Consider the following 224,888-nt stretch of genomic DNA (forward strand, 5'->3'; position numbering starts at 1 on the left):
GGAGGACGAACCCGAGGGCGGCACCGATGATCAGACCTGAGATGAGCACCCGGCGACGATAGGCCTCCGCCCCCCGCACGACTCCAGCCGGACGTCATGCGACGTAGCACAGTGAGCTGGGTCGCCGCCAACTGTGACGTCATCGACCGCTCAGCCGCGGCCCCCTCCGGCCTGGGGGACGATCGCCCAGGGACCGTCGGCCTCGACGACCACCCACACGTCCGCGTCCGGCAGGGTCGTGGCCCGCTCCACGGCGCCGATCTCGTTGACGAGCAGGTCGCCGTGGTGCTCGTCGTCCGGGCGCACCGGGCGGGTGGTCACCACGAAGTTGGCCTCCCCCGAGGAGGAGGCCAGCACGTGGGCCTGGCCGGCGCGCCAGCGGAACACGCGCGCCCCGGTGCCGGTGACGGCCCGGACCTCGTCGACCGCGGTGAGGTCCTCGAGGTCGTGGACCCGGAACTCCCAGGACTCCCCGTCCTCGGCCTGGGCCTCCATCCGCTCGGTGCGCGCGGAGTCCCGGGAGTCGTCGACGAGGAACACCGCCTCGTGCCCCGGCTCCGGCACGGGGGTGACCTCGCTGAGCTCGCCGTCCTCGTCGTGGCCCTCGAACCACACGTAGCCGGAGCCGGCCCGCAGGGTGCTCGCGAGCACGGGCCGGTCGGTGCCGTCCGGGCGGGGCAGGTCGAAGCGCTCCCCGCCCTCGCCGCGGAGGATCTCGACGGGCGGGGGCGCCCCGATCTCGACGGCGTCCCCGGGCACCTCCGGCGCCGCCGCCGGGGCCCGCCCGGCGGGGTCACCGGGATCCGCGGGGGCGGCCCACCCCGAGCCGGCCGCGACCTCGTCGCGGTCCCCGGCGAGCGCCCCGACCACGGCGGCCCCGCCGGCGCCGAGTACGAGCAGGCCCACCGCGCCGAGCCCGAGCAGCAGCCGGCCCGGGCGGCGGCCCCGCGCACCGGGGCCCGCGGCACCGGGGCCCGGCACCACGGGCGCGCCGTGGGCGCCGGCCGCCGGTGCGGACCAGGGGCCGGCGCCGTGCGGGACGGGCGCGTCGTCGTCGGCCCAGAACTGCCAGCCGGGCGGGGCGGGGCCCCAGGAGGGGTCCGGCTCCCAGCCCGGCGGCGGGGTCCAGCCGCGGGGCGGGCGCGGCCACGCGGGCGGCGGGTTGAACGAGCGCGCCATGGGGTGCGGCCTTCCGGGGAACGGGACGACATCTGTTCCCCATGGTAAACGTCCCGGGCGACGGCGGCGCGCCCGCCGGCTCAGCCGGCTCAGCCGGCGAGGAACTCCTGCAGGCCCGCGAGGTCGTCCGTGTTGATGTGCTCCACCCCGGCGGCGCGCAGCTCGGTCCAGAGGTTCTCGCGGGCCGGCCCCGCGATGTCGTTCGTGGCCCAGAACCGGACCCGGTGGCCCTCGGCGTGGGCTCGGGGCAGCGGCTGCCCCAGCTCGGCCCCGGCCGCGGCGGCGGTCTGCGGGGCGGACAGGAGGAGGGCGGCGGCGCCGGCCGCCACGAGAGTGCGCAGGTACGGGGGCACGGGGAGTCCTTCCGGGAACGGGGGATCGTGTCCGGATCAGCGTGCCCGCCACCGGTGACCGGTCTCCCCCGGCCGCGTGACCACGCGGTCAACGGGAGCCGAACGTCGGGGGCGTCCCGGCGTGCCGGGCCCCACCGCCCCCGCCGGGGCGCGGGCCCCTGCGTAGGCTGGGCCCAGCCCCTCCCGTCTCCCCCAGGACCCCAGGACAACCGACATGACGCGCGCAGCCACCTCTCCCCTGCTCACCGTGGTCCTGACCGCGGCGCTGGCCCTCACCGGCTGCGCCGCGGGCGGCGGCGACCCGTCCGCGACGGGGGCGGACGCCACCGCGGCGCCGTCGTCGTCGGCCCCGCCGCCCGCGACCCCGACGCCCGCCCCCGAGGAGGCCGCCGAGCTGGTGGGCGGGGGCACCGAGGTCTTCCCCGGCCGGCGCATGGTGGCCCTCTACGGCCGGCCGGGCAACTCCGCGCTGGGGGTGCTGGGCGAGCAGGACGCCGAGGCCTCCGCGGTCCGCGCGAAGGAGCTCGCCGCGCAGTACGAGCCCTTCAGCGAGGAGCCGGTCGTGCCCGCGTTCGAGATCATCGCCTCGACCGCCTCGGCCGCTCCCGGCCCGGACGGCGACTACTCCGAGGAGACCCCGGTCGAGGAGCTGCGCCCGTTCGTGGAGACCGCCGCGGCGAACGGCGTCTACGTGGTGCTCGACCTCCAGCCCGGCCGCCAGGACTTCCTCAGCCAGGCCCGCCAGTACGAGGAGCTGCTGCGGATGCCCAACGTGGGCCTGGCCCTGGACCCCGAGTGGCGCCTGGCCCCGGACCAGGTGCACCTCGTGCAGATCGGCTCGGTGGACGCCGCCGAGATCAACGCGACCACCGAGTGGCTGGCGGGGCTGACCCGGGAGCACGGGCTGCCGCAGAAGGTCGTGGTGCTGCACCAGTTCGCGGAGTCGATGATCACGGACCGCCACCTGGTCGACACCTCGCACCCCGAGCTGGCGCTGCTGCTGCACGCCGACGGCCACGGCACCCCGCAGCTGAAGACCGGCACGTGGGAGCGGCTGAAGGCGGGCCTGCCGGAGGGGATGCGGCTGGCGTGGAAGAACTTCTACGACGAGGACACCCCGACCTTCACGCCCGAGCAGACGATGGCGCTCGAGCCGGCCCCCTGGTTCGTCTCCTACCAGTGACCCCTCCGCCTGCCGCGGGGGCAGGGCGCTAGGGTGGGCGCCGTGGACGGAGAGCGGCGCCGCGGCGAGCGCAGGAGCATCGACCGGCTCGCCCGGTGGCTGGTGCGCGGGACCGGGGCGGAGCCCGGGTGGGACGCGCTCGTGCTGGAGGTGCTCAGCGTGGGCCGCGACGTCCGCGCCCAGGTCCGCGAGGTGCGCGGGGCCGGCACGCGCGTGCACCCGGTGGACCCGGACCGGCGCCTGCGGCGGACCCTGCGCCGGCTGCAGGCCGCGCAGGCCGATCTCGTGGACGGCACGTGGCTGTCGGCGACCCTGCTCGTCAGCGTCGCGGGGAGCCGGTGGGAGCGACCGGTCGTGGAGCTGGTCCTGCACCACGACGACGACCCGCGCCCGCCCGTCCACGCCCCGCACCCGGTGACCGCCGAGGACCTGCGCCGCCACCTGGCCGCCCACCGGCGGATGGGCCGGAAGATCCCGGACTGGGCCCGCGAGCGCCTCGCGGCGGCGGGCCTCGAGGTGCCCGAGCGCTGAGCCCGCCGGCTGTTCGCCCTGGGGCGAACCGGTCCGGGACTGTTCCCTCAGCATGCTGAGGGGTCTACTCTTGAGGGACCTGTTCACCGACGGAGGGAGTGCCCATGGGTATCGGAGACAAGATGGAGAACGCCGCGCAGAAGGCCTCCGGCGCCGCCAAGGAGAAGGTCGGCGACGCCACCGACAACCGTGACCTGCAGGCGGAGGGCCAGGCCGACAAGGTCTCGGCCGATGCGAAGCAGACCGGTGAGAAGGTCAAGGACGCGGCCAGGAACTTCACCGACGGCCGCTGAGACTCCGCCGCCGTCCAGGACCCCGGAACCCTTCGGTTCCGGGGTCCTGCCGTGTGCGGGGGCCGGGGCGCGGGCTCAGCGGGAGGGGTCCGGGTCCTCCACCCCGGCGAGCTCCTCGGGGGAGCCGTGCCCGGTGCGCGCCCGCGTGCGGGCGTCCACGGCGAGCAGGAGGACGACGACGGCGGCCCCGGCCGCGGCCGCGAGCAGCTGCACCCACCAGTCCCCCGCGGGGGCGAGCAGGGTGCGGTCCTCGAGCTGCCACGGCCACAGGGTGCGCAGCGCACCGAGCATCAGCCCGGTCAGGGCGAGCATCGTGATCCGGTGGTGGCGGTGGAGCAGCCACTGCAGGCCCTTGACGACCACGACCATCCCCAGCCCCGCGCCCAGGAAGAACAGGGCGAGGTAGCCGAGGTCCAGCTCGTCCACGGCGCGCAGGGTGGGCTGGTAGAGGCCGATGGTCAGCAGCAGGAAGGACCCGGAGAGCCCGGGCAGCAGCAGCGCGGAGACCGCGACCATGGCCGCGAGCACCACGAGCAGCGGGGCGGGGGCGACCGTGGTCGGCGGGATCGAGACGAGGACGAACGCGAGGACGGCGGCGGCCGCCACGACCAGCAGGGCGCGGGGGCCGAGGCCTCCCCCGGCCAGCCGCAGCGGCACCCCGATCGAGGCGAGGACCATGCCGAAGAACAGCGCGCGCATCAGCACGGGCTGGGTCTCGACGAGGTGGCTGACGGGCCCGGCCACGGTCAGCAGCGCCGCGGCCATCCCGAGCACCACCGGGACCACGATCCGCCAGTGCACCCGGGCGAGGTGCTCGCGCAGCCCCGCGGCGCGGTCGGGGCCCGTGAGCAGGCGCCGGCCGGCGGAGACGACGTGGCCGGCGGAGTTGATCAGCTCGTCGTAGATCCCCACGACGAGGGCGACGGTGCCGCCGCTGACCCCGGGCACGGTCTCGACGACGCCGATCAGGGCCCCGCGCACGAGGTTGCCGGGCAGGCTGCGGCGCCCGGGGGCGGGGGCGGTGCCCGCCGCGGCGGTGCCGGGCGGTCGGGACGGGCCGGGGGTCGGGCTCACAGAGGGCTCCTCGGGGAAGGGGGTCGGGGCGGGTGCCAGGGTACCGGGGCGCGCCGCGCGGGAGCTGGAGGCGGTCCGGCGGCCCCTACCCTGGACGGGTGACCGCTCCCGCCCGCAGCGCCCGGCTGCGCCCGACCCTCTACGTGCTCGCCGCCGTCGTCTCCGTGCAGTTCGGCGGGGCCCTGGCCGCGGTGCTCGTCCCGCTCATCGGCGCCTCCGCCACCGTGACCGTGCGGCTGCTGGTGAGCGCGGCGATCATGCTGGCCGTGATCCGGCCCCGCCTGCGCGGGCGCGGGAAGGAGGCCTGGCGGGCGGGCCTGTTCTTCGGGGCGGCGCTGGCCGGGATGAACTTCGCGTTCTACCAGTCGCTGGCGACCCTGCCGCTGGGGGTGGCCGTGACCGTGGAGTTCCTGGGCCCGCTGGCGCTCTCGGCGGTGCTCTCCCGGCGGCTGCGCGACGGGACGGCGGTGCTCGCGGCCCTGGCCGGGATCGTGCTCATCTCGCAGGCGCTCACGGTCCCGTGGGCCGAGCTCGACCTCGGCGGCCTCGCGTGGGCGGCGGCGGCCGGGGCCGGCTGGGCCGCCTACATCGTGGGCAGCCGCGCCGCGGGCCGGCACTTCGACCGGCTCGACGGGCTCGCCGTCGCCCTCGTGGTCGCCGCCGCGCTGGTGGCCCCCGCGGGCCTGGCCACCGTCGAGCTGCCGGCGCTCACCGTCCCGGTGCTGGCCGCCGGCGCCGGCATCGCCCTGCTGTCCTCGGTGGTGCCGTACTCCCTCGAGCTGCTCGCGCTGCGCAGCATCCCCCCGGCCGTGTTCGGGATCCTGCTCAGCCTCGAGCCGGCGGTGGCCGCACTCGCCGGGCTGCTCGTGCTGGGCCAGGGCCTGACCGGCCTCCAGCTGGCGGGGATGGGCCTGGTCGTGGCGGCCAGCGCCGTCGTCATGGTGGGCGGGACCCCGGAGGCCCCCGACGACGCCCCCGGCGGGGGCGCGGCTCCCGCCCGGGCGGCCGACCCGGCCGCGGAGCAGGCCGCTAGGCTCGACCCATGACTCGGGTCGCAGTGGTCGGTGCAGGCATCGTGGGGCTCGCGGCGGCGCACGCCGTGCGCGCCCTCGGGGCGGAGGTCTCGGTCTACGAGGCGGGCGGCCCCGGCGGGGGCCAGTCGGCCGGGCAGTCGCGGATCTTCCGCCACGCCCACGAGGACACCCGGCTGGTCGCGCTCGTGGTCCGCTCCCGGGCGCTGTGGGCGCAGTGGGAGGAGGAGTTCGGCACCGAGCTCGTCTCCCCCGCCGGGGCCGTGGCCCTCGGCCCGGGCGTCGAGGACAAGCTGGCCGTGCTGGAGCCCTTCGCGCAGGTGCCCGTCCGGCGGCTCGGCCCGGAGGAGCTGCGCGAGCGGCTGCCGCTGCTGGGGCCGTGGGACGGGACGGCGATGCTCGACGAGCGCGGCGGGGCGATCCGCACCCTCGCCGCGGTGGGCGCGCTCGTCGGCCGGCTGGAGGGTGCCCTGGTGCCCGACCACGTCCTGTCGGTGCGCCCGGTGCGCGGGGGCGTGGAGGTGCGCACCGGCACCGGGGTCCACCACCACGACCACGTGCTGCTGTGCGCCGGCCGCGGCACCGCGCCGCTGGCCCGCGGCGCCGGCCTGGAGCTGCCCGTCGAGCTCGGCGCGCACGTGCGCGTGAGCTTCGCCGTCCGCCCGGAAGTCGCGGCGGCGGCCGGGCTGCCGACGCTGCAGGACGGCAGCGGGGCCTTCGGGGAGACGGGCGTCTACGCGGCGCCCTACCCCGGCGACCGGTTCTGGTCGGTGGGCCTCGGCGACACCACGGGCGCGGCCGCCGACGGCGGGGTCGCCGACCCGGCCGCGCTGGCCGGGCTCGTGGAGCGCACGGTCGGCTGGGTGGAGCGGGCCCTGCCGGGGGTGGTCCCGGAGCCGCTGGACCACGTGCACTGCTGGGTGACGCGCCTGCCGTGGGGCGACGACGGCGTGGGCGTGTGGTCGGCCGACGGGGTCACGGCCGTGGCCGGGCACAACCTGTTCAAGCAGGCGCCGGCGCTGGGCGAGGCCCTGGCCCGCACGGCGACCAGGGGCCGGGTGCCGGACGAGCTGGCCCCGGAGGCGCGGCTGGGCCGCGCGGCGGGCTGAACCGGCTCACTGCTCCTTCGGGATGATGATCCACAGGGCGATGTAGACCAGCTCCCCCACGCCCACGAGCCCGAAGACGACGAACCCGAGGCGGACGAGGAACTTCGGCAGCCCGAAGCGTGCCGCCAGGGCGGCGCACACGCCGCCGAGCAGCTTGCCGGAGCGGGGACGCACGAGTTGGCTTCTCATGGCCGGAGTCTACGACGGCTCCCCGGGCGGTCCCCGGGGAGCCGCCGCAGATGACGGGCGGCGGCGCTCAGGAGACGTCGGCGCGCTGCCGGTCGAGGGCGGCCAGGTCCGCGGCCTCGGTGCGGGTGGTGTGCAGCTCGTCGATCTGCGCGAGGCTCAGGTCCTTGGTCTCCTTCGCGGTCAGCGCCGCGAGGGCCGAGACCGCGCAGGTTCCGGAGACGAAGGCCGCCACGGCCAGCCAGTTCGTGCCGTCGGCGCCGGCCAGCGCGGAGGCGACGACCGGGGTGAGCCCGCCGGAGACGGCGAAGCCGATCTGGGTGCCCATGGCCAGGCCGGTGACCCGCACGCGCGTCGGGAACATCTCCGCGTAGAACGAGGGCCAGATGCCGTTGGCCATCGAGTAGAAGCACCCGGAGAGGACCGCGCCGAACAGGAAGATCAGCACCCAGTTCCCGGCCGCGACGGCGGCGAGGTAGGGGTACATCAGCACGGCCGGGCCGAGCACGCCGGCGAGGAAGACCGGCTTGCGCCCGATCCGGTCGGCGACGCCGGCGGCGAGCGGGATCACGGCCAGGGCCACGGCGTTGGCGAGCACGGAGACCCACAGCATGGTCGAGCGCTCCAGCCCCACCACGGAGGTGGCGAAGGACAGCGACCAGACGAGGAAGACCACGTTGACGGTGTTGATCATGGCGGCCGCGGCGATGCGCACCACCGCGGTCTTGTGGTGCTTGACCATCAGCGCGAGCGGGGTGGCCGGCTTCTCGCCGGGGACCTCGGCGCGGGACTGCTCGAAGGCCGGCGGCTCCTCGAGGCGGCGGCGGATCACCCAGGCCACGACCACGACCACGGCCGAGAGCCAGAACGGCACGCGCCAGCCCCAGCTGAACAGCTGCTCCTCGGTGAGCACGAGGGTGAAGGGGATGAACACGGCGGTGGCCAGCAGCGTGCCGAACTGGGTGCCCTGGAGGGTCCAGCTGGTCGTGAACGCCCGGCGGTGCTCGTCGGAGTGCTCGAGGGAGACGGAGATCGCGCTGGCCTGCTCGCCGGAGGCGGAGAGCCCCTGGATCACGCGGCACAGCACGAGCAGCGCCGGGGCCAGCATCCCGGCCTGGTCGTAGGTGGGCAGGCAGCCCACGGCGAAGGTCGCCCCGCCGATGAGGAACAGCGTCAGCATCAGCACGAACTTCCGGCCGTACCGGTCGCCCAGCGGGCCGAGGATGAGGGCCCCGAGCGGGCGGACCACGTAGGCCACGCCCACGGTCCCCATGGACAGCAGGATCGCCACGCCGGGGGCGGCGTCCTCGGGGAAGAACAGGTGGTTGAGCACCAGGGCGGCCGCGGTGCCGTAGACCGCGAAGTCGTAGTACTCCAGGGCCGAGCCGATCCAGCTGGCGAGAGCCGCCTTCTTCGGCGTCCTGGCGTGGGAGCCCGGGGGCGCGGTGGGGTTCATGGTCGGGGAGTCCTCCGGTCGGGGCCTGGGGCGCACGGGGCGGGCTCGGGGCCCGCGGGCCGGGGAGGCCGGCGCCGCCGGGACCGTCCCTCGCCCCCGTCGCGGTCCGGGGAGCCCCCGGGCCGCGTTGCCGCATATTGGCAATGGTTGCTGTATAGTGGATACTAGGATGACGCAGGTCACAGCACGACGTCAAGGAGGCGACGGATGGCAGCGGAACGCTCCGGCACGGTCGGCAAGGCGCTGCGCGTGCTCACCCTGCTCGGCGAGCACCCCGGCGGGGCGACCGCAGGGCAGGTCGCGGAGGACGCCGGCTACCCGTTCAGCACGGCCTACCGGCTGCTGCACACCCTGGTCGAGGAGGAGTTCGCGACCTACGACCCCCGGGAGAAGCGCTACCGGCTGGGCCTGCGCGTCTACCAGCTCGGCCGGCGGGTCGCCCACCAGCGCGGCTTCGAGGGCACCGCCGCCCCGATCCTGCAGCGGCTGACCGAGCGCACCGGGGAGAGCTCGATCCTGGCGGTGCTCGACGGCGACCGGTTCCTGACCGTGCACAAGGTCGACGGCCCGCAGTTCCGCACGACCACCGACCCCGGCGACCGCGGCCCGCTGCACACCAGCGCGGTGGGCAAGGTCCTGCTGGCCTTCAGCGACGCCCCGGTGCGCGAGGAGCTGCTGGGGCGCATCGACCTGAGCCCGCGCACCGGGCACTCGATCACCGACCGCGCCGAGCTGAGCCGGCAGGTCGAGCGGATCCGCGCCCAGGGCTGGGCGGGGCAGCAGGAGGAGAACGACACCGGCATGGCCGCCCTCGGCGTGCCCGTGCTCGGCCCCGGCGGGCGGCTCGTGGCGGCCGTGGCCCTGGCCGCCCCGCTGTTCCGCAGCACCCTCGGGGGACTGCAGGAGCGCCTGCCCGAGCTGCGGCAGGCCGCCGAGGACCTGGCCCTGGAGCTGCCCTCCCGCCCCTGAGGCGACCCCGGGACGTCCCGGGACACCCTCGCGACCGTCCGCCGCGCCCGCGGGCACCCCGCGCGACGACGCACCGACGACCCACCGCCCCGACCCCGCACCATCCCGAGGAGCTTCCATGAGCACCGTGTCCGAGTCCTACCTGGTGGGCCTGATCGGCGAGGGCATCACCGCCAGCCTGACCCCGCCCATGCACGAGGCCGAGGCCGCCCACCAGGGCCTGCACTACCTCTACCGCCCCGTGGACCTGGAGGTCGTCGGCCGCCCGGGCACCGACGTGGGCGCGCTGCTGGCCGCGGGCCGCGACCTGGGCTTCAACGCCTTCAACATCACCCACCCGTGCAAGCAGCTGGTGCTGGCGCACCTGGACGAGGTCGCCCCGGAGGCCGCGGCCCTGGGCGCGGTGAACACGGTCCTGGTCCGGGACGGCCGGTTCGTCGGCCACAACACGGACCGCTCCGGCTTCGCCGCGGGCTTCCGCGCCGAGCTCCCGGGCGCCGCCACGGACACGGTCGTGCAGGTCGGCACGGGCGGGGCGGGGGCCGCCGTGGCCGCTGCGCTGCTGTCCGAGGGGGTCGCCACCCTGCACCTGGTCGACCTCGACCCGGAGCGCGCCGCCGAGCGCGCCGCGGCCCTGCGCACGATGTTCCCGGACCGGCAGGTGCTGGCCGCCGCCCCGGCCGAGCTGGCCGAGCTGGTCCCGGCCGCCGACGGCGTGGTCAACACGACCCCCGTGGGCATGCACCACCATCCCGGCACCCCCTTCGACCCGGCGCTGCTGGACGGCACCCAGTGGGTCGCCGACGTCGTCTACCTGCCCGTGGCGACCGCGCTGGTCACCGCCGCCCGCGCCGCCGGCTGCCGGGTGCTCGACGGCGGGCACATGGCCGTGGGTCAGGCCGCCGACGCCTTCGCCCTGATCACCGGGCGCCGGCCCGACCGGGCCCGGATGCGCGCGCACTTCCTGTCCCTGCTCGGCGAGCGCCGCCCCGCCCCCGCCGCCCGCTGAGCCGCGCCGCAGCGCACTCCGCCCGCGTCCCGCGACCCCCACGAGAAGGACCCGCATGAGAACCTCCATCGCCACCGTCTGCCTCTCGGGCACCCTCGAGGAGAAGATGCACGCCGCCGCGGCGGCCGGCTTCGACGGCATCGAGGTCTTCGAGCAGGACCTCGTGGTCTCCCCCTCCTCCCCCGAGCGGATCCGGGACCTGGCCGCGGAGCTGGGGCTGGGCCTGGACCTCTACCAGCCCTTCCGCGACGCCGAAGGGGTCGGCCCGGAGCTGGTCCCGGCCGTCCTGCGCCGGGCCGCGGCGAAGTTCCGGCTGATGAACCGGCTGGGCACGGACACCGTGCTCGTGTGCTCCAACGTGGCCACCGCGACCGTGGACGACGACGCCGTCGCGGCCCGGCAGCTGCGGGCGCTCGGGGACCTCGCCGGGGAGCACGGCGTGCGCCTGGCCTACGAGGCCCTCGCGTGGGGCCGCTACGTCGACGACTTCGAGCACGCCCAGCGGATCGTGGAGCTCGCCGACCACCCGAGCGTGGGCACGTGCCTGGACAGCTTCCACATCCTCTCCCGCGGCTGGGACCCGGCCCCGATCGAGCGGATCCCGGCGGAGAAGATCTTCTTCGTGCAGCTGGCCGACGCCCCGCTGCTGAGCATGGACGTGCTCTCCTGGTCCCGCCACCACCGCGTCTTCCCGGGCGAGGGCGACTTCGACATGGTCGGCTTCATGACCCGGCTGGTGCGCTCGGGCTACGACGGGCCGGTCTCCCTGGAGATCTTCAACGACGCCTTCCGCCAGGCCGACGTCCGGCGCACCGCGGTGGACGGGCTGCGCTCGCTGCGCTGGCTCGAGGACCAGACCCTCCGGGCGCTGGCCGGGCAGCCGGTGCGGGACCGCCTGGAGCTGCAGGCCCTGCCCGCCGTGGCGGAGCCCGCAGGCTACGACTTCGTGGAGATCCGCACGGCCCGGCTCGGGGAGACCACGCGGCTGCTGCACCAGCTGGGCTTCGCCCTGGGCGGGCACCACCAGTCGAAGGAGCACGTCCAGGTGTGGGTGCAGGGGCCGGTGCGCGTCGTCGTCGTCGACGCCGTGCGGGAGGCCGTCCCGGGGGCCTCGCCCACGGAGATCGCGGCCCTCGGGTTCACGGTCGAGGACCCGGAGGCGGCCGTGGACCGGGCGACCCGCCTGCGGGCCCGCCCCGTCGAGCGCACCCAGGGCCCGGGCGAGCAGGTGCTGCGCGGGGTGCACGCCCCGGACGGCACGGAGATCTTCTTCTGCCGGGCGAGCCCGGACGGGGTGCCGCCGTGGCTGGGCGAGTTCGGCGCCGACGACGTCCTCGACCCCGCGGCCCTGGTCACGGGCGTGGACCACGTCAACATGGCCCAGCCCTGGCAGCACTACGACGAGGCGGTGCTGTTCTACACCTCGGTGCTGGCCCTGGAGGCCCAGCCGGCGCAGGACGTCCCGGGCCCGTCCGGGCTCGTGCGCAGCCAGGTGATGCGCTCGGCCGACGGCGCGGTGCGGATGCCGCTGAACGTGGCCCCGGCCGCCGCGGAGCAGGGCTCGTTCGTGGGCGCCGCCTACCCCGAGCACGTGGCCCTGGCCTGCTCGGACGTGGTCGCCGCCGCCCGCCGGGCCCGCCGCCGGGGCCTGGCCCCGCTGCCCGTGCCGCAGAACTACTACGAGGACCTGGTTGCCCGCTTCGACCTCGACGAGGCGTTCGTGGCCTCGCTGCAGGAGCTCGACCTGCTCTACGACCGGGACACCGGGGGCGAGTTCCTGCACTTCTACACCGGGACCCTGGGCACGGTGTTCTTCGAGGTGGTCGAGCGCCGCGGCGGCTACGCCGGCTTCGGGGCGCCCAACGCGCCCGTTCGGCTGGCCGCGCAGTACCGCCGCTCGCACGAGCCCGGCGCCCGGCAGCGCTCTCCCCGCGGGGCCGCGTCCCCGCAATGATCAGCCCTCTGTCGAATCCGGCGGATCTGTGGTTGGCTCTCCCCATGGACGCCAACGAGATCATGGACCGCATCCGCCAGGCCCGCGACCACGCCCTGGAGCAGGAGAAGGAGGAACGCCGGCGCATCGCCGACGCCGACACCGCCGACAAGCAGGGCGCCGCGAGCGTGCGCCTGGCGACCCGCCAGGCCGTGCGCGAGGCCTTCGACGACATCCTCGGCGAGAGCTCCGACCCCGGTCAGGACGCCTGAGCCGCAGGCCCGCACGGACGCGCGGCGGCCCCCGGAGCCCGCGGGCTCCGGGGGCCGCCGCGTGCGCCGGGGCGGCTCAGAGGTCGACGACCGCGCTGTCCCCCTGCACCCGCCTGCCGGTGGCCACCGACTTCACGAGGTTCGCGACCTGGGTGACCTTGCTGCCGCCCGGGGCGTCCCAGTACTCCGCCGTCTCGGCGTCGACCTCGACGATCACGTTGTCGGGGTTCTCGGGCCCGCCCTCGAGCCAGGCGGCGTTGAAGGTGTTCCACAGCTCCTTGATCTTCGCGACGTCGTCGACCACGCGGGCCGTGCCGGCCAGGGAGACCCAGGCGCCGTCCCCGGAGTAGGCGACGTTGACGGCGGGGCGCCGCAGCAGGCCCTGCACCTGGTCGGAGTGCCGCTCGGCGAGGAAGCGGACGGTGCCGTCGAAGTCCACCTCCTGGGTGGTCATCGGCTTGGCGACGATGCGCCCGTGGTCGTCGACGTGGCTGAGCAGCGCGATGCGGGTGCTCCTGATGATCTCGCGGACCTTCTCGACGTGCTCGGCGTGGTCGTGCTCGGTCATGGTGGATCCCTCTCCTCGGTCGGACCGCGTGCGGGATCGTCAGTCTACGGAGCATTCCGCCCCGCACAAGCCCGCACCGGTCTGCGACCATGGGGAGGACGACGACGGAAGGTGGCCCCATGGACTTCGAGCTCGACCCGCAGGTGCGCGACGCGGTGGAGCACCCGGAGCGGACCGTGCGCGGACCCGAGGAGCTCCAGCTGAAGGTGCGCCTGGCCGGCGAGCCCGCCCGCCGCGCCCTGGCCGCCCACTGGGCGGAGGCGGGCCCCGGCCCCGCGGCGCCGGACGTCCTCCCGGAGACCCCCGGGCAGGCCCCGCCGGACGCCGCCGGACAGGGCGCGCCGGGGACGGCGCAGGACCCCGCGCGGGACCCCGACCGGCTCGCGGCGGCCGTGCTGCTGGCCACCCTGTTCGACGACACCGCCCTGCTCGAGCGCGCCGCCCGCGCGCCGGGCGACTTCCCGGGCGCCCCCTCGGCCCCGCCGGAGGCGCTGCTGGGCTTCACCGGCGTGCCGGGCGCCCGCGCGGCCCTCGCCCCCGTCCTGGAGCGGCCCCTGCTGACGGGACTGCTGGAGTGGGCCACGCACCCCGTCCCCGACCGGCCCCCGATCGCGCTCGCCGAGGCGGCCCGCGATCTCGGGATCGACGACGACGACCGCGTCTACCGCGAGGTCCGCCGCCGCGTCCGGCGGATGCTGGCGCGCGAGCACGACGGCTCGGAGCCGCTGGAGCGCTTCTCCGCCGTGCTCGAGGAGGCCGAGCGCCGCCCCCGCGAGCCCGGCCCGGCGCTGTCCGGCGAGGAGGACGACGACCCGGCGGGCCTGAAGAACTGGGGCATCCTCGGGCTCGTGATCGTGGGCATCATCCTGCTGCTCGTGCTCCTGCTCTGAGCCCGCCGCGCACCGGGGGGCCGCCGGCCGCGCCGTTCCCTCCGTGCCACCCCTCCGGCGCCGCCGTCCCGCGTGTCCCGCGCGCCGACCCGCCGGGACGCCGCCGGCACGGGGGTTGACCCGCCGGTGACCGGGGCCGATCATCGGGTCTCAACGGGGTGCCGGACGCCCCGTGGCGCCGCCCGGTACCGTTCCCCGGGCCGGCAGGGAGGCCTCCCGTGGACACCATCGACCTCGCGGACATCGTCCCCGGGACGACCCCGCTCGTCGGGGGCAAGGCCTCCGGCCTCGGCGCCCTCCTGCGGGCGGGTGAGCGCGTGCCGGAGGGCTTCTGCCTGACCACCGAGGCCTAACGCGCGGGCACGGTGCCCGAGCGGGCGCTCCTGGCGGCCTACGAGCGCCTCGGCGGCGGCCCGATCGCCGTCCGCTCCAGCGCCACGGCCGAGGACCTGCCCGGCGCCAGCTTCGCCGGCCAGCAGGACACCGTCCTCGGCGTGGTGGGCGGGGACGCGCTGCTCGCGGCGGTCCGGCGGTGCTGGGCGTCCCTGTCCGGCGAGCGCGCCGTGGCCTACCGGGCGGCGCAGGGCCTGGCGGACGAGGACCCGGCGATGGCCGTCGTCGTGCAGCGCATGGTCGAGCCGGTGGCCGCGGGGGTGATGTTCACGGCGAACCCGCTGACCGGCAACCGCACGCAGACCGTGGTCGACGCGGTCCCGGGGCTGGGCACCGGCGTCGTGGACGGCGCCGCGGAGACCGACCACTACGTGCTGCCGTGGGAGGGTCCGGACCCCGGGCAGCCGGAGCACGGGTGCCTGTCCGCGGCCCGGCTGCGGGAGCTCCAGCAGGCGGGGCGGCGGGTGCAGCGGGCCCTCGGCGGCCCGCAGGACGTCGAGTTCGCCTGGGACGCGGAGGGCACGCTGTGGCTGCTGCAGTCCCGGCCCGTCACCACCCTCTTCCCGCTCCCCCCGGGGACCGACCCGGTGCACGGCGAGCCGCGCCTCTACCTGGAGGTCGGCCACATGCAGGGCCTGCGGCGCCCGGTCACCCCCATGGGCGTGTCCGTGCTGCGGGAGACGACCCGCCGCTGGCTGGAGGTCGTCGGCGTGGGGGCCGCGGCGGCCGATACCTTCCTCGTCGAGATCGGGGGCCGGCTGTTCACGGACCTCACCGGGTTCGTCCGCAGCCCGCGGCTGCGCTCCCGCGTCCCGGAGGCGGTGCGGGTCTACGGCCCGGCGGTGGCGCGGGGCGTGCGGCGCGTCCTGGACGACCCTCGCTTCGCGCCCCGCCCGGCGCCGCCCGGCCGGCGCGCGCTCTCCCCCGCCGCGGCGGCGCGGCTGCTCCTGGCCGTGCTGCCCGCCTCGCTGCTCGGCGCGCTGCGGGCCCTGGCCCGGCCCGCAGCGGCCCGCGAGCGGGCGTTCCGCGAGCTCGAGCGGGTCCGTCGGCAGCCCCGGAGCGAGCCGGGGGACCCGGCGGAGCGGATCCACCGCGCCGCCGGCCTGCAGGACGCGACGCTGACCGGGCCGATGATGCGCACCCTGCCGCCGCTGTGGGCGGCGCTCCTCGCCCAGGGGGTGGCCGGCGGGCTGCTGCGCGGGGTCCTGCGGCCCGGCGAGCTGAACGCGACCCTGCGGGGCATGCCCCACAACGTCACCACGCGGATGGACCTCGAGCTGTGGGACGTCGCCGTGGCCGCCCGGCCCCACCGCGAGCTGCTGCTGGGCACCGGTCCGGACGAGCTCGCCGCACGGTTCGCCCGCGGCGAGCTGCCCGAGTTCGGGCTGACGGCCTTCCTGGCGCGGTACGGGATCCGCGGCAGCGCCGAGATCGACGTGGGCTCCCCCCGGTGGGCCGACGACCCCACCCCGGTGTTCGCCGCGCTGGCCGGGTACCTGCGCGTGGGCGACCCGGAGCAGGCCCCGCCGGTCCGCTTCGCCCGCGCCGAGGCCGAGGCCGAGGCCGCCCTGGCGGGCCTCGTGGAGCGCGCGGCGCGCACCCGGCCGCTGCGGGCCCGGCTCGCCGGCGCCCTGCTGCGCCGCGGCCGGGAGCTGGCCGGGCTGCGCGAGCTGCCCAAGTTCCTCTGGCTGAGCCCGCTGGCGGAGGTGCGCCGCCAGCTGCTCGCCGCGGGGACCGCGCTGGCCGGGCGCGGCCTGCTGGAACGCCCGGAGGACATCATGTTCCTCACCCTGGACGAGGCCCTCGGGGCCGCCCACGGCGCGGACCTGCGCGCGGCGGTGGCCGGCCGGCGCCGGGAGCACGACCGCGAGGCCCGGCGGCGGCAGGTCCCCGGGCTGCTGCTGTCCGACGGCACGGACCCGATGGCCCTGCCCGACGACGACGCCCCGGGGCACGGCCCGGACGTGCTGGTCGGGCAGCCCGCCGCCACCGGGGTCGCGACCGGTCCGGTGCGGATCGTCCACCACCCCTCCGAGGCGCGGCTGGAGCCCGGCGACATCCTCGTCGCCCCGACCACCGACCCGGGCTGGACCCCGCTGTTCCTGGCCCTCGGCGGGCTCGTCACGGAGACGGGCTCCCCGATCGCCCACGGCCCGACCGTGGCCCGCGAGTACGGCATCCCGGCCGTCGTCTGCGTGCCCGGGGCCACCACCCGCCTGGCCGAGGGCCAGGTGGTGACCGTCGACGGCGCCGCGGGGCTGGTCCGGGTCCACGGCGCGGAGAGCCCCGCCGGCCAGGACCCGTGACACCCGCGCCCGGGGCGCCCCCGCCGGCGGCCGGGGCCCGGCTCAGTCGCGCAGGGTCTCGGCGGGAGCGACCCCGTAGCGCTGCCGGTAGGCGGCGGCGAAGCGGCCGGTGTGCCCGAACCCCCAGCGGGCGGCGATGCCGGTGACGGTCTGCCCGTCCGCGGGGTCGGCGGCGCGCAGGTCGGCGTGGGCGGCCTCCAGCCGCAGGGCCCGCAGGTGCGCCAGGGGCGTGGTGCCGAGCTCGCGGCGGAAGGCCACCTGCAGCCCGCGCGGGCTCAGCCGTGCGGCCTCGGCGATCTCGGGCAGCCCGACCGGCTCGGCCAGGTGGGCCTCCATGAAGGCCACGGCCCGGCGCACCCCGGCCGGCGCGGGACGGGACGCGGTGGCCGGGGCCTGCTCGTCCTCGAGGAACGTGGAGGGGAAGGCGTGCAGCAGCGTCGTGGTCAGCGACCGGAAGGCCTGGTCGCGCAGCAGGGGCGCGGCCATGGCCTCGTCGTGCTCGAGCTGGACCTGGCGGAAGTGAGCCACGGCGGCGTTCCAGTAGCGGGCCATCCCGGCGCTGACCGGGGCGGAGCCGGTGAACCGCAGCCGGAGGCGCTCGGTGCCCCGCAGGCCCGCGGCCAGGGCCTGCAGGCGCTCGAGGTCCAGGGTCACGGTGCGCAGGTCCAGGTCGTCCCAGCGGCACGTGTAGGGGCGCACGGGCAGCAGGAAGGGCGCGGGCGTGGGCCGGGTGGGGGTCCCGTCGGTGAAGACGAGCCGCCCGCCCAGCAGCTGGGCCACACGCACCGTGCCGGTGGCGTCGATGCGGGCGGCGGCCATGACCCCGCCCAGCCGGGCGCGCTCGAGGCTGACGTCCGCCGCGGAGCGGACCTCCTGCTGGAGACGGAACGGCACGTCCTCGCAGACCTGCATCTGCCCGGCCGTGTAGACCTGCTCGAGCACGGCCAGACCCTCGGCCGGGTCCTCCGTGCGCACGCGCAGCCGCTCCACCCGGGGCCGCGCGCCGGCGGAGCCCTGCGGGCCGGCGGAGCCCTGCGGGCCGGTGGTGCCCCCGGCGCAGGCGGTGGCCCGGGCCGCGGCACGCGCCTGGGCGCGGTCTCGGGGGAGCGACGGGTGCGGAACGGGCGGCGGCGGCGGGGTGACGGTCACGGGAGTCCTCCGGGCATGACAGAAGCAGCGGCCGCCTGCTTGACCGATGACCAGCACTCTAGGCCCGGTCGGGCCGTGCAACGAAACGCGGCGCCCCCGCGGTGCGCCCCCGCGGTGCGCCCCCGCGGTGCGCCCCGGGGGTGCGCTTCCAGGCCGAGTGTGCGTAATGTGGCTTCACACACTGGACGAAGGTCAGGACCGTGGTGCCGGGAACGGCACCGGCCGGGGACGAGGAGGGCGTCGTGGCGATCGAGACACCGATGGGCCGGCCGGAGACCGGCGCGCTCGTCCTGCGCCCGGCCCGGCTGTCCGACCTGTTCCTGCTCATGGACCTCGCCGACCAGGTCGGCTACCGGATCGACCCGGAGTGGATCCGCGCCCGGCTCGACGCCGACGCCGGGTGGGAGGCCCACGCGGTGGCCACGGTGGCCGACGTCCCGGTCGCCGCCGCCCACCTGTACCTGCTGCCGCCGGACCACCCGCGCAAGCCGGCGTGGGCGCGGCTGACCGCGCTCGTGGTGGACGAGGACCACCGCGGCGCCGGCTGCGGGAGCGCCCTGCTGGGGCACTGCGAGCAGCTGGCCCTCGACCGCGGGGCCACCGTGCTGGAGATCGCCGTCCCGCCCCTGCGCCACCCGATGGACGCGTTCTGGCGCGGCCACGGCTTCGGCGTCCTCCCGCCCGCGCAGCACGCCAAGCAGCTGCACCCCGCCTGAGCGGGGCACCGGGCGGGCCGGGCTCAGGCGCGCGGGGTGCGCTCCCGCAGCAGCCACTGGGCGAGCGCGTCCAGGGCGATGCCCAGCAGGCCGATGACGAGGATGACCACGAGCATCTCGTCGTAGGCCAGCCGGTCGCGGGCGTTGAGGATCTCGTAGCCCAGGCCGCTGCTGACCCCGAGCATCTCGGCCGGGACGATGACCACCCACGCGATGCCCAGCGCCAGGCGCACCCCCGTCATGACGAACGGGCGCACGCTGGGCAGCACCACCGTGCGCAGCTGCTCCCACGGGGTGGCCCCCAGCGTCCGGGCGACCCGCAGGTGCAGCGGGTCCATGGCCCGCACCCCGGCGGCGGTGTTCATGGTGATCGGCCACACCGCGGCGGCGGCCACGAGGAAGACCACCGGGGCGTTGCCCACCCCGAACAGGGCCACGGCCACCGGCGCCCAGGACAGGGGCGAGACCATGCGCAGGAACTGCACCACCGGCGCCGAGGTCCAGCGGAAGCGGCGGTAGGCGCCCAGCAGCAGCCCCAGCGGCACCCCGAGCCCGGTGGCCAGGCCGAGCCCGCACAGCAGGCGCCAGAGGCTGGTCGCCCCGTCCTGGAGCACCACGCCGCGCTCGAGCAGGGACGCGGCGGCGCCGGGGATCCGCTCGGGCCGGAACGCGGCGATCATCGTGGAGGCCCCCGCGGCGGCGTGGGTGAACGCCCACCACACGGCCACGGTCACGGCCAGCCCGAACAGTCCCCAGGCGAGGCCGGCGCCGCGGGCCCCGGTGCGGCGGGGGCGCGGCGTGGCCGCCCCGGGCGGGGTCCGGCCGGGCGCGGCCGGGCGGGGGGCGTCGAGGTCGGCGGGCCCGGCGGGTCGCGGTGTGCTCATGGGCGGATCTCCTCGGTGCGGGTCGTGCCGGTCAGCCCGAACACGCCCAGACCGCCGGCGCGGGCGATGCTGCGGGTGACGAGCGTGTCGTCGACGAGCTCCCGGTGGGCCCGGGCCGGGTCGAGCCCGGCGAGGAACCCGGCCGGGGCGTCGACGACCGTCTCCTGCATGGAGCGCACGAGCTCCTCGGTGAAGCTCGCGTACGGGAAGGGGCGGAAGTCCAGGCGCTCCCCGTGCCAGGAGGGGTGCTCCAGCGCGCCGGCGTGGGCGGCGGCGTCGTAGGTGAGCGCCTGCAGGATCACGGGCTTGGGCTGGGGCAGGTAGTCCCGGGCCAGGGCCGCGGCGGTCTCCGGGCGGTTGGCCCGCGCCCAGGCCTGGGCGCGCACGAGGGCGTCCATGAACCCGCCGGCGGCCCCGGGGCGGTCGCGGATCAGCTCCCCGCGCAGCATGGTCACGCAGCAGGCGTGGTCGCGCCACACGTCGCCGAGGAAGCGGTGGATGTGCCCGACCTCGCGCGCCTCGGCGGCGGCGTTGAACGGGTCGGCGACCACGTAGCCGCCGATCACCCCGTTGTTCAGCGCCGGGAGCATGTCGGCCGGGGCCATGGGCAGCAGCGCCACGGTGCGGTCCCGGGCGGAGGGGGCCTCGCGCATCACGGGGGTGAGCCCGGCCGCGCGCAGCATCTTCTGCACGACCACGTTGTGGATCGACCACCAGGCGGGGATCGCCACGGACTCCCCGGCGAGATCGCCCAGCTCGGCCACGTCCGGGCGCACGGTCAGGGACGAGCCGTTGGTGTGGTTCCACGCGGTGATCCGCACGTCGGCGCCGAGGCCGTAGCGCATGTACAGGGCCATGGGCATGAGCATGTGGATGGCGTCGACCTTGCCGGCCACGAACGCCTCGGACAGCGAGGCCCAGCTGCGGAACAGGACGGGCTCGGCGACCGGCACGGCGGCGTCGTCGTAGTAGCCGTTGGCGTGGGCCACGAGCAGCGGGGCGGCGTCGGTGATGGGCAGGTAGCCGATCCGCACGGGGCGGTCCCCGCCGGAGCGGTCCTCGCGGGCCGTGGCGGCGTAGAGGCTGCCCGCGCCCCAGCCCAGCCCGGTCAGCGCGGCGGCGCCGACGCCGGCGCGCAGCACCGTGCGCCGGCCGGGCAGCCGGTCGGCACCGCCGGGGGCCGGGGCGCTCATATCTCCCAGGCCCCGCCGGCGGCATCGGTGCCGCGGTAGTGGGCGAGGATCTGCTCGGCGGTCGCGCCGTCGCGGGCGGGGACCCACTGGCGGGTGAACCCGGCGGGCCCGCCGAAGAAGCCGATCCGGTCGCCGAGGACCAGGGCCTCCTCGACGTCGTGGGTGACGAGGAAGACCGTCAGGGACAGCTCCCGGACCAGCCCCCGCAGCCACTGCTGCAGATCCTGGCGGGTCGCGGGGTCCAGGGCGCTGAACGGCTCGTCGAGCAGCAGCACGTCCGGGCGCACGGCGAGCGCCCGCCCCACGGACACGCGCTGGGCCTGCCCGCCGGAGAGCTCCTGGACGGGGGTGCGCGCGAGCTCGGCCAGCCCGAGGATCCCGAGCAGCTCGTCCACGTGCGCCTCGTCGAAGCGGTCCCGGTTGCGCCGGTAGCGGCCGCCGAGGGCGATGTTGGCGCGCACCGAGAGCCAGGGGAACAGGCCGGGGTCCTGGAAGACCACGGCCAGGCGCTCGTCGGGGTCGCCGAACTCGACCGTGCCGCGGTCGAGGGGCTCGAGCCCGGCGATGGCCCGCAGCAGCGTGGACTTGCCGGAGCCGCTGGGCCCGAGCACGGCGAGGGTCTCCCCCGGGTGGAGGGTCAGGTCCACGCCGTCGAGGGCCGGGGCGGCGGCGCCGGGGTAGGTCTTGTGCACCCCGCGCACGCGCAGCGCGGGGCGGTCGGGGCTCAGCCGAGCCGGCGCAGTTCCCACCGCAGGTGTCCTTCCGTGGGCGACTGGACGGGCAGGAACGCGGCCTCGCGGGCGCGCCGGGCGGTGGGCGAGGTCATCGCGTAGCCGCGCCCGCCGACGACCTTGCCCTCCAGGCGGGTGGCGCGCCCGGTCAGCAGGGCGGCCTCGAGGCGCAGGCCCAGCAGGTCTCGGGGGGCCTGCTCCCGGGGCCGGCCGGCCATGCGCACGAGGTCGGCGCGCAGCCGGCGGTGCTCCGCGACGGCGTCGTCGAGCTCGTCGCGGAAGACCTCGGCCACGCCCTGCAGCGCGGCGGCGGCGGCCTCGAGGGCGGCGGCCGAGAGGCCGAGGCAGAAGGCGCTCTGCAGGAGCAGGAAGGGCCCGCGCACCGCGGCGAGGAACGCGGGGACGTCCTCGGTGAGCACGTCCGCTGCGGGGTCCACTGGCACGCCCTCGAGCACGAGCACGCCCGAGGCGGTGGCGTCGAGGGCCATGAGGCCCTCGAGCGGGCGCACCCGCACGCCGGGGGCGGAGGTGCGCGTGCGCACGATCACGTGCCGGCCGTCCTCGCGCACGGCGGGCAGGACGACGACGGCGTCCGGGTAGAGGTTGGACGCCCACGGGACGGTGCCCTCGAGCACGTGGGCCCCGTCGCGGCGGCCCAGCGTCACGGGGATCTCCCCGATCCCGGCGGCGTGCTTGAAGGCCGGGGCCATCGCGGAGCACCCGGGCAGCTCGCCGGTGCGCATCGCCTCCGGGACCGGGGTCCCCGTGGCGTGCAGGTACTCGAGGGCGACCCGGTGGGCCCACAGGGAGAAGGCGGTCGCGGTGCACTCGAGGGCGAGGTCGTGCACGACCGCGGCCTGGGTCAGGAGGGAGCCCTCGAGGCCGAGGTCGAGCAGGCCGGCGGCGCCCAGCTCGCGCAGGGTCTCGAAGGGGGAGGTCCCGGCGGTGTCGACCGCCCGCGCCCGGGCGGCGGCGAGCTCGCGCACGAGCCCGTGCTGCGGGTAGCCGGTCAGCGGCGCGGCGATCTCCTCCGGGGCGGGCGCGGCCGCGGGGGCGGGCTGGGACATGGTGCTCCGTTCGGGGCGGGAGGGCGTGCGGGAACGACGACGGCGGCCCTCCGGACGCGGTGGGCCGCCGTCGGCGGGCAGGTGCTGCCGGGGATCAGACGGAGAGCTTGAACATCCGGTCGAACGGGGTGCCCACGGCGGCGCGGGCGCGCTCGACGGCGTCCTCGTCGGGGGCGTTGTAGAAGCACAGGCACTTGGCGGTGTCCTCGCGCACGTAGGTGCGCAGGAAGGAGACCTCGGGGACCTCGGCGTACTTCGGGGAGTTGGCCTTCTTGCGGGCCAGGTACTGCTCCATGGTGATCTCGGCGGGGATGTCCCACTCGACGAGGAAGTCGGTCTGGCCCTTGAGCTGCTTGAGGTCCTCGAGCTCGGCGCCGACGAGGCGGACCTCGTCCGGGCCGGTGACCTCGGTGACGGACCCGCCCAGGGCCTCGCGGACCGTCTCGGCGAGCCCCTCGGGGCTGCCGGCCTCGACGATCACGAACACGCGGCCGAGATCGGCGGTGACCTGGGACTCGATGAGCTCGGCCCCGGTCCCGGCCACGGCGGTGGACACGGCGTCCAGCAGCGGGCGGACGGCGTCCTTCCCGGCGGCGGCGGGGGCGAGCTCGATGAGGTACAGCGACATGGGGCTTCCTTCCGGGTGGCGGTCTTCCGGCCGGCGGGGCCCTCTGGGATCGGCCCCGACCGGCCCGGACGGGCTCTGACTCCCAGGTTAGGGAGGAAAGCCGCCCCGGCCACGGGTTTCGTCACGCTTCGTCACACAGCGGGCGTGCCCGGCCCATCCCTTGACGGACGGGCCTCGCGCAGTGCCGGGAGGTCCGTCGTGCCGCCGGCGGACGGGTCACCGGCGGGCGGGTCGCCGCTCACCGACGCTTAATACTTGCTTGGGAAAGTATTTCTCCGCTATCCTCAGGGACACATCAACAAGCGGCGCGGCCCCGTCGTCGTCGCCCCCGGATCCTCCAGGACGGACGCCTCCCATGCCGATCTTCCCCCAGCACCCCAGCCCCGAGTCCCTGCGGGCCCGCCCCGCGGAGGACCTCCTCTCCCCTGCCACCCGGATGGGCGCGGTGGAGCTGCTGGTCGCCGACCTGGACGCGACGCTCGACTACTACACCCGCGGCGTGACCCTCGAGGTGCTCGCGCACGCGGGGGACACCGCCGTCCTCGGCCGCGACGGGCGCACGATCGTGCGGCTGCGCCAGGTCAAGGAGCTGCCCCCGGCCCGGCGCGGACAGGCCGGGCTGTTCCACACCGCGGTGCTGTTCGAGGACGAGGCGGCCCTCGCCGCCGCCGTCGCCTCGGTCGCCACGGCCTTCCCCGGCTCCTTCACCGGCAGCGCCGACCACCTCTACAGCCAGGCCTTCTACTTCGACGACCCGGAGGGCAACGGTGTGGAGCTCTACGCCGACCGCCCGCGCGAGACCTGGCGGCGCGAGGCCAGCGGGCTGCTGACCCTGGCCACCAACCCGCTGGACCCCAACGCCTTCCTCGGCGAGCACCTGCCCGGGGCGGCCCCGGCGACCCGCACCGCACCGCCGGCCACCCTGGGCCACGTGCACCTGCAGGTCGGGGACATCGCCCTGGGCCGGCAGTTCTACGTCGACGTGCTCGGCTTCGAGGTCATGAGCGACATCGGCTCGGCCCTGTTCGTCGCCGCCGGCGGCTACCACCACCACCTCGCGCTCAACACCTGGAACAGCGCCGGGGCCGGGCCCCGCGCCGCCTCCCTGGGCCTGGGCCGGGTGAACATCGACCTGCCGGGCGCCGAGGACGTCGCCGCCCTGCAGGAGCGGCTGGCCCACCACGGGGTGGCGACCCGCCACGACGGCGCGGTGCTGCGCTTCGAGGACCCGTGGCGGACGCTGGTGGAGGTGGCCGCGGCGGCCTGACCCGCCCCACCCCCCACCCCCTCCTCCCCCACCGCGAGGGGCGGCGTTCGGCGGCTTCCGGGAGTGGAGACCGACCGGACGCCGCCCCTCGCGGTGGGGGCCGGTGAGCTGTGCGGCTCAGATGGCCTCGAGGAACTCCCCGATGTTCTCCCACGTCCAGCCCTTGCAGCGGGCCGAGCCCATCACGGTGGGCTTCACACGGTGCTGGGTCTCCATCCACAGCCCCAGCAGGGGCTTCTTCTCGGCGACGGCGCAGCGGATCGGCCACAGCGCCTCGTCCGAGGTCTCGGTGTAGCCGCCGATCAGGGCGATCACGCCGTCGGACTCCCGCACGCGGCCGCGGACCTCGCGCTGCCAGTCCTCGTCGGGGGCGTCCTCCTCCGGCGGGCCGAGGAAGCGGGCCGTGGCCCCCGCACGGGACCACTGCGTGGTGAACAGTCCCCGGTACAGCTCGTCCTCCGCGGCGCACGCCAGGTACACGGTCTTGGGCTCCATTGCCGCCGACCCTCCTTGCATGGTCAAGCATCTACAGTGATGCGCCTCACGGTATCCGGCGAACGCCCCTGTCCGGCAGTCGGCTACGCTCCGTGACCTCCCGGGCCGCGAGGGGCGGCGTTCGGCGGCTTCCGGGAGGGGAGAACCGCCGAACGCCACCCCTCGCGAGCAGAAGAGGAGTCGCGAGAGAGGCAACCGCGACGTCACCCGCGCGGGGGCTCCTGCCCGGTGTGCGCGAGCCAGGCGAGCACCCCGCCCTCGAGGTGGCGCACGGTCTCCTCCCGGCCCGCGAAGGCGGGGCGCAGGGCCGCGAGCGCCCGGGCCGACCGGGTCCCGGCCTGGCAGTGGAGCACGAGGTCGGTCCCGCGCGCCGCGGGCGGGAGGGCGGCGGGGCCGTGGTCGAGCAGCTCGGCCAGGGGGACGTGCACGGCACCGGGGACGGCGGCCAGCTCGCGCTCCCAGCCCTCGCGCACGTCGACCAGCGCGAAGGCGGCCCGGCCCTGCTCCCGGCGCTCCAGCAGCCCGGCCAGCTCGGCGGCGGAGAGGCTCTCGGCGGCGGCGGCCCCGGCGTCGGCCCCGGGCACGCCGCAGGAGGCCTCGGCGGGGGTGACCGCCGAGACGGGGGCGGCGGCGGGGTCGGCCTCGAGGCGCAGCTCGCGCCAGGTCATGGCCAGGGCGTCGTGCAGCAGCACCCGTCCGAGCAGGGGCTCCCCGGCGCCGGTGACGAGCTTGACCGCCTCGGTGGCCATGACCGCGCCGATCGTGCCCGGCAGGGCGCCGATCACCCCGCCCTCGGCGCAGCTGGGCACCTCCCCGGGGGCCGGCGGCTCGGGGTAGAGGTCGCGGTAGGTGGGCCCGCGCCCGGCCCAGAAGACGCTGAGCTGCCCCTCGAAGCGCAGGATCGAGCCCCACACGCACGGGATCCCGGCCAGTGCGGCGGCATCGCTGACCACGTAGCGGGTCGCGAAGTTGTCGGCGCCGTCGACCACGAGGTCGTAGCCGGAGAACAGGGCGACCGCGTTGTCCGCGTCCAGCCGCACGGGGTGGGTGCGCACGTGGACGCCCGGGTCGAGCCGGGCGACGGCCTCGGCGGCGGAGTCGGTCTTGGGCCGGCCGACGTCCGCCGTGCCGTGGAGCACCTGGCGCTGGAGGTTGCTGAGCGCCACGACGTCGTCGTCGACGATCCCGAGCACCCCCGTCCCGGCGGCGGCGAGGTACTGCAGGACCGGGGCGCCCAGTCCCCCGGCGCCGACCACGAGCACGCGGGCGCGGCGCAGCCGCCGCTGCCCGAGGGGTCCGACCTGGGGCAGGGCGAGGTGGCGGGCGTAGCGCTCGAGCTCGGCGCGGGTCAGCTCGGGGCCCGGGTCCACGAGCGGGGGCAACGGGTTCACCGGAGCCCACCGGCCGGGGACCGGCCCCCGGCCGGAACCCCCGCGAGGTCCGACGGGCCGGGGTCGCAGGCACCGGCGCCGATCCGCCCGGCCCGCGGGGAGGAGGCGACGGCGGCGTGGCGGCGGACGGGGATCCGCCCGGCGGCCGCGGCGAGCCGGCCCGCGGTCACGGCGTGGCGCATCGCCGTGGCCATGGCCACCGGGTCCTGGGCCCGGGTGACGGCGCTGGCCAGCAGCACGGCGTCGCAGCCGAGCTCCATCGCCAGGGCGGCCTCGGAGGCGGTGCCGATCCCGGCGTCGAGGACGACGGGCACGGACGCGCGGGCGACGATGAGCTCGATGTTGTGCGGGTTGAGGATGCCCAGGCCGGTGCCGATGGGGGCGCCCAGGGGCATGACGGCGGCCGCGCCCACGTCCTCGAGCCGGCGGGCGAGCGCCGGGTCGTCGGAGGTGTAGGCGAGGACCCGGAAGCCGCGCGCCACGAGCTGCTCGGTGGCGTCCAGCAGCTCGACGACGTCGGGCAGCAGCGTCTGCTCGTCGGCGATCACCTCGAGCTTGACCCAGTCCGTGCCGAGGGCCTCGCGGCCGAGCTCGGCGGTGAGCACGGCGTCGCGGGCGGTGGCGCAGCCGGCGGTGTTGGGCAGGATCCGGATGCCCAGGCGCTCGAGCAGCCCGAACAGCGAGTCGCCGCGGCCGGGGGCGTAGCGGCGCAGGGCCACGGTGGTCAGCTCGGTGCCGGAGGCCACGAGGGCCTGTTCGAGGGTGTGCAGGGAGCTCAGTCCGCCGGTGCCCATGATCAGCCGGGAGGACAGGCGCACGCCGTCGAGGACGAGCGGGTCGGAGGCGGGGTGCACGGGCTCAGCCTCCCTGCACGGCGGTGACGATCTCGACGGACCGGCCCTCGCCCACCGTGGTGGTCGCCCACCGGCTGCGGGGCACGACCGCGGCGTCGAGGGCCACGGCGACCCCGAGGCGCCCGCCGTCCAGCGGGGCGCCGTCGGGCCCTAGGGGGCGGCCGACGGCCTCGGCGACGAGGTCGGCGACGGTCGGCTCGCCCTCGGTCTCGTGCGGGCGGCCGTTGAGGCGGAGGACGGTCATCGGGGGCTCCTGGGAGTCGGGGACGGGGTGGCGAAGCGCTGCGGGTCGGTGGTGGTCAGCAGCTCCGCGTCGGCGGCGGGGTCGGGGCCGGGCTCGCCGGCGAGCAGCTGGGCGGCGAGGCGGGCGGCCAGCGGGGTGAGCAGCACGCCGTGGCGGAAGTAGCCGGTGGAGAGCACGAGCCCGGGCACGGGGGTCCCGTCCGGGTCGCGGACCGGACCCAGGCAGGGGACGTCGTCGGGGGTGCCGGGGCGGGCGCGGGCGAGGACCTCGGTGAGCTCGAGGTCGGCGGTGCCGGGCACCAGCGCCTGGGCGTCGCGCAGCAGCCGGAACACCCCGCCGGCGCTGGCCCCGGCGAGGTCGTCCTCGCGGGAGGTCGCCCCGATCACGAGCGTGCGGTCGGCCCGCGGCACGAGGTAGACGGGCACCCCGTGGACGAGCCCGCGCACGGTGCGCCCGAGCAGCTCGGGGGCCCCGTCGGGCAGGCGGGCGCGCAGGATGTCCCCGTGCACCGGGCGCAGGGGCGGACGGGCCCCGGCGGGCAGCCCGTCGATCGCGGCGAGGGCGGCGCCCGGGGCCAGGAGCGTCCCGCCGGCGGAGACCATCCCGCCCCGGGACAGGCGCACGCCGGTCACGGCACCGGAGGGCCCGCGGCGCAGGGCCGTGACCCGGTCGTGGACGATGCGGACGGGCCCGGCCGGGGCGCCCTCGGGCGGGTCCTGGGCGGTGAGGGCGGCGAGCAGGGCCGCGACGAGCCGGCGCGGGTCGACCTGGTGGTCCCCGGGGATCCGGAAGGCGCCGGCGAGCCGAGGGCTCAGCGCGGGCTCGAGGGCGCGGGCCGCGCGCACCGGCAGGGCCTCCACCTCCATGCCGTGGCGCAGCTGCAGCTCCCGCAGGTCGGCCAGGGCCTGCCGGTCGGCGGGATCGGCGGCGCAGACGAGGGTCTCGGTGGCGCGGTGGCCCACGGACGCGCCCGCGGCGGCCTCGAGCCCGGCCACGAACCCCGGGTACGCGGCGGCCGAGGCGCGCATGAGGGGGACGAGCGCGTCCTGCCGGTGCTGGACCTCGCTGACGGGGGCGAGCATCCCGGCGGCGGCGCGGCTGGCGCCCGCCCCGGGGTCGGGGTCGACGACGACGACGGAGCACCCCCGGCGCCGCAGCTCCCAGGCGGTGGCCAGGCCGATGACGCCGGCGCCGACCACGGCGACGTCCGCGCGCAGGTGCTCGGTCCCGGCCGGGTGCGGGGAGGTGGTCGGAGGGTGCACGGTGTCCACCGGCTGTCCTTTCCTACGGCGGCATGACCCGCATCAGGTGTGGCGGTCGGCGCTCAAGCCCTCTCAGCCCCGTCCGGGGCTCCCGCAGAACGCGCTGGAGCTCGTCCTCACGGACTACCCTTCAGCGTGTGACCCAGCATACCGAGACCCCCCGATCCGTCACGACCCCCGGTGCCCCCGGCAGCGCGCCGGTGAGCGCGCTGCGCCGCGAGCGGGCCGCCCGGCTGGCCACGGCCCGGCTGTACGTGTGCACCGGCGCGCGCACGGAGCGGGGCGACCTCGAGGAGTTCCTGCACGCGATCTGCGCCGGCGGGGCGGACGTCGTGCAGCTGCGCGACAAGTCCCTCGAGGTGGACGCCGAGCTCGAGGCCCTGGACGTGCTGGCGCGGGTCGCGGCCGAGCACGGGACGCTGTTCGCCGTCAACGACCGCGCCGACGTCGCCGCGCTCGTGGGCGCCGACGTCTTCCACGGCGGCCAGCACGACCTCTCCCCCGCCCAGGCCCGCGCGCTGCTCGGCCCGGACGTGCTGATCGGGCGCTCGACCCACAGTGCCGCCCAGGCCCGCGCCGCGCTCGAGGACCCCGAGGTCGACTACTTCTGCACCGGCCCGCTGTGGGAGACCCCCACCAAGCCCGGGCGGGCGGCCACCGGCCTCGGGCTCGTCGAGGAGACCGCCGCGCTGACCGCCGGCCGGGCGGGGGCCGTGCCGTGGTTCGCGATCGGCGGCATCGACGCGGACCGCCTGCCGGCGGTGCTGGCGGCCGGGGCGCGGCGCGCCGTCGTCGTCCGGGCCGTCACGGAGGCCGTCGACCCGGAGGCGGCCGCCCGCCGGCTGCGGGAGCTGCTGCCGGCCTGAGCCCGGCACGCGCCCCGGGACGCACCGCGGAAGAACACCGCGAGGGGCGGCGTTCGGCGGCTCTGCGGGAAACAGAACCGCCGAACGCCGCCCCTCGCGGACTGGGGGAACCTCACGCGGCCAGCAGGTCCTCCCCCGCGGCCGGGCGGCGGCCGGCCGCCAGCTGCGCCCCGAAGGCGCCGAACAGCGCCCGCCGGTGCGCGCACGGACCGTGGGAGTCCTCGGGGTGCCACTGCAGCCCGAGGACCCAGGTGCGGTGGCGGTGCTCGACGGCCTCGACGGTGCCGTCCCCGGCCACGGCGGCGACCCGCAGGTCGGGGCCGACGACGGCGAGGCCCTGGTGGTGGTCGGAGCGGACGGTGGCCCGCCCGGCACCGAGGAGACCGGCCAGGCGGCTGCCGGGCGCGAGCACGACCTCCTCCTCCCGGGCCTCGGCCCGCTCGGGGTGCCCCTGGTGCCCGGGGCCGAGGCCGGGGACGAGGGTCCCGCCGCACGCGATGTTCAGCAGCTGGGCGCCGCGGCCGACGGCGAGCAGCGGGGCGTCGCGGTCGAGGCACGCGGTGAGCAGCTCCAGGGTGTAGCGGTCGGCGCGCGGGTCGACGCCGTACTGGCCGGGCACGGGCCCCTCGGCCCCGTGGAGGGCGGGGTCGACGTCGCCGCCGCCCAGCACCAGCAGCCCGTCGGCGGCCGCGGCGACGGCCGGGTCGGGCAGCGCGGCGGCGCTGGAGTCGACGAGGACCGGCCGGGCGCCCGCGTCGACGAGGGCCTGCAGCGCGGTGCGCGTGTAGCGGCGCACCAGGTCGCGGTGCCGGGGCGTGAGCCCCGGGAAGTTCAGCGAGACCACGACGGCCACGGTGGGGGCCCCGGCGCGCAGGGCCCACAGGCCCACGGGCGTCACCTCGTGCTCGTGAAGACGGACGGCTGATCGGTTCATGGGTCATCTCCTCCCCGGTGAAGGGGTGTTCGTCTCGGGCGGCCCGCCGGGCGGGCCCGCGCCCCGCTCCGCCGGGCGGGCGGGGCGGGACGCTGTGCGGGATCGGCGGCCGGCGAGGCGCGCCGGCGGTGCCGCACAGCTCCGGCCGGTCGTGGTGGAGCCGGCCGGAGCTGCGGTGGGGATCCCAGGTCGAGGGGTGCCGTCCGGATCTCGATCCCCCGGGAACTGCCGTTCCCGTTCGTGGTGCACCTCACTGTGCCCCAGTGCCGGCCCTGCGCATCCCCGTCCAGGAGCAGAACATCGCCGGTTCTTCACCCTCCGCGAAGAACCCGCCGTTGCACATGGTCCACCGCCCCGGCGGGCCGGGCGAGGGACCCGGGACCACGGATCGTCCCCCAGCGCCGCGCTGCTCCCCGCCGGGACCCAGCCGGGCCTGCTAGAACGTGAGCTCCGGACCGCATGCCGAGGAGGTGCGCCATCGCCACCACGACCGGGGACCGGCGCCGCTCCCGGCGCCCGCTCGCGGGACTGCTGCTGCTCGCGGCGCTCGCGGGAGCGCTCGCCCTCCTCGGCCCCGGTCTGCTCGAGGCCCTGCGCACGGGCGCGGGGCCGGGCTGGGGCAGCGAGTGCACGGTCGAGACCGCCGAGGGGCGGATCGGGCTCGACCGGGAGCAGGCGCAGCGGGCCACCACCGCGGTCGCGCTCGCGGCCCGCGGGCAGGCTCCCCCGGACACCTCCGATCTCGACGACGCCGTGCTGCAGCGGCTGGCCGAGGGCCCGCCCGGGGACGCCGGCCCGAGCCTGAGCTGCCGGGCGACGGCCGCCGAGGACCTGCCGGCGCAGGAGCTGACCCCCTCCGGCCTGACCCCGCGCGCCCAGCGGCTGCTCGAGGCGATGACCGGGGTCTTCGGGGAGCAGAGCCTCGGCGGCTTCGCCCCCGGTGGCGTGGGCACCGGGCACGGGGCGGAGTCGACGCACTACGACGGCCGCGCCGTCGACGTCTTCTTCCGCCCGGTGACCGAGGAGAACCGGCGGCAGGGGTGGGTCCTGGCGCACTGGCTCGCCGCCCACGCCGAGGAGCTGGAGGTGCAGTACGTGATCTTCGACGACCGGGTCTGGAGCGTGCACGGTCTGCGCGGGCAGTGGCAGGACTACGACGCCCCCGACCCGGACAACGAGATCCTGCGCCACCTCGACCACGTGCACGTGGACGTGCTGCGCGGGGGAACCCGCTGAACGCCGGCCGGAGGGAGCACAGACAGTAGACAGACTGACTAGATAGCGGCACTATGTAGCCATGAGCACCGTCACCCAGCACAGCGAGTGGCTGCGCGGCGTCCTGGGCCTGTGCGTTCTGCGCACGCTCGCCGGAGGGCCCAGCTACGGCTACGCGATCGCGACCGCCCTGGCCGAGGCCGGTCTGGGCGAGGTCAAGGGCGGGACGCTCTACCCGCTGCTGGCCCGGCTGGAGAAGAACGCCCTGGTCACCGTCGAGTGGCGGGCCGGCGAGGGTGGGCCGGGCCGGAAGTACTTCGCCCTCACGGAGGCCGGCCGCGCCGAGCTCGAACAGGGCACCGCCCGGTGGCGGACGTTCGCGGCCACGGTCACCGGCCACCTCTCCCCCGCCGACGGCGCCCCGCCGCCCCCGCGCACCCCCCACACCTCGAGGAGCACACCGTGAACGCCGACGCCCGCACCCGTCCCCTCTCCGCCGAGGTCTGGCAGCGCCCGTTCGTGCGGGCCCACCACGCGTGGTGCGAGGACTTCGTGCTCGAGCTGCGCCTGCGCGACGTCCCGGGCCCGGTGATCGGGGACCGCCTCGGCGAGGTCGAGAGCCACTGCACGGCTGCCGGTGAGACCCCGGAGGAGGCCTTCGGGGACCCCGCCGCCTACGCCGCCGGCATCGCCGAGGAGTCCCCGACGCGGCCGGCGTCCGGGTTCCGGCGGATCACGGCCCTGTCCGCGGCCCAGGTCGCGGCCCTGCTGGTGGGCACCGCCGCGGCGAGACCCTGGGCCCGCGGCGAGGACCTGGCCTACAACGCGGTGCAGGCGGGCCTGCTCGGGGTCTTCGTGCTGCTCCTGCTGGCCCTGCCCCGGGTCCTGGGCCCGCTCGTGCGCCGGCCCTGGACGGTCGGGCTCCCGTTCGTCGTCGTCGTCCAGCTCACGGGGCTGGGCGCGGCGCTCGCCGGGCGCCTCGACCTGCCGGCGGCGGTTTCCCTGCCCGCCGCACCGGTCGCGGTGGGGCTGTTCCCGGTGGTCCTGGTCCTGGCGTGGGCCGTGCACCGGGAGCTGGTGCACGGCCCCGGTGACGACGCGGTCCTCTCGCCGCTGCCCCCGCAGCCGGGCACCGCGCCCCGCGGCGCGGGCGGGCGCCGGGGGATCGCCGCCCTGACCGCGGCGATGCTGCCCGTGGCCTACCTCGTCCTCGCGGCCTTCGGCCGGCTCACCGCCTGAGGACAGGCTCCGGGCGCGATGCGATCCGGCCCCACACAGGCCGGGGCCCGGGTTCCTCCTCTACCGGCAGCGCCGAGGGGCGGCGTCCGGTGGTTCTCCCGCGGGGGGAGCCACAGGACGCCGCCCCTCGTCGTGCGCTGGGCGCGCGCGGGGTGGGCTCAGGCGATGACCTCGGAGCGGTCCCCGGACCACAGGGTGTGGTAGGCCCCGGCGCTGGCGTCGTCGACGCGCCGGTAGGTGTGGGCCCCGAAGTAGTCGCGCAGCCCCTGGGTCAGGGCCGCGTTGAGCCGCGGGCGGCGCAGGGAGTCGTAGTAGGCCAGGGTCGAGGAGAACACCGGGGCCGGGATCCCGCGCTCCACCGCCCGGGCCACCACCCGCCGCCACGCCGGCAGCGCCGCCTCCAGGGCGGTGGTCACCGCCGGGGCGAAGAGCAGGTTCGCCGGGGCGGACTCCCCGGCGTAGGCCTCCATGATCGTCTCCAGCAGCTGGGCGCGGATGATGCACCCCTGCCGCCACAGCGAGGCGATCGCGGCCAGATCCAGCTCCCACCCGTACTCCGCCCCGGCCAGGGTGAGCATGTCCAGCCCCTGGGCATAGGCCACCAGCTTCGAGGCGTAGAGCGCCTGACGCACATCCTCCACGAACCCCGCATCCCCCACCACGTCCTCGGTGGTGGCCCCCACCCCGGCCGGCAACAGGCGCTGGGCCTGGGCGCGCATGGCCGGCTCGGCCGAGGACAGCGCCCGGGCGAAGACCGACTCGGCGATCCCCGTCACCGGGCTGCCCAGGGCCAACGCCTCCTGCACCGTCCAGGTGCCGGTGCCCTTCTGCCCGGCCGCGTCCACGATCACATCGATCAAGGGCTTACCCGTGCGCGCATCGACCTGACCCAGGACCTCGGCGGTGATCTCGATCAGGTACGAGGCCAGCTCCCCGGTGTTCCACTGGCGGAACACTTCCGCCTGCTCCCCCGGCTCCAGCCCGGCCACCGAGCGCAGCAGCTCGTGGGCCTCCCCGATCACCTGCATGTCGGCGTACTCGATGCCGTTGTGCACCATCTTCACGAAGTGCCCCGCCCCGTCCGGACCGATCCACGCACAGCACGGGGCCCCGTCCTCGGCCCTCGCCGCGATCGACTCCAGCATCGGCCCCAACGAGGCATAGGACTCCTGCGGACCCCCCGGCATGATCGAGGGACCCAGCAGCGCCCCCTCCTCCCCGCCGGAGACCCCCACCCCCACGAAGTGCAGCCCGACCGCGGCCAGCGCCGCCTCCCGGCGGCGGGTGTCCTGGAAATACGAGTTGCCCCCGTCGATCACGATGTCCCCCGGGTCCAGCAACGGCACCAGCGCCTCGATCACCGCATCCACCGGCCCCCCGGCCTTGACCATCACCAGGATCCGCCGCGGGGACTCCAACGCCCCCACCAGCTCCTCCAACGACTCCGTGCGCACGAACGAGCCCTCGTGCCCGTGCTCGGCCAGCAGGGCATCGGTGCGCGCCACCGACCGGTTGTGCAACGCCACCGTGTACCCCTTGCGGGCGAAGTTGCGGGCCAGATTCGCCCCCATCACCGCCAGACCCGTCACACCGATCTGCGCCTTCTTCATCTCAGCCACCATGACACCCACCCTAGCGACCCGCGGTGCCGGGACCGCGCGGTGGACAGGAGTTGCCGCGGACCGGGACGCGCCGGCGCCCGCACCCCGGGCGGGGAGCGGGCGCCTGCCGGCCGGCACCCTGGGAGCGATGCCCCAGGGCCCGGCCGTGCGGGACCTCAGCGCAGCGAGGCGAGGAAGTCCAGGACCATCCCGAGGATGGCGGTGAAGTTGGGGTTGAAGAAGGCGTCGAGGACGAGGGACAGGTCGATCATGGGAGTTCCTTCCGAAGGGGGATGAAGGCAGTGCACGAACGACGACGGGGGTGCCGCCGCCCGATCCCAAATTACCGGAAGCGAACGCGGCGGCCCAGGGTCACGGCCCGGATGACGGCCCCGGCGGCGGTCCGTCCGCGCACCGGGTCAGGCGAAGGGCAGGGAGGCCTCGTCCAGGGCGGCGACCTCCTCGGCGGTGAGCTCGAGGCCGGGTGCGGCCACGAGGGCGGGGACCTGCTCGGGCGCCGAGGCCGAGGCGATCGGGGCGGTGGCGCCCTTGGCGAGCAGCCAGGCGAGCGCGACGGTCGCGGGCTCGGCCCGGTGCGCCCCGGCCACGGCCACGAGGGCGTCGACGACGGCGAGGCCCTGCTCGTTCAGGTGCGCGGCGGCGGCCCCGCGGCGGGCGCGGCCCTCGAGGTCGGCCGGGGTGCGGTACTTGCCGGTGAGGAACCCGGAGGCCAGCCCGTAGTAGGGCATCACGGCGGCGCCGTGCCCGCGGGCGACGGGGGCGATCTGCCGCTCGTAGTCCCGCCGGGCCACGAGGTTGTACTCGGGCTGGATCGCCGCGGGCACCGTCAGGCCCTCCCGCTCGGCGGTCTCGAACCACTCGCGCAGCCGGTCGGGGCCGTAGTTGGACAGCCCCACGGCGCGGATCTTCCCGGCGCGCACGAGCTCGTCGAAGACGGCCGCCTGCTCGGCGACGGGCACCGACTCGTCGTCGTGGTGGGCGTAGTAGAGGTCGATCCGGTCGGTGCCCAGCCGCCGCAGGGAGTCTTCGAGGGCGGCGACGACGTTCGCGCGCGTCAGCCCCGGCCGCTGCGGGTGGGCGCCGACCTTGGTGGCGAGCACGATCTCCTCGCGGTTGCCGCGGGCGGCCAGCCACTGCCCCAGCACGGTCTCGGACTCGCCGCCGGTGTGGCCGTCGACCCACGCCGAGTAGACGTCGGCGGTGTCCACGAAGTTGCCGCCGGCGGCGGTGTAGGCGTCGAGGACGGCGAAGGACGCGTCCCGGTCGGCGGTCCAGCCGAAGGTGTTGCCGCCGAGGTTCAGCGGGAAGAGCTCGAGGTCGGTGCGGGGCAGACGGGCCATGGCGGGGCACTTCCGTTCTCTCGGGGGCATCTCGTGGGGTCTCCACCCGGCACAAGCGGCGGCGGGCCCGCACTGTTCCCGGCGGCCCCTTCCCCCGGCGGCGGGGATCCCTAGAATCGAGGGGTCCCGCCGCGGCGCCCGTCGTCGTCGGCGCCCTGACCCGAAGGATTCCCGCGCATGACCGCCTCCCCCGCCACCCCCGCGTGGCCCGTGCCCCGGACGACGACGAACCGCGTGCTGCTGGCGTGCTGGCTCGCGATCCTCGCCGAGGGCTACGACGTCGGCGTGCTCGGCGCCGTCCTGCCCGCCCTCGCCGAGTACCGGGCGTGGGACCTGACCCCGCTCGAGCTCGGCGGGCTCGGCTCCTACGCCCTGGTCGGCATGCTCGTCGGGGCGATGGTCATCGGCACGCTCTCCGACCGGGTCGGCCGCCGCCGGATGATGCTCGTCTCGGTGGCGCTGTTCACCACGATGCAGCTGGGCGCGGCCCTGGCGCCCACCCCGGAGCTGTTCGGGCTCTTCCGCCTGCTCGGCGGGCTCGGGATGGGCGGGATCATCCCGGTCGCGGCCGCGCTGACCATCGAGTACTCCCCGCCGCGGCGGCGCTCCTTCAACTACGGGGTGATGTACTCCGGCTACTCGCTGGGCATCCTCGTCGCGGCCCTCGTGGCCCTGGCCCTGCTCCCGGAGCTGGGCTGGCGCTGGGTCGTGGGCGCCGGCGCCCTGCCCGTCCTGCTGCTGCCCGTGCTGGCCCTCCTGGTCCCGGAGTCCCTCGAGCACCTCGTGGCCAAGGGGCGCCACGAGGACGCCGCCCGCACGGCCGGGCGGCTGGGCGTGGACCCGTTCGTGCCCGCCGACTGGACCCCGGCCCCGGCGGCCGGCGCGGCCGCCCGCCCGGTGGGCTGGAGGCAGTCCCTGGCGGCGATGTTCGCCCGCGGCTGGCTGCGCCCGACCGTCTTCTTCTGGATCTCCCTGTTCTGCGGGATGGTCCTGGTCTACGGGCTGAACACGTGGCTGCCGGCGATCATGCGCGCCGCCGGCTACGAGCTGGGCCCGGCCCTGATGTTCCTCGTGGTCTTCAGCCTGGCCTCGGCGATCGGCGGCGTGGTCCTCGGGCGGGCGGCCGACGCGTGGGGCAAGAAGCTGGTCCTCGTGGTGTTCTACCTGCTCGGCGGGGCCGGGATCCTGCTGCTGATGTTCCCCAACAGCCTCGTGGTCAACTACGTCTTCGTGGCGCTGGCCGGGGTCGGCTCGATCTCGACCTCGCTCGTGCTCACCGGCTGGGTCGCCGAGTACTACCCCGCGCACTCGCGGACCACCGCCACGGGCTGGGCGCTGTCCTTCGCCCGCGTGGGGGCGATCTCGGGGCCGCTGATCGGCGGCTGGATCGGCTCGGCCCAGCTGCCGTTCCAGTGGAACTTCGGGGTCTTCGCCGCCGTGGCCCTCGTGGCCGCCGGCGCCGTGGCACTGATCCCGCGCACGCCGCGCACCCCGGCGGCGGGCGGACCGGCCGCGGCGGACGGTCAGGCCGCGGCCACGCTCGCCCGGTAGGCCTGCAGGGCGGTCCCCACGATCCCGGCGGCGTTGCGCAGCTGCGCCGGCACCACCCGGGCGCGCAGGCGCAGGTGCGGGACGAACTCCTCCTGCCGCTCGCTGATCCCGCCGCCGAGGACGATCAGGTCCGGGGAGATCAGCATCTCCAGGTGGGTGAGGTAGCGCTGCACGCGGTCGATGTAGGTGGGCCAGTCGAGGCCCTCGGCGATCCGCGCGGAGGCCCCCGCCCAGCCGTCGACGTCGCGCCCGTCCAGCCACACGTGGCCGAGCTCGGTGTTGGGCACCAGGGTGCCGTCGAGGAACAGGGCGGAGCCGATGCCGGTGCCCAGGGTGATCATCAGGACGGTGCCCGGCTCGCCGCGGGCCGCGCCGAATCCGGCCTCGGCGAGACCGGCGGCGTCGGCGTCGTTGAGCACGGCGACGCTCCGGTCGAGCCCCTCCGTGAGCAGCCGGCGGGCGTCGACGCCCAGCCAGGAGTCGTCGAGGTGGACGGCCGAGCGCACGATCCCGTCGTCGACGATCCCCGGCACGCCCACGCCCACCGCGGCGAGCGGTTCCTCCGCCTCCGCCTCGAGCTCGGTGAGCACGCCCTGCAGGGCGGCCACCACGGCCGCGGGGGTGGCCGGGGAGGGGGTGGGCACGCGGCGCACCGGCCCGGTCGTGGTCCCGCGCAGCGGGTCCACCAGGGCGTACTTGATCGCCGTGCCGCCGATGTCCAGGCCCGCGCACAGCGGCGCGGACCGGCGCCCCTCCGGGGCGGCAGGGGGTGCGGGGATCGCCACGCCGGGCGAGGAGGTGCAGGTCATGAGGCGGTCCTGGTTCGAGGGAGAGCTGCGCGCCCACGGCAGGACGGCATCTCGTCGACTTTACCGCCGGACCCCGACGACGGACGTCGCCGCGGGCCGGCGCCGGTGCGGAGGGGCACCCCCGGGCGCGGGCGGCCCGCCCCGGGCGGGACGGGCCCACGAAGCGGCCCGGCGCGGGCGGGGCGCCGGGCCGCTTCCCCACACTCGAGGGGCGGTGTGGTCGGGAACCCGCTCGACCGTCCCCGGGGAGGGCGGGAGCCTGATTCTCCTCGCCGGGCGGCGGCCCGGCGTTCCTCAGATTCTAAGCACCGATCCGTGTCCCTGTCACCCGGGACAGGGAAAGTCCCGGACCGGTCACAGCGGCAGGGGCCGGTCCTCCACGACGCTCTTCATCACCAGCGTGGAGCTCAGCCGCTGCACCCCGGGCAGGGTCGCCAGGCGGTCGTCGTAGAGCACCTGGAAAGCGGGCAGGTCGGCGGTGACCACCCGCAGCAGGAAGTCCGGGTCGCCGAACAGCCGCTGGGCCTGCACCACGTTCGGGATCTCGGCGATGGCCGACTCGAAGGCCGCGACCGTGCCGCGGTCCTCCTGGCGCATGGTGACGAAGACCAGGGCCTCGAAGGCCAGCCCGAGGGCCCGGGCGTCGAGCTGGGCCCGGTAGCCGGTGATGGCCCCGGAGGCCTCCAGCGCGCGCAGCCGGCGGTGGCACGGCGAGACGCTGAGCCCCACCCGCGAGGCCAGCTCGGTCAGGCTCAGCCGCCCGTCCTGCTGGAGCTCGGCAAGAATCGTGCGGTCGACGTGGTCCATGGAGCTGATTCTTCCCCGAACGCCCCGGTTTCCGAGGGAAATCTGGAAGCACTTTCGGCCCCGTGGCGCCTAGTCTCTGTCGAGGACCCGCCGGGTCCGGGGAATCCACCTGCGGGCAGAGCGAGGTCGGGCATGGAGCTGAGCACGGTGGCCGCCTTCTGGGCGGTGTCCTTCCTGCTGGTGCTGGTGCCGGGTGCGGACTGGGCCTACGCGATCACCGCCGGGCTGCGGGAGCGCACGGTGCTGCCGGCGGTCGGCGGGCTGGTCGCGGGCTACGTGGGGCTGACCGCCGTGGTCGTCGCCGGCGTGGCCGCCTTGGTCGCGGGCTCACCGCTGGTCCTGACCGTGCTCATGACCGTGGGGGCGGGCTACCTCGTGTGGCTGGGCGTCGTGGCCCTGACCCGCCCGTCCGCGCCGGCGGCGGCCGGGACCGCGAGCACGGGGTCGTGGCTGCGCCAGGCCGTGAAGGGGGCGGGCGTGAGCGGGCTCAACCCCAAGGCGCTGCTGCTGTTCCTGGCGCTGCTGCCGCAGTTCACCGACCCGGGTGCGCCCTGGCCGTTCGCGGCCCAGATCGCGCTGCTGGGGCTCGTGCACACCGCGAGCTGCGCGGTCGTCTACACCGCGGTGGGCACCGGAGCCCGCCGGGTGCTCGGTGCGCGCCCGGCCGCGGCCCGCACGGTGACCCGCCTGTCCGGTCTCGCGATGGTCGCCCTCGGCGTGGCCCTGCTCGTCGAGCAGCTGCCGGTCTGATCGTCGCCGCGGACCGGTTCCGCGCCCGGCCGACCGGACCGGGTCACGACCGCACCGCACAGCGGGCAGCCCCGGTGGCGCGCCGGCGGTCTCCCGGGAGGTCGACCGCTCCTCAGGCGTCGTCCAGCTGCACCTCCGGCTCCACCAGCAGAGCGGTGCCCTGGTGGGCCGGCAGGGTGAGGAAGAAGCTGTGCAGGTCGTCGACGGTGCCGACCTCCTCCCCGGTGAAGGCGTCGGTGATCCCCGCCCCGGTCTCCAGGTGGGCGGACCGGACGCTGCCGCTGACCTCCTGGGCCGAGAAGTTCAGGACGGTGAGCTGCAGCCGGCCCGTCGCCAGCCGGTGGACCATCACCAGCAGCCCCCGCTGGGAGACCTCCGGCACGTCCAGCAGCGCGGCCGTGGCGATCCCGTGCTCCTCCCGGACGGCCAGCACGCGCGCCAGCCGGCGGGCGAAGGAGCTCTCGTCGGCCATCTGGTCGGGCAGCGCCTCGTAGAGGGCCCTGGCCCGGGGCATGCCGGAGGCCGAGACCTCCGCGTCGGGGCCGGTCCCCATGAGGTCGTGGGCGCCGCGGTTGATCCACCGGGTGTCGCCCTGGGCGATCAGCGGCGCGACCTGCTCCCTGCGCAGCGGCAGGACCCCGCGCAGGTCCCAGCCCGACAGGGCGAAGACCCCCGGCTGCAGCGCGTTGTACATCGCCAGCAGCACGTGGACGTCGCGGATCCGGGCGGTGTCCTCCTCGGTGATGGCGCCCAGGTCGCTGATGCCCAGGGCGGCGGTGATCACGCTGGTGGTGGTGCAGGCGATCCCGTTGGTGGTGAACACCAGGTTGTAGGGAGCGGCCTCCCCCGTGATCCGCTCCCGCAGCGTGGACTGCACCTGCTCGGCCAGCTCGGCCCCGGTGAGCTCCTGGCCGCCGAGCTCGAAGACCTCGTCCTTGTGCCGGGTGGTGAAGTGGACCAGTTCGTAGGTCAGCTCGTCGTGGTTCTGCATGGCGTGGACCAGCCCGGCCTGGTCCACCCCGATCTCCATCGCCTGGCGCAGGGTCAGGCGCAGGAACTCGGTGTCCCCGGTGACGAGCGCGTGGTGGTATCCCGGGCGGGTGATGAAGTCGTAGGAGAGGTCCGGGCCGGTCCGGGAGGTGGTGTGGATGTCGTCGATGCTGAGGTTGAGCTCCTGGAAGGTGAACCCGCCGACCTTGCGCACCATCGAGCCGATGAGCTGGTTGGCGGCCTCGGACAGCGGGTGGCCCTCCGACCAGCCGGCGGCCTCCTCCGCGCCCTTCTCCACCCCGAGGAAGCCGTTGGCGTCCAGCCGCAGGGCGCCGGTGCCCAGGTCGACCAGGGAGTGCAGGGCGTCACCGATGACCATGCGCATCCCCGAGAAGGTGGGGTCCAGCCAGTTCAGCGAGGGCTGCCCGGCCTTGAAGTAGTGCAGGTACACCCAGCGGCGCACCTGCCCGGTGGTGTCCACGACCGGGCGGGTCACGCTCCAGTTGGTCTCCTTGACCCCGGGCTCGTAGAAGATCACCCGCTGCAGCTCGCCGATGATGTACCCGGCCTCCTGCAGCGCCCGCTCGGCGTCGCGGTCGAGGTTGACCGAGTCCTCCCCCGCGGGCACCTCCGGCAGCAGGTGCCAGTCGGACTCGGGGATGTCGATCATGTGGTAGAGCCCCGGGTAGTCGCGGTAGTTCATCTCCGCCAGCCGGAAGTCCGCGCCCTTGCCGGTGTGCCCGGGCACGATGTCGTCGATGATCGTGCCCCCGTGCTCCTTGGCCACCGCGCACATGGCGCGGAACTCCTCCTCGGTGCCGAACACGGGGTCGATGGCCATGCTGATCCGGTCGAAGTGCCCGTCCACGCTGGGCGTGTACTCCCAGTCCTTCAGCCCCCCGGCCCGCTTGACGGGCCCGGTGTGCACGGCGTCGATGCCGATCCGCTCGAAGGTCTCCCAGAGCCCCGGATCGCCCATCGCGGCCAGGAACGACTGCCCCGGCGCGGTCATCAGCCCCAGCGGGTAGGCGGTGAACCACACCGAGGCCGCCTCCACCGCGCGCCGGGGGCTGGGGTGGGCGTACGGGTTCTGCCACATCCCCGCCTGGCCCGACAGCTGTCGGGCGAGGATCCGCGCGTCCCCGAGCATCGACTGGTTGCGCAGCCACTCCACGTAGGCCCTGTTGCGCCCGTCGGGCTCGAAGGGCGGCTTCAGGTCCGCGTACTGCTGGTTCCGCCGCGCCCGGGGCCGCAGGGCCCGCGGACGCGCCGGGTAGAACGCCTCGTCGTAGGTGACCTCCGCGGGCGGGGCCTCCGGGAGCTCCTCCTCCGGCAGGGCGCCCGCGGCGTCCTCGGCGACCGGGCGTTCCCGGGCCTCCGGGACCTCCGGGGAACGGGACGCCGGACGGGAGTCCGCGCCGGGGGCGGGCGCGGCCGGATCGGCGTCGGCGGGCTGCGAGGGATCCGAACGGGACATGGTGCGGGCTCCTCCATCGAGGTCGCTGAGCCGGGGGGGCCCAGAAGGTCCGGCTGGGGAACGGGCACCTGGACCGGAACGTCCGGGCCCCACCAGCCTTCACCAGCCTACTGATCAAGAACCCGGGCGTGCTACGGCCGGACCTTCAGCGGGACGGCGCGTCCAGCAGCAGCTTCCCGCCGAAGGCCACCCGCGCCGGACCCGGTGACCCGGTCGACCACGGCGAAGGCGAGCACGGCGTCGAGGATCGTCACCGGACCAGCATAAGGAGCCCGGCCCTACGATGGACGCACCCGCCCGCACCGCACGAGGAGTCCCGTGGACCGCATCCCCGAGCAGATCGACACCCCGGACGTCCTGATCGAGAAGGACGTGCTCGAGCGCAACGTCGAGCGGACGGCCGCGGCCGTGCGCGGGAAGGGGCTGGCGCTGCGCCCGCACGCCAAGACGCACAAGGTGCCCGAGATCGCGGCGCTGCAGCTGGCGGCCGGCGCGGCGGGGCTGACGGTGGCCACGATCGGGGAGGCCGAGGTCTTCGCCGCCCACGGGGCCGAGGACCTGTTCATCGCCTATCCGCTGTGGGTGGGCCCGCGGCAGGCCCAGCGCCTGCGGCGGCTCGCGCGGGACGCCCGGGTCGCCGTGGGCACGGACTCGGCCGAGGCCGCGACCACGATGGGCGCGCACCTCGGTGACGCGGCCGGGCGGATCGCGGTGCTCGTGGAGGTCGACAGCGGCCACCACCGCAGCGGCGTGCGCCCCGAGGCCGCCGGGGACGTCGCCCGCGCTGCGGTGCGGGCGGGACTGCGGGTGGAAGGGGTCTTCACCTTCCCCGGCCACAGCTACGCCCCCGGCATGCCCGCCGAGGCCGCCGCGCAGGAGCAGGAGGCGCTCGCCCGCGCCGCCGCGGCCCTCGAGGAGGCCGGGATCGAGGCGCGCGTGCGCAGCGGCGGGTCCACGCCCTCCGCGCTGCTGACCGAGGCCGGGACCGCGACCGAGGTGCGCCCCGGGGTCTACGTCCTGGGCGACGCCCAGCAGCTCGAGCTGGGCCGGTGCGCCCCGGAGGAGATCGCCCTGACCGTGGCCGCGACCGTGGTCAGCCGCCACGAGGGCGGCGGCGGGATCCCGCGGCGGGTGGTCCTCGACGCCGGGAGCAAGGTCCTCGGCAGCGACCGCCCCGCGTGGGCCACCGGCCACGGCCGCCTGCTCGACCACCCGGAAGCCCGGATCAGCGCGCTCTCCGAGCACCACGCGACCGTGCTGTGGCCCGCGGACCAGGAGCTGCCCGCGCTCGGGCGGCGGCTGCGGGTGGTGCCCAACCACGTGTGCCTGACGATGAACCTCGTCGACGACGTCGCCGTGGTCCGCGGCGGCGACCTGCTGGAGCGGTGGACCGTGGCCGCCCGCGGCCGCAACTCCTGAACCCCGCCGGGGCCGCTCAGATGTTGGAGCCGTCCGGGGGCAGGTCCGCCGGCGGGCGCGGGGAGCCCGCGCCGTCGCCGCCCTGCGGGCACTCCAGGCCCAGGGTGTAGGCGGTCATCGACAGCGACCCGTAGGAGTAGCCGTCGACCAGCACCGAGGTGTCCGCTCCCCCGGCCGCGCCGGCGAGCCCGGCCAGGTACAGGGACGGGATGAAGTGGTCGGGGGTCGGCACGGCGTGGCCCCAGTCGCGGTGGGCGTCGAGGGTCGTGAGCTCGGTGGGGTCGGTGAGCATCCGCTCCTTGGCGTCCTCGTTGAACCGCCGCGCCCAGTCGTAGCCGTCGTCGGTGAGCGCCCAGTCCATCCCGCCGAGGTTGTGCACGATGTTGCCGCTGGTCACGATGAGCACGCCCCGCTCCCGCAGCGGGGCGAGCCGGGCGCCGAGGTCGAGGTGGTAGTCCAGCGGCTTGTCGGCGTTGATGCTCATCTGCACCACGGGGATCGAGGCGTCGGGGAAGGCGTGGGTGAGCACGGACCACGTGCCGTGGTCGATCCCCCAGCTGTCGACGTCGGCCCCGACCCAGGTGGGGTGGACGGTGTCGCTGATCTCCTCGACGAGCCCGGGCAGGCCGGGCGCCGGGTACTGCACGTCGAAGAGCTCCTGCGGGAAGCCGTAGAAGTCGTGGATGGTGCGCGGGTCCGGCATCGCGGTGACCGCGGTGGCGTTGATGTACCAGTGGGCGCTGACCACGAGGATCGCCCGCGGCCGCGGCACCGCCGCCCCGAAGGCCCGCCACGCGCTGGTGTAGCGGTTGACCTCGAGGGCGTTCATGGGGCTGCCGTGGCCGAAGAACGCCGCGGGCATCGTGGTGGTCGGGGCGGGGGTCTCCGGGCTCATGGCGTCTCCTCGGCCCCGGGCGCCGGGGCCCGGTCGTGGCGGTTCTCCGTCGTCGTCATCGTCCCCCGGGGACCACCGCGGGACAAGACCGGGACTCCGGCCGGGAGCTCAGGCCGGGGGCGGCGGCGGGGCGGGCGCGCCCTTCGGGGGCGCGATCCGCGGGTGGGCGCGCGCCGAGCCGGCGGTGGCCGCGGCCGGCTCGTCCTCGCCGGCGCCCCCGGGCCAGGGCCGGCCCGGGGAGGGGTCCCAGCGGGCGTCGACGACCTTGCGCTGGACCAGCACCGCCAGCCCCAGGACGGCCAGGCCGATGAGCGCCATGACCACGATCCCGCCCACGGCGCCGATCCGGGCGGCGGAGCCGACGGCGACGCCGAACCAGCCGAAGTCGGCGTCGCCGAAGGTCGTGTTCTCGGAGCCGAAGGTCCCCAGCACCGAGAGCAGGAAGGCCGGCAGGAAGGTGATGAGCAGGCCGTTGACGAAGCCGCCGGCGAGCGCGCCGCGGCGGCCGCCGGTCGCGTTGCCGTAGACCCCGGCCGCGCCGCCCGTGAAGAAGTGCGGGACGAGCCCGGGCAGGATCAGGGCGAGCCCCAGGGCGGGGTTCAGCCACGCGGAGAGCACGAACAGTCCCACGAGCCCGCCCACGAAGCTGGAGACGAAGCCCAGCAGCACCGCGTTCTGGGCGTAGGGGAAGACGATGGGGGCGTCGAGGGCCGGGATCGCCCCGGGGACGACCTTCGCGGCGATGCCCTGGAAGGCCGGGACGAGCTCGCCGAGGATGGTGCGCACGCCGAAGAGGATCACGGCCACGGCCACGCCGAACTGCAGGCCCTGGGTGATGGACATCATGATGTAGTTGCCCACCCCGGTCGCCCCGTCGGCGAACGCGGTGAAGGCCTCCTCCTCCCCTGCACGCACGAGGAAGAGCACGGCGAGGACCACGTACATCAGCGCCATCGACAGCGCGGTGGCGACCATGGAGTCGCGCAGGAAGCGCAGGCCCTCCGGCAGGTGGGTCTCCTCGGTGGAACGGCTTCTCTTCCCCACCAGCTGCCCGACCGCGCCGGCGGCGACGTAGCCGGCGGTGCCGAAGTGGCCGATCGCCACGCTGTCGTCGCCGGTGATCCGGCGGGTCCACGGGTGGGCCAGGGCCGGCAGGGAGACCATGAGGATGCCCAGCAGCAGCGCGCCCAGCAGCACGGTCACCCAGGCGTCGTAGCCGGCGGTGGCGAGGATGATGGTCAGCATCGTCGCCATGAACAGCACGTGGTGGCCGGTGAGGAACACGTAGCGCAGCGGGGTGAAGCGGGCCAGCAGGAGGCTGACGGCGAAGCCGAGGATCATCAGCCACGCGACCTGCGCCCCGTACTCGGCCTGGGCGATCCCGGCGATGGCCTCGTTGGTGGGGATCACGCCCTGGGCGCCGGTGGCGCCCAGGATCATCGCGCCCAGCGGCTCGAGGGAGGCGACCACGAGCGTGGCGCCGGCGCCGATGAGCAGAAAGCCCAGCGTCGCCTTGATCGCCCCGCCCACGATCTGCCCGACCCCCTTGCGCAGGGCGGCGAGGCCGACGGCGGTGATGATGCCGATGAGGAACGCCGGGACGGCGAGGATCTCGCTGACCAGGAACTCGGGGATGCTGACGAGCCAGTTCACGGCGATCCTGCTCCTAGACGTCGTAGAGCTCGCGCAGGGCGGCGTCGAGCTCGGCGGTGCTGGTGAAGTTCTCCACGACCCGCACGGGCACGCCCACGTCCCCGAGGGTGCGGGCGATCTCCCCGGAGGTGAGGATGCAGTCGGCCTCCTTGGCCTTGCCGCGGGCCGAGATGGTGTCGGTCGCCTCGACCGTCAGGAACGGGGACCAGCCCCAGCGGTCCAGGACCTGCTCGAGGGTGTTCTTCAGGAACAGGCTCGTGCCGAGGCCGTTGCCGCACACGGTGAGGATCTTGTTGCGGCTGGCCGCGGCGCCCGCCGTCGTCGCCCGCTCCGCCCCCGCGTCCGGCGCCGCGGCCCCCGCGGGGTGCTCGCCGGCCGGGGACGACGACGGGGCGCCCTCCGTGAGCACGGCGAGCACCTCGTCGGGCGTGGCCGCGCGGTCGAGGGCGGCCCGGCGCTCCGGGGAGCCCAGCACCGTGGCCAGCCGGCGCATCGCGCGCAGGTGCTCCTTCGGGTCCTTCGCGGCGAGGGCGACGACGAGGGTCACGGGGTCGTTGGCGTCGTGGCCGAACTCGACCGGCTCGGCCAGGCGGACCCAGGACATCGCCGTGCGGTGGACGGCCTCGGAGGGGCGGGCGTGGGCGAAGGCGAAGCCCGGCGCCACCACGATGTAGGGGCCCTTCTCCTCGACGCTGTCGATCATCGCCCGCGTGTAGGCGCCGGTGACCGCGCCCTCCCGCTCGAGCAGCTCCCCCGCCGCGGTGATCGCGGCCCGCCAGTCGGCGGCGGCCGCGTCGAGGTGGATGGAGTCCCTGGTCAGCAGCCGGTCGAGGTCGGACATGTCCTCATGTTACGCCGGTCACACCGAGTTGTCCCGGGGTCGGTGAGCTTCGCCGCCGGGGCCTGCGGGTCCGGGTCGGAGGGCGAGGTGATCCCGGGCAGCTTGACCGGCGCCTCGAGCAGCCGCCCCTGCGCGTCGGTGTGCAGCAGGTATGGGCCGAACTCGTCGCCGAACCACAGGGTCCCGTCCTTCGCGACCTGCATCGACTCGAGGTCGAAGTCCCAGCCGGTGAGCACCCGGTCCGGCGCGGGGCAGGCGTAGCCGGCGGGCAGGTCCCCGGCGGCCGCGCAGCCGCCGTCGCACCGGATCTCCCAGCCGATGTGGCCCTCGGGGTCGGAGCGGGTCGTCGTCCCCAGCAACCGGGTCCGCCCGCCGGGCTCAGCGGCGGAACGCGCGGCCGTGGTCGCGGGCGTAGGCGGCGAAGACGGCCTCGGGGTCCTCTCCGCCGCCCACGAACTCCCCCAGCTTCGCCCCCAGCTGGTCCAGCGACCGGTCGAGGACCTCGGCCGCGGCGGCCACCTCCGGTGCGGGGCTGTCCGCCGCGGCGTCGCGCAGGGCGAGCGCGGCGGGCAGCTGGGCGGCGAGGGAGAGGTCCGGGTCCTGCTCCTGGAAGAAGTAGGTCTCGCTGTGCTGGGTGAAGTCGATGCGGGCCCGCCCGATCTGCGTGGCCAAGGGGTGCAGGACGCCGGCTGCCGCCACGGGGTCCAGCCGCGGCAGCCGGTCCGCCCAGCCGGTGTCCGCCAGGCCCTTGAGCTCGAGGGCCAGGGAGCGGCGCCGGGACAGGGGCGGGTAGATCTGGGTGAACCACGTCAGGGCCGCGGTGAGCAGCGCGAACCCGGTCAGGGCCTCCAGCGGGGCGGCCAGGCGCACCCACGCGTCCGTGGCGACCACGTCGCCGAAGCCCAGGGTCGCCAGGGTCACGAGGGAGACGTAGAGGGCCTCGGCGAAGTCGCCGTACCGGGCGGGGTCCACGCCCGGGGAGTACGTGAAGCCGCCGGGGACGTGCGGGAGGTAGACCAGGGCCCAGCCCAGGGCCTGCAACGCCACCCACAGCAGCACGGCGGAGCCCATGGCGGCCGGGCCGACGGCCGAGCCGAAGCGGTGCCCCGTGGCCCGCGACAGCTTCCACACCCCTGTCATGACCGTGTGGCTGAGGGAGCCGTTGCCGCTGGGGTGCAGGAGGCTGTGGTACATGTCGCGCAGCCCCAGCACGACGACCGCCACCCCCAGGAGCGTCAGCACGATCTGCACGGGATTCTCCTCCGTCTTCGGCGCCGGGTCCCGCCCGGGGAACCGCGCGGGGCTCCCGCGGAGCGCACCGGCGGGGCACGGTTGCCCCGCCCATCGTTGATAAGGCTACTGTGGGATCGGTCGCGGCGCACCGCACGGGCGGGACCGCGGCCCCGAGGACTCCGACGGGACGCAGGACGGGAGAGACACCGTGGACATCAACCTCGTGCTGGCGCTGTTCGCCGGGCTGATCCTGGCGCTCTCGGCGTTCTCGGCCCTGCTGCAGCGGCTGAGCCTGCCGGGACCGGTGCTCGCCCTGGCCTTCGGGGTGCTGATCGGCCCCTACGCCACCGGGCTGCTGCGGATCGAGGACTTCGGCGTGCCCACCGGCACGCTGCTGGAGCAGGCCGCGCGGATCACCCTGGGGATGGGCCTGGCCGGGGTGGCGCTGCGCCTGCCCCACGGGTACTGGCGGGCCGACGCCCGATGGATCGCCGTGATCATCGGCGCGGGCATGGTCCTGATGCTGGCCGTGGCCACCGGGGTCCTGTGGGGGCTGCTGGGGGTGCCGTTCGTGCTGGCGCTGCTGCTGGGCGCGATCATCACGCCCACCGACCCGGTGGTGACCACCCCCGTGGTGACCGGGTCCCTGGCGGAGCAGCGGATCCCGGAGCGGGTCCGCCACAACCTCTCGGCCGAGAGCGGCCTCAACGACGGGCTGGGCTACCTCTTCGTGATGCTCCCGGTGCTGCTGCTGACGGCCCCGGACCGGGCGTGGTCGGAGCTGCTCACCACGGTGCTGCTGTGGGAGGTCCTGGGCGCGGCGGTGTTCGGGGCCGTGGCCGGGTACCTGCTGGGGAGGCTGTTCGTGGCCGTGAAGGACCGGGGGCTCATGGAGGAGAGCTCCTACCTGGGCTTCCTCGTGCCACTGGGGCTGTTCGTGCTGGGCGCCGGCAAGCTGCTGGGCACCGACGCCGTGCTGGCCGTGTTCGTGGCCGCCGCCGTCTTCGGCCAGGTCATCCCCCAGCGCGACGAGGAGCAGGAGGACAAGGTCGACGACGCGGTCAACCGCTTCTTCCTGCTGCCGGTCTTCGTGCTCATCGGCCTGTCCCTGCCCCTCGACGAGTGGGCGCGGCTGGGCTGGACGGCCCCCGTGGTCGTGCTCGCCGCGGTGCTGCTGCGCCGGCTGGTCGCCCTGTGGGTGCTGCGCCCGCTGCTGCGGGGCGTGCACGACCGCCCCGAGACGGCGTTCCTGAGCTGGTTCGGGCCCATCGGCGTCTCGGCGCTGTTCTACGCCACCCTGGCCGAGCGGCACACCGGCCACCACGAGATCTTCACCTGGACCACCCTGGCGATCACCGGGTCCGTGCTGGTCCACGGGCTCTCCACCGCTCCGCTCAGCGCCTGGCTGCAGAAGCGGGAACCGGAGCACAAGCAGAAGCAGGAGGCCGCCGCATGACCCGCCGTCCTTCTCGCCGCGCCGGCGGCCGTTACGGCGACGGCTCCGCGCTCCGGGACGTGTGCGGGCGCGAGAACCTGTGAGCCACGCGGCGCCGCCGGAGGAGCCGGCCGAGCAGCTGCGGGCCGCCGAGGCGCTGGCGGCCCGCCTGGACCGCCCCATGGGGTTCCTCGGGATCCTGTTCCTCTTCGTGGTCCTGGGCCAGCTGCTGGTCACCGACCCGGGCTGGAGCCGCGCCCTGACGGTGCTCGGGTGGGTGTTCTGGGGGATCTTCGTCGCCGAGTTCGGGCTGCGGGCCTATCTCGCCGGGTTCCAGACCTCCTTCTGGCGGCACAACTGGTGGCAGGTGCTGTTCCTGCTGCTGCCGTTCCTGCGCTTCGTGCGCGCCCTGCAGGCCCTGCGCCTGGTCCGCCTCGCCCGGCTGAGCCGCCTGGCCCGCGCCGGGGGCATCGTCTCGGCGAGCGTGCGCGGGTCCCGCTCGGCCGGGCGGCTGCTGTCCAGCCGCATCGGGTGGCTCTCGGCCGTGACGGCCGTGGTCGTGCTGGCCGCGAGCCAGCTGCTCTACGCCTTCGAGGCGCACACCGACTACGGGACCGCCCTGCACGAGGCGGCCCTGGCCACCGTGACCGGCAGCGGCATCACCACCGACGACCCCTTCTCGAAGGTGCTCCAGGTGGTCCTGGCGGTCTACTCCGTGGCGGTCTTCGCGACCCTGGCCGGCTCCCTGGGCGCCTACTTCCTGCGCGACCAGGACCCCGCCGCGCGCCCGGACCCGCGAGCGCCCGGGTCACCCGGCGACGGCCCGGCCGGCGAGCGCGGCGACGGACGCTGACGCGCTATCCGCCGTCGTCGGCGCACGCGTCCGCGAGCCACCGGCGGAGCGAGCCCAGGGAGTCCTCGAGCGCCCGCCGGTCGAACCGGGCCCGCGGGCCGTCGGGGGCGGCGGTGGCGGACTGCCCGGCGGCCAGGTCCTCGCCGTAGGAGTCGACCGTCAGCTGGATGCGGGCCAGGTCCGCGACGAGCTCCTCGGGGGCGGCCTCGACCAGGTCCGCCACCTGGTCCTCGACCTGCTGCACGTCCTCGACCCGCCCGGTGACGGACAGGCTCGAGGGCAGCACCGAGAGCGTGAGCACGTGGTCGGCCACGGCGGCGCAGGCCTCCGCCCGGCCCCCGTAGCTGCCCCAGCGCCCGTCGGCCGGGGCCGTGGCCGTGGGGACGGGCGCCGACGACGACGGGCCCGGCGCGGCCCCGGTCCGCCCGGACCCGCCCGGCCCCGGGTCGGCGCAGCCGGCCAGCAGCAGGACGGCCGCGACCGGCACGGCCCACCGCCCGGTGCGGGCCGGGGCGCGCCGCGGTGTCGGCGTCGGGAACGGGTGCATGGTCGGGGTCCTCACCGGCGGGACGGGCTGCGGGTGCTGTCAGCCTAGGCGCCGCCGCCCGCCGGGGAACACCCCCGCGCCCGCCGGGACGCCCTCCGGGCCCGGAGGGCTTCGGTCCCCGGGGACGGGCCCCTATCCTGGGCGGGTCGGGGCGGGCCCGTGCCGCCCGGACGGGAGGAGGACCCGTGCGCGTCGCCGTGCCGCTGCTGCGCGTCGCGGCCCTGACCGTGGCGGTCGCCGCCCTGGTCGCCCGCTCCCGCTGCGCCGTGGTGACCGGCACGTGCCTGGGCACGAACCTCTTCAGCTACTTCACGATCCACAGCACGGTCCTTCTCGTGCTGGCCCTGGTGCTCGCCCTGGTCCACCACGCCCTGCGCGGCGGCGAGCCCCCGTGGCTGACCGGGCTGCGGGCGCTGGCCACCACCTACGTGGTCGTCTCCGGGATCGTGTTCACCGTGATGCTGCTGAACGCGGAGCTGTTCGGCCACCTCTTCCTCGTGCCCCGGTCCTCGCAGGTGCTGCACTTCGTGCTGCCCGTCTACGCGCTGCTGGACTTCCTGGTGGGGCCGGGCCGGCACCGGCTGCGCCTGTCCACCGCGTGGGCGGCCATGGTCTACCCGGTGCTGTGGTCGCTCTACACCCTGGCCCGCGGGCGCCTGGTGGGCTGGTACCCCTACTTCTTCCTCGACCCGGACCGGGTCGGCGGCTACACCGCCGTGGGCGTCTACGCGCTGGGGGTCTCGGCCCTGATCGTCGTGGTGGCCGTGGGCGTCACCGCGGCCACCCGCCTGCCCGCCCCGGCCCCGGGGCGGGGCCTGCTCAGTCGAGCTCGACGACCGTGATCGGCAGGGGCAGCTCCTCGGCGTCGAAGCTCGTCTGCGCGGAGTAGGGCTGGCCGGTCTCGTCGCGGCCGAAGCACATCGCGAGCACCTCGCCCGGGCTGGTGCCCAGCATCAGGGTCCAGTGCTGGCCGGCCCCGTCCACGGCGTGGGCCTGGTGGTCCATGTCCAGCTCGCCCTCGACGTCGGCGAAGCGCTCGCGGTAGGCGGCCAGCTCCTCGGGGGTGTGCAGCACCCCGGCCGAGACGACCGACTCCTCCCCCGCGCCCACGGCCGGGGCCACGGGGTAGGCCACCCGGAACGGCGGCTCGAGCACCGACAGCAGCTCCTTGGCCGGGGTGGCGTCGTCGCCCTTGAGCCAGATCCGCCCGGTGCCGTCGAGGAAGCCCTCGTACTCCTCGTCGTTGGGATAGAAGCACAGGAACCCCGAGCCCGGGATCCGCTGGGCCAGCCCCTCGAGGTCGGAGGCGCCGTCCACGGCGAAGTAGCGCATCAGGGGTTCCAGCGGCTCGGGCTCCACGGGCAGGTCTCCTTGCGGTGGGGCCGTCGCGGGGGCGACGGCGGGGGGCGCGGAGGCGGTCGCCTCCGGACGCTCCAGGCTACGCCGTCGTCCCCCGGCGCGGGGAACCGCAGCGGACCGCGGCCCCGTCACCGGTCGAGCCGCACGCTCAGCCGCGGCATCAGCGGCTGGACCAGCGGCCCGATGGCCAGGGCGTAGAGGACCGTGCCCAGCCCCACGGTGCCGCCGAGCAGCCAGCCGGCGAGCACCACGACCGCCTCGATGGAGGTGCGCACCACGCGCACGGAGCCCCCGGTGCGCCGCACCAGGCCGGTCATCAGCCCGTCGCGCGGGCCGGGCCCGAGGTGCACCCCGATGTACGCGGCGGTCGCCACGGCGTTGAGCGCCACCCCGCCGAGCACGGCCACCACCCGCAGCGGCATCGCCTCGACCGGCGGGAGCAGGGCGAGGGTCGCGTCGAGCGCCAGCCCGACGACGACGGCGTTGGCGAGGGTGCCGATCCCGGGCCGTTCGCGCAGCGGGATCCACAGCAGGAGCAGCAGGAGGCTGAGCCCGATCACGACCGTGCCCATGCTCAGCCCGAGCCGCCCGGCCAGGCCCTGGTGCAGGACGTCCCAGGGGATCACGCCGAGCTGCGCGCGCACGAGCAGGCCCATGGAGAACCCGTAGAGCACCAGCCCGGCGAGCAGCTGCACCAGCCGCCGGGGCATCCTGCGCGAGGGCGTCGCCGCTCCCGCGCGGCGGCCGGCCCTCACGGGCGCGGCCCGTTTCCCGGTCCGGGCGCCTCCCCGGGGTCGCCGGCGTGCAGGTGCGCGCGCTCGCCGTCGCGGTCGAAGATCGTGAGGATCTCGACCGGACCGCCGTGGGCGCCGATCGAGTGCGGGACCATGGTCGAGAACTGGGCGGCGTGGCCGGCCTCGACGAGCAGGGTCCGCTCCCCCAGGTGCAGCCGGGCGGTGCCCGAGAGCACGGTGAACCACTCCCGGCCCGGGTGCACCGCGAGCCGGTCGCGGCCGGAGGGGTGCTCCTCGGTGAAGCGCATCTTCGCCACGGTCATCCCGTGCAGGTCCCGCTCCGGGGACAGCAGCCAGGTGGTCACCCCGCGGGCGTGCTCGGGCTCGGGCCGGATCACCACGTCCTCGTCCGCGGGGGACTCCACGAGCTCGTCGAGCGTGGTGCCCAGGGCCCGGGCGATGGGCACGAGCTGGTCCAGGGCGATCCGGCGGTGGCCGGTCTCGATCCGGCTCAGCGTCGAGGGACTGAGCCAGCAGCGGGCCGCGAGCGCGTCGAGGGACCAGCCCCGGGCCAGCCGCAGCCCGCGGATGCGCCGGCGGATGACGGTGTCCAGCTCGATCTCCTGCGTCATGGGCAAGAGTCTATGCTCCGGCAGCACGAACGGGAGCACCCGCCGACCGCACGTCAGGGGTTCCCGCGCTGCCGGGGCGCAGGGTTGACTGGGCACCGCATCGGGTGCGCCCCGCCGCGCTCCGGACCCCACCGCCCCGACCCCCGGGACGGACCCCATACCCGCGAGGAGCACTCGTCATGCGTGGAGTCCTGCTGTACGCCCCCGGCGACGTCCGCGTCGAGGACCGCGAGGTCCCGGCGATCGTCGAGCCCACCGACGCGATCCTGAAGGTCGCCGCCGCCTGCGTGTGCGGCTCCGACCTGTGGCCCTACCGCGGCCTCGAGGACGTCGACGGACCGGCCCCGATGGGCCACGAGTACGTCGGCACCGTCGAGGAGGTCGGCGGCGCGGTGCACGGCGTGGCGGTCGGCGACTTCGTCGTCGGTTCCTTCTTCGCCTCGGACAACACCTGCGAGATCTGCCGGGCCGGCTACCAGACCCACTGCGTGCGCCGGCAGCCCGGGGCGGCCACCGGTGCCCAGTCGCAGTACGTGCGCGTCCCGCTGGCCGACGGCACGCTCGTGGCCACCCCCGGACAGCCCGGCCCGGAGCTGATCCCCTCGTTGCTGGCGGCCTCGGACGTGCTGGGCACCGGCTGGTTCGGCGCCGTGGCCGCCGAGGTGGGCCCCGGGAAGACCGTGGCCGTCGTCGGCGACGGCGCCGTCGGGCTGCTCGGCGTGCTCGCCGCGAAGCAGCTGGGCGCGGAGCGGATCATCGTGTTCTCCCGCCACGCCGACCGGCAGGCCCTGGCCCGGGAGTTCGGCGCCACCGACGTCGTGGCGGAGCGCGGCGACGAGGGCGTGGCAAGGATCAAGGAACTCACCGGTGGGCTGGGGGCCCACTCGGTCATCGAGGCCGTCGGCACCCAGGAGTCGATGCTGCAGGCCATCCGGTCGACCCGCCCCGGCGGCCACGTCGGCTACGTCGGGGTCTCCCACGACGTCTCGCTGCCCGGCCAGGAGCTGTTCTTCTCCGGCGTGCACCTGCACGGCGGTCCCGCGCCGGTGCGCCGGTTCCTGCCCGAGCTGATCCGGTTGATCTGGGAGCGGGAGATCGACCCGGGCAGGGTCTTCGACCTCACCCTGCCCCTCGAGCAGGCCGCCGAGGCCTACCGGGCCATGGACGAGCGCCGGGCGATCAAGGTCCTGCTCACCACCGACTGAGCTCGACCGGGCACCGCCATCCCTGGCGCAGGCCGGCGTCCCGCGGCCGTCCGCGGCTCAGGCCTTGCGCACGGTGAGGCCCACGTTGGGGCAGGACGCGGCGATCCGGGTGAGGGCGGCCTTCTCGGCGCTGTCGACCTTCAGGCCCCAGCGGATCTTCACCGCGACCCACTCCCCGACGTAGCCGCAGCGGTGGCGCGGCGGCATCCACTGCTCCGGGCCGCGGGCCTGCTTGGCGGAGTTCAGGGCGGAGGTCTGGGCGCTGAGCGTGCGGGAGTCGCCGAGGTCGTTGTAGAAGGCCACGCGCTTCGCCTTCGTCCAGTACCGGGCGCCGGAGCCCCAGGCCTCGTGGACGGGCACGGTGTGGTCGATCTGCACGGTGGTGGCCGAGGTGTGGGTCCGCCCGTCCCAGCTGGTGACCCAGCGCCCGCTCCGGACGGTGCACCGCTTGGCGGTGGTGAAGGTGAGGGACGCCCGGGTCTCGTTCTGCAGCACCTCGGCGCGGGTGTTCCGGCAGTCCCGGTCGGCGTCGTTCCAGGTCCCGAACTGCCGGTCGCGGTCGTAGCCGGCGTTGTTCTCCGCGGCCACGGGCAGGGACTTCACCGCGGTGCGCAACGGGGCGCTGTAGGTGGACGCCGCCTCGGCGGGCACGGCGCCGCCGAGGAGCACCAGTCCCGCCACGACCGCGGAGGCGGCGGCCGCCCGGAGCGGGCCGGCGGGGGAACCGGCGGAGCGGGTGCGAGCAGGGGACAGCAGTCCGAGGAACATCGGGGGCCTCCAGGATGGGGGGTGGAGCGCCGTCGGGGGCGTACCCTCATCCTGGCATTACAAATGCAAATGCATGCACTGTGTCATGCTCGCACTTCTGGGGACAGTCTCCCGGCCGACGGCGGGCCCGTCCGCTCACAGCCCCTGCGGGCCGGGCACGTGCTCGAACACGAGGCTGGTCTGGGTCGCGGCCACGACCGGGTTCGAGGACAGGTGCTCGATCACGAACTGGCGGATGTGCTCGGTGTCGCGCACCCGGACGTGGATGAGGAAGTCGTCGACCCCGCCCAGGAAGAAGTACTGCGAGACCTCGGGGACCGTCTTCAGCGACTCCCCGAAGGCGGCCATCTGCTGCCGGGCCCCGGGACGCAGCCGCACGCTGATGAGCGCCTCGATGGTCTGGCCCAGGGCCTTGGGCTCGACCTCGACCGTGAAGCGGCGGATCACCCCGGCCCGCTGCAGCGCCTTCGTCCGGGCCAGGCACGTGGACGGCGCCACCCCGAGGGCCTCACTGAGGGCCTGATTGGTGGCCCGGGCGTTCTCGCGCAGCAGCCCGAGCAGGCGCAGGTCGAGGTCGTCGAGCTGGTGGGCCGGCCGCAGATCCTGCGGTGGACGCGGTGTGGGATGCGTCACATTTCCTTCCGTTCTGCCGGTTCTGCGGCATGTGCCGAATGATCTTCGATTCTACTGCGTACCCGGGGAAGAAAGCGTAGGTTTTTCCCACCGAACCACCGTTTCTTCGGAAGGCCCCGCCATGATCGTCTCCGTTCCCCGCGAAGTGAAGAACAACGAGTACCGGGTGGCCATCACCGCCTCGGGCGTGCACGAGCTGGTCGCCCACGGCCACGAGGTCCTCGTCGAGGCCGGCGCCGGGACCGGGTCCGGGATCGACGACGACGCCTACACCGCCGCCGGCGCGCAGATCGTCGCCGACGCGGACGAGCTGTGGGCCCGGGCGGACATGATCCTGAAGGTCAAGGAGCCGGTGGCCGCCGAGTACCACCGCTTCCGCGAGGGCCTGGTGCTGTTCACCTACCTGCACCTGGCCGCCGAGCCCGAGCTGACGGCCGCCCTGCTGGAGGCCGGGGTCACCGCGATCGCCTACGAGACGGTCCAGACCGCCGACCGCCGCCTGCCCCTGCTGGCCCCCATGAGCGAGGTCGCCGGGCGCCTGGCCGTGCAGGCCGGGGCCGCGGCCCTCACCGCCCCGGCCGGGGGCAAGGGCGTGCTGCTGGGCGGGGTGCCCGGGGTCCGCCCGGCGAAGGTCACCGTCCTGGGCGCCGGCGTGGCCGGCACCAACGCCGCCGCGATGGCCGTGGGCCTGGGCGCGGACGTGAGCATCCTCGACATCAACGTGGACCGGCTGCGCGCCCTCGACGCGCAGTACGCCGGGCGCCTGCGGACGATCGCCTCCAACGCCCTGGAGGTCGAGCGCGCCGTGACCGAGGCCGACCTCGTCGTCGGCTCCGTGCTGATCCCCGGGGCGCGGGCCCCGAAGCTGGTGAGCAGTGCGATGGTCGCGGCGATGACGCCCGGCAGCGTGCTCGTGGACATCGCCGTGGACCAGGGCGGGTGCTTCGCCGACTCCCGCCCCACGACCCACGAGGACCCGACCTTCCGCGTCCACGACACGGTCTTCTACTGCGTGGCCAACATGCCCGGGGCCGTGCCGAACACCTCCACCTACGCGCTGACCAACGTCACCCTCCCCTACGCCGTGGCCCTGGCCGACAAGGGCGCCGAAGCCGCGCTGGCCGCCGACCCGGCCCTGGCCGCCGGGCTCAACGTCCACGCCGGGCGGGTCACCCACCGCTCGGTGAGCGAGGCCCACGGGCTCGAGTACACCGACCGGGCGGAGCTCGTCCGCGCCGCCTGAGGCCCCGGGTCAGGCCGGGCCCCGGCCCCTCGGTGTCCGGGCTCCTTCCGGGACGGCCGGCCGTGCGACGACGGCGGGCCGTCCCGGGAAGCGCCCAGCCCCGGTGGATAGGCTTCGCGGATGAGCCCCTCCCCCGCAGCGGACCCCCACCTCCTCCGCACGCTCGTCCTGCGCTCGGCGGCCGGCTTCGCCGCGGTGCAGGCCGCCGTCGTCGTCACCCTGATCGGCGCCGACGCGATCAAGCGTCAGCAGCGCGTCCGGCGCAGCGGCTTCCCCCGCCCGGGCACCTTCGAGGGGGAGGTCGCCGGGACCGGCACCACCGCCTACACCTACGGCGAGGACCTCTACCGGGACATGCTCGCCGCGATCCGCGGCGCGCAGCAGCGCATCCTGCTCGAGACCTACCTGTGGAAGGACGACGAGGTCGGCACCGCCTTCCGCGACGCCCTCAACGAGGCCGCCGAGCGCGGGGTCGAGGTCTACGTGGTCTACGACGGCTTCGGCAACCTCGTGGTGCCCCGCTCCTTCTACGCGTTCCACCCGGACGTGCACGTCTACCGCTTCCCCGCGGTGCACGTGCGCCGGCTGCTCACCCCGCTGCAGGCCTCGGGGCTGACCCACCGCAAGCTGCTCGTGGTCGACGACGAGGTCGGGTTCGTGGGCGGCTACAACATCGGCGACCTCTACGCGACGCAGTGGCGCGACACCCACGTGCGCCTCACCGGCCCCTCGGCCATGGAGCTCGGCCACTCCTTCACCGCCGTGTGGAACCACTCCTCGGGCCACCGGCCGGACCGGCTGCCGCACCTGAGCCCCGGTGAGTGGGACTCCCGGGTGCACGCGGTCAACAACATCCCGGCGAGCCTGGTCTACCCGATCCGCAGCGTCTACCTCGACGCGATCCACCGCGCGAGGCACCACATCCACCTCACCACGGCGTACTTCATCCCCGACCAGCAGATCCTCGAGGCGCTGGTCGAGGCCTCCCGCCGGGGCGTGGACGTGCGGGTGATCATCCCGGAGAACTCCAACCACGTCCTCGCCGACTGGCTGGCCCGCGGCTTCTACTCGGCGCTGCTGGCCGAGGACATCACGCTGCTGCTCTACCGCAACGCGATGATCCACGCGAAGACGGTGACCGTCGACGGCCAGTGGTCGCTCGTGGGCACCGCCAACATCGACCGCCTGAGCCTGGGCTTCAACTACGAGACGACCCTCGAGATCCACGACTCCGCCTTCGCCGAGGACATGGAGCGGATCTTCGCCGCCGACAGCGAGAACTGCCGGACGCTCACCGCCGAGGAGTGGGACCGCCGCAACCCCGCCGCCCGCTTCGCGGAGGTCGTCCTGCGGCCGCTGTGGCGGTTCCTCTGACCCCGGAGGCGCCTCCTGCTGCGGCATCCGGGCCGAAGGCCCCTGACCGCCCGGCCCGTCAGAGGACGCGCAGCGCGGTGAGCTCGTAGACCCGGGCCGAGCTCGGGGCCGCCCCGCGGCAGGTCAGCCGGTGCGGCGGGGCGGCCCGGGAGCACAGCTCGACCTCGACGAGGCCCGGCCGCGGCGGGAGCCCGGTGAGGCGGATCCACCAGCGGTCGCCGTCGCGGGCGGTCCCGGTCACCGCCCAGTCGTGGCGGCCGGCCGGGCCGAAGCGTCCGAGCACGGCCGCCACCGCGGCCTGCTGCGGCGGGTAGAGATCGGTGTACCCGCGCAGGTGCGCCGCGCCGACCCGGCCGGCGAGGTGCTCCGCAACCGTGGCGACGGAGGACGGCGCGTCGAGGCCCCCGTAGTAGACGCCGTCGGGGACGACGACGACGTTGGGGGCGAACCGGTCACCCCCGACGTGCGAGCACTCCCAGACCAGCTCCGGCCAGCGCTCGTCCAGGGCCTGCGCCACGGGACGGCCGCGCACCGCGCAGCAGGGATCGTGCTGACCGTGCGCGCAGACCAGCACCACCGGCGGACGGCCGCTCTCCCCGGGGCCGTCCAGGGCGGCGGCGATGCCCGCCAGGTCCTCGTCGCGCCGCCACGTGCCCCAGTGCTGGCGGCCGCCGCCGGAGCCGTCGTGGCGCAGCACGGCCCACCGGGCGGGGCCCTCCTCGTGCCGGCGGCGGCCGTGGCGCCGGACCAGGAGGATCCGGGCGCCCGCGGCCTGGGCGGCGGCGACCACGCGGGCCTTGGTCCCCGGCTCGAGCTCGAGGCCGTCGAACCCGTTCACCGGCCAGCCGCCCCGGTGCTCGACCAGGACCCAGGCCAGCCCGCGCAGGGCCGTGCCCGCCATCGGGTCCCCGCGCTCCCGGGCGGCCTCGGCGCAGAAGAAGCGCTCCCCGGCCGTCACGGCGCCGTCACGGGGCGGCGGGCACGAGCACGCCCGCGCGCAGCAGTCGTTCGGCGAGTTCCACGCCCAGCTCACCGGCGGTGCGGACCCCGCCGTCGAGCAGGCGCGCGACGGCGGGCAGGTCGGCCTCCGGGAGGTCGAGCCACCCCACGCGCGTGCTCAGGCGCGGGCCCTCCAGCCGTGCCTCCAGGGCACCGCGCAGCCGCACGGGGGATCCGGGGCCCAGGTCCTGGACGGCCGCGAGCTGGGCCAGCGGCCCCAGCGGGGCCGGGCGCCCCTGGCCGCGCCGGGTGCGGTGGAACCGCGGGGCGGGATCGGCCTCGGCGAGCGCGGCGACCAGCCGCTCCCGGACGGTCTCGAGCTCCCCGCCCGGCCCGTCCACGCCCAGGGGCAGCGACCGGCGCATCGCGGGGTCCTCGGCCAGCAGCGCCAGTGCCTCCTGGACGAGGTGCTCGGCGAGGCCGTGGCGGGTCCACGTGTGGATCCCGAGCGTGAGGTGGACGGAGACCGCCCCCTGCGCCTGAGCCGCGTGCAGCCAGCCGCGCGGCAGGTAGAGGGCGTCGCCGGGCTCGAGCACGACGTCGAGGTGCGCCCGGCCCTTCGCGGCCTCGGCCACGGCGGCGCGGCGGCCGGTCCACGGCTGGTCCCGCAGCGGGTCCGGGTGCACCGGCTCGTGGAGGACCCAGCGCTTGGTCCCCTCGATCTGCAGGACGAAGACGTCGTGGACGTCGTAGTGGTCGTCGAACCCGCGGTTCTGCGGCGGGGTGACGTAGGCGTTGGCCTGCACCGGGTGCCCGAGCTCGCCGCTCAGCGCCGCACTGAAGGCCGCGACCGGCTCCCACGTGCGGTGCAGGGCCTGCAGCACCAGCGTGGCACCGTCGGCGAACTGCCGCCACAGCGCGGTGTCGTCGAGCTGATCCGCAATGGTGGCGCCGACGCCGGCCGGCGCGGTGAAGGAGGCGTCGGGGAACGTCGAGCCGTCCTTGGCCACGCGCAGGAAGGGCGTGCGCAGCCCGCGGCGCGAGATCAGCTCGTCGACGGCCCCGGCGGAGAACAGGTCGGCGAAGCCCTCGACCCTGCGGGTGAGCAGCGGTTCCCGGCCCCAGACCTCGCGGACGAACCGCTCCCGGCCGATGTCGATCAGACGGGTCTCCAGGACCCCGGAGCCGTCAGGGGCTCCGGGGTCCTGCCCGTCGGTGGGGAGACGGTCCACGCTCAGAGGCCTCGTGCTCCGGCTTCTCCGTCGGCGCCGCCGTCCGCGCCGCCGTCCGCGCCGCCGTCGGCACCACCGTCCGCCCCACCGTCGACACCGCCGTCGTGGACACCCGGGACACCCGCGGCGCCGCCGTCCGCGGGGCCCTCGGCACCACCGTCGGCACCGCCGTCGTGGACACCCGGGACACCCGCGGCGCCGCCGTCGGCCGGGCCCTCGGCACCGCCGTCGGCACCGCCGTCGTGAACGCCCGGGACGCCCGCCGCCCCGCCGTCGGCCGGGCCCTCGGCGCCGCCGTCGGCGCCGCCGTCCGCTCCGCCGTCGTGGGCCCCCGGGGCGCCGAAGGCACCGCCGTCGGCGGGTCCCTCCTGCTGGTTCGGATCCTGCTGTGCATCGCTCATGCCGGCCTCCTCGAGTTCGGGCGGCCGGGCCGTCACCGGCCGGCCGCCAGGACGGGCGGTCCGTGAGCGGCACCGCCCACCTCGAGGCTATCCGCGCGGCGCGGGCGAGGGAACAGCTCAGCCCTCGGCGGGCAGCATCGGCCGGTGCTCGTAGAAGGTCTGCAGCACCACGGTCGTGCGGGTCTTCACGGAGGCCACGTGGCGCACCTCGTTGACGAGGGCCTCGAGCGCCTTCGGCGAGGCCACCCGGACGAAGAGCATGTAGGCGGCGTCCCCGGCCACCGAGTGGCAGGCCTCGATCGCGCTGATCGGCTCCAGCAGCTCGGGCGCGTTGTCCGGCTGGCGCGGGTCCAGGGGGGTGATCTCGATGAACGCCGCGAGCGGCTTGCCGATGGTCTCGGGGTCGAGGATCGCCTGGTAGCCGGTGATCACCCCGCTGCTCTCGAGCTTGCGCAGGCGCGCCTGCACGGCCGAGGTCGAGAGCCCGATCCGCTCGGAGAGCTGGGCGAGGGTGGCCCGCGGGTCGTGGGACACCTCGGTTGCCAGTCGCACGTCCACGGGGTCGTCCATGGGCCGAACGCTATCAGCTGCTCGCGCCGGAGGGGTTGACACCCCCTCCCCCACGTGTGAATGTTCCTGTGCGTGATCCCGATCACCGGAAAATTTCCGTTGACTCGACGACAGGAGGGTTTCAATGTCCACGTCTCTGCAGGCGGTGCAGGCCATCATCGGCGAACCTGAGGTCGTCGAGGACGCCCGCACCGTGGAGACGCACCCGGCCTGGCTGCGTCTGAAGGCGGCGGCCACCGCGCTGCAGGGCCTGCAGGTCAAGGACGGCTCGGTCCCCGACCCCGCCGACCACCCGGCCGCCCGCGAGCACGTCGCGGTCATCACGGCCGCGGTCGCCGAGCTCGCCCCGCTGTTCCCGCACGACGCCGCCTACCTGGCGGCCCTGCCCCGCGACTTCGACCGCTGGGCCGAGGGCGGCTTCGGCGTGCCGGACTTCCTCGACTCCCTCGTGGCGTTCCGGCCGCAGGAGCACCGCGTCGACGGGATCCGCCACCTCGTGATCTTCCCGATGCTCACCCAGAACGGGTCGGCGGACCGGCACGTCGAGGCCCTGGTCGTCGAGGCGATCTGGCCGGAGTTCATCGCGGCGCTCGAGGCCGGCGACTACGGCAACAAGCTCTTCCTGTCCCTGCGGCTGATCGACTTCACCCCGGGCTACGACACGAACTCCGCGGTGCTGTTCCCCGAGACGGTGGCCGTGCGGGAGGTCCCGGCGTTCACGTGGGGGGCGATCTTCCAGGACCGCGAGGCGGCCCGCTACCGCCGCGTGGTCACCGCGGCCGCCGGCATCACGAAGCTGGAGCTGCCCGAGGACGCGGCGGCGCTGCTGACCGACCAGGACCTCGCCGAGAAGACCTTCGTGATGTGGGACCTCATCCACGACCGCACGCACATGCGCGGGGACCTGCCCTTCGACCCGTTCATGATCAAGCAGCGGATGCCGTTCTTCCTCTACACCCTCGAGGAGCTGCGCTGCGACCTGACCGCGTTCCGCGAGTCGGTGACCATCGAGCGGACCCTCACCGCCCGCGCGGCGGCCGGCGAGCAGCTGTCCGGACTCGAGGAGCAGACGCGCCGGCACGCGAAGCTCGTGCAGTACGCGGTGCTCTTCGACCGGGTCTTCCGCTTCGCCCTCACCGGGTCCCGGGTGCGCAACTACGACGGGCTCGGCGGGCAGCTGCTGTTCGCCTGGCTGCACCGCAAGCACGTGCTGCAGTGGCGCGACGTCGAGCTCAGCGTCGACTGGGAGCGGGTCGCGGACGCCGTCGTCGAGCTGGGCGAGGCGATCGACCGGCTCTACTGGGAGTCCATCGACCGCCCCAAGACGGTGCACTGGCTGAAGGCCTACGAGCTGATCGCCTCCGTGGTCCCCCCGCACCCGGCCTCGGCGTGGGCGCAGGGCCTGCCCCGTGAGGTGCTCGCCGGGCCGCCCCGGGGCTACACGGACCTCGTGCTCGACGACGAGTTCCCGCTGTCGATGTTCTTCGAGGCGCTCGGGAAGAAGCTCAAGGGCGTCATCGAGTCCACGGCCGGCATCCGCGCCACGGACGCCTGAGCGATGCCGGAGCTGACCGGACGCACCGTCCTGCTCGCGGGCGCCACCAGTGCGTCCGGTCGGGCGGCGGCGCGGACCCTGCTCGCGCGAGGGGCCCGCGTCGTCGCCACGGGGCGCAGCGCGGAGAAACTGGAGCCCCTCGCGGCCCTGGGCGCGGAGACCGAGGTCCTCGACCCGACCGACGAGCAGGCCGTGCGCGCGCTCGTCCGCCGGCTGCACGAGCGCGGGCTCACTGTCGACGGGCTGCTGCACCTCGTCGGCGGCTGGCGCGGCGGCGGCGGGCTGGCCGGGCAGACGGAGGAGGACTACCGCGCGCTCGAGGCCTCCTTCACCGCGCTGCGGCACCTGAGCCGGGCCCTCGACGACGACCTGCGGGCCTCGCCGGCGGGACGGCTGGCGATCGTCTCCTCGACCGCGGTGGCCCGGCCACTGGCGGGCGGGGCGAACTACGCCGCGGTCAAGGCCGCGGGCGAGGCCTGGACCCGGGCCGTGGCCCAGGGCTGGGCGAAGGCCGCCCGCGAGGCCGGCGAGCCGCTGCGCGCCGCCGCGGTGGTCCTCCGGGTGAAGGCCCTGGCCGGGCTGGAGGACCGCCTCGCCGAGGATTTCGCACAGCTGTGGGCCGCCGACCCGGCGGAGCTCAACGACTCGATCCTGACGATCCAGGAGAAGGGAACCGACTGACATGCAGACCATCCACGACCCGCAGGTGCGCGGGTTCGCCTCGGACAACTACTCCGGGGTCCACCCGGAGGTGCTCGAGGCCCTGGCCGAGGCCAACGGCGGCCACCAGGTCGCCTACGGCGAGGACGTCTACACGGCGCGGCTGCAGGAGGTGGTCGCCCGCCACTTCGGCGAGAGTGCCTCGGTGTGGCCGGTGTTCAACGGGACGGGCGCCAACGTCGTCGGCCTCCAGTCGATGCTCCCGCGCTGGGGCGCGGTGATCTGCGCGGCCACCGCCCACATCCACGTCGACGAGGGCGGGGCGCCCGAGAAGTCCGCCGGGCTCAAGCTGCTGCCCGTCCCCACCGACGACGGCAAGCTCACCCCCGAGCTCATCGCCGCCGAGGCCTGGGGCTGGGGGGACGAGCACCGCGCCCAGCCGCTGGTCGTCTACCTCACCCAGTCCACCGAGCTCGGCACCCTCTACACCCCGGAGGAGCTGCGGGCGATCACCGACTACGCCCACGCCCGCGGGATGTCCGTGTTCCTGGACGGGGCACGGCTGGCCAACGCGGCGGCCGCCCTGGACCTGCCCCTGCGCGCGTTCACGACCGACGCCGGGATCGACGTGCTCTCCCTGGGCGGGACCAAGAACGGGGCCCTCGCCGCCGAGGCCGTGGTGGTGCTGAACCCGTCCGCCTCGCAGGGGCTGGTCTACCTGCGCAAGCACCAGATGCAGCTGGCCTCGAAGATGCGCTTCGTCTCGGCGCAGCTGCTGGCCCTCTACGACGGGGACCTGTACCTGCGCAGTGCGGGGCACGCGAACGCGATGGCCCGGCGCCTGCGCGCGGGCATCGAGGCCGGGCTCGCCGACGGGTCGATGCCCGGGGTGGCCTTCGCCCAGGAGACCCGGGTCAACGCCGTCTTCGCGACCCTGCCCGCCGGCATCGCCGACCGGCTCCGGCAGCGCTTCCGCTTCTACGACTGGGACCCCGCCACGGGCGAGGTCCGCTGGGTGTGCAGCTTCGACACCACCGAGCAGGACGTCGACGCCTTCGTGGCCGCCCTGCGCGCGGAGCTCGTCCCGGTCGGCTGAGCCCGCCGGGCGCCGCCGGCCCCGTCCCGCCGGGCGATCGCCCGTCCCCTCCCGCCGTGCCCGCGGGGGCAGGATCCTGCCCCCGCCGGCCGAGCACACCCTCGCGCGCCGGCAGCCCGATCCTTCGCGGCGCACTCCCCCGGCCGCTCCGCACCGGGAGTGCCGCACCCGTACCCGGCCCTGTCTACGCCCGTTCCTGCTCGAACGCCCTCCCCTGCCCGAAGGAGAACCGCACCATGACCGCCGCCCCGTCCCTGTCCGCCCGCACCGGCCGCTCCGCCTACCGGTCCGTCGATCCCGCCACCGGCGAGCTCGTCGCCGAGGTCCCCACCGCCACCGACGCCGAGGTCGAGGACGCCCTGACCGCCGCCGAGACCGGCTTCCGCGCCTGGCGCGCCCGCCCGATCCGGGAGCGGGCCGCCGTCGCCGCCCGGGTCGGGGAGCTCTTCGCCGAGCGCGCCGACGAGCTCGCCGCGATCGCCACCCAGGAGATGGGCAAGCCGCTGAGCGAGGCCCGCGAGGAGGCGCAGTTCTGCGCCGAGATCTTCGCCTACTTCGCCGAGCACGGCCCGGACCTGGCCGCCGACCAGCCCCTGCCCACCCCGCACGGGACGGGCCGGGCGGTGCTCCAGCGGCGCCCGGTCGGGGTGCTGCTGGGGATCATGCCGTGGAACTACCCCTACTACCAGGTGGCCCGCTTCGCCGCCCCCAACCTCGTGCTCGGCAACACCGTCCTGCTCAAGCACGCCGAGTCCTGCCCGCGCTCGGCGCTGGCCCTCCAGCGGCTGCTCGACGACGCCGGGGTGCCCGCCGGCGTCTACCGCACCCTCTTCGCCACCCACGCCCAGATCGAGGACGTCATCGCCGACCCCCGCGTGCAGGGCGTGTCCCTGACCGGCTCCGAGCGGGCCGGGGCGGCGGTCGGGGCGCTGGCCGGGCGGCACCTGAAGAAGGCCGTGCTGGAGCTGGGCGGGTCCGACCCCTACGTGGTGCTCGACACCGACGACGTCGTCGCCTCCGCCCGGGCCGCCCTCGCCACCCGGCTGGGCAACACCGGCCAGGCCTGCAACTCCAACAAGCGCATGATCGTCTCCGCGGACATCTTCGAGGAGTTCGTCGCCGAGCTGACCCGCGCCGCCGCCGCGCTGGTGCCCGGCGACCCGTCCGTGGAGGCCCCGGACACCTACGCCCCGATGGCCTCCCGCGCCGCCGCCGAGGCCCTGGCCGCCCAGCTCCGCGAGGCCGTCGAGGCCGGCGCGACCCTGCACACCGGCGGGACCCTCGCCGAGGGCCCCGGGGCCTACCTCGCCCCGGCCGTGCTCACCGGCGTCACCCCGGAGACGGCCGCCCACCACCAGGAGCTCTTCGGTCCCGTCGCGGTGGTCTACCGGGCCGACGACGACGACGCGGCGCTCGCCCTGGCCAACGACACCCCCTACGGCCTCGGCGGGGCGGTCTTCAGCACCGACCCCGAGCGGGCCCGGCGGCTCGCCGAGCAGCTGGAGTGCGGCATGGCCAACGTCAACGCCGCCGAGGCCGAGGGCGCCGGCATGCCCTTCGGCGGGGTCAAGCGCTCCGGCTACGGCCGCGAGCTGGGCCCGCTGGGCATGGACGAGTTCGTCAACAAGCGCCTGCTCTACATCAACGACTGACCCCGGGGCCGGGGCGCACCGCCCCGGCCCTCTCCCCCGGCGTGCAGACCCGCCACCTCCGAGGAAAGGTTCCCGTGGACACCATCGCACCGCCCCAGACGACCGCCCCGACCCGACCGCCCACACCCGCCGAGGCGCACGCCCGGCTGCGGCGCAGCCTCAAACCGCGCCACCTGACGATGATCGCGATGGGTGGTGCCATCGGCACCGGCCTGTTCGTGGCCTCGGGCAACACCATCGCCACCGCCGGCCCCGGCGGGGCCCTGGCCGCCTACGTCGCCATCGGGCTGATGGTGTTCCTGCTCATGCAGTCGCTGGGCGAGATGTCGACCTACCTGCCGGTCTCCGGGGCCTTCGAGGAGTACTCCACCCGCTTCGTCAGCCCCTCCTTCGGCTTCGCCATCGGCTGGAACTACTGGTACAACTGGGCGATCACCGTCGCCGCCGAACTCGTGGCCGCAGCCCTGATCATGCGCTACTGGCTGCCCGATGTCCCCTCCTGGATCTGGTCGGCCCTGTTCCTGGCGATCCTCTTCGGCCTCAACGCCCTGTCCACCCGGGCCTACGGTGAGAGCGAGTTCTGGTTCTCCCTCATCAAGGTCGCCACCGTGGTGATCTTCCTCGTCCTGGGCGTGCTGATGATCGTGGGCATCCTCGGCGGCGAATCCCCCGGGTTCGACAACTGGACCACCGGGGAGGCCCCCTTCGTCGGGGGCGGGGCGGGGATCCTGGCGATCTTCATGGTCGCCGGCTTCTCCTTCCAGGGCACCGAACTCGTCGGTGTCGCCGCCGGTGAGGCCGAGGACCCGGAGAAGAACGTCCCGCGCGCGATCCGCACCGTGTTCGTGCGCATCCTGCTCTTCTACGTCGGGGCGATCACCATCGTCGGGTTCCTCATCCCCTACACCAGCCCGCACCTGCTGGGCTCCGGGGTCGAGGACATCTCCATCTCGCCTTTCACCCTGGTCTTCGAGAACGCCGGGGTGCTGGCGGCGGCCTCGGTGATGAACGCGGTGATCCTCACCGCGATCCTCTCGGCCGGCAACTCCGGGCTCTACGCCTCCACCCGCATGCTCTGGGCCCTGGCCGACTCCGGCAAAGCGCCGAAGTTCCTCGCGAAGGTCAACCGGCGCGGGGTGCCGATGAACGCCCTGCTGGCCACCACCACCGTCGGGGCCGCCTGCTTCCTGACCACCCTGATCGGGGACGGGGCCGCCTACGTCTGGCTCGTCTCGGCCTCCGGGCTGGCCGGGTTCATCGTGTGGATGGGCATCGCCTGGAGCCACTACCGCTTCCGCAAGGCCTACACCGCCCAGGGCAAGGACCTGGGCGACCTGCCCTACAAGGCCCGCTTCTTCCCGCTGGGCCCGATGATCGCCCTCGCGTTGTGCGCGGTGGTGATCCTGGGGCAGAACTACCAGGCCTTCCTCGGGCAGGTCGACCTGCTCGCCGCAGCCACCGCCTACATCGGCCTGCCCCTCTTCCTCGCCCTGTGGGCCGGCCACCGGCTGGTCACGGGCTCGAGGATGGTCCGCTACGAGGACGCCGACCTCACCCGCACCTTCGACTGACGGATCCCCTGGCCCCGGCCGATGCCGCCGAGTCCCCACCAACGACGCGGCTCCCCACGTCCTCACGTGGGGAGCCGCGCGTCAAGACGGGACTCGACGATTAAGACCTGGTCTCAAAACCTGATCGGTCGTTGCCCACCTGCCTGGGAACGGTCCACAGTGCCTGCATGACGACGAGGACACAGTCGTGGATGGTCGATGACCGTCTGTGGGAGCTGATCGCCCCGCTGATCCCACCCCAGCCACCACCTCGAGGGCCCGGGGGGCGACCCCGGATCGAGGACCGGGCGGCACTGGAGGGGATCCTGTTCGTGCTGCACACCGGGTGCCGTTGGCGGGACCTGCCCCCGGCCCTGGGCTGCGGGTCCGGGCACACCGCCTGGCGCCGGCTCAGGCAGTGGCAGGGGGCCGGGGTGTGGGAGAAGCTGCACCGGGCAGTGCTCGAGGAGCTCTCCGAGCAGGAGATCCTCGACTGGTCGCGGGCCAGTATCGACGCGGTGTCCGTACGTGCCAAAAGGGGGGCGAGCTGACCGGCCCGAACCCCACCGACCGCGGGAAACCGGGGACGAAGTACCACCTGCTCACCGACGCGGCCGGGCTGCCCCTGCATGTGCTGGCCTCAGCCGCAAACGTCCACGACAGCAAACTCTTCGAGCCGTTGCTGGAGACCAACCCGAGTGTGCGTGGCCGGCGAAGGCGTCCGGGGCGGCCCCGCCGCCGGCCGGAGAAGCTGCACGCGGACAAGGGCTACGACTACCCGAGGTGCCGCCGCTACCTGCACCGGCGAGGCATCAAGGTCCGGATCGCCCGGCGCGGAATCGAGGCCAAGACCCACCTGGGCCGGCACCGCTGGGTCGTGGAGCGCACCATCTCCTGGGTCCTGCGGTTCAAGCGTCTCGGGATCCGTTACGACCGCACTGCAGCCACGCTGCTCCCGCTGCTCTTGCTCGCCGTCACGCTCATCAACTTCCGCCGACTGCGTCAGGTAGAAGAGTTATGAGACCAGGTCTAAGCGTCCGCCCGAAGACTAAGCCGGCAACATCTAAGCGAATCGACCAACGGGGTTGTCCGCAATGACACTACTACCCGTGAAGGCGCTGGACCCAGCTCCCTTCCCGCATCCCACCTGCTTGGACGTCAGGCGACAGGCACCTGGCGAGAAGATGGAAAGGGCAGTCGGTGGGCGATGCCCGCAACACTACGAAGCCATGATGCGGGCCCTCTCAACCCACGTGGTGATCTCCGCCCCGGCATAGACCCAAAGCACGCCCCCTTAGCCAGGACGTGCGCCGCTGCAATGGAGCCGTGGCTGCTACGCAAGGCAACACTCAGGTGCCACACACATCGGCAAGGCCACTTATGTTGCCCCTGACAGCAAATAGACGAGTGCGCTTGTGTCATTTGTATTCGAAATAAAGGGGTGTCCATGTCTGCTATGCGGCTTCCCGAAAGCGGAGATAAGCCGCCTCCAGCAAGACGCTCGAAGGACGCTCTTTGCGCTGCTGGGGAACAAATAAGAGTCGTTCCCCATGACGCTCCTGCAATCCGTGACGCAGCATCGGACCGTCGACTTCATTTAATAGATCTGCCCGAATTTCCACGACATAATCCGGGCGGATTCCCATGAAATTTCTGTCATAGGCGGAGTGGTGAATTTTACACAAAGATATCCCATTGGTCACAGCGGCAATGCCATCCTCGTGAGCATCCGGCAATATGTGGGCGGCATCCAGTAATTCCACATGGTGTAGGGCGCAAACGGCACAGTGCTCGTCGTAGGCCTTCATAACCATAGATCGAAACACTGGCTGGTGAAGTCGCTGCCGAGCCATACGAGCGGCGTAGCGCTTCTCCACTACACTCAGAGATGGCCCCTCAGAAAAGACTTGTCCATCCGCAGATAAACGATCCATATCGGCGACTTCAACCATAAACTGCTGCTCATCAGCCTCTTCACCAACGAGGAATACGGGGAAGACTGCCTGATAAAAGCCTTCAGCGACGCCGTAAAACCAGATTAGCGGCAAACCAGCTTCCATGGCTGCTCGCAGAGCACGGTTGTCAGGAATATCCGGCCCGCCGTCTCGCCATTTGTAGCGCATGAGTCCATCGCTGCCCACGACATCCTCGTACGGCCGCTCCTTACCCGGCTTCGTGTATTTCGTGGTGAAGGAAAGTGCGGCACCAAAAATTGCGGGCTTCCAAATGCCCTTGTAACGGTTACGGAGCGGAATTTTCATACCCTCGTATTCAAATTCTTCAATATCGAGGTAGTACATCGGTTCAGCACCGTCATTGGTGCGCATTGCTAGCCACTCCATGGCCGCGTGGCGGAATTGCATTTCGTGCTCGAATGTCATGCGGGGGGAGGCAGCCATAAACGGAGTCTAAGGCGCCAGTCCAACCTAAGGGTCGAAGGACGCGCACGCCATCACACTCGATACTGCTTCGTCCTAATGACCACGCTGCAGTGCTTGATTCACGCCTCGGGGAACTCGATCACCTGCCGCACCGTCCGGCCCGCGTCCAGCTCGTCCATCGCCTCGTTGATCTGCTCGAGCCGGATGTGGGAGGTGATCAGCTTCTCCAGCGGCAGCACGCCGTCGCGCCACATCTGCTCGTACTTCGGGATGTCGACGGCCGGCACGGCGGAGCCGAGGTAGCTGCCGATGACCTGGCGGGCCTCGGCGGTGAGCTTCAGGGGCTCGATCTCGGACATCGCCCCGGGGGCGGGCAGGCCCACGGTGACGGTCACCCCGCCCACGCCGGTGGCGTTGAACGCCGTCTCGAAGGCGCGGGGGTGGCCGGCGGCCTCGATGACTACGCGCGGCTTCTCCTTGAGCTGGACGACCTCGTCGGGGGTCAGCGTCTCGTCGGCGCCGAAGTCCTGGGCGATCCCGAGCTTCTCCGGAAGAGCGTCGACCGCGATCACGCGGCGGCAGCCGACCGCCTTGGCCACCAGCAGCGCGGCCAGGCCCACGCCGCCGAGGCCAACCACCGCCACGGCGTCGTCGGGGGTGGCCCTCGCCGCGTTGATCACGGCCCCTCCCCCGGTGAGCACCGCGCACCCCAGCACGGCCGCGACGGGCGCGGGGACGTCCGCGCCCACGGGCACCACCGAGCGCCGGTCGACCACGGCGTGGGTCGCGAAGCCCGAGACCCCGAGGTGGTGGTGGACCGTCCCGCGAGTGGGCGAGCTCAGGCGCCGGGCGCCCTCCATGAGGGTGCCCTCGGCGTTGGCGCGGGAGCCGACCGTGCACGGCAGCAGCCCCTCGGTGCGGCAGGCCGCGCAGCGCCCGCAGCGCGGCAGGAACGCCATGACCACGTGCTGGCCGACCTCAAGGTCGGTGACCTCGGGCCCGAGGACCTCGACGACGCCGGTGGCCTCGTGCCCCAGCAGCATCGGCAGGGGCCGCGGCCGGTTGCCGTTGACCACGGACAGGTCGGAGTGGCACACCCCGGCGGCGGTGATCCGCACGCGCAGCTCGGTGGGCCCGGGCTCCCCGAGCTCGAGCTCCTCGACGGCCAGCGGCCGCGACTCGGCGTAGGGGGCGGGGGCCTCCATGGTGTGCAGGACGGCTCCACGGATCTTCACGGCGGACCTCCGGGACGACGACGGGGTGACGGTGCTCACGCTACCGCCGGGCGTTCCCCCGCAGCGGCAGGGCCGTGTCGCAATCCGGCCCGCTGCCGCCGGCCTCTTGACGCACGACTGGTCCGATGGTTCATTAGTGGAGTAACTAACTGACCAAGCAGGAGGCCCCGGTGATCGAGGAAGGCAAGCCCCTGTTCGTGCAGATCGCCGAGCAGGTCGAGGACTCGATCGTCGACGGCAGCCTCGCCGAGGAGGATCGGGCCCCGTCGACCAACGAGCTCGCCGCCTTCCACCGCATCAACCCGGCCACCGCCGCCAAGGGGGTGAACCTGCTCGTCGACAAGGGCGTGCTCCACAAGCGCCGCGGGATCGGCATGTTCGTCTCCCCCGGCGCCCGCGAGCTGCTGCTGCGGGAGCGCCGCGAGGCCTTCGCCGTCCGCTACGTCCGCCCGCTGCTCGCCGAGGCCCGCAGGATCGGGCTCGGACCCGAGGACGTCGCCGAGCTCGTCCGCGCCGGCGCCGCCGAGCCGGCACCCTGACCACCCGTTCCGCATCCCGTCTGCCGATCGAAGGACACCATGGAACCCGTCATCGAGGTCCGCAACCTCACGAAGCGCTACAAGGACAAGCTCGCCCTCGACGACGTCAGCTTCGACGTCCAGCAGGACACCATCTACGGGTTCCTGGGACGCAACGGCGCCGGGAAGACCACCACGATGTCGATCCTCACCGCGCAGAACCTCGCCACCAGCGGCGAGGTGCGCGTGTTCGGCGAGCACCCCTACGAGAACCCCCGCGTGCTGAGCCGGATGTGCTTCGTGCGCGAGGGCCAGAAGTACCCCGACGACGCCACGCCGCGCCACGCCTTCGCCGCCGCCCGGATGTTCTTCCCGCGGTGGGACCAGGAGCTCGCCGAGGCGCTGGTCGAGGACTTCCAGCTGCCCCTCAAGCGCTGCATCAAGAAGCTCTCACGCGGCCAGCTCTCCGCCGTCGGCGTCGTCATCGGCCTGGCCTCCCGCGCGGAGATCACGTTCTTCGACGAGCCCTACCTCGGTCTCGACGCCGTCGCCCGTCAGACCTTCTACGACCGGCTGCTCACCGACTACGCGGAGCACCCGCGCACGGTGCTGCTCTCGAGCCACCTCATCGACGAGGTCGCGAACCTCATCGAGCGGGTGCTCGTGATCGACGAGGGCCGGATCCTCATGGACGAGTCCACCGAGGAGGCCCGGGCCCAGGCCACCACCGTGGTCGGGGACGCCGCCGCGGTCGACCGCGCCGTCGGCGGCCGCGAGGTGATCCACCGCGAGCGCCTCGGGCGCGTGGCCTCCGTGACGTTCCTGGGCGCCCTCGACGACGCCGAGCGCGCCGCCCTCACCGCCGCCGGGCTGGACCTCGCGCCCGTCTCGCTGCAGCAGCTGATCGTGCGCCTCACCCAGCACCGCGCCCCCGGCCGCGGCACCACCGCCGCGGCCGCCCAGGAAGGAGTCCTCCGATGACCGCCCCGACCGCCGACCGCGCCCCTGCCGGCGGGCGGCACCGCACGCTCAACGTGGTGCGCCTGCAGTTCGTCAACGCGCAGACCTTCGTGTGGGTGCCGGCCCTGGTGCTCGGCGGCGCGTGGGTGCTCACCCTGCTCATCCACGCGATCATCCACAGCGCCGGCGGCACGGACCCCAAGTACGGCGGCGGCTCGCAGGCCCCGCTGTGGTACTTCCTGGTCATCGGCGTCCAGGCCATGACCATGACCTTCCCCTTCTCCCAGGCGATGAGCCTGACCCGCCGGGAGTTCTACGTCGGCTCCCTCGCCGCCGCGGCGGTCAGCGCGCTCGGGATGTCCCTGGCGTTCGTGCTGCTGGGGCTGGTCGAGCAGGCCACGGACGGGTACGGGTTCAACGGCTACTTCGCCTACCTCGACTGGGTCTGGGCGGACGGGCCGCTGGCCGCGGGCCTGACGTACTTCGTGCTGACGATGCTGTTCTTCATCGTCGGCTTCTGGTTCGCGACCGTCTTCAAGCGCTTCGGCACCGCGGTCCTCGTGCTGGTGCTGCTCGCGATCGGCCTGGCGCTGATCGGGGTGGTCGCGTTGATCACCTGGCAGCAGGCGTGGCCGCAGGTCGGGCAGTGGCTCGCCGGGGCCGGCGCCCTGGGCCTGACGATGTGGGGCATCGGCCTGAGCGCGCTGCTCGCCGCCGGCTCCTACCTCACCCTGCGGAGGATGCCCGCCTGAGGCGTCCGACCCGGCGGACCCTCTGACTCGGGCCGCCCGCCGCGAGAACTTCTCGACGCACCGAGCGCCGCCGGCGGGGACGACCACCGTCCCCGCCGGTGGCGTTCCCGGGCAGGCGCGCCCGGTGGGCCGGCCGATCCGGGGAGCGCAGGGAGATCCGGTTAGAGTACGCCGTAGCTCGCCGGCGTCGCCGTCGACACCCGGCCGGCGGCGCACCGAGGGCACGGCCCGGGTGGCCTCGACGGAAGGACGACGCACATGCTCGACCTGCTCTGGGGCATCGGCGGGATGATCGTGATCATCGCCATCGCCCTCCTCTTCTCGGTGGACCGCCGCAGGATCCGCTTCCGCACCGTGGCCCTGGCGCTGGCCCTGCAGGTGGGCTTCGGGGTGCTCGTGCTCTACGTCCCGGCCGGACGGGTTGCGCTCGAGACCGTCACCCGCGGTGTCCAGGCCGTGATCAACGCCTCCGGGGCTGGGATCGACTTCCTCTTCGGCCCGGTCCTGCCCGAGGAGGGCTCTGTCTTCGCCTTCCAGGTGCTGCCGGTGATCGTGTTCTTCGCGGCCCTGACCTCGGTGCTCTACCACCTGGGCGTCCTGCAGTGGGTCGTGAAGATCATCGGCGGCGGGCTGGCGAAGCTGCTGGGCACCTCCACGCCGGAGTCGATGAACGCGGCCGCCAACATCTTCGTCGGCCAGACCGAGGCGCCGCTGGTCATCCGCCCCTATGTGGCCGCGATGTCCCGCTCGGAACTGTTCGCCGTGATGTGCGGCGGGCTGGCGACCGTGGCCGGCTCGGTGCTCGTGGGCTACTCCCTGCTGGGCGCGCCGCTCGAGTACCTCATCGCCGCCTCGTTCATGGCCGCACCGGCCGCGCTGCTCATGGCCAAGCTCCTCGTACCCTCCGGGGCGCTCGAGGACGCCCCGGCCTCCGCGGACGGAGCCGACGACGACGGAGCACGCCCCGGCGCCGGCGGTCCGGCGCAGGAGGACGAGGAGCGGACGGGTCGCCGCGGCGTTCGGCAGTGGCTGGCCGGCGGCGCCCGGCGCGGGGCGACTTCCTACGCCGCCCTCGAGCTCACCCGCCGCCCGGACGCCCCCGCCGCGGAGCGCACGGATGCCGGCCGCGGTGCTGCCGGTTCCCCCGCCGCCGCCCGTCCCGGCGACGCCGCGGGGGCCGCCGGCACCGACCGCCCCGGGGATGCCGGAGGGACGGCCGGCGCCGGAGCGCCCGACCATGCCACCCGCACGCCGGGCGGCGAACCGGTCCCCGCGACCGGCGCGGCGGGCGAGGACGACGAGCCGGCCAACGTCATCGACGCCGCCGCCCGCGGCGCGTCCGACGGGCTGAGCCTGGCCCTCAACGTCGGGGCGATGCTCATCGCCTTCATCTCGCTCATCGCGCTCGTCAACGTCGTCCTCGGCGCGGTCGGCGGGCTGTTCGGGCTCGAGGCGCTGACCCTGGAGCAGCTCTTCGGGTACGTCTTCGCCCCGGTGATGTTCGCGGTCGGGGTGCCCTGGGCCGAGGCCCTGGACGCCGGCAGCTTCCTCGGCCAGAAGCTCGTGCTCAACGAGTTCGTCGCGTTCGCCGACTTCGCCCCGCAGATCGAGGACTACTCCCCCAAGGCCCAGGCCATCGTCACCTTCGCCCTGACCGGCTTCGCGAACTTCGGGTCCCTGGCGATCCTCCTGGGCGGCCTCGGCGGCATCGCCCCGAGCCGCCGCGCGGACATCGCCCGGCTCGGCCTGCTCTCCGTGCTCGGGGGCACGCTGGCCAACCTCATGAGCGCCACGATCGCGGGCATGCTCATCGGCTGACCGGCCGCGATCAGCCCCCGTCCTCCCCGAGCACGTGGCCGCGCTGCTCCGCGCAGAACTCCGCCTCGGCCGGCTCGGGGCGGTCCTGGCCGTTGAGCAGCCGGTGCCACAGCGGGTAGTAGGCGGGCAGCTGCGAGGCCTTCGTGATCCGGTCGCGGGCCTCCTGCGGCAGCTCGAGCTCGGCGGCGTCGAGGTCCTCCTGCAGGTGCTCGAAGCGCCGGGCGGCGATCACGGTCCCGGCGATGCCGGGGCGGCCGAGGATCCAGGAGATGACCACCTGCGGGATCGTCCACCCCAGCTCGCGGGCGATCCCGTCGAAGAGCTCGATGAGGTCGTAGGCACGCTCGCGGTCCACCACGTGGGGCTCGGGCCAGCCGGTGCCCTGGCGGGTGTCGGCCGGGGTCTCCGCGTCGCGGCGGACCTTGCCGTTGAGCAGGCCCTCGCCGAGGGGGCTCCAGCCGAAGGTCGCGACGCCGAGGTCCCGGGCGGCGGGGATGATCTCGTACTCGATCTCGCGGGCCTCGGGCGTGTAGTAGGCCTGGTGGGCGATCGGGCCCTCGAGCCCGGCGGCCCGGGCCTCGTAGACGGTCTTGGCCAGCTGCCACCCGTTGTAGTTGGACACGCCCCAGTACCGGATCTTCCCGGCCCGGATCAGCTCGTTGGCGGTCGCGATGGTCTCGGTGATCGGGGTCTGCCCGTCCCACTGGTGCAGGTAGAGCAGGTCGAGGTGGTCGGTCCGCAGCCGGCGCAGGCTGTCCTCGACCGCCCGGGTGACGTGGATGCGGCTCGCCCCGCCGTCGTTGGGGCCCGCCCCGGTGGGAGTCCGCGCCTTGGAGGTGAGCACGACGTCGTCGCGGCGCGCCCCCAGGATCTCGCCCAGGACCCGCTCGGCGTCGCCGGCGGAGTAGAGGTTGGCGGTGTCGATGAAGTTCACGCCGCGGGCGAGGACCTCGTCGAGCTGGCGGCGGGCCTCGTCGGGGCCGAGGCCGGCGATCTTCTCGAACCCCCCGCCGGAGCCGAAGGGGATGGTGCCCAGGGCCAGGCGCGAGACCATCAGGCCGGAACGGCCGAGTCGGGTGTACTCCATGGGGTGCGGCTCCTCTGCTCGGGATCGGGAACGGGGCCGCTCCCGACCCTACGCCCCGACCCTCCGGCGCAGCAGGGCCCGGGGCTCAGGGGGCCGCGAGCAGCTCCTCGCGCATCTCCTCGACCGCCGCGCGCACCGCGCCCAGCACGGCCTGCACGGCGGGGCGGCGCAGCAGGTCGGTGCGGGAGACGACCCAGTAGGAGACGGGAAAGGTCAGCTCGTGGGGGAGCAGCCGCACGAGGTCCCCGCAGCGCTCGGCGAGGAAGCACGGCAGCAGCCCGACCCCGGCGCCGGCGCGGGTGAGCTCCACGTGCACGACCGACGACGTCGCCCCCACGGCCTGGCGCATCCGCGGGAAGCGCTCCAGCGGGGCGGTGAGCTCGGCGACGTCCTGCATGGACGGGACGAAGTAGACCAGCGGGTGCTCCTGGACGTCCTCGGGGTCCGTGATCGGGGCGTGGGAGATGAGGTAGGTCCGGGAGGCGTAGAGGCCCAGGGAGTAGTCGGCGAGGTGGAAGGCCTCCTTGCGCGAGACCTCGGGCCGGCCCACCACGACCTCGAGGTCGATGCCCACCGGGTTGGTCTGGGCCCGGCGGGCGGCGTTGATCATCTCGACCCGCACCCCGGGGTGGGCGTCGATGAGCCGGCGCACGGCCGCGCCCATCACCACCCCGCCAAAGCCGTCGGGGGTGATCATCCGCACCACCCCGCCCACGGCGTGCCCCCGGCCGCCGGGGCCCAGCGGCAGCGCGCCGAGGGCGAGCTCGACCTCCTCGCCGGCGGCCACGAACTCCCGGCCCAGCTCGGTGGGCTCCCACACGTCCCCGGAGCGCACGAGCAGCCGGGCGCCCACGGTGCGCTCGAGGCCGGCCACGCGCCGGGAGACGGTCGTGTGGCTGAGCCCGAGCGCCCCGGCGGCCGCGGCGTAGGAGCCGTGACGGACCACCGCGAGCAGCAGGAGCAGGTCGTCGGCACCGTGCGTCACGGGGCCACCTCCGTCGTCGTCGGGCGCGGACAGTGCGGGACGTGGGCCGATGCACCTCTCCGCCGAGCATGTGCAGTTTTGCACAGGCGACGCGAGCTCCTGGTCATTGTGACCGGGCTCACCGCGGACCACACTGGGGTCAGCATGTCGTGACGACCGTCACGCCGGACCGCCACAGGAGGGCGCCATGAGCACTGAGGACCGGGTCGCCGCGAGCGCCGACCCCAACGACTCCCCCGAGAACCGGGGCGGGCTGAAGAAGGTCGTCGCCGCCTCGATGGCCGGCACGGTCGTGGAGTGGTACGAGTTCTTCCTCTTCGCCACCGCCTCGACCCTGGTCTTCGGCCAGCTGTTCTTCGTCGACACCGGCAACCCGCTGGACGGCATCCTCAAGGCGTTCCTGATCTACGCGGTGGGCTTCATCGCCCGCCCGCTGGGCGGGATCGTCTTCGGCCACTTCGGCGACAAGTACGGGCGCAAGCACCTGCTGCAGGTCTCGATCCTGATGGTCGGCATCGCCACGTTCCTCATGGGCTGCCTGCCCGGCTTCGACCAGGTGGGCTACTGGGCCCCGGCGATGCTCGTGGTCCTGCGCTTCGTGCAGGGCTTCGCGGTGGGCGGCGAGTGGGGCGGCGCGGTCCTGCTCGTGGCCGAGCACTCCCCCAACAAGGAGCGCGGCTTCTGGGCCTCGTGGCCGCAGGCGGCCGTGCCGCTGGGCAACCTGCTGGCGACCGTCGTGCTGCTGGTCCTGTCCTCCGTGCTCTCGGAGGAGGCGTTCCTGTCCTGGGGCTGGCGCGTGGGCTTCTGGCTGTCGATCATCATCGTGGCCATCGGCTACTACATCCGCACCCACGTGACGGACGCGGCGATCTTCAAGGAGGCGCAGGAGGAGTTCGTCGAGGAGAAGAAGGCCGGCTACGGCGTGGGCGAGGTCTTCCGCCGCTACCCGCGCGGGGTGTTCGGCGCGATGGGCCTGCGCTTCGCGGAGAACATCCTCTACTACGTGGTGGTGACCTTCTCGATCACCTACCTCTCCACCCAGCGCGAGGTCGACACCAGCCGGATCCTGCTGCTGCTGCTCATCGCCCACGTCATCCACGCGATCACGGTGCCGATCGTCGGCCGCTTCACCGACCGGGTGGGCCGGCGCCCGATGTACGCGACCGGCGCGGTGCTGGGCGCGGTGTGGGGCTTCATCGCCTTCCCGATGTTCGACACCGACAACAGCTTCGTCATCCTCGCGGCCGTGACCCTGGGCCTGATGATCCACGCCCTGATGTACGCCGGGCAGCCGGCGATCATGGCCGAGATGTTCCCGACCCGGATGCGCTACTCCGGGGTCTCCCTGGGCTACCAGGTCACCTCGATCGTCGCCGGCTCGCTGGCCCCGATCATCGCCACCGCCCTGCTCCGCCAGTTCGGCACCTGGGTGCCGATCTCGGTCTACATCGCGATCGCCTGCGCGATCACCCTGGTCGCGGTGGTCACCCTCCGCGAGACCAAGGGGATCTCCCTGCAGGACGTCGACGCCGAGGACCGGCGCCGTCTCGCCGAGGAGCGCTCCGCGCGGGGGACCGGGGCCTGAGCACCGCACACCCCGCACCGCCGCGCCCGTGGGCGGACCGGATCGCCGGTCCGCCCACGGGCGCGCGCCGTCGTCCCGGCTCCTTCCCGGCGCCGGGGACCCACCACTGCACACCGTCGAAAGGAAGTCCCCGACCATGAGCACCATCGCCTGGATCGGCCTCGGCCACATGGGCAATCCGATGTCCGCGAACCTCGTGAAGGCCGGCCACACCGTGCGCGGCTACGACCTCAGCGAGCCCGCCCTGGCCGCCGCCCGGGACAACGGGGTGACGACCTGCGCCTCGATCGCCGAGACCCTCGAGGGCGCCGAGGTCGTCTTCACCATGCTGCCCAAGGGCGAGCACTCCCGGGCCGTGTACCTCGGCGAGGACGGCGTGCTCGCCCACGCCCCGAAGGACGCCCTGCTCATCGACAGCTCCACGATCGACGTCGAGACCGCCCTCGAGCTGCACGCCGCGGCCGAGGAGGCCGGCTTCCGCTTCGTGGACGCCCCCGTCTCGGGCGGGATCAGCGGCGCCGCGGCGGCCACCCTGACGTTCATGATCGGGGGCAGGCCCGACGACGTCGAGGCCGCCCGCGGGCACATCGAGCCCATGGCGCGCAAGATCGTGGCCACCGGCGAGGCCGGCACCGGCCAGGCCGCGAAGATCGTCAACAACATGATGCTGTTCATCTGCCTCGAGGCCTGTGCCGAGGGCTCCGTGCTCGCCGACCGGCTGGGCCTGGACCCCCAGGTGTTCTGGGACATCGCCTCGGTGTCCTCCGGCAACTCCTGGGCCCTGCAGACCTGGTACCCCGTGCCCGGGATCGTCGACTCCGCCGCCGCCAACCACAACTTCGAGGCGACCTTCAGCGCCGCGCTCGCCGCCAAGGACGCCGGGCTGGCGCTGATGGCCGGTGAGCAGACCGGGGTGGACCTGCCCGCGGCGAAGCTCGTGGCCGAGCGGCTGCAGCGCCTGATCGACGAGGGGTACGCGGACAAGGACTGCTCCCTGATCACCAAGTACGCCGCGCCGGACGGGCGGATCCGGGGCTGGGACCCCGAGCAGGCCTGAGCGGCACGACACCACCGAACACCACGAAGGAGAGCCACCATGGAGGACACCAAGCAGGAGGCCGAGGCCCGCGCCCCGCAGGCGGCGGGCGCCGACGGGCAGGCCGCGACGGGCCCCGACGTCGAGCACGTCATCGGCGGCCGGCGCACGGCCGGGACCTCCGGGCGCACCGCGCCCGTCTACGACCCCGCGACCGGGCAGGTCGCCCGGCACGTGCACCTGGCCTCGGCCGAGGACGTCGCGACCGCCGTGGAGACCGCCGAGGCCGCGCTGCCCGCGTGGCGGGCGACGAGCCTGGCCAAGCGCAGCACGATCCTGTTCAGGGTCGAGAACATCATCCGCGAGCGCACCCCCGAGCTGGCGGCGATCATCACCGCCGAGCACGGCAAGGTCCTCTCGGACGCGGCCGGGGAGGTCGCCCGCGGCCTGGAGAACGTGCAGTTCTGCACCGGGGTCATGCACCACATGAAGGGCGAGTTCCTCGAGCAGGCCGCCACCGGGGTGGACGTCCACCAGATCCGCCAGCCGGTGGGCGTGGTCGCGTGCATCACCCCGTTCAACTTCCCGGCCATGGTGCCGCTGTGGATGATCACCACCGCGATCGCCGCCGGCAACACCGTGATCCTCAAGCCCTCCGAGCGGGACCCCTCCGCGGCGGTGTGGATCGCCGAGGCCTTCGCCGAGGCGGGGCTGCCGCCGGGGGTGCTCAACGTGGTGCACGGGGACAAGGAGGCGGTCGACGAGCTGCTGACCAACCCGCTCGTGAAGGCCGTGTCCTTCGTGGGCTCGACCCCCATCGCGAAATACATCTACGAGACCTCCGCCGCCCACGGCAAGCGCGTGCAGGCCCTGGGCGGGGCGAAGAACCACATGGTGGTCATGCCCGACGCCGACCTCGACTCCGCGGCCGACGCCGCGGTCTCGGCGGCCTACGGCTCCGCCGGGGAGCGGTGCATGGCGGTCTCGGTGCTCGTGACCGTCGGCGACGTCGCGGACCCGCTGATCGAGCGGATCAAGGAGCGCGTCGAGAAGCTCACGATCGGCCCCGGCACCGACCCGGCCTCGGAGATGGGCCCGCTGATCACCCGCCAGGCGCTCGAGCGGGTCAACGGCTACGTGGCGAACGCCCCGGCCGAGGGCGCGACCGTGGTCGTGGACGGGACGCAGCAGCACTTCGACGGGGAGGGCTTCTTCACCGGCGTCTCCCTCGTGGACCACGTGCGGCCGGGGATGAAGGTCTACGACGAGGAGATCTTCGGCCCCGTGCTCTCCGTGGTGCGGGTCGACACCTTCGACGACGCCGTGCGGCTGATCAACACCAACCAGTACGCCAACGGCACCGCCGTGTTCACCCGCGACGGCAAGACCGCCCGGGAGTTCGAGTTCGCGATCGAGGTCGGCATGGTCGGGGTCAACGTCCCGATCCCGGTCCCGATCGGCGCGTTCTCCTTCGGCGGCTGGAAGAGCTCCCTGTTCGGCGACACCCACATGTACGGGCCGGAGTCGTTCAACTTCTACACCCGCCGCAAGCTCGTCACCACGCGCTGGCCCGAGCCCTCGGAGTCGCAGATCGACCTGGGCTTCCCCACGCACTGACCCGCCGCCCCGGTCGTCCCTGGCCCGTGCCCTCCGCCCCGGAGGGCACGGGCCGGACCCGTTCCTGGGTTGTGCAGCAGTAAAACCATTGATTTTCCTGGGAGCTCCTGCAACAGTGTTGCGCATCACTTCTTCCCCGAGGAGCACCATGCGATTCCCCCGGCTCTCCCCTGCCCGCGCGGCGGCCGCCCTGGCCGTCGGCTGCCTGCTGGCCGCCCCGCTGTCCCCCGCCACCGCGTCCGTGCCCGAGGAGCACTCCGCCGAGCGGTCGACCGGGGACGTCCGGGTGACCATCAAGCGGGACCGGTGGGGCGTGCCGCACGTCTACGCCGACACGACCCGTGACCTCTTCCACGGCTACGGCTACGCCGTGGCCGAGGACCGCCTCTTCCAGATGGAGATGGCCAAGCGCTCGGTGCTGGGCACCACCGCCGAGGTGCTCGGCGAGGCGGGCACGGCGCACGACCGGCTGACCCGCGCGAACTTCGACCCGGCCGCGATCCGGGCGCAGATCGAGGCGCTGCCGCAGGAGGACCGCGACATCCTCGACGGCTACGCCGAGGGCTTCAACCGGCGCGTGCAGGAGGTCCTCGCCGATCGCGAGCAGCTGATGCCGAAGCAGTTCCTCGACCGCGGGTTCGAGCCCTCCGAGTGGACGGGCTACGACGTGGCGATGATCTGGATCGGCACCATGGCCAACCGGTTCTCGGACAGCACCTCGGAGGTCGCCAACCTGCAGGTGCGCGACCAGCTCGTCGCCGAGCACGGACCCGAGCGCGGGCAGGAGCTCTTCGACCAGATCCTGTGGACCGAGGACCCCACGGCCCCGACCACGGTGCCGCGCACCGACCACCCGCGCCCGGAGGTCCACGGGGAGATGCCCGGCGACCGCCCCGGCCGCGGCGGGGACGCCCGGGCCGACCGGGCGGGGGCCGCCGCCCCCGCGGGCCGCTCCGCCGCGCCGGAGCTCGCGCCCGTCGACCAGGACCTCGCCGACGCCGGCCTGGAGCTGATGGCCCGTCACGGCGGCGGCGACTGGCCCGACCAGCGGCCGACGGCCTCGAACCTGTGGGCCGTGGGCTCGAAGAAGTCCGCCGACGGCGGGTCGGTGCTGCTCAACGGCCCCCAGTTCGGCTGGTACAACCCCTCCTACGTCTACGGCGTGGGCCTGCACGGGGCGGGCTTCGACGTCACCGGCAACACCCCGTTCGGCTACCCGATGGTGCTGTTCGGCACGAACAAGCACATCTCGTGGGGCTCCACCGCCGGCCCGCTCGACGTCAACGACGTCTACCAGGAGCGGCTGAACCCCGAGGACCCGGACCAGTACTGGCACGACGGCGCGTGGCGGGACATGGAGGTGCGCGAGGAGACCGTGCGCGTGCGCGACGGCGAGGACCAGGTGGTCGAGGTCCGCTCGACCGTCCACGGCTTCGTCACCGGAACGGACGAGGCCAACGGCACCGCCTACACCAAGAAGCGCTCCTGGGCGGGCTCGGAGATCGAGTCGCTGCTGGCCTGGACGAAGAAGACCAAGGCCACGGACTGGGACGAGTACCTGGAGCAGGCCGAGAAGGTCGGGATCTCGATCAACTGGTACTACGCGGACGACGACGGCAACATCGGCTACGTCTCCCCCGGCCACATGCCCGACCGCCCCGAGGGGCAGGACCCGCGCCTGCCCGCCGTGGGCGACGGCAGCATGGAGTGGGAGGGCATCCGGGACTTCGCCGAGAACCCGAAGGTCTACAACCCGCGGCAGGGCTACATCGCGAACTGGAACAACCAGTCGGGCCCCGGGGCGACCGGCGACTCCGGCACCTGGTCGGACGTGGACCGGGTCAACGAGATCACCTCCCGCCTGCAGGCCCAGCGCCGGCTGACCGCCGAGCAGATGTGGGCGATCAACGAGGAGACCTCCTTCGCCGACCTCAACATCCGCTACCTGCGCCCCCACCTCGAGGACGCCGTGCGCGGGCTGCCGGCGGGCGACCCGCTGGCCGAGGACGCCCGCCTGCTGCTCGAGTGGGACGGGCAGACCCGCGACGAGGACGCCGACGGCTCCTACGACGGCCCGCAGCCGGCCATGATGCGCGCGTGGGTGGCGGCCCTGACCGAGGACGTGCTGGCCGACGACCTGCCCGAGGAGATCTACGCGAAGTACGCCGACGGCGTCTACGCCCGTCCCGGCGGCTCCGCCCGCCCGGCCGAGTCCGTGAAGCTCATCGACAACGCCCTGCAGGGCGAGGACGCCGGGGTGCCCCAGACCGTCGACCTGCTCGACGGCCGGGACGGGACCGACGTGGTCCGCGACGCCTTCGCCACGGCGGTCGCGGACCTGCGCGCCGAGCACGGCGAGGACCCGCAGCAGTGGCGGGCCGAGGCCGTTCCGCACGTCTACAGCACGAAGAACTTCATGGGCATCGACCAGGCCGGCGCCGACGAGGAGCTGCGCACCCCGGAGTACATGAACCGCGGCACGGAGAACAACCTGATCGCCCTGGACGGCGAGCACGCCCACGCCTGCACGGTCACGCCCCCGGGCCAGAGCGGGTTCATCGCCCCGGACGGCACCCGCTCCCCGCACTACAGCGACCAGCTGGCGATGTACACGGCCTTCGGCTGCAAGGAGGAGAACCTCTTCCCCGAGCAGGTCGAGCAGAACACGGAGAGCGTCACGCACCTGGACTGATCCTCACCGGCTCGACGACGCCCGGTCCGCCCCCCTTCCCCGGCAGGAGGGGACGGACCGGGCGCCGTCGTCCCCCTGCTGCCCGCCGGCGCTCAGAGGGCGGAGGCCACGAGCAGGGCGAGGCCGGTGGCGCCGAGGGCGAGCGCGGCCACCAGGTGGGCCCGGGGCACGAAGGGCGCCCGGTCCGATCCGCCCTCCTGCTCCCGGTGGCGCTGGACGACCCGCTCGACCTGGTCCAGCGCCCACGTCAGCTCCTCGCGCGCCGGGGCGCCCTGCCCCGGGTGGACGGCCGCGTGCGAGCAGATCGTGCCGTAGGAGCTCTCGAGGTCCACGTGCAGCGCGTCGAGGCCCTGGCGCACCCACCGCCGCCGGCGCGCGGAGAGCCAGCGCCGCGCCGCCTGCACCGTCAGCCAGCCCACCGCCACGACCAGCGCCGCCGCTCCTGTGATCCACATCACCACGCCCCCCATGATGCCCCACGCCCCGGCATCCGGCCACGGGCGTCTGCGCACGCAGCGCCGAGTCCGGCCCGCCCAGCTGCGCTCACGACCACGAGTGGGCCCGTCAGCCCGAGGTTCAGCGCGCTTCGACGTGCACCAGTCCGCTCAAGTGTCTGAAGTCGTCGACGTTCCTGGTGACCAGGACGCGGCTGTGCGCCAAGGCGGTGGCGGCGATCATCTTGTCGACGACGCTGCTCCTGGGCGATCCACCGTTCCGGAGGACTTCCTCCGAGACCACCTGGAACGCCAGAGCGCAACGGTCGTCGTAAGGGATGCCGGCACCGAAGGCCGCCCTCGTCCTGGCGATTCGCTCCTCGCGCGCCACACGCTCCGGGGATCCAGCAGCGGCGGTCGCCACGCCCATGTGCATCTCCGAGAAGGAGAGCGAGCTGATCACCATGCCGCTGAATTCCCTCAGGTCCGGCCTGCGCTCGCCAGTGCTCAGGAGGGCTATCAGGATGTTGGTGTCGAGCAGCGCCTTCATCGACCAGCCGAAGGATCGTCGGTAGTGGTGCGTCGGCGGTCCTCCTCCAGCTCCGCCGCCCAGCCACCGTCGTCCGTGGGCAGAGGGGCCATGAGCCTGTCGACCTCGTCCGCGCTCAGCTCCCGGGGCTGCTCACTGGACAGCGCCCGGATGGCAACCTCTCCGAGGACGGGTGGGATGGAGGGCTCCGGGCCCGCGAGCGACGTCGACGTGGCGATGTACCCCTTGGGGCGACGTTCGCCGCTCAGGATGAGGGCCCGCGGCGCCCTGGTGGCCTGCGCGCGGCGGAGCAGGCTCCGAGACTTGGCGTGACCACGGTCCAGGCTCATGGCGTTCGTCCTCTCGGCTCACCGGCAGGAGGCGTTCGTGCTCCCGCCGCTCCTTCGAGCGTAGAGACATGAACTGGGACGGACCAGAGCGATCGCCGTCCGGTGCACGGGGTGGGCGGCATCTCGCTACGATGGGGGGACTCCCCGCCCCCGATCCGACGGAGATCCCCGTGAGAACCCTCGTGGCCTGGCTGCTGGTCGCCGCCCTGGTGCTGACCTCGGCGGGGGTGCTGCTGACCTCGATCGGGATCGGCGAGTGGCTGCCGGTCGTGGCGCTGGCCGCGCTCGCCTACGCGGGCACGTTCTCCCTCTACCGCCGCTGGCGGGAGAGGCTCGAGCGTCCGGAGGAGTGAGCGCCCCGGCGTCGTCGCCCTTCCCCCGCCGTGGGGTGGTGCCCGGCGGAGCGGAGGGGGCTCAGGAGAAGTCGGCCTTGACGAGCAGCACGTGCACGCCCAGCGGACCGCCGCCGACGCGGCAGGTCGAGAACTCGGCCGTGGCCGCGAGGTAGGCCTGGGCGATCGTGCGGTCCATCCGCTGGTCGCCCTCGAGGAAGTCCAGTCCCGCGGCCATCGCCCGGCGCATCGCCCCGGTGAGCCGGTAGGGGTGCTCCGCGTCCCCGGCCTCCGGGGCGCCGACGGCGACCCAGTGCGTGCCCGTCTCGGCGAACGCGTGCCGGGCGGTCACGGCCGGCACGCCGGCCTCGCCGGGCCGGCACAGGCTCAGCCGCAGCACGTCGGCGGCGTCCGGGTCCTCGGGGGTGAACACCGCGCCCTCGGTGCGCACGGGCAGGTACAGCGCGGTGCCGGCGGCCTCGTCCTCGACCTTGAGGACCTGGCCCGGTCGTGCCCCGTCCAGCAGCACCGATCCCGGCCCGGGCTCGGTGCCGGCGGGGTCCAGGCGGCCCCACGGCAGCCGTTCGGGCGCCGGGGGCTCCAGGGCCCGGCGCACGCCGAGCCCGGAGGAGGGGTGGGCGGCCATCGCCGCGGCCGTGGCGGCGGAGACCGTCCGGCGGGGCGCCGGCCCGTCCGCGGCGTCGCCGTCGATGACGCGCAGGGCGGGGCGGCGCGGCGCGCGCGCTCCGGGGCCGGCGCGGTGGTCGGCGGGATCGGTCATCGTGGTCTCCTCGGGGGCAGGTCGAGCGGGGTGCTCGGAACTGTATGGAGATCGTGTTTCCGCGCCGCGCTCCGGGGGTTTCCGGCTCGTGACGCATGCCACCCGCCCATGATGCCCGGGCGGGGCCAACGTGTAGCACTGTTGCGTCGTCCTGTTGCGTCGTCGTCGCAGTCCGACCGGATCACCCGATGGCCTGCGGGCACCGTCCGGGGGTCCTGCGGGGACCGGTTCCCGCCGGGGCCGTCACCGGTGGGCGGGACACCGGGGCCCGCAGCGCGGGCCGCCGTGACCCGCCCCACCCGGCGGCATAGCCTGGCGGGATGGAAGTCCACAAGGCCCAGGCGTTCCTGGCCGTCGCCGAGGAGCTGCACTTCGGGCGGGCGGCCCAGCGCCTGCACATGGCCCAGCCCCCGCTGAGCCGGCTGATCCGCCAGCTCGAGTCCGAGCTCGGGGCGGCGCTGTTCGACCGCAACACCCGGCACGTGGCCCTCACCCCGCAGGGCGAGGCGCTGCTGGAGCCGGCCCGCGAGCTCGTGATGCTCTCCCAGCGGATGAAGGACGTGGTGCGCCGCTCCCAGGACGGGGAGATCGGCCGGGTCCGGCTGGGCTTCGCCGGGGCCTCCGTGAACCAGGCGGTGGGCGAGCTCGCCCGGCAGGTGCGCCGCCGCCACCCGGGGCTGAGCCTGGAGCTCTACAGCTCCCAGTTCTCCCACCTCGGGCTGGAGCGCGTCCTCGACGACTCCCTCGACCTGCTCATCGGCCGCTGGGACTTCCTGCCGGCGGGGATCGACTCCCGGCTCATCGCGATCGAGGAGCTGCTCATCGCGCTGCCGGAGAACCACCGGCTCGCCGAGCGGGAGGCGGTGGCCGCCGAGGACCTCGCCGAGGAGGCCTGGCTGGTCCTGCCGGGCGGGGCGGGGGCGACCCTGCCGAACCGGCTGAACACCCTGGCCATGAACGCGGGCTTCGTCCCGCGCATCGTCCAGGTCGCCCCGGACTCCTGGACGCTCATCGTGCTGGTCGGCGCGGAGATGGGCATCTCCCTCATCCTCTCCAGCGTCCGGGACAACGTGCCCTCCCGGGGCGTGGTCTACCGGCCGCTGGTGGCCGAGCAGAAGCCGGTGGAGGTGCGGATGATCTGGCGGCGCGGGGACGGCAGCCCCGCGCTGCGCTCGGTCGTCGAGCTCTCGCGCACGGTCTTCCCGGGCCCCGGGGCGGAGCCGGACCCCGGGGAGGACCCGGGACCCGGCGCCGCACCGGCCTGAGCCGGCTCAGCTGAACGCGGAGATCCCGGTGACGTCGCGGCCCACGAGCAGGGCCTGGACAGAGTCGGTGCCCTCGTAGGTGGAGACGACCTCCATGTCCGTCAGGTGCCGGGCGATGTGGTGCTCGAGCAGCAGTCCGTTGCCGGCCAGCAGCTCACGGGCCTCGTTGCAGATCCACTTGCCCTTCTGCGAGGTGGACATCTTCACCATCGAGGCCATCGCGGTGCTCAGCTGCCCCGCGTCGGCCAGCTCCGCCATGCGGTCGCACAGCAGCTGCATGGTGGTGAGCTCGCTGAGCATGTTGGCCAGCCGGGCCTGGACCAGCTGGTAGCCGCCGATCGGGCCGCCGAACTGGTTCCGGCGGGTCGCGGCGTAGTCGGCGGCGATCTCGAAGGCGGCCATCGCGTGGCCCACCGCCTCCCACGAGGCCCCGCCGCGGGTGGCCTGCAGCACCCGGGAGACGTCCGTGAAGGAGTCGCAGTGGGCCAGCCGGTTCGCCGCCGGGATCCGCAGGTCCTCGATGACGATGTCGGCCTGCTGGATGGCGCGCTTGCCGATCTTGCCGGTGATCCTCTCCGGGGCGTAGCCGGCCGGGTGGTTGCCCTGGTCGTCCTTCTCCACGACGAAGGCGTTGACCTGCCCGTCGGCGGTGCTGCGCGCGAAGACGACGACGACGTCGGCCGCGTCGCCGTTGCCGATCCAGCGCTTGTGCCCGTTGAGCACCCACTCGTCGCCCTCCCGGCGGGCGGAGGTCTCCAGGGCCACCGAGTCGGAGCCGTGCTCGGGCTCGGTCAGGGCGAACGCCCCGGTCCTCTCCAGCCGGGCCATGGCCGGCAGCCAGCGCTCCTTCTGCTCCTCGGAGCCGAGCATGTTGATCGTGCCCATGCACAGGTTGGCGTGCACGCCCAGGAAGGTGTTGATGCTGCCGTCCACCCGGGCCATCTCCCGGGCCACCATCCCGGCGGCCTTCCGGGACATCCCGGGGCAGCCGTGGCCCTGGATGGTGGTGCCCACGATCCCCAGCTCGGCCAGCCCGGGCAGCAGCTCCCAGGGGAACTCGGCCCGCTCCCAGTAGTCGTTGATGATCGGCTGCACCCGCTCCTGGGCGAAGATCCGGACCCTGTCGCGGATCGCGAGCTCCTCGGGGCTGAGCTGGTCGTCGAGGCGGAAGTAGTCCGAGCTCGCCCGGCCGCGGCGCACGGCGGCCGGATCGGTGCGCTCGGCGGCGGCGGGGGCGGTCGAGATCGTGGTCATGGTCGGTCCTCTCGTCGGGAGGCCCCGGCGGTCCGCGGCAGTGCCGGCGGGACGGGGGCGTCGGTGGGAGCGTCGGTGGGGCGGGGATGGTGGATGCGGGCAGGGTCGCCGAGGGCGGCGTCGTCGTCGGGGTCGGGATCGGCGGCAACGGCGCCGTCGGTCCGGTCGGGGACGGCAGGGTCGGGCCCGGTGGGCCCGGGCGCGGCGGCCGGTGCGGGCCGCCGGGGCGTGCGCAGGGCGACCAGCACGGCGAGCCCGGCCAGGCCCAGCGCGGGGAAGATCAGCCCGGGGGCGTCGAGGGCGTGGGCGAGGGAGACGGCGGAGTAGCCGAGGGCCATCGCGAGGAAGCGGATCATGTTGTGCAGCCCGACCGCCGTGCCGGAGCGCCCGGCCGGGGAGAGCAGCAGCTCGGTGGCGGCGGCGCTCTGCGCGCAGGCGATGCCCGCGCCGGCGACCACGAGGCCGGTGATCACCACGGCCACGACCACCCAGGCGTCCACGCCCAGGCGGGCGGCGACGGTCGCGGTCGTGAGCACCGGGGCTGCCAGCACGACCAGCGCCACGCCGCGGCCCAGCTGCACGCCGCTGCCGTGACGGCGGCCCAGCCGGGTCGCGAGCGGGCCGGTGGCCGTCATGGCGAGGGCGAGGGTGAGCACCACCAGGCCGATCTGCGCGGGGGCGAGGGCCAGCTCGGCGGCCAGGAACAGCGGGGTGGCCACGATCGCGACCGCCATGGCGCCCATGGCCAGTCCCGCCCCGGCCGCGGCGGTGCGGTAGCCGGGCCCGCGCAGCAGGGCCGGCTCCAGCAGCGGCCGGGGCGCGGCGGGGTCCGCGGCGGCCCGGCGCGAGCGGCGCCGGGACAGGTGCACGAACAGCACCCACCCGGCCGCCGCGGGGACCACCAGCAGGCCCACGCCGGCCCACGGCCCGTTCTGCCCGGCCAGCACCACAGCGCTCGCGGTGGCCGCGCAGCCGACGACGAGCCAGCTCAGCGCGGCCACGTGCAGGGGCGGGCGCCCCCGGGGGACGCCCGGCATGGCCGCGGCCAGGGCGGCCATGAGCACGAGCACCAGCCCGGCGTGGACGAGGAAGACCCAGCGCCAGCCCAGCGCGTCCGTGATGAACCCGCCGAAGGGCGGGCCGACCGCCTGGCCCAGGCCGATGGCCGAGGCCCACGTGCCCATGGTGCGGGCGGTGCGGTCGGGCCAGGCGGTCACCAGGGCGGTCTGCACGCACGGCGGGATCGCGCTGCAGGCCGCCCCCTGCACCGCCCGGGCGGCCACGAGCATCCCCAGCCCGCCGGCGGCCGCGGCCGCCAGCTCGGCCAGGACCATCACGGCCAGGGCGGCGAGCAGGAACGGCTTGGCGCCCAGCCGGTCGCCGAGCCAGCCGGAGACCGGCACGGTCGTGGCCATCGCGACCGTGAACGCCGCCACGGCCAGGACCGCCTGCTCCGCCGTGAGGCCGAGGTCGGTGCGGATCACCCACAGCGGGGCGTTGACCACGGCGGAGGACATCGTGCCCAGCGCCGTGGTCGCCAGCAGGGCCGGGTAGGCGATCCGCCCCGGCCCGGGCCGGCGCGTGCGCGGGCTCATGCACGCCTGCCGCCCGCCCCGGCGGGAGCGGACTCCTCCCCGGGCTGCGGGGTCTCGAGGGCGAGCAGCACCTCCCGCACGGCCGGGGGCAGCGGGGTCGCGGAGCCGGTGGCCGGGTCCGTCTGGACGAGCACGGTGCGGGCCCGGGCGGCCACGGTCCCGTGCTGGTGCAGCTCGTAGGCCACGGTGTAGGAGGAGCCCCCGACCCGGGCGACCCACACCCGGGCGGTGAGCGCCGGTCCGTGGTCGATGGGCCGCAGGTAGTCCAGGTGCAGGGAGGCGACCACCCGCGGGCGGGCCGGGTCCGGGATCCCGTCCTCCCCGAGCCACCGGGCCACGGCCGCCAGGCGCGCCTCCTCCAGGAGGGTGACGACCCGGGCGTTGTTCACGTGCCGGTTCAGGTCCTGGTCGGACCAGCGCACGGGCAGCTCGGTGGTGAAGACGCTGCTCACGACGCCTCCCGCACGGCCGCGCCGGCCACCGCGCCGACCGGGCGCCCGGCGGCGAGCCAGGCGAGCACGCGCTCGCGGTCGCCGTCCAGCGCCGGCGGGGCCTGGCCGTAGTCGACGGGGGTGCGGCTGAAGGAGGCCGGGTGGCGCACGGTCGGGATCCGCCGCTCCCCGGTGCCCGCGACCGCGACCGGCTCGAGGCCGAGGTCGGCGGCGAAGCGGACCCCCTCGTCCACGCCGAGGATCGGGGCGCAGGGCACCTTGACGGCCATGAGCCGCTCGAACCAGTCCTCGGCGTCGCGCGCGGCGAGGCGCTCGATCATCAGCTCGCGCAGCTGCGCCCGGTTCGCGTTGCGGGCGGCGACGGTCGCGAACCGCTCGTCCGCCGCCAGCTCGGGGGCGCCCAGGCAGGTGCACAGCCGGGCGAACTGGGCGTTGTTGCCCACCGCGATGACCAGTTCCTTGTTCCGGGCCGGGAACGGCTCGTAGGGGTAGAGGCTGGGGTGCTCGTTGCCCATCCGGGTGGGCACGGTGCCGCCGGCCACGAACGCGGCGGTCTGGTTGACCAGCCCCGACAGCGCCGAGGAGAGCAGGTTCAGCTCCACGTGCTGGCCGAGCCCGGAGGCCCGGCGCTCGTGGTGGGCGCCCAGGACGCCGACGGCGGCGTGCAGCCCGGTGATCACGTCGAAGAGCGCGACCCCGGCCCGGTAGGGCTCCCCGTGCTGGCTGCCGGTGAGGCTCATCATCCCGGACAGCGCCTGGGCGAGCAGGTCGTAGCCGGGCAGCTGCGCCCCGCCGTCGGTGCCGAAGCCCGTGATGGAGGCGTAGACGATGTCGGGCCGCCAGGCGCTGACGCTCTCGTAGTCCAGGCCCCACCGGGCCAGGCCGCCGGGCTTGAAGTTCTCCACGAGGATGTCGGCGCGCGCCACGATCTGCTCCACGAGCCCGAGGTCGCCGGGGTCGTCGAAGTCCAGGGCGATGGAGTACTTGTTGCGGTTGACCGACAGGAAGAAGGTGCTCTCCCCGTCGCGCTGCGGGGGCACCCAGGCGCGGGCGTCGTCCCCCGCGGCGCTCTCGACCTTGATGACGGTCGCGCCCATGTCCGCCAGCAGCATGGTGCAGTAGGGCCCGGCCAGGACCCGGCTGAGGTCGGCGACCACCACCCCGGCGAGCGGGCCCGTGCCGGGGCGCCCGAAGATCTCCTGCAGCAGGTCGGTGTGCGTGGACTGGTCCATGGTCGTCTCGTCTCCTCGTCGGTGCGGCGCGGCACCCGCAGGTGCGGCGCGGGGTGTCTGGGGCGGGCTCTCAGCCGGCCGCGTACTCGTACCAGCCGCGCCCGGACTTGCGCCCGTGGTGGCCCTGCTCGTAGAGCCGGGTCACGGAGGGGTGCGGCAGGTCGTCGGGGTCCCCGGTCTGCTCGTGGGCGGCCATGCGGATCAGGTAGGCGACGTCGATGCCGACGAGGTCCATCAGCTCGAACGGGCCCATGGGGTGGCCCAGGGCGGTGCGGGCGGCGACGTCGATGTCCTCGAAGGACGCGACCCCGGCCTCCTCGAGCCGCAGCGCCTCGTCGCGCAGCGCCCCGAGCAGCCGGTTGGCCACGAACCCGGGGACCTCCCGGTTCAGCCGCACGGGCTGCTTGCCGATCCGCCGGGCCAGCTCGAGGGTGGTCTCCACCGTGGCGTCGGAGGTCTGCGGGCCGCGGACCACCTCGACGCAGGCCATGACGAGGGCGGGGTTGAAGAAGTGCATGTTGCACACCCGGTCCGGCCGGTCCGTGGCGTCCACGAGCAGGGACGAGGGGATGGTGGAGGAGTTCGTCGCGAGGATCGCGTGGGCGGGGGCGGCCTCGTCGAGCTCGGCGAACAGCCGGCGCTTGACGTCGAGGCGCTCGACGGCGGCCTCGAGCACGAAGTCGGCGGTGCGGGCGGCCGCCGAGGTGTCGGTGGTCCACGCCATGCGGGCGAGGGTCTGTTCGACCTCCTCCCGGGTGCGCCGGCCCTTCTCGGCGAGGCGCCCGAGGCGGCGGCGGGCCTCCTCCCGGGAGCGCTCGAGGGCGGCGGGGTCGAGGTCGCTGGTGGTCGTGTCGTAGCCGGCCAGGGCGAACACGGCGGCGATCTGGGTGCCCATCGTCCCGGATCCCACGACGAGGACGCGGCGGACGGAGTCGATGCTGGGCTGGGGGTTCATGGTTCTCCTTGAAGCGGACCCGCGGGTCCGGTGCGGTGACTGGGTGCGGGGTGCGGGGTGCGGGGTGCGGGGTGCGGGGTGCGGGGGCGGGACGGCCGGTCAGCCGGGGAAGCGGGCCGGGCGCTTCTCGAGGAAGGCGGCCGCCCCCTCGGCCTTCTCGTCGGCGGCGTAGAGCAGGGACTGGGCCAGGCGCTCGAGCAGCAGCCCGGTGCGCTGATCGGTCTCGGCGCCGTGGCGGACCACGAGCTTGGCCATCCGCACGGCCAGCGGGCCCTTCGCGAGGATCGTCGCGGCCGTCCCCAGGGCGGCGTCCAGCAGCTCGGGGCCGGGCACCACGGAGGTGACGAGGCCGATGCGCAGCGCCTCCTCGGCGTCGACGAGGCGGCCGGTGAGGATCAGCTCCTGCGCCCGGCCGAGCCCGACCAGCCGGGACAGCCGCTGGGTGCCGCCCGCCCCGGGGATGATCCCCAGGTTCGCCTCGGGCAGCCCGAACCGGGCGCCGCCCGCGGCGATGCGGATGTCGCAGGCCATCGCGAGCTCGGTGCCCCCGCCCAGGGCGAAGCCGTTGACGGCCGCGATCGTGGGCAGCTCGAGGTCCTCGATCCGGTCCCACAGCCGCTGCATCCGGGCCCGCAGCCCGTCCCGCAGGGTGTAGCCGACCAGTTGGGAGATGTCGGCGCCGGCCACGAAGGCCTTCTCCCCGGCGCCGGTGAGCACGACGGCGCGCACGTCCGTGCGGCGCTCGCACTCGTCGAGGGCGGCCTCGAGGCCGTCCAGCACGGCCGCGTTCAGGGCGTTGCGCACCTCGGGGCGGTCGACGGTGACGACGGCGACCTGGTCGCGGACCGCGAGGTCGACGACCCGGGTGTCGGCGGGGGTGGTGGTCATGACAGGTCCTTCCGGGGTCACAGGGCCGCGGGGGCCGCGGCGGGGGTCGGTGCGGGAGCGTCGTCGTCCTCGGGCGCGGGTCCGGGGCGCGTGCCCGGCTCCGCGCCGGCGCCCGCCCGCACGGTGAGGAAGGTCAGCAGGACGCTGCCGGCGACCAGGGCGAGGCCGGAGACGGCCGTCAGCGGCGTGGGCAGGAAGAGCAGGACGCCACCGGCGCCCGCGGCCAGCCGTGCCGGCACCGGCATCCGCCGGTCGAAGCCCACGGTCCAGCCCTCGATGGCCGAGGCCAGGGCGTAGACGGCCACCAGGCTCAGGGCGAAGGCCAGGGCGATGCGCCCGGGCGAGTCCTGGGCCACGAGCGCCGGGTTGAGGGCGAAGCCGAAGGGCACGACGTACTTCACGGCGCCGAGCTTCATGGCCGCCACGCTGGTGGCCATGGCCGGGGCCTTGGCCAGCCCGGCGGCGGCGAAGGAGGCCAGGCCGACGGGCGGGGTGATGTAGGAGACGGAGGCCCAGTAGATGACGAACAGGTGGGCGGCGATCGGGTTCACCCCGAGCTCGACCACGGCGGGGACCATGACGATGGCCAGGAAGACGTAGGCGGCGGAGATCGTCATGCCCGTGCCCAGGATGAAGCAGGTGACCGCCCCGGCGATGAGGATGAGCACCACGTTGTCCCCGACCGCGGAGACGAGCTCGCGGGCCAGCGACAGGCTCACCCCGGTGGCGGTGAGCCCGCCGAGGATGAGGCCCACGCCGGCGATGATGCCGATGATGCTGCTCAGCGTCCGCCCGGCGTCCACGAGGAAGTCGGTGAACTGGCGCAGCCCGAACTGCCGGCCGGGGCGCAGCACCGCGATGGCCAGCAGCACGGCCACGACCCAGTAGGGCACCTGGGCCTCGGAGCCGGCGAGGAAGAGCAGGCCCGTCAGCAGCGCGAGGGCGAGCACGTAGGGCCAGCCCTGCACCAGGGTCGCCAGGGTCCGGGGGAGCCGGTGGGCCGGCACCCCGCGCAGCCCCTTGCGGGCCGCGTAGCCGTCGACCTGCAGGTAGATGCCGAGGAAGTACAGCACCGCGGGGATCGTGGCCGCCACGAGGATCTCGGTGTAGGGCACGCCCACGAAGGAGACCATGAGGAACGCCGCGGTGCCCATGATCGGCGGGGTGATGGAGCCGCCGGAGGCGGCGGTGGCCTCGACGCCGCCCGCGTAGGTGGAGCTGAAGCCGGACTTCTTCATGGCGGGGATCGTCATGGGGCCGGTGGTCAGCACGTTGGAGACCGCGCTGCCGCTCATCATGCCCATGGCCGCGCTGCTGGCCACGGAGACCTTGGCCGCCCCGCCGCGGTAGCGGCCGAAGACCGACATCGACAGGCTGTGGAAGAAGTCGGCGCCGCCGGTGTGCTGCAGGGCCACCCCGAACAGCAGGAAGCCGATGAGGATCGTGGCGGCCGTCTGGATCGGCAGCCCGAGCACGCCCTCGGCCCCCATGGCGTGGACCTGCGCCAGCGTCGGCAGGTCGTAGGTGATCCCCTGCAGGATCCCCACCGGCAGGTCCTCCGCGACCAGGGGGTAGAGGGAGAAGAGCAGGGCGATCACGGCCACGACCGTCCCGCCGGTGCGCCGCAGCCCCTCGAGCACCACGGCCCACAGCACGAACGCGGCGACCGTGGCCGTGGTCGGCGCCATGAACTCCCAGCCGTACTCCTTGATCCGGGTGCCGTTGACCGCGAAGTACCCGCAGACGGCGGCGGCGAGCAGCATCAGCGCGACGTCGTACCACGCCACCGGGCGCTCGGCGGCCCCGTCGTCCCCGTCCCCGCCGGCCTGCACCGCCAGGGACCGCTTGCGCACCGGGTTGACGGCGAAGACCACAGGCAGGAAGCAGCCCAGGATCAGGTACAGGTAGGAGTTGGTCAGCAGGGACAGTCCGCCGGCGTTCCAGAAGAACACCTGGTTCATGGCCAGCAGCACGCCCAGCACGGTCAGTCCGATCACGACCGCCCGCCAGAAGGGGGTCACCCGGGTCTCAGTCCTCATCGTCGGTCCCCTCGTCCTTCGTTCCCTCGGCCGGTCCGCCCGGCCCGTCCAGTTCGGTCGCCTTCCAGGCCTCCCAGTTCGCGGCGAGGTCCTCCTCGCCGGAGGCCTCGACGACGCCGGGCCACGCCTCGCGCATCCGCTCGCCGCGCTCGATCAGTTCCTGGTTCTTCCGCTCCAGCTCCTCGGTCCACACGCCGCGCTCCTCGAAGTAGCGCACGGTGCCCTCGTGGAAGGGCACGACCAGGGGCTCCTTGAGCACCTTCTCGAGGTGGAACTGCTCGGCGTCCGGGGTGGTGCCCGCGTAGTGCTCGTAGTTCTCCACGATCGCCCTGACGAGGTGGTGGACCTCGTCGGCGTCGCGCTCGCCGGTCGTGGTGAGCGGGATCGTGTACTCGAGGACGCGGGCGGACTCGCCCTCGGCCATCCCGGCGCCGCCGGTGACCTCGCCGACCGTGACCATGGGCATCAGCTCGTCCCAGGTCCCGTAGCGAGCCGGGTCCGGGTCGTCGAGGCTGAGCCACGTCACGTCGTGCGTGGAGGCGAGCTCCTCGATGTTGGAGCCCACGACGTTCTGGTACAGCGCGTCGATCTGTCCCGACTCCAGCCCGGCGATCTGCTCGCCGTAGGAGATCGGCACCTGCTCGACGTCGTCCCAGGTCAGGCCCCCGTAGTTGAGGAAGCCCTCCATCTTGTTGTTGATGGAGGTGCTCGCGGTGAGCACCGGGAAGCGCTTCCCCTCGAGGTCCTCGTAGGAGTCGATGCCGCTGTCCTCGCGCACGAGCAGCCCGTAGTTGCCCAGCGGCGCCCACACCATGCGCAGGTCCTGGGGCCCCCACTCCGGGCTGGCGAACTCGTACAGCCCCTCGTAGGCGTAGTAGTACTCGTCGCCCGCGCGGGAGTAGTCCACGGTGCCGTTCACCAGCGGGGCGAGCCGGCCGATGCCGGTGTCCGCGGTCATCAGTCGGACCTGGACCCCCTCCTCGCCCGTCAGGGCGTTCGCCACGGCGGCGAGGTCGTTGTAGGTGCCGGTGCCCACGTTGTAGGTCGACCACACCAGCTGCTGGGGCAGCCCGTTCGCCCCCGCCCGGCCGTCGTCGCTCGTGGCGGGCGTGCACCCCGAGAGCCCGAGCGCCGCGGCGGCGCCCAGCGTGGCGAGACGCGGGATGCGTCCGGATGTCCTGATCATGGTGGCCTTTCGACGGGTCGGGACGGGGTCAGCGTCCGGAGCAGGCGGGGGCGCGGCGCTCGGCGAACGCCTGCTTGCCCTCGAGGAAGTCGGTGGTGGTGAACAGGGCGGGCTGGTGCTCGGCCTCGAACGCGAGCGCGACGACCCGCTCCATCCGTGCCCGGCCCTCGGCCGGTGCGGCCGGGGGCATGGCGGCGAGGTCGCCGCCGGCGCTGAAGCAGCCGTGCGCGCCGGTGAGCACCACGGCGCGCACGCCGGGGTCCTCCGCGAGCCGCCCGAGGGCCCCGTGGAGCTGCTCGCGCAGCGCGGCCCCGAGCACGTTGCGCCGGGCCGGGTCCTCGAGCACCACGACGGCCACGGGGCCCTCGTGCTCGACGCGGACCCGCGGCGCCGGGGGCACGGCGACGGTGCCGTCGGCACGGTCGGCGGCACCGGCGGCGGTGCGGGCGCTGGGCGTCGGGTGCGGCACGGCGGACCTCCGGAAAGCTCGGGACGCGGGTGTTGCTCCAGATCACACTGCCGCACCGACTGGGAGATCTGAAATACCGAATCAGGCGTTCAGCAATACCTTGTGAGCAAATGTCAGCGGGGGTGTTCCGCCCGGGCACCCGGTGGGCGATCCTCGACGGGAGGACCGCCCGTCCCGACCGCCCTGACCCGAGAGGACCGCCATGACCGCCGTCGCCGGCCCCACCAGCTCCGTGACCGACCTGCTCCACCTCGACGCCGACCTGAGCCCCGAGGAGCTGGCGACCCGCGACGCGGTGCGCGAGTTCGTCGACCGCAGGATCCGCCCGGAGATCGCCCGCTGGTACGAGGACGCGCACTTCCCCCGCGAGATCGTCCCCGAGATGGCGCAGCTGGGGCTGCTGGGGATGCACCTGCACGGCTACGGCTGCGCGGGCCGCTCCGCCGTGGAGTACGGCCTCGCGATGCAGGAGCTCGAGGCCGGGGACTCCGGGCTGCGCACGTTCGTGTCCGTGCAGGGCTCGCTGGCGATGAGCGCGATCGCCAAGCACGGCTCCGAGGAGCAGAAGCAGCGCTGGCTGCCGGGCATGGCCGCCGGGGAGATCATCGGCTGCTTCGGGCTGACCGAGCCCACCGCCGGCTCCGACCCCTCGACCATGGCCACCACCGCGGTGCGCGAGGGCGGGGAGTGGGTGCTCACCGGCGCCAAGCGCTGGATCGGGCTGGCCTCGATCGCCGACGTCGCCGTGATCTGGGCCAGGGCCGACGACGGCAGCGGGAGCGAGCGCGTGCGCGGCTTCCTCGTGCCCACGGACACCCCCGGCTTCACCGCGACCCCCATCGAGCCGAAGCTGTCGATGCGCGCCTCGATCCAGTGCGACATCGAGCTGGCGGGCGTGCGGCTGCCCGCCGACGCGATCCTGCCCGAGAACCCGGGGCTGCGCGGGCCGTTCTCCTGCCTCAACGAGGCCCGCTACGGGATCGTGTGGGGCGCCCTCGGCGCGGCCCGGGACTCCTTCGAGGCGGCCCTGGCCTACGCGCAGGAGCGGATCCAGTTCGACAAGCCGCTGGCCGCCTACCAGCTGACCCAGCGCAAGCTCGTGGACATGGCCCTGGAGATCCAGAAGGGCCAGCTGCTGGCCCTGCGCCTGGGCCGGCTCAAGGACGCCGGGCGGCTGGAGAACCAGATGATCTCGGTGGGCAAGCTCAACAACTGCCGGATCGCGATCGAGATCTGCCGCGAGGCCCGCACCGTGCTGGGCGGCAACGGCGTGACCCTCGAGCACTCGCCGCTGCGCCACGCCAACAACCTCGAGTCGGTGCGCACCTACGAGGGCACCGACGAGGTGCACACCCTGATCCTGGGTCAGCACCTGACCGGCCACGCCGCCTTCCGCTGAGGCCCCGGCGGGGCGGGGGGACCAGGATCACACCGGCGGCCCCTTGGGCGGGAGCCCGAGACGCGCGTAGCATCGACAAGTTCTGCTGTGACGGCCGCGGCCGTCCGGGCTCGCCGGCGAGCCGCAGTCCTCCCGCCCGCCTCCGGAAGGATCCGCCATGTCCGCGCCCCGCACCGCCGTCCTCGAGCTCGTCCGCACCCCGAGCCCCGCCGGCGCCCGCCTGGCGATCCTCGCCCTGGCCCTCGGCGGCTTCGGGGTGGGCACCACCGAGTTCGCCTCGATGGGCCTGCTGCCGTTCATCGCCGAGGACCTCGGCGCCTCGATCCCCTCGGTCGGCACCTCGATCTCCCTCTACGCCCTCGGCGTGGTGGTCGGCGCCCCGCTGATCACCGCCGTCGCCGCCCGGATGGAGCGCAAGGCCCTGCTGCTGCTGCTCATGGGCGTGTTCACCCTCGGCAACGGCCTCTCCGCGGCCGCGCCCTCCCTCGAGCTGCTCTACGCCGCCCGGTTCCTCTCCGGGCTCCCGCACGGGGCCTACTTCGGCGTGGCCTCCGTGGTCGCCGCCGCCCTGGCCGCCCCCGGCCGCCGCGGCACCGCCGTGGCGCGCGTGATGCTGGGCCTGACCGTGGCCAACATCGTGGGCGTGCCCGTCGCGGCGGCGGTCGGCGGGGCGCTGGGCTGGCGGGCGGCGTACCTGCTCGTCGTCGTCCTGGGGGTCCTGACCCTCGCCGCCCTGGCCCTGTGGGTGCCGCGCAGCCAGGGCAACGGGGGCGCCTCGGTGCGCCGCGAGGTCGGCGCCCTGGCCCGCCCGCAGGTCGTGCTGACCCTGCTCGCCGGGGCCGTGGGCTTCGGCGGGATGTTCGCCGTCTACACCTACATCTCCCCGACCCTCACCGAGCTCAGCGGCCTCGACATCACCGCCGTGCCGTGGGTGCTCGCCGTCTTCGGCGTGGGCATGACCCTGGGCTCCCTGCTCGCCGGCCCGCTCGTGGACCGCTCGATCGAGCGCACCGCCCTCGGCGCCGGGGCCGTCACCGGCGTGGCCCTGGCGTTCTTCGGGCTGTTCGTGCACCTGCCGGTCGCCGCCGTGGCCGGGGCCCTGTGGATCGGGATCATGGGCTCGCTGTTCACCACCTCCCTGCAGGTGCGCCTGCTGCGCGAGGCCAAGGACGCCCCCTCCCTGACCGCCGCCATGAACCACGCCGCGTTCAACCTCGCCAACGCGCTGGGCGCCTTCCTCGGCGGCGCCGTGGTCTCGGCCGGCTGGGGCTACCGCGCCCCCGCGTGGGTCGGCGTGGGCCTGGCCGTGGCCGGCCTGCTGATCCTCGCCACCGCGGTGCGGCGCAGGGCCCTCGCCGCCCGGGCCTGAGGCGGTGAGCGCGCAGCGCGTCTTCGACGCCCACCTGCACGTCATCGACCCCGCCCGCCCACCCGCTCGTGCCGAACCAGGGGTGGGTGCCGGAGCCGTTCACGGTCGAGCAGTACCGGCGGCGCACGGCCGGGCTGGGCATCGCCGGCGGCGCGGTCGTGGCGGGGTCCTTCCAGGGCCACGACCAGGGGTGGCTGCTCGACGCCCTCGCGCGCCTGGGCCCGGACTGGGTGGGCGTGGCCCAGCTGCCGGAGACCGTGGCCGACGAGCGGCTCCTCGCCCTCGACGCCGCGGGGGTGCGCGCCGTGCGCGTCAACCTGCGCCGCGGCGGCCCCGTGACCCCGCAGCAGCTGGACCGGCTGGCCCGCCGGGTGCACGAGGTCGCCGGGTGGCACACGGAGCTCTACGTCGACGCCCGGGAGCTGCCGGAGCTCGCCGGCGTCCTCGCCGCCCTGCCGGCGGTCGTGGTCGACCACCTCGGCCTGCACGAGGACGGGCTGGGGCACCTGCTCGGCTTCGTCGAGCGCGGGGCCGTGGTCAAGGCCACCGGCTTCGGCCGGGTCGCGCTCGACCCGGCCCGGGCGATGGCCGCCGTGCTCGCCGTGGACCCCCGGGCGCTCGTGGTCGGCACCGACCTGCCCTCCACCCGCGCCGCACGGCCCTTCGCCGACGAGGACCTCGAGCTCGTGCGCCGCACGGTTCCGCCCGAGCACCTGCCGGCGGTGCTGTGGGACAACGCCGCGCGGCTCTACCTGCGCCGCCCGCGCCCCGGCGCCGCTCCGGCGCGCGGCTGAGCCCCCACCCGGGAATCGTTCCTCCGGCGGATCCGCCGGGGACCCGCGGGGACTAGCGTGCTGTGCCATGCGCAGCGATCAGGTCGTCCCCTCCGAGCGCCCGGACCGGACCCGTCCGGGCGCCCCGTCCCGTCCGGCAGTCCCGTCCGGGCCGGGGGGCCGCACCGCCGGGACGGGACGACGACGGCGCCCGGCCGCGCTCCTGCTGCTAGTAGCCGCCGTGCTCACCGGGTGCGGGAGCGCGCAGGTCGAGGTCCCCGCACCGCCGGCCGAGGGCAGCGTGCTCGACGCCGCCGACGTCCTCACGGACCAGGAGGAGCAGCGGCTGAACGCCCTGATCGAGCGGCGCGGCGCCGCCTCCGACGCCGCCCGGGTGGCCGTGGTGGTCGTCGAGGAGCTCGGGGCCCCGATCGAGGACTGGTCCCGGGAGGTCGCCGGGGCATGGGGCGTCGGCGACGAAGGGGCCGACAACGGCGTGCTCGTCGTGGCGGCCACCGGGGACCGCGAGCTGCGGATCGAGGTCGCCGACGGCGTGCGCGAGACCTTCACCGACGAGGAGGCGCAGGAGGTGGTCGACGACGTCCTCGCCCCGGCCTTCGCCGACGAGCGCTACGCGCAGGGGCTCGAGCGCACGGTGGACCTCGTCCATCGCTGGGCCGCCGGCGAGGAGCCGGTGGCCGAGCCCACGAACTGGTGGCTCGTGGGCTCCGTGATCGGCGGGACCGCCCTGCTCGTGGTCCTGCTCGTGGGGTGGGCCGTGGCCGACGCGCGCCGGAGGCGCCGGATCGCCGAGGAGGAGCTGCGCGCCGCCGAGGCCGCCGACCCGGACCTGCGGCTGAGCGACGACCAGCGCGAGGCCTACCGGAAGTACCGGTACTCGCACCGGGGCGACGACGCGGTGGTGAACCCCGCCGTGTGGCTGCCGCTCTACCTCGCCAACCCGGGGCTGTACTCCGGCGGCGGGAGCGGCGGCGGGGACGGCTCCTCCGGGGGCGGGTCGTCCTTCGGCGGGGGCGGCGGGTTCACCGGCGGCGGCGCCTCGGGCAGCTACTGAGCCGGGCTCAGCGGGTCCCGCGGGCCAGCACCGGCCGCCGCACCGCCCGCACCGCCTCGGCCACGGCCCGCTCCAGGGGTCCCTGCCCGAAGAGCTGACGCCACACGAGGGCCAGCGCCGCCGCGACCGCCACGTGGATGACGAACCACGCGGGCTGGTCGTAGTGCAGCTCGAGGGACAGCGCGAGCAGGTGCAGGGAGTAGAGGGTGAGGGTCATCGAGCCCATCGCCGACAGCGGCAGCACCCACTGCCCGACGCCGCGGGCGAGGATCAGGAAGAAGCCCACCGCGGCCACGGCCGTGCCGGTCGCCGAGAGCAGCGTCAGCGGGGTGCTGGTGTAGGGGGCGATGATCGCGAGCCACCACCAGCTGCCGGTGGGCAGCTCCTCGTCCGGGCCGTAGATCATCGTGTCGCTGATCGCCTCCCGGGTGACCCAGTCCTCGCTCCACAGCATCCCCTCGTAGCCGCCGGCCTGGAAGACCAGCACCCACGAGACCAGCCACGCGATCGCGGCGAGCATCACCCCGAAGGCCAGCAGCAGCGCCTGGGTGCGGCCCTCGTGCAGGTCCAGCCGGCCGATGCCCAGACCCACGAGCAGGTAGGCCATGTAGGACAGGGCCGGGAAGGTGCCGGTCAGCAGCAGCTGCACGAGCGTGGCGCCGGGCTCGGCGAGCAGCGAGGTGAACGTGGGGTTGTACTGCTCGGAGGACAGCGGGGCCTCGCCCAGCAGGTGCAGCAGCACGGGACCCGCCACCATGAACCCCGCCGCCCATGCGAACAGGGACCGGGCGCGCAGGTGCAGGAACGGGATCGCGAGCAGGAAGAACACCCCGTAGTAGACGAGGATGTTGAACGCCGGCACGTCGTCGGGGGTGTTGCCGGGCAGCACGTGGTTGATCGAGAGCCCGAGCAGCGCGATCAGCAGGGCGCGCACGGCCACCCCGACCCGGTCGGCGGTCATCGTGCGCCCGCCGTGCGGGTGGCGCCCGCCCGAGCTGAAGGCCAGGCCCACGCCGGCCAGCAGCGCGAACAGCGCCGCGGAGCGACCGGCGAAGACCGTCCACTGGGCCGTGGGCTCGAAGGTCTCCGGATCCCACATGGGCATGATGTGGATGGAGATCATCCCGATCAGGGCGAAGCCGCGGGCGGCGTCGATGCCGATCAGGCGCGGCCGGCGCGGACCGGCGGGCCGCGCGTCGCCGGGCGCGGCCGGGCCCGGGTCCGTCCCGACCGCCGGAGGGGTCGTGGGCGTGCCCGACCACGGCGCCTGCGGCGCGGTCCGGTGCTGGTCGTCGGTCATCGTGTCTCGTCCCCCGGGTCCTCTGCCGGCGGGCCCCCTGCCCGCCGCACCGGGAGCGCTCCCGGCCTGTTCACAGAAGAACATTCTGCCTTGTGCCGGGGTTAGACCGAAGCTGTGATTCCGCTGTGAGGCGGGGATCACGCCCCGAGCTCGCCGAGGAGCTCGCGCGCGACCTGCTCCGGGGTCCGGTCCGTGGCCGCCGCGGTCTCCTCGAGCCGCCGCCGGGCGGCGGCGGAGCCGGTGCCGTGGCGCTCCATGAGCACGCCGGTGGCCCGGTCGACCAGCTGCCGGTGGGCCAGCACCTCGTGCAGGGCGGAGCTGAGCAGGGGCGGGGCCGTGGGGCGGCGCCCGCCGGCGAGCAGCGCGGCGGCCGTGCCGGCCACGAGGGCCAGCAGGTGCTCGTCGACCGCGCTGAACACCCCGGGCCCGCGCGCGTAGACCTTCAGCGCGCCGAGGGTCTCCCCGCCGTGCACGAGCGGGGCGCTGAGCACGGAGCGGATCCCCAGGTCGTGGGCGGCCGCCGACCACGCGGGCCAGCGGGTGTCCGCGGCGGTGTCGTCGAGGCGCTGCAGGCCCGCGCTCGCCCACGCGCTCAGGCACGGGCCCTCCTCGAGGTCGTACTGCAGCGCGTCGGCGGTCTCGACCACCGGGTCGGTCGCGGCGGTGGTGATGGTGGTGCCGTCGGCGTCGATCGTGGAGACCCCGGCGGCGTCGGCGGCGGGCACCACGCGCCGCGTGATCCGGGTGAGCTGCTCGAGGGTCCCGGGGGCCGTCGGCTCCTCCAGGAGCATCCCGTGCAGCCGGGTCAGGGCCGCGACCAGCTCGTCACGGGGTTCTGCCGCGCCCATGCGGTCCGCCACCTCCTCGGGCAGCCGGGCCGGCGCCGGGTGCCCGGCCGCGCCTGCGCGGTCACCGTAAGCATCGCTGTGCATGGACCACAAGCCGCCGGTGCCGGGGGCGCACCGGTCAGGACCGGCGGCGCAGCGTCTTCTCGAGCCCGCTGCCCACGAGCACCGCGCAGGTGGACCAGATGGCCCCGGCCGGGCCCAGCGGTGCCGCGACCAGCCCGGCCAGCAGGGGCATGGCCACCTGCCCGACCCGGTTGCCGACCAGCCGCACCGCGAGCGCCGAGCCGCGCCAGGACGCGGGCACGGAGGTCGAGATCAGGGTCATGGTCAGCGGCTGCCCGAGGCCCAGGCAGAAGCCGCCGGCGAAGAGCAGGACCGCCGCGAGCCACGGGACGGTGATGACCAGCGGCGGCAGGGCGAGGGCGATCCCGGAGCCGTAGAGGCTCACGAGCAGCAGGGACCGGCGGGAGAACCGGTGGGCGAGCCGCGGCAGGAACACGCGGGAGAGGATCGAGGCCCCGCCGCGCACGGCCAGCAGCGCCCCGATCCACGCGGGCGGCACCCCGGCGCGCTCCCCCACCAGGGGCAGGAACGCGGTGAGGATGTCGAGCATCGCGAGCAGGGACAGGGCCGCGAGCATGTGGGAGGGCACCCCGGGCACCCGCAGGATCCGCAGCATCGAGGCGCGCGGGAGCGGCGCGGGCACGGTCCCGGCCTCTCCCGCGGCCGGCTGCTGCCCGGCCGCGGCGGTGCTCGCGGCACCGGCGTCGTCGTCCCGGGGGCGGCCCCGCGGGGTGCGGGCGCGCACGAGCAGGACGGGCACGGCGAGCAGGGAGAGCCCTGCGCCCAGCCACAGCGCGGTGCGGATGTCGGCGAGGCGCTCCGGGGAGGCGACGGCGGAGCCCGTGCCCAGCAGCAGCCCGGCCAGCAGCGGCCCGGCGAGCTGGCCCGCGGAGAACGCGGCGGTGAACCAGCCGAAGCCCTTGTCGAGCTGGTCGTCCGGGGAGTGGCGGGCGATCGCGGCCTGCCCGGCGATGGTGAACAGCAGGTGGCCCATGCCCAGCACGGCGCTGGCCAGGGCCACGAGCGCGGCGGTCGCGGCGAGGTCGAGGGCCAGGGCCCCGAGGGCGAGCACCACGGCGCCGACCACGACCATCCGGCGCAGCTCGCGCACGCGGTCCGTGGTGCGCCCCAGCCACATCGCGGTGACCAGGGGCAGCACCGCGTAGGCGGCGGTGACCAGGCCGACCGTCACCGCGTCGGCCCCCAGGGCGAGGAGCTTGTACGTGGTGACGGGCCGGACCAGGTTCAGGGCGGTCTGGGAGAGCGTGGCGGCGGCGACGAGCAGCCACAGCCACGCGCCCGTGCGGGGGCTCGCCGGGGCCACGCCTCAGGCGCGGCGGGGCTTGACGGCGATCACCGGGGCGCTGGCCTCGAGCAGGACCTGCTGGGCGGCGGAGCCCAGCAGCAGCTTGCCGACGGGGCTGCGGTGCCGCACGCCGATGACGATCGCGGAGGCGCCGACCTCCTCGGCGGCGTCGAGCAGCTCGCCCACGGCGTCGCGGTTGCGGGCGTCGGGGGTGCGGAAGGCCACGGGCACTCCCTCGAGCTGGGTGCCCTCGGGGTCGAGCTGGGCGCCCTCGAGGTTGAACACGAGCAGGTCCTCGGCCCGGCGGCGGGCCTCCTCGAGGGACGCGGCGAGCGCGGCCTCCCCCTCGGGGGTGCTGGTACGGGCGACGACGACGGTCATGGGGGCCTCCGCTGCTGGGACGGTCAGGGACGGGCACGCCGGGGGTCGGCGGCCGCGAGCGAGGTCAACCCTACGGCCGGGCGCCGGGAATCCGCCGTTCCGCGCGTGAGCACAATGCGCAGAACCCGCACAAGGAGCAGTAGCCGGGAAAGCGAGCAGAAGCCCCGTGGACGTGACGCGGGTCACCTAGGGTCGTCCGGAGCGGCTCGGCAGAGCCCCGTCCACGATCCCCTCCCGGTCCGTCCGGGATCGACGGAAAGCGAACAGCACCCGTGAGCACAATCCCCGACCCGGCGCCGCCCGCGGCGCGGCGACGCCACCCCGTCGCAATGACGGTCTACGGCGTGGTCGCCGCCGTGGTCATCGGCCTGGCGTCCTTCTTCTCGATCCAGTCCGCGTCCGGCGGCTCCGACCTGCGGGCGAACCTCACCCTGATCGCCCCGGCCGGCGCCGGCGGCGGCTGGGACACGTTCATGCGCGAGCAGCAGCAGGCGATGCGCACCAACGGGCTGGTCAACAACTCCCAGGTCGTCAACATCCCCGGCGCCGCCGGGACGATCGGCCTGGGCAAGCTCTCGACCATGCACGGCCAGGCCAACACCCTGATGGTCACCGGCGCCGGGCTCGTCGCGGGCGTGGAGCAGACCGGCTCGCCGGTCACGCACGACGACGTGCGCCCGATCGCCCGCGTGGTCGAGGAGTACGACGTGGTCGTGGTCCCCGCCGACTCCCCGTACGGGACCATCGACGAGCTCGTGGCCGCCTGGCGCGCCGAGCCCGGGGAGGTCGCGTGGACCGGCGGCGGCACCTTCGACCAGCTGGTGATGACCGAGCTCGCCCTCGAGGCCGGCATCGAGCCCGCCGAGACGACCTACATCCCCAAGTCCGGCGGCGGCGAGGCCACCCAGGCGCTGATCACCGGCACCGCCGACGCGGCGACCTCCGGGTACATGGACGTGGCCGACCAGATCGAGGCCGGGCGCCTGCGCGCCCTGGGCATGGCCGCGCCCCAGCCGCTGGAGGGCGTCGAGATCCCGACGCTCACCGAGCAGGGCTACGCCGTGGACCTCGCCAACTGGCGGGCCGTGCTGGCCCCGCCCGGGATCACCGACGAGGAGTTCGCCGAGCTGCGGGCGCTCGTCGAGGAGGCGGTCGCGACCCCCGAGTGGCAGGAGGCCGTCGAGCGCAACAAGTGGACCGAGGTGTGGCTCGCGGGCGAGGAGTTCGACGAGTTCATGGCCTCGGAGCAGGAGCGCATCGCCGCGCTGGTGAAGGAGCTGAACTGATCATGAGCACGTCCACGTCCTCGCCCGCCGGCACCGCCGGCGAGCACCCCGCCCCCGCGCAGCCGCCGCGGCGCACCCCGGACGGGCCCCCGTCCCCGCCGTCGTGGTGGGCCGGGCGCAGCGGCCTGGTGGTCCCGGCGGTCACCGCCGGCTTCAGCACCTACCTGCTCGTCGGGGCCCTCACCATGGAGATCCCCGAGGGCACCGACTTCCCGGGTCCCGCGTTCTACCCGCTGCTGCTCGTCGTGGCCGGGTACGTGCTCTCGGCGCTGCTGGCGCTGCACTACCTGCGCACCCCCGAGCACCCCGCGGAGCTCTCCGGGCGCTCGTGGCGCACCCACTCCGACTGGGCCGCGGTGGCCTGGGGCGCGGGCGGGTTCCTCGTCTTCGCCCTGACCCTCGAGCTGCTCGGCTGGATCCTCGCCGCCGCCCTGCTCTTCTGGGCCGTGGCCCGCGGGTTCGGCAGCCGCCGGCCCCTGTTCGACCTCGTGCTCGCCCTGTTCGTGAGCAGCGCGATCTACCTGGCATTCGCCGTCGGCCTGGACCTCACCCTCCCGTCCGGCATCCTGGGAGGCGGTCTCTGACATGGACGCACTGAACCTGCTGGCGGAGGGCTTCGCCGGCGCACTGACCCCCATGAACCTCGTCTGGGTCGTGGTCGGCTGCCTGCTCGGCACCGCCGTGGGCGTGCTGCCCGGCCTGGGCTCCTCGATGGCGGTGGCCCTGCTGCTGCCCATGACCTTCGCGCTGGACCCGACCGCCGCGTTCATCCTCTTCGCCGGGGTCTACTTCGGCGGGCTGTTCGGCGACTCGACCATGGCCATCCTCATGAACACCCCCGGGCAGGGCTCGGCGATCGCCTCCACGTTCGAGGGGCACCGGATGGCCAAGGACGGCCGGGCCCCGCAGGCGCTGGCCACCGCGGCGATCGGCGCGTTCGTGGGCGGGATGGTCGCCTCCGTCGTCGTCGTCTTCCTCGCCCCGCGGCTGGCGGACTTCTCGGCGAACTTCGGCCCCGCCGAGTACTTCGCCCTGGCGCTGTTCGCCTTCGTGGCGACCTCCTCGGTGGTCTCCGACTCCGCGGTCAAGGGCCTGCTCTCCCTCGTGCTGGGCCTGGGCATCGCCACGATCGGCATCGACGCGATCTCCGGCTCGGAGCGCTTCACCGCCGGCTCCCCGAACCTCTTCGACGGGATCTCCCTGGTGACGGTCTCCGTGGCCGTGCTGGCCCTCGGCGAGGTGCTGCACGTGGCCTCCCGGATCCGCCGCGACCCGGCCGCGCACCGGTTCACGTTCTCGGGCCGCCCGTTCCTCTCCCGCGCGGAGCTCAAGGAGGCCGCCCCGGCCTGGATCCGCGGCACCGCGATCGGCCTGCCCTTCGGCGTGGTGCCCGTGGGCGGGGCCGAGGTGCCCACGTTCATGGCCTACGACGTCGAGCGCCGCATCGACCGCCGCCGCCCGAACCCCATGTTCGGCAAGGGCGCCATCCGCGGCCTCGCCGCCCCGGAGGCCGCCGGCAACGCCACCACGGGCACCGCCATGGGCGCGCTGCTGGCCCTGGGCCTGCCCGTCTCGGCGACCGCGGCGATCATGCTCGCGGCCTTCCAGCAGTACGGCCTCCAGCCGGGCCCGCTGCTGTTCGACCGGGCCCCGGACCTCGTGTGGGCGCTGCTGGCCAGCTTCTTCATCGCGATGGTCGTGCTGCTCGTGATCAACCTGCCCTTCGCCCGGCACTGGGCGAAGCTGCTGCTGATCCCCAGCCAGTACCTCTACGCCGGGATCGTGGTGTTCTGCGGCCTGGGCATCTACGCGACCTCCGGGGCGGTCTTCGACCTGCTCCTGCTGCTGGCCCTGGGCCTGCTGGGCTTCATGATGCGCCGCCACGGCGTGCCGGTGGCCCCGCTGCTGATCGGCATGGTCCTGGGGCCGCTGGCCGAGACCAGCCTGCGCGACGGGCTGCTGTCCTCCAACGGCGACTACACGGTCTTCGTCACCGGCCCCATCCCGCTGGTGCTCTACGGCCTGCTGCTGGTCGTGATCGCCCTGACGGTGCGCTCGAAGATCGTCAACCGCGCCCGCCAGGACGTGTGAGCGCCCTGGGCCCCGCGCACCACCCCCACTAGAGTGGTCCGGACCACCACGACGACGGCCGCCCGCGTGCCCCGCACGCGGGCGGCCCGTCCGCTGTCCGGCGCCCTGCGCGCCGAGGAGGCGAGGATGCACCCACGGCGCCGCCCGGCCCTGGACTTCGGCCGCCAGACCCTGCTGCTGCAGCTGGCGACCGTGCTGCTCGCCGTGCTCGTGACCACCGGGGTGCACGCCTGGCTGACCTACCAGCTCGCGGGCGAGGAGGCCGAGCAGCGGGCCCTCGCCGTCGCCCGCACGGTCGCCGCCGCCGACGCCGTGCGCGCGGAGGTCGCCCGCCTCGACGCCGCCGACGCCGCGGGCACGCCCCCGGAGGAGCTGGCCCGCAGCCCGCTGCTGGCCCACGCCGAGGCGGTGCGCGAGCGCACCGGGGCGCTGTTCGTGGTGGTCACCGACGGCGAGGGCACCCGCCTGACCCACCCCGACCGGGACCTGATCGGGCTGCCCGTGAGCACCGACCCCGTCGCGGCCCGCGAGGGCGTGGAGGCCACCGACCAGGAGCGCGGCACCCTCGGGCTCTCCGCCCGCGCCAAGGTCCCGGTGCGCGCCCCCGGCTCCGAGACGGTCGTGGGGCAGGTCAGTGTGGGCTTCGGCGTGCGCGGCATCCGCGAGAACCTGCGCGACGACGTCGAGCTGATCGTCCTCACCGCCGCCGGGGCCCTCGCCGTGGGCGCGGCCGCGTCCTGGCTGCTGAGCCGCCGGCTGCGCCGGCTCACCCTGGGCCTGGAGCCCGAGGAGATCACCGAGCTCGTCCTCGACCAGGAGGCGGTGCTGCGCGGGGTCGACGACGGCGTGGTCGGGGTCGCCGCCGACGGGCGGCTCACCGTGGTCAACGCCGAGGCCCGCACCCTGCTGGGCCTCGACCCCGCGGCCGAGCTCGCCGGCGCCCCGCTCGCGCGGGCCGGGCTGCCGCCCGTCGTGGTGCGGCTCGCGGCCGAGGCCTCCGCCGCCCCGCACGCCGAGACCCCCGCCGTGGAGGAGGTCGTGGGCACCCGCGTGCTGATCCTCTCCGCCCGCGCCGTGCGCGGGACCGGCCCCGGCGCCCCGGACCTGGGCACGGTCGTGACGGTGCGCGACCGCACCCAGCTGCAGGACCTCACCAAGCAGCTCGAGGCCGTCAGCGCGATGACCGGGGCGCTGCGGGCCCAGCGCCACGAGTTCGCCAACCGGCTGCACACCGTCTTCGGGCTGCTGAGCACCGGCCGCCACGACGAGGCCGAGGAGTACGTGGGCGGGCTGCTGGCCGCCGACCCCGAGCGCTTCCCCGCCGAGCAGACCGAGGCCCTCGGCGACCCGTTCCTGCAGGCCTTCGTGGGCGCCAAGGCCGTCGAGGCCGCCGAGCGGGGCGTGCAGCTGCGGGTCGGCCCCGAGACCCTCGTCCGCGGGCGGGTCGCGGACCCCCACGACGTCGCCACCGTGCTGGGCAACCTCGTCGACAACGCGGTGCGCGCCGCCGTGCACGGCTCCGCCCCCGGGCGCTGGGTCGAGGTCGAGGCCCTCGACGAGCTCACGGACGCCGGCGGCACCCTGCACCTGGTGGTCGCCGACTCGGGGGACGGCACCGCCCACCCCGAGCAGGTCTTCGAGGAGGGCTTCTCCACCGCCGCCGCCGCTCCGCTGGACGCCCACGGGCAGGGCCTCGGGCTGTTCCTGTGCCGCCGCCTGGCCGAGGCCCGCGGCGGGTCCGTGTGGCTGGCCGACCCCGGCCGCCCCGGCGGGCCCGGCGCCGTGTTCTGCGCCCGCCTGCCCGGCACCGTCGCACCCCCGGAGCCCGGGGGCGGGAACGGGGACGGGGCGTCCGGCTACCATGCCGACGGGGCCGCGGCCGCGGCCCGGACCCAGGACCCGGGGGCGGAATGAGCGAGGACCTGCGCGTGCTGATCGTCGACGACGACTTCCACGTGGCCAAGCTGCACGCCGGCTACGTCGACGCCGTCCCGGGCTTCACCGCCCTGCGCCCGGTCGGCACCGCCGAGGCGGCCCTGCGGGCCGTGCGCACCCAGCACCCCGACCTCGTGCTCCTCGACGTCTACCTGCCCGATGCCCTGGGCCTGGACCTCATGCGCAGCCTCGACGTCGACGTCCTCGTGCTCACCGCCGCCGCCGAGGCCTCGGCCGTGCGCCGGGCGCTGCGCCGCGGCGCGGTCGGCTACCTCCTCAAGCCCTTCGGCGCCGAGGAGCTCGCCCAGCGGCTGCGCGCCTACGCCCGGTACCGGCGGATGCTCGCCGGGGACCGCACGGTCGACCAGGACACGATCGAGCGGGCCGTGCGCACGCTGCGCCTGCCCCAGGCCGCCGGCCCCAGCCGCACCCGCTCGGCCACCGAGACCGCGGTGCTCCAGGCGCTCGCGGCGGGCGGCCAGCACTCCGCCGCCGCGGTCGCCGAGCAGGTGGGCGTCTCCCGGGCGACCGCCCAGCGCTACCTCTCCGCGCTCGTGGACGAGGGCGTGGTCGAGATGCACCTGCGCTACGGCAGCACGGGCCGCCCCGAGCACCGCTACGGAGTGCCCGGCTGAGCGCGGCGCCGCGCCCGCTGTCCCCACATCGGCGGCTGGCGGGCCCGCCCCCGGCGGAGCAGGGTGGAGGGCGACCCCGCCCCCGCCCCCGATCGGAGCCGCCCCGTGCCCGCACGACGACGCCCGCGCCCGTCCCGCCCGCGGCCCGTCCGCCCCGGCCGGGCGGCCGCGACCCTGACGGTCCTGGCGCTGCTGCTGCTCGGCGGGTGCGCGGCCGAGCCGGGCGTGAGCTCCCTGCGGACCGCGGACACCGCGGTGACGGCGGCGGACCCCGGCCACGAGGCCGCGGTCGAGGAGCTCGCCGCCGGGGTGCCCGGCGAACTGGGCCTGGTGGTCCTGGACCCGGACGGGCGGCCGGTCGTCACCCGCGCCGCCGAGCGGTCCTTCACGAGCGCGAGCCTGTACAAGCTCTTCGTCGCCCACGCCGTCCTCGAGCGGGTGGACCGCGGCGAGGCAGCCCTGTCGGACCCCGTCCCCGGCACCGCCCTGACCGTGGCGCAGGCCCTCGACGCGATGATCACGTGGTCGGACAACGCCTCCGGGGCCGCCCTCGGCGGGCAGCTGGGGTGGGACGCGCTCGAGGACTCCGCCCGGGCGCACGGCTTCACCACGACGACCTTCGACCCGGGCACCGGCGAGGACGGCATCGTGGCCATGACCACCACCCCGGACGACGTCGCCGACCTGCTCGAGCGGCTGCGCCGCGGCCGGCTGCTCTCCCCGGCCTCGACCGAGCTGTTCCTGGGCCTGCTGCGCGACCAGCACCTCGACTACGCCCTGTCCTCGGGGCTGTCCGCGGGCACGGAGTTCGCGCACAAGACGGGCCTGCTCGAGGACGTCTCCCACGACGCCGGACTGCTGCGCACCGGCGGGCGGGAGCACGTCGTCGTCGTGCTCACCGACGGCTGGGACGGCTTCGAGGCCTCCCGGCCCTGGTTCCGGCAGGCCGGCCCGGTGATCGAGGACCTGCTGGACCCGGTCCCCGGGGCGTGAGCCCCGTCCCCGGCCGGCACCGGCCCGGGCACCTCACGTTCCCGCCCGCCGCGGCGTCTTCCCGGTGATGGAGACCAAAGAGCCCTTCGAGACGGTGGTGGCCCGCCACGGCCCGGTGGTGTGGCGGGTGTGCCGGGCCGTGCTGCCCGGTCCCGCCGACGCCGAGGACGCGTGGTCGGAGACGTTCCTGGCGGCCCTGCGCGCCTGGCCGCAGCTGCCGGCCTCGGCGAACGTGCAGGCGTGGCTGGTGACGATCGCCCACCGCAAGGCCCTCGACGTCGTGCGGGCCCGCAGCCGCGCGGCCTTGCCGGTCGACCCGCTGCCCGAGCGGCCCGCCCCGGCCGCGGCGGAGCCCGAGGACGCCGCCGCGCTGTGGGCGGCGGTGGCGGCCCTGCCGGACAAGCAGCGCCGGGTCCTCGCCTACCGCCACCTGGGCGGGCTCTCCTACCGGGAGGTCGCCGGGATCCTCGGCGGCACCCCGGAGGCCGCCCGGCGGGCCGCCGCCGACGGGCTGGCCACCCTCCGCCGCACGCTGGCGGGCACCTGGACCGAGCGCCCCGCACCCCGGGGCACGCAGGAGGAGACGAGGACATGAGCACGCACCCCCACCACGACGCCCCGGGCAGCGGGCGACGGCCGTCGCCGAGCACCCTCGTGCCGGAGGACGTCCCGGACGCCGCGGTGCTGGCCCGGCTGCACCGGCGCCTCGAGCGGCGGGCCGCCGCGGAGGACCTGCTGGACGTGGCCGTCACGACCGTGGACTCCCCGGTCGGGCCGCTGCTGCTGGCGGCCACGCCCCGCGGGCTCGTGCGGGTGGCCTACGCCCGCGAGGACCACGACCGGGTGCTGCAGGAGCTGGCCGACCGCCTCGGCGCGCGCGTCCTCACCGCCCCCGAGGTCCTGTCACCGGCCGCGGCGCAGCTGCGCGAGTACTTCGCCGGGGAGCGCACGGCCTTCGACCTGCCCCTGGACCGCTCCCTCTCCCACGGCTTCCGCCGGCTCGTCCAGGAGCGCCTGCCCGGGATCGGCTACGGGCGCACCACGAGCTACGGGGAGCTGGCCCGCGCGCTGGGCCGGCCGGGTGCGAGCCGGGCCGTGGGCACGGCGTGCGCCACGAACCCGCTGCCCGTGGTCGTCCCGTGCCACCGGGTGCTGCGCTCCGACGGCGGTCCCGGCGGCTACGTCGGCGGCCTCGAGGCCAAGGCGGCGCTGCTCGCCCTCGAGGCCGCCTGAGCCGGCCCGGGACCCGACTGTGACGTGCCCGTCACGCCCGGCCCCTAGACTGGAAGGATGCTGACGCCCCGTGGAGAACCGCACCCCTCCTCCCTGCCCGGGAACGGGGGTGAGCGCTGATGTGCGGCATCGCCGGTGAGCTCCGCTTCGACGGCCGGGCCGCCGACCCCGGCACGATCCACCGGATGACCTGCGCCCAGTCGGGCCGCGGCCCGGACGGCTCCGGGGCGTGGGCCCAGGGGCCGGTGGCGATGGGCCACTGCCGGCTGAAGATCGTCGACCTCAGCCCCTCGGGCGGGCAGCCGATGGTCGACTCCCGGCTGGGGCTGTCGATCGTGTTCAACGGGATGATCTACAACTACCGCAGGCTGCGCGAGGAGCTGCGCGGGATGGGCTACGAGTTCTTCTCGACCTCGGACACCGAGGTCGCGCTGAAGGCCTACCACCGCTGGGGCCGGGAGTGCGTCTACCACTTCCACGGCATGTTCGCCTTCGCGATCACCGAGCACACCAGCGGGCGCACGGTGCTGGCCCGCGACCGGCTGGGCATCAAGCCGATGTACGTCGACCACTCCCGGGAGCGGCTGCGCTTCGCCTCGACGGTCCAGGCGCTGCTGGCGGCCGGGGACGTCGACACCTCGATCGACCGCACCGCCCTGTCCTACTACCTCACGTTCCACTCGGTGATCCCGGCCCCGCGCACGATCCTCAAGGGCGTGCGCAAGATGCCGCCGGCCACCGTGCGCACGATCGAGCCGGACGGCTCGGCCTCCGACCTCGAGTACTGGAACCCGCAGTTCACCCGCGACGAGGACCGCTCCGGGTGGTCCGAGCAGGACTGGCAGGACGGGCTCGTCGAGAAGCTGCGCACCGCGGTGAAGCGGCGCATGGTCGCGGACGTGCCCGTGGGCGTGCTGCTGTCCGGCGGGATCGACTCGAGCCTCGTCGTCGCCCTCCTGGCGGAGAGCGGGCAGGAGGACCTGCGGACCTTCAGCATCGGCTTCGAGTCCCGCGGCGAGGAGGCCGGGGACGAGTTCGAGTTCTCCTCCCTCGTGGCCCGCCGCTTCGGCACCGACCACCACCAGATCGCGATCGACGACGCCCGCCTGGTGCCCGCGATCGACCGCACCGTCGCGGCGATGAGCGAGCCGATGATCAGCCACGACTGCGTGGCGTTCTACCTGCTCAGCGAGGAGGTCTCCCAGCACGTCAAGGTCGTCCAGTCCGGCCAGGGCGCCGACGAGGTCCTCGGCGGCTACCACTGGTACCCGCCGCTGGCCGACGTGGCCCGCGACGACGCCCGGCAGACCTACGCGGACGCGTTCTTCGACCGGCCGTGGTCGCGGCTCGCGAAGGTGCTCTCCCCCGAGTGGATGGCCACCCACGACGCCCCGACCGCGTTCATCGAGCGCCACTTCGGCCGCCCCGGCGCCGAGACCGCGGTGGACGCGGCGCTGCGCACCGACTCGACGGTCATGCTCGTGGACGACCCGGTCAAGCGCGTGGACAACATGACCATGGCCTGGGGCCTCGAGGCGCGCGTGCCGTTCCTCGACCACGAGCTCGTGGAGTTCGCCGGGCGCATCCCGCCGGAGCTCAAGCTCGCCGACGGCGGCAAGGGCGTGCTCAAGCGCGCGGCGCGCGGGAGCGTCCCGGACGAGGTGATCGACCGGAAGAAGGGCTACTTCCCCGTCCCGGCGATCCGCACCCTCGAGGGCGGCACGCTCGACCGGGTCGAGGCGGCCCTGACCGACCCGGCGGCGGTGCGGCGCGGACTGTACAACTCCGAGGTCGTGGAGTCCCTGCTCGCGGACCCCAACACGCACCACACGCCGCTGCGCTCGAACGTGCTGTGGCAGCTGGGCCTGCTGGAGATGTGGCTGCAGACGAACGGCATCGGCTGAGTCCACCCCGCGACGACGACGGCGCGCCCGCCACCTGCTGCCGGGTGGCGGGCGCGCCGTCGTCGGGAGGGGAGCCCGGTGCGCTCAGTCCCGGCGCCCGGCGCCGACCAGCTCGGGCTCGGCGTCCGGGTCGGGGCCGGGCCCGGTGCCGCCCCAGCCGTCGGCGGTCCCGGACGGGCCGTCCCCGGCCGGATCGTCCCCCGCGGCCGGCTCCTCGGCCTCGCGGCGCAGGGACTCGCCCTCGACGTCGACGTCCGGCAGGATCCGGTCCAGCCAGCGCGGCAGCCACCACGCCCGGTCCCCGAGCAGGTGCATGGTCGCGGGGATCAGCATCATGCGCACCACGAAGGCGTCGACGAGCACCCCGAAGGCGAGGCCGAAGCCCATGGGCCGGATCATCGCCATGTGGGAGAAGACGAAGCCGGCGAACACGGAGATCATGATGATCGCCGCGGCCGTGACCACGGCCCGGCCCGCGGTGAGCCCCTCCTGGACGGCGGCGCGGGCGGAGCGCCCGTGCACGAAGGCCTCGCGCATCCCCGAGACGAGGAACAGCTGGTAGTCCATGGCCAGGCCGAAGAGCACGCCCACGAGGATGGTCGGCAGGAAGCTCAGCACCGGCCCCGGCGCGTGCACGCCGAGGAGCCCGCCGAGCCAGCCCCACTGGTAGATCGCCACGACCGCGCCGAAGGCGGCGAAGAGGGAGAGCATGAACCCGGCGGTGGCCACGACCGGCACGAGCACGGAGCGGAAGACCAGCACCAGCAGCACGAGCGAGAGCCCGATCACCACGGTCAGGTACAGCGGCAGCGCGTCGGCCAGCAGCTGGGAGACGTCGATGTTGCCGCCGGTCTGGCCGGTGACCCCGATCCGCACGCCCTGCTCGTCCTCCAGCTGCGGGGACAGGGCCCGCAGGTCGTTGACCAGCTGCTCGGTGGACTCGGCGGCGGGGCCGTCGGCGGGCACCACCTGGAACACCGCGGTGCCGTTGTCCTCCGAGAGCCCGGCCGGGACCACGGAGACGACGTCGTCCTCGGCCATGAGCGCCTCGCCCACGTCCACCTGCAGCTCGGCGGCCCCGTCCGCGTCCGTGCCCTCGGGCAGGTCGGCGACCACGAGCAGCGGGCCGTTGGCCCCGGCGCCGAACTTCTCCTCGATGACCTGGTAGGTGCGGTACTGGGTGGAGTCCTCCGGCTCGGAGGAGGCGTCCGGCAGGCCCAGGCGCATCGAGGCCGCCGGCAGCGCGACGAGCACGAGGGCGAGCACACCGACCACGAGCGTGACCACCGGGTGGCGGGTGGCCACCCCGGGACGGGGCTCGCCCAGGTGCGCGGGGCGCCGGGCCGCCCGGGCCCGCGCCCGCGCGGAGAGCAGGCGCTGCCCGACCAGCGACAGCAGCGCGGGGGTAAGGGTCACGGCGATGAGCACGGCCACGGCCACGCAGACCGCAGCGGCGGTGCCCATCACACCCAGGAAGGGGATGCCGGTGACGTTGAGCGCGGCCAGGGCGATGATCACGGTCAGGCCCGCGAAGACCACGGCGTTGCCGGAGGTGCCGGTGGCCAGCCCGATCGAGCGGTGCAGCCCGGTGCCGGCCAGCAGCTGCTGGCGGTGGCGGTTGAGGATGAACAGGGAGTAGTCGATGCCCACGGCCAGCCCGAGCATCACGCCCAGCATCGGGGTCACCGACATCATGTCCACGGCCCCGGAGAAGGACAGCACGCCGAGGGCGCCGATCGCCACGCCGGTGAGCGCCATGAGGATGGGCAGGCCCGCGGCCACGAGGGTGCCGAGCATGACCAGCAGCACGATCCCGGCGATGACCACGCCGATCACCTCGGCGGGGCCGAAGAGCTGGGAGATGTCCTGGGTGATCTCCAGGGAGTAGTCGGCCTGCACGCCGTCGAGCTCGGCGCCGTCGACGGCGTCCTGCAGCGCCTGCTTGTCCTCGGCGGTGACCGCCTGCTGCTCCTCGGTGAAGGTCACCACGGCCATGGCCGCGGTGCCGTCCCGGGAGACCGTGCGGGTCTCCTCGGCCAGGGCGAGCAGCCGCTCGCCCCGGTCCAGCTCGGGCAGGCCCGCGGCGAGCTGCTCGCGGTTGCGCTCGAGCTCGGCACGGCCCTCGTCGAGGGTCTCCTGCTGCTCGTCGAGGCGGTCCTCCACCCGGTCCAGGGCGCCGGCGCGCTCGGCCTGCTCGCGGGCGTCGTCGAGCTCGGCCTGCCCCTCGTCGAGGGTCTCCTCGGCCGCTTCCAGCTGCTCCTGCCCGTCGGCGGCCCGGGCGCGCCCGTCCTCGAGCTGCTGCCGCTGGTCCTCCCGCTGCTCCTGCGCGGTGAAGGGGTTCAGCACGGCGTCGACGCCCGGGGACTCCTCGGCCGCCGCGAGGGCGTCGCCGACCTGTGCGCGCTGGGCGGCGGTGAAGGGCTCGCCGTCCTCGGTGGTGAACACGATCCGGCCCGTGCCGTGCCCGGCGTCGGGCAGCTCGGTCTGCAGCCGGTCGGCGAGGCGCTGGGTCTCGGTGCCGGGCACGGTGATGGCGTTGGTCAGCTGGCCGCCGAAGGCCGCGAAGGCCCCGCCGGCGAGGAGCAGGACCGCGGCCCAGGCCGCGACCACGGCCCAGGCGCGGCGGGCGGCGAAGCGCCCGAGTCGGTACAGCAGGTGTGCCATGTCTCTTCTTCTGTTCGTCTCTGTCGGGTCGGTCGGCCCGGCGCCCCGGCGAGGGGCCCGGGCGGGGTGCTCCCGGATCGGGGTGCACCAGGAGCCGGAGTGCTTGGGGCGGCGCTGCCCCGGGGGTCGATGCTCCAGGGGCGGGGCGGTTCAGGGGCGAGGCGTTTCCGGACCGGGCGTCCCGGCACCGGGTGCCTCCGGACCAGGCGTCCCGGCACCGGGTGCCTCCGGACTAGGCGTCCCGGCACCGGGCGCTCCGCCACCGGGGGCCGGGTCGGCGAAGCCGTGGCGCAGCCGTTCCACGGCCTCGCGCAGCACCCGCAGCCACGTGCTGCGGCTCGCGGGGGTGTCCACCGCGCCGGTCTCCTCGGCCCACCGCTGGAACGCGACGGCCAGGGCGTGCAGGAGCAGGGTCGCGAGCAGGTCCACGGTGAACGCGGGGGCCTCGGGCACGCGGTCGGTGATCTCGGCGGCCAGCCGGGCGGTGAGGGTCTCGATCACCTCGTGCGACCACACCGCGGTGGTCGGGCTGTTCTCGCTCGCGCCCATGAGCCGGGCGATGTGGCACATGGCGGGGACGAGCTCGGTGCGCTCGATGACGTCGGCCAGCTGCTCGAGCACGGCGCCGATGCTCGGCTCGGCCGGCGGCGGGGTGGCCTCCACGACGCGCGCGAAGTTGTCGACGAAGACCCCGAGCAGCTCGCTGAAGCGGGCGTGGACGGCGTCGTCGGCCGCGGCGAAGTGGTTGAAGATCGTCCGCCGGGACACGCCGGCCCGGTCGGCGAGGTCGGTGACGGTGAACCCGCCCAGTCCCCGCTCCTCGGCCAGGGCCGCCGCGGCGTCGATGATGGCGCGGCGGTTGTGGTACTTCACCGCCTCGCGCCGGTCGTGCGGCGGGCGGTCGGGTGCGGGCTCGGCGGGCAGGGTCGTCACGAGTGCTTACACTACGTGCAATGGTGCACACAGTGCAAAGTTGCACGGCGTGCAATGGTTCTTGGCAGCCCGGCACGGCATCGTCGCCCGCTCCCGGGTCACGAGGCGATCACGATCCGCGGGGAGACCCCGGCGAACCCCCGGGATCGCTGGCGATCCGCCGATCAGCATGCGTACGGTCGCCACCGGCCCCCGGAACCGGCCGGGCGCCGCACGACGAACGAGGAGACCACCATGCGCCGCCTTCCCCGCACCACCGCCGCCGCTGCCGCCCTCCTGCTCGCGGGCACCGTGGCGGGCTGCGCCGAGGAGACCGAGCTGACCCAGGCCGACCAGTCCGGGGTGCCCACCGAGGAGCTCGTCGGGGAGACCATGACCCTCACCGGGGAGGTGCAGGCGGTCCTGGCGCACCAGGTGATCGCCATCGGCGCCGAGGACACGCTGGTGATGGCCGAGCAGCTGCCGGAGGGCATCATGGTGGGCGACGAGGTCGAGGCCACCGGCACGGTCGAGGAGCGCGACGTCTTCACCGTCGACGATCTCGAGTCCCTGCAGACGGTCACCGACCAGGAGACCGCGCAGCTCTACGTCGACCGCGGCGAGGAGCCGATCCTCGTCGACGCCACCGTCACCGCCGCCGGCTGATCCCGTCCCGGGCGGTCCGGCCCGGCCCCCTCCCCGACTCCGACTCCTGGCCCGGCCCCGGTCCCGACCCCCGGGCCAGCCCCGGTCCCGGCCCCCGGGCCAGCCCCGACCCCGGACTCCGGACCCAGTCCCTCGGCTCCCACGCCCGGGCGGCGAGGCCCGGGCGATCGCCGCGGGAACGACGGCATCCCGGAGCGGGGCCCTGGCCTTCCGGCGAGACCCGGGAGTAGGATCGGTCGGGACCGAACAGATCAGCAGGCTGACCTTCCGTGCCCGCGCGGCAGGGGGCCGGCCGCGAGAAGGAGGACCGATGAAGGCTCTGACCTGGCAGGGAAAGCGCTCCGTGAGCGTCGAGGAGGTCCCGGACCCGCGGATCCAGGAGCCCACGGACGCGATCGTGCGGATCACCTCGACCGGCATCTGCGGCTCCGACCTGCACCTGTACGAGGTGCTCGGCCCGTTCATGGACAAGGGCGACATCATCGGCCACGAGCCGATGGGCATCGTCGAGGAGGTCGGCCCGGCGGTCACCCACATCACGGCGGGGGACCGCGTGGTGATCCCCTTCAACGTCTCGTGCGGGCACTGCTTCATGTGCAAGCAGGGCCTGCAGTCCCAGTGCGAGACCACCCAGGTGCGGGAGTACAACAGCGGCGCGGCGTTCCTGGGCTACTCCCGGCTCTACGGCTCGGTGCCGGGCGGGCAGGCCGAGTACCTGCGCGTGCCGCACGCCGACTACGGGCCGATCAAGGTGCCGCAGACCGGTGAGGACGAGCGCTACCTGTACCTCTCCGACGTGGTGCCCACCGCCTGGCAGGCCGTGAAGTACGCCGCTCCTCCCGAGGGCGGCTCGCTCGCGGTGCTCGGTCTGGGCCCGATCGGGCAGATGTCCGCCCGGATCGGCCGCCACCTGGGCTACCGCGTCATCGCGGTCGACCCGGTCGCCGAGCGGCGGGCCATGGCCGAGCGCCACGGCGTCGAGACGATGGACTCCGCCGGGGACGTCGCCGAGCGGCTGAAGGACCTCACCGACGGGCGCGGCCCGGACGCGGTGGTCGACGCCGTGGGCATGGAGGCGCACGGCTCGCACGTGGCCGGCGCGGCGCACAAGGCGGTCGGCCTGCTGCCGTCGCCGCTGGGCCGCAAGGCCATGGAGACCGCCGGGGTGGACAAGCTCGGGGCCCTCTACACGGCCATCGACGCCGTCCGGCGCGGCGGGACGATCTCCCTCAGCGGCGTGTACGGCGGCATGAAGGACCCGATGCCGATGCTCACGCTGTTCGACAAGCAGATCCAGCTGCGCATGGGCCAGTGCAACGTGCGCTACTGGACCGACGAGCTGCTGCCGCTCGTGGACGACCCCTCCGACCCGCTGGGCGTGCTGGACCTCGCGACCCACCGGGTGCCGCTGGAGCGGGCCCCGGAGATGTACGAGACGTTCCAGAAGAAGGAGGACGGCTGCATCAAGGTGGTGCTCAAGCCGTAGTCCACGCCGTGCGCACCGTGCCCCGGTGCTGCGACCCGCCCCCGACCGGGGCCGGCCGCGGCGCCGGGGCCTGCACGGGTCTCAGCCCACGGTGATGCGCACCCGCGCCGGGCGCAGGGCCTCGAGGTCGCCGTCGAGGGCGAGCGCGGGCGTGGTCGAGCCGCGGGCCGGCGCGGGCACCCCGCGCAGCGCCAGCCGCAGGGCCAGCTCGACGGTCAGCCAGGGGGTCGTGCCGTAGCCGGGGTTGCCCTCGGCCTCGAGCACCCCGGCGAAGGCCGAGCCCTCGTGCGTGGTGAAGCTCCCGCGGGTCCGCCAGGACCAGCCGGTGAGCACGTCGCCCTCCGGGCCGGTGCCCGCCGCCGGCAGGACCCGCTCCAGGACCCCGGCCAGACGCTCCCGCACCGGGTGCGGCAGCCGCACGGCCAGGCCGGTGAGCGCCTGGCCCGCCGCGGACGCGTGCGCGGCGGCCCGCCGGAGGAGCCCGGCCGTCCCGCCGGCGGGGCCGAGGTCGACGGCCTCCCGGAACAGCAGCGGGTGCGCGGCGGCCCCCGGGACCGGGCTGAGCGCCTGGGTGCGGTGCACCACCGGCGGGTTGATCGCCGCGAGCGGGCTCATCGGCGCGAGCACCCGTCCGCCGGCCGTGCGGGCCCGCAGCCGCAGCGGGCTGGTGCGGCGCACGGATCCCGCGAGGGGGCCGGGGGTGCGGGCGGCGGGGTCGTCGAGCCGCACGGGGTCCCGGTCGCGCAGGATCTCGACGAGGCTGCGCAGCGTTCCGCCGGAGACCGCGTCCGAGAACCCGGCCCCGGACGGGGTGCGCACCGAGGTGACGAGGTCGGCGCTGCGCAGCACCTCCCCGCGGGCGGCGGCGTGGCGGCGGGCGGCGTCCACCAGGACGTCGGCGGGCAGCGCCTCGAAGCCGGCGGTGTGCACGAGCGCGATCCCGGCGGCGCGGGCGGGCTCGTGCAGGTCGCGGTCGGTGCGCCGGGACAGCGCGGTCTCCCCGGTGAGGTCGAGGTAGGAGGCGCCCTCGGCCACGCACGCGGCGAGCACGGGCGGGGCGAGGCGGGTGTAGGGCCCGGCGAGGTCCACGACCACGTCGGCCCGGCGCACGAACGCCCGCAGGGAGGCGTCGTCGGCGATGTCCGTGCGCAGGATCTCCGGCTCGGGCAGGCCGCGCCGCGCGCACAGCGCCCGCACCGCCCCGGGGTCCCGGGCACCGACGACGACGCCCGCCCCCTCCGCCGCGGCCCGCTCGACGAGGTGGGCCAGCGCCGTGCGCCCGGTGATGCCGGTGGCGCCGAGCAGGCCCACCACCGGCCGGTCGTTGCCGCTGCGGTCGTCGTCCATCCGCCCACTCTAGGTCCGGGCCGCGGGGCGTGACAGGCTGGAGGAGGGCGGTGCGGCAGGCACCCGCCGCCCGCCGCACCGCACCGCACCGCACCGCACCACCGCACCGAGAGGCCGTCCGATGAGCGCCACCCCCTCCCCCGCCCGCCCGCAGGACCCGGAGGTCCGGGACCGGCCCACCGGCGCGGACCGCGCCCGCCAGGTGGTGGTGACCCTCAGCGAGATCGCCTGCGTGCTCGGCACCCTCGTGGGCATCGGGATCTTCGGCACCCGCGTCGAGGAGTCCTCCGGCGGCGACCTCGCCGCGGACGCGACCCTGCTCGCCCCGGCCGGACCGGCCTTCTCCATCTGGTCGGTGATCTACCTGGGCCTGGCCGCGTACACCGTCTGGCAGTGGCTGCCCTCCCGCGCCACGGACCCGAGGCTCCGGGCCACGGGCTGGCTCGCGGCCGCCTCGATGCTGCTCAACGCCGGCTGGCTGCTGGTCACCCAGCAGGGGTGGATCTGGGCCAGTGTCGTGGTGATCGTGGCGCTCGTGCTGGTGCTGGGGCTGCTCGTGGACCGGCTCCAGCGGGTGCCCGGCCGGGACGGGGTCGCCGACCGGGTCGTCGTGGACGGCACCTTCGGGCTGTACCTGGGCTGGGTCGCCGTGGCGACGGCGGCCAACGTCGCCGCCGCCCTCGTCTCCTCCGGCGTGCCGCAGGAGGGCCGGGGCGCGGAGTGGATCGGCGTCGTCGTCGTGCTCGTGCTCGCCGCGGTGGTCGCCGCGGTCCAGGCGCGGGTCGGCGGCCGCTGGGCGGTGGCCGCCGCCTCGGCGTGGGGGCTGTCGTGGATCGCCGTGGGGCGGGCCCTCGACGAGCCGTCCTCGATGCTCGTGGCCGGCGCCGCCACCGTGGCGGCCCTGCTCGTGGTCGCGGCGACCGCGGTGCTGCGCCGCCGGGCGCAGCGTCCCGGGACGCGGCAGGCTCCGGCGGGCTCGCGCGGCGCCTGACCCGCCACCCCGGCCGGGGACGGTCCCGTCCCACCCGGGACGCGGTCCCGCCGCGGCGGGGACCACGATGCCGGCACCGCCGGAGGTGCCGGCCGCGCCGCCGCTACAGCTCCAGGCGCTGCTCGGTGTCCTCGCCGGCGCGCTCGCGGACCACGGCGTCGACGGCCCGGATGAAGCCCAGGTGGCTGAAGGCCTGCGGGAAGTTCCCGGCGAGGCGGCCGGTGCCGGGGTCGTACTCCTCGGCGAAGAGCCCGAGGTCGTTGGCGCAGCCGATCAGCCGCTCGAGCAGGGCCTCGGCGTCGTCGACCCGCCCGCTGCGGGCGTACTGCTCCACGAGCCAGAAGGAGCAGATCAGGAACGGGTACTCGTCGCCCGCGAGCCCGTCCAGCCCGGAGGCCGTGCGGTAGCGGTGCAGCAGGCCGCCGGGGCCCTGCAGGTCCTGCTCGATCCGGGCGACCGTGCCGAGCATCCGCGGGTCGTCGTAGGCCACGAAGCCGGTGTGCGGCAGCTGCAGCAGGGAGGCGTCGACCTCCGTGCTGCCGTAGGTCTGGGTGAAGGAGTTCAGCTCCTCGTCGAAGCCGTGGGCCATGATCTCCTCGCACAGCCGGTCGCGCAGGGCCCGCCAGTGCCCGGCCGGGCCGCTCAGCCCGTGCTCCTCCACGGCGCGCACGCCCTGGTCGAAGGCCGCCCACATCATGGCGCGGCCGTGCACGAAGTACGCCGGGTCCCCGCGCATCTCCCAGATCCCGTGGTCCTTGTGGTCGAGGTGGTGCTCGCAGAAGCGCAGCAGGTTCTTCTGCAGACCCCACGAGTGCCGGTCCTCGGCGACCCCGGCGTCCCGCAGCGCGGCCAGGGCGATCATCACCTCGCCCGCGACGTCCGCCTGGTACTGGTCCACGGCGCCGTTGCCGATCCGCACCGGCCGGGACCCCTCGTAGCCGCCCAGGTGGTCGAGCTCCCGCTCCGGCAGGTGCCGCTCACCGGCCACGCCGTACATGATCTTCAGGTCCCGCCAGTCCGCGGCGACCGCCCGCAGCAGCCAGTTGCGCCAGTGCAGGGCGCCGGAGGTGAAGTCGTGGGCGACGAGCACCTCGATCGTCAGCGCCGCGTCCCGCAGCCACGTGTAGCGGTAGTCCCAGTTGCGCGAGCCCCCGAACTCCTCGGGCAGGGACGTGGTCGGGGCCGCCACGATCCCGCCGGTGCCGCGGTGGGTCAGGGCCCGCAGCACGAGCAGCGAGCGCAGCACGTCCTGCTCGTGGGGCCGGTGCGTGGAGACGTGGGAGGACCAGTCGGCCCAGAACGCCACGGCCCGATCCAGGGCCTTCGCCGGGTCCACGGGCACCGGCAGGTCGTGGTGGGACTCGTGCCACGTGAGCACCCAGTCCATCGACTCCCCGGCGACGAGCCGGAACCGGCCGCCGAAGCGGTCGGCCACGGCGCCCTCGTAGTCGTCGGGCCGTCCCTCGCCGTTCCCGGCGTCGGCGCCGGCGTCGGCGCCGGCGCCGCGGCCCTCCCCCGGCGCGGCGTCCCCGGCATCGAGGGGCACCCCGGTCGCGGCCCCCGGGCGCGCGGGCGGGACCTCGGGCACCGCGTGCAGCATCGGGCCGGTCAGCAGCAGGGCGTCCGGGCCGGCAACGGCCAGCAGCCCGCACGCCTCGCAGCCGGGCAGGTCCACGCGCCGGGTCCAGGCGCGGGCCCGGTGGTAGTCGAAGCGGATCCGCAGGTCGTGCTCGACCTCCACCTCCCCGCTGACGCACTCGACGCGGCGGACGAGGTCGGCGTGGTCGGGGTGGTCCTCGGCCCCGCCCGGGGGCAGGAAGTCGGTGACGACCACGGTGCCGGTGGGGGTGCGCCAGGTGGTCTCGAGCACGAAGGTGCGCGGCAGGTACCGGCGGGAGGCCACCTCGCCGTCGACGGCCGAGAGCTTCCAGCGCCCGTCCTCCGGGGAGCCCAGCAGGGCGGCGAAGACCGAGGGGGAGTCGAAGCGCGGGAAGCACAGCCAGTCGACGCTGCCCTCGCGCGAGACCAGCGGGCCGGTGTGCAGGTCGGACAGCAGCGCGTAGTCCTCCAGGGGAACGGACGCGGACTCGGGGTGATCGGCGCTCATGGGCCCATTCAATCAGCCGCCGGGGCATCGTCGGTCGACCCGCCCGCGCCACCCGCTCGACACGGCGGAGGCGTCCTCCCGCCCGCGGGCGGGGGATGCACCGCCCCCGCGCCGGCGCCGCGATAGCGTGCAGGCATGGACAGCATCAGGACCCTCGTCATCCTCGGCGCCAGCGGCGACCTCACCTCGCGGCTGCTCCTGCCGGGGCTGGGCACGCTGCTGAGCACGTTCCCCGAGCGGCGGGTCGAGGTCGTGGGCACCGCCCGCGACGACGCCCCGGAGTGGCCGGCGACCGTCGCCGACGCCTTCGCCTCCGTGGGCGCCGAGGGCCCCGCCGTCGAGCACGCCCGGGAGACCGCGCGCTGGGTGCGGTGCGACGTCACCGACGCGTCCGACCTGCGCGCCCTGCTCGACGACGTGGCCGGCCCCGTCTGCCTCTACTTCGCCCTGCCCCCCGCCGTCACGGCGGCGGCGTGCGAGGTCATGGCCGGGCTGGACCTGCCGGAGGACCTCGTGCTCGCCCTCGAGAAGCCGGTCGGCACGGACCTCGCCTCGGCGCGCGAGCTGAACCGGCTCGTGGGCCGCCTCGTGCCCGAGGAGCGCACGTTCCGGGTGGACCACTTCCTGGGCATGCCCGCCGTGCTCGACCTCGTGGGGCTGCGCTTCGCCAACCGCATGCTGGAGCCGCTGCTGAACCGAGAGCACGTCGAGTCCGTGGAGATCGTCTTCGACGAGACCCTGGGCCTCGAGGGCCGGGCGCAGTTCTACGACGCGACCGGGGCGCTGCGGGACATGGTGCAGTCCCACCTGCTGCAGGTCATGGCGCTGCTGCTGATGGAGCCGCCCGCGTCCTTCGACCAGGCGGAGATCCCCGTGCTCACCGGCCACGTCCTGCGCGCCACGAAGCCCTGGGGCGGGGACCCCGCGCTGACCGCCGTGCGGGGCCGCTACACCGCCGGGCACGTGGGCGGGAAGGACCTGCCGGACTACACCGCGGAGGAAGGGGTGGACCCCGGGCGGGGCACCGAGACCTTCGCGCAGGTGACCCTGGAGGTGGACACCTGGCGGTGGAACGGAGTGCCCGTCACGCTGCGCTCGGGCAAGGCGGTCGGCTCGCCCCGGCAGGAGGTGGTGGTCACCTTCCGCCGGCCCCCGCACGCCTACGCCCAGTTCCCCCACGGGGGCGAGGTCGCCCCGAACGTGCTGCGCCTGGGCCTGGAGGAGGAGCGCCTGGGCCTGGAGCTCAACGTGGGCGGGCCCTTCGACTCCCGCGGCATGTCCCGGCTGACCCTCTCCTCCGGGACCGCGGAGCCGGGGCTGAGCGCCTACGGCAGCGTGCTGCGCGGGGTGCTCGACGGCGACCCCGCGTTCAGCGTCCGCGGGGACGCCGCGGAGCAGGGGTGGCGGATCGTCGAGGAGGTGCTCGCGGCGTTCGACGACGGGCGCGTGCCGCTGCAGGAGTACCCCGCCGGCAGCGACGGGCCCGTTCGCGGCGGCGCCTGAGCAGGCAGGACGCCGGAGCCCGGCGACCGCGGTGCGGCGCCGCAGCGGCCCTCCGGTCCCGGAACGACCGCACCGACCCTCCGGTCCCGGAACGGCCGCGGCCCTCCCGTCGTGGCCGGAGGACCGGCCGGCGCCGCTCCGCGAGCGGCCTCAGGAGCCCGGCCCCGCCACCCGGCGCCGCTCCGGGAGCTCCCTCGGGCGGCGGGGCCGGGTGCCGGTCCGTCGTCGTCCCGGTGCCCGGCCCCGCCGGGAGGCCCCCGGTCAGAGGTCGCCGATGGCCGAGCCCAGCAGCCGCACGGACTCGAAGGCCTCGGCGTTGGAGTTCTTCGCCTGTGCCCCGCGGAAGGCCGCCATCCCGCGCACGCGGCCCGGGGTCATGTAGGGCTTGCCGGCCTGGTTGCGGTGGGAGAGGACGGCCTCGACCTTCACGTCGACGTAGCCGTTGATGTCCACGAACACCGACGGGTCGAAGTCGCGGGTCACCGAGGGCGACTCGAAGCACAGGATCGAGTGGTGGGCCCGGGCGGCGCGCAGGGTCGCCTGGTGCACCGCGTAGTGGTCCTGGTGCTGGTCGTGGGCGGAGTGCGTGAAGATCACGTCCGGGCCGAAGTCCTTGATCGCGGTCTCGATCGCCCGGACCATCTCGTTGCTGACGGTCTCGAGCTGCGTGTCCGGGAAGTCGTGGACGCGCAGGGCGCTCAGGCCCAGGAACGCCGCCCCGTGGCGGGCCTCGTCCGGGCGCACCCCGGCGTTGCCGCCCACCTCGCCCGAGCTCATCACGAGCCCGCGCACCTCGTGGCCGGTGTCGACCAGCTTCGCCAGCGTGCCCCCGCAGGCCAGCTCGAGGTCGTCCGGGTGCGCGCCCACGGCCAGGACCTTGCGCCGCTGGGTGACGTCGCGGGCCGGGATGCGGCGCTCGGCGATCACCGCGGCCAGCACGGCGGTGGCCAGCAGGGTGGCTGCGGCGATGATGTCGCAGAGCAGCACGTTCTCCGGCATCGCGACGACGCACCAGACGTTCAGCGCCAGCAGCACCGAGAAGACGGCGGCGATGCCGTTGCGCACCGCTCGCATGGTGCGGATCCCCCGGGCGTGCCGGAGATAGGTGCCCTTCGACAGGACGTAGGCGAGCACGGCGGCGCTGAGCGCAGCGCCGACGACGGATGGCAGCATGGTTTCCCCCCAGAAATCTTCGCTCGCCCGGCCACACCGTGACCGGGCCCCGGCGCGCCGGCCCCCCGGTCGGTGCTGCGCCGTCCCGATGCCGCCGGCCCCCTGCCGGCGTGTCGGGTTCCGATCAGTTTGCATGAGAGAACAGGTTTTTGCATCGGCGAATGCGGGTTTCCGGCGACCCCAAATAGGCCCACACCGCAACGACACACCGGAGCGGGTGACGGGCGCCCGGATGATTCCGCAGGTCAGCATGCTGTTTGTGATCGCAAGAGGCCGGAAGGCGAAGGGAGTCGTCAGCCTGCTTGTCAACGCTCGGAGGGCATGTGAGACTGGGGCCACTCGTGCACGGCGCGGCTGCCGCGCCGGACCGCACGCCCCCTGCCCCGCAAGGACGACAGCAGTTCCGACAGGAAAGAGGCACACCATGCTCAGCACGATCCAGAACCTCGGCATCCGCAGCGAGCACGCCTACGCGGCGGGCTTCGCCTCCATCGGCATCACCTTCGCGTCCTGGCTCGTCAGCCTGGGCCGGACCAAGAGCAAGGAGCAGGCCGACCGCACGGGCCTGTTCACCGGCGAGTGGGCCCCGACCTTCTTCGCCCTCGGCGTGGCCCTCAAGCTCGAGGAGACCTCCGGCAAGAAGTAGTCCGCTCCGGACCGCTCACGTGCGACGGCCCCCGCCCGATGGGCGGGGGCCGTCGCACGTCGTGCCGGCGGCACTCGGGGGCCGCGGGGGTCCGCTCCGGCGCGCCTCAGCCCTCGACGCGGCGCAGGTCGCGGACGGCAGGACCCTCCAGCAGGGCGCCGTCGGCGCCGAAGCGGGAGCCGTGCAGGGGGCAGTCCCAGGAGCGCTCGGCGTCGTTCCAGCGCAGGACGCCGCCGAGGTGGGTGCACACCCCGGAGACCTTGCACGTCACGCCGTCGACCGTCGAGACGGCCACGGGGCGGCCGTGCTCGCGCCCCACCAGGCCCTCCCCCTCCTCGGGGGTGCGTCCGGGGAGCTCGGCGAGCTCGGCCTTGAGCCAGTCCCTGGGCGCATTGAAGCCCACGCCGGCGTTGACCTTGAGCGCGCTGAGCAGGTCCGCCGGCGTGGTGACGCGCCGCCCCAGGGTCCGCGCCCACGGCACGCTCCCCCCGAGGATCTCCGCGGTGAGGGCGAGCGCGGCGGCGACGGCGTTGGACATCCCCCACTTGTTGTAGCCGGTGGCCAGGTAGATGTTCCCGCCGCCGCGGGGCAGCGTGCCGATGAAGGGCACGAGGTTGACGGAGCGGTAGTCCTGCGCGGCCCACGCGTGGGTGCGCTCGGCGCCGGGGAACCAGCGGCGGGTCCACTGCTCGAGGTCGTCCAGCCGCGCCTGCTCCGACCCGCCGCGGCCGGTCACGTGGTCGTTGCCGCCCACGAGCAGCAGCTCCTCGTCCCCGACGGGCACGGTCCGCAGGGTGCGGCCGGGGCCGTCGGCGCTGAGGTACATGCCCTGCGGGATCGTCGCCGGGGCGCCCGGGACGCGGTAGGTCATCGCGTAGGAGCGGTTCGGGGCGACCTTGGCGAAGTAGCCGCCGCGGTCGAGGACGGGGATGCCGGTGGCGAGCACCAGCCGATCGGCCTCGACGGAGCCGTGGGAGGTGCGCACGGTCAGCGGCGAGCGCAGCCCGGCCCCCGTGACCCGCACCCCCTCGACGAGGGTGCCGCCGCGCTCGCGCAGCTCCGCGGCGAGGGACCCGAGGACCTCCATCGGGTGGAACTGCACCTGCTCGGGCAGGGACAGGGCGCCCTCGACGCCGAAGGGCAGCTCCGTCTCGTCGTTCCAGCTCACCGGCAGGTCCGCCGCCTGCGCGGCCTCGAGCTCACGGCGCAGGGAGGCGGCGCCCTTCGTCGTCGTCGCGTAGGTCCACGCGGTCCGGTGCTGGAGGGGCACGCCGCGCTCGGTCAGGTAGCGCACGAGCCAGTCCCGGCCCTCGCGGTTGCCCTCGACGTAGGCGCGCAGCACGTCGTCGGACTGGTGCCGGCGGATCTGCGAGAGCGTGGTGCCCTGCAGCAGCGAGAGCTTCGCCGTGGTGTTGCCGGTGGTCACCGCCCCCACCGTGCGCGCCTCGAGGACGGCGACGCGCTGGCCGGCCCGCGCCAGCAGCACGGCCGTGGCCAGGCCGGTGAGGCCGGCGCCGGCGACCACGGTGTCGTAGCGGGCGCCGGGTTCGAGCGTCCCGGCCGGTGCGGAGGGGACCTGGTGGGTGTCGAGCCATACGGATCTCATGGGGCCATCCTCCCGGCCCCGGGGTGATCAGTCCACTGTTGATCCGGCCGGGGTTCCGCGGGCGTCGGCCGGGTGAGCCGTTCCTGCGGGCGCCCCCTCGCGGTCGAGCACCTCCGTCACCGGTCCTTCCTGCGGACGACGACGGGGCCCGACCCGGTGTCGGAGGGTGTCCCTACGCTGGGCCCCATGCCCTCCGACCCCTCGATGGTGGACATCACCCGCATCTACTACGAACCGGCGGCCGCCGCGCTCCCCCGCGGCCGCGAGGTGCTCGAGCGGTGGCCGGACGCGACCCTGGTGGAGGTGCCCAGCCACTGGCAGATCCCCGAGCTGCACGGCGACGAGGCCAACGTGCGGCGGTGGGTGCGGATCAAGCGCGAGGCGCTCGTGCTGGGGGTCAAGAAGTCCCTCGCCGCACGGCCCAACGGCCGCTCGGCCGACTTCATCGCCCCGTCCACCGCCAACGGCTGCGCCATGGCCTGCGCGTACTGCTACGTGCCGCGGCGCAAGGGCTACAGCAACCCCGTCACGGTCTTCGCGAACATCGAGCAGATCACCGGCTACCTCGACCGGCACATCCGCCGGCAGGGGGCCAAGCAGGAGCCGAACCAGTGCGATCCCGCCGCGTGGGTCTACGACCTGGGCGAGAACAGCGACTGCTCCGTGGACGCGCTGCTGAGCGAGAACGTCCGCGACCTGGTCGAGCTCTTCCGCCGGCACCCGACCGCGAAGGCGTCCTTCGCGACCAAGTACGTCAACCGTCAGCTGCTGGACTGGGACCCGCAGGGCCGGACCCGCGTGCGGTTCTCCCTCATGCCGGCGCACCTGGCCAAGCTCACCGACATCCGCACCACGCCCGTCCCCGAGCGGATCGCGGCGATCGACGACTTCGTGGCGGCGGGCTACGAGGTGCACGTGAACTTCTCCCCCGTCATCGTCACCGACACCTGGCTGCAGGACTGGGCGGAGCTCCTCGACCAGCTCGACGCCGCGCTGAGCCCCGCGGCCAAGGAGCAGCTGGCTGCGGAGGTCATCTTCCTGACGCACAACGCCCAGCTGCACGAGGTCAACGAGCAGTGGCACCCCCGCGCCGAGGAGGTGCTGTGGCGGCCCGACCTCCAGGAGACGAAGCGGTCGCAGAACGGCGCGCTGAACGTGCGCTACCGGTTCCGGGACAAGCAGCGCCACCTCGAGCAGTTCCTGGAGCTGGTGCACCGGAAGCTGCCGTACTGCGAGGTGCGCTATGCCTTCTGATCCGAGGTTCCCCGACCCGCTGCCCTCCGGCCCGTGCCTCAGACCACCCGCGGGTTGGTGTCGCCCGGCAGCCCCGAGACCGTGGTCAGCAGGAAGACGGAGTCCTCGACGGCCTCGACGGTGTGCCGGGAGCCCGTGAGGGAGAGCAGCTCGCCCGGGGTGAGCTCCTCGGCGAGCTGCCCGCGCTTGAGCACCCGCACCCGGCCCCGCAGCAGCTGCAGGGTCGCGGCGGGCGGGGCGTCGTGCTCGGCGAGCTCCGTGCCGGCGCGCAGTGCCATCACGGTCTGGCGCAGGGGCCCGTCGTGCACCACCTGCTCGGCGCCGCGGCCGGCGGACGAGGTCAGGGCCTTCGCGAGCATGGTGCCGGCGACGTCGTGGAGGTCGGGCATCGCTCCTCCTGGAGTGGGATCGGGGCTGCGGTCGGGAACGAGCCTGCAACCGGAAACGGTCCTGCGCTCAGTATCGGGAACGGGACCGTCGTCGGCAACGGACCGGCAGCCGGGCGCGGGCTCCGTGCCGCGTCAGGACGATCTCGGCCCCCGCCCGGCGGGGTCGTCCGTCACAGCAGGGCTCCTTCCAGCCGCAGCAGGAACTCCTTGCGGGCCATGCCGCCGGCGTAGCCCGTGAGCCGGCCGCCGGCGCCCACCACGCGGTGGCACGGCACGAGCAGGCTCACCGGGTTGCGGCCGTTGGCGGCGCCCACGGCCTGCGCCGCGCGCGGAGCGCCGATCTCGCGGGCGATCCGGCCGTAGGTGGCCGTGGTGCCGTAGCCCACGCCGGCCAGCGCACGCCACACCCGCTGCTGGAACGGGGTGCCGTGGAGGACGACGTCGGCCTCGAACTCGGTCAGCCGTCCGGCGAAGTACTCGTCCAGCTGCGCCCGGACGTGCGGCAGGGCGTCGTCGTCGCGCGGGCCGAAGGAGGCGGGCACCGGACCCTGGCGGGCGCCCTCGACGGAGAGGGCCGCGAGCGCGCCGTCCTCGTCGACCAGGGCGAGCGGGCCGATCGGGGAGTCCACGAGTGCGTGGCGGCGGCCGGTGGACGGAGCCCCCGTACCGGGGCGCAGCGTCAGTCCCATGCCCTGATCCTACGCCCGGCCCGGACGCTCCCGCGGGGTGCGGGCCAGCGTGTACGAGGGCTCCCGGAGGCGGTGGGTCCACCCGTAGTTGCGGGCCCCGACCGGGACGTTGAGGAGCGGGTCGAAGCGCTCGTCGGGGCCGAACGGCGCGCCCGGTCGCAGCTCCAGGGTGCCGAAGCGCTGCCACGGCCCCGTGGGAGTGGCCCAGAGCAGGTCCAGCACCCACGGGTTGCCGGCGAGCGATTGCCGGAAGCTATCGGGGCTCGTGGCCAGCGGCTGCTCCCGCGACTCGGGACGGGCCGCGACGAGCACCGGCCCCCGGTCGCCGCGGTAGGGCATGAAGGACGCGAACGCGCTCTCCGGCACGCGGCGGTGGAAGGTCGGGACGAAGCGGGAGAGCCGGCCCTCCCCTGCGGTGGCGAGGAGGACGTCGGCACGGTCACCCGGCTCGGCGCCGGGCACCCGCAGGGCGAGGCCCAGGATGTCGGGCCAGCCGTGCGGGAAGCCGAAGGAGCGGGAGAAGCGCGCCCGCACGGGGTCCTGCCCCGGCTCGTCGATCCAGCGGATGCCGCTCGCACCGCCGGTCCGCAGCAGCGTGCCCTCGAGCCCGGCCCCTTCCGTGTGGATGGGCCGGTGCGGGCGGAAGCGCTTGAGCACTGCGAACGGGGCCGTGGCGACGGTGCCGAGGACGGCGCTGACAGGTGCGGGCGTCATGACCCCCACGCTACCCGGGCCGCTGGAGGAGAGGCCACGGCCGGCCGGGGAGCTCCCACCACCGCCCTGGGACGGCCGCACCACCGCCGACCAGGGGAACAGCGCCACCGCCGGAGCACAGCGGTGGCCGGGCGGGACCACGCACGTGGCAGACCGGAGTACGGACCGTGCGAGCGGAACCTCCCCGCTCGCCCAGCCGCCGGGGCTCAGCGGATGCGGACGCGGATCGGCCCCCGGGCGGTGCGGCCGTCCACGACCGCACCTTTCTGGGTGATCTCCACCAGGCGCTCGTCGGCGAGCCGGCACGCCTGAGCGCGCACGGGTTCCATGAGCGTCCGCCAGTCGTCCGCGTCGAGGGCGCGCGCCGCCTCGGAGGGACAGATCGTCCGCTCCGGGCCCCGGCTCCGGGCGAGCTCCAGCAGCACGGAGCGCATGCGCTCGGGGGTGGGGGTGTCGGTCATGTCGGACCCGTTCTCCAGGCTCGTCGGGACGGTGCGGGACAGGGCCGTCCCAGCCTTCCAGAGCGCGGGTCCGCGAGCCAGCACCGGTGATCGGCACAGGCAGTCGGCACCGGCAGTCGGCACTGCGGTCGCTGCGGCACCGGCCGCGCTGCCGCAGCGACGGAGACCGTCAGAACGGTGGGGGATCGCCGTTGAGCGTCCGTGGCTCGTCCACGGACGACGGACCGCGCCCCGGCCGTGACGGCTCGTCGACCGGGGACCTCGACCCCGCACGGGTCGAGGGCGCGGTCCCCGCGCTGATCCTGGCTGTGGACCCCACGCCGCCCTGCGGTGCGAGCCCCGAGCCGACCGGCGATGCGAGCCCCGCGCCGACCGTGGTGGTGGACCCCGAGCCGACCGGGGACGCGGACCCTGCCCCGACCGCGGGCGCGGTCCCTGTGCCGGTCGACGATGTGGACCCCGAGCCAGCCGGCGGTGTGGAACCCGTGCCCACCGGCGCTGCGGCCCCCGAGCCGACCGGGGTCGTGCAGCGAGCGGTGCCGGACGAGCGCCCCGGCGCAACGGGCAGGGAGCCGAGGACCTGCGGGAGCGTGCGGTAGACACGACCGGCGGGCGACGTCCACTCCAGCACGCCGTCGCCCGGGACGCCGGGTGGACAGCCGCCCCCACCGCCCGGCGGCAAGGGCTCCGGACTCCGAGGTCGGACCTGCCGGACCCGCCAGGCCCCGAACGGGCCTCTGCGGTGCTTGAGGAGATGGTGGCCGCGGCACAGGTGGGCGAGGTTGTGGGCGGCGGTCGTGCCGCCGTCCTCCCAGGCCAGCGTGTGGTCGAGGTCGCAGCGTTCGGCCCGGCGCCGGCAGCCGGGGAAGCGGCAGGTTCCGTCACGGAGCCGCAGTCGCCGCCGCAGGTCGGCGGGGACCGCGTAGGTGCGACGGTCGTGGTCGAGGACCACTCCGGTGACCGGGTCGGTGAGCACCCGCGCCCAGGAGGGGGCCGCCGCGGCGATCTCCGCGATCTGCGCCACCGTCACCGGGCCGAAACCGCCCAGGTCGGCGCAGCCGTTCCACGGCGCGCCCGGAGCGGAGCGCTGATGCCGCTGCGCGTGGTCGAGCAGGGCCAGGGCGGGAACGGTGACGGTGACCTGACCACGGATCCCCCGGAGGTGCCCCGGCCACCGGGCGGGCTCGCCCTCGAGCAGCAGGTCCGCCAGAATGTCCGCTCGCCGCTGGGCGGCGCTGCGCCGGACGGACGGATGGGACGGATCGACGCCCGCGGGCTCCAGCTGCTCGAGGAGGTCGGCCGCAGGCGAGCCGGCCGCAGAAGAGGCGGCGACAGAAGAGGCGGCGGCCGCGGTGCCGCAGGAGCCGGGCGCACCACCGGGGTGTCCCGGGGCGTCCGCCTGGGCCGCCGCCAGGACCTCGAGCCGGTCCAGGACGGCCGCGGCCACGGGCGCCTCCAGGACCGCGCACAGCTGGGCCATCCCGTCCTCCACGGGCTCCACCCACACCCTCCGGCGGGCCCGGGCCGCACGGTGCGCCGCCTCGAGCCCCGCCTGCAGTCCGGCCCGCCGCGCCCGGGCGACCGCCCGCAGCTGGGCCGCGGTCGAGTCCGGCGCCCGGTCGAGCAGCTCCCGGACCGCCCTGCGCACGGCCGGTTCGGCGGGGCGCCGGTCGGCCGGCAGACCGGGATGTTCCACCAGGTCCTGCCACAGCGCGATGACGACGCGGGCCTGCGCCACGCCCACGGCGCCGTGCTCCAGCTCGACGAGGACCTCGGGCAGGTGCTCACCGAGCGTGATCGCCTCCCGCACCCGTCCCATGGCCGTCACGGACGGCAGCCGCAGCGCCGGGGCGGCCTCCTCGGCGACGTCGAGGAGCGCCTGCTCCTCCGCCTGCGCGGACGAGGGGACGGCCACGACCGCTCCTGCGCGCAGCCACGCCGCCTGGGCCTGCCAGCTCAGCTCCTGCTCCCGGCGTGCGAGCTCCCAGAGCCGGTGGAGCAAGCGGTACTGCGCCCCGGCGGCCCGCGCCTCGTCCTGCCAGGCCTCCGTCAGGGCCGTCACCGCGGCGGCGTACTCCGTCCGGGGAGGCACCCGGGGAGGCGGAGAACCCGCGCCGCCGGCCGCCGGGCTTTCGTGCCGGCCGGTCCGTGGGTGGCCGGCCACGCAGCCGGTGACCGGTCGCCCCTCGACCGTCCGCCGCCCAGCGCGGACCCCGGTGGCAGCGCTCTCCGGACCACCGGTCGCACGCGGGACCGCCACGGAGGGACGGACGGCGGGGGAAGTCATGGGACCATCATCCGATCCGCGTCGGACACCCTAAGAAGTGATCCGCATCACCAGCAGACCCGTTCTCGCCGGGGCGCACCGGGCGGCCCCGGCCGGACGAGGCGCGGAGGTCAGCCCGCGCAGACCGGCGGCGCACCGACCGGGACCCCGGCGAACCGCCGACCCTGCACCGGCCGGCAGGCCGGCGCCTGCGCAGCAGCGAGCGGCAGCGCGCAGGAGCCGGAACTCCCCGGGCGCGCCACCGGCGGGGTCCGTGCGCTACGCCGCGCCGCTGGGCGCCCCCTCCCCGACGAACGGGTAGTCGATGTAGCCCTCGGGACCCTGCGCGTAGAAGGTCCGGGGGTCGGCCGGGGTCTCGGGAAGCCCCTCCGACCAGCGGCGGACGAGGTCCGGGTTCGCGATCGCGGGACGCCCGACGACGACGCCGTCCGCCACGCCCTCCTCCAGCAGCCGGACCGACTCCTCGCGGGTGGTGGGGGTGCCGAAGCCGCTGTTGGCGAGGAACGCCCCGCCGAAGCGGGTGCGCAGGCCCTGGACGAGCTCGTCGCCGGGCTCGGCGTGGAGCACGGAGAGGTAGGCGAGGCCGAGGCCGGCGATGCCGTCGACCATGGCGCCGTAGGTGGCCTCGACGTCGGCACGGTCGGTCTCGAGCGCGCCCTGGATGTTGTGCTCCGGGGAGATCCGCAGCCCGACCCGGTCGGGTCCGACCGCCTCGGCCACGGCCCGCACGACCTCGACCACGAAGCGGGCCCGGTTCTCCGGGGAGCCGCCGTAGGCGTCCCCGCGGTGGTTGGCGGTGGGCGCGAGGAACTCGTGGAGCAGGTAGCCGTTGGCGCCGTGGAGCTCCACGCCGTCCAGGCCGGCCTCGACCGCGTTGCGGGCGCCCTGCACGAAGTTCTCGACCACGGCGGGCAGCTCCTCGGCGGTCAGGGCGCGGGGAACGGGCAGCTCGGCCTTGCCGCTGTAGGTGCGGACCGTGCCGCCGGGAGCCACCGCGCTCGGGGCGACCGGCTGCGCACCGCCGTTGAGGTCGGGGTGGGAGATGCGGCCGGCGTGCATGACCTGCATGAAGATCCGGCCGCCCTCGGCGTGCACGGCCTCGGCCACGCGACGCCACCCGGCGACGTGCGCGGGGGTCTGGATGCCGGGCTGGAAGGCGAAGCCCTGGCCGACCACGTCGGGGTAGGTGCCCTCCGTGACGATCAGGCCCATCGACGCGCGCTGGGCGTAGTGCTCGACGATCAGGTCGGTGGGCACGCCGTCGCGACCGGCGCGCAGGCGGGTCAACGGAGCCATGACGAGGCGGTTGGGCAGCTCGAGGGAGCCGACGGCGAGCGGGGTGGTGAGGACGGTCTGCGGCACGGGGAACACCTTTCCGGCAGGGGGCTGATTCTTCCTCCCTCAACGGTTCCCGGTCCCGGATCATTCGCGTGCGGCCTGTCTTGTCGCTCACAGAGTGGTCGAAGCGATACCCCCTGGGGTATATTGGGAGCACACGACCCGAGTCCGTCGGGACGACCGGAAGGATTTCCCATGAAGAGCATCAGCGTGGACGAGCTGGCCCGCCTGGGCGCCGACGCCGTGGTCCTCGACGTCCGCGAGGAGGACGAGTTCGCCGAGGCCCGGATCGCGGGGGCGCGCAACGTGCCGCTCTCGCGGCTGGCCGACTCCCTCGACGACGTCCCCGCCGCACGGCCGCTGCACGTGCTGTGCGCCGGCGGCGGGCGCAGCGCCCGGGCCACCCAGTTCCTCGAGACCCAGGGCTTCGACGCCGTCAACGTCCTCGGCGGGATCAACGAGTGGTACCGCGCGGGCCACCCGATCACCACCCCGGCCGGCACCGTGGAGCGCTGAGCCGTGGGACTGCTCAGCCGCCTCTTCGGCCGGACCGCCGGCCGTTCCTTCGAGACCGTCGACGTCGAGCGCGCCCAGGAGCTGCTGCGCACCGGCGCGGTGCTCGTGGACGTGCGCACGCCCCAGGAGTACCGCGCCGGCCACGCCCCCGGCGCCCGGCACATCCCCCTCGACGCCCTCGGCACCCGCCGCCGCGAGCTCTCCCCGGAGCGCCCGGTCGTGCTCGTGTGCCGCTCGGGCGCCCGTTCCGCCGCGGCGGCGCGGCAGCTCGCCGAGGCCGGCTACGACGTCGCGAGCCTGCGCGGCGGCATGCAGGCCTGGCAGCGCGCCGGGCAGCGCGTCGTCGGCCGCAACGGCCGGCCCGGCAGCGTCGCCTGACCCGCGCCTCCGGATCCGTGCCGTCCGGTCCTGTGGCGTCTGAATCCCGCGCCGCTCGATCCGCACCGCTCACTCCGTGCTGCTTGGCCCGCGCCTCCGGATCCGTGCCGCCCGGTCCCGTGACGTCTGATCCCGCGCCGCCCGATGCGCGTCACCCGATCCGTGCCGTCCGATCCCGCGCCGCCCGATGCGCGTCGCCCGACTCCACGCCGCCTCAGCGCCGGGACCGCACGGCACCCCGGTCCCCGGGCGGGGACCCGCGCGGGGACCGGGCGTAGCCGCGCGGGGTGGTGCCCAGGACCGTGCGGAACTCCCGGGTGAGGTGGGACTGGTCCGCGAAGCCGAGCTCCGCGGCGAGCGCCCCGAGATCGAGCCCCGGATCGGCCCGCACCCGCTCGGCGGCCTCCTGGAGCCGACGACGGCGGAGCAGCAGCCCCGGCGGCATCCCCACGAAGCGCGCCGCCAGCCGCTGCAGCGTCCGCTCCGACACGTGCAGCCGCCGGGCGAGCCCCGCCGGCGTCCGCTCCTCCGGGCCCGCCTCGACGAGGTCGACCAGCCGGTTGGCCAGCAGGCCCTCCTCCAGCAGCCCGGGATCCGCGGCCGCCGCCCGCTCCCGCACGTGGTCGAGGAGCAGGCCCACCGCCCGGTCGTGGCGCGCCCGCGGGTCCTCCTCGGCCATGGCCCGCACCACCCGCTCGTGCAGCGCGCCGGCGGCCAGGGGCGCCGAGCCGTCCAGCAGCTGCGCGGGGCGCTCCGTGAACAGCAGGACCCCGGCCGGGCGCAGCAGGGCGCCGACCGCCCACCCCGTGCCGGTCAGCACCCGGGTGGAGGCCCGGGTCGTGGGCCCGTGCAGGGCGACGCCCGCCGGCTCCACCACCAGGTTGCTCGCCGGGTAGCCGAGCACCAGCTGCTCGGCCGACTCCCCCGCCGGCAGCGACCACTCCGGCAGCCACAGCTGCCGGACCAGGGCGGCGACGTCGTCGGGCGCGCCGCGGCGCGTCACCACGGCCCCCGCCCCCGGGGTGAGGTGGCCCCGCGTGGTCGACGGCTCGCTCATGCTCCGAGCGCAGCCAGGGGCCCGCACGTCCGGGGCGGGATGGCGGGAATGTTCAAGACCGCGCGGCCGCCCGGCGCCCAGCATGGATCCATGAGCACGCACAGCACGGACACCACCCCCGACGCCTCCGCACCCCGCGGCGTCACCGGCGAGCACACCGTCGACGGGCGGCCCCGCGGCTTCACCGCCCTGACGCCCTTCCTCGCCCTGCGCGACGCCGCCGGGGCCCTGCGGTTCTACCAGCAGGTCCTCGGGGCCGAGGTCGTCGACCGCACCGAGATGCCCGGCCCCGACGGCAGCCCCGTCGTCGTCCACGCGACGCTGGACCTCGGCCTCGGCCGTCTCCAGGTCGGGGAGACGAACCCCGCCCTGCACCTGGTGCCCCCGCCCGGCGGCGACGACGCCGGCTACTCGCTGGGGCTCTACGTCCCGGACGTCGACGCGGTCGTCGCCCGTGCCGTGGCCGCCGGCGCCACGGTGCGCGAGCCGGTGGCCGACTTCGTCTCCGGGGACCGGTACGCGAGCCTGCGGGACCCCTTCGGCGTGCGCTGGTCCGTCATGACGCGCGTCGAGGACCTCACCGACGAGCAGAGCGCCGCGCGCGTCGCCGAGTGGGCGGCGGCGCAGGCGCCGTGACCGCGGCCGCCCGGGACACCCCCGGGCGGCCGCGGGCGGACCCTCACCCGCGGCGCTGCAGGCCCCGCACCCCGTCCTCGAGCACCCAGGACGCCTTCGTGGTGGCCGCCGCGCCGGGGACGGTGACCCGGTCGAGCACCCGGAAGTCGGCGGTCATCGCCTCCGGGGTGATGCGCGTGCGGACGTAGCCGCGCTGGTCGGCGTAGAACCTCAGGTGCGGGTTCCACGCCATCATCGGGTCGGTGGTCGCGCCGGAGCCGTCGCCCGTGGAGGTGATCGACGAGCACACCAGCTCGGAGCCGACCACCGGGGCGTCGGGATCCCGGGCGTCCGCCCGGATGTCGGCCGCCCAGTGCCGGTGGACGTCGCCCGTGAGCACCACCGGGTTGCGCACCCCGGCGTCCTGCCAGCCCCGCACGATGCGCTCGCGCGAGGCCGCGTAGCCGTCCCAGCCGTCCATCGAGACGTCGTCCACGTCCGGCGCCTGCGCACGGTCCCGCTCGGCGAAGAACACCTGCTGGCCCAGCAGGTCCCAGCGGGCGGTCGAGGAGCGGAAGCCGTCCAGCAGCCACTTCTCCTGCGCCGCACCCGTGATGGAGCGCGCCGGGTCCCAGCGCTCCGCGACATTCTTGTCCCAGCCGTCCCCGGCGAGCTGGTCGTCGCGGTACTGGCGGGTGTCGAGCATGTGGAAGTTCGCGAGCTGCCCCCACTGGACCCGCCGGTAGATCCGCATCCGGTCGCCCGCCGGTGCCGAGGGACGGCGCAGCGGCATGTTCTCCCAGTACGCCTGGAACGCCGCGGCCCGGCGCCGGCGGAAGCGCTCGTCCGTGTCGTTGCCCTGTCCCGCGTCCCGGTTCTCGGGGATGCTCGCGGCCCAGTTGTTGTCCACCTCGTGGTCGTCCCACACCACCAGCCACGGGGCCACGGCGTGGGCGGCCTGCAGGTCCTCGTCCGTCTTGTACTGGGCGTGGCGCAGCCGGTAGGTCGGCAGGTCCACGGTCTCGGGGCCCTCGTGGTCGCGGACGTTGCCGTCCCCCGAGACGTAGGACTTCGCCCGGTACTCGTACTGGTAGTCGCCCAGGTGCAGCACCAGGTCCGGCTGGTCCTCGGCCAGGCGGCGGTACGCGGTGAACCAGCCGTGCTCGTACTGGGAGCAGGAGGCGAAGGCCATGGCGAGGGCGGCGGGGGTCTCGTCCCACGCCGGGGTGGTCAGGGCCCGTCCCACCGGGGAGAGGTGGCGGGCCGTGCGGAACCGGTACCAGTACTCCCGGCCCGGGCGCAGCCCGTGCAGCTCCACGTGGACCGCGTGGGCGGACTCGGGGCGGGCGATCTCGCTGCCCCGCCGCACGACCGAGCGCATGCCCTCGTCCTCGGCCACCTCCCAGGAGACCTGGACCGGGCGGGAGGGCATGCCGCCGAGCCCGTCCTCGGCCAGCGGGTCGAGGGCCAGGCGGGTCCAGAGGACGAAGCCGTCGGGCCAGGGGTCCCCGGAGGCGACGCCCAGGGTGAACGGGTCCCCCGTCAGGGACGCGCCCCGGGAGGCAGCGGGGGCGGCCGTGGCGATCCCGGGGACGGCGGCGACGAGGCCGGCACCGAGGCCGGCGGCGAGCAGGGTTCTGCGCGAGGTGGTCATGGCGCCGAGGCTAGGAAACCCGCGGCAACGGCCTCTTCCGCCCCGGTGAAAGATGCATGAACATCATGTTGAGAGCTGCTCCGGGCTGCTCGGACGGTTCACGGCCCGGGTTACTCGGACGGCTCCCGGCCCGGTCGGCGAACGGGCACACGACCCCGGGAGAGGGCGGGAACGCGGGCCGAGCCGCCGGACGAGTGCGCCCGGACCCGCCGGCCTGCGGACCCGCGGGCCGGGTCCACGAGCAGGATCAGCAGCCCGCGCCCTGCGGGTTCTCAAGGCAGTCGTCGGCGTAGTTGCGCACCGTCGAGCGCCAGACGCTGACCGGGACGGGCGCGCTCGTGACGTCGTTGAGCCCGGCCACGGGCAGCCACGGCCCGCCCGCGATCGAGTACTCGCCCGCGAAGTAGGTGGTGAGGGTGACCGCGAAGTCCCCGGTCCGCGTGTAGACGTGGCTCGTGTCGGTCGGCTCGTCCCACGCCCCCGGCGCCAGGGGCGCGCCGCTGAGCTCGGTCGGGCCCAGGCTCGTCCCGTCGCCGTAGTTCCACGCGTACTGCACCGGCAGCGCCCGGACCTGGACCGGGAAGCCGCCGAGCTCCGTGGCGAACTGCTGCGGCTGGGCGACGGCGTAGACGTTCGTGTGCATGCCCTTCAGCGTGTCGGGCGAGGGCTCCACGGTGCTCAGCGCCGGGGCGACGGCGAGGGTCCGGAAGTCCTCCAGCGTGAAGGTCGGCAGCTCGATGGTCTCGCCGCCCTCCTCCGCCTGCTCGGTGGAGACGCACATCGGCTCGCCCCACGGGGTGTTCAGGTCCGTGCCCTGGTTGACGACGACGTTCATGTACACGCCGGTGCCGCCGCCCTCCGGGGTGCAGGACTGCTCGGCCGTGCAGTCGTCGAACTGTGCGGCGTCGTCCCGGTAGCGCGCGCAGGAGTTCTCCAGCCGGAACACCTGCTCACGGGAGCGCGCGATCGACTCCGGACTGAACGGGCGGTCGATGCCCTGGTCCTCGAGGTACTGCCGCAGCGCCTTCTGGAAGGCGGGGTCCTTATCGGGGTCGTAGTCCACGGGGTCGGCGCCGACAGGGACGGCAGCGACGGGCTGCTCCGAGCTGCCGCTGACCGGGCCCTCTTCGAGACGGAGCTGGAGCTTGACCTCCCCGCCGTCTGCGACGGCCCTCGTGGCATTTTCGACCCCGGCGCCGCGTTGGTCCACAACGGAATGACCGCCACCTACAGAGGAAACCAGTTCGGACAGATCTGAAGAGTCGCCTTCGTTTCCACGCGCTGGAACCCCCGCAGTAAATGCCAATACAAACGTAAGTGCAGATATTCCCAATCGTTTTTTCACTGCATTTCCCCGACGCCTGGCATATTAGCCGCCGTTATGTATAACCATTTACCGTTCCTGTAATCGAGGTAAATGGGAAATGGATCATTTAGGCCCTTTCGAGGTTCTGCCTCGTATGTGATTCGACCGTTCTCAACTAACTTGATGCCCTCAGAGTTGGCTAATGACACGGGCTTGTAGACGCCATCTACGGCTCGAACCAGAGATTCATCTTGAATTTCAACGCGCTCTCTTCCTCCGATAAACCAGGCGTCTCGCGCGTAGACTTCATCAATTACGTCAAACTGTTCATAGCATCGTTCACATGAAGTGCTGACTACTTCGCGAACAAATTTTGTGTTACCTGTCTGATTGGCAAACCACATCGCGTCCGACCAGTAGTCGAGGAACGCCTGCGCCCCCTCGAGCGACTCCTCCTTCGCGAGCGCGGGCATGACCGGCTCCGGGACGTTGCGGGCGGGGCCCTCGAGCGAGGCGGGGACGTACTCGTCCGCGGTCGCCGCGGGCCCCTCCCCCGAGGAGGAAGTGGGGGCCGGGCTGGAGGAGCCGGGGCTGGGCGGGGCTGCGGCGTCGTCGTTCCCGGGCTCCCCGGGGGCGCAGCCCGTGAGGAGGAGCGTCGCCAGCAGAACGACTCCGATCGGCGCACCGACTGACCACGACCGGACCATGGATCCCCCGCTTCGCTCGATCGCCGTCCCCGTGGCGGCGGAATGCCCCCGATAGTAGGCGGCCCCGCGTGTGCGCGAGCAACCCCTGTGGACCGGCGACGCCACGTCACAAGGCGCGAAATCATGAGGCCTGGTCAGCGTCCGGTCGGTCACGGAAAAGTTAAGGTCACATTGACCAGAAGAGTGTTAGAGTCAGTGCGACAAGAACGCGGCCGACCCGGGAGGTGCTATGACCGCAGCAGAGGTGGACCTGGCCGTCTCGACCGTGATCTTCGCGGCCCGCGGCACCGGCCCCGACGGCCGCAAGGAGCTGTGGCTGCCCCTGGTCCGGCGCATCCGCGACCCGTTCCGCGGCCTGTGGGCGCTGCCGGGCGGACCGCTGCGCCCGGACGAGGATCTCGAGGCCTCCGCCGCCCGCTCCCTGCACCTGACGACCGGACTGCAGCCGGGCTACCTCGAGCAGCTCTACGCCTTCGGCGGCCTCACCCGCTCCGCGGACGCCGCCGAGCGGGTGGTCTCGATCGTCTACTGGGCCTCCATCCGCGCCGACCAGGCCTCCGAGCTGCACGCCGACCTCAACGTCTCGTGGCTGCGCGCGGCCGACCTGCCGCCGCTGGCCTTCGACCACGACGACATCGTGGACTACGCCCTCCAGCGGCTGCGCAACAAGATCACCTACAGCCGCGTGGCCTTCTCCTTCCTCGGCGAGACGTTCACCCTCGCCGAGCTGCGCGAGGTGCACGAGGCGATCCTCGGCGCCCCGCTGGACCCGGCGAACTTCCGCCGGCAGGCGCTGGCCTCCGGCGCCGTGATCGACACCGGGACGCGGCTGGAGGGCACGCGCCACCGCCCGCCCCGGCTCTACCGCTACAACTCGACCCTCGACCTCGCCGACCGGGCACCGGCCGGCCGCACTCCCCAGGAGAACCGATGACCTCCGTCGCCACCCGCATCGACCTGCTCCGCACCCGGCCCGACGGGCTGCCGGGCGCAGGCGCCGGACGCAGCACCTGCAGCTCCGAGCTCGCGACGAACCCGTGGGACTTCGCCCCCGCTGTCTCCGCCGGCTACGGCCCGGGCGCCTCCCAGGACGACGCCGTGCCCGCCGGCGCCCCGGCCCAGCCGGCCATCCCGGAGGAGTACAAGCACGCCTCCGCCGAGGAGCTCGCCGCCCGCATCACCGCCGCCAAGCGGGAGCTGGGCGAGCGGGTCGTCGTGCTCGGGCACTTCTACCAGCGCGACGAGATCGTCGCGCACGCCGACTTCCTCGGCGACTCCTTCCAGCTGGCCCGCGCCGCCCGCTCGAAGCCCGAGGCCGAGGCCATCGTCTTCTGCGGCGTGCACTTCATGGCCGAGACCGCCGACATCCTCTCCGGCGAGCACCAGTCCGTGATCCTGCCCAACCTCGCCGCCGGCTGCTCCATGGCGGACATGGCCGACGAGGACTCCGTCGAGGAGGCCTGGGAGCAGCTGATGGACGTCCTCGGGGAGACCGACGACGACGGCCGGCAGACCGTGGTCCCGGTGACCTACATGAACTCCTCCGCGGCGCTCAAGGCCTTCTGCGGCCGCCACGGCGGAATCGTGTGCACCTCCTCCAACGCCGCCACCGTCCTGGAGTGGGCCTTCGAGCGCGGCCGGCGGGTGCTGTTCTTCCCCGACCAGCACCTGGGCCGCAACACCGCCAAGGCGATGGGGATCCCCCTCGAGCGGATGCCGATGTGGAACCCGCGCCAGGACCTGGGCGGGAACACCGCGCAGGATCTCGAGGACGCGCAGGTGATCCTGTGGCACGGCTTCTGCTCGGTGCACCGGCGCTTCACCACCGCCCAGATCGAGCAGGCCCGCGCCGAGCACCCCGGGGTGCGCGTGATCGTGCACCCGGAGTGCCCCATGCCCGTGGTCGACGCCGCCGACGAGAGCGGCTCGACCGACCACATCCGCAAGGCCGTCGAGGCCGCCGCGCCCGGCACGACCTTCGCGATCGGCACCGAGATCAACATGGTCAACCGGCTGGCCGCGGAGCACCCCGAGCACACGATCTTCTGCCTCGACCCCGTGATCTGCCCCTGCTCCACCATGTACCGCATCCACCCCGGCTACCTGGCCTGGGTGCTGGAGGAGCTCGTCGCCGGCCGGGTGGTCAACCAGGTCTCCGTGGACGCCGCCACCGCCCGGGACGCCCAGGTGGCGCTCGAGCGGATGCTGGCGGCGCTGCCGCGGTGAACGCCACCCGGAGCCCGCGCGTGCTCGTGGTGGGCAGCGGTCACCACGGCCCTCGAGGCCTGTGCCCGCGGCCACGAGGTGGTCCTCGCGGCCAAGGATAAGGATGCCCTCGACGCCACGAACACCGTGCGCGCCCAGGGCGGGATGGCGGCCATGACCGCCGGGCTGCCCGGCGGCCAGCCCCGCGACCGCGCCGAGCTGCACGTCGCCGACACCCTCGCCGCCGGGGCCGGACTGTGCGAGGAGCCCGCCGTGCGCGCCCTCGTGGCCGGCTCGGCAGCCGCCGTGGCGGACCTCGAGCGGTGGGGCGTCGCCTTCGACCGCACCGCCGGACCCGGCTCCCCCTGGGTCGAGGGCCTCGAGGGCGCCCACTCGGTGCCGCGGATCCTGCACGCCGGCGGCGACGCGACGGGCCGGGAGATCCAGCGCGCACTGCTGGCCGCCGCGCTCGGGGCCGAGCGGGCCGGGCGCCTGGAGATCCTGCGGCACACCCTGCTCGTGGACCTGCTGCGCGGGCCCGGGGACGCCCCGGTGACCGGCGCGCTGGTGCTCGGCCCCGACGGGCTGCTGCGCACCGTGGCGGCGGATGCGGTCGTGCTCGCCACGGGCGGGGCGGGACAGCTCTACCCGCACACCACCAACGCCCCCGGCGCCACCGGCGACGGCATCGCCGCGGCCCTGCGCGCCGGGGCCGTGGTGGCCGACCTCGAGTTCGTGCAGTTCCACCCGACCGCCCTGGCCGCCCCGGGCTGCTTCCTCGTCACGGAGGCCGTCCGCGGGGAGGGCGCGGTCCTGCGCGACGCCGGGGGCCGCCGCTTCCTGCGCGACGCGCACCCGCGCGCCGAGCTCGCCCCGCGCGACGTCGTGGCCCGCGAGATCGTCCGCCGCTGCCTCGCTCAGGGCGGACGTCCCGTGGTGCTCGACGCGACCGGGCTCGGCCGGCAGTTCCTGGCCGCGCGCTTCCCCACCGTCGACGCCGCCCTGCGCGCCCACGGCCTCGACTGGTCGCGGGAGCCCGTTCCCGTCACCCCGGCGGCGCACTACCTCATGGGCGGGATCGCCACCGACCCCGACGGGCGCACCACCGTCCCCGGCCTGTGGGCCGTGGGCGAGTGCGCGGCCACCGGCGTGCACGGGGCCAACCGGCTGGCCTCCAACTCCCTGCTCGAGGGCGTGGTGCTCGGTGCCCGGGTCGCGGCGGCTCTCGGGCACGACCGCGGTCCCTTCGTGCCCCGCGGCCCGGTCCGGCCCCTCCCCGCGGCCCCCTCGACGGGCACCGCGGCACCGGCCGCACCGGGGGCGTCCGACGACGACGGCGTGCCGCTGCGCTCCGCCCTGCAGGAGGCGATGTGGGCCGGTGCCGGCGTGCTGCGCGACGGTCCCGGGCTGGCCGCGCTCGCCGGGCGGCTCGGGACGCTGCGGGCCCCCGCCGGGACGGACCGCCGGTCCGTGGAGGACCGCGGCCTGCTCGAGCTGGCCCGGGCCGTCACCGCCGCGGCGACCGCCCGCACCGAGTCCCGCGGCGCCCACGCCCGCGAGGACCACCCGCACCCGGACCCCGCCCTGGCCACCCGCACCTTTTGGTGCGCCGAACGGCATGTTCCCGTACTGACCAGTGCACATGCCTCCGACGACATGCACGAGAGGATCCCCGCATGCTGACCCGCGCCGCCATCACCGAGGTCGTCGAGCGAGGCCTCGCCGAGGACGCCCCGTGGGGCGACCTCACCTCCGAGCACCTCATCCCCGCGACCACCACGGCCCGGGCCGGGCTCGTGGCCCGTGAGTCCGGGGTGTTCTCCGGCGGGGAGGTCCTCGCCGCCGCCTTCGCGGCCGCCGACCCGGCCGTGGCCGTCGAGCGCCACCTCGCCGACGGCGACCGGTTCGAGGCCGGCACGGTGCTCGCGACCGTCACCGGGCCCGCCCGCGGGGTGCTCACCGGCGAGCGCCTGGCCCTGAACCTCGTCCAGCGCATGTGCGGGATCGCGACGCTGACCGCCCGCTACGTCGCGGAGGTCGAGACCGCCGTGGCCCGCGTGGAGCAGGCCGCGAACCTGCCGGCCGGCACGATCACCCGCACCCGGGTCGCCGACACCCGCAAGACCACCCCGGGGCTGCGCGCGCTCGAGAAGCACGCCGTGGTCAGCGGCGGCGGGCACAACCACCGCCACGGCCTCTCGGACGCCGTGATGGCCAAGGACAACCACCTCGCCCTGCTCACGGCCGACGGCACCGACCTGACCGGGGCGCTGCGGCGGCTGCGCCGTCGGCTGCCGCACACCGTCCACCTCGAGGTGGAGGTCGACCGCCTCGACCAGATCGAGCCCGTTCTCGCCGGCGGGGCGGACACCGTCCTGCTCGACAACTTCTCCGTGCCCGACCTCGTGAGCGGGGTCGCGATCGTCGACGGCCGCGCGACCGTGGAGGCCTCCGGCGGGGTGCGCCTGGAGACGATCGGGGAGATCGCGGCCACCGGCGTGGACGTGATCTCGGTCGGCGCGCTCACCCACTCGGCCCGCAGCCTCGACCTGGGCCTCGACGTCCGGCTGGACTGAGCCGTGCTCTATCTCGACCACGCCGCCACCTCCCCCGTGCGCCGGGAGGTGCTGGAGGCCATGTGGCCGTACCTGACCGGCGAGTTCGGCAACGCCTCGAGCACCCACGAGCTGGGCCGGCGCGCGCAGGCCGGCCTCGAGGAGGCCCGCGCGGGCATCGCCGCCGTGCTGAACTGCCGCCCCGCCGAGGTGGTCCTGACCTCGGGCGGGACGGAGGCGGACAACCTGGCCGTGAAGGGCATCGCCCTGGGCCGCCGCGACCGGGACCCGGCGCTGCGCCACGTCGTGACGAGCGCGGTCGAGCACCGCGCGGTCCTGGACTCCGCCCGGGACCTGGCCCGCTGGGACGGTTTCGCGCACACCGAGCTCGGCGTCGGCCCCGACGGGCTCGTGGACCCCGCCGAGCTCGCGGGGGCTGTTCGCCCGGGCACGGCGGTGGTATCCGTGATGCATGCGAACAACGAGACGGGTGCGGTCCAGGAGATCGCCGAGCTGGCTGCGGTGGCTCGGGCGCGGCAGGTCCCGTTCCATACGGATGCGGTCCAGGCGGCCGGGTCGCTGGAGCTGGACGTACAAGCGCTCGACGTGGCGGCGCTGAGCCTGGCCGGCCACAAGCTCGGGGCGCCCAAGGGCACCGGCGCCCTCTACCTCCGCCGCGGCACGCCGCTGCGGCCGCTGCTGAGCGGCGGCGGGCACGAGCGCGGCCGCCGCCCGGGCACCTCCGACGTGGCGGGCGCCGTGGGGCTGGCCACCGCCCTGCGGCTGGCCGCCGAGGAGCGTCCGGACCGGACCCGCCGGCTGGGCGCGGTGCGCGACCGGTTGATCAGCGGCGTCCTGGCCGCCGTGCCCGGTGCGGTCCTCACGGGTCCCGACCCGCGGGAGCAGCCGGGGTCACGGCTGCCCGGGCACGCGTCCTTCTGCTTCCCCGGGGTCAACGGCGAGACGGTGCTCGTGGACCTCGAGGCGCGCGGGCTGCTGGTCTCCTCCGGGTCGGCCTGCTCCGCCGGGAGCACCGAGCCCTCGCACGTGCTGACCGCGATGGGTCTCCCGCCCGAGGTGGCGACGACGGCGGTGCGCTTCAGCCTCGCCCCCGGTACGACCGCCGAGCAGGTCGACGACGTCGTGGCCGCGGTCCGGGAGGTCGTCGGCCGGCTGCTGGGCGCCCGCGGCTGAGCGGAGCAGACCTCGGCGGGACAGCGCCTCAGCGGGACGACACCTCAGCGGGGCGCGGGGAGGTCGTGCGCCACGCCGTCGTGATGCACGGTGAGCACGGTCCGCCCGGGTTGCTCGTCGGTGCGCTGGGAGCCCTCGACGAGCTGCCAGGGACCGGCGGGGCAGGACCCGGGTGCGGGCCCCTCCGGCGCCGCCGAGGACGCACCCCGCCCGTCGTAGCCGGTCAGGCGGAAGCCCAGGACCTTCCCGCGCCAGGAGCTGCGGGCGACCGCGGTGACCGCCCGGGACTCGGTGACGACGAGGTCCATCCGCTGCGGGAGCACCTCCTCGGTGCCCTCGCGGGCGCAGTCCCAGGCCGTGGTGGTCACGGTGCCGGTCTCGGCCACGAACTCGAGCTCGTCGGCGGCGGCGCGCAGCCGGGCCGCGTCCCAGCCCAGTGCCTCCCGCACGTCCTCGGCCGCCACGAACCCCGTGCCGTCCTCGTGCAGCGCGGACTCGGCCGCGGCCGGTCCCGAGAACGCGAGCGCCGCGGCCCCCGCCGCGAGCGCGGCCAGTGCCACCAGACTCTTCCGCATGGATCCCCCGTGTGTTCCGTCCCCCGACAGCAGTGCGGGCTCGTGGCCCGTTCCGCACGCTAGCCCAGGCGGGCCGCGGGCGCGCGGCGGTGACCGTTCGTGACGGCCGGCCCGCCCGGGGTGCGGGCGCGCCGGCCGTCACGGACGGTGCTCAGTGCTCGTAGGTGGTCAGGTCGATGTCCTTGGACTCCCGGGTCAGCAGGATCGCCGTGCCGCTGACCAGCGTCAGGACGCCGAGGTAGAGGACGACCCGCCCGATCTGGCCCTCCGCACCGTAGAGCCCGGCCACGATCGTCGGGGTGAAGCCGGCGCCCAGGAGGGTGGCCATCTGGTAGCCCACGGAGGCCCCGGTGTAGCGGGCAGTGGTGCCGAACTGCTCGGAGATGAAGGCGGCCAGCGGCCCGTAGATCATGCTGTGGCAGACGAGCCCGACGAGGAAGGCGAGGAAGATCAGGGGGATGCTGGCGGAGGCGAACCAGGCGAAGACGGGCTGGAGCAGGGCCATGAACAGGACCATGCCGATGAGCATCAGCGGGCGGCGGCCGACCCGGTCCGAGACCTTCCCCATGAGCACGACCACGCCGACGCTCAGCAGCGACGCGGTCGCGAAGGCGTAGAGCACCGGCTGGCGCTCGGCGCCGTTCTCCACGGCGTAGGTGACGGCGAAGGAGGCCATGAACACCTGCAGGGCGAAGCCGGCGGCGCCGCCCAGCATGACGAGGACGACGTTCTTGGGCCGGCGCAGGATGCTCCACAGGGGCAGCTTCGGCCTGGTCTCCTGCTGGTCGGCCGCTTCCACGGCCGCCCGGAAGATCGGGCTCTCGGAGATCCGCGCCCGGATGACCAGGCCCACGACCAGCAGCGCGAAGGAGAACAGGAAGGGCACCCGCCAGCCCCAGGACAGGAACTGCTCCTCGGGCAGGGAGGCGAAGATCCCCATGACGAACGTGCCCAGCGCGGCACCGGAGGGAGCGCCGGCGTTGACGAAGGAGGCAGCGTAGCCGCGCCTGCTCGGCTCGGCGTGCTCGAGGGCCATCAGAGCCGCGTCGCCCCACTCGCCGCCGATGGCGATGCCCTGGAGGAAGCGCAGGGTCACGAGGATGATCGCGCCCCACGACCCGATGGCGGACTCCGGCGGGACGAGGCCGATGAACGCCGAGGCCAGGCCCATGACGAGCATGGACAGCACGAGCATCTTCTTCCGGCCCAGCCGGTCGCCGAAGTGGCCGAAGACCACCCCGCCCAGCGGACGCGCCACGTAGCCGGCGGCAAAGGTGCCGTAGGAGGCGATCGTCGCGGCCAGGGGATCGAGCCCGGTGAAGAAGACGTGCGGGAACACCAGCGCGGCGGCGGTGGCGTAGAGCAGGAAGTCGTAGAACTCGATGGTGCTGCCGAGGTAGCTGGAGACGACGACGCGGCGCGCCTCGCGGCGCTTCTCCTGCCGGCTCAGCTGCTCGAGCTGCGGCGTGGCGGGTGCGGACATGGTGGATCTCCTGGGTGGACGGGGACCTGGTGAACCGGCCCGTGGCGTGGTGGGAGAGAGAACGTGCGTGGTGGGAGAGAGGACGGTGCGTGCGGGGAGGAGGTGCGGGCCGGACGGGTGCTCCGGGGCGCCTCGAACGGGCCGGCGGCGTCCGTGCCGCCGCCGGCGCACGGGTCACCGCGGCGCGGGTGGCGGGACGCCGGAGGAGCGGGTGGCGGGACGCCGGCGGAGTGCGCCCGGGACTCAGCCGGCCGGGCCGGTCAGCGGGCGACCTCCGGCCGCAGCTCGGAGCGCAGGACGTTCTTGCGGATCTTCCCGGAGGCGGTGCGCGGCATCTCGTCCACGAGCGTGAGCGTCTTGGGGACCTTGTAGCGGGCCAAGCGCCCCGCCAGGCGCTCCTGGAGCGCCTCCGCGGTGAGGTCGTGGCCCTCGCGGGGGACGACGACGGCGTGCGGCACCTCCCCCCACTTCTCGTCGGGGACCCCGATCACCGCGACGGCGGCCACCGCGGGCAGCTCGAGGATCGCGGCCTCGACCTCGGCCGGGTACACGTTCTCCCCGCCGGAGATGATCATGTCCTTCATCCGGTCGGAGACGAACAGGAAGCCGTCCGCGTCCAGGTGCCCCAGGTCCCCGGAGTGGAACCAGCCGTCCTCGAAGGACCCGGCCGCGTCGGGGCGGTTCCAGTACTCGGTGATGACGTTGGGCCCCGAGAGCAGGATCTCGCCCGTCTCCCCCGGCGCGGCCGGGCTCCCGTCGGGGCCGACGACCCGCACGTCGGAGAAGAAGTGCGGCAGCCCCGAGGACCCGGCCTTCTCGCGGGAGCGGGCCGCGGGCAGGTTCGTGGCCCCGGGGGAGGTCTCCGTCATCCCGTAGCTGGCGGTGAAGGCCAGCCCGCGGTCCTCGTAGGCGTCGAGGACCCGCATCGGCACGGCCGAGCCGCCGCAGGTGAGCTTGCGCAGCGAGGAGAGGTCGGTGCGCGCCCAGTCCGGGTGCTCGCACAGCATCTGGTAGGTCGTGGGCACCCCGGAGAGCCAGGTGACCCGGTGCCGCTCGATGAGCTCGAGCACGCGGCCGGGCTCGAAGCGGGACTCCAGGACGAGGGTCGCGCCCTTGAGCAGGATCGGCAGCACGCCCATCCCCAGGGAGGCGACGTGGAACATCGGGGAGATCATCAGGGCGACCTCGTCGGCCGAGACGTCGTAGTCCACGAGCACGTTGACGCAGTTCCACGTGAAGTTGCCGTGGGTCAGGCACGCGCCCTTGGGCCGGCCCGTGGTGCCGGAGGTGTAGAGGATCACGGCGAGGTCCTCGAGCCCGACCGGGACGTCCTCCGTCCACGGCCGCGCCCCGGCGACCACCGCGTCGAGCGTGGGCGTGCCCTGGACCGGCTCCTCGGCCACGACCCACCGGGTGATCCCCGGCAGGTCCCGGGCGGCCGGCACGGCCAGGCCGGTCAGCCCGGCGTCGTGCACGAGGACGGAGACGCCGGCGTCCTCGAGCTGGTAGCAGACCTCCGGGGACGCCAGGCGGGTGTTGATCGGCACGAGCACCGCCCCCAGCAGCCCGGCCGCGAAGAGCGCCTCCAGGAAGGCGGGGCTGTTCTCGCCCAGGGAGGCCACCCGGTCGCGCCGCCCCACGCCGGCCTCCGCGAGGGCCCCGGCCAGGCGGTGGAAGCGCTCGTGCAGCTGGGCATAGGTCAGCGTGCGCCCGCCGTGGACGACGGCCGTCCGGTCGGCGGACTTCGCGAGCCGGCGGTCCAGCCAGGAACCGATTCCCTGATTGCGCATGAGTGCCTCCTCGGGCGGGCTGCGTGGAGTTGTCGAATTGAACTGTTGTTTTTCTCAACTGTTGTGAACGCCAGGTCATGAGAGGCAGGTCACATTGTCCAGAGGTGCACCAGGATCCGCCGGCCCCGCCGCGTCGCACGGCCGCCGGGCGCACCGCGGCCTACAGTGTGAGGTGCCCCCCCGCCTCGCCGAGGAAAGAGCCCCCCATGCAGCCGAAGGCCACCCTCCTCCCCCTGCTCCTCACCGCCGGCCTGCTCCTGGCCGGCTGCGCCGACGGCGCCTCGCCGGACGGCGACGGCCCCACCGGCGGCGGATCCGCCACGGGCTCCCCCACCCAGGAGCCCTCCGCCACGAGCTCGGCCTCGCCCGACCCCACCGTCGCCTCCACCCAGTCGCGGCCCGACGGCGAGGACGACGACGCCCGGGGCGGCGGCACGGACGAGGCCCCGGCGCCCGACCCGGCCCCCGCCCCCGAGCAGCCCGCCCCGGGCGGCACCACGGACCCCCTGGCGGCCTTCACCTCCACCCCTGTCGGCGCCCAGTACGCCGGTGCCGTCACCGGGATCGTCCAGGAGCAGCGCGGCGGCGGGCTCGTCCACGAGCTCACCACCAACCTCTACGACCCCGGCGTGGCCGTCGGGCTGTGCGAGGCGTACCGCTCCGCCATGGGCACCGGCGCGCAGCAGGTGGACGTGCTGGACGCCCTCGGCCAGCCGCTGGCCACGACCGCCGGCTCCCCGCAGGGCTGCGCCGTCGCCGCGGGAGCGCCCGCCCCTCCGGGCGCGGTCCCCCAGCAGGACTTCACCTACGACGAGGCGCTCGCGGCCTGGCGGGGCGGCATGCCCTACTACGACGCGTTCTGCCTGCAGTACACCCCGGTGACCGAGGCCGGGATCTCGCAGTGCCGCGGCATCGAGGCCGGCACGGTCGACGCCGTCACCGGCGAGTACACCGGCGGCTGAGCCCACGGCGCGCGCCGGCGAACGACGAGCACACCGGCGGCCGCCCCGCGACCGCCGACGGACGGCGGCCTGCCGGCACCCCGGCACAGGACCCGGGCGGCAGCCGCCGCGACAGCTCCCGTCCGGGCAGCCGGACCCGCCGCTGCGCCTAGAACGCCGCCCGGCGCAGCAGGTCCAGCAGCCTGTCCCGCTCCTCCTCCGTCAGGGCCGCCAGCGAGCGCGCCGTGGCGCCGGCCACGAGCTCCCGGGCCCGGGCGTAGAGCTCCTCGCCCGCGGGCGTGGGGACGAGGATCTTCGAGCGGCGGTCGCGGGGATCGGTGCGGCGCTCGACGGCGCCCCGCCGCTCGAGCTCGTCGATGATGGCGACGATCTGGCTGGGGTCCAGGACGAGGAACTGGCTGAGCTCCCGCTGCGTCGGCTCGAGACCGCTGCAGGCCAGGCCCAGCACGGAGTAGTGGCGCACCTTCAGCCCGAGCTCCGTGAGCGCCCGGTTGGCCTGCGAGGAGCCCATCGTGGAGGCCCGGGCCATCAGGAAGAACGGCTCCGCCGCCAGGCCGGCCCCGGCGAGACGGTCGGGGCCCGCGGCGCCGTCGTCGGACCCCGCCGCACCGGCGGGCGGGGCGGCGGGCGCCGGGGAGGCGGGGGCGGCAGGGGTGCGGGGCGTCATGGGCGGGACCTTCGGGCTGGCGGGGCCGGGCGGACCGGCCCGGTGCGGACGTTCGGACCTCCAGTATAGATGGGGTTTCTTAACTGTTGACCTTTTCAACGGTTGTGGGTGGAATGGTCCCGACCCCGACGCGGCCGGCCCGCCGGCCCGCACCCGACACCCCAGGAGGAACCCCATGGCTCAGGACACCGCACCCCTGGACGGCAAGGTCGCCGTCGTCACCGGCTCCGGTCAGGGCCTCGGCCTCGCCTACGCCCAGGAGCTCGCCCGGCAGGGTGCCGCCGTCGTGATCAACGACGTCGACCGGCAGACCGCCGAGAACGCCGTCGCCACGATCACCCGGTCCGGCGGGCGCGCCGTCGCCGTCGTCGCCCCCGTGGGCTCCACCGAGACCGCGACCGCCCTCGTGGACGGGGCCGTGGAGGCCTTCGGGCGGCTCGACGTCCTGGTCACCAACGCCGGGGTGCTGCGCGACAAGTCGCTGCTGAAGATGACCGACGAGGACTTCGACCTCGTGATCCAGGTGCACCTGCGCGGCACCTTCACCTGCGTGCGCGAGGCCTACCGGTACTTCAAGGACAACGGGGTGGCCGGGCGGATCATCACCATCGGCTCCCCCACCGGCCAGTACGGCAACTTCGGCCAGACCAACTACGCCGCCGCCAAGGCCGGGATCGTGGGCATGGTCCGCACCTGGGCCCTGGAGATGAAGAAGGCCGGGGTCACCGCCAACGCCGTCATCCCCGTCGCGGCCACCGCCATGACCGAGACCGTCCCCTACTTCCGCGCCGCCGTCGAGGCCGACCGGGCCGGCGAGCCCATGCCGGAGTTCTTCCGCAAGGAGCTCGGCTTCGGCAGCGCCGCCGACGTCGCCGGGCTGGTGGCCTACCTGGCCTCCGACGACGCCGCCGGGATCCCCGGCCAGGCCATCGGCGCCGGCGGCGACCGGCTGCAGGTCTTCTCCCACCCGGCCCCGGTGGTCACCGAGCACCGCGACGGCTGCTGGAGCTTCGAGGCCCTGCGCGAGCAGTTCCCGGCGATCGCGGCGGGCCGGCTCCAGCCGGTCGGCGAGACGCTGCCGCCGCTGCCCGCCGAGCTGCAGCCCGCCCCCGCCGACGCCCGCTGAAGCCCCCACGAGACCCGGAGGACCCCCGAGTGTCAACAACCTCTGTCAGTTTTAGACCTACGACTACGGACTCGACCTGGCGTCCCTGGACGCGATCGACATGCACGTGCACATCGAGTGCTCCGACCACGGGCACCCGTCCCTGCCCGCGACCCTCACGGAGGCGTCGGCCAAGTACTTCAAGGCCGAGGACCGTTCCCCCTCCCTGGACACCATCGCCGAGCGCTACCGGCAGTGGCGGATGGCCGCCGTCGTCTTCACCGTGGACGCCACCACCGCCCTGGGCCACGAGCCCAACTCGATCGAGGAGATCGCCGCGGGGGCGGCGCGCAACAACGACGTCCTCATCCCCTTCGGCTCCGTGGACCCGCTCCAGGGCGCCCGCGCGGTGGAGCGGGTCAAGGAGCTCGTCGAGGGCCACGGGGTCAAGGGCTTCAAGTTCCACCCCTCCCTGCAGAACTTCGACCCCTCGGACCAGCAGTTCTACCCGATCTACGAGGCGATCCAGGCCCTCGGCGTGCCCGCCCTGTTCCACACCGGGCAGAACGGCATGGGCGCAGGCCTCCCCGGCGGCGGCGGCATCAAGCTCGCCTACTCCAACCCGCTGCTGCTCGACGCCGTGGCCGCGGACTTCCCCGAGCTGCAGGTCATCATGGCCCACCCCTCGGTGCCGTGGCAGGAGGAGGCCAACTCGATCGCCACGCACAAGGCCAACGTGTGGATCGACCTCTCCGGCTGGTCGCCGAAGTACTTCCCCGAGTCCCTGGTCAAGGCCTCGAACCGGATGCTGCAGGACAAGGTCCTCTTCGGCACCGACTACCCGCTGATCACCCCCCAGAAGTGGCTGGGGGCCTTCGAGCAGCAGTCGTTCACCGACGAGGTCCGCCCGAAGATCCTCAAGCACAACGCGGTGCGCCTGCTCGGCCTGGACGGGGCGCGGGCGTGAGCGCCCCCGCGGAGCTCGCCGCCGGGGAGACCGCCGAGGCCGCCGCCGGGCGGCTCTACCCCGACTGCGACCCCTACGGGATCGAGGACCGGCTCACCGGGGCGGAGAAGGCCCCCCTGCGCCGGCTGCGGCGAGTGCTCGAGGACGAGGTCCGGCCGCTGCTGGCCGAGCACTGGTAGGCCGGGGAGTTCCCGTACGCGATCGCCCCCTCCCTGCACGCCCTGCGGCTCATGGACCCGCCCGAGCTCACCGCCGGCGGCGCGCAGCCGCGGGCGCTCTACCACGGGTTCCGGATCTTCGAGCTGGCCCGCACGGACGCCTCCGTGGCCACCTTCTACACCGCCCAGGCGGGCCTGTTCCGCACGGCCTGCCGCGTGGGCGGGACCCCGGAGCAGTTCGCCGCGTGGGACCCGGCGATCCGCTCCTTCGACCTCACCGGCGTGTTCTGCCTGACCGAGCCGGACCACGGCTCCGACATCGCCGGAGGCCTCGCCACCACCGCCCGCCGCGAGGGCGATCAGTGGGTGCTCACCGGCGCCAAGCGCTGGATCGGCAGGGCGTTCAGCGCCGACGTGCTCGCCGTGTTCGCCCGGGACGAGGCCGACGGGCAGGTCAAGGGCTTCCTCGTGGACCGGCAGGCCCCCGGGGTGCGGCTGGCGAAGATCCACGGCAAGACCTCCCTGCGGATGATGCAGAACGCCGACATCCACCTCGACGCCGTGCGCGTGCCCGAGGCCATGCGGCTGGGCGCCGTGGACTCCTTCAAGGACGTCGCCGCGATGCTGCGGGCCATGCGCTCCGACGTCGCCTGGATCGCCACCGGCGTCCAGGCCGGCGCCTACGAGGCCGCCCTGCACTACGTGCGCTCCCGGGAGCAGTTCGGCCGCCCGCTCGGCGGCTTCCAGCTGGTCCAGGAGAAGCTGGCCCGCATGCTGGGCAACGTCACCGCGTCCCTGACCATGGTCGCCGCGCTGGCCGAGCAGCAGCAGGACGGGATCTACCGGGACGAGGACTCGGCCCTCGCGAAGATGTGGATCAGCCTGCACATGCGCGAGACCGTCGCCCTGGCCCGCGAGGTCGTGGGCGGCAACGGCATCACCCTGGCCACCGACGTCGCCCGCTTCCACGCCGACGCCGAGGCCGTCTACTCCTACGAGGGCACCCACGAGATCAACGCGCTCGTGGTCGGCCGCTCGGTCACGGGCACCAGCGCGTTCGTCTGAGCCGCCCGGATCCCGGCGGGGCCCCACGAGCCCCCACCACACCCAGACCCCACACACCACGGAGGACAGCCCCATGAGCGCAGCACAGACCCAGGCCCGCACCGTCGTCGCCTTCGACGAGGTCAAGGACCTGATCGGCACCGACCTCGGCCACTCCGCCTGGCGGGAGGTCACCCAGGAGCAGGTGAACACCTTCGCCGACGCCACCGACGACCACCAGTGGATCCACGTGGACCCCGAGCGGGCCGCGGAGGGGCCCTTCGGTGCGCCCATCGCCCACGGCTTCCTCACCCTGTCCCTGCTCATCCCCATGTGGTCCGAGCTCTTCGACGTCACCGGGGTGCGGACCAAGGTCAACTACGGCCTCGACAAGGTCCGTTTCACCTCCCCGGTGAAGGTCGGCGCCCGCATCCGCATGACGGTGACGATCACCGACGTGCAGGAGGTCAAGGGCAGCGGCCTGCACCTCGTGGCCGACGCCACGATCGAGATCGAGGGCGAGGAGCGCCCCGCCGTCGTCGCCACGTTCCTCAACCGCTTCTACGCCTGATCCGGGCCCCGCGGTCGCCGGCAGGCCGGTGACCGCGGACCGCCGCCGGTGACCGCGTCAGTGACCTCGCCGATGACCACGTCCGCGTCGAGTGACCACACCACGGTGTGGTCACTCGACGCGGACGTGGTCGCTCGGAGGAGGAGTCTCCGCTGCCGGAGGACTCAGGCGGTCGCGGTCCCCTGGGCGGTCCCGGTCTCCTGGGCGGCGGCGGCCACGGCCTCCGCCACGGCCGGGGCGACCCGGGGGTCCAGGGCCGAGGGCACGATGTGCTCGGGCGCCAGCCCGTCCTGCTCGGCGATCGCCGCGATCGCCTTCGCGGCCGCCAGCTTCATCGCCGCGGTGATCCGCCGGGCCCCGGCGTCCAGGGCCCCGCGGAAGATCCCGGGGAAGGCCAGGACGTTGTTGATCTGGTTCGGGAAGTCCGACCGGCCGGTGGCCACCACGGAGGCGTACTTCGCGGCGACGTCCGGCATGATCTCCGGATCCGGGTTGGCCAGGGCGAACACGATCGCGTCCTCGGCCAGCTCGGTGAGGTGCTCCTCGGGGATCTTCCCGCCCGAGACCCCCACGAACACGTCCGCGCCCTCCAGGGCGTCCTTCGGGCCGCCGATCAGCCCGCGCGGGTTGGTCCGGGCCGCGTAGCCGGCCTTGATCTCGTTGAGGTCGTCGCGCTCCCTCGAGACGATCCCGCGGGAGTCCATCAGCACCACGTCCTCGGTGCCCTGGGCCAGCAGGATCTCGGTGATCGCGATCCCGGCCGCACCGGCCCCGGCGATCACGACCTTCAGTCCCGCCAGGTCCTTGCCCACCAGTGCGGCGGCGTTGAGCAGGGCGGCCAGCACGACCACGGCGGTGCCGTGCTGGTCGTCGTGCATCACCGGGATGTCGAGCTCCTCGATGAGGCGGGCCTCGATCTCGAAGCAGCGCGGGGCGGAGATGTCCTCGAGGTTCACCGCTCCGAAGGACGGGCGCAGCAGCTTCACGGTGCGCACGATCTCGTCCACGTCCTGGGTGTCGAGCACGATCGGGATCGAGTCCAGCCCGCCGAACTCCTTGAACAGCGCGGCCTTGCCCTCCATCACCGGCAGGGACGCGGCCGGGCCGATGTCGCCCAGACCCAGCACGGCCGAGCCGTCGGAGACCACCGCCACCAACCGGCCCGCCCAGGTGTGGGTGTCCGCCTTCGCCGGGTCCGCGGCCACCGCCCGGGAGACCTCGGCGACACCGGGGGTGTAGGCGATGGACAGGTCCCGGCGGGTGGCCAGCAGGGACTTCGCGACCACCGAGAGCTTCCCGCCCTCGTGCTTGGCGAAGATCTCCTCGGACGTGATCGGGGCGGACTGCTGGTCCTGGGTGCTCATGGGTGTTCCTCTGCTCTCGTCGTCGAGGGCCTGCACGGTCCCGGACAGTATCCCCGACCCAGGAAACACCCACGTTACGTGGACACCCGCGGCCCTGTCCCCGGGGCGGCCGCGGGACCCGGGAGCGGGCCCCCGAGGTGGCCGGACCCGGACGTGCCGGGACCCCCGGACCGCTGCGGCCCGGGGGTCCCGGCAGGATGCCGGCGCGCGGGCGCCGGCGGGGCGGATCAGACCAGGGAGGCCCCGCCCGTGCGCGCCTTCTCGAAGCGCTGCTGGACGTCGGCCCAGTTCACGATGTTCCAGAAGGCCTTGACGTAGTCGGCCTTGACGTTCTGGTAGTCGAGGTAGAAGGCGTGCTCCCACATGTCCAGCTGCAGCAGCGGGAGGGTCGCGACCGGGACGCCGTTCTGCTGGTCGTACATCTGCTCGATGACGAGGTTGCCGCCGATCGGCTCGTAGGCGAGGATCGCCCAGCCGGAGCCCTGGATCGTGGTGGCCGCGGCGGTGAAGTGCTCGCGGAAGGCGTCGAAGGAGCCGAAGTGGTCGTCGATCGCCGCGGCGAGCTCGCCGGTCGGCTTGTCGCCGCCCTCCGGGGAGAGGTTGTTCCAGAAGACGGAGTGGTTGACGTGCCCGCCCAGGTTGAACTGGAGGTCCTTGGACAGCTTGGCCGCGGCGGCGGCGTCGCCCTTGGCACGGGCCTCCGCCATCTTCTCGAGCGCCGTGTTCGCGCCGGCCACGTAGGTGGCGTGGTGCTTGTCGTGGTGCAGCTCCATGATCTTCGCGGAGATGTGGGGCTCGAGCGCCGCGTAGTCGTAGGGCAGATCGGGAAGGGTGTACTTCTCGGCCACAGGAGAGTCCTTTCGCTTGCTGTCGTGTAGTCCCACCCTCGGCCGCCCGCGCGCGGGGGGTCAAGGAGGTTCCGCCACCAGCGTACGGAGCCGGGCCGGGCGGGGCGCGGGACGCGCCGCCTCAGACGAAGTCCGGGGGGTTCTCCAGGGTGCAGCGCGGCGGGTGCGGGGTGAGGTGGGACGGCACGGTGAAGCGGAAGTCCCCGGTCTCGAGCAGCCGCTTGAACGTCGCGAGGTCGAGCTGGTTGTCCCGGTCGATCGCAGCGCGGACGAAGGGCAGCAGCCGCGCCTTGGCGGCCGTGCACCGGCCGTCGAGGTGGGCCTCGACCAGGGTGCCGCCGTCGACGGCGCGCCAGCGGGTCACCACGTCCAGGTCGACGAGCCCGCGCGTGGTGCGCAGCGCCAGGAGCTCGCCGGGCACGTGGTCGGAGACGATGGTGACGTAGGGGAAGCGCAGGGGGCCGAAGCCCCCGAGGAACTCGATCGACGTCCCCAGCTGGAGCACCGGGGTGCTGGTCTGCACCTCGCCGCGCACGCCCCGGCGCCAGGCGGCGAAGCACCCCGGGTCGAGCACGAACCGCTCCACGAGGGAGGGCTCGGCCGCGACGAGCGTGCTGTGCGACAGCCGGAACGTCGTGGAACGGCGCGCCATGGGATCCTCCACGCCTCCCGCCCGGATCGGCCACCGCGCGCGGTGGGGCGTGCGCACGGGGAGACGTGTTTGTATGCGCACACCCCCACTGTACCGGGGAGGGCGGACGTCCCGGGGGCCGGATCCTGCGTGCACACCCGGTGGAGAACGTTGTCCACAGGTGTGGACGGCGTTGTGCAGAACGGGGCCGCGGGCTCCCCGGCGCGGGACCGGGAGCCGCTGTCACAGGTCAGGACGGGGTCGTGGACGTCCTTGCCGGGGAAATCCCACCGGTGGAAGTTGTCCACGCTGTGGACGACCGCTGTGGACAACCGGTGGACGGAGCGGACCGCGACGACTTTCACGGGCCGCTGCTGCGACTGCGGGGGCCGGGACCGGCGAGGGTCGGACGCCGTTGTCCACCGGTTGGGGGACAGGACCGCGCGGGACGGGGTCGCGCGGACCGGACCTCAGGCGCGGGCGCGCCGGCGGGCCAGCGCCGCCAGGAGCGCGCACGCGAGGTAGCAGGCGAGCACCACGGTCCAGCCGGTGCCGAAGGAGCCCGTGAGCTGGAGCAGTCCGCCCGTGAGCAGGGGGCCGGTGCAGAACCCTGCGTAGAGGCCCATGGTCACCACCCCGGTCGCGGCCCCCAGCCGCTCGGCGGGCACCGCGCGCATCGTCCCGGACATCACGACGACGCTCACCGCGAGCGCCGCCGCCCCGTGCAGGACCGCCGCCGGCCACACCGTCCAGGTCAGGGACGGGTGCAGGGGCGCGAGGACGAGCAGCGCCGCGCTGCCGGCGGCGCCGAGGGCCATCACGACCAGCAGCACGAACCCGTCCGTGCCCGGCCGGTCCATCACGCGGGCCCACACGACCCGGGACGCGATGCCCAGCAGCGCCGCGACCGAGACCGTGGCCCCGGCGGCGACCACGTCCAGGCCCAGCTCCCGGTGGGCGTAGAGGGGCAGGTAGACGTTGGCGGACTGGGCCCCGAGCCCGGTCAGCGCCGCGGCCGCGGCGTAGGCCCGCACGACGCCGGGCATCGGCGGCCGGGCCGCGCGCCGGCGCCGCCGGGCGGGGGCACCCCGGTCCGGGGCGCCCCCGCCCGGGGCCCGGGCACCGCGGCCGGCGGAGGCACCGGGGCGCCGCGCGCCGATGCGCCCGCCGGCGGCGCGGTCGTCGTCCGCGACAGGCCCCCCGGGACCCGCGCGTCCGTACGGGGGCGCGCTCCCGTCGGGGACCGTCCGCACGCCCGCGAGCAGCAGCACCACGACGAGGGCGGCGGCGAGGGCGACGGCGGGCCGCCAGCCCAGCAGCAGCCCGAGGGCCGGGAAGACGAGCCCGGCGGCGAGCTGGGCGGCCTGCACCCCGGCCTGTTTGACCCCGAGCCAGCTCGCGCGCCGGGGGGCGGGCACGTGCAGGCGGATGAGGCGGTTGGTGGCGGGGTTGGCCATCACCTGCCCGAGCCCGGAGACCACCATGGCCACGAGCAGCACCGCGTAGCCGGGCGCGGCGACGGCGAGCAGCATGGAGACCGCGGCCCCGCCGAAGATCACGACGAGCAGGGTGCGCGGGGTCAGCCGGTCCGCCCAGCGGCCGGTGCGCACGGCGGTGACCGCGGCGGCGGCGAAGGTCACGGTGGCGAGCAGCCCGAACTGCGACTCGCTCAGGCCCAGGTCGGCGATGACCAGGGGGCTCATGGCGGAGAGGCTGTGCGTGAGCAGCGGCCCCACGGCCATGGTGGCCATGAGCACGAGCATCAGCCCCGTGCCGGGGGACCGGTCCCGGGCCGGCACGGGCGGGGAGCCCACGCCTCAGCGCCTCGGGACCGCGCGCACCCACCGGAAGCCGTGGGACTCCAGCAGGATGCCGTGGCGCAGGTCCAGCTCGGTGCCTCCGTGCAGGTCGAGCGCCTCGGGCAGGAACCCGGAGAGGGTCTCGCCGGTGACGAACTGGGACCAGTCCGAGAAGTTGGCCAGGCACAGCACCACGGTGTTGGTGCCGGGGCGCTGGTAGCCGAGCACGTGGGGGTTGCGCGCGTCGAAGGGCTCGAGGGCGTTGCCGTCGAACTCGGGGCACTGCCGGCGGACCTCGACCATCCGGGTGATCCCGCCGAAGATCCGGCCCTCCACGGAGAAGAGGTCGTGGCGGCGCGCGTAGCCCTCGGCGGGCCGCAGCGGCCGGTGCACCCAGCGGGCGTCCCCGCCGTGGGCGGGGTCGCGGTCCCAGTCGGGATCGTTGAGCTGGCCGACCTCGTCGCCGAGGTAGAGCAGGGGCACGCCCCCGGTGGACATGGCCACGGAGTGGGCGAGCAGGATCCGGTCCACGGCGGGGCCGGGCTCGGCGGCGAGGCCCAGCAGGGACGCGGTGGTCCCGCACACGCGGCAGTCCCCGGTGCGCGGGTTCTCCTGGAAGGCCACGCCGTCGGCGAAGCTGCCCGGGAACCGTCCGGTGTAGAAGGCGTTGAGGAACCGGCGGTGGTCGTGGCCGTCGATCCCCAGCCGGGCGGCGTCCTCGTCGGAGAACGTCCAGCCGATGTCGTCGTGGCCGCGCACGTAGTCGACCCAGGCCGTGCCGGGGGGCAGGGCGTGGCGCTCGGCGAGGGCCTGCGCGAGCAGCGTCGGCTCCCGGGTGGCCATGGCCTCCCAGGTCAGGGCCATCTGCAGCGGGTTGTAGGAGAGCTGGCACTGGCCGGGCTCGATGTAGCGGGCGACCTCGTCGGGGTGGACGATCGCCTCGGACTTGAACAGCACCGAGGGCGCGGCGATGCGGCACACGGCGTTGAAGGCGCGCAGCAGCACGTGGGCCTGCGGCAGGGACTCGCACGCGGTGCCCAGCTGCTTCCAGATGAACGCCACGGCGTCCATGCGCAGCACCTCGACGCCCTGGGCGGCGAGGAAGAGCATCTCCTCGGCCATGGCCCGGAAGACGGCGGGGTTGGTGTAGTTGAGGTCCCACTGGAACGAGTAGAACGTGCTCCACACCCACCGGGGGTCGTCCTCGGTCGCCGCGACCCGGGTGAACGAACCGGGGTGGTCGTCGGGGAAGATCTCGCGGGTGGTGCGCTCGAACTGCTCCGGGACGGTGCGGTCGGGGAAGATCCAGTAGTAGTCCTCGTAGGCGGGCTCCCCCGCGGCGGCGCGGCGGGCCCACTCGTGCTCGTTCGAGGTGTGGTTGAAGACGAAGTCGAGGACCAGGCTGATCCCGTGCTCGCGCAGCTCCCGGCCGAGCTCGGCGAGCTCCTCCATGGTCCCGATCCGCGGGTCGACGCGGCGGTAGGAGGAGACGGCGTAGCCGCCGTCCGAGTTGCCCTCGGGCGCCTCGAACAGGGGCATCAGGTGCAGGTAGGTGAGACCGAGCTCCCGGAAGTAGGGGATCTGCTCGCGGATCCCCTGCAGCCCGCCCGCGTAGCGGTCGGCGTAGCAGACCCCGCCGAGCATCTGCCGGGACGTGAACCAGGCCGGGTCCTCCTCCCGGCGGGCGTCGAGGGCCTTGAGATCGGCCGGGCGCCGGGCCCAGGAGCGGGCCATGAGCAGGACGAGCTCGCCCAGCTGGTCGAGGAAGTCCTCACGGGTGCCGTAGACCTCGGCGAACAGCAGCGTCAGGGCCGGGAAGTGCTCCTCGAAGCGGCGGGCGAACTGCTCGCCCTCCGGGCCGGTGGGCCACCGGTCCTCGGTGCGCTGGCGCACGCACGCCGTGACGACGCGCGCCTGGTTCTCGGGCGAGAGCCCGGGCATCCCGGACGGGGTGGTGTGCGGCACGGTGCTCCCTCGGTCGTCCACCCGCGGCGGGCGGTCTGCGCGCTCGAGATCCTCCTTGACGCCGAGCCCTGACATCGTCTCGGACCCCCGTTCCGGATCGGCGGCGGGCGGGCCCGCCTCACAGCATACTGACGCCGCGCCCCGCCGACAGCCCACGGTCCCCGGGCGTCCTCCACAGCTGTGCACAGCGTTGTCCACAGGTGTGGATCCGTGGTGGGGACAGCGCCGCCCGCCCCGTGGAAGGAGGACGTTTCCCCAGGTCGGAGGGCAGTCGCCCCCGGACCGGGGTCCGGGGGCGACGTGTGGAGAAGCTGTGCACCGCGGTGGACACGGTGCGCTTCCCGGCTCGGCGGGGCGGGAAGCGGCTCAGTAGCCGTTGGCGGAGAGCCACTCCTGGGCGGCGTCGGCCGGGCTCATCTGCTGCTCGCCGCTGACCTTGCGGTTGAGCTCCACGAGGTCCTCGGTGGTGAGCTTGCCGGAGAGCTCGTTCAGCGCCGCCTCGGCCTCCTCGGAGAGCCGGCCCTCGGCGGCCAGCGGGAGCACCTGCTGGGCGATGAAGTTGTTCTCCGGGTCCTCGAGGACCACGAGGTCGTGGTCGGCGATGGACGGCGTCGTCGTGAAGATGTCGGCGACGTCGACGTCCCCGTCGAGCAGCGCCTGCAGGGTCAGGGGCCCGCCGCCGTCGTTGATGGGCTCGAAGGAGCGGGGCACGCACCCGTAGTGCTCCTCGAGGCCCTTCAGGCCCTGCGGGCGCTCGCGGAACTCGGGCGGGCCGGCGATCACGAGCTCGTCGCAGACCTCGGCCATGTCGGCGATGCTCGTGAGCCCGTAGCGCTCGGCCGTTTCGGGGGTGACGACCATGGCGTCCTTGTTCTCCGCCGAGGAGGGCTCGAGCACGGTGAGTCCCTCCGGGAGCGCCTCGGGCAGGGCCTGCATGATCTCCTCGGTCGAGGTCTCGGTCGCCTCGGGGTCCGCGTAGAGCAGCAGGTTGCCGGAGTAGTCGGGGACCACGTCGACGGAGCCGTCCTGCACCGCCGTCACGTAGGCCTCCCGCGCGCCGATCCCGGGGCTCGTCTCCGCCTCGATCCCGGCGGAGTCCAGCGCCCCGGCGTAGAGCTCGGCGAGGACCTGGCTCTCGGGGAAGTCCGCCGAGCCCACCGTCACGGTGTCCTGGGCGGCGCCGGTGCCCTGCTCGCCGCCGGAGAGCGGGTCCTCGCCCGAGCCGCCGCAGGCGGTCAGGCCGAGCAGGAGGGCGGCGGCCGTGGCGGGCAGGGCCAGCCGGCGGCGGGCGGGTGCGTGGGTCATGGGGTTCTCCTCGTCGGTCGGGTGCGTCGGTCGGGGTGCGGGGCGGGGGTGCGGCTGGGGGGTCAGGCCGCCAGGCGCAGCCCCGGGGAGGTGCTCAGGCGCTGGAGCAGGGCCAGCACGGCGTCGACGGCCAGGGCCAGGACCGCCACGAGCAGCACCGCCCCGAGCATCCGGGAGTAGTCGCGCACGGCGAGGCCGTCGATGAGGTAGCGCCCGAGCCCGCCCAGGTTGATGTAGGCGACCACGGTCACGGTGGCCACGACCTGCAGCGCGGCGTTGCGGATCCCCCCGAGCAGGACGGGCAGGGCGTTGGGCAGCTCCACCCGGGTCAGCACCTGCCGGGAGGTCATGCCCATCGCAGCCCCGGCGTCCTTGAGCGCCGGGGAGACGTTGGCGACCCCGGCGTACGCGCTCGTGAGCACGGGCGGGATCGCCATCAGCACGAGCGCCAGCAGCGGCGGGACCAGGCCGAGCCCCAGCAGGAGCGTGAACAGCGTCAGCAGCCCCAGCGTGGGCAGCGCCCGCAGGGCGCCCGCCAGGCCGACGACGACGCCGCTGCCGCGGCCCGTGTGCCCGACCCACAGGCCCACCGGCACGGCCACGGCGAGGGCGGCCAGCAGGGTCAGGCCGCTGTAGAGCAGGTGCTCGCCCAGCCGGGCGGGGATGCCGCCGGCCCCGGACCAGCTGTCCGGGTCGGTGAGCCAGGCGAGGGCGGCGTCGACGAGGCTCACGCGGCGGCCCTCCGCACGCGCGGCAGGGGCCGGGCCGTCCCGGCCCGCTGCCACGGGGTCAGCAGGTGCCCGGCGCCGCGCAGGAGCAGGTCCAGCACGAGGGCCAGGAGCACGGTCAGGACGATGCCCACCACGATCTCCTCGACGATCGACCGGCGCAGCCCGTCGGTGAACAGGGTGCCCAGGGACTGGATGCCGATGACCGCGCCCACGCTGACCATGGAGATGTTGCTGACCGAGGCGACCCGCAGCCCGGCGACCAGCACGGGCACGGCCAGGGGCAGCTCCACGCCCAGGAACCGGCGCAGCGGCCGGTAGCCCATCGCCGTGGAGGCCTGCAGGACGTCGCGGTCCACCGACTCGAAGGCGTCCACGGAGGAGCGCACCAGGATCGCGACGACGTAGACCGTCAGGGCCACGATCACGTTGACCACCGAGGTGATCTGCGTGCCCAGCACGAGGGGCAGCACCACGAACAGGGTCAGCGAGGGGATCGTGTAGAGCAGCGACGAGCCGCTGACCACCACGGGGCGCAACACCCGGTTGCGGGCGGCCGCCCGGGCCAGCGGCACCGACAGCAGGGCCCCCAGGAGCAGGGGCAGCACCGACTGCACGACGTGCATGCCCGTGAGGTCGAGGACGTGGGACCAGTTCGCCGCGGTCCAGCTCATCGGTGCGCCCGCCCGCCCAGCCGCGCGTCCTCGACGGCGGCGACGATCTCGGCGGGGTCCATCACGCCCACGGCCCGCCCGGCCTCGTCCACCACGACCGCCAGGCCCGAGGGCGAGGACAGAGCGGCGTCCAGGGCGCTGCGCAGCGACCCGCCCGGCCGGTGCAGGGTGCCCCCGACCACGGGGTCGTCCTCGGCGCCGGTGCGCACCCAGCCGCGGGGGGCGCCGTCGTCGTCGACCCGCAGCGACCAGCCCCCCGGGACGTCGCCGCCCGGGCCGATCACCCCGGGGCTGCCGTCCGGGCGCACCACGGCGACCGGGTGGACGGGGATGTCGCGGGCGGAGTCGAAGGTCAAGGAGCGGAAGCCGCGGTCGCGGCCCACGAAGTCGGCCACGAAGTCGTCGGCGGGGGCGCGCAGCAGCTCCTCCGGGCTCGCGTACTGGGCCAGGCGCCCGCCCGTGGCGAAGACCGCGACCCGGTTGCCCAGCAGCACGGCCTCGTCGATGTCGTGGGTGACGAACACGATCGTGCGGTGCAGGCGCTGCTGCAGGTCCAGCAGCTCCCGCTGCAGGTCCTGGCGCACCACCGGGTCCACCGCGGAGAACGGCTCGTCCATCAGCAGCACCGGCGGGTCGGCCGCGAGCGCCCGGGCCACGCCCACGCGCTGCTGCTGCCCGCCCGAGAGCTGGGCGGGGTAGCGCTCCGCCAGCTGCACGTCGAGCCCGACCGTGGCCAGCAGCTCCCGGGCGCGCTCGCGCGCCCGCCGCTTCGGCACACCGGTGAGCCGGGGCACGGTCGCGACGTTGTCGACCACGGTGCGGTGCGGCATCAGGCCCGACTGCTGCATGACGTAGCCCATGGACCGGCGCAGCTCGTGGGCGGGGACCGAGGAGACGTCGCGGCCGTCGACGACGACGCGCCCGGAGGTCGGCTCGACCATGCGGTTGATCATCCGCAGGGAGGTCGTCTTCCCGCAGCCCGAGGGGCCGACGAACACGGTCAGGGAGCCGCGCGGGATCTCGAGGTCGAGGGCCTCCACGGCGGCCGTGCCGCCGGGGTACGTCTTGCCGGCGCCCTCGAAGCGGATGGCGGTCTCGGTCATGGCGGTCCTCCCGTTGCCGTCGGGCCAGTATAGGCGGACACCCTCAGCCCCCTGTCCGTCGGCTCCGTACACTGTGCCCAGGAGGTGGACGGTGCACAGTCTCGAACTGCTCCTCGACGAGGCCGGGGACGCCGCCGTGCGCGCCGACTGGGACCGGCTCACGGCCGCCGGGCTGCCGAGCTCCGGCCGGCACGGCTCCCCCTCGAACGCCCCGCACATCACCCTCGTGGCCGCCCCCTCCCTCGCCCCCGAGGCGGTGCCGGGCGTCGACGACCGGGTCGCGGCCGCCGCAGGGTTCGTGGACCTGCCCCTCGTCAGCGCCGGGGTGCTGCTGTTCGGCCCGCGGCGCGGCGGCTACGTGCTCGTGCGCCAGCTCGTCACCACCCCCGAGCTGCTGGAGCTGCACCGGCGCGTGTGCACCGCCGTGCACCCCGTCCCCGGTCAGGTGCGCACCTCGGTGCCCGGGGCGTGGACCCCGCACGTGACCCTGGCGCGGCGGCTCTCCCCCGCGCAGGTGGCCGAGGCGCTCGCGGTGCTGGCGCCCCCGCCGGAGCCCCTGCGGGCGGTGGGCCTGCGCCGCTGGGACTCCGACGCCCGCACCACGGTGCGGCTGGCCTGACCCGGGGCGGCGCGGCGGTGGACCGCCCCGGGAAGCGGCGCGCCCGCACCCCGTCCCAGGGACCGGCTCACCAGGCGCGCTGCGGGCGGGTGAACCACTGGTTGAGCGGGGCGCGGAAGGCGGTGACGATCCACAGGACGTTGACCACGACGAACGCCGCGCCCACGGCCATCAGCACGAAGCCCCAGCCGCCGTAGAGCCAGTAGCCCAGGAAGCCGAAGAGCACGCTGAGCGTGCTCAGGGACGCCAGGACCACCCCGAGGATCCGCGCCCAGTTCCGGCCCTTTTTCACGAAGACGTAGACCAGCGCGTACAGGCCCAGGGCGATCGCGAGCGTCACCAGCCCGGAGACCACGCTCAGGGCGGCCGACTGCCCCGCCATCGCCTCCGCCTGCTGAGCCTGCTCCGCGGGCATCCCCATCCGGCCGGCCATCGAGGTCAGGTCCATCGTGCTGCTCGCGACCAGGGAGACGATGCTGCTCACCGCGTAGAGCGCCGCCGAGAGGAGAGTGAGGGACAGCAGCCGCTTCAGCTGCGGTGGGGCGGCGGCCGGCCCCTGGGCGCCGTGGGGACCGGGCCCGTACTGGCCCTGTGGAGCGCCGTACTGGCCCTGCGGGGCGCCGTACTGGGCCTGCGGGGCGCCGTGCCGGTCGCCGCCCGCCGGCGGGACGTAGCGCGGCGGGCCCCCGGCCTGCGGGTCGCGGGGGTCCTGCCCGGGGTGCTGCGGAGGGGTGGTCATGGCGGGTGCTCCTTCTCGGCGCGTGCGGAACTGCTGTGCCTCAGCAAAGCACGGAGGGCGGCCCCGGCGCGTCCCCCGCGCGGTGGAGAGTGCTCGCCCGGCGGCTCCGCCCGCCGGACGAGCACCGGACACCGGCACAGGTCGCGGGCACAGCGCACGGGCACCGGGGTGGGCTCAGGGCACGGGATCGGCGCACCGGGTCCGCGTCCGGGTCCCGGAACACCGGTGAGGCGGGCGGACCCTCGGGCGGTTCCGCGGTCCCGGCGCCGGGTCCTCGGCCCGTTGCCTCCCGCCCCGGTCCGGCGGCCCGCGGACCCCCGCCGCCCGCGGGACGACTACGCTCGGAGCATGACGACCGCACAGGACATCGCCGCGTGGCTGCTCGAGCGCATCCGCACCGAGGGCCGGCTCTCCCAGGACCAGGCGGTCCAGGAGATCCCGGAGACCTTCGGCCCCGAGTGGGTCCGCACCCTGGAGAACGGCCACACCGGCATCCACCAGGAGGTCCTCAAGGAGTTCCGCAAGGCCCACGACGGCACGGTGCAGTGGGACCGCGACCGCCGGTTCTGGTCGCCGAAGCCCTGACCCTCCGGGGCCCCTGAGGCCCTGGCGGCTCCGGGTGCGGCCGGGGTGCCGGGGTGCCGGGGAGTTCGTCCTGGACTTCGCGCTTCCCGAGCCGGTGCCCGCGCCGTTCACGACCATCGCCTGGCGGCTGGCGCACATGGTCGTGGACATCCTGGCGGTGCGCAGCCACGGCCACTTCAGCGGCCCGCCGGCCTCGTACCAGCAGTGGGACCATGCGGGCACCGCCGCGGAGGCGCTCGCCCAGCTGGACCGCGAGTACGAGCGCTGGCTCGCCGGGGTGGACTCGCTCATCCCCGCCGACCTGGCGCGCCCGTGCGGTCCCGCGGAGGGACCGTACGCGCAGCTGCCGATGCCGGCCCTGCTCCTGCACCTCAACCGCGAGCTGATCCACCACGGCGCCGAGGTCGCCCTGCTGCGCGACCTCTGGACCCACACCCGGCGCCGCTGACCCGGAAATCCCCGTCCCCGTGCCGGACGCACCGTGGCACCCCGAGGACCTCGAGTCGTGGCCCCTGCGGTGGGTGGCGCTGCACCTCGTCGAGGAGTGCGCCCGGCACGCGGGCCACGCGGACATCAGCCGCGAGAGCCTCGACGGGCGGACGGCCTACGAGCTCAACGCCCTGGCCGACGGCGCGCGGCGCCCGCCCCTGCAGTGACGGCGGCTCACGCGGGGCGGGCCAGCAGGTGCGCCGGGACCCGGTGGGCGTCGCGCACGCCCTCGAGGAGCCGGGGGTCCACCGGCACCCCGCGGCGCAGGACGCTGATCGCCCCCGATGGCTCGAAGACCACGCAGGCGACCTCCTCGGGGCTGCGCACCCCGGCCCGGCGCAGGGCCCCGAACAGCTCCGCCTCCACCACGTGCGCCCGGCGGAGGTTGGCCTCGAGGACCTCGGCACCGGCCATCAGCAGCAGGGCCCGTCCGTTGACCACGGCGGCCCCGCGCACCCCGGAGCGCAGGCGCCCGAAGGCCGCCTCGAGCACGAAGAGGGTGCCCAGTCCGAGCACGCCGGCCGCCAGCGTGGGCGGGTGGCCGATCACCACGCGCCCGGCGACCGCGCCGAGCATCACGGTGATCACCACGTCGAAGGTCGACATCCCCGACAGCACCCGCTGGCCGAACAGGCGCACCAGGACCAGGAACGCCAGGTAGATCCCCACCGCGGAGGCCACCACCGCGAGGGCGTGCGGGGCGTCGATGCCCAGCCGCCCGGCGAGGTCCCCGGGCGGCGGGACGGCGGCGGGCAGCGGCACGGGTCAGGCCTCCTGGTCGGCGAACTGCGTCTCGTACAGCTCGGCGTAGCGCCCGCCCGCGGCCAGCAGCTGCGGGTGCGGCCCGCGCTCGACGATCCGCCCGGCCTCGACCACGAGGATCTCGTCGGCAGAGCGCACGGTCGAGAGCCGGTGGGCGATCACCAGGGCGGTGCGGCCGGCGAGCGCCTCGCCGAGCGCGGCCTGCACGTGGGCCTCGTTCGTGGAGTCCAGTGCGGAGGTGGCCTCGTCGAGGATGACGACCCGCGGGGCGGCGAGCAGCAGCCGGGCGATGGTCAGGCGCTGGCGCTCGCCGCCGGAGAGCCGGTAGCCGCGCTCCCCCACCACGGTGTCCAGGCCGTCGGGCAGGGCCCGGATGACGTGGTCCATCCGGGCGCGGGCGAGGGCGTCCCACAGCTGCTCGTCGGTGGCTTCGGGGCGCACGAGGGTGAGGTTCTCGCGGATCGACTCGTGGAAGAGGTGCCCGTCCTGGGTGACCATGCCGATGGTCTCCCGCAGGGAGGCGAACGTGGTGTCCCGGACGTCGACACCGCCCAGGCCCACCGCGCCGGAGGTGACGTCGTAGAGCCGGGCGACGAGCTGGGCGACGGTCGACTTCCCGGCCCCGGAGGAGCCGACCAGGGCGACGGTGCGGCCGGGTTCCACGGTGAAGCTCACCCCGTGCAGGACCTCCTCGCCGCCGCGGGCGTCGAGCACGGCGACGTCCTCGAGGGAGGCCAGCGAGACCTCCTCGGCGGAGGGGTAGGCGAAGCGCACGTCGTCGAACTCGACGGAGACGGGGCCCGCGGGCAGGGGCCGGGCTCCGGGGCGCTCCTGGATCAGGGGCACGAGGTCGAGGATCTCGAAGACGCGCTCGAAGCTGACGACCGCGCTCATGATGTCCATGCGGGCGTTGGCGAGCATGGTCAGGGGCGTGTAGAGGCGGGTCAGCAGCAGCGCGAGCGTCACGACCTCGCCGGCGTCGAGGCTGCCGGTGAGGGCCAGCGCGCCGCCGAGGCCGTAGACCAGGGCCAGGGCCAGGGCGGAGACGAGGGTCAGGGCCGTGACGAAGGTCGTCTGCAGCATCGCCACGCGCACCCCGATGTCGCGCACGCGCCCGGCGCGGCGGGCGAACTCGGCGGACTCGGCCTCGGGGCGGCCGAAGAGCTTCACGAGGGTCGCCCCGCCGGCCGAGAAGCGCTCGGTCATCTGCGTGGACATGGACGCGTTGTGCTGGGCCGCCTCCCGCTGCAGGGCGGCCAGGCGCCCGCCCATGGCCCGGGCCGGGACGAGGAAGATGGGCAGCAGCAGCAGGGACAGCACCGTGACCTGCCAGGAGATGGTGACCATCACGACGACGGTCAGCAGCAGCGAGACCACGTTGCTGACCACCCCGGAGAGGGTGTTGGAGAAGGCCCGCTGCGCGCCGATCACGTCCGTGTTCAGCCGGGAGACCAGCGCCCCGGTGCGGGTGCGGGTGAAGAACGCGACCGGCATCCGCTGGACGTGGTCGTAGACGGCGGTGCGCAGGTCGAGGATGAGCCCCTCGCCGATCCGCGAGGACAGCAGCCGGTTGAGCACGCCGAGCCCGGCGTCCGCGACGGCGACCCCGGCGATGGCCAGCGCCAGCCACACCACGGTGGCCACGCTCCGCCCGCCGGTGATCGCGTTGACCACGTCCCCGGCCAGGATCGGGGTGACCACGCCGAGGACGGCCAGCAGGACGGAGAGGACCAGGAAGACGCCCAGGGCCTTCCGGTGCGGCCCCGCGAAGGCGACGATGCGCCGGAGGGTCTCGCGGGAGATCCGGCGGTCCTTGACCTCGTGGCCGCGCACGGTGCGCCACATGACCATGTGCGCGGAACCGTTCATGCTCATCCGGGACCCCCGATCTGCGGGGGTCGCCCGCGCTCGATCCGGTGCGGGCCCGGTGCGGGCGCCGCACCGGTCGATCCTACGCTCCCGCGCCGACGCCGGACGGGAGCAGGGCCAGTGCCCTGCCGGTGCCCGCCCGGGGAGCCGGCGCGCCGGCCGCGGGAAGGCCACGGGCCCCGCGCCGGTCGCGCGGGGCCCGTGGGCAGGAGCGGGGGCAGCGCGGCGGCGGCCCGGCGGGCGGGCTCAGGCGGCGCGGCGGCGGCGCGCGGCGAGGACGGCGTCGACCGACCAGCGCCCGGCGCCGGCCAGGGCGAAGAGCGCGGCGGCGGCGGCGAGCAGCAGGACGAGCTCGAACCCGCCGTCGGCGGCGAAGAACCCGGCGGGCAGGTGGACGAGGACGAGGGCGCCGAGCATGACGAGGGCCAGGAGGGCGGCGACGACGCGGGTGCCGAGGCCGAGGAGCAGCAGGATCCCGCCGGCCAGCTCGAGGACGGCCACGGCGGGGGCGGCGGCCTGGGCGGCGGGCACGCCCATCTGGGCGAAGGCGGCCTGGGTGCCGGCCAGGGTCCACTCGTCGACCTTCTGCCAGCCGTGCAGCAGGAAGGTCGTGCCGAGCACGACGCGCAGCAGGGTCAGGCCGAGGGCCGTGGTCGGCGGCTCGGGACGGGCACCGGGGCGCAGGTCGGGACGGGAGGGGGCCGCGGGGGCGGTCGTGGTGCTGTTCATGGGCACGACCCTACCCGAAAAATACTTTCCTGTTCAACTGTTGTGACAGAAAGTTCATGGTCGGTCAGTCGGCCGTCCCCACGGTGCCCAGGACGGAGACGTCCGCGGCGTCGTCCACGACCCGGCCGATGAGGGCGAGCTGGCGGACCTGCTCCGGGGTGAGCCGGTCGATGACCGTCCGACGGACGTGCTCGACGTGACCCGGGGCCACCTCCTCCACCTTGCCCAGGCCCCGGTCGGTGATCTCGGCGAGCACCACGCGCTTGTCCTTCGCGTCCCCCGTGCGCACCACGAGCCCGTCCCGCTCCAGCCGCCCCACGATCCGGGACAGCCGCGACTGCGACGTGTTCGTCACGGTGGCCAGCTCCGACATCCGCCGGCGCCGGTCCGGGGCCTCGGAGAGCATCGCGAGCACGAGGTACTCGGCGAGGCTCAGGTCCGCCTCCGCCTGCAGCTGCGCCTCGATGCTGCCGGGCAGCGTGAACATGATGGAGACGAGCGCGAGCCAGGCCTCGCGCTCCTCGGGGGACAGCCATCGGGTTGCGGTCATGGACGGGAGTCTACGAGCCCGGCCCGACGCCGCGGCGGGCGGCCCGGCCCACCCCGCCGCGGCCGCCCCTCCCCGGGGCCCGGCACGGCCGTTCCGGGGCCGCCCCATAATGGGGGCATGGACTCCCTCGGCACCTGGCCCCAGCCCCTGTCCGGCGACGACCGCGCCTTCGACCGGCAGGTGCTGCAGCGGCTGCGCTCGGCGGAGGCCCCGGCCGCCGGCGACCGCCCCGGGCTGCGCGAGAGGCTCGGCACCTCCCTGCTGCTGGTGATCCCGCTGGTCTCCGCGCTCGTGGTGGTGCTGCTGTGGCAGCGGGCCGCGGCCGGCGGCTCCGCCCTGCCCCTGGTGCTGATCGCCGTGGTCCTCGTCGTGGCCGCCGTGTGGTGGGTCTCCCGGCTCAAGCGGGCCTTCGCCGCCGCCCAGCAGCGGCTGGGCACCCGGCTCGCCGACGTGGTGGTCCACGGTGTGGGCGTGGTGCGCGAGGTCACCGTGGCCCCCGTCCCGGACCGCGACCCGGCCGGGCCGGGGACCGGGACGCCGTCCGCGCCGGAGACGGCCGGGACCGACGACGGCGGGCCCGCCCCGGCCGAGGGGCCCGTCCGGGCGCGCCTCGAGCTGTCGGTGACCCCCGTGCGCGGCGAGCGATTCAGCACCGTGGTGGAGGCCGTCTACGACGCCGGGTCCGCCCGGCGGCTGGAGGCCGGCGCGCACGGGCCGGTGCGGTTCCTGCGCGACGACCCCGCGGGCACCACCGTGATCGAGACCCGCCTCTCGGCGGAGCAGGTGCAGGAGGTCTACCGGGCCGCGGCCCTGAACTGAGCCCGGCCGCTCAGCCGTCCCGGCCGCTCGTCGGCGGCTGCTGCGCCACGGCCTGCTCGGCCGCGGCCCGCAGCTCGGGGCGCAGGTCCGGGCCCGCCGCGAGCAGCGCGGGCAGCCGTCCCCGGTCGGTGGTCTGCGCACGGAAGGCGTCCCGGACGCCCACGCGGTGCCCGGCCCGGTGCACCAGCTCCACCCGGTCGCCGGCGCGCACGGTCCCGGGCTCGAGGACCCGGAGATAGGCGCCCGTGCACCCGCGCTCGGTGAAGCGCCGCAGCCAGCCGCGCACCTGCATCGCCGCGCGGAAGGTCCCGCAGGGGATGCGGGCGTCGGTGACCTGCAGCAGTGCCGTGCCGACCCGCCAGCGGTCTCCGAGGCGGGCGTCGTCGACGGCGAAGCCCTCGAGGGTGAGGTTCTCCCCGAAGCTGCCGTCGGGCAGCTCCCGGCCCAGCTCGCGCGCCCAGTGGTCGAGCTCCTCGCGCGCGAACGCGTAGACGGCCTGGTCGCGGCCGCCGTGGTGGCGGGCGTCGCCGATGAAGTCGCCGGGCACCCCGGAGCCGGGGCCCCCGCCGCGGGGTCCCGGGTCGCGCAGCGCGACCGGGCCGTCGACGGGGTGCTTGTGGATGCCGGTGGGCCGGCCGCGCCGGGCCGGGTCCGGCTCGGGCCGCCCGGCGTTGACGCTGCGCACGCGCCCGGCCGCGTCCGCCGGGGACGCCTGCGCAGGGCTCACGGTGCCGGCGGCCTCAGCCGCGCGAGCTCAGGGAGGTGGAGCCCGCGGCGGGCGGGACCACGGGGTTCTCCGCGGTCTCGGCCTCGGGGTCGGCCGGACGGCGCAGCGGCGCCTCGTGCTCGGGACGGTCGCCGAGGGCCGGGGCGTCGTCGGACGCGCGCGGGCGGCGGACGGGCAGGCCCGGGCGGCGGGACCCCGCGGCCCGGGGCGCGCGCGGGGAGTCGTTGATCGCCGTCACGGACACGGCCACGGCGTTGAGCCCCAGGCCCAGGAGCACGAACAGCCACGCGGCGACGGGGTAGTAGGCCAGGGCGAGGACCACTCCGACCACGACGAGAGCCACGGAGGTCAGGTAGGCGGGGGTCAGCACGCGCTGGACGTTGAACTTCATGAGCTCTATTCCACCACGCGCACGCGCGTGGCGGCCAACGGCGGCGGGACGGCGCGGACCGCGCCGGGTCCGGGGCGCCCCGGCTACCGTGGTCGCCATGGACGACGCCCGGGACCACGACCGCCCCGACCTCGACCCCGCGCTGCTGCGGGCCGCCCGGACGGCACGCCGGGTCGCGGTGCTGACCGGGGCGGGGATGTCCGCCGAGAGCGGGGTGCCCACCTTCCGGGAGCCCGGGGAGGGCTTCTGGTCGCGCTGGTCCCCCGAGGAGCTGGCCACCCCCGAGGCGTGGGAGGACGACCCGCAGCTCGTGTGGTCCTGGTACCTGTGGCGGGCCCGCCAGGTGCGCGCGCTCGCACCCCACGCCGGGCACCGCGCCCTCGCCGCCTGGTCCCGCGGCGCCCGGGTCGAGGTGGTCACGCAGAACGTCGACGACCTCCACGAGCGGGCCGGCTCCGCGGTCCTGGCCCACCTGCACGGCAGCCTCTTCGCGTTCCGCTGCGCCGGGTGCTCGGCCCCGTACCCGGCCGAGCGCGTGCCCGGTCTCGCCCCGGGGGCGGCGGCCCCGGGCGGCGAGCCGGAGCGCGAGCACCCGCCCGCCTGCCCCGCCTGCGGCGGTCCCGTGCGCCCGGGCGTGGTCTGGTTCGGCGAGCTGCTGCCGGAGGGCGCGCTGGACCGCGCGGCCGAGGCCGTGGCGGCGGCGGAGCTCGTCGTCGTCGTGGGCACCTCCGGGCTCGTGCAGCCCGCCGCCTCGCTGCCGCTGATCGCAGCCGGGCGCGGCATCCCCGTCGTCGAGATCGATCCCCGGGACACCGCCCTGACCCCGCACGCGGACTTCACCGTCCGCGCCGGGGCCGCCCGCGCCCTGCCGCTGCTGGTCCCCGGGGCCGCCGCGGCGTCGTGCTGAGAGCGGAACGCCCGCCCCCGGCCTTGTCCGCGCCGGCGCCCCGGCACAGACTGGGCGACGGACGCCGGGCCCATCCCGCCCGGCACCGCCCGAACCCTCAGGAAAGGCACGGTCCATGACGCAGTCCACGACGCAGTCCCCCACCCTGGCCCTGCACGACGGCACCGCCATCCCCCAGCTCGGCTACGGCGTGTGGCAGGTCGAGGCCGACATCGCGGAGGACGTGGTGTCCCAGGCCCTCGAGGCCGGCTACCGCCACATCGACACGGCGAAGATCTACGGCAACGAGGAGGGCGTGGGCCGCGCGATCGCCAGCAGCGGCATCCCGCGCGACGAGATCTTCGTGACCACCAAGCTGTGGAACGACGACCACGGCCGCGACGCCGCGCTGCGCGCGATCGACGGCTCGCTCGAGCGCCTCGGCCTCGACCACGTCGACCTCTACCTCATCCACTGGCCCACCCCGGCCCGCGGCACGTACGTGGAGACCTGGGAGGCCTTCCAGGAGATCCGCGACAGCGGCCGGGCCCGCTCCGTCGGCGTCTCCAACTTCCCGCAGCAGCAGCTGCAGGAGATCATCGACGCCACCGGGTCGGTGCCCGTGGTCAACCAGATCGAGCTGCACCCCTACTTCAACCAGGAGCCGCTGCGGAAGTTCCACGCCTCCCGCGGGATCCGCACCGAGGCCTGGTCCCCGCTGGGCCAGGGCGGGGAGCTGCTGCAGGACCCGGTGATCGGCGGCATCGCCCGACGCCTGGGCGCGACCCCCGGTCAGGTCGTCATCGCCTGGCACCTGGCGATCGGCAACGTGGTCTTCCCCAAGACCGTGACCCCGGAGCGGATCCGCGAGAACTTCGCGGCGCTCGACGTCCGTCTCAGCCCCGAGGACGTCGAGGCGATCAGCGGCCTGGACAACGGCGGGCGGATCGGGTCGGACCCGATGGACTTCAACTGACCCCACCCCCCCGCCCCTCCTCGCCCCTCCCCCGCGAGCACCCCCGCGAGGTCCCACGCCCGATCTGAGATCCCATGCCGCACGCCGCTGCGGCATGGGATCTCGCGCTCCCCGTGGGACCTCGCGGGAGAGGGGCCGAGGAGAGAGGGGCCGAGGAGAGGGGGCGGCGGGCCCGACTGGTGCGGATGGCGCCCACGGGTGTTCCATGGTCCCCATGACTCAGCACACCCCCCGCGGGACGGACGGCGCCACCAGCGCCGGCGCACCGCTTCCCGGCACCGTCCCCACCCGCGACGGCGACCCCGGCTCCCCCGCCCCCACCGGCCCCACGTTCTTCGGCCAGCCCCGCATGCTGGCGAACCTGTTCAGCGTGGAGACGTGGGAGCGGTTCTCCTTCTACGGCATGCAGGGCATCGTCCTGCTCTACATGTACTTCACCGCCGCCGAGGGCGGCCTGGGCATCGACCAGGCGACCGCCGCCGGCATCGTCGGCGCCTACGGCGGCGCCGTCTACCTCTTCGCGATCGTCGGCGGATGGGTGGCCGACCGCGTCCTGGGCTCCGAGCGGACCATGTTCCTCAGCGGCGTCCTCATCATGGCCGGCCACGTCTCGCTCGCCCTGCTGCCCGGCGTCGCCGGTCTGGCCGTCGGTCTGATCCTCATCGCGGTCGGCTCCGGCGGGCTCAAGACCACGATCACCAACCTCGTCGGCTCCCTCTACGACCGCCGGGACCCGCGCCGCGACGCGGGCTTCTCGATCTTCTACATGGGCGTCAACATCGGTGGTCTCCTCGGCCCGCTGCTCACCGGCTGGGCGCAGCAGACCTGGGGCTTCCACCTCGGCTTCGGACTGGCCGCGATCGGCATGGCCCTGGGCCTGACCCAGTACGCGCTCAACCGCAGGAACCTCCCCGACGAGGTCCACCACGTGCCCAACCCCCTGCCGCGCTCGGAGTACGGGAAGTGGATCGGGATCGCCGCGGCGGGCCTCGGCGTCGTCGTCGTGGCCGTGCTCACGGGCGTGCTCAACGCGGGCAACCTCGCCGACGTGGTGGTCGTGGTGATCCTCGTGGCCGCCGTGGCCCTGTTCGCGATCCTGCTCACCAGCAGCAAGGTCGACGACGACGAGCGCTCCCGCGTGCGGTCGTTCATCCCGATGTTCATCGGCTCGGCGGCGTTCTTCGCCCTGTTCCAGCAGCAGTTCACCGTGGTCACGATCTACTCCGACACCCGTCTGGACCGCACGCTCGGCGACTGGACCATGCCCATCTCCTGGGTGCAGTCCTTCAACCCCTTCTTCATCATCCTGCTCGCCCCCGTGTTCGCGGCCCTGTGGACCCGTCTCGGCGCCCGCCAGCCGGCCACGCCCACCAAGTTCGGCCTCGGGATCGTGCTCATGGGCTCGGCCTTCCTGGTCTTCCTGCCGATGGTGGGGGTCTCCGCCGTGCCGGTGCTGTGGATCGCCCTGATCCTGCTCGTGGCGACCCTGGGCGAGCTGATGGTCTCCCCCGTGGGGCTGTCCCTGTCCACGAAACTGGCCCCCCGCTCCTACCCGGTGCTCATGGTCGCGCTGAACTACCTGTCCGTGGCGCTGGGGACGGCGCTGTCCGGATCGCTGGCCGGCTTCTACTCCGAGCAGGCCGAGAGCGCCTACTTCGGCACCCTCGGAGCGGTCACCATCGGCATCGGCGTGCTGCTGCTGGTGGTGGCCCGGCCCGTCACGCGCGCGATGCGCGGGGTGCGCTGACCGCCTCCCCCTTTCACGCGAGTTCCCACGCCCGTCGCGAGATCCCATGCCGCACCCCCGTGCGGCATGGGATCTCGCCGTGGTGATGGGATCTCGCGGGAGGTGGTGGCGGCCGGCAGGGCCTCGAGGCCGTGCCCGGTCAGGCGGGGGGCTCCTGCGACGCGGCCGCGCCGCGGGCGGCGGGGCGGGGGATCAGCTCGAGCGTCCGGGACAGCGGGGTGCGCAGGGTCGTCACCGCGTCCAGCAGGTAGTTCTGCCGCACCCGCCACGGGTGGCGGTCGCCCTGGCGGGGGAACGCGCCGATCGAGCGCCGGACGTAGCCGGAGCTGAGGTCCAGCAGCGGGTGCCCGGCCATGCCGGGAGCGGCCCGGGGCACCGCGGCGGCGGCGCCGTGGCGCGCCACGTGCCGGAGCACCCTGCAGACGAGCCGGTGCGTCAGGTCCGCCCGCAGCGTCCACGAGGCGTTGGTGTAGCCGATGCACAGGGCGAAGTTGGGCACGCCGGTGAGCATGGCGCCGTTCCACACGAACTGCTCCGGCAGCTCCACCGGGACGCCGTCCACGCTGGGCCCGATCCCGCCGAGGGGCAGCAGCCTCAGCCCCGTGGCGGTGACCACCACGTCGGCCTCCAGGACGCGGCCGCTGCGCAGCCGGATCCCCTCGGCCACGACCTCCTCGATCGTGTCCGTCACCACCTCGGCCCGGCCCTGCCGCAGGGCCGTGAACAGGTCCGCGTCCGGGGCGGCGCACAGCCGCTGGTCCCACGGGTCGTAGGAGGGCGTGAAGTGCTCGGCCACGAGCTCCTCCGAACCGAGGGTCCGCGCGGCCCGGGACGTGAAGAACGCCCGGGCCGGGCCCGGCAGGCGCCGGCAGAACTGGTGGACGGCCGTGCCGAACAGGATGTTCTTCCCGCGGATCAGCCGGTGGGCGGCCCCCTCGGGCAGGACCCGGCGCAGGGCGTCGGCGCGCCGGTCGCGCCCGGGCACGGCGCTGATCCAGGTGGGGGAGCGCTGCAGCATCGTCACGCTCGCCGCGTCCCGGGCCATGGCCGGCACCAGGGTCACCGCCGTGGCCCCGCTGCCGATCACCACCACCCGCTGCCCGCTCCAGTCCAGGTCCTCGGGCCAGAACTGCGGGTGCACCACCCTGCCCCCGAACTCCGCGATCCCGGGCAGGGCCGGGTCGTGCCCCCGGTCGTAGTCGTAGTACCCGGCGCAGGAGTACAGGAACGAGCACGTCATGCTCCGCCGCCGGGTCCCGCCCGCGCCGTCGCGCTCCTCGAGGCCCAGCGTCCACCGGGCCTCCGCGGAGGACCAGTCGGCCGAGACGACCTTCGTGCGGAAGCGGACGTGCCGGTCGACGCCGAACTCCGCGGCCGTCTCGCGGATGTAGGCCAGGATCGACGGGCCGTCCGCGATCGACTGCGGGTCCCGCCAGGGCTTGAACGAGTAGCCGAGGGTGAACATGTCGGAGTCGGAGCGCACGCCCGGGTAGCGGAACAGGTCCCAGGTCCCGCCCATCCCGTCGCGGGCCTCCAGGACGGCGCAGGACAGGCCGGGGCACTCGGTCTGCAGGCGGCAGGCCGCGCCGATGCCGGACAGGCCCGCGCCGACGACCACGACGTCGCGGTGCTCCGTCCCGGCGGGGCGCCCGGGGGTGGGGGAAGGTGCTGGCATGGCTCCAGCATCCCCCACGACGCCGGCGGGGACCCGCCGCGGCACGTCGCCCGCCGGACCCCGGGGGACACGGTCGGGGTGCGCGCCGCGACCGCGGCCGGGACGCCGCGCACGCTCCGGCGTCGGCCGGACCGCGGGGAGACCGCGTCCGTCGTGCTCCTCGACGACGCCCGGCGCGGTCTAGCGGGCGGAGCGCCCGGCGACGAGCTCCCGCACGACCTCGGCCGCCGGCGCCTCCCGTGCGGCGGCGGACCCGGTCCCGGCCCACAGGGCGATCGCCTCCGGGTCCCCGGCCCGGGCCGCAGCCGCCCGGAGCGGTTTTGTGAGCTGGTTGACCTGCGGATATGCCGCTGGCGCCATATGCGTGTAGCGTTCCAGGAAGCCGTTGCGCAGCCCCCGGGCGCACCGCCCGGAGAAGGCCCGGGTCACCGCGGTGCCGGAGTAGCGGCCCGAGGCGAGCGCCTCCCGGTACGGCGCCGAGGTGCCGGCCTCGGGGGTGCGCAGCAGCAGGGTGCCGACCTGCACCGCGGCGGCCCCGGCGTCCAGCAGGGCGGCGGCGTCCCGCGCCGAGGCGATCCCGCCGGCCGCCACCAGCGGCACGTCCACAGCCGCGCGCACGGCGCCCAGCAGCGCCGGCAGCGGCTCCTCCCCCGGCACGGCGTCGACGCGGTGGGTGCCCCGGTGACCACCGGCCTCGGGGCCCTGCACCACCAGCAGGTCCGCCCCGGCCCGTGCCGAGTCCACGGCCTCGGGGACGGAGGCGACGGTGACCGCGGTGGTGCAGCCGGCGGCGGCGAGCCGGGAGAGGACCTCCTGCGGCGGCAGCCCGAAGGTGAAGGAGACCACCGGCACGCGCAGCCGCTCGACGAGCTCGAGCTTCTCCGCCCAGGCGTCGTCGTCGGCCGGGTCGACGGCGGGCAGCTCGGCGCCCAGGCGCTCGGCCTCGGGTGCGAGGGCCCGGCGGTAGTCCTCCACCGCGCGGCGGAGGTCCGCACCGGGGTGCCCGGCCGCGGGGTCGGGGACGAAGAGGTTGACCCCGAACGGGCCGTCGGTGCGCCCGCGCACCTCCTCGACGTCGGCGGCCAGCCTGTCCACGGGCCGGTAGCCCGCCGCGAGGAAGCCGAGGCCGCCGGCGCCGGTGACCGCCGCGGCGAGGGCGGGCGTGGAGGGCCCGCCCGCCATGGGGGCGCCCACGACGGGCAGGCGCAGGTCGGACAGGCGGAAGCGGGCACCGGTGCTCATGCCCCCAGGCTAGGGAGGCCCGGGCGGGACGTCACCCTGCGCGGCACCCGGTCCTGGCATAGGCTGTGCGAACGGTCACTGTCCGCCGGGCCGCGCCCGGCACGAAAACGATGCGAGGCGAGGCGAGCGATGACACAGTCCGCCGATTCCCAGGCACGGTCCCGTCCGCAGCCCGAGCTCAAGCGGGTGATGGGGCCCGGTCTGCTCCTGCTGTTCATCGTGGGCGACATCCTCGGCACGGGCGTCTACGCCCTCACCGGCAACATCGCCGGCGAGATCGGCGGCGCGGCATGGGCCCCGATCCTCGTGGCGTTCGTGGTCGCGACGATCACCGCGTTCTCCTACCTCGAGCTCGTCACCAAGTACCCGGGGGCCTCCGGCGCCGCGCTGTACACGCACAAGGCCTTCGGGATCCACTTCGTCACCTTCCTGGTGACCTTCGCCGTGCTCAGCTCCGGGCTGACCTCCGCCTCGACGGCGGCCTCGGCGGTGGCCTCCAACTTCGCCCGCGGCTTCGGCCTCGAGCCGGACACCACGACCGTCACCGTGATCGCCGTGGTCTTCATCGGGATCCTCGCCGCCATCAACATCCGCGGCGTGACGGAGGGCCTGGCCTTCAACGTGGTGCTGACGAGCATCGAGCTGACCGGTCTGCTCATCGTGATCCTCGTCGGCTTCTGGGCGGCCTTCCAGGGCCAGGCGGACTTCAGCCAGACGATGGTCTTCGAGACCTCGGAGGACAAAGGGATCTTCCTCGCCCTGACCGCCGTGACCTCCCTGGCGTTCTTCTCCTTCGTGGGCTTCGAGGACTCGGTGAACATGGTCGAGGAGACGAAGAACCCCAGCCGCGACTTCCCGCGGGTGATGCTCTTCGGCCTCGGGCTGACCGGCGTGATCTACATCCTCGTGTCGATCTTCACCGTGGCGGTCGTGCCGATCGGGGTGCTCGGGGAGTCGACGACCCCGCTGCTGGACATGGTCCGGATCGGCGCGCCGAACATCCCGATCGACACCATCTACCCCTTCCTCACGATCTTCGCGGTCGCCAACACCGCGCTGATCAACATGCTCATGGCCTCCCGCCTGCTCTACGGCATGGCGCGCCAGGGCGTGCTGCCCGACTTCCTCGGGCACGTGCTGCACGGCCGGCGCACCCCGTGGTCGTCCATCGTCTTCACGACCCTGCTCGCGATGGGCCTGATCGTCGTCATCAACAACCTCCTGGAGAGCGGGACCGCGAGCGCCCTCGGCGGCACCACGGCGCTGCTGCTGCTCGGGGTGTTCACCGTGGTCAACATCGCGGCGATCATCCTGCGCAAGGACACCGCACCGACGCACGACTACTTCCACGCCCCCAAGGTGCTCCCCTGGCTGGGCGCGATCACGTGCGCCTACCTCATCGGCCCGTGGGCCCAGGACCCGATCGAGTACCAGATCGCCGTGGTCCTGATCGGGATCGGCCTGGTCCTGTGGATCATCAACTTCCTCTACGACCGCCTGTTCCTCGGCCGCAAGGTGCGCTTCGAGCACCCCGAGGACCTCGCCCGCATGGAGGACGAGCCCGCGGACCGGGACCCCCACCGCGGGGCCTGACGCCGCACCCGACCCCGTCCACGCCGCGCCCGCACCCGAGGAGAGACCGTGACCATCGTCGTCGGATACATGCCCACCGCCCCCGGACACGCGGCCCTCGACGCCGCCATCCACGAGGCCGAGCGCCGCGGGACCGACCTCGTGGTCGTGCAGCCGCGGCCCAGGCGCCACCAGCCGCCGGAGGTCGTGGCGGACATCGACGTGGAGCAGGAGAAGCTGGCCCGCTCGGGGGTGCGCTACGAGCTGCGCCAGCCCGACCACGACAGCGACCCGGCGGACGTCATCCTCGACACCGCGCGGGAGCACGACGCGGAGCTGATCGTCCTGGGCCTGCGCCGCCGCTCACCGGTCGGCAAGATCATCATGGCGAGCACCGCCCAGCGCGTGCTGCTGGAGAGCCCCTGCCCCGTGCTGTGCGTCAAGGCCGTCTACGACTGATCCCCGGCACGCCCGAGGATTTTATTTCGGTTTCCGAAGCATTAGGATCGGGGCAGGTCCGTCCCAGGTCCCCGTGGCTTCCGCCGCGCCGCGCTCCGAAAGGCCGAACGATGCCCTCCTCCCCCGCTCCGGGCGCCCGCTCCGACACCGTGGGCGACGGGTCCGGCGCCCGGGCCGACGCCCGCCCCGGGCGCCCGGGCGACCGCTCCGGGCCCCGGGACGCCGCTTCCGGGGCGGACCGCTCCCCGGAAGGTCCGGGCGGGACCGAGCCCCCGCAGGGCCGCCACCGCGCCCGGCACCGGCACTGGCTGCGGATCCTCCTGCCGGCCCTGCTGATCGTGGGCTGGCTGGCGGTCGCCGGCGTCGGCGGGCCGTACTTCGGCAAGATCTCCGAGGTCTCCACCAACGACCAGTCGAGCTTCCTGCCCGAGTCCACCGAGTCCACCCGGGTGACGAACCTGCAGGGCGAGTTCCGCGACTCGGACGCCGTCCCGGCGATCGTGCTCCTCGTGCGCGAGGGCGGCCTGGAGGCCGGCGACCGGGCCTGGGCCGAGGAGCTCACCGCCGCCGTCTAGGAGGAGGGCCTCAGCGAGGGCGAGACCTCCCCGCCCCTCCCCTCCGAGGACGGGGACGCCCTGCAGATCGTCGTTCCCCTCGGGGACGGGGAGGTCGGCGAGGACGTCGAGGCGCTCACCGCCCTGCTCGAGGAGGACGCCCCCGAGGGGCTGCAGAGCTGGGTGACGGGCCCGGCCGGGTTCACCGCCGACCTCGTGGCCGGCTTCGAGGGCATCGACGGCCTGCTGCTGGGGGTCGCGCTCGCGGTCGTGTTCGTGATCCTGCTGGTCGTCTACCGCTCCCCCGTCCTGCCCGTCCTCGTCCTGCTCACCTCCGTCTTCGCCCTGAGCGCCGCGATCCTGGTGGTGTACTGGCTGGCCTCCGCGGAGCTCGTGACCATCAGCGGGCAGGTGCAGGGCATCCTGTTCATCCTCGTGGTGGGCGCGGCGACCGACTACTCGCTGCTGTACACGGCTCGCTACCGGGACGCGCTGCTGCACCACCGGAGCCGGACGGCGGCGACGCGCGCGGCGCTGCGCGGCACGGTCGAGCCGGTCGTCGCCTCGGGCGCCACGGTCATCGCCGGGCTGCTGTGCCTGCTGCTCTCCGACCTGGCCTCGAACAAGGCCCTCGGCCCCGTCGCCTCCGTGGGCATCGTGATGTCGATCCTCGCCGCCCTGACCTTCCTCCCTGCGGTGCTGTGGGCCACCGGCCGCGGCGCGTTCTGGCCCTTCCGCCCCCGCCACGACCCGGTGGGCGGGGACCGGGTGCGGGTGCTGGACCACGGCGCCGGCGGACGGCCCACGGTCGAGGGCAAGGGCCTGTGGGCCTCCGTGGCCCGCTTCGTGGCCCGGGCCCCGCGGGCCATCTGGATCGTCACGACCGCGGTGCTGGTCGTCCTGGCGGGCTTCGCCACCCAGTTCCAGGCCTCGGGCGTGGAGCAGAGCGAGCTGGTCCTCGGCGAGTCCCAGGCGCGGGACGGCCAGGAGGCCCTGGCCGAGCGCTTCCCGGGCGGCTCCGGCAGCCCTGCGGTCGTGCTGGTGCCCACCGGAGAGCTCGACGCCGCCGTCGACGCCGTGGAGGACACGGACGGGGTCGCGGACGTGGCCGTCGTGGCCGTCGACTCCCCCTCCGGCACGCTGCCCGTCGGGGAGGACGCCCCGCCGCCGGCGGGACCGTTCGCCGGGGTCGAGCCCACCGAGGCCCGGGGGCTCGTCCAGCTGCAGGCCACGCTCGAGGACGCGGCGGACTCGCCCGCCGCCGAGCAGACCGTGCGGGAGCTGCGGGCGAACCTCTCCGCGGTGGACGAGGGGATCCTCGTGGGCGGGACGACCGCCACGAACCTCGACACCAACGAGACCTCGATCGCCGACCGGACGCTGATCATCCCGGTGATCCTCGCGGTGATCACGCTGATCCTCATGCTGCTGCTGCGCTCGGTGCTGGCCCCGGTGCTGCTGGTGCTCACCACCGTGGTCTCCTTCTTCACGGCCCTGGGCGTCTCCGCCCTGGTGTTCAACCACGTGCTGGACCTGCCGGGCGCCGACCCCTCCGTGCCGCTGTTCGGCTTCGTCTTCCTCGTGGCGCTGGGCATCGACTACAACATCTTCCTGATGTCCCGGGTCCGGGAGGAGTCGCTCGTCCACGGCACCCGCGCCGGCATCCTGCGCGGGCTGACCCTCACGGGCGGGGTGATCACCTCGGCCGGCATCGTGCTCGCGGCGACCTTCGCGGCCCTCGCGGTCATCCCGATCATGTTCCTCGTCCAGTTGGCGTTCATCGTGGCCTTCGGCGTGCTGTTGGACGCCCTGATCGTGCGCTCACTGCTCGTGCCGGCCCTGACCTACGACGTCGGGCGCAGCATCTGGTGGCCGCTCCACCGCCGGATCGAGCCCTGAGGAGCACGTCGGACGGTTGTCCCGAACAGACAGCCAGCTTACGATTGAGGCTCCGCCTCCCGCCGGGAACGGCAGGCGCACCGCGCCGCGGCACCGGCCGGGCGGGACCGGCCCACCACAGCGCACGGAGGAGATCCCCATGAGCGACGAGCTGCACCCCCAGGACGAGCCGGGCCAGGAGCGCCCCCACCGCGCCCGGTGGCGGCGGGCCCTGGCCGTGGCGGTCCTGCCCGTGGCCGCCCTCGGCATGGCCGGGTGCGACAACACCGAGACCGACGAGGGCGAGCAGATCGAGCAGAGCCCCGCTCCCGAGCCGGACGACACCGAGGACACCGGCGGCGAGGAGACCGGCGCCGGCGACGGCGGGACCGGCACCGAGGAGGCCGAGGGCCCCACCGAGGGCGAACTGCCCTACGAGGACGACCAGCAGGAGGACGACCAGCAGGAGGGCGGCTCCGGCGCGGAGGACGACGACGGGAGCTGATCCGGCGGCACCACCGCTGCCGGGCGAGGTGGCCCGTCGTCGCCCCCGACGACGCGACCGGGCCCGGCACCGCCGCCCGGCACGGGTCACCGCCGCACGCGAAGGGGTCATCGACCGCGCCGCTCTCGGGGCGCGGATGCGAACCGCCCGCCCCGCGCCCGGCGCTCAGGCGGCGCTGCGGTCCTCGCGCCGGGCGACCACGGGAACCCTGTCGGTCCGGGGGTGCGCCGGCTCGGCCGGGGTTCCCGCGGGCTGCTCGGACTGCTCCGCGACCTGCTCGACGCCCTCCTGCTGCCAGCCGTAGCCGTAGGCCAGGGCGGGCACGAGGATGTTGGCGAGACCGCAGCCCACGGCCAGTCCGGCCCAGGCCACCGGGAAGGACGCGAGGACGTCGAGGGGGTAGTGGACCCCGAGGTAGAGCCGGGACCAGGCCACCACGGCGGCCGTGCCGAGCCCGGCGACGAGCAGCACCGGGGCCCGGCCGGAGCGGCGCATCGCCAGGCAGAAGGCCGCGGCGATCGCCACGGCGGCGCCGGTGTGCCCCGACGGGAAGGAGGTCAGTCCTTCCACGACGACCAGGGGCTCGGCGACGGGCACGGCCTCCGCCCCGGCCGCGGCGTCGGCCGGGAGCAGCGGCTCGGGCCGGGGCCTGCCGACGACGACCTTGAGCATGGCGACGGCGATCCAGCCGCACAGGGCGGTGACGGCGAAGCCGGCGGCGTCCCACGGGCGCCGCCGGCGCACGGCCAGCCACGCGGTGAGGGCGGCGAGCACGGCGAGGGCGCCGGGCGTGGAGAAGACGTGGTGGAGCGTCAGCGCGAGGGCGTCGAGAGCGCCCGTGCGGAGGATCTGCAGGCCTTCGATGACCTGGGCCTCGCGCGCGCCCACCTCGGGCGTGACCACGAGCATGCGCCCGACCGTCGCCGTGAGGAGCACGACGATGAGCGGGACGACGAGCCACTGGTGCAACTGGGGGAGGGACCAGGTGGAGCGGGCCGGCCGGGGGGAAGGATGCTGCGCCGGGTGTGCCATGCCCACCACGATGACACGGGCCACGTTCCCGTCACGGACGGCAGCGCGGGAGTCGCCCGGTTCCGGTGGATTTTCCGCCCCGGGAACCAGCGACCACTCAGAGGATGACAATTCATGAAGCTGTAGAGGCGTTCCCGACGCTTGCGTCTCGACGGGAGGTCGGGCAAGCCGCACTTCGGGGGACAAGGCGGATTCCGCAACCTGGAGGGGGCGACATCCACCGGAATGTCCTCGTTTCACGTGGAACGCGATGCGTATCATCCTGTCGGTCAACCGGAGAAGAGTGATGCAGCCGCGTCATGGAAGACCGCGGTCACCCCGGCCCGCTCCACCACTTCTGCCTCCGTGTCCCTTGAAAAGGGGACACGACGCTGCGCGACGGTCCACGACTAGACTGGGGCGCCACCAGCACATCGGCCGAGTTCCGGACCGCACCGACCGGCCCCGACCCGAGGAGCGCCCGTGTTCAGGAAGGACCCGGCCCGCAGGGCCCGCCCGGAGGTCTCGCAGGCCGAGGCGGCCCGCCACGTCGCGGACGGCGGGGTGGCCGTCTACTGGCGGCCCGGCTGCCCGTTCTGCAGCATGCTCGAGCGGGGCCTGGGCGAGGAGGCCGGCCGTGCGGTGTGGACGAACATCTGGGAGGACCGGGACGCCCTCGCCCACGTGGAGTCGCTCAACGACGGCAACGCGACCGTGCCCACCGTCGTGACCGCGGAGGAGCACTTCGTGGCCGCCTCCCCCGCGCAGGTCGCGGCGGCGAAGGCCCTGATCGCCGGGGCGCGCACGCACCCCTGAGCACGGACCCGGCCCCTCAGCGCAGGTCGAGGAACGCCCGCAGCTCGGCGAAGGCTTCGGGCACCACGGTGTAGTGGACCCACTTCCCCCGCTGCTCGCGGATCAGCAGCCCGGCGTCGACCAGCTTCTTCATGTGGTGGCTGACCGTGGGCTGGCTGATGCCCACCACCGCGGTCAGGTCGCACACGCAGACCGCATCGCACCCCTGGGCCGCGACGTGGGAGAGCAGCCGCAGACGGGTGGGGTCCGACAGCGCCTTGAGCCGCCCGGCGATCCGCTGCGCGTCATTCACCCCCACGGGCCCGCCCGAGAGCGAGCAGCACTCCGCACCCGGCGCGCCCGGGGCGCACTGGTCGGCGGCGGGAACCTGAGGAACGGGGGCGAGCGTCATGCCCCCATCCTACATTGACGGATGTCGATGTGACCCCTAGTGTTCCCGATAGATCATCGTCGATGCGAAGGACCGAGCCCGCCCATGAGCACCACCACCGCCCCCGCCCCGCACCAGGGGGTGATGAAGGACCTGTCCTTCCTCGACCGCTGGCTGCCCGTCTGGATCATCGCGGCCATGGTCGCCGGTCTGCTGCTGGGCCGCTTCGTCCCCGGCCTGAACACGGCCCTGGAAGCTGTGAAGATCGGGGAGGTGTCGGTGCCGATCGCGATCGGGCTTCTGGTGATGATGTACCCCGTCCTGGCCAAGGTCCGCTACGACGAGACCCACCGCGTGGCCGGGGACCGGCGCCTGATGGGGGCCTCCCTGGTGCTGAACTGGGTCGTGGGCCCGGCCCTGATGTTCGCCCTGGCCTGGATCCTCCTGCCCGACCTGCCCGAGTACCGCACCGGGCTCATCATCGTCGGGCTCGCCCGCTGCATCGCCATGGTGCTGATCTGGAACGACCTCGCCTGCGGGGACCGCGAGGCCGCCGCCGTGCTGGTGGCGATCAACTCCGTCTTCCAGGTGATCGCCTTCGGCGCCCTGGGCTGGTTCTACCTCCAGGTCCTGCCCGCGTGGCTGGGCCTGCCCACCACGTCGGCGGAGTTCTCCGTGTGGTCCATCGTGCTCTCCGTGCTGGTGTTCCTGGGCATCCCGCTGGTGGCCGGGTTCCTCACCCGCACCCTGGGCGAGCGGGTCAGGGGCCGCGACTGGTACGAGGCCACGTTCCTGCCGAAGCTGGGCCCGTGGGCCCTGTACGGGCTGCTGTTCACCATCGTGCTGCTCTTCGCCCTGCAGGGCGACGCGATCACCTCCAACCCCTGGGACGTCGCCCGGATCGCCCTGCCCCTGCTGGCCTACTTCTTCCTCATGTTCGGCATCGGCCTGCTCGCCTCCCGCGCGCTGGGCCTGAACTACGCGAAGTCCACGACCGTGGCCTTCACCGCCGCCGGCAACAACTTCGAGCTCGCCATCGCCGTGGCCATCGGCACCTTCGGAGTCACCTCCGGGCAGGCCCTGGCCGGGGTGGTCGGCCCGCTCATCGAGGTGCCCGTGCTCGTGGCCCTGGTCTACGTGTCCCTGTGGGCAGGCCGGACGCTCTTCCCCGGCGATGCCACCGTCCCCACCCGCTGACCGCCGACGGCACTGCTCCGCCCCTCCCCTCCCGACAGAACGGATGATCCCGATGGCTGCTGAGCCCACTTCCGGAACCACGGACAAGCCCTCAGTGCTGTTCGTGTGCGTGCACAACGCCGGGCGGTCCCAGATGGCCGCCGCCTACCTCACCCACCTCTCCGGCGGGCGGATCGAGGTCCGCTCGGCCGGTTCCGCCCCGGCCGATGCCGTCAACCCGGCCGCCGTGGAGGCCATGGCCGAGGAGGGCATCGACATCAGCGCCCAGACCCCGAAGATCCTCACCGACACGGCGGTGCAGGACTCCGACGTGGTGATCACCATGGGCTGCGGGGACGCCTGCCCGTTCTACCCGGGCAAGCGCTACGAGGACTGGGTCCTGGAGGACCCGGCCGGCAAGGGCGTGGCGGCCGTCCGGCCCATCCGCGACGAGATCAGGGCCCGCATCCAGGCGCTGATCGCCGAGCTGCTGCCCGCCGGCACCGCCAGGAGCTGAGGCGGACCGCACGATGACCGGAACCGCAGGGGCCGCCGAGCTGCCCGTCGTCGTCATCGGCGCCGGCCCCGTCGGCCTGGCCGCCGCCGCGCACCTGCTCGAGCGCGGACTCGCCCCCCTGGTCCTCGAGGCGGGCCCCGCGGCGGGGGCCGCGGTCCGGCAGTGGGGACACGTCCGGCTGTTCTCCCCGTGGCGCCACGACGTCGACGCCGCGGCCGCACGGCTGCTGGCGAGCCGGGGATGGACCGCTCCGGATCCCGAGGCGCTGCCGACCGGCGCCGAGCTGGTGGAGCAGTACCTGCAGCCCCTCGCCACCGTCCTGTCGGGGCGCCTCCGCACCGGGGTCCGCGTCGTCGCCGTCTCCCGGACCGGCCTCGACAGGACCCGCACCGCGGGCCGGGCGCAGACCCCGTTCCTGGTCCGCGTCCAGCACGCCGGCGGGACCGTGGAGGATCTCGAGGCGTCGGCGGTGATCGACGCCTCCGGTACCTGGGCGAGGCCCAATCCGCTGGGGCAGGCCGGTCTGCCGGCCCCGGGCGAGGCCGAGGCCGTGACCGCCGGGCGGATCACCGCCCCGCTGCCCGACGTCACGGGCCGGGACCGGGACCGGTTCGCCGGCCGCCGCGTGCTCGTGGTCGGCGCCGGGCACTCCGCGGCCACCACCCTGCTCGAGCTCGGCGCCCTGGCCGAGCAGGAGCCGGGCACCCGCATCTGCTGGGCCGTCCGCACGGCCGACGTCACCCGGGTCTACGGCGGGGAGGACCGCGACGAGCTGGCCGCCCGGGGTGCGCTGGGCACCCGGCTGCGCCGGCTCGTGGAGTCCGGCACGATCCGGGTGCACCCCTCCTTCGTCATCACCGGCTTCGGCACGGACGACGACGGCCTGACCGTGCGCGCCACGACTCCCACCGGGGACGAGGAGCTCACCGTGGACCTGCTGGTCCCGGCGACCGGGTTCCGCCCCGACCTCGCGATGCTCGCGGAGCTGCGCCTGGAACTGGACCCGGCCGTGGAGGCCCCGCGCCGGCTGGGACCCCTCATCGACCCGGAGTTCCACTCCTGCGGCTCCGTCGCCCCGCACGGGGAGACGCTGCTGGCCCACCCGGAGACCGGGTTCTACCTCGTGGGCACGAAGTCCTACGGGCGGGCTCCGACGTTCCTGCTGGCCACCGGCTACGAGCAGGTCCGCTCCATCGCCGCGGCCCTGGCCGGGGACCGGGACGCCGCCGACGACGTGCAGCTGGTGCTGCCCGAGACCGGGGTGTGCTCCACCGACCTCGGCGGCTCCTGCGACCTTCCGCCACCGGGCGTGGACGAGCAGGGCTGCTGCGCCCCGGTTGCCGCACAGGAGCCGGTTGCTGCCTGTCGCCCCGGGCCCCAGCCGGTCACCATCGGGGCCGCCCCGTTCCTGCCGTCCTCGTCCTGCTGCTGAGCGCATGGCGCACCGGACGGACGTGGTGGTCGGCACGGGTCGGCCCCTGCAGCGCCGACCGGGCGCCCTCTTGTCTTCGACCTCCGAAGGACAACTACAATCAAGAACCAGGACCGCGTTCGACGCTGAAGGAGAGCTGGCATGTCCGCACCACCGGGCGCCGACCCCCGCCCCGGCTCGCAGAGCTCCCTGCGCAGCGCCAACCAGCAGCGGGTGCTCGAGACCGTCCGCCGCCACGGCGGCCTGACGCAGGCGCAGATCTCCCGCCGGACGGCGCTGGCGCCCTCCACCGTGTCGAACATCGTGCACGAGCTCATCGGGGCCGGCCTGCTCGTGATGGAGGCCGACCACGCCGGCCGGCGCGGGCAGCTCATCACCTTCCGCGGCTCGGCGGGCCACGTCCTGGGCGTCGACGTCGGCCACCGCCACGCGACCGTGGCCGTGGCCGACCTCAACCAGCGGATCCTCGCCCAGCGCCGCCACGACCTGCCCGAGGGCCACCGCTTCGACGAGGACCTCCGGCTCGTCGACCACTCCCTGCAGCGGCTGCTCGAGGAGATCGGCGTCCCCCGCTCCGGGGTGCTGGCGGGCGGTCTGACGGTGCCCGCCCCCGTGGACCTCGAGGGCCGGGTGATCAGCGCCGGGGCGATCCTGCCCGCGTGGAGCGGCATCGACGTGCGCGCCGAGGCCTCGGCGCTGCTGGGGCTGCCCGTCGTCGTCGAGAACGACGCCGACGCGGGTGCCCTCGGCGAGCACACGTGGGGCGCCGGGCGCGGCACCCGGCACATGGCCTACCTCAAGCTGGGCCACGGCGTGGGCTCGGGCCTGGTCCTCGACGGGCGGCTCTACCGGGGGGCGACCGGCTCCGCCGGGGAGATCGGCCACTCCACGGTCGACGAGCGCGGGCGGCTGTGCCGGTGCGGCAACCGCGGCTGCCTCGAGACGTTCGTGTCCTCGGACGAGGTCGTGCACCTGCTGGCCGGCACCCACGGACCGGACCTGACCCTGGCGGACGTCGTCGACGCCGCGCTGGCCGGCGACGTCGGCTGCGCGCGCGTCATCGGCGACACCGGCCGCACCCTGGGCGTCACGGTGGCCAACCTGTGCAACACCCTCAACCCGGAGCTCGTGGTGGTCGGCGGCGAGCTCGCCCGGTCCGGGGAGCTGCTGCTGGGCCCGCTGCGCGAGATCGTGGGCCGCTACGGGGTGCGCGGGGCCGTGCGCGAGCTGCGGATCGAGCCCGCCCGGCTCGGCCTCCAGGCCCACGTGGCCGGCGCCGTGATCGTGGCGCTCCAGCACGCGGAGCTGCCGGTGGGACCGCCGCGGGACTGAGCGTCCCGCTCCGTCATCGTGTTCGACCAATGGACACAACGGGGGCGGGAGCCCTAGTGTTGTCCGCATCACCAGAAGCCCTCGGCGCCAGTGGGACCTCCCGCTCCCGGGTGGTGCGGCACCCGGGGACCCCGGGACCGTGCCGACCCCGGCACGGCCGGCCGAACCTCTCCACCAGCAAGGGAGCTGCGCGATGAGCCACGACCCCTCCACCACGGGCGTCGCCGAGCGTCCGAACAAGTCCGCAGTCCTGCGGATCAGCATCATCGCCGCCTTCGGCGGCTTCCTCTTCGGCTACGACTCCGCCGTGATCAACGGCGCGGTCTCGGCCATCCAGGAGGAGTTCGGCGTCAGCCCGGGCCCCCTGGGCTTCGCCGTGGCCTCGGCCCTGCTCGGCGCCGCCGCCGGCGCGTTCTTCGGCGGCCGGATCGCCGACCGGCTCGGGCGTGTGCCCGTCATGAAGATCGCCGCGGTGCTCTTCCTCGTCAGCGCGATCGGCTGCGGCGTGGTCGAGAGCTTCGAGTGGCTGATCTTCTGGCGCGTCGTCGGCGGCGTGGGCGTGGGTGTGGCCTCGATCATCGCCCCGGCCTACATCGCCGAGATCGCCCCCGCCTCCGTGCGCGGGCGCCTCGGGTCGCTGCAGCAGATGGGCATCGTGCTCGGCATCTTCATCTCCCTGGCCGTGGACGCGTGGCTGGCGGCCCTCGCCGGCGGCTCCGGCGAGCCCCTGTGGTGGGGCCTCGAGGCCTGGCGGTGGATGTTCATGGCCGAGGCCGTGCCCGCCCTGGCCTACCTGATCGGCGCGTTCACCATCCCCGAGTCCCCCCGCTACCTCGTGGCCGAGGGCCGCGCGGACGAGGCCCGCGCCGTGCTGACCGACCTGCAGGGCGAGGCCTCCGCGACCGAGCGCGTGCGCCTGATCCAGCAGACCCTGCGCACCGAGCGCAAGCCGCGGATGTCCGACCTCAAGGGCCGGATGGCCGGGCTGAAGCCCATCGTGTGGGTCGGCATCGGCCTCGCCGCCCTGCAGCAGTTCGTGGGCATCAACGTGATCTTCTACTACTCCAACGTGCTGTGGCAGTCGGTGGGCTTCACCGAGGCGGACTCGTTCACGATCACCGTGATCACCTCCGTGACCAACGTGGTCGTCACCGTGGTGGCGATCGCCCTGGTCGAGCGCGTCGGGCGCCGCCGGCTGCTGCTCATCGGCTCCGGCGGCATGACCCTGATGCTCGGCACGCTCGCGGTGATCTTCGCGACCGCCCCGCTCGTGGACGGCGCCCCCGTGCTCGGCCCGACCGCCGGCCCGGTCGCGCTGGTGGCCGCCAACCTCTTCGTGGTCTTCTTCGGCGTCTCGTGGGGCCCCATGATGTGGGTGCTCCTCGGCGAGATGTTCCCGAACCAGATCCGCGGGGCCGCCCTGGCCGTCGCCGGCTTCGTGCAGTGGATCGCCAACTGGGTCGTGACCGTGACCTTCCCGGCCCTCGCGGCGGCCTCCCTGGGCCTGGCCTACGGCCTCTACGCGTTCTTCGCCCTGGTCTCGCTGCTGTTCACGATCCGGATGGTCCGCGAGACCACCGGCATCGAGCTCGAGGACATGGCCGACTGACCGCACCCGGGACCGACGACGGCGGGCCGCGACCTCCTGCAGGAGGTCGCGGCCCGCCGTCGTCCGCCGTGGCGCAGGTCACGCGAGACCCGCCGCGGGGCGGCCGGACTCACCGCGGCGGACCGGACGCGTGCGGCAATCTTTACCCCGACGTGACCCCCGCCGCACGGAATCGGCGCGCCGTCGGGTATTTTCGAGGGCGACGACGGCGCGCCGGATGATCTCCGGTGCGCCGTCCCACGATCTCGCGGGGCCGCCGTGCGACGGCCGGCCACGCTCCCTCCCCACTTTTTCAACGGCGAAAAGGATCCACCGATGACCCAGACCACTGCGCTCCCCGCGCACTCCGACTCCGCTCCCGCCCGCAAGTCCGCCGGCCACGTGATCGTGGACAGCCTGGTGGCCCACGGGGTGGAGCGCACCTACGTGGTGCCCGGGGAGTCCTACCTGGACGTGCTCGACGGGCTGCACGACTCGGTGATCGACACGGTCGTGTGCCGCCACGAGGGCGGGGCGGCCTACATGGCCGAGGCCGACGGGAAGATGACCCCGGTCCCCGGGGTGGCGATGGTCACCCGCGGGCCCGGAGCGGCCAACGCCCACGTGGGCCTGCACACCGCCTGGCAGGACTCCACCCCGATGGTGCTGTTCGTCGGGCTGATCCCCTTCGAGCACCGCGACCGCGAGGCCTTCCAGGAGTTCGACCCGCACGCCTGGTTCGACTCCGGGGCCAAGCGCGTGATGGTCCTCGACCACGCCGAGCGGGCCTCCGAGATCGTGGCCGAGGCGTTCTTCGCCGCCAGCTCCGGCCGCCCCGGGCCCGTGGTCGTGGGCCTGCCCGAGGACATCATCAAGCACGAGATCGACGCGACCCTGCACCCGCCGATCCCCGTGGCCACCGGCGGGATGACCGTCAACGACTGGAAGGCGCTGCGCGACGCGCTCTCGGCGGCCGAGAAGCCCCTGTTCGTCACCGGCGGCAACGACTGGACGACCGCCGGGGCCGAGGGGCTGACGCGGTGGCTGGAGGAGCACCACCTGCCGGCCGCGGCCGAGTGGCGCACCGAGGGCACCGTGCCCTTCGACTCGGACTCCTACGTGGGCCCGATCGGCTACGGCCGCCCGAAGCCCACCCACGACCTGCTGGAGGAGACCGACCTGCTGGTCTTCGTGGGCACCGTGCCCGGGGACGTGATCACCAACGGCTTCCTGGTCCGCCAGGACTGGGCGAAGAAGAACTTCCTGGTCACCATCGACCCGTCCCTGCGCGGGCGCTCGGGCCCGGTCTCCTACCAGATCGTGGCCAAGCCCGACGTGTTCGTGCGCGACCTGGTGCGCATCGACCTGCCGGTCAAGGACGGGTGGAAGGAGTGGACCGCCCGGCTGCGCGCCCAGCAGGTCGCCTTCTCCACCCCCACCGCCACCGTCGGGGACGGCCCGGCGCGGATGGACACCATGATGGCCGAGCTCGTCAAGGGCCTGCCCGCCGATGCGATGGTGACCTTCGGGGCCGGTGAGCACACCAACTGGGCCCACCGCTACTTCCCCACCCGCGGCTACGCCTCGATGATCTCGGCCCGCAACGGCTCGATGGGCTACTCCGTGCCCTCCGCGGTGGCCGCCTCCCTGCGCTACCCCGGCCGGCGGGTCGTGACCATCGCCGGCGACGGGGAGTTCCTGATGAACGGCCAGGAGCTGGCCACCGCCGCCCAGTACGGGGCCACCCCGCTGGTGATCGTGATGGACAACCAGGAGTACGGCACGATCCGCACCCACCAGGAGCGCGACTACCCGCACCGGGTCTCGGGCACCCAGCTGGCCAATCCCGACTTCGCGCTGATGGCCGCCTCCTTCGGCGGGTTCGGGGTGCGGGTGGAGAACGACGCCGAGATCCCCGCCGCGCTCGAGGCCGCCCGGAAGGCCATCGACGAGCAGGGCCGCTTCGCGCTGATCCACCTGATCGTCGAGCAGCGCACCAAGGCCTACTGACCGGTCGCCGGGCGGGGCGCACCGGGTGCGCCCCGCCCGGCGAGGAGCACGGTGCGGTGCGGCCGGCGGTGGTGGAGCCGGGGTGCGCGTAGCAGACTGGGCGGGTGCAGACCTTCCTCCCCTACCCCGACTTCGCCCGCTCCGCGCGCGCCCTCGACCGCCGCCGGCTCGGCAAGCAGCGGGTGGAGACCCTCCAGGTGCTGCGCGCCGCGACCGTGCCCGGCTACGGCTGGTGGCGGCACCCGGCGACCGCGATGTGGTCCCATCACGTCCCGGCCCTCGTCGCCTACGGGCGGGCGATGGTCGACGAGTGGACCGCCCGCGGCGGGGCCGACAGCACCGGGTGGCAGATCCGCGAGTTCGCCCCCGGCGCGTGGGACCGGTGGCCCGAGGACGGCGTGGCCGAGCCGCCACCGTGGCTGGGCGACGACGCGCTGCACCGCTCGCACCGGTCGAACCTGCTGCGCAAGGACGAGCAGTTCTACCGGTCCGTGTTCCCCGGGGACCCGGCGGGGCTCGACTACGTCTGGCCCGAGCCCGGCGACCGCACACCCCCGGCGGAGCCGCCGCCGGGCGAGCGCGCGTGGGTGCTCGCCGCCGGGACGCACGCGGCGGCCGACGGTGCCGTCCTCGTGCCCTTCCGCGCCCCCGAGGGGGTCCGCGAGAGCCACTGGGCCGCCGCCCTCGAGCGCCTCGAGCAGGAGCCCGCGGAGGGGGAGCCGGTGCTGCTGCTCCACGGTCCGCCGGGGCCGGAGCAGGTCGTGGAGCAGGCGGTGCTCGCGGAGAACGTCCACCACGCGGTGGCGGGCTTCTCCCTCGAGCTCGAGCGGACCGGCCGGGGTCCGCGCCGGCTGCTGAGGGCGCCCGCGCGACTGCAGTCCCCGCGCCCGCTCTTCGCCGTGCCGGCCGCCGACGTCCTCGCCGGGCCGGGCCCGGAGGAGCCGGCGGAGCACTGACCCGGCCGCCGTTCCGCGGCGGGCGCGGTACCCCTGGGTAGCATGGGAGCACCGGGCGGAGCGTCCGCACCGGCCCCGAGGAGGTCCGCATGCGAGGCTCCCACGTCCCCGCGACCGGCACGATCACCGTCACCGACTGGCCCGACCCGCAGGCGCGCGAGCCCGGGCAGGTGGTGGTCCGGATGCTCCACGCCGCGGTCTGCGGCTCGGACCTGCACGTGGTCTTCCACGGCCTGCTCCACGAGGAGGGACCCGCCCGCCCCGGCTACCCCGGCCACGAGGGCGTCGGCGTCGTCGTCGAGTCCCGCTCCGAGCACGTGCCCGTGGGCGCCCTCGTGCTCACCGTCCCCAAGGGCGAGATGGGCGGGTGCTTCGCCGAGCTGCAGCTGCTCGACGACCGGCACGTCGTGGAGCTGCCCGCCGGCACCGACCCCGAGGACTCCGCGCAGCTGCGCCGGCTGCTGATGGCCCAGCAGTACGGAACGTGCCTCTACGCCATGCGCCAGTTCTGGCCCCACGAGACCCCCGCCCGCCGGGCCGGCACCTGCGTGGTGATGGGCGCCGGCTCCGCCGGCCTGTTCTTCGTCCAGGAGGCCTGGCGGCTGGGCTTCGAGCACGTCGTGGTCTCCGACCTCGAGCAGCCCCGCCTCGAGATCGCCGCGGCGCTGGGCGCCCGCACCGTCCGGGTGCCGGAGCAGGACCTCGCCGCGGTCGTGGCCGAGGTCAGCGGCGGACGCGGGGCGGACCTCGTGATCGAGGCGGTGGGCCACGACGTCCTGCGGGACCAGGCGGTCGAGCTCGCCGCCGACCGCGGGGTCGTGGGGCTCTTCGGCCTGCCCGAGCGCCACGGCCCCACGGAGATCCCCCTGTGGACGGCCTTCCGGAAGAGCCTGCGCATCCAGTGCTCCGTCGCCGCCCAGGCCGAGCCGGGCCTGACCTCCTTCCGCGAGGCGCTGCGCCGGATCTCGGAGGGCGAGATCGACGTCGAGTACTGCCTCGGCCCCGAGTACCCCCTCGAGCGGATCGCCGAGGCGCTGCAGGTCGCCGAGGAGCACGGCCACGGCCACGTGAAGCTCACCGTCACGCTCTGAGCTGCGCTCCGGAACGCTCCCCCGGACCGGCCAGCGGCAGGCGCACCTCGAAGCGGCACTCGCCCTCCGGGGTCTGACCGGCCGTGGCCGTGCCCCCGTGGGCGGCCACGATCGCCCGGCTGATCGCCAGTCCCAGTCCCGAGCCCCCGGTGTCCCGGGCGCGGGAGTCGTCCAGGCGCACGAACCGGTCGAAGACCCGCTCCCGGTCGGCCGGGGCCACGGGCGGGCCGTCGTTGTCCACCGTGACCACGGCCTCCTGCCCGTCGGCGCGCAGGGCGACCACGATCCGGGAGACGGCGTGCCGCTCGGCGTTCGAGAGCAGGTTGCGCAGCACCTGCTGCAGCCGGGCGCCGTCGCCGCGGACCCGCACCGGCTCCACCCGGGCCCGCAGCTCGTGGCGGGTCACGGGCCGCACCCGGGCCAGCTCCTCCCCCACCACGTCGTCGAGGTCGGTGTCGGCCACCCGGAGGTCCAGCCCCGCGTCGTCCGCCCGGGCGAGCACGAGCAGGTCCTCCACCAGCCGCCCCATCCGCTGCGCGTGCGAGCGCAGCACCGGGGCGAGCTCCGTCCAGGACGCGCCGGTGGGGTCCGCCGCGGCGACCTCCACGGTGGTGGTCAGCGTGGCCAGGGGGCTGCGCAGCTCGTGGGAGGCGTCGGCCACGAAGCGCCGCTGCGCCCGGTCGGAGGCCTCGAGCCGCTCCAGCATGCCGTTCATGGTCCGTGCCAGTGCGGCGACCTCGTCCCGGGTGGGCGGCACGTCGACGCGCTCGCCGAGCCGGGCGGTCCCGATCCGGCGCACCTGGTCGGTGATGCGCCGCACCGGGGCCAGGGACCGGCCCACGAGCCACCACAGCAGCCCGGCGCCCAGGAGCGCGAGCACCGGCCCGCCGACCAGCAGGAACAGAGCGACGGTGCGCAGGACGTCCTGCTGCAAGGACATCGGCACGGCCACGACGAGGGTCCGCGGCACCCCGTCGATGTACATGCTCTCGGCGACATATGTGAAGTCGGTGGTGCGCAGCAGCCCGGCGCGGCCCGTGTCCGCGGAGTCGTGGGACTGCCCGGGGTCCAGCGCGGGCACGTCGAGGTCGAGGCCCAGCGCCGCCGCCGGGGAGGCGGCCACGACCTCGCCGCCGGGGTCGAGCAGCTGGACGACCACGCCGGGCCGGCCCAGCCGCAGCAGCAGCTCACCGGGCTCGGCGTCCGTGCGCACGGCCACGGCGCCGGCCTCCCCCGCCAGCAGACCCGGGGGCACGCCGAGCTCCCGCAGGATCTCGGCCCGCCGCTCCACGGCCTCCTCGTGGGCCGCGTTCACCGCCGTGCGCCCGAGCACCTCGAGCAGCACGGCCCCGGCGACGGCGACGACCGCGAGCACGAGCAGGGCCGCGGCTGCCGCGCTGCGACCCCGCACGCCCCAGCGGGCGGGCCGCAGCCGGCGGGGCCGCGTCACGGCTGCCCGGGCGCCGGGTCGTCGGCCACGAGCTTGTAGCCCATGCCGCGGACCGTGCGCAGCGTGCTCAGCCCGAAGGGCGCGTCGATCTTCCGGCGCAGGTACCCGACGTAGACCTCCACGATGTTCTCCGAGCCCTCGAAGCTCGCGTCCCAGGCGTTGTCCATGATCTCGGCCTTGGAGACCACGCGCTCCGCGTTGTGCACGAGGAACTGCAGGACGACCCACTCCTTGGCGGTGAGCTCGATCGGCCGGCCCCGGCGGTGGACGGTGCGGCGGACGGGGTCCAGGCGCAGCGAGCCGACCTCGAGCACCACGGGCCGCTCCGGAGCGCCGCGGCGGATGAGGGCGCGCAGCCGTGCGACGAGCACCGGGAAGCTGAACGGCTTGGTGAGGTAGTCGTCGGCGCCGAGGTCGAAGGCGTCGGTCTGGTCGTACTCCCCGTCCTTGGCCGTGAGCACGAGCACGGGGGTCCAGTTCCCGGCCTCGCGCATCCCGCGCAGGACGTCGTAGCCGTTGCGACCCGGGAGCATGAGGTCCAGGACGACGACGTCGTAGGGGTTCTCCCCCGCCAGCCACGCGCCCGTGGTGCCGTCGTGGGCGAGGTCGACCACGAACCCCTCGTGGCCCAGCCCGCGGCGCAGCGACTCCGCGAGGTCCACCTCGTCCTCGACCAGCAGCGCCCGCATCCTGCCCCTCCTTCTCCGGTCCTCCTCCGGCGCGGCCGCTCCGGCGCCCCGCCGGGTCCCGCTCCGTCCGGGTCCAGTCTCGCGCACCGGCACCCGGACCGCCCCGGCGACGGGCCGGAGCGCCGCCGGCCGTGCCCCCGGGTCCGTGCCGGCCGGTCCGCGCGTCCCGGACCCTGTCCGCCGACGGGTGCAGACCACGGCCCGCCCGTGCCCCGCGGCCCGTGTGCCCGGGCGGGCGCTGTGGACCCGCGTGCCGTGGTCTTCTCCCCACCCGGTGCACAAAGTTGTCCACAGGTGTGGAGAACGTTGTGCACAGTTCCCCGTCCACAGCGTTATTAACAGCTGTGGAGCCCGCGCTGACGGCGTCCACACGGTTGTGCACACCTGTGGAAGCACACCCGTGGCATTTGTCGACAGCTGGGGACAACCTCTGTGGAGAACCCGGGGCGCTCCGCGGTCAGCGCCCGGAGCGCCGGCGGGCGGTCGTCGTGTAGGCGAGGGCCACCAGCGCACCGGCGGCGAGCCCGCCCAGGTGGGCCTGCCACGCGATGCCGGGGAAGACGAAGCCGAAGACCACGTTGACGCCGATCAGCACGAGGATCGGGGTGATCGAGCGCCCCAGGTGCCGCTGCAGCACGAACAGGGCCCCGAACAGCCCGAAGATCCCGCCCGAGGCGCCGACCACGAACGTGAAGGGCGGGGCGAGCACCAGCACCCCGAGCGAGCCCCCGAGCACGGAGACCAGGAACAGCAGCAGGAACCGGACGCGCCCCAGCGCCGGCTCGAGCATCTGGCCGAAGACGTGGAGCATGTACATGTTCAGCACGAGGTGCAGCGGGTTGGCCACCGAGTGGAGGAACCCGCTCGTGAGCATCCGCCACGGCTCCGAGGCCGTCAGGAACGGGGCGTAGGAGGCCACCGCGGTGAGGTTCAGGCCCAGCAGACCGGCGAGCCACTGCAGGGCGTAGACGGCGGTGTTCACGCCGATGAGCGTCCACGTCACGAGCAGGGCGGAGCCGCGGGGGACGCGCCCACCGAGGCTCGTGCGGTGGACGGGCCGCGAGCGCGCGGCCTCGGCGACGCAGTCCACGCAGTGCACGCCGACGGCGGCGGGGCGCTGGCACTGCGGGCAGACGGGCCGCCCGCAGCGCTGGCAGGCGACGTAGCTGGGCCGGTCGGGGTGACGCGGGCAGACGGGGACCTCTCCCCCGGGGCTCGCGCCGTACTGCGGTCGATCGCCGCTCACTGGGACTCCTCGTGCTCCGGCGCGCGGCCGGGGTGGTCTCGGACCGGCCCGCGGGCCGGGAAGGGGACGGCGCAGGCCCGCCCGGAGCGTTCCGGACGGGCCTGCGCCGTGGGTCCGCCCGGCTGCGTGCGGAGCGGGCGGGGATCCTCGCGGACGGACCGCGGGGCTAGAGCTGCTCGACGTCGATCGAGGTGATCACGCAGTCCTCGACCGGGCGGTCCATCGCCCCGGTGCGGACGGCGTTGAGCTCGTCCACGACCTTGCGGGAGGCGTCGTCGGCGACCTCGCCGAAGATGGTGTGCTTGCCCTGCAGCCACGTGGTCGGGGCGGTGGTGATGAAGAACTGGGAGCCGTTGGTGCCCTTGCCGTTGCGCTTGCCGGCGTTGGCCATCGCCAGCACGTAGGGCTCGTTGAAGTTCAGCTCGGGGTGGATCTCGTCGTCGAACTCGTAGCCCGGACCGCCGATGCCCTGACCGAGCGGGTCCCCGCCCTGGATCATGAAGTCCTTGATGATCCGGTGGAAGACCACGTCCTTGTACAGCGGGCCGGACTGCTTCTCACCGGTGCGCGGGTCGCTCCACTCCCGGGAGCCGTCCGAGAGGCCGATGAAGTTCTCGACGGTCTTCGGGGCGTGGTTGCCGAACAGGTTCACGACGATGTCACCGTGGTTGGTGTGGATCGTCGCCTTGGCGGTGGGGATGGCAGAAGTCATGGGGCCATTCTTGCACGGTGCCCCGGGGCGCATCCGGGGCACCGGGGGGTTCAGCGCACAGTGAAAACCCGCGGGAGCGCGCGGCGGGGAGTCCACCGCGGCGGGCACCCCACGTATGCTGACAGTGGATCGACACGACCCTCGGAAGGGATGGATTCATGAGCATCAGGAAGTCCAGGAGCGAGAAGCAGGCCGCGGCGGCCCAGAAGGCCGCCGAGAGCAAGGTCCTCGACGCGGGCAAGTGGGCGTCGAAGGAGATCGGCGACCTCGCGCCCAAGCTCCAGCACGGCATCGAGGCCGGTGCCGCCGCCCTCGCCGGCGGCGTGGCCGCCGCGGGCCCGCGGGTCCAGGAGGGCCTGGGCCGCGCCCACGACCTCTCCGACTCCGCCAAGCTCAAGGCCGCCGCCGTGGCCACGCCGGTCGCCGCGAAGGCCGCCCGCTCCGCCGCCCCGGTGGCCGCGAAGGCCGCCGACCGCGCCGCCGAGAGCCGCGCCGCGGTCCAGGCGAAGTACGCCGGTGCCGCCGCCCTGCTGGCCGGCAAGTTCGCCGACGCCGACACCCCCGAGCAGCTCGAGGCCATCGTCGCGAAGCTGACCGGTGACAAGAAGGCCGTGGCCCACGCCCAGAAGGCCGCCGCCAAGGTCGCCAAGGACTACGCCAAGCAGCAGAAGAAGGCCGAGGGCTCGCACAAGGGCCTGCTCGTCCTGGGGCTGCTCGTGGCCGGCGGCGTGGCGGGCGTGGCCGCCTGGAAGGCCTCCCGCCCGGTGGAGGACCCGTGGAAGACCCCCGCGGCGACCTCCCCGCGGGTCAGCGCCTCCCCGGTCGCCCCGCAGTCCACCGTGGCCGCCGGCACCGGCGTGCAGGTCGACGACGTCAAGGACGCGACCACCCCGGCCGGGCAGTCCGGCGGCACCTCCGCCGCGGCCGCCGAGGCCAAGGAGGGCGCCCAGTCGATCGGCGAGGACGCCAAGACCACGATCCACGAGGTCAAGGAGCAGATCCAGGGCAAGAAGCCCGAGGACGAGGCCTGAGCACCCCGGCACGCACCTGACGGAGCCCCCGGACCCGCACAGCGGGACCGGGGGCTCCGTCGTCGGCCCCCGGTCCGTGCCGGGGGCCGCGGGGCGCTCAGCCCCGGAACCAGGCCACGACGTCCTGGAGCGTGTCCCAGGCCTGGTAGAGGCCCAGGACGATGAAGAGCACCGCGCACAGGGCCAGGGCCACGTTGGTGAAGGCCCCGTTGCGCCAGCGCCGGGGCGTGCGGTCGGTGTTCAGCAGCCACACCAGCGTGATCGCCAGGAACGGCATGAACAGCGCCCCGAGCACCCCGTAGAGCAGGATGAGGAAGACCGGGCGGTCGAGCAGGAACAGCAGCATCGGCGGGAAGGTCAGCCACAGCAGGTAGAAGCGGAAGTACTTGCCGCCGGTGATCGTGTCGGGGTGACCGCTGGGCTTCTCGCGCAGATTGCCCCAGAAGTCGGCGAACATCAGCGAGACGCCCGACCACACGCCGATCAGCGAGGAGAAGGAGGCCGCCCAGAAGCCCACGAGGAAGGCGGTGCCGATGACGTCGCCGTAGCGGTCCTTGAGGATCTCGCCCAGCTCGAGCAGCCCCTCGTCGCCGGCGCTGATCGCGTACCCGGCGGAGTAGAGCACCTCGACGCCCACCACGAGCATGGCCACCACGAAGATGCCGGTCACGGTGTAGGCAGCGGCGTTGTCGAGCTGCATGACGCGCATCCACCCGGGGCGGTACCAGCCCTTCTCGCGCAGCCAGTAGCCGTAGGCGGCGAGGGTGATGGTCCCGCCGATCCCGCCGGCCAGCGCGAGGGTGTAGACCACGCCGCCCTCGGGGATCAGCGGGACGAAGCCGCGCAGCATCTCCGGGATGTTGGGCACCGTCAGGACCGCGAGACCCACCACCACCACGAACATGATCCCGACCATCAGGGCGGCGATCTTCTCGACGACGGCGTAGCGGCCGAACCAGACCATGGCGAAGCCGAGCAGTCCCATCAGCACGGCCCACGCCCACAGCGGCAGGACCGGGAACAGGGCCGCCAGCGGCAGCGCCGCCGAGGACATCGCGGTGGCGCCGTAGACGAACCCCCAGATGATGATGTAGGGGCCGAAGTAGACGGTGGTCCACTTCCCCAGCGAGCGCCAGCCCTCGAAGATCGTCCGTCCCGTGGCCAGGGAGTAGCGCCCGGCGCCCTCGACGAGGATGATCTTCAGGACCGTGCCCAGCACCACGGCCCACAGCAGGCCGTAGCCGAAGCGGGAGCCCGCGGTGAGGGTCGCGACGAGGTCCGCGGCGCCGACGCCGGTGGCCGCGACGACCAGGCCCGGTCCCACGACCTTCCAGCCGCTGACCTTCTCGAGCGGTTCGTCGGGGTCGATCCCCGGCAGCGGTCGTCTCGCCTTGTCGGCGAACTTCTCGTGGGCCATGCAGGTGCTCCTGGTTCGGGCGGGAGGGGCGCCGTCGGGCGCTCCCCGGGGACCCGCCAAGTCTGCCACGGCCCGCGCCGGGGCACGGGAGGAGCCGGGAACGGGAAAGATCCCGACCGAGCGGGTGCTCGATCGGGATCCGTTGCGGTGGAGGCGAGGGGACTCGAACCCCTAACCCCCTGCTTGCAAAGCAGGTGCGCTACCAGTTGCGCCACGCCCCCGCGGTGTCCGGCTACTCCACCTCGTCGGTGGCCTCGGCCCAGGCGGACCGGCCGGCGTCGGCCTCCCGCCACTTCGTGAGGACCGCGACCGAGGCCCCGAGCAGGGCGAGCGCCGCGGCGAGCTTTCTGTTCACGGACTGCCTCCAGGGGCTGGCAGTGAAGGGGGAACCGTGGGCGTACCAGGAATTGAACCTGGGACCTCTTCGTTATCAGCGAAGCGCTCTAACCGTCTGAGCTATACGCCCTTCTCGACCCGTGCGGGCCGATCAGAAACGATACCGGAACCGGACACCCGTGCCAAATCGGTGCCGGCGGGCGCCCCGGGGACGCCCGCCGGACGCGGGACCGGTCAGTCGTCCGTGAGGGTGACGCCGATGCCGCCGACCAGGGCCGCGGCGATGTTGTAGAGCAGCCCGCCCAGCACGGAGAGGGCGGTCAGCAGGATCACGTTCACCACCGAGACGATGGTCGCGAAGATCGCCACCTGCCCCAGCGAGAAGAAGTCCTTGACGTTCAGGGCCCCGCCGGCTCCGCCGAGCATGCCGAGCAGCTCGTTGATGCCGTCGAACATCCCGGTCAGGTCCAGCACGATCCACAGCACCACGGAGGCGACGACCGTGATGATGCCCAGGGCCACCGAGAGCAGGAACGCGAGCTTGAGCACCGACCAGGTGTCGACCTTGGAGACGACCAGCCGGGCCCGGCGCACCCGGGGGCGCGGGGCCGGGCGGACGAGGCCCTTGGTGGAGGTCCCGGAGCGGCCGGAGGAGTCCTTGGCGGGCCGTGCGGGGGCGGGACGGCCCGCCGGTGCCCGGCCGCCGCCCTTGCCCGCGGAGCCGCCCTTGCCCGCCGAACCGCTCTGGGCGGGACGTCCCGTGGCGGGGCCGGTGCGCGGTGCGGACGCGAGGGGGGCCCGCCCGGACCGGCCGGCGGCGTTGGAGCCGGAACTCGAGCTCATGCGTTACCTCCGTTGTCGTTGCGGTCCAACGCTACTTCATCGTCCGCCCCGTCCCCGGCAGCGGGGGCGTCGCCGAGCCCGTCCGCCGGGCTCTCCTCGGCCTCGACGACGTCGGCGGTCTCGAGCACCTCGCCCTGCTGGACGTCGACCTCGGCCACGGCCTCGGCGTCGACCTCCTCGGCGATCTCGCGGTCCGCGTTGCGCGCCACGCCCACGATCGAGTCGCCCTGGGCGGGCTTGGCGAAGATCACGCCCATGGTGTCGCGGCCCTTGGCCGGGACCTCGGAGGCACCGGTGCGCACGACCTTGCCGGACTCCATGACCACGAGGACCTCGTCCTCCTCGCCCACGATCAGCCCGCCCACGAGCCGCCCGCGCTGCTCGGCGAGCTTCGCGACCTTGATGCCCAGGCCGCCGCGGCCCTGCACCCGGTACTCCTCGACCTTGGTGCGCTTGGCGTAGCCGCTCTCGGTCACCACGAACACGTAGGACTCGTCGGTGACCACGTTGGCGGAGAGCAGCTCGTCGCCGTCGCGGAACTTCATGCCGGTCACCCCGGAGGTGTTGCGGCCCATCGGCCGCAGCACGTCGTCGCTCGCGGTGAAGCGCAGGGACATCCCGTTGCGGGAGACCAGCAGCAGGTCGTCCTCGGCGGAGGTCAGCTGCGCGGAGACGAGCTCGTCGCCGTCGCGCAGGTTGATCGCGATCACGCCGGCGGAGCGGTTGGTGTCGTAGTCCTGCAGGCGCGTCTTCTTCACCAGGCCGTTGCGGGTGGCCAGCACCAGGTAGGGGGCGTCCTCGTAGGAGCGCAGCTCCATCACCTGGGCGATCCGCTCCCCCGGCTGGAAGGCCATGAGGTTCGCGACGTGCTGGCCCTTCGAGTCGCGCCCGGCCTCGAGCAGCTCGTAGGCCTTCGCCCGGTAGACCCGCCCGAGGTTCGTGAAGAACAGGATCCAGTGGTGGGTCGTGGTGACGAAGAAGTGCTCGACGACGTCGTCGCCGCGCAGCTGGGCGCCCTTGACGCCCTTGCCGCCGCGGCGCTGGGACCGGTACTGGTCCGAGCGGGTGCGCTTGACGTAGCCCCCGCGGGTGATGGTGACGACCATCTCCTCCTCGGGGATGAGGTCCTCCATCGACATGTCGCCGTCGTAGCCGGCGAGGATCTGGGTGCGGCGGTCGTCGCCGAAGCGGCCCACGACCTCGTCGAGCTCGGTCGAGATGATCTCGCGCTGGCGGGACTCCGAGGCGATGATCGCGGTGTACTCGGCGATGAGCCGCTCGAGCTCGGCGTGGCGGTCCTGGATCTTCTGCCGCTCGAGGGCCGCGAGCCGGCGCAGCTGCATGTTGAGGATGGCCTGGGCCTGGTCCTCGTCGATCGCCAGCAGCTCCATGAGCCCGGTGCGGGCGTCGTCGGCCGTCGGCGAGCGGCGGATGAGGGCGATGACCTCGTCGAGGGCGTCGAGGGCCTTGAGCAGCCCGCGCAGGATGTGGGCCTCGGCCTCGGCCTGGCGCAGGCGGTAGCGCGTGCGGCGGACGATCACGTCCATCTGGTGGGTGACCCAGTGGCGGATGAACGCGTCGAGGCTCAGCGTGCGGGGCACCCCGTCGACGAGCGCGAGCATGTTGGCCGAGAAGTTGTCCTGCAGCTGGGTGTGCTTGTACAGGTTGTTCAGCACGACCTTGGCCACGGCGTCGCGCTTGAGCACGATCACGAGCCGCTGGCCCGTGCGCCCCGAGGTCTCGTCGCGGATGTCGGCGATGCCGGTGATGCGCCCGTCCTTGACCAGGTCGGCGATCTTCATCGCGAGGTTGTCCGGGTTGGCCTGGTAGGGCAGCTCCGTGACCACCAGGCACGTGCGCCCGTGGATCTCCTCGACGCTGACCACCGCGCGCATCGGGATCGACCCGCGGCCCGTCCGGTAGGCGTCCTCGATGCCCTTGCGCCCCAGGATCTGGGCGCCGGTCGGGAAGTCGGGGCCCTTGATGCGCTTGAGCAGCTCCTCGAGCAGCTCCTCGCTGGAGACCTCCGGGTGCTGCAGGTACCACTGGACGCCGTCGGCGAGCTCGCGCAGGTTGTGCGGCGGGATGTTCGTGGCCATGCCCACGGCGATCCCGGAGGAGCCGTTGGCGAGCAGGTTCGGGAACCGGGAGGGCAGGACGACCGGCTCCTGGTTCTTCCCGTCGTAGTTGTCCTGGAAGTCGACGGTCTCCTCGTGGATGTCCCGGACCATCTCCATGGCGGCGGGCGCCATCTTGGTCTCGGTGTACCGCGGGGCCGCGGCGCCGTCGTTGCCGGGGGAGCCGAAGTTGCCCTGGCCCAGCGCCAGCGGGTAGCGCATCACCCAGTCCTGGATCAGGCGCACGAGGGCGTCGTAGATCGCCGAGTCGCCGTGCGGGTGGTACTGGCCCATGACCTCGCCGACCACGCGAGCGCACTTGTTGAAGGAGCGGTCCGGGCGGTAGCCGCCGTCGTACATCGCGTAGATCACGCGCCGGTGCACGGGCTTGAGGCCGTCGCGCACGTCGGGCAGGGCGCGCCCCACGATCACGGCCATCGCGTAGTCCAGGTAGGACCGCTGCATCTCCGTCTGCAGGTCCACCTGCTCCACGCGGTCGGTCAGCACCGGGGTGCCCTCGAGGTCGCCGGCGGCGGGGGCCGCCCCGTCCTGGGTCTCGTCACTCATCAGGGAAGTCCGTTCTGTCTGCTGGTCCTCGGTCCGGGGCGCGGCGCCCGGCGCTCCGCTTCATATGCACTGCCGGGCATATGCCGCGGGTCAGATGTCGAGGAACCGGATGTCCTTGGCGTTCTGCTGGATGAACTCGCGGCGGGACTCGACGTCCTCGCCCATGAGCACGGAGAACGTCTGGTCCGCGGCGGCGGCGTCCTCCATGGTGACCTGCAGCAGGGTCCGGCGGTCGGGGTCCATGGTGGTGTCCCACAGCTCGGTGTAGTCCATCTCGCCGAGACCCTTGTACCGCTGGATGCCGTTCTCCTTCGGCAGCCGCTGGTTGTTCGCCAGCCCGCGGGCGACGACCTGGTCCCGCTCGGCGTCGGAGTAGACGTAGTCGTGCGGGGCGTTGGACCACTTGACCCGGTACAGCGGCGGCTGCGCGAGGTAGACGAAGCCGTGCTCGATGAGCGGGCGCATGAACCGGAAGAGCAGGGTCAGCAGCAGCGTGGTGATGTGCTGGCCGTCGACGTCGGCGTCGGCCATGAGCACGATCTTGTGGTACCGGGCCTTCTCGATGTCGAAGTCGTCCCCGATCCCGGCGCCGAAGGCCGTGATCATCGACTGCACCTCGGCGTTGGACAGCGCCCGGTCCAGGCGGGCGCGCTCCACGTTGAGGATCTTCCCCCGCAGCGGCAGGATCGCCTGGTGGGCCGGGTCGCGGCCCTGCACCGCGGAGCCGCCCGCGGAGTCGCCCTCCACGAGGTAGATCTCCGAGACCGAGGGGTCCTTGGAGGAGCAGTCCTTGAGCTTGCCGGGCATGCCGCCGGACTCGAGCAGGCCCTTGCGCCGGGTCGTCTCGCGTGCCTTGCGGGCGGCCAGGCGCGCCTGGGAGGCGTTGATGGCCTTGCGGATGATCTCCTTCGCGGCGGCCGGGTTGCGCTCGAGCCAGTCGCCGAACCGGTCGTTGACCTCCCGCTGCACGAAGGTCTTGGCCTCCGAGTTGCCGAGCTTGGTCTTCGTCTGGCCCTCGAACTGCGGCTCGGTGAGCTTGATCGAGATGACCGCCGTGAGCCCCTCGCGGACGTCGTCGCCGGTGAGGTTCTCGTCCTTGTCCCGCAGCAGCCGGTTCTCGCGCGCGTAGCGGTTGATCAGCCCGGTCAGCGCGGAGCGGAAGCCCTCCTCGTGGGTGCCGCCCTCGTGGGTGTTGATCGTGTTCGCGTAGGTGTGCACCGACTCGCTGTAGGCGGTCGTCCACTGCATCGCGAGCTCGAGGGACATGTTGCGGCCGCCGTCCTCGGCCTCGAGCGCGATGACGTCGTCGTGGACCAGGTCGGCCTTCTTGGTGGTGTTCAGGAAGGTGACGTAGTCGAGCAGGCCGTGGTCGTACTTGTAGACCACGCGCCGGTGCCCGGCCTCGTCGTGGCCCAGGTGGTTGAACTGCGGGGCGTCGGTGCCGCCGTCGCGGCCCTCGACCGGCTCGCCCGCGTCGGCGCCCGAGCCGGCGATCTCCTCCCCGGTCTCCTCCAGGCGGCGCTCGTCCACGAGCGTGATCCGCAGGCCCTTGTTCAGGAACGCCATCTGCTGGAACCGCGCCCGCAGCGTCTCGAAGTCGAACTCGACGGTCTCGAAGATCTCCGGGTCCGGCCAGAACACCTGCGTGGTGCCGGTCCGGTCCGTCTCCTCGCCGGCCTCGAGCGGGCCCTGGGGACGGCCGCCGTCGCCGAAGGCCATCCGCCACACGCGGCCCTGGCGCCGCACCTCGGTCTCGACGCGCCGGGACAGCGCGTTGACCACCGAGATGCCCACGCCGTGCAGGCCGCCGGAGACCGCGTAGCCGCCGCCGCCGAACTTGCCGCCGGCGTGCAGGATGGTCATGACGACCTCGACGGTGGGCTTGCCCTCGGTGGGGTGGACGTCCACGGGGATGCCGCGGCCGTTGTCGCTCACGCGCACGCCGCCGTCGGCCTGCAGCACCACCTCGATGGCGTCGCAGTACCCCGCCAGGGCCTCGTCCACCGAGTTGTCGACCACCTCGTAGACCAGGTGGTGCAGCCCGCGCGGGCCCGTCGAGCCGATGTACATGCCGGGGCGCTTCCGGACGGCCTCGAGGCCCTCCAGCACCGTGATGTCGCCGGCGCCGTACTCGCGCTGCTGCGGTTCCTCTGTTGCCACGGGTTCCTGGCTCCTCCTGCTGGGCGTCGGACCGCTCCGGCGCGCACGCGGGACCGCCGGCGGGACGTGCCTGTCCACCGGCCGGTCGTCGTGCGGGGTCGGAGCGGGTCGGCGGGGCGGGCCGCCCTCGTCCGGGGTCGGGGGCCGCGGACGGTGTCGGGGGGTCCGGTCCGTCGATGTCTGTCTTCCTGCGATTCTAGCGGAAAACAGCGGCCGCAACGGCCCGGGAGTGCCCCTGAGCGGCCGGAAAAGCGGCCCAGGACGGTTTTGCCTCCCCTCGACCACCCCGGGGTTCCACCGCGGGCCCCCCGGAGCGCCACAGAGGCCTCCAGCGCTCCGGGCCCCGCCCGGCGGCGACCGCTCCGGAGCCGGTTCAGCCGTAGGTGTCCCGCGGCCCCCGCCCGCGCACCGAGCGGCGGCCGCGCTTCCAGGACGGGCCGGCGGGGCCCAGGACCTCGATGCGGGTGACGATGCCCTCCCCCAGCTGCTCGTCGAACATCCGCAGCAGCTGCGGGAGCATCAGCCGCAGGTTGGCGGCGTAGGCCGTGGAGTCGCAGCGCACGCGCACCACGGTCTCGTCGAAGCTCTCGGGCCGGCAGTGCGCGGCGATGCCCGGGCCCACGAGCTCGTCCCACCGGGAGAGCACGGAGCCGACGGCGACCGGCGACTTCCAGCCCCGTCCCGCCACGAGCGAGTCGAGCACCGCGCCGACCCCGCGCGGGTCCCGCGCGGAGCGGCCCGCGCCCGAGTAGCCGCCGAGGGCGCGCGGGTCGACGTTGTTGCCCCGCCGCCGGAGGCGCTCGGCCGGGGACGCGGTCGCGGACTCCATGGCCTCGCCGAAGCCCTTGAGGTTGCGCCGGGCGGCCGCACCGTGCAGCCGCCCGTCCCCGCGGGCCTCCGCGGCCCGGCGCATCCGCTCGAGCAGCGCGGCGGGGGCGTCGATCTCGTCCTCGATCCGCACCACGCCGGCCGGCTCCCCCGGTTCCGGAGGGACGGGCGGCCCCGCGGCGGCCGGGGGCTCCCCGGGGCCGGTGTCCCCGGGCAGGGGCGTCCCGAGCTCGTCCCCGGTCACGACGGCGGGGCCCCCTCCGCCCCGGTCCCGGCGGGCTCCTCACGGACCGCCCGCCCCGGGCCGACCCGGACCACGTCGTGCGGGCCGGCGACCAGCTCCGCCGGGAGGTCCTCCTCGACCGCGGCCGTGACCAGCACCTGCTCGGCGGTCGCCACGACCGCCGCGAGCCGGCTGCGGCGGCGGGCGTCGAGCTCGGCGAAGACGTCGTCGAGGACGAGGATCGGGGCCGCGCCCTCGCTCGGGTCGTCGGCGAGGTGGACGTACCAGGAGCCCAGCCGCAGGGCCAGGGCGTAGGACCACGTCTCGCCGTGGGAGGCGTAGCCGCGGGCGGGGGCCTCGCCGAGCAGGAGCTCCAGCTCGTCCCGGTGCGGGCCCAGCAGCGTCAGGCCGCGCTCCACCTCGCGCCGCTCGGCCTCGGCACAGGCCTCGAGCACCAGCCCGTGCAGGTCCTCCACGGTGAACCCGCGCAGCTGCGCCACGTCCCCGCCGGCGCTCTCGGGCAGCACCGAGGAGACGTAGCGCAGCCGGGTGGCCTTGCTCCCGTCCGTCAGCTGGCCGTAGGCGCGGGCGACCTCCGGTCCCAGCGCCTCGAGCAGCTGCAGCCGGGCGTGCAGGATCGTGGCGCCCGCCCGGGCGAACTGGTCGTTCCAGGCGGCGAGGGTCGAGCGGTGCACGTCGGTGAAGCGCCCGGACCGGCGGGCGGACTTCAGCAGCGCGTTGCGCTGCTTGAGCACCTTCTCGTAGTCCGCCAGGGTGCCGGCGAGCACCGGGCGCATCGACACCGCCAGGTGGTCGAGGAAGCGGCGGCGGTGCGAGGGGTCGCCCTTCACGAGGGCCAGGTCCTCCGGGGAGAACAGCACCGTGCGCACGATGCCGATCGCGTCGCGGGCCCGCACCGGGGCGGCCCGGTTGATCCGGACGCGGTTGGCCCGGCCCTCGTTGAGCTCGAACTCGAGCACGGTCTGCTGCCCGCCGCGGCGCACGCGGACCCGGACGATCGCCCGCTCCGCGCCGAAGCGGATCAGCGGGCCGTCGGAGGAGACGCGGTGCGAGGACAGGTCCGAGGTCCAGTCCAGGGCCTCGACGACGTTCGTCTTGCCCACGCCGTTGGGGCCCAGGAGCACGGTGACCCCGGGGGAGAGACGTATGTCGAGCTCGGCATACGTTCGGAAGTCCAGCAGGGAGAGGTGGTCGACGAACACGCGGGGTCAGCAGCCTCCGACTCGGGGCCGGCCGGTCACTGGCTGGGCAGCCGCACCGGCATCAGCAGGTACTTGTAGTCGTCCTCGTCGTCCCCGTCCGGGGTCTCCTGCGCGGAGAGCACCGCGGGCTTCGGCGGGGCCGTGAACGAGAACCGGACGTACTCGGAGTCGAAGGCGTGCAGGCCCTCCGAGAGGTAGGTGGGGTTGAACGCCACCGTGATGTCCTCGCCGGTCAGCTGCGCGTCGAGGATCTCCGAGGCCTGGGCGTCCTCCCCCGTGCCCGCGTCCAGGGCCACCTGGCCCTGGGTGAAGGCCAGCCGGACCGGGGTGTTGCGCTCGGCCACGAGCGAGACTCGGCGGACGGCCTCGACGAGGTCGCTCGTGCGCACCGCGGCCGTGATGGGGGTGTGCTCGGGGAACAGCGAGCGGATCTTCGGGTACTCCCCGTCGATGAGCAGGCTCGTGGTCCGGCGGCCGCCGGACTCGAAGCCGACGAGCTCGGCGGAGTCGGAGAGGGCGATGTTGATGTCCCCGGAGGGGCCGAGGGTCTTGGCGATGTCGTTGAGGGTGCGGGCCTTCACGAGCGCGGCCGTGGAGATGTCGCTCGCCGCCGGGCGCCACGTCAGCTCCCGCATGGCCAGGCGGTAGCGGTCGGTGGCGAGCAGCGTCATCTTCTCGCCCTCGATCTCCACCCGCACGCCGGTGAGGATCGGCAGGGTGTCGTCCTTGCTGGCCGCGATCGTGACCTGCGCGACCGCGTGGGCGAACTCGTCCCCGGCCACGACGCCCGAGAGCTCGGGCAGGGCGGGCAGCTCCGGGTAGTCGCCCACGGGCATGGCCGCGAGGTTGAACCGGGAGGAGCGGCAGGTCAGCGTCACCTTGCCCTCGTCGGCCTGGACCTCGACCGGGGCGGAGGGCAGGGACCGGCAGATGTCGGCGAGCAGCCGGCCCGAGACGAGGGTGGTGCCCTCCTCCTGGACGTCGGCGCTGATCGACAGCCGCGCCGAGATCTCGTAGTCGAAGCTGGCGATGGACAGGGCGCCGTCCTGGGCGCGGATCAGCAGCCCGGACAGGACGGGGACCGGGGGACGAGGGGAGAGGGACCGGGCGGTCCAGGTCACGGCCTCGGCGAGAACATCGCGTTCGACGGAGAACTTCACGAGAGGTTGCTGCCTTTCAGTCTGGGCTTCTGCGGCGGGGCCGGGGTCCCGGCGGGTCGCCGGCCGGGACCGGTCTCCGTCGCGCCGGAGGCGCCGCGGAGCGAGGACGGGACTCGCCGTGTGCATCGTAGCCGTCCCCGAGAACGGAGAGCCATTCCCCCGCAGGGGCGGCGGGGCGGCGAGGACCGGCCCGCCGGCCGGTCCGGAGCCCCGCACCGGGGCCGGAGGATCAGGATTCTTGTTGTTTGGCCGGAGATTTCTTTAAGGACAGGAGTGTTAATAACCGCTGTGGAATCTGTGGAAAACTGCCTCCCGCTCAGGATCCGCGCGGATCCGGGGTGTGCACTTCTTGTGATTCGCCGTCCACCGGACCGTCCTTGCCCCGTGGACGGATTCCGCGCCGTTCCGGGGCGTCCACAGGTCCGGGCCGGGTTGTGCCGAGGTTGTCCACCGCTGCGCCGTGCTTCTCCACACATTTTTCCACAGGTGTGGGTTTCGCGCTGTGCACAGTCGCTCCACAGGGCCGGAAAACCTGTGGACGACGGGTCGGTGCGCCGCGCGGGCCCGCGGTCCACGCCTGTGGACAGCACCTGGGGAGAAGGGGGCCGGGAACGCGCCGAGGGCCCGCCGGATCGGTCCGGCGGGCCCTCGGGCGGATCGCGGCGGCGGCCGCGCGGGCGGCTCAGCCCTCGCGCTGCTGCTGTTTGATGCGGTTGGTCAGCTCGGTGACCTGGTTGAAGATCTGCCGGCGCTCGGCCATCAGGGTGCGGATCTTCCGGTCGGCGTGCATCACGGTCGTGTGGTCGCGCCCGCCCAGCTCCTGGCCGATCTTCGGCAGGGACATGTCGGTGAGCTCGCGCAGCAGGTACATCGCGATCTGCCGCGCGGTGACCAGCGTGCGGGTGCGGGACTTGCTCTTGAGCTCCTCGAGGGTGATGTCGAAGTAGACCGCGGTCTGGGCCAGGATCGAGGCCGCCGTGATCTCCTGCGCCCCGTCGTCGGTGATGAGGTCCTTGAGCACCAGCTCCGCCAGGGGCAGGTCCACGGCCTGCTTGTTCAGCGAGGCGAAGGCGGTCACGCGGATCAGCGCGCCCTCGAGCTCGCGGATGTTGGTGGAGATGTGGGAGGCGATGTACTCCAGCACGTCGTCGGGGGCGTCCATCCCCTCGCTCGTGGCCTTCTTGCGCAGGATCGCGATGCGGGTCTCGAGCTCGGGCGGCTGCACGTCGGTGATCAGCCCCCACTCGAAGCGCGAGCGCATCCGCTCGGCGAAGCCGGTGAGCTGCTTGGGCGGCATGTCGGAAGTGATCACGATCTGCTTCTCGTGGTTGTGCAGCGCGTTGAAGGTGTGGAAGAACTCCTCCTGCGTGTGCTCCTTGCCGGCGAGGAACTGGATGTCGTCGATCAGCAGCATGTCGACGTTGCGGTAGATCTCCTTGAAGGAGGAGCCCTCGTCGTCGCGGATCGAGTTGATGAAGTCGTTGGTGAACTCCTCGGAGTTCACGTAGCGCACGCGCACCTGCGGGTAGAGCCGCTTGGCGTAGTGGCCGATCGCGTGCAGCAGGTGCGTCTTGCCCAGTCCGGAGTCCCCGTAGATGAACAGCGGGTTGTAGGCCTTGGCGGGGGTCTCGGCCACGGCGAACGCGGCGGCGTGGGCGAAGCGGTTGGACTGGCCGATGACGAACGAGTCGAAGACGTACTTGGGGTTCAGCCGGGCGGAGCTGTCCCACTCCCCCACCACGGCCGGGGCGGTCCCGGTGTCCTGGACGGGCCGGCGGGGCGGCGCGGCCTGGGGGTCCCGGCGCGGGGGCAGGGTGCGCGTGCCCGGGTCCTCGGCCGCCGGCCCGCCCGCCGGGACGGGGGACGCGGGCAGCGGGAAGGCGAGGGTCTCGGCCCAGGGCGACTCGGCCGGCGCCGGATCGGCGGCCGGAGCGGGGGCGGCCGGGCGGCCGCGCTCGGCCTCGAGCTCGTCGATGGGCGGCAGGCCCGGGCCGGTGGGGGCCACCGGCTCGGGTGCGGCGACGGCCTCGAGGTCGGCGTCGACGACGAAGGCCACGAGCGTCTCCGGGCTGAAGGCGCGGTTGACGGCCGAGCGCAGCACGGGGGCCATCTGGTTCTGGAAGAACTCCCGGGTGAGCTCGTTGGGCACGGCCACCAGCAGTGTGGTGCCGATCAGGCCCTGGGGCTGCGCCAGCGAGATGAACCCGCGGTAGCGGCCCGTGGTCATGGGGTCCTCGTACATGTGCTGCACGCACTCGGCCCACTGGGCGCTGAGCGCCTGATTGTCCTGCGTGCCCACGCGTACTCCTGCTGTCGATGTCGGGTCCGTCCGCCGGTCGCGGCGGCGGGGACGGGTCCGTCCCTGCCCCGCGGCGGGAGTCTTGTCCACAGCGTTGTTCACAGCGGTGGAAAAGCTGTCGGGGGCCGGCCGCGGAAGCCAGCCTAGAACATGCGCGAGGGCTGTTCATAGCCGCTCCCGCGGGCTCCGGGGAATTGCAGACGTGTAGTTCCGCCCCTCTCCGGCGCGGGAGCAGGGCTCTCGTCCCCCAGGTTTTCCACAGGATGTGACCAAGATCCGTGCACAGCTGTGGGTAGGATGTGCACTGCACAGCGCCGCCCGTCCCGGCGCCCGCGGACCCGACCCCTGATTTGACCCGCCCCGGACCGTTGTCTAGGGTGGGGTAGTCTTTTGTGTCCACGGTCGTGCCCATCCGCAGGCTCGGACGCATCCACCAGCACCGCCGCGTCCGAACGCGGGCCCCGCCGCTTCCCTGCGCCGGGCACGCCGCCGGGCGCGCACCCCGACGCCTTTGGAGTAACCAGTGAGCAAGCGGACTTTTCAGCCGAATAACCGCCGTCGCGCCCGCAAGCACGGCTTCCGTGCCCGGATGCGCACCCGCGCCGGCCGTGCCATCCTCGCCGCCCGCCGCAGCAAGGGCCGCACCGAGCTCTCCGCCTGAGCACCCGTTGACGGAGCCCGCGCCGTCCGCCGTGCGGGAGCACCGCCGTGCTGCCTGAGCAGCACCGGATGAGGACCTCGGCCCAGTTCCGGGCCACCACGCGTTCCGGCGCCCGCAGCGGGCGCCGGAACGTCGTCGTCTCCGTGCGCGCCACCCGCCCGGGGGACCCGGTGCGGGTGGGCTTCGTCGTGTCCAAGGCCGTGGGCAACGCCGTCCGGCGGAACCGGGTCAAGCGCCGGCTGCGCGCGCTCGCCCAGTCCACGGTCAGGCGGGCGCCGTACGGTTACGACGTCGTCGTGCGGGCGCTGCCCCCCGCCGCGGCCGCCCCCTGGCCGGAGCTGGCGGCCGACTGGGACGGGGCGTGGCGCACGGCGTCCTCGCGGGCCGGGGTGCCCGCGGCCGAGCAGGACCCCGCCGGACGGGAGGAGCCCGAGTCATGAGCGAGCACGCTCACGCGCCCGAGGACCTCCTCGCCGCGGCGCCGGAGGAGTACGTGCGCCCCGCCACGGCCGGGCAGGCGGTGGCCCTCCTCCCCCAGAACCTGCTCATCGCGCTGCTGAAGCTCTACCGCCGGATCGTCTCGCCGCTCTACGGCGACGTCTGCCGCTACTTCCCCACCTGTTCCGCGTACGCGCTGGAGGCCGTCACGGTGCACGGCGCCGCGCGCGGGCTCGGACTGAGCGTCCGCCGGCTGCTGCGCTGCCACCCCTGGGCCGCGGGCGGGATCGACAGGGTGCCGCCGGGAGGCCGGGAGTTCCCCGACCTCGCGTCCCTGCCCAAGATCATGCTGCTGAACCACCCCACCCCGGCCGACCGCCGGCAGTACCGTCCCGCGGCGGACCCCGGTCCCGCGGCCCAAGGAGAGCCTTCCCCATGAACCTGTTCGAACTGATCCTCTTCCCCTTCAGGTGGGTCGTCTCGGCCGTGCTGTGGGTCTTCCACGAGCTGCTCACCGCCGTGGGCATGGACCCCGCGGCCGGCATCACCTGGGTGCTGTGCATCGTGGGCCTGACCCTCGTGATGCGCACGCTGACCATCCCGCTGTTCCTCAAGCAGATCAAGTCCATGCGCGGCATGCAGGAGCTGCAGCCGGAGATGGCGAAGCTGCAGGCCAAGTACAAGGGCAAGAAGGACCAGCTCTCCCGCCAGGCCATGGCGCAGGAGCAGATGGAGCTGTACAAGAAGCACGGCTCCAACCCGTTCTCGGCGTGCCTGCCGATCCTCGTGCAGATGCCGATCTTCTTCGGCCTGTTCCAGGTGCTCAACGGCGTGCCGAAGTCCGCCGCCGCCGGCGAGTCGATCCACGTGCTCCCCCCGAACATGGTCCAGTCCTTCAACGAGGCGACGTTCTTCGGGGCCCCGCTGTTCTCCACGCTGCTCAACCCCGGCGACGGCGACCGGCTCGCGACCATCGTGCTCGCGGTCGTGATGATCGTGGCGATGTCCGCCTCGCAGTTCATCACCCAGAAGCAGCTCACGGCGAAGAACATGAGCGAGACCGCCAAGGCCTCCCCCATGTACCGCCAGCAGCAGATGATGCTGTACCTGTTCCCCCTGGTCTTCGCGATCGGCGGCATCAACTTCCCCATCGGCGTGCTGATCTACTGGACCGTGTCGAACTTCTGGTCCATGGGCCAGCAGTGGTGGGTCATCCGCAACAACCCCACCCCCGGCTCCCAGGCCGAGCGCGAGCTCAACGAGCGCCGCGCCGCCAAGGGACTGCCCCCGCTGGGCAAGACCCAGGAGGAGCACGAGGCGGAGGTCGAGGAGAAGCGGGCCCGTGCGGCCGCGGGCCAGCGCCAGCAGCCCGTGGGCAAGAAGCGGCAGAAGCAGCAGGCGCGCAAGAAGCAGTCCCGGTGAGCGCGGCCGGTCCGACCGGCCCCCGCACCATCCCTCCCGCGGCGGGCGCCGACCCGGCCGCGGCACCCCACGGCCCCCAGGAGACGACCATGACCGAGAACCGGCCCACCGTCCAGGACACC

The 224,888-nt window shown here is 74.5% G+C and carries 214 protein-coding genes, 2 tRNA genes, 2 pseudogenes and 1 riboswitch (2 of these 219 only partly in view); of the genes and pseudogenes, 103 read left to right on the plus strand and 115 right to left on the minus strand.

Annotation, left to right across the window (positions count from 1 at the left end; genetic code table 11):
• The 3 genes from AS188_RS01815 to AS188_RS01825 form a co-directional block, all read right to left on the minus strand.
• A protein-coding gene (locus AS188_RS01815; RefSeq protein ID WP_058857408.1) for a YeeE/YedE family protein crosses the window boundary here: on the minus strand, positions 1–49 show its beginning. It extends 1,007 nt beyond the left edge of the window; 49 of the gene's 1,056 nt are visible here — the first part of the coding sequence; its start codon is at positions 47–49; the stop codon falls past the left edge of the window.
• 101 nt (positions 50–150) lie between these two features.
• Positions 151–1,179: a hypothetical protein gene (locus tag AS188_RS17075; RefSeq protein ID WP_058857409.1), complete on the minus strand. Its 1,029-nt coding sequence runs from the start codon at positions 1,177–1,179 to the stop codon at positions 151–153.
• 89 nt (positions 1,180–1,268) lie between these two features.
• Positions 1,269–1,532 (minus strand): hypothetical protein, encoded by a 264-nt coding sequence (locus AS188_RS01825; RefSeq protein WP_058857410.1) that lies wholly within the window; start codon positions 1,530–1,532, stop codon positions 1,269–1,271.
• A gap of 214 nt (positions 1,533–1,746) precedes the next feature.
• On the opposite strand from AS188_RS01825, the gene AS188_RS01830 reads away from it, so the two are divergent.
• The 3 genes from AS188_RS01830 to AS188_RS01840 all read left to right on the plus strand — a co-directional run bounded on the left by AS188_RS01830 (position 1,747) and on the right by AS188_RS01840 (position 3,539).
• Positions 1,747–2,715 (plus strand): hypothetical protein, encoded by a 969-nt coding sequence (locus tag AS188_RS01830; RefSeq protein ID WP_058857411.1) that lies wholly within the window; start codon positions 1,747–1,749, stop codon positions 2,713–2,715.
• Positions 2,716–2,757: 42 nt separating this feature from the next.
• Positions 2,758–3,246: a hypothetical protein gene (locus tag AS188_RS01835; RefSeq protein ID WP_058857412.1), complete on the plus strand. Its 489-nt coding sequence runs from the start codon at positions 2,758–2,760 to the stop codon at positions 3,244–3,246.
• A gap of 104 nt (positions 3,247–3,350) precedes the next feature.
• Positions 3,351–3,539, plus strand: a complete 189-nt coding sequence (locus AS188_RS01840; RefSeq protein WP_058857413.1) for a CsbD family protein — start codon at positions 3,351–3,353, stop codon at positions 3,537–3,539.
• A 75-nt stretch (positions 3,540–3,614) separates the two neighbouring features.
• Here AS188_RS01840 and AS188_RS01845 read toward each other — a convergent pair whose 3' ends face one another.
• Positions 3,615–4,613, minus strand: coding sequence for a DUF368 domain-containing protein (locus AS188_RS01845; RefSeq protein ID WP_083529154.1), 999 nt, complete (start codon positions 4,611–4,613; stop codon positions 3,615–3,617).
• Positions 4,614–4,711: 98 nt separating this feature from the next.
• Here AS188_RS01845 and AS188_RS01850 point away from each other — a divergent pair, with 98 nt between their 5' ends.
• Together AS188_RS01850 and AS188_RS01855 are read left to right on the plus strand one after the other, a co-directional pair.
• Positions 4,712–5,659, plus strand: a complete 948-nt coding sequence (locus tag AS188_RS01850; RefSeq protein WP_058857414.1) for an EamA family transporter — start codon at positions 4,712–4,714, stop codon at positions 5,657–5,659.
• The gene (locus AS188_RS01855; protein ID WP_186815345.1) at positions 5,656–6,753 is read left to right on the plus strand and encodes an NAD(P)/FAD-dependent oxidoreductase; all 1,098 of its coding nucleotides are present in this window, start codon (positions 5,656–5,658) and stop codon (positions 6,751–6,753) included. The genes AS188_RS01850 and AS188_RS01855 overlap by 4 nt, the downstream gene beginning before the upstream one ends.
• A gap of 6 nt (positions 6,754–6,759) precedes the next feature.
• On the opposite strand, the gene AS188_RS01860 is transcribed toward AS188_RS01855, so the two are convergent.
• On the minus strand, positions 6,760–6,942 hold the full coding sequence (locus AS188_RS01860; RefSeq protein ID WP_058857416.1) for a PspC domain-containing protein: 183 nt from the start codon (positions 6,940–6,942) through the stop codon (positions 6,760–6,762).
• A 67-nt stretch (positions 6,943–7,009) separates the two neighbouring features.
• The gene (locus AS188_RS01865) at positions 7,010–8,395 is read right to left on the minus strand and encodes an MFS transporter (protein ID WP_058857417.1); all 1,386 of its coding nucleotides are present in this window, start codon (positions 8,393–8,395) and stop codon (positions 7,010–7,012) included.
• A gap of 207 nt (positions 8,396–8,602) precedes the next feature.
• Between AS188_RS01865 and AS188_RS01870 the strand changes: the two genes are divergently transcribed.
• The 4 genes from AS188_RS01870 (at position 8,603) to AS188_RS01885 (ending at position 12,578) form a co-directional block, all read left to right on the plus strand.
• On the plus strand, positions 8,603–9,364 hold the full coding sequence (locus AS188_RS01870) for an IclR family transcriptional regulator (protein WP_058857418.1): 762 nt from the start codon (positions 8,603–8,605) through the stop codon (positions 9,362–9,364).
• 118 nt (positions 9,365–9,482) lie between these two features.
• Positions 9,483–10,373: a shikimate dehydrogenase gene (locus AS188_RS01875; RefSeq protein ID WP_058857419.1), complete on the plus strand. Its 891-nt coding sequence runs from the start codon at positions 9,483–9,485 to the stop codon at positions 10,371–10,373.
• A gap of 55 nt (positions 10,374–10,428) precedes the next feature.
• Entirely contained in the window at positions 10,429–12,327 is a 1,899-nt protein-coding gene (locus tag AS188_RS01880) for a bifunctional sugar phosphate isomerase/epimerase/4-hydroxyphenylpyruvate dioxygenase family protein (RefSeq protein ID WP_058857420.1), read from the plus strand.
• Positions 12,328–12,371: 44 nt separating this feature from the next.
• Positions 12,372–12,578 (plus strand): hypothetical protein, encoded by a 207-nt coding sequence (locus AS188_RS01885; protein WP_058857421.1) that lies wholly within the window; start codon positions 12,372–12,374, stop codon positions 12,576–12,578.
• Between the two features lie 76 nt (positions 12,579–12,654).
• On the opposite strand, the gene AS188_RS01890 is transcribed toward AS188_RS01885, so the two are convergent.
• On the minus strand, positions 12,655–13,146 hold the full coding sequence (locus AS188_RS01890) for a pyridoxamine 5'-phosphate oxidase family protein (protein WP_058857422.1): 492 nt from the start codon (positions 13,144–13,146) through the stop codon (positions 12,655–12,657).
• 119 nt (positions 13,147–13,265) lie between these two features.
• Between AS188_RS01890 and AS188_RS01895 the strand changes: the two genes are divergently transcribed.
• The 3 genes from AS188_RS01895 to AS188_RS01900 all read left to right on the plus strand — a co-directional run bounded on the left by AS188_RS01895 (position 13,266) and on the right by AS188_RS01900 (position 16,735).
• The gene (locus AS188_RS01895; protein WP_058857423.1) at positions 13,266–14,036 is read left to right on the plus strand and encodes a hypothetical protein; all 771 of its coding nucleotides are present in this window, start codon (positions 13,266–13,268) and stop codon (positions 14,034–14,036) included.
• A 218-nt stretch (positions 14,037–14,254) separates the two neighbouring features.
• Complete coding sequence (locus tag AS188_RS17610) at positions 14,255–14,389, plus strand: PEP/pyruvate-binding domain-containing protein (protein WP_257721092.1); 135 nt, start codon at positions 14,255–14,257, stop codon at positions 14,387–14,389.
• A 12-nt stretch (positions 14,390–14,401) separates the two neighbouring features.
• On the plus strand, positions 14,402–16,735 hold the full coding sequence (locus AS188_RS01900; protein WP_236945025.1) for a PEP/pyruvate-binding domain-containing protein: 2,334 nt from the start codon (positions 14,402–14,404) through the stop codon (positions 16,733–16,735).
• A gap of 42 nt (positions 16,736–16,777) precedes the next feature.
• Here AS188_RS01900 and AS188_RS01905 read toward each other — a convergent pair whose 3' ends face one another.
• Positions 16,778–17,884: a helix-turn-helix domain-containing protein gene (locus AS188_RS01905; protein WP_058857424.1), complete on the minus strand. Its 1,107-nt coding sequence runs from the start codon at positions 17,882–17,884 to the stop codon at positions 16,778–16,780.
• Between the two features lie 242 nt (positions 17,885–18,126).
• Here AS188_RS01905 and AS188_RS01910 point away from each other — a divergent pair, with 242 nt between their 5' ends.
• Positions 18,127–18,600 carry a GNAT family N-acetyltransferase gene (locus AS188_RS01910; RefSeq protein ID WP_147050461.1) on the plus strand — a complete coding sequence of 158 codons (474 nt, stop codon included), beginning with the start codon at positions 18,127–18,129 and terminating at the stop codon, positions 18,598–18,600.
• Positions 18,601–18,623: 23 nt separating this feature from the next.
• On the opposite strand, the gene AS188_RS01915 is transcribed toward AS188_RS01910, so the two are convergent.
• The 5 genes from AS188_RS01915 to AS188_RS01935 form a co-directional block, all read right to left on the minus strand.
• Complete coding sequence (locus AS188_RS01915) at positions 18,624–19,484, minus strand: ABC transporter permease (protein ID WP_083529156.1); 861 nt, start codon at positions 19,482–19,484, stop codon at positions 18,624–18,626.
• Complete coding sequence (locus AS188_RS01920; RefSeq protein ID WP_058857426.1) at positions 19,481–20,677, minus strand: ABC transporter substrate-binding protein; 1,197 nt, start codon at positions 20,675–20,677, stop codon at positions 19,481–19,483. The genes AS188_RS01915 and AS188_RS01920 overlap by 4 nt, the downstream gene beginning before the upstream one ends.
• The gene (locus tag AS188_RS01925; protein WP_230779713.1) at positions 20,674–21,426 is read right to left on the minus strand and encodes an ABC transporter ATP-binding protein; all 753 of its coding nucleotides are present in this window, start codon (positions 21,424–21,426) and stop codon (positions 20,674–20,676) included. The genes AS188_RS01920 and AS188_RS01925 overlap by 4 nt, the downstream gene beginning before the upstream one ends.
• Entirely contained in the window at positions 21,402–22,475 is a 1,074-nt protein-coding gene (locus AS188_RS01930) for an acyl-CoA dehydrogenase family protein (RefSeq protein WP_058857427.1), read from the minus strand. The genes AS188_RS01925 and AS188_RS01930 overlap by 25 nt, the downstream gene beginning before the upstream one ends.
• Before the next feature lie 94 nt (positions 22,476–22,569).
• Complete coding sequence (locus AS188_RS01935) at positions 22,570–23,103, minus strand: DUF4242 domain-containing protein (RefSeq protein ID WP_058857428.1); 534 nt, start codon at positions 23,101–23,103, stop codon at positions 22,570–22,572.
• A gap of 355 nt (positions 23,104–23,458) precedes the next feature.
• Between AS188_RS01935 and AS188_RS01940 the strand changes: the two genes are divergently transcribed.
• Positions 23,459–24,370, plus strand: coding sequence for a VOC family protein (locus AS188_RS01940; RefSeq protein WP_058857429.1), 912 nt, complete (start codon positions 23,459–23,461; stop codon positions 24,368–24,370).
• 117 nt (positions 24,371–24,487) lie between these two features.
• Here the strand turns inward: AS188_RS01940 and AS188_RS01945 are convergent, their stop codons facing one another.
• From AS188_RS01945 to thiO, 5 genes are all read right to left on the minus strand, one after another.
• Positions 24,488–24,865 (minus strand): TIR domain-containing protein, encoded by a 378-nt coding sequence (locus AS188_RS01945; protein ID WP_058857430.1) that lies wholly within the window; start codon positions 24,863–24,865, stop codon positions 24,488–24,490.
• A 203-nt stretch (positions 24,866–25,068) separates the two neighbouring features.
• On the minus strand, positions 25,069–26,256 hold the full coding sequence (gene moeB / locus AS188_RS01950; RefSeq protein ID WP_058857431.1) for a molybdopterin-synthase adenylyltransferase MoeB: 1,188 nt from the start codon (positions 26,254–26,256) through the stop codon (positions 25,069–25,071).
• Positions 26,253–27,050 carry a thiazole synthase gene (locus AS188_RS01955; RefSeq protein ID WP_236945086.1) on the minus strand — a complete coding sequence of 266 codons (798 nt, stop codon included), beginning with the start codon at positions 27,048–27,050 and terminating at the stop codon, positions 26,253–26,255. Before AS188_RS01955 ends, moeB begins: the two co-directional genes overlap by 4 nt.
• 64 nt (positions 27,051–27,114) lie before the next feature.
• Entirely contained in the window at positions 27,115–27,354 is a 240-nt protein-coding gene (thiS, locus tag AS188_RS01960; RefSeq protein ID WP_058857432.1) for a sulfur carrier protein ThiS, read from the minus strand.
• Positions 27,351–28,616 carry a glycine oxidase ThiO gene (gene thiO / locus AS188_RS01965; RefSeq protein WP_373865641.1) on the minus strand — a complete coding sequence of 422 codons (1,266 nt, stop codon included), beginning with the start codon at positions 28,614–28,616 and terminating at the stop codon, positions 27,351–27,353. Before thiO ends, thiS begins: the two co-directional genes overlap by 4 nt.
• 2 nt (positions 28,617–28,618) lie before the next feature.
• A riboswitch (TPP riboswitch) is annotated at positions 28,619–28,721 on the minus strand.
• 95 nt (positions 28,722–28,816) lie between these two features.
• Here thiO and thiE point away from each other — a divergent pair.
• A complete protein-coding gene (gene thiE, locus AS188_RS01970; RefSeq protein WP_058859662.1) occupies positions 28,817–29,482 on the plus strand; it encodes a thiamine phosphate synthase in 666 nt (221 codons plus the stop codon).
• A gap of 112 nt (positions 29,483–29,594) precedes the next feature.
• Here the strand turns inward: thiE and AS188_RS01975 are convergent, their stop codons facing one another.
• The gene (locus tag AS188_RS01975; RefSeq protein ID WP_236945026.1) at positions 29,595–30,416 is read right to left on the minus strand and encodes a gamma-glutamyl-gamma-aminobutyrate hydrolase family protein; all 822 of its coding nucleotides are present in this window, start codon (positions 30,414–30,416) and stop codon (positions 29,595–29,597) included.
• A 459-nt stretch (positions 30,417–30,875) separates the two neighbouring features.
• Between AS188_RS01975 and AS188_RS01980 the strand changes: the two genes are divergently transcribed.
• From AS188_RS01980 to AS188_RS01990, 3 genes are all read left to right on the plus strand, one after another.
• Positions 30,876–31,652, plus strand: a complete 777-nt coding sequence (locus tag AS188_RS01980; RefSeq protein ID WP_236945027.1) for a VldE C-terminal domain-containing protein — start codon at positions 30,876–30,878, stop codon at positions 31,650–31,652.
• A gap of 61 nt (positions 31,653–31,713) precedes the next feature.
• Entirely contained in the window at positions 31,714–32,097 is a 384-nt protein-coding gene (locus AS188_RS01985) for a PadR family transcriptional regulator (RefSeq protein WP_058857433.1), read from the plus strand.
• Positions 32,094–32,870, plus strand: coding sequence for a hypothetical protein (locus tag AS188_RS01990; RefSeq protein WP_058857434.1), 777 nt, complete (start codon positions 32,094–32,096; stop codon positions 32,868–32,870). Before AS188_RS01985 ends, AS188_RS01990 begins: the two co-directional genes overlap by 4 nt.
• Positions 32,871–33,028: 158 nt before the next feature.
• Here the strand turns inward: AS188_RS01990 and gndA are convergent, their stop codons facing one another.
• Complete coding sequence (gene gndA / locus AS188_RS01995; protein ID WP_058857435.1) at positions 33,029–34,492, minus strand: NADP-dependent phosphogluconate dehydrogenase; 1,464 nt, start codon at positions 34,490–34,492, stop codon at positions 33,029–33,031.
• 398 nt (positions 34,493–34,890) lie between these two features.
• On the minus strand, positions 34,891–35,832 hold the full coding sequence (locus AS188_RS02000) for an aldo/keto reductase (RefSeq protein WP_058857436.1): 942 nt from the start codon (positions 35,830–35,832) through the stop codon (positions 34,891–34,893).
• A 177-nt stretch (positions 35,833–36,009) separates the two neighbouring features.
• On the opposite strand from AS188_RS02000, the gene AS188_RS02005 reads away from it, so the two are divergent.
• The gene (locus AS188_RS02005) at positions 36,010–37,383 is read left to right on the plus strand and encodes an MFS transporter (RefSeq protein ID WP_058857437.1); all 1,374 of its coding nucleotides are present in this window, start codon (positions 36,010–36,012) and stop codon (positions 37,381–37,383) included.
• Here AS188_RS02005 and ppgK read toward each other — a convergent pair.
• Both ppgK and AS188_RS02015 read right to left on the minus strand, forming a co-directional pair.
• The gene (gene ppgK, locus AS188_RS02010; protein WP_083529161.1) at positions 37,356–38,192 is read right to left on the minus strand and encodes a polyphosphate--glucose phosphotransferase; all 837 of its coding nucleotides are present in this window, start codon (positions 38,190–38,192) and stop codon (positions 37,356–37,358) included. The two genes, AS188_RS02005 and ppgK, sit on opposite strands and share 28 nt — an antisense overlap.
• A 354-nt stretch (positions 38,193–38,546) precedes the next feature.
• Complete coding sequence (locus tag AS188_RS02015; protein ID WP_058857438.1) at positions 38,547–38,999, minus strand: Lrp/AsnC family transcriptional regulator; 453 nt, start codon at positions 38,997–38,999, stop codon at positions 38,547–38,549.
• Between the two features lie 132 nt (positions 39,000–39,131).
• On the opposite strand from AS188_RS02015, the gene AS188_RS02020 reads away from it, so the two are divergent.
• Positions 39,132–39,749, plus strand: a complete 618-nt coding sequence (locus tag AS188_RS02020; protein ID WP_058857439.1) for a LysE family translocator — start codon at positions 39,132–39,134, stop codon at positions 39,747–39,749.
• 112 nt (positions 39,750–39,861) lie between these two features.
• Here AS188_RS02020 and treS read toward each other — a convergent pair whose 3' ends face one another.
• Both treS and AS188_RS17615 read right to left on the minus strand, forming a co-directional pair.
• Entirely contained in the window at positions 39,862–42,216 is a 2,355-nt protein-coding gene (gene treS, locus AS188_RS02025) for a maltose alpha-D-glucosyltransferase (RefSeq protein WP_083529163.1), read from the minus strand.
• 131 nt (positions 42,217–42,347) lie between these two features.
• Positions 42,348–42,470, minus strand: coding sequence for a hypothetical protein (locus AS188_RS17615; RefSeq protein ID WP_257721093.1), 123 nt, complete (start codon positions 42,468–42,470; stop codon positions 42,348–42,350).
• A 64-nt stretch (positions 42,471–42,534) separates the two neighbouring features.
• On the opposite strand from AS188_RS17615, the gene AS188_RS02030 reads away from it, so the two are divergent.
• A complete protein-coding gene (locus AS188_RS02030; protein ID WP_058857440.1) occupies positions 42,535–43,635 on the plus strand; it encodes an alanine racemase in 1,101 nt (366 codons plus the stop codon).
• Positions 43,636–43,651: 16 nt separating this feature from the next.
• On the opposite strand, the gene ygiD is transcribed toward AS188_RS02030, so the two are convergent.
• The 5 genes from ygiD to AS188_RS02055 form a co-directional block, all read right to left on the minus strand.
• Complete coding sequence (gene ygiD / locus AS188_RS02035; RefSeq protein WP_211268309.1) at positions 43,652–44,530, minus strand: 4,5-DOPA-extradiol-dioxygenase; 879 nt, start codon at positions 44,528–44,530, stop codon at positions 43,652–43,654.
• 108 nt (positions 44,531–44,638) lie between these two features.
• Complete coding sequence (locus tag AS188_RS02040; RefSeq protein WP_058857441.1) at positions 44,639–46,183, minus strand: PTS ascorbate transporter subunit IIC; 1,545 nt, start codon at positions 46,181–46,183, stop codon at positions 44,639–44,641.
• A gap of 13 nt (positions 46,184–46,196) precedes the next feature.
• Positions 46,197–47,024 (minus strand): PTS sugar transporter subunit IIA, encoded by an 828-nt coding sequence (locus tag AS188_RS02045; RefSeq protein ID WP_058857442.1) that lies wholly within the window; start codon positions 47,022–47,024, stop codon positions 46,197–46,199.
• The gene (locus AS188_RS02050; RefSeq protein ID WP_058857443.1) at positions 47,000–47,383 is read right to left on the minus strand and encodes an esterase-like activity of phytase family protein; all 384 of its coding nucleotides are present in this window, start codon (positions 47,381–47,383) and stop codon (positions 47,000–47,002) included. The genes AS188_RS02045 and AS188_RS02050 overlap by 25 nt, the downstream gene beginning before the upstream one ends.
• A gap of 19 nt (positions 47,384–47,402) precedes the next feature.
• A complete protein-coding gene (locus tag AS188_RS02055; protein WP_058857444.1) occupies positions 47,403–48,275 on the minus strand; it encodes a potassium channel family protein in 873 nt (290 codons plus the stop codon).
• A 190-nt stretch (positions 48,276–48,465) separates the two neighbouring features.
• Here AS188_RS02055 and AS188_RS02060 point away from each other — a divergent pair, with 190 nt between their 5' ends.
• Both AS188_RS02060 and AS188_RS02065 read left to right on the plus strand, forming a co-directional pair.
• Positions 48,466–49,713 carry a cation:proton antiporter gene (locus AS188_RS02060; protein WP_058857445.1) on the plus strand — a complete coding sequence of 416 codons (1,248 nt, stop codon included), beginning with the start codon at positions 48,466–48,468 and terminating at the stop codon, positions 49,711–49,713.
• A 79-nt stretch (positions 49,714–49,792) separates the two neighbouring features.
• Positions 49,793–50,545, plus strand: a complete 753-nt coding sequence (locus tag AS188_RS02065; protein WP_211268310.1) for an ion transporter — start codon at positions 49,793–49,795, stop codon at positions 50,543–50,545.
• A 4-nt stretch (positions 50,546–50,549) separates the two neighbouring features.
• On the opposite strand, the gene AS188_RS02070 is transcribed toward AS188_RS02065, so the two are convergent.
• A complete protein-coding gene (locus AS188_RS02070; protein WP_058857446.1) occupies positions 50,550–51,092 on the minus strand; it encodes a hypothetical protein in 543 nt (180 codons plus the stop codon).
• A gap of 185 nt (positions 51,093–51,277) precedes the next feature.
• Here AS188_RS02070 and AS188_RS02075 point away from each other — a divergent pair, with 185 nt between their 5' ends.
• On the plus strand, positions 51,278–51,934 hold the full coding sequence (locus AS188_RS02075) for a Pr6Pr family membrane protein (protein ID WP_058857447.1): 657 nt from the start codon (positions 51,278–51,280) through the stop codon (positions 51,932–51,934).
• Here AS188_RS02075 and AS188_RS02080 read toward each other — a convergent pair.
• From AS188_RS02080 to AS188_RS02090, 3 genes are all read right to left on the minus strand, one after another.
• The gene (locus tag AS188_RS02080) at positions 51,912–52,451 is read right to left on the minus strand and encodes a hypothetical protein (RefSeq protein ID WP_058857448.1); all 540 of its coding nucleotides are present in this window, start codon (positions 52,449–52,451) and stop codon (positions 51,912–51,914) included. The two genes, AS188_RS02075 and AS188_RS02080, sit on opposite strands and share 23 nt — an antisense overlap.
• A gap of 128 nt (positions 52,452–52,579) precedes the next feature.
• Positions 52,580–53,146, minus strand: a complete 567-nt coding sequence (yczE, locus tag AS188_RS02085; RefSeq protein WP_236945028.1) for a membrane protein YczE — start codon at positions 53,144–53,146, stop codon at positions 52,580–52,582.
• Positions 53,147–53,202: 56 nt separating this feature from the next.
• Positions 53,203–53,817 (minus strand): helix-turn-helix domain-containing protein, encoded by a 615-nt coding sequence (locus AS188_RS02090; protein WP_058857450.1) that lies wholly within the window; start codon positions 53,815–53,817, stop codon positions 53,203–53,205.
• 179 nt (positions 53,818–53,996) lie between these two features.
• Here AS188_RS02090 and AS188_RS02095 point away from each other — a divergent pair, with 179 nt between their 5' ends.
• A complete protein-coding gene (locus tag AS188_RS02095) occupies positions 53,997–55,022 on the plus strand; it encodes a zinc-dependent alcohol dehydrogenase family protein (protein WP_058857451.1) in 1,026 nt (341 codons plus the stop codon).
• 57 nt (positions 55,023–55,079) lie between these two features.
• On the opposite strand, the gene AS188_RS02100 is transcribed toward AS188_RS02095, so the two are convergent.
• Both AS188_RS02100 and AS188_RS02105 read right to left on the minus strand, forming a co-directional pair.
• Entirely contained in the window at positions 55,080–55,790 is a 711-nt protein-coding gene (locus AS188_RS02100) for an HNH endonuclease family protein (RefSeq protein ID WP_083529166.1), read from the minus strand.
• A 135-nt stretch (positions 55,791–55,925) separates the two neighbouring features.
• Positions 55,926–56,423: an Lrp/AsnC family transcriptional regulator gene (locus AS188_RS02105; RefSeq protein WP_230660756.1), complete on the minus strand. Its 498-nt coding sequence runs from the start codon at positions 56,421–56,423 to the stop codon at positions 55,926–55,928.
• A 121-nt stretch (positions 56,424–56,544) separates the two neighbouring features.
• Here AS188_RS02105 and ald point away from each other — a divergent pair, with 121 nt between their 5' ends.
• Complete coding sequence (gene ald, locus AS188_RS02110; protein WP_058857452.1) at positions 56,545–57,666, plus strand: alanine dehydrogenase; 1,122 nt, start codon at positions 56,545–56,547, stop codon at positions 57,664–57,666.
• A gap of 120 nt (positions 57,667–57,786) precedes the next feature.
• The gene (locus AS188_RS02115; RefSeq protein WP_083529167.1) at positions 57,787–59,040 is read left to right on the plus strand and encodes a phospholipase D-like domain-containing protein; all 1,254 of its coding nucleotides are present in this window, start codon (positions 57,787–57,789) and stop codon (positions 59,038–59,040) included.
• A gap of 58 nt (positions 59,041–59,098) precedes the next feature.
• Here the strand turns inward: AS188_RS02115 and AS188_RS02120 are convergent, their stop codons facing one another.
• Both AS188_RS02120 and AS188_RS02125 read right to left on the minus strand, forming a co-directional pair.
• Positions 59,099–59,941, minus strand: a complete 843-nt coding sequence (locus tag AS188_RS02120) for a sucrase ferredoxin (protein WP_083529522.1) — start codon at positions 59,939–59,941, stop codon at positions 59,099–59,101.
• A 64-nt stretch (positions 59,942–60,005) separates the two neighbouring features.
• On the minus strand, positions 60,006–61,211 hold the full coding sequence (locus AS188_RS02125) for a cupin domain-containing protein (RefSeq protein ID WP_058857454.1): 1,206 nt from the start codon (positions 61,209–61,211) through the stop codon (positions 60,006–60,008).
• A 104-nt stretch (positions 61,212–61,315) separates the two neighbouring features.
• Here AS188_RS02125 and AS188_RS17170 point away from each other — a divergent pair, with 104 nt between their 5' ends.
• On the plus strand, positions 61,316–61,678 hold the full coding sequence (locus tag AS188_RS17170) for a hypothetical protein (RefSeq protein ID WP_058857455.1): 363 nt from the start codon (positions 61,316–61,318) through the stop codon (positions 61,676–61,678).
• A gap of 51 nt (positions 61,679–61,729) precedes the next feature.
• Here the strand turns inward: AS188_RS17170 and AS188_RS02135 are convergent, their stop codons facing one another.
• Positions 61,730–62,182, minus strand: coding sequence for an Lrp/AsnC family transcriptional regulator (locus tag AS188_RS02135; RefSeq protein ID WP_058857456.1), 453 nt, complete (start codon positions 62,180–62,182; stop codon positions 61,730–61,732).
• 124 nt (positions 62,183–62,306) lie between these two features.
• On the opposite strand from AS188_RS02135, the gene AS188_RS02140 reads away from it, so the two are divergent.
• The 6 genes from AS188_RS02140 (at position 62,307) to AS188_RS16320 (ending at position 69,716) form a co-directional block, all read left to right on the plus strand.
• Positions 62,307–63,737, plus strand: coding sequence for a DUF6421 family protein (locus tag AS188_RS02140; RefSeq protein ID WP_058857457.1), 1,431 nt, complete (start codon positions 62,307–62,309; stop codon positions 63,735–63,737).
• Positions 63,738–63,740: 3 nt separating this feature from the next.
• Positions 63,741–64,418 (plus strand): SDR family NAD(P)-dependent oxidoreductase, encoded by a 678-nt coding sequence (locus AS188_RS02145; protein WP_058857458.1) that lies wholly within the window; start codon positions 63,741–63,743, stop codon positions 64,416–64,418.
• Between the two features lies 1 nt (position 64,419).
• Complete coding sequence (locus tag AS188_RS02150; RefSeq protein WP_058857459.1) at positions 64,420–65,493, plus strand: threonine aldolase family protein; 1,074 nt, start codon at positions 64,420–64,422, stop codon at positions 65,491–65,493.
• Between the two features lie 236 nt (positions 65,494–65,729).
• Entirely contained in the window at positions 65,730–67,145 is a 1,416-nt protein-coding gene (locus tag AS188_RS02155) for an aldehyde dehydrogenase family protein (RefSeq protein ID WP_058857460.1), read from the plus strand.
• Between the two features lie 74 nt (positions 67,146–67,219).
• Positions 67,220–68,716 (plus strand): amino acid permease, encoded by a 1,497-nt coding sequence (locus AS188_RS02160; protein ID WP_058857461.1) that lies wholly within the window; start codon positions 67,220–67,222, stop codon positions 68,714–68,716.
• 191 nt (positions 68,717–68,907) lie between these two features.
• Positions 68,908–69,716 (plus strand): IS5 family transposase gene (locus tag AS188_RS16320; protein WP_371212492.1). Its coding sequence is split into 2 segments (ribosomal slippage): positions 68,908–69,229 and positions 69,229–69,716, totalling 810 coding nucleotides; the frame shifts between segments, so codons are not numbered across the junction.
• Positions 69,717–70,149: 433 nt separating this feature from the next.
• On the opposite strand, the gene AS188_RS16325 is transcribed toward AS188_RS16320, so the two are convergent.
• Together AS188_RS16325 and AS188_RS02175 are read right to left on the minus strand one after the other, a co-directional pair.
• Complete coding sequence (locus AS188_RS16325) at positions 70,150–71,094, minus strand: HNH endonuclease (protein ID WP_236945029.1); 945 nt, start codon at positions 71,092–71,094, stop codon at positions 70,150–70,152.
• Between the two features lie 101 nt (positions 71,095–71,195).
• Positions 71,196–72,311, minus strand: coding sequence for a zinc-binding dehydrogenase (locus AS188_RS02175; protein WP_058857462.1), 1,116 nt, complete (start codon positions 72,309–72,311; stop codon positions 71,196–71,198).
• A 170-nt stretch (positions 72,312–72,481) separates the two neighbouring features.
• Here AS188_RS02175 and AS188_RS02180 point away from each other — a divergent pair, with 170 nt between their 5' ends.
• The 4 genes from AS188_RS02180 (at position 72,482) to AS188_RS02195 (ending at position 76,359) form a co-directional block, all read left to right on the plus strand.
• The gene (locus tag AS188_RS02180; RefSeq protein WP_058857463.1) at positions 72,482–72,850 is read left to right on the plus strand and encodes a GntR family transcriptional regulator; all 369 of its coding nucleotides are present in this window, start codon (positions 72,482–72,484) and stop codon (positions 72,848–72,850) included.
• A gap of 39 nt (positions 72,851–72,889) precedes the next feature.
• A complete protein-coding gene (locus AS188_RS02185) occupies positions 72,890–73,810 on the plus strand; it encodes an ABC transporter ATP-binding protein (RefSeq protein WP_058857464.1) in 921 nt (306 codons plus the stop codon).
• Complete coding sequence (locus AS188_RS02190) at positions 73,807–74,541, plus strand: hypothetical protein (protein WP_058857465.1); 735 nt, start codon at positions 73,807–73,809, stop codon at positions 74,539–74,541. Before AS188_RS02185 ends, AS188_RS02190 begins: the two co-directional genes overlap by 4 nt.
• Before the next feature lie 258 nt (positions 74,542–74,799).
• Positions 74,800–76,359: a NupC/NupG family nucleoside CNT transporter gene (locus AS188_RS02195; RefSeq protein WP_058857466.1), complete on the plus strand. Its 1,560-nt coding sequence runs from the start codon at positions 74,800–74,802 to the stop codon at positions 76,357–76,359.
• A gap of 10 nt (positions 76,360–76,369) precedes the next feature.
• Here AS188_RS02195 and AS188_RS02200 read toward each other — a convergent pair whose 3' ends face one another.
• Together AS188_RS02200 and AS188_RS02205 are read right to left on the minus strand one after the other, a co-directional pair.
• Positions 76,370–77,446, minus strand: a complete 1,077-nt coding sequence (locus AS188_RS02200; RefSeq protein WP_058857467.1) for an aldo/keto reductase — start codon at positions 77,444–77,446, stop codon at positions 76,370–76,372.
• Between the two features lie 85 nt (positions 77,447–77,531).
• Positions 77,532–78,431: a LysR family transcriptional regulator gene (locus AS188_RS02205; RefSeq protein WP_058857468.1), complete on the minus strand. Its 900-nt coding sequence runs from the start codon at positions 78,429–78,431 to the stop codon at positions 77,532–77,534.
• Between the two features lie 187 nt (positions 78,432–78,618).
• Between AS188_RS02205 and AS188_RS02210 the strand changes: the two genes are divergently transcribed.
• The 4 genes from AS188_RS02210 to AS188_RS02225 all read left to right on the plus strand — a co-directional run bounded on the left by AS188_RS02210 (position 78,619) and on the right by AS188_RS02225 (position 85,361).
• On the plus strand, positions 78,619–80,016 hold the full coding sequence (locus AS188_RS02210; protein ID WP_058857469.1) for an MFS transporter: 1,398 nt from the start codon (positions 78,619–78,621) through the stop codon (positions 80,014–80,016).
• A 136-nt stretch (positions 80,017–80,152) separates the two neighbouring features.
• Positions 80,153–81,073 carry a 3-hydroxyisobutyrate dehydrogenase gene (mmsB, locus tag AS188_RS02215; RefSeq protein WP_058857470.1) on the plus strand — a complete coding sequence of 307 codons (921 nt, stop codon included), beginning with the start codon at positions 80,153–80,155 and terminating at the stop codon, positions 81,071–81,073.
• A gap of 39 nt (positions 81,074–81,112) precedes the next feature.
• The gene (locus tag AS188_RS02220; RefSeq protein WP_083529169.1) at positions 81,113–82,669 is read left to right on the plus strand and encodes a CoA-acylating methylmalonate-semialdehyde dehydrogenase; all 1,557 of its coding nucleotides are present in this window, start codon (positions 81,113–81,115) and stop codon (positions 82,667–82,669) included.
• A 148-nt stretch (positions 82,670–82,817) separates the two neighbouring features.
• A complete protein-coding gene (locus AS188_RS02225) occupies positions 82,818–85,361 on the plus strand; it encodes a penicillin acylase family protein (RefSeq protein ID WP_058857471.1) in 2,544 nt (847 codons plus the stop codon).
• 92 nt (positions 85,362–85,453) lie between these two features.
• On the opposite strand, the gene AS188_RS02230 is transcribed toward AS188_RS02225, so the two are convergent.
• The 3 genes from AS188_RS02230 to AS188_RS02240 form a co-directional block, all read right to left on the minus strand.
• Positions 85,454–85,822: a hypothetical protein gene (locus tag AS188_RS02230; RefSeq protein ID WP_147050641.1), complete on the minus strand. Its 369-nt coding sequence runs from the start codon at positions 85,820–85,822 to the stop codon at positions 85,454–85,456.
• A gap of 115 nt (positions 85,823–85,937) precedes the next feature.
• Positions 85,938–86,345 (minus strand): PIN domain-containing protein, encoded by a 408-nt coding sequence (locus tag AS188_RS02235; protein WP_058857473.1) that lies wholly within the window; start codon positions 86,343–86,345, stop codon positions 85,938–85,940.
• Complete coding sequence (locus tag AS188_RS02240; RefSeq protein ID WP_058857474.1) at positions 86,342–86,674, minus strand: hypothetical protein; 333 nt, start codon at positions 86,672–86,674, stop codon at positions 86,342–86,344. The genes AS188_RS02235 and AS188_RS02240 overlap by 4 nt, the downstream gene beginning before the upstream one ends.
• A 170-nt stretch (positions 86,675–86,844) precedes the next feature.
• Here AS188_RS02240 and AS188_RS02245 point away from each other — a divergent pair, with 170 nt between their 5' ends.
• Positions 86,845–87,027 (plus strand): hypothetical protein, encoded by a 183-nt coding sequence (locus AS188_RS02245; RefSeq protein ID WP_058857475.1) that lies wholly within the window; start codon positions 86,845–86,847, stop codon positions 87,025–87,027.
• Positions 87,028–87,088: 61 nt separating this feature from the next.
• On the opposite strand, the gene AS188_RS02250 is transcribed toward AS188_RS02245, so the two are convergent.
• Positions 87,089–87,787 carry a hypothetical protein gene (locus AS188_RS02250; protein ID WP_058857476.1) on the minus strand — a complete coding sequence of 233 codons (699 nt, stop codon included), beginning with the start codon at positions 87,785–87,787 and terminating at the stop codon, positions 87,089–87,091.
• Positions 87,788–88,107: 320 nt separating this feature from the next.
• Here AS188_RS02250 and AS188_RS02255 point away from each other — a divergent pair, with 320 nt between their 5' ends.
• Positions 88,108–89,052: a LysR family transcriptional regulator gene (locus AS188_RS02255; RefSeq protein WP_058857477.1), complete on the plus strand. Its 945-nt coding sequence runs from the start codon at positions 88,108–88,110 to the stop codon at positions 89,050–89,052.
• A gap of 6 nt (positions 89,053–89,058) precedes the next feature.
• On the opposite strand, the gene AS188_RS02260 is transcribed toward AS188_RS02255, so the two are convergent.
• From AS188_RS02260 to AS188_RS02300, 9 genes are all read right to left on the minus strand, one after another.
• Entirely contained in the window at positions 89,059–90,306 is a 1,248-nt protein-coding gene (locus AS188_RS02260; RefSeq protein WP_083529170.1) for an acyl-CoA dehydrogenase family protein, read from the minus strand.
• Complete coding sequence (locus AS188_RS02265) at positions 90,303–91,901, minus strand: MFS transporter (RefSeq protein ID WP_058857478.1); 1,599 nt, start codon at positions 91,899–91,901, stop codon at positions 90,303–90,305. Before AS188_RS02265 ends, AS188_RS02260 begins: the two co-directional genes overlap by 4 nt.
• Complete coding sequence (locus tag AS188_RS17080; RefSeq protein WP_058857479.1) at positions 91,898–92,353, minus strand: acyl-CoA thioesterase; 456 nt, start codon at positions 92,351–92,353, stop codon at positions 91,898–91,900. Before AS188_RS17080 ends, AS188_RS02265 begins: the two co-directional genes overlap by 4 nt.
• Positions 92,350–93,585, minus strand: coding sequence for a CaiB/BaiF CoA transferase family protein (locus tag AS188_RS02275; RefSeq protein ID WP_058857480.1), 1,236 nt, complete (start codon positions 93,583–93,585; stop codon positions 92,350–92,352). The genes AS188_RS17080 and AS188_RS02275 overlap by 4 nt, the downstream gene beginning before the upstream one ends.
• A gap of 70 nt (positions 93,586–93,655) precedes the next feature.
• Positions 93,656–94,540: a 3-hydroxyacyl-CoA dehydrogenase family protein gene (locus AS188_RS02280; RefSeq protein ID WP_058857481.1), complete on the minus strand. Its 885-nt coding sequence runs from the start codon at positions 94,538–94,540 to the stop codon at positions 93,656–93,658.
• 99 nt (positions 94,541–94,639) lie between these two features.
• Entirely contained in the window at positions 94,640–95,428 is a 789-nt protein-coding gene (locus AS188_RS02285; RefSeq protein WP_058857482.1) for an enoyl-CoA hydratase/isomerase family protein, read from the minus strand.
• Between the two features lie 17 nt (positions 95,429–95,445).
• Positions 95,446–97,467 carry a TRAP transporter permease gene (locus tag AS188_RS02290; RefSeq protein WP_083529171.1) on the minus strand — a complete coding sequence of 674 codons (2,022 nt, stop codon included), beginning with the start codon at positions 97,465–97,467 and terminating at the stop codon, positions 95,446–95,448.
• Complete coding sequence (locus AS188_RS02295; protein ID WP_058857484.1) at positions 97,457–98,653, minus strand: TAXI family TRAP transporter solute-binding subunit; 1,197 nt, start codon at positions 98,651–98,653, stop codon at positions 97,457–97,459. The genes AS188_RS02290 and AS188_RS02295 overlap by 11 nt, the downstream gene beginning before the upstream one ends.
• Positions 98,654–98,681: 28 nt before the next feature.
• The gene (locus tag AS188_RS02300; protein ID WP_058857485.1) at positions 98,682–99,122 is read right to left on the minus strand and encodes an enoyl-CoA hydratase/isomerase family protein; all 441 of its coding nucleotides are present in this window, start codon (positions 99,120–99,122) and stop codon (positions 98,682–98,684) included.
• A 202-nt stretch (positions 99,123–99,324) separates the two neighbouring features.
• Here AS188_RS02300 and AS188_RS02305 point away from each other — a divergent pair, with 202 nt between their 5' ends.
• The 4 genes from AS188_RS02305 to AS188_RS02320 all read left to right on the plus strand — a co-directional run bounded on the left by AS188_RS02305 (position 99,325) and on the right by AS188_RS02320 (position 103,738).
• Positions 99,325–100,521 (plus strand): acyl-CoA dehydrogenase family protein, encoded by a 1,197-nt coding sequence (locus tag AS188_RS02305; RefSeq protein WP_058857486.1) that lies wholly within the window; start codon positions 99,325–99,327, stop codon positions 100,519–100,521.
• Between the two features lie 157 nt (positions 100,522–100,678).
• A complete protein-coding gene (locus AS188_RS02310; RefSeq protein ID WP_058857487.1) occupies positions 100,679–101,890 on the plus strand; it encodes an MFS transporter in 1,212 nt (403 codons plus the stop codon).
• 86 nt (positions 101,891–101,976) lie between these two features.
• Complete coding sequence (locus AS188_RS02315; protein ID WP_307725709.1) at positions 101,977–102,684, plus strand: amidohydrolase family protein; 708 nt, start codon at positions 101,977–101,979, stop codon at positions 102,682–102,684.
• A 67-nt stretch (positions 102,685–102,751) separates the two neighbouring features.
• Positions 102,752–103,738, plus strand: a complete 987-nt coding sequence (locus tag AS188_RS02320) for a TPM domain-containing protein (protein WP_083529173.1) — start codon at positions 102,752–102,754, stop codon at positions 103,736–103,738.
• Positions 103,739–103,745: 7 nt separating this feature from the next.
• Here AS188_RS02320 and AS188_RS02325 read toward each other — a convergent pair whose 3' ends face one another.
• The 4 genes from AS188_RS02325 to AS188_RS02340 form a co-directional block, all read right to left on the minus strand.
• On the minus strand, positions 103,746–105,038 hold the full coding sequence (locus AS188_RS02325) for a heparan-alpha-glucosaminide N-acetyltransferase domain-containing protein (RefSeq protein WP_083529174.1): 1,293 nt from the start codon (positions 105,036–105,038) through the stop codon (positions 103,746–103,748).
• A 137-nt stretch (positions 105,039–105,175) separates the two neighbouring features.
• A complete protein-coding gene (locus AS188_RS02330) occupies positions 105,176–105,886 on the minus strand; it encodes a GAF and ANTAR domain-containing protein (RefSeq protein WP_058857489.1) in 711 nt (236 codons plus the stop codon).
• Positions 105,887–106,004: 118 nt separating this feature from the next.
• Positions 106,005–107,273 (minus strand): MFS transporter, encoded by a 1,269-nt coding sequence (locus AS188_RS02335; protein WP_058857490.1) that lies wholly within the window; start codon positions 107,271–107,273, stop codon positions 106,005–106,007.
• A 3-nt stretch (positions 107,274–107,276) separates the two neighbouring features.
• Positions 107,277–107,636 (minus strand): universal stress protein, encoded by a 360-nt coding sequence (locus AS188_RS02340; RefSeq protein WP_058857491.1) that lies wholly within the window; start codon positions 107,634–107,636, stop codon positions 107,277–107,279.
• 329 nt (positions 107,637–107,965) lie between these two features.
• Here AS188_RS02340 and AS188_RS02345 point away from each other — a divergent pair, with 329 nt between their 5' ends.
• The 9 genes from AS188_RS02345 to AS188_RS02385 all read left to right on the plus strand — a co-directional run bounded on the left by AS188_RS02345 (position 107,966) and on the right by AS188_RS02385 (position 117,713).
• The gene (locus AS188_RS02345) at positions 107,966–108,922 is read left to right on the plus strand and encodes a tripartite tricarboxylate transporter substrate binding protein (protein WP_058857492.1); all 957 of its coding nucleotides are present in this window, start codon (positions 107,966–107,968) and stop codon (positions 108,920–108,922) included.
• Between the two features lie 2 nt (positions 108,923–108,924).
• Positions 108,925–109,506 (plus strand): tripartite tricarboxylate transporter TctB family protein, encoded by a 582-nt coding sequence (locus AS188_RS02350; RefSeq protein WP_058857493.1) that lies wholly within the window; start codon positions 108,925–108,927, stop codon positions 109,504–109,506.
• A gap of 1 nt (position 109,507) precedes the next feature.
• Positions 109,508–111,013 (plus strand): tripartite tricarboxylate transporter permease, encoded by a 1,506-nt coding sequence (locus AS188_RS02355; protein ID WP_058857494.1) that lies wholly within the window; start codon positions 109,508–109,510, stop codon positions 111,011–111,013.
• A 126-nt stretch (positions 111,014–111,139) separates the two neighbouring features.
• Positions 111,140–112,927, plus strand: coding sequence for a sensor histidine kinase (locus AS188_RS02360; RefSeq protein WP_058859675.1), 1,788 nt, complete (start codon positions 111,140–111,142; stop codon positions 112,925–112,927).
• Positions 112,924–113,583, plus strand: a complete 660-nt coding sequence (locus AS188_RS02365; protein ID WP_058857495.1) for a response regulator — start codon at positions 112,924–112,926, stop codon at positions 113,581–113,583. The genes AS188_RS02360 and AS188_RS02365 overlap by 4 nt, the downstream gene beginning before the upstream one ends.
• A gap of 105 nt (positions 113,584–113,688) precedes the next feature.
• Positions 113,689–114,576, plus strand: a complete 888-nt coding sequence (locus AS188_RS02370) for a serine hydrolase (RefSeq protein ID WP_169797979.1) — start codon at positions 113,689–113,691, stop codon at positions 114,574–114,576.
• A gap of 67 nt (positions 114,577–114,643) precedes the next feature.
• Positions 114,644–115,171 (plus strand): RNA polymerase sigma factor, encoded by a 528-nt coding sequence (locus AS188_RS02375; protein ID WP_058857497.1) that lies wholly within the window; start codon positions 114,644–114,646, stop codon positions 115,169–115,171.
• Entirely contained in the window at positions 115,168–115,809 is a 642-nt protein-coding gene (locus tag AS188_RS02380) for a methylated-DNA--[protein]-cysteine S-methyltransferase (protein WP_083529178.1), read from the plus strand. Before AS188_RS02375 ends, AS188_RS02380 begins: the two co-directional genes overlap by 4 nt.
• 119 nt (positions 115,810–115,928) lie before the next feature.
• Positions 115,929–117,713 carry an N-acetylglutaminylglutamine amidotransferase gene (locus tag AS188_RS02385; protein WP_058857498.1) on the plus strand — a complete coding sequence of 595 codons (1,785 nt, stop codon included), beginning with the start codon at positions 115,929–115,931 and terminating at the stop codon, positions 117,711–117,713.
• Positions 117,714–117,797: 84 nt separating this feature from the next.
• Here the strand turns inward: AS188_RS02385 and AS188_RS02390 are convergent, their stop codons facing one another.
• Positions 117,798–120,377, minus strand: coding sequence for an MMPL family transporter (locus tag AS188_RS02390; RefSeq protein WP_058857499.1), 2,580 nt, complete (start codon positions 120,375–120,377; stop codon positions 117,798–117,800).
• A gap of 150 nt (positions 120,378–120,527) precedes the next feature.
• The gene (locus tag AS188_RS02395) at positions 120,528–121,310 is read right to left on the minus strand and encodes a TetR/AcrR family transcriptional regulator (protein ID WP_058857500.1); all 783 of its coding nucleotides are present in this window, start codon (positions 121,308–121,310) and stop codon (positions 120,528–120,530) included.
• 234 nt (positions 121,311–121,544) lie between these two features.
• Between AS188_RS02395 and AS188_RS02400 the strand changes: the two genes are divergently transcribed.
• Entirely contained in the window at positions 121,545–121,955 is a 411-nt protein-coding gene (locus AS188_RS02400; protein ID WP_058857501.1) for a hypothetical protein, read from the plus strand.
• Between the two features lie 310 nt (positions 121,956–122,265).
• Positions 122,266–123,441, plus strand: a complete 1,176-nt coding sequence (locus AS188_RS02405; protein ID WP_058857502.1) for a zinc-dependent alcohol dehydrogenase — start codon at positions 122,266–122,268, stop codon at positions 123,439–123,441.
• An 81-nt stretch (positions 123,442–123,522) separates the two neighbouring features.
• On the opposite strand, the gene AS188_RS02410 is transcribed toward AS188_RS02405, so the two are convergent.
• Positions 123,523–124,788, minus strand: coding sequence for a saccharopine dehydrogenase NADP-binding domain-containing protein (locus tag AS188_RS02410; protein WP_058857503.1), 1,266 nt, complete (start codon positions 124,786–124,788; stop codon positions 123,523–123,525).
• A 121-nt stretch (positions 124,789–124,909) separates the two neighbouring features.
• On the opposite strand from AS188_RS02410, the gene AS188_RS02415 reads away from it, so the two are divergent.
• Complete coding sequence (locus AS188_RS02415; protein WP_058857504.1) at positions 124,910–125,779, plus strand: tryptophan-rich sensory protein; 870 nt, start codon at positions 124,910–124,912, stop codon at positions 125,777–125,779.
• Positions 125,780–125,882: 103 nt separating this feature from the next.
• Here the strand turns inward: AS188_RS02415 and AS188_RS02420 are convergent, their stop codons facing one another.
• Positions 125,883–127,886, minus strand: a complete 2,004-nt coding sequence (locus AS188_RS02420) for a glycoside hydrolase family 15 protein (protein WP_058857505.1) — start codon at positions 127,884–127,886, stop codon at positions 125,883–125,885.
• 135 nt (positions 127,887–128,021) lie between these two features.
• Here AS188_RS02420 and AS188_RS02425 point away from each other — a divergent pair, with 135 nt between their 5' ends.
• A complete protein-coding gene (locus AS188_RS02425) occupies positions 128,022–129,389 on the plus strand; it encodes a glucose-6-phosphate dehydrogenase (RefSeq protein ID WP_058857506.1) in 1,368 nt (455 codons plus the stop codon).
• Positions 129,390–129,650: 261 nt separating this feature from the next.
• Here the strand turns inward: AS188_RS02425 and AS188_RS16785 are convergent, their stop codons facing one another.
• Positions 129,651–130,562: a PIG-L deacetylase family protein gene (locus AS188_RS16785; RefSeq protein WP_162628955.1), complete on the minus strand. Its 912-nt coding sequence runs from the start codon at positions 130,560–130,562 to the stop codon at positions 129,651–129,653.
• A 424-nt stretch (positions 130,563–130,986) separates the two neighbouring features.
• Between AS188_RS16785 and AS188_RS02435 the strand changes: the two genes are divergently transcribed.
• Positions 130,987–131,208 carry a hypothetical protein gene (locus tag AS188_RS02435; protein ID WP_058857507.1) on the plus strand — a complete coding sequence of 74 codons (222 nt, stop codon included), beginning with the start codon at positions 130,987–130,989 and terminating at the stop codon, positions 131,206–131,208.
• A 106-nt stretch (positions 131,209–131,314) separates the two neighbouring features.
• Here the strand turns inward: AS188_RS02435 and AS188_RS02440 are convergent, their stop codons facing one another.
• Positions 131,315–132,814, minus strand: a complete 1,500-nt coding sequence (locus tag AS188_RS02440; protein WP_058857508.1) for an FAD-dependent oxidoreductase — start codon at positions 132,812–132,814, stop codon at positions 131,315–131,317.
• 186 nt (positions 132,815–133,000) lie between these two features.
• Between AS188_RS02440 and AS188_RS02445 the strand changes: the two genes are divergently transcribed.
• Positions 133,001–134,068 (plus strand): spore photoproduct lyase family protein, encoded by a 1,068-nt coding sequence (locus tag AS188_RS02445; protein ID WP_058857509.1) that lies wholly within the window; start codon positions 133,001–133,003, stop codon positions 134,066–134,068.
• Between the two features lie 38 nt (positions 134,069–134,106).
• Here the strand turns inward: AS188_RS02445 and AS188_RS02450 are convergent, their stop codons facing one another.
• The 6 genes from AS188_RS02450 to AS188_RS02475 all read right to left on the minus strand — a co-directional run bounded on the left by AS188_RS02450 (position 134,107) and on the right by AS188_RS02475 (position 139,904).
• Positions 134,107–134,457: a cupin domain-containing protein gene (locus AS188_RS02450; RefSeq protein WP_058857510.1), complete on the minus strand. Its 351-nt coding sequence runs from the start codon at positions 134,455–134,457 to the stop codon at positions 134,107–134,109.
• Between the two features lie 170 nt (positions 134,458–134,627).
• A complete protein-coding gene (locus AS188_RS02455) occupies positions 134,628–135,146 on the minus strand; it encodes a methylated-DNA--[protein]-cysteine S-methyltransferase (RefSeq protein WP_058857511.1) in 519 nt (172 codons plus the stop codon).
• 9 nt (positions 135,147–135,155) lie between these two features.
• On the minus strand, positions 135,156–135,860 hold the full coding sequence (locus tag AS188_RS02460; RefSeq protein ID WP_058857512.1) for a hypothetical protein: 705 nt from the start codon (positions 135,858–135,860) through the stop codon (positions 135,156–135,158).
• Between the two features lie 206 nt (positions 135,861–136,066).
• On the minus strand, positions 136,067–136,321 hold the full coding sequence (locus AS188_RS02465) for a DUF3253 domain-containing protein (RefSeq protein ID WP_083529180.1): 255 nt from the start codon (positions 136,319–136,321) through the stop codon (positions 136,067–136,069).
• Positions 136,322–136,490: 169 nt separating this feature from the next.
• A complete protein-coding gene (locus AS188_RS02470) occupies positions 136,491–138,383 on the minus strand; it encodes an HNH endonuclease signature motif containing protein (RefSeq protein WP_058857513.1) in 1,893 nt (630 codons plus the stop codon).
• A 483-nt stretch (positions 138,384–138,866) separates the two neighbouring features.
• Entirely contained in the window at positions 138,867–139,904 is a 1,038-nt protein-coding gene (locus AS188_RS02475) for an alkene reductase (RefSeq protein WP_058859679.1), read from the minus strand.
• Between the two features lie 237 nt (positions 139,905–140,141).
• On the opposite strand from AS188_RS02475, the gene AS188_RS02480 reads away from it, so the two are divergent.
• Entirely contained in the window at positions 140,142–140,462 is a 321-nt protein-coding gene (locus AS188_RS02480; protein WP_058857514.1) for a rhodanese-like domain-containing protein, read from the plus strand.
• A gap of 3 nt (positions 140,463–140,465) precedes the next feature.
• Positions 140,466–140,840: a rhodanese-like domain-containing protein gene (locus AS188_RS02485; RefSeq protein ID WP_058857515.1), complete on the plus strand. Its 375-nt coding sequence runs from the start codon at positions 140,466–140,468 to the stop codon at positions 140,838–140,840.
• A gap of 214 nt (positions 140,841–141,054) precedes the next feature.
• Here the strand turns inward: AS188_RS02485 and AS188_RS02490 are convergent, their stop codons facing one another.
• Complete coding sequence (locus AS188_RS02490; RefSeq protein WP_083529183.1) at positions 141,055–141,897, minus strand: helix-turn-helix domain-containing protein; 843 nt, start codon at positions 141,895–141,897, stop codon at positions 141,055–141,057.
• Between the two features lie 90 nt (positions 141,898–141,987).
• Between AS188_RS02490 and AS188_RS02495 the strand changes: the two genes are divergently transcribed.
• Positions 141,988–142,533, plus strand: coding sequence for a VOC family protein (locus AS188_RS02495; protein ID WP_058857516.1), 546 nt, complete (start codon positions 141,988–141,990; stop codon positions 142,531–142,533).
• 43 nt (positions 142,534–142,576) lie between these two features.
• Here AS188_RS02495 and AS188_RS02500 read toward each other — a convergent pair whose 3' ends face one another.
• From AS188_RS02500 to AS188_RS16790, 3 genes are all read right to left on the minus strand, one after another.
• On the minus strand, positions 142,577–144,166 hold the full coding sequence (locus AS188_RS02500; RefSeq protein ID WP_058857517.1) for an alkaline phosphatase D family protein: 1,590 nt from the start codon (positions 144,164–144,166) through the stop codon (positions 142,577–142,579).
• A 247-nt stretch (positions 144,167–144,413) separates the two neighbouring features.
• Positions 144,414–145,229: a PKD domain-containing protein gene (locus AS188_RS02505; protein WP_236945030.1), complete on the minus strand. Its 816-nt coding sequence runs from the start codon at positions 145,227–145,229 to the stop codon at positions 144,414–144,416.
• A gap of 278 nt (positions 145,230–145,507) precedes the next feature.
• Positions 145,508–145,945 (minus strand): DUF6318 family protein, encoded by a 438-nt coding sequence (locus AS188_RS16790; protein ID WP_147050513.1) that lies wholly within the window; start codon positions 145,943–145,945, stop codon positions 145,508–145,510.
• Between the two features lie 463 nt (positions 145,946–146,408).
• On the opposite strand from AS188_RS16790, the gene AS188_RS02515 reads away from it, so the two are divergent.
• From AS188_RS02515 to AS188_RS02535, 5 genes are all read left to right on the plus strand, one after another.
• Positions 146,409–147,113: an NUDIX hydrolase gene (locus tag AS188_RS02515; protein WP_058857519.1), complete on the plus strand. Its 705-nt coding sequence runs from the start codon at positions 146,409–146,411 to the stop codon at positions 147,111–147,113.
• Complete coding sequence (nadA, locus tag AS188_RS02520) at positions 147,110–148,405, plus strand: quinolinate synthase NadA (protein ID WP_058857520.1); 1,296 nt, start codon at positions 147,110–147,112, stop codon at positions 148,403–148,405. The genes AS188_RS02515 and nadA overlap by 4 nt, the downstream gene beginning before the upstream one ends.
• Positions 148,406–148,483: 78 nt before the next feature.
• Complete coding sequence (locus AS188_RS02525) at positions 148,484–150,067, plus strand: L-aspartate oxidase (RefSeq protein ID WP_083529185.1); 1,584 nt, start codon at positions 148,484–148,486, stop codon at positions 150,065–150,067.
• A complete protein-coding gene (gene nadC / locus AS188_RS02530) occupies positions 150,061–150,960 on the plus strand; it encodes a carboxylating nicotinate-nucleotide diphosphorylase (protein WP_058857521.1) in 900 nt (299 codons plus the stop codon). Before AS188_RS02525 ends, nadC begins: the two co-directional genes overlap by 7 nt.
• A gap of 3 nt (positions 150,961–150,963) precedes the next feature.
• Entirely contained in the window at positions 150,964–152,133 is a 1,170-nt protein-coding gene (locus AS188_RS02535) for a cysteine desulfurase family protein (protein WP_058857522.1), read from the plus strand.
• Positions 152,134–152,177: 44 nt separating this feature from the next.
• Here the strand turns inward: AS188_RS02535 and AS188_RS02540 are convergent, their stop codons facing one another.
• The 3 genes from AS188_RS02540 to AS188_RS02550 all read right to left on the minus strand — a co-directional run bounded on the left by AS188_RS02540 (position 152,178) and on the right by AS188_RS02550 (position 155,981).
• Positions 152,178–152,708 (minus strand): hypothetical protein, encoded by a 531-nt coding sequence (locus tag AS188_RS02540; protein WP_157570909.1) that lies wholly within the window; start codon positions 152,706–152,708, stop codon positions 152,178–152,180.
• A 151-nt stretch (positions 152,709–152,859) separates the two neighbouring features.
• Entirely contained in the window at positions 152,860–154,191 is a 1,332-nt protein-coding gene (locus AS188_RS02545) for an MFS transporter (protein WP_058857524.1), read from the minus strand.
• A 260-nt stretch (positions 154,192–154,451) separates the two neighbouring features.
• On the minus strand, positions 154,452–155,981 hold the full coding sequence (locus tag AS188_RS02550) for an acyl-CoA synthetase (protein ID WP_058857525.1): 1,530 nt from the start codon (positions 155,979–155,981) through the stop codon (positions 154,452–154,454).
• A gap of 206 nt (positions 155,982–156,187) precedes the next feature.
• Between AS188_RS02550 and AS188_RS02555 the strand changes: the two genes are divergently transcribed.
• On the plus strand, positions 156,188–156,943 hold the full coding sequence (locus AS188_RS02555) for a hypothetical protein (protein ID WP_058857526.1): 756 nt from the start codon (positions 156,188–156,190) through the stop codon (positions 156,941–156,943).
• A gap of 148 nt (positions 156,944–157,091) precedes the next feature.
• Here AS188_RS02555 and AS188_RS02560 read toward each other — a convergent pair whose 3' ends face one another.
• Positions 157,092–157,610 carry a MarR family winged helix-turn-helix transcriptional regulator gene (locus AS188_RS02560; RefSeq protein ID WP_083529186.1) on the minus strand — a complete coding sequence of 173 codons (519 nt, stop codon included), beginning with the start codon at positions 157,608–157,610 and terminating at the stop codon, positions 157,092–157,094.
• 175 nt (positions 157,611–157,785) lie between these two features.
• Between AS188_RS02560 and AS188_RS02565 the strand changes: the two genes are divergently transcribed.
• The 4 genes and pseudogenes from AS188_RS02565 to AS188_RS02580 all read left to right on the plus strand — a co-directional run bounded on the left by AS188_RS02565 (position 157,786) and on the right by AS188_RS02580 (position 161,455).
• Entirely contained in the window at positions 157,786–158,736 is a 951-nt protein-coding gene (locus AS188_RS02565; protein WP_058857527.1) for an SDR family NAD(P)-dependent oxidoreductase, read from the plus strand.
• A 100-nt stretch (positions 158,737–158,836) separates the two neighbouring features.
• Positions 158,837–159,682 (plus strand): amidohydrolase family protein, encoded by an 846-nt coding sequence (locus tag AS188_RS02570; RefSeq protein ID WP_058857528.1) that lies wholly within the window; start codon positions 158,837–158,839, stop codon positions 159,680–159,682.
• Positions 159,679–160,905, plus strand: a pseudogene (locus AS188_RS02575) (acyl-CoA dehydrogenase family protein). The gene AS188_RS02570 and the pseudogene AS188_RS02575 overlap by 4 nt, the downstream one beginning before the upstream one ends.
• A gap of 73 nt (positions 160,906–160,978) precedes the next feature.
• The gene (locus tag AS188_RS02580; protein WP_058857529.1) at positions 160,979–161,455 is read left to right on the plus strand and encodes a MaoC family dehydratase; all 477 of its coding nucleotides are present in this window, start codon (positions 160,979–160,981) and stop codon (positions 161,453–161,455) included.
• 164 nt (positions 161,456–161,619) lie between these two features.
• On the opposite strand, the gene AS188_RS02585 is transcribed toward AS188_RS02580, so the two are convergent.
• From AS188_RS02585 to AS188_RS02625, 9 genes are all read right to left on the minus strand, one after another.
• Complete coding sequence (locus tag AS188_RS02585) at positions 161,620–162,819, minus strand: NAD(P)-dependent malic enzyme (RefSeq protein ID WP_058857530.1); 1,200 nt, start codon at positions 162,817–162,819, stop codon at positions 161,620–161,622.
• Between the two features lie 227 nt (positions 162,820–163,046).
• On the minus strand, positions 163,047–163,667 hold the full coding sequence (locus tag AS188_RS02590; RefSeq protein ID WP_058857531.1) for a superoxide dismutase: 621 nt from the start codon (positions 163,665–163,667) through the stop codon (positions 163,047–163,049).
• Positions 163,668–163,788: 121 nt separating this feature from the next.
• Positions 163,789–164,319 carry an SRPBCC family protein gene (locus AS188_RS02595; protein ID WP_058857532.1) on the minus strand — a complete coding sequence of 177 codons (531 nt, stop codon included), beginning with the start codon at positions 164,317–164,319 and terminating at the stop codon, positions 163,789–163,791.
• A 449-nt stretch (positions 164,320–164,768) separates the two neighbouring features.
• Positions 164,769–166,112, minus strand: a complete 1,344-nt coding sequence (locus AS188_RS02600) for an MFS transporter (RefSeq protein WP_058857533.1) — start codon at positions 166,110–166,112, stop codon at positions 164,769–164,771.
• A 3-nt stretch (positions 166,113–166,115) separates the two neighbouring features.
• Entirely contained in the window at positions 166,116–168,038 is a 1,923-nt protein-coding gene (locus AS188_RS02605; protein WP_058859683.1) for an amylosucrase, read from the minus strand.
• A gap of 390 nt (positions 168,039–168,428) precedes the next feature.
• Positions 168,429–169,367: an ABC transporter substrate-binding protein gene (locus AS188_RS02610; protein WP_058857534.1), complete on the minus strand. Its 939-nt coding sequence runs from the start codon at positions 169,365–169,367 to the stop codon at positions 168,429–168,431.
• A gap of 62 nt (positions 169,368–169,429) precedes the next feature.
• The gene (locus tag AS188_RS02615) at positions 169,430–170,098 is read right to left on the minus strand and encodes an ABC transporter permease (protein WP_058859684.1); all 669 of its coding nucleotides are present in this window, start codon (positions 170,096–170,098) and stop codon (positions 169,430–169,432) included.
• A complete protein-coding gene (locus tag AS188_RS02620) occupies positions 170,095–170,769 on the minus strand; it encodes an ABC transporter permease (protein WP_058857535.1) in 675 nt (224 codons plus the stop codon). Before AS188_RS02620 ends, AS188_RS02615 begins: the two co-directional genes overlap by 4 nt.
• Positions 170,766–171,872 carry an ABC transporter ATP-binding protein gene (locus AS188_RS02625; RefSeq protein ID WP_058857536.1) on the minus strand — a complete coding sequence of 369 codons (1,107 nt, stop codon included), beginning with the start codon at positions 171,870–171,872 and terminating at the stop codon, positions 170,766–170,768. The genes AS188_RS02620 and AS188_RS02625 overlap by 4 nt, the downstream gene beginning before the upstream one ends.
• Positions 171,873–171,963: 91 nt before the next feature.
• Between AS188_RS02625 and AS188_RS16335 the strand changes: the two genes are divergently transcribed.
• The gene (locus tag AS188_RS16335; protein ID WP_058857537.1) at positions 171,964–172,491 is read left to right on the plus strand and encodes a 2'-5' RNA ligase family protein; all 528 of its coding nucleotides are present in this window, start codon (positions 171,964–171,966) and stop codon (positions 172,489–172,491) included.
• A 67-nt stretch (positions 172,492–172,558) separates the two neighbouring features.
• Here AS188_RS16335 and AS188_RS02635 read toward each other — a convergent pair whose 3' ends face one another.
• Positions 172,559–173,230 (minus strand): proline-rich domain-containing protein, encoded by a 672-nt coding sequence (locus tag AS188_RS02635; RefSeq protein ID WP_058857538.1) that lies wholly within the window; start codon positions 173,228–173,230, stop codon positions 172,559–172,561.
• A 348-nt stretch (positions 173,231–173,578) separates the two neighbouring features.
• On the opposite strand from AS188_RS02635, the gene AS188_RS02640 reads away from it, so the two are divergent.
• From AS188_RS02640 to AS188_RS02650, 3 genes are all read left to right on the plus strand, one after another.
• Positions 173,579–173,815, plus strand: a complete 237-nt coding sequence (locus AS188_RS02640) for a DUF6953 family protein (protein WP_058857539.1) — start codon at positions 173,579–173,581, stop codon at positions 173,813–173,815.
• 94 nt (positions 173,816–173,909) lie between these two features.
• The gene (locus AS188_RS02645) at positions 173,910–174,263 is read left to right on the plus strand and encodes a DinB family protein (RefSeq protein WP_230661197.1); all 354 of its coding nucleotides are present in this window, start codon (positions 173,910–173,912) and stop codon (positions 174,261–174,263) included.
• 19 nt (positions 174,264–174,282) lie between these two features.
• The gene (locus tag AS188_RS02650; RefSeq protein ID WP_236945031.1) at positions 174,283–174,471 is read left to right on the plus strand and encodes a mycothiol transferase; all 189 of its coding nucleotides are present in this window, start codon (positions 174,283–174,285) and stop codon (positions 174,469–174,471) included.
• A gap of 7 nt (positions 174,472–174,478) precedes the next feature.
• On the opposite strand, the gene AS188_RS02655 is transcribed toward AS188_RS02650, so the two are convergent.
• The 4 genes from AS188_RS02655 to AS188_RS02670 all read right to left on the minus strand — a co-directional run bounded on the left by AS188_RS02655 (position 174,479) and on the right by AS188_RS02670 (position 178,214).
• Positions 174,479–175,066: a DUF421 domain-containing protein gene (locus tag AS188_RS02655; protein ID WP_307725706.1), complete on the minus strand. Its 588-nt coding sequence runs from the start codon at positions 175,064–175,066 to the stop codon at positions 174,479–174,481.
• A 3-nt stretch (positions 175,067–175,069) separates the two neighbouring features.
• Positions 175,070–176,917: an ABC transporter ATP-binding protein gene (locus AS188_RS02660; protein ID WP_236945087.1), complete on the minus strand. Its 1,848-nt coding sequence runs from the start codon at positions 176,915–176,917 to the stop codon at positions 175,070–175,072.
• Between the two features lie 264 nt (positions 176,918–177,181).
• Complete coding sequence (locus AS188_RS02665; protein ID WP_083529197.1) at positions 177,182–177,664, minus strand: DoxX family protein; 483 nt, start codon at positions 177,662–177,664, stop codon at positions 177,182–177,184.
• A 64-nt stretch (positions 177,665–177,728) separates the two neighbouring features.
• Positions 177,729–178,214 (minus strand): MarR family winged helix-turn-helix transcriptional regulator, encoded by a 486-nt coding sequence (locus AS188_RS02670; RefSeq protein WP_058857541.1) that lies wholly within the window; start codon positions 178,212–178,214, stop codon positions 177,729–177,731.
• A 117-nt stretch (positions 178,215–178,331) separates the two neighbouring features.
• Between AS188_RS02670 and AS188_RS02675 the strand changes: the two genes are divergently transcribed.
• The gene (locus tag AS188_RS02675; RefSeq protein WP_058857542.1) at positions 178,332–179,033 is read left to right on the plus strand and encodes a hypothetical protein; all 702 of its coding nucleotides are present in this window, start codon (positions 178,332–178,334) and stop codon (positions 179,031–179,033) included.
• 10 nt (positions 179,034–179,043) lie between these two features.
• Here AS188_RS02675 and AS188_RS02680 read toward each other — a convergent pair whose 3' ends face one another.
• Together AS188_RS02680 and AS188_RS02685 are read right to left on the minus strand one after the other, a co-directional pair.
• Complete coding sequence (locus AS188_RS02680; RefSeq protein ID WP_058857543.1) at positions 179,044–179,760, minus strand: MOSC domain-containing protein; 717 nt, start codon at positions 179,758–179,760, stop codon at positions 179,044–179,046.
• A 13-nt stretch (positions 179,761–179,773) separates the two neighbouring features.
• A complete protein-coding gene (locus AS188_RS02685; RefSeq protein ID WP_058857544.1) occupies positions 179,774–180,151 on the minus strand; it encodes a hypothetical protein in 378 nt (125 codons plus the stop codon).
• Positions 180,152–180,248: 97 nt separating this feature from the next.
• On the opposite strand from AS188_RS02685, the gene AS188_RS02690 reads away from it, so the two are divergent.
• From AS188_RS02690 to AS188_RS02700, 3 genes are all read left to right on the plus strand, one after another.
• Positions 180,249–181,058 (plus strand): SIR2 family NAD-dependent protein deacylase, encoded by an 810-nt coding sequence (locus AS188_RS02690; RefSeq protein WP_058859687.1) that lies wholly within the window; start codon positions 180,249–180,251, stop codon positions 181,056–181,058.
• A 115-nt stretch (positions 181,059–181,173) separates the two neighbouring features.
• The gene (locus tag AS188_RS02695; RefSeq protein ID WP_058857545.1) at positions 181,174–182,013 is read left to right on the plus strand and encodes an aldo/keto reductase; all 840 of its coding nucleotides are present in this window, start codon (positions 181,174–181,176) and stop codon (positions 182,011–182,013) included.
• A gap of 214 nt (positions 182,014–182,227) precedes the next feature.
• Positions 182,228–183,760 carry a peptide MFS transporter gene (locus tag AS188_RS02700; RefSeq protein ID WP_058857546.1) on the plus strand — a complete coding sequence of 511 codons (1,533 nt, stop codon included), beginning with the start codon at positions 182,228–182,230 and terminating at the stop codon, positions 183,758–183,760.
• A gap of 139 nt (positions 183,761–183,899) precedes the next feature.
• Here AS188_RS02700 and AS188_RS02705 read toward each other — a convergent pair whose 3' ends face one another.
• Positions 183,900–185,435, minus strand: coding sequence for a flavin-containing monooxygenase (locus tag AS188_RS02705; protein ID WP_058857547.1), 1,536 nt, complete (start codon positions 185,433–185,435; stop codon positions 183,900–183,902).
• 180 nt (positions 185,436–185,615) lie between these two features.
• Positions 185,616–186,677 carry a nitronate monooxygenase gene (locus AS188_RS02710; protein ID WP_058857548.1) on the minus strand — a complete coding sequence of 354 codons (1,062 nt, stop codon included), beginning with the start codon at positions 186,675–186,677 and terminating at the stop codon, positions 185,616–185,618.
• Positions 186,678–186,806: 129 nt separating this feature from the next.
• Here AS188_RS02710 and AS188_RS02715 point away from each other — a divergent pair, with 129 nt between their 5' ends.
• The 4 genes and pseudogenes from AS188_RS02715 (at position 186,807) to AS188_RS02730 (ending at position 191,645) form a co-directional block, all read left to right on the plus strand.
• Positions 186,807–188,270 (plus strand): APC family permease, encoded by a 1,464-nt coding sequence (locus AS188_RS02715; RefSeq protein WP_058857549.1) that lies wholly within the window; start codon positions 186,807–186,809, stop codon positions 188,268–188,270.
• A gap of 48 nt (positions 188,271–188,318) precedes the next feature.
• A complete protein-coding gene (locus AS188_RS02720; protein ID WP_058857550.1) occupies positions 188,319–188,708 on the plus strand; it encodes a universal stress protein in 390 nt (129 codons plus the stop codon).
• Between the two features lie 308 nt (positions 188,709–189,016).
• Positions 189,017–191,161, plus strand: a pseudogene (locus AS188_RS02725) (MMPL family transporter).
• 139 nt (positions 191,162–191,300) lie between these two features.
• Entirely contained in the window at positions 191,301–191,645 is a 345-nt protein-coding gene (locus AS188_RS02730) for a hypothetical protein (protein ID WP_058857551.1), read from the plus strand.
• A gap of 165 nt (positions 191,646–191,810) precedes the next feature.
• Here AS188_RS02730 and AS188_RS02735 read toward each other — a convergent pair whose 3' ends face one another.
• Positions 191,811–192,614, minus strand: a complete 804-nt coding sequence (locus AS188_RS02735) for a phosphatase PAP2 family protein (protein WP_236945032.1) — start codon at positions 192,612–192,614, stop codon at positions 191,811–191,813.
• 525 nt (positions 192,615–193,139) lie between these two features.
• Between AS188_RS02735 and AS188_RS02740 the strand changes: the two genes are divergently transcribed.
• Positions 193,140–193,472: a glutaredoxin domain-containing protein gene (locus AS188_RS02740; protein ID WP_058857552.1), complete on the plus strand. Its 333-nt coding sequence runs from the start codon at positions 193,140–193,142 to the stop codon at positions 193,470–193,472.
• A 16-nt stretch (positions 193,473–193,488) separates the two neighbouring features.
• Here AS188_RS02740 and AS188_RS02745 read toward each other — a convergent pair whose 3' ends face one another.
• Positions 193,489–193,863, minus strand: coding sequence for an ArsR/SmtB family transcription factor (locus AS188_RS02745; RefSeq protein ID WP_058857553.1), 375 nt, complete (start codon positions 193,861–193,863; stop codon positions 193,489–193,491).
• Between the two features lie 84 nt (positions 193,864–193,947).
• Between AS188_RS02745 and arsB the strand changes: the two genes are divergently transcribed.
• The 8 genes from arsB (at position 193,948) to AS188_RS02785 (ending at position 203,944) form a co-directional block, all read left to right on the plus strand.
• Positions 193,948–195,039 (plus strand): ACR3 family arsenite efflux transporter, encoded by a 1,092-nt coding sequence (gene arsB / locus AS188_RS02750; RefSeq protein WP_058857554.1) that lies wholly within the window; start codon positions 193,948–193,950, stop codon positions 195,037–195,039.
• Positions 195,040–195,091: 52 nt separating this feature from the next.
• Positions 195,092–195,535: an arsenate reductase ArsC gene (locus AS188_RS02755; RefSeq protein WP_058857555.1), complete on the plus strand. Its 444-nt coding sequence runs from the start codon at positions 195,092–195,094 to the stop codon at positions 195,533–195,535.
• A 13-nt stretch (positions 195,536–195,548) separates the two neighbouring features.
• A complete protein-coding gene (locus tag AS188_RS02760; RefSeq protein WP_083529200.1) occupies positions 195,549–196,967 on the plus strand; it encodes an FAD-dependent oxidoreductase in 1,419 nt (472 codons plus the stop codon).
• A 141-nt stretch (positions 196,968–197,108) separates the two neighbouring features.
• Positions 197,109–198,299: an ROK family transcriptional regulator gene (locus AS188_RS02765; protein ID WP_058857556.1), complete on the plus strand. Its 1,191-nt coding sequence runs from the start codon at positions 197,109–197,111 to the stop codon at positions 198,297–198,299.
• 193 nt (positions 198,300–198,492) lie between these two features.
• Complete coding sequence (locus AS188_RS02770; protein ID WP_058857557.1) at positions 198,493–199,908, plus strand: sugar porter family MFS transporter; 1,416 nt, start codon at positions 198,493–198,495, stop codon at positions 199,906–199,908.
• A gap of 315 nt (positions 199,909–200,223) precedes the next feature.
• Positions 200,224–201,897, plus strand: coding sequence for a thiamine pyrophosphate-dependent enzyme (locus tag AS188_RS02775; protein WP_058857558.1), 1,674 nt, complete (start codon positions 200,224–200,226; stop codon positions 201,895–201,897).
• Between the two features lie 104 nt (positions 201,898–202,001).
• Positions 202,002–202,853, plus strand: coding sequence for an MSMEG_6728 family protein (locus AS188_RS02780; RefSeq protein WP_058857559.1), 852 nt, complete (start codon positions 202,002–202,004; stop codon positions 202,851–202,853).
• Positions 202,854–202,942: 89 nt separating this feature from the next.
• Positions 202,943–203,944, plus strand: coding sequence for a zinc-binding dehydrogenase (locus tag AS188_RS02785; RefSeq protein WP_058857560.1), 1,002 nt, complete (start codon positions 202,943–202,945; stop codon positions 203,942–203,944).
• On the opposite strand, the gene AS188_RS02790 is transcribed toward AS188_RS02785, so the two are convergent.
• The 4 genes from AS188_RS02790 to AS188_RS02805 form a co-directional block, all read right to left on the minus strand.
• Complete coding sequence (locus tag AS188_RS02790; RefSeq protein WP_058857561.1) at positions 203,934–205,394, minus strand: sensor histidine kinase; 1,461 nt, start codon at positions 205,392–205,394, stop codon at positions 203,934–203,936. The genes AS188_RS02785 and AS188_RS02790 overlap by 11 nt on opposite strands.
• Entirely contained in the window at positions 205,391–206,083 is a 693-nt protein-coding gene (locus tag AS188_RS02795; protein WP_058857562.1) for a response regulator transcription factor, read from the minus strand. The genes AS188_RS02790 and AS188_RS02795 overlap by 4 nt, the downstream gene beginning before the upstream one ends.
• 457 nt (positions 206,084–206,540) lie before the next feature.
• Positions 206,541–207,329 (minus strand): rhomboid family intramembrane serine protease, encoded by a 789-nt coding sequence (locus tag AS188_RS02800; RefSeq protein WP_058857563.1) that lies wholly within the window; start codon positions 207,327–207,329, stop codon positions 206,541–206,543.
• A 166-nt stretch (positions 207,330–207,495) separates the two neighbouring features.
• Positions 207,496–208,041: a peptidylprolyl isomerase gene (locus tag AS188_RS02805; protein ID WP_058857564.1), complete on the minus strand. Its 546-nt coding sequence runs from the start codon at positions 208,039–208,041 to the stop codon at positions 207,496–207,498.
• Positions 208,042–208,199: 158 nt separating this feature from the next.
• Here AS188_RS02805 and AS188_RS02810 point away from each other — a divergent pair, with 158 nt between their 5' ends.
• Positions 208,200–209,072 (plus strand): hypothetical protein, encoded by an 873-nt coding sequence (locus AS188_RS02810; RefSeq protein ID WP_058857565.1) that lies wholly within the window; start codon positions 208,200–208,202, stop codon positions 209,070–209,072.
• Between the two features lie 97 nt (positions 209,073–209,169).
• Here the strand turns inward: AS188_RS02810 and AS188_RS02815 are convergent, their stop codons facing one another.
• The 11 genes from AS188_RS02815 to dnaA form a co-directional block, all read right to left on the minus strand.
• On the minus strand, positions 209,170–210,489 hold the full coding sequence (locus AS188_RS02815) for an Nramp family divalent metal transporter (RefSeq protein ID WP_058857566.1): 1,320 nt from the start codon (positions 210,487–210,489) through the stop codon (positions 209,170–209,172).
• A gap of 148 nt (positions 210,490–210,637) precedes the next feature.
• Positions 210,638–210,710 (minus strand) — tRNA-Ala (locus AS188_RS02820).
• A gap of 11 nt (positions 210,711–210,721) precedes the next feature.
• A complete protein-coding gene (locus AS188_RS17620) occupies positions 210,722–210,844 on the minus strand; it encodes a hypothetical protein (RefSeq protein ID WP_255667072.1) in 123 nt (40 codons plus the stop codon).
• A 37-nt stretch (positions 210,845–210,881) separates the two neighbouring features.
• Positions 210,882–210,955, minus strand: a tRNA-Ile gene (locus tag AS188_RS02825).
• Positions 210,956–211,059: 104 nt separating this feature from the next.
• Positions 211,060–211,668: a DUF3566 domain-containing protein gene (locus tag AS188_RS17305; protein ID WP_236945033.1), complete on the minus strand. Its 609-nt coding sequence runs from the start codon at positions 211,666–211,668 to the stop codon at positions 211,060–211,062.
• Entirely contained in the window at positions 211,665–214,352 is a 2,688-nt protein-coding gene (gyrA, locus tag AS188_RS02835) for a DNA gyrase subunit A (RefSeq protein WP_058857567.1), read from the minus strand. The genes AS188_RS17305 and gyrA overlap by 4 nt, the downstream gene beginning before the upstream one ends.
• A 90-nt stretch (positions 214,353–214,442) precedes the next feature.
• Entirely contained in the window at positions 214,443–216,512 is a 2,070-nt protein-coding gene (gyrB, locus tag AS188_RS02840) for a DNA topoisomerase (ATP-hydrolyzing) subunit B (protein WP_058857568.1), read from the minus strand.
• Between the two features lie 373 nt (positions 216,513–216,885).
• Complete coding sequence (locus AS188_RS02845; RefSeq protein ID WP_373865614.1) at positions 216,886–217,584, minus strand: DciA family protein; 699 nt, start codon at positions 217,582–217,584, stop codon at positions 216,886–216,888.
• Positions 217,581–218,786 carry a DNA replication/repair protein RecF gene (gene recF / locus AS188_RS02850; protein WP_058857569.1) on the minus strand — a complete coding sequence of 402 codons (1,206 nt, stop codon included), beginning with the start codon at positions 218,784–218,786 and terminating at the stop codon, positions 217,581–217,583. The genes AS188_RS02845 and recF overlap by 4 nt, the downstream gene beginning before the upstream one ends.
• A gap of 35 nt (positions 218,787–218,821) precedes the next feature.
• Positions 218,822–219,946: a DNA polymerase III subunit beta gene (gene dnaN / locus AS188_RS02855; protein WP_058857570.1), complete on the minus strand. Its 1,125-nt coding sequence runs from the start codon at positions 219,944–219,946 to the stop codon at positions 218,822–218,824.
• Positions 219,947–220,628: 682 nt separating this feature from the next.
• Positions 220,629–222,188 carry a chromosomal replication initiator protein DnaA gene (gene dnaA, locus AS188_RS02860; RefSeq protein ID WP_058859691.1) on the minus strand — a complete coding sequence of 520 codons (1,560 nt, stop codon included), beginning with the start codon at positions 222,186–222,188 and terminating at the stop codon, positions 220,629–220,631.
• A 580-nt stretch (positions 222,189–222,768) separates the two neighbouring features.
• On the opposite strand from dnaA, the gene rpmH reads away from it, so the two are divergent.
• The 5 genes from rpmH to AS188_RS02880 all read left to right on the plus strand — a co-directional run.
• Entirely contained in the window at positions 222,769–222,906 is a 138-nt protein-coding gene (gene rpmH / locus AS188_RS16340) for a 50S ribosomal protein L34 (protein ID WP_083529203.1), read from the plus strand.
• A gap of 47 nt (positions 222,907–222,953) precedes the next feature.
• A complete protein-coding gene (gene rnpA, locus AS188_RS02865) occupies positions 222,954–223,346 on the plus strand; it encodes a ribonuclease P protein component (RefSeq protein ID WP_058857571.1) in 393 nt (130 codons plus the stop codon).
• Positions 223,343–223,783 (plus strand): membrane protein insertion efficiency factor YidD, encoded by a 441-nt coding sequence (yidD, locus tag AS188_RS02870; protein WP_058857572.1) that lies wholly within the window; start codon positions 223,343–223,345, stop codon positions 223,781–223,783. The genes rnpA and yidD overlap by 4 nt, the downstream gene beginning before the upstream one ends.
• A complete protein-coding gene (yidC, locus tag AS188_RS02875; RefSeq protein WP_058857573.1) occupies positions 223,780–224,766 on the plus strand; it encodes a membrane protein insertase YidC in 987 nt (328 codons plus the stop codon). The genes yidD and yidC overlap by 4 nt, the downstream gene beginning before the upstream one ends.
• 89 nt (positions 224,767–224,855) lie before the next feature.
• Positions 224,856–224,888, plus strand: the beginning of a protein-coding gene (locus AS188_RS02880; RefSeq protein ID WP_058859692.1) for a Jag family protein. Its footprint extends 567 nt past the window's final position; the window shows 33 of its 600 coding nt (coding positions 1–33); the start codon lies at positions 224,856–224,858; its stop codon lies off the right edge, out of view.

The sequence above is a fragment of the Kocuria flava genome, from assembly GCF_001482365.1.
Classification (GTDB): domain Bacteria; phylum Actinomycetota; class Actinomycetes; order Actinomycetales; family Micrococcaceae; genus Kocuria; species Kocuria flava.

Coding starts and splice junctions, on each gene's coding strand:
- AS188_RS17075 (WP_058857409.1), bottom strand. CDS start 1,179: ATGGCGCGCTCGTTCAACCCGCCGCCCGCGTGGCCGCGCCCGCCCCGC.
- AS188_RS01830 (WP_058857411.1), top strand. CDS start 1,747: ATGACGCGCGCAGCCACCTCTCCCCTGCTCACCGTGGTCCTGACCGCG.
- AS188_RS01840 (WP_058857413.1), top strand. CDS start 3,351: ATGGGTATCGGAGACAAGATGGAGAACGCCGCGCAGAAGGCCTCCGGC.
- AS188_RS01855 (WP_186815345.1), top strand. CDS start 5,656: ATGACTCGGGTCGCAGTGGTCGGTGCAGGCATCGTGGGGCTCGCGGCG.
- AS188_RS01860 (WP_058857416.1), bottom strand. CDS start 6,942: ATGAGAAGCCAACTCGTGCGTCCCCGCTCCGGCAAGCTGCTCGGCGGC.
- AS188_RS01865 (WP_058857417.1), bottom strand. CDS start 8,395: ATGAACCCCACCGCGCCCCCGGGCTCCCACGCCAGGACGCCGAAGAAG.
- AS188_RS01870 (WP_058857418.1), top strand. CDS start 8,603: ATGGCAGCGGAACGCTCCGGCACGGTCGGCAAGGCGCTGCGCGTGCTC.
- AS188_RS01875 (WP_058857419.1), top strand. CDS start 9,483: ATGAGCACCGTGTCCGAGTCCTACCTGGTGGGCCTGATCGGCGAGGGC.
- AS188_RS01880 (WP_058857420.1), top strand. CDS start 10,429: ATGAGAACCTCCATCGCCACCGTCTGCCTCTCGGGCACCCTCGAGGAG.
- AS188_RS01885 (WP_058857421.1), top strand. CDS start 12,372: ATGGACGCCAACGAGATCATGGACCGCATCCGCCAGGCCCGCGACCAC.
- AS188_RS01890 (WP_058857422.1), bottom strand. CDS start 13,146: ATGACCGAGCACGACCACGCCGAGCACGTCGAGAAGGTCCGCGAGATC.
- AS188_RS01895 (WP_058857423.1), top strand. CDS start 13,266: ATGGACTTCGAGCTCGACCCGCAGGTGCGCGACGCGGTGGAGCACCCG.
- AS188_RS01915 (WP_083529156.1), bottom strand. CDS start 19,484: ATGAGCACACCGCGACCCGCCGGGCCCGCCGACCTCGACGCCCCCCGC.
- AS188_RS01920 (WP_058857426.1), bottom strand. CDS start 20,677: ATGAGCGCCCCGGCCCCCGGCGGTGCCGACCGGCTGCCCGGCCGGCGC.
- AS188_RS01930 (WP_058857427.1), bottom strand. CDS start 22,475: ATGTCCCAGCCCGCCCCCGCGGCCGCGCCCGCCCCGGAGGAGATCGCC.
- AS188_RS01935 (WP_058857428.1), bottom strand. CDS start 23,103: ATGTCGCTGTACCTCATCGAGCTCGCCCCCGCCGCCGCCGGGAAGGAC.
- AS188_RS01940 (WP_058857429.1), top strand. CDS start 23,459: ATGCCGATCTTCCCCCAGCACCCCAGCCCCGAGTCCCTGCGGGCCCGC.
- AS188_RS01945 (WP_058857430.1), bottom strand. CDS start 24,865: ATGGAGCCCAAGACCGTGTACCTGGCGTGCGCCGCGGAGGACGAGCTG.
- AS188_RS01955 (WP_236945086.1), bottom strand. CDS start 27,050: ATGGGCACCGGCGGACTGAGCTCCCTGCACACCCTCGAACAGGCCCTC.
- thiS (WP_058857432.1), bottom strand. CDS start 27,354: ATGACCGTCCTCCGCCTCAACGGCCGCCCGCACGAGACCGAGGGCGAG.
- AS188_RS01975 (WP_236945026.1), bottom strand. CDS start 30,416: ATGAACCGATCAGCCGTCCGTCTTCACGAGCACGAGGTGACGCCCGTG.
- AS188_RS01980 (WP_236945027.1), top strand. CDS start 30,876: ATGCCGAGGAGGTGCGCCATCGCCACCACGACCGGGGACCGGCGCCGC.
- AS188_RS01985 (WP_058857433.1), top strand. CDS start 31,714: ATGAGCACCGTCACCCAGCACAGCGAGTGGCTGCGCGGCGTCCTGGGC.
- gndA (WP_058857435.1), bottom strand. CDS start 34,492: ATGGTGGCTGAGATGAAGAAGGCGCAGATCGGTGTGACGGGTCTGGCG.
- AS188_RS02000 (WP_058857436.1), bottom strand. CDS start 35,832: ATGGCCCGTCTGCCCCGCACCGACCTCGAGCTCTTCCCGCTGAACCTC.
- AS188_RS02005 (WP_058857437.1), top strand. CDS start 36,010: ATGACCGCCTCCCCCGCCACCCCCGCGTGGCCCGTGCCCCGGACGACG.
- ppgK (WP_083529161.1), bottom strand. CDS start 38,192: ATGACCTGCACCTCCTCGCCCGGCGTGGCGATCCCCGCACCCCCTGCC.
- AS188_RS02015 (WP_058857438.1), bottom strand. CDS start 38,999: ATGGACCACGTCGACCGCACGATTCTTGCCGAGCTCCAGCAGGACGGG.
- AS188_RS02020 (WP_058857439.1), top strand. CDS start 39,132: ATGGAGCTGAGCACGGTGGCCGCCTTCTGGGCGGTGTCCTTCCTGCTG.
- treS (WP_083529163.1), bottom strand. CDS start 42,216: ATGTCCCGTTCGGATCCCTCGCAGCCCGCCGACGCCGATCCGGCCGCG.
- ygiD (WP_211268309.1), bottom strand. CDS start 44,530: ATGAGCCCGGAGACCCCCGCCCCGACCACCACGATGCCCGCGGCGTTC.
- AS188_RS02045 (WP_058857442.1), bottom strand. CDS start 47,024: ATGTCCGACCTCGACCGGCTGCTGACCAGGGACTCCATCCACCTCGAC.
- AS188_RS02070 (WP_058857446.1), bottom strand. CDS start 51,092: ATGCACCCGTTCCCGACGCCGACACCGCGGCGCGCCCCGGCCCGCACC.
- AS188_RS02090 (WP_058857450.1), bottom strand. CDS start 53,817: ATGACGCAGGAGATCGAGCTGGACACCGTCATCCGCCGGCGCATCCGC.
- AS188_RS02095 (WP_058857451.1), top strand. CDS start 53,997: ATGCGTGGAGTCCTGCTGTACGCCCCCGGCGACGTCCGCGTCGAGGAC.
- AS188_RS02100 (WP_083529166.1), bottom strand. CDS start 55,790: ATGTTCCTCGGACTGCTGTCCCCTGCTCGCACCCGCTCCGCCGGTTCC.
- ald (WP_058857452.1), top strand. CDS start 56,545: ATGATCGTCTCCGTTCCCCGCGAAGTGAAGAACAACGAGTACCGGGTG.
- AS188_RS02115 (WP_083529167.1), top strand. CDS start 57,787: ATGAGCCCCTCCCCCGCAGCGGACCCCCACCTCCTCCGCACGCTCGTC.
- AS188_RS02120 (WP_083529522.1), bottom strand. CDS start 59,941: ATGGCGGGCACGGCCCTGCGCGGGCTGGCCTGGGTCCTGGTCGAGCAC.
- AS188_RS02135 (WP_058857456.1), bottom strand. CDS start 62,182: ATGGACGACCCCGTGGACGTGCGACTGGCAACCGAGGTGTCCCACGAC.
- AS188_RS02140 (WP_058857457.1), top strand. CDS start 62,307: ATGTCCACGTCTCTGCAGGCGGTGCAGGCCATCATCGGCGAACCTGAG.
- AS188_RS02145 (WP_058857458.1), top strand. CDS start 63,741: ATGCCGGAGCTGACCGGACGCACCGTCCTGCTCGCGGGCGCCACCAGT.
- AS188_RS02150 (WP_058857459.1), top strand. CDS start 64,420: ATGCAGACCATCCACGACCCGCAGGTGCGCGGGTTCGCCTCGGACAAC.
- AS188_RS02155 (WP_058857460.1), top strand. CDS start 65,730: ATGACCGCCGCCCCGTCCCTGTCCGCCCGCACCGGCCGCTCCGCCTAC.
- AS188_RS16325 (WP_236945029.1), bottom strand. CDS start 71,094: ATGGCTGCCTCCCCCCGCATGACATTCGAGCACGAAATGCAATTCCGC.
- AS188_RS02185 (WP_058857464.1), top strand. CDS start 72,890: ATGGAACCCGTCATCGAGGTCCGCAACCTCACGAAGCGCTACAAGGAC.
- AS188_RS02190 (WP_058857465.1), top strand. CDS start 73,807: ATGACCGCCCCGACCGCCGACCGCGCCCCTGCCGGCGGGCGGCACCGC.
- AS188_RS02195 (WP_058857466.1), top strand. CDS start 74,800: ATGCTCGACCTGCTCTGGGGCATCGGCGGGATGATCGTGATCATCGCC.
- AS188_RS02200 (WP_058857467.1), bottom strand. CDS start 77,446: ATGGAGTACACCCGACTCGGCCGTTCCGGCCTGATGGTCTCGCGCCTG.
- AS188_RS02210 (WP_058857469.1), top strand. CDS start 78,619: ATGAGCACTGAGGACCGGGTCGCCGCGAGCGCCGACCCCAACGACTCC.
- mmsB (WP_058857470.1), top strand. CDS start 80,153: ATGAGCACCATCGCCTGGATCGGCCTCGGCCACATGGGCAATCCGATG.
- AS188_RS02220 (WP_083529169.1), top strand. CDS start 81,113: ATGGAGGACACCAAGCAGGAGGCCGAGGCCCGCGCCCCGCAGGCGGCG.
- AS188_RS02225 (WP_058857471.1), top strand. CDS start 82,818: ATGCGATTCCCCCGGCTCTCCCCTGCCCGCGCGGCGGCCGCCCTGGCC.
- AS188_RS02235 (WP_058857473.1), bottom strand. CDS start 86,345: ATGAAGGCGCTGCTCGACACCAACATCCTGATAGCCCTCCTGAGCACT.
- AS188_RS02240 (WP_058857474.1), bottom strand. CDS start 86,674: ATGAGCCTGGACCGTGGTCACGCCAAGTCTCGGAGCCTGCTCCGCCGC.
- AS188_RS02250 (WP_058857476.1), bottom strand. CDS start 87,787: ATGACCGATCCCGCCGACCACCGCGCCGGCCCCGGAGCGCGCGCGCCG.
- AS188_RS02255 (WP_058857477.1), top strand. CDS start 88,108: ATGGAAGTCCACAAGGCCCAGGCGTTCCTGGCCGTCGCCGAGGAGCTG.
- AS188_RS02260 (WP_083529170.1), bottom strand. CDS start 90,306: ATGACCACGATCTCGACCGCCCCCGCCGCCGCCGAGCGCACCGATCCG.
- AS188_RS02265 (WP_058857478.1), bottom strand. CDS start 91,901: ATGAGCCCGCGCACGCGCCGGCCCGGGCCGGGGCGGATCGCCTACCCG.
- AS188_RS02275 (WP_058857480.1), bottom strand. CDS start 93,585: ATGGACCAGTCCACGCACACCGACCTGCTGCAGGAGATCTTCGGGCGC.
- AS188_RS02280 (WP_058857481.1), bottom strand. CDS start 94,540: ATGAACCCCCAGCCCAGCATCGACTCCGTCCGCCGCGTCCTCGTCGTG.
- AS188_RS02285 (WP_058857482.1), bottom strand. CDS start 95,428: ATGACCACCACCCCCGCCGACACCCGGGTCGTCGACCTCGCGGTCCGC.
- AS188_RS02290 (WP_083529171.1), bottom strand. CDS start 97,467: ATGAGGACTGAGACCCGGGTGACCCCCTTCTGGCGGGCGGTCGTGATC.
- AS188_RS02295 (WP_058857484.1), bottom strand. CDS start 98,653: ATGATCAGGACATCCGGACGCATCCCGCGTCTCGCCACGCTGGGCGCC.
- AS188_RS02305 (WP_058857486.1), top strand. CDS start 99,325: ATGACCGCCGTCGCCGGCCCCACCAGCTCCGTGACCGACCTGCTCCAC.
- AS188_RS02310 (WP_058857487.1), top strand. CDS start 100,679: ATGTCCGCGCCCCGCACCGCCGTCCTCGAGCTCGTCCGCACCCCGAGC.
- AS188_RS02320 (WP_083529173.1), top strand. CDS start 102,752: ATGCGCAGCGATCAGGTCGTCCCCTCCGAGCGCCCGGACCGGACCCGT.
- AS188_RS02325 (WP_083529174.1), bottom strand. CDS start 105,038: ATGACCGACGACCAGCACCGGACCGCGCCGCAGGCGCCGTGGTCGGGC.
- AS188_RS02330 (WP_058857489.1), bottom strand. CDS start 105,886: ATGGGCGCGGCAGAACCCCGTGACGAGCTGGTCGCGGCCCTGACCCGG.
- AS188_RS02340 (WP_058857491.1), bottom strand. CDS start 107,636: ATGACCGTCGTCGTCGCCCGTACCAGCACCCCCGAGGGGGAGGCCGCG.
- AS188_RS02345 (WP_058857492.1), top strand. CDS start 107,966: ATGACGGTCTACGGCGTGGTCGCCGCCGTGGTCATCGGCCTGGCGTCC.
- AS188_RS02350 (WP_058857493.1), top strand. CDS start 108,925: ATGAGCACGTCCACGTCCTCGCCCGCCGGCACCGCCGGCGAGCACCCC.
- AS188_RS02355 (WP_058857494.1), top strand. CDS start 109,508: ATGGACGCACTGAACCTGCTGGCGGAGGGCTTCGCCGGCGCACTGACC.
- AS188_RS02360 (WP_058859675.1), top strand. CDS start 111,140: ATGCACCCACGGCGCCGCCCGGCCCTGGACTTCGGCCGCCAGACCCTG.
- AS188_RS02365 (WP_058857495.1), top strand. CDS start 112,924: ATGAGCGAGGACCTGCGCGTGCTGATCGTCGACGACGACTTCCACGTG.
- AS188_RS02375 (WP_058857497.1), top strand. CDS start 114,644: ATGGAGACCAAAGAGCCCTTCGAGACGGTGGTGGCCCGCCACGGCCCG.
- AS188_RS02380 (WP_083529178.1), top strand. CDS start 115,168: ATGAGCACGCACCCCCACCACGACGCCCCGGGCAGCGGGCGACGGCCG.
- AS188_RS02385 (WP_058857498.1), top strand. CDS start 115,929: ATGTGCGGCATCGCCGGTGAGCTCCGCTTCGACGGCCGGGCCGCCGAC.
- AS188_RS02390 (WP_058857499.1), bottom strand. CDS start 120,377: ATGGCACACCTGCTGTACCGACTCGGGCGCTTCGCCGCCCGCCGCGCC.
- AS188_RS02400 (WP_058857501.1), top strand. CDS start 121,545: ATGCGCCGCCTTCCCCGCACCACCGCCGCCGCTGCCGCCCTCCTGCTC.
- AS188_RS02405 (WP_058857502.1), top strand. CDS start 122,266: ATGAAGGCTCTGACCTGGCAGGGAAAGCGCTCCGTGAGCGTCGAGGAG.
- AS188_RS02410 (WP_058857503.1), bottom strand. CDS start 124,788: ATGGACGACGACCGCAGCGGCAACGACCGGCCGGTGGTGGGCCTGCTC.
- AS188_RS02415 (WP_058857504.1), top strand. CDS start 124,910: ATGAGCGCCACCCCCTCCCCCGCCCGCCCGCAGGACCCGGAGGTCCGG.
- AS188_RS02420 (WP_058857505.1), bottom strand. CDS start 127,886: ATGAGCGCCGATCACCCCGAGTCCGCGTCCGTTCCCCTGGAGGACTAC.
- AS188_RS02425 (WP_058857506.1), top strand. CDS start 128,022: ATGGACAGCATCAGGACCCTCGTCATCCTCGGCGCCAGCGGCGACCTC.
- AS188_RS16785 (WP_162628955.1), bottom strand. CDS start 130,562: ATGCTGCCATCCGTCGTCGGCGCTGCGCTCAGCGCCGCCGTGCTCGCC.
- AS188_RS02435 (WP_058857507.1), top strand. CDS start 130,987: ATGCTCAGCACGATCCAGAACCTCGGCATCCGCAGCGAGCACGCCTAC.
- AS188_RS02440 (WP_058857508.1), bottom strand. CDS start 132,814: ATGAGATCCGTATGGCTCGACACCCACCAGGTCCCCTCCGCACCGGCC.
- AS188_RS02445 (WP_058857509.1), top strand. CDS start 133,001: ATGCCCTCCGACCCCTCGATGGTGGACATCACCCGCATCTACTACGAA.
- AS188_RS02450 (WP_058857510.1), bottom strand. CDS start 134,457: ATGCCCGACCTCCACGACGTCGCCGGCACCATGCTCGCGAAGGCCCTG.
- AS188_RS02455 (WP_058857511.1), bottom strand. CDS start 135,146: ATGGGACTGACGCTGCGCCCCGGTACGGGGGCTCCGTCCACCGGCCGC.
- AS188_RS02460 (WP_058857512.1), bottom strand. CDS start 135,860: ATGACGCCCGCACCTGTCAGCGCCGTCCTCGGCACCGTCGCCACGGCC.
- AS188_RS02465 (WP_083529180.1), bottom strand. CDS start 136,321: ATGACCGACACCCCCACCCCCGAGCGCATGCGCTCCGTGCTGCTGGAG.
- AS188_RS02475 (WP_058859679.1), bottom strand. CDS start 139,904: ATGGCTCCGTTGACCCGCCTGCGCGCCGGTCGCGACGGCGTGCCCACC.
- AS188_RS02480 (WP_058857514.1), top strand. CDS start 140,142: ATGAAGAGCATCAGCGTGGACGAGCTGGCCCGCCTGGGCGCCGACGCC.
- AS188_RS02490 (WP_083529183.1), bottom strand. CDS start 141,897: ATGAGCGAGCCGTCGACCACGCGGGGCCACCTCACCCCGGGGGCGGGG.
- AS188_RS02495 (WP_058857516.1), top strand. CDS start 141,988: ATGAGCACGCACAGCACGGACACCACCCCCGACGCCTCCGCACCCCGC.
- AS188_RS02500 (WP_058857517.1), bottom strand. CDS start 144,166: ATGACCACCTCGCGCAGAACCCTGCTCGCCGCCGGCCTCGGTGCCGGC.
- AS188_RS16790 (WP_147050513.1), bottom strand. CDS start 145,945: ATGCCCGCGCTCGCGAAGGAGGAGTCGCTCGAGGGGGCGCAGGCGTTC.
- AS188_RS02515 (WP_058857519.1), top strand. CDS start 146,409: ATGACCGCAGCAGAGGTGGACCTGGCCGTCTCGACCGTGATCTTCGCG.
- nadA (WP_058857520.1), top strand. CDS start 147,110: ATGACCTCCGTCGCCACCCGCATCGACCTGCTCCGCACCCGGCCCGAC.
- nadC (WP_058857521.1), top strand. CDS start 150,061: ATGCTGACCCGCGCCGCCATCACCGAGGTCGTCGAGCGAGGCCTCGCC.
- AS188_RS02540 (WP_157570909.1), bottom strand. CDS start 152,708: ATGCGGAAGAGTCTGGTGGCACTGGCCGCGCTCGCGGCGGGGGCCGCG.
- AS188_RS02545 (WP_058857524.1), bottom strand. CDS start 154,191: ATGTCCGCACCCGCCACGCCGCAGCTCGAGCAGCTGAGCCGGCAGGAG.
- AS188_RS02550 (WP_058857525.1), bottom strand. CDS start 155,981: ATGCGCAATCAGGGAATCGGTTCCTGGCTGGACCGCCGGCTCGCGAAG.
- AS188_RS02555 (WP_058857526.1), top strand. CDS start 156,188: ATGCAGCCGAAGGCCACCCTCCTCCCCCTGCTCCTCACCGCCGGCCTG.
- AS188_RS02560 (WP_083529186.1), bottom strand. CDS start 157,610: ATGACGCCCCGCACCCCTGCCGCCCCCGCCTCCCCGGCGCCCGCCGCC.
- AS188_RS02565 (WP_058857527.1), top strand. CDS start 157,786: ATGGCTCAGGACACCGCACCCCTGGACGGCAAGGTCGCCGTCGTCACC.
- AS188_RS02570 (WP_058857528.1), top strand. CDS start 158,837: ATGCACGTGCACATCGAGTGCTCCGACCACGGGCACCCGTCCCTGCCC.
- AS188_RS02580 (WP_058857529.1), top strand. CDS start 160,979: ATGAGCGCAGCACAGACCCAGGCCCGCACCGTCGTCGCCTTCGACGAG.
- AS188_RS02585 (WP_058857530.1), bottom strand. CDS start 162,819: ATGAGCACCCAGGACCAGCAGTCCGCCCCGATCACGTCCGAGGAGATC.
- AS188_RS02595 (WP_058857532.1), bottom strand. CDS start 164,319: ATGGCGCGCCGTTCCACGACGTTCCGGCTGTCGCACAGCACGCTCGTC.
- AS188_RS02605 (WP_058859683.1), bottom strand. CDS start 168,038: ATGCCCGGGCTCTCGCCCGAGAACCAGGCGCGCGTCGTCACGGCGTGC.
- AS188_RS02610 (WP_058857534.1), bottom strand. CDS start 169,367: ATGACCCACGCACCCGCCCGCCGCCGGCTGGCCCTGCCCGCCACGGCC.
- AS188_RS02620 (WP_058857535.1), bottom strand. CDS start 170,769: ATGAGCTGGACCGCGGCGAACTGGTCCCACGTCCTCGACCTCACGGGC.
- AS188_RS02625 (WP_058857536.1), bottom strand. CDS start 171,872: ATGACCGAGACCGCCATCCGCTTCGAGGGCGCCGGCAAGACGTACCCC.
- AS188_RS02635 (WP_058857538.1), bottom strand. CDS start 173,230: ATGACCACCCCTCCGCAGCACCCCGGGCAGGACCCCCGCGACCCGCAG.
- AS188_RS02640 (WP_058857539.1), top strand. CDS start 173,579: ATGACGACCGCACAGGACATCGCCGCGTGGCTGCTCGAGCGCATCCGC.
- AS188_RS02660 (WP_236945087.1), bottom strand. CDS start 176,917: ATGGTCATGTGGCGCACCGTGCGCGGCCACGAGGTCAAGGACCGCCGG.
- AS188_RS02665 (WP_083529197.1), bottom strand. CDS start 177,664: ATGAACAGCACCACGACCGCCCCCGCGGCCCCCTCCCGTCCCGACCTG.
- AS188_RS02670 (WP_058857541.1), bottom strand. CDS start 178,214: ATGACCGCAACCCGATGGCTGTCCCCCGAGGAGCGCGAGGCCTGGCTC.
- AS188_RS02675 (WP_058857542.1), top strand. CDS start 178,332: ATGGACTCCCTCGGCACCTGGCCCCAGCCCCTGTCCGGCGACGACCGC.
- AS188_RS02685 (WP_058857544.1), bottom strand. CDS start 180,151: ATGAAGTTCAACGTCCAGCGCGTGCTGACCCCCGCCTACCTGACCTCC.
- AS188_RS02690 (WP_058859687.1), top strand. CDS start 180,249: ATGGACGACGCCCGGGACCACGACCGCCCCGACCTCGACCCCGCGCTG.
- AS188_RS02695 (WP_058857545.1), top strand. CDS start 181,174: ATGACGCAGTCCACGACGCAGTCCCCCACCCTGGCCCTGCACGACGGC.
- AS188_RS02700 (WP_058857546.1), top strand. CDS start 182,228: ATGACTCAGCACACCCCCCGCGGGACGGACGGCGCCACCAGCGCCGGC.
- AS188_RS02705 (WP_058857547.1), bottom strand. CDS start 185,435: ATGCCAGCACCTTCCCCCACCCCCGGGCGCCCCGCCGGGACGGAGCAC.
- AS188_RS02710 (WP_058857548.1), bottom strand. CDS start 186,677: ATGAGCACCGGTGCCCGCTTCCGCCTGTCCGACCTGCGCCTGCCCGTC.
- AS188_RS02715 (WP_058857549.1), top strand. CDS start 186,807: ATGACACAGTCCGCCGATTCCCAGGCACGGTCCCGTCCGCAGCCCGAG.
- AS188_RS02730 (WP_058857551.1), top strand. CDS start 191,301: ATGAGCGACGAGCTGCACCCCCAGGACGAGCCGGGCCAGGAGCGCCCC.
- AS188_RS02745 (WP_058857553.1), bottom strand. CDS start 193,863: ATGACGCTCGCCCCCGTTCCTCAGGTTCCCGCCGCCGACCAGTGCGCC.
- arsB (WP_058857554.1), top strand. CDS start 193,948: ATGAGCACCACCACCGCCCCCGCCCCGCACCAGGGGGTGATGAAGGAC.
- AS188_RS02755 (WP_058857555.1), top strand. CDS start 195,092: ATGGCTGCTGAGCCCACTTCCGGAACCACGGACAAGCCCTCAGTGCTG.
- AS188_RS02760 (WP_083529200.1), top strand. CDS start 195,549: ATGACCGGAACCGCAGGGGCCGCCGAGCTGCCCGTCGTCGTCATCGGC.
- AS188_RS02765 (WP_058857556.1), top strand. CDS start 197,109: ATGTCCGCACCACCGGGCGCCGACCCCCGCCCCGGCTCGCAGAGCTCC.
- AS188_RS02770 (WP_058857557.1), top strand. CDS start 198,493: ATGAGCCACGACCCCTCCACCACGGGCGTCGCCGAGCGTCCGAACAAG.
- AS188_RS02775 (WP_058857558.1), top strand. CDS start 200,224: ATGACCCAGACCACTGCGCTCCCCGCGCACTCCGACTCCGCTCCCGCC.
- AS188_RS02785 (WP_058857560.1), top strand. CDS start 202,943: ATGCGAGGCTCCCACGTCCCCGCGACCGGCACGATCACCGTCACCGAC.
- AS188_RS02795 (WP_058857562.1), bottom strand. CDS start 206,083: ATGCGGGCGCTGCTGGTCGAGGACGAGGTGGACCTCGCGGAGTCGCTG.
- AS188_RS02805 (WP_058857564.1), bottom strand. CDS start 208,041: ATGACTTCTGCCATCCCCACCGCCAAGGCGACGATCCACACCAACCAC.
- AS188_RS02810 (WP_058857565.1), top strand. CDS start 208,200: ATGAGCATCAGGAAGTCCAGGAGCGAGAAGCAGGCCGCGGCGGCCCAG.
- AS188_RS02815 (WP_058857566.1), bottom strand. CDS start 210,489: ATGGCCCACGAGAAGTTCGCCGACAAGGCGAGACGACCGCTGCCGGGG.
- AS188_RS17305 (WP_236945033.1), bottom strand. CDS start 211,668: ATGAGCTCGAGTTCCGGCTCCAACGCCGCCGGCCGGTCCGGGCGGGCC.
- gyrA (WP_058857567.1), bottom strand. CDS start 214,352: ATGAGTGACGAGACCCAGGACGGGGCGGCCCCCGCCGCCGGCGACCTC.
- dnaA (WP_058859691.1), bottom strand. CDS start 222,188: ATGTACGAGGACCCCATGACCACGGGCCGCTACCGCGGGTTCATCTCG.
- yidD (WP_058857572.1), top strand. CDS start 223,343: ATGAGCGAGCACGCTCACGCGCCCGAGGACCTCCTCGCCGCGGCGCCG.
- yidC (WP_058857573.1), top strand. CDS start 223,780: ATGAACCTGTTCGAACTGATCCTCTTCCCCTTCAGGTGGGTCGTCTCG.